This window comes from Citroniella saccharovorans, assembly GCF_035481615.1.
Taxonomy (GTDB): domain Bacteria; phylum Bacillota; class Clostridia; order Tissierellales; family Peptoniphilaceae; genus Citroniella; species Citroniella saccharovorans.
The window spans coordinates 576,712-807,397 of record NZ_JAYKOT010000003.1; the positions used below are offsets into that span (position 1 = coordinate 576,712).

The window sequence follows — 230,686 nt, forward strand, 5'->3', positions numbered from 1 at the left end:
TATTTAGAAATATTAATATAAATTTTTAATTAAAAAATATACTTTAAAATTCTTTTTTTACATCAAAATATCATTTTAAAAAATATTTAAAATAATTTTAAATCATACCATTTTTATTTGAATTTTATGCAAAAAAAGGCTATAATTAAAGTGTATAAGAATATTTAGGCAAATAAAATATAATTATTTGAAATACCTAATTCAATAAATAATGCTTAGGAAGGAAAGTGAATTAATACAATACAAATCGTAAGTATCTATAATTTGGGATTTAAGTTAGCTATTGAAGGTATTTTTAAGATATATTATATTTTTAATATAAAATTTTGTTTGAAACTACAATTCTTAAATTAGCTTCATTAAATTAAATCAAAATAGATTATATAGATTTTCACGTGAGACTTTTATTTAAGTTTGATATTTAAACAGAAAATTAGAAATTTTATTTAAAAATATATTTGCAAAAATAATATATAAAATATTTTGCAAGATTTTATGGTAAAAGATAAATATAGAGATTTAAAAATAATATATACTACTAAAGGAGGAAACGTGAAAAATTTTTTAAAGAAACTATTGATATGGACACTTATTTTTACAATGGTCCTATCTACACCAGTTGAGATTTTTGCACAGGTTACAAGAGAAAATGTAACATATAATCCACCAAAAATCTCAAACTATGAAGATTTATCTCAAGATAAATCAAAGATAATAAATGAGCTGAAGCCTGTTAAGCCGGCTAAGCTAAAAAGTGGACAAAAAGCTGAAGATTTAATAAAAAATCCTGAGCAGCCTAAAATTTATACACTTAGAACAGATTATAAGGTTCAAAGGGGAGAAAAGTATGAAGTTGGCTACCAACCTTATATTGCCAGTGTAGGAGAGGCAGCAAGCGAAGAAGAAAAGGCAAAAGTTAATAAAGTAATTACACTTCCAGAACTTGCAGGCTACGACAAGTCACATCTAGAAGATACTTTCACTAATAATTATGATGAAATTGTTAAAGCTGCAAAAAATGGTACACAATCTGGCAATAAAAATAATGGAATAAGATATGAGGAAGAAAGAGACTTTAAATATAAGTCCAAATCAAATACCATAACAATCAAACACGTATTCCAAGACTTGCATGATTTTTCCAAGTACACAAATCCTGATGGAACTATCACACATTCAGACGGAACTAAGGGAACATTAATTAATAAAGGTGGTACTAACCCGGTAGAAGTAGACGAGAATGAAGTTAAAAAGCATGAACTTAGAACAATACAAAATGGAAACACTGGTTCTACTATGGAAGTAATACCTTTAGACCAAGTAGAGAGGAAGGGATTTGTTCCAGAAGCTCCATTTATAGCTATGCAAGTTCCAGAAAATGCCGAGAATTTTATACTTGAATATCGCTACAACCGTGATCATTATGATGTTAATTTTGATACCGATGGCGGAACAGAACTTCCAAATCGTACTCTTTACTATGGACAAACTATTCCTAAATTAGATTTTAATGTAAAAAAACCAGGTTCAAATTTTCTAGGTTGGAAAGCAGATAAAGATATAAATTATTTTGATGCTGATGGCAATAAAAAAACTCTTTCTAAAGATGATTTAATTACAAAAGCAGACTTTGAGCCAGGTGAAAAATTTCAAGATGGCATAAAATATGCTATGCCAGCAGAAAGTCTTACTTTTACTGCTCAGTGGACTGAAAATGAAACAGCAGAATATGTAATCCAATTTTGGACTGAAAAGCCGGATTACAATGACCAAGACGACACACTTCCTTTGCGCGATCGCTACGATTTTATCGGCGCAAGAAGAGTAGACAATGCCGACACCGCTTCTACTCCGGATCTTACAAACTTAGATATCCACGGCATCACCTTCCCGGACTTAAATGACGGACGTTTAGAAAAAGCACAAGAGAGCAAAGAGGAATTTGAAAGATATTACGTCTTAAATGAAGACTTGACTAAGAAGCAAAATGCTTCTGAAAAAGACCCAACCGTACAAAAAACTGTATCATCAACGGGAGAAACAGTCTACAACGTATACTACGACCGCAGAGTCTATACCCTTTACTTTACAGCTGCGAGTGGAGAGGCGTTTGATATAGTAGGTAGCTTCTGGCCGATTATAACAAGAGATGGGAAAGTCATAGGAAAAGAAGGATCTCCTTATAAAGTAGATGTTCGCTTCAACCAAAGCTTGGATAAAATATGGCCAAAGGATGCGGAAGTTTCAAATCTTCCGACTTCTTCTGATAAAGAACAAGGAGACACCGGCCTAATAGGCTGGACAATTAACAATAACGAGGGTGAACAAGCTTATCGCGATACTCCACCTTATCGTTTAAGTGCAGAAGATTTTATCGACAGTCAAGATGTAGTGGGAACAGGAGAGTTTGAGGGATTTGGTCACTCAGATCAAATACCTATAAAGGATGGAGAAACTAAGAAAAGAGATAAATATGAGATTTCCATAGGATCGACATCCTATGAACAATCTGTTGTCCATCACATTGATATTATAAAGGACGATTTCGATGGCAAGGAACAAATCGATTATGACATGTCCTATTGGAAGAGCGATACGAGTGCAGCTGGACCTAATGGGTATCCCTTCGGTTTGCCTCATCTTCAAGGTTTTACCCTTAAAGAAGAGAGAAGGACGGCAGAATGGATAGGACTAAAAAAAGGTCGTGTTGGAACTTGGGACGCACGTAAAACTTTTGATGAATTAAATGCAGAGAGAAATAAGAAAACGCCTTTTAGAAGCGACGCCGACAAGATAGAATACATCGATCAATTTCCTTGGGGCACAAAATCCTTTAAAGGGGCAAATGCCTACAATTATGCAAACTACTCTCGTAATAAGTACAAGTTAAAATTAAATAACGATCCAAAGACAGTAAAAAATGACAGCGAATATGGTGCAGGCAATATTATAGAGGTGCCTTATGAATTGCCATTAAATGATTTAAAACTCGATACGACACACAAACCCGAAAAACCGAATTGGGTACGTGATGATTGGAGCTTCTTAGGCTGGGCACTGGATCCCGCCGGCGACAACCTGGTAAAAGACGGAAAAGAAACAAAACTTCATTATGACCAAATTCTCTACGCCAAATGGGGCGAACCTGATTATAAGTGGAAGGTTATCTTTGATCCAAATGGAGGTAGTTTAAGGACAATCGATGAAAACAAATTAACTACAAAACGCAAGACGGTAAAAGAAGGCGATATTGGTCAAGAAAAAGAAACAACTTATCCTATAAAAGAAACAAACGATGGCAACAAGCAAGTCTTTACAGTTATCCAAAGACAAAAGCTTGTAGAACCGAACTTTAAACCAGAAAAGAAGGGCTACGACTTTATGGGCTGGGAAGTAATTCGCTATAAAAAGGATGCCAAGACAGGTGACTACACAGATGAGATCGACAACTCTTATAGAGAAACCTATAAGGTTCCAGAATTATATTCCTTCGGCAATGATGTTGTATCTCCAATTTATCTAAAAGCGATTTGGGTTCCAAATCAAAAGGTAGATATTGATGTCTTACATTATATGTTGGACGATAATTATGAGTTAGATAAGCTAGTAAAGCCTAATCCTAAAAAAGATAGGCTAGAAGAAAAACGTGCAAACTACCTAGTTGCTACAACTGGCGATAGACAAAATGACGAATATATCTTAGCACCTCATGACGAACTTCAAAAAAAATTAACCGGCGACTTAAAGAAGGAATACGAAGAATATAACAATCGCGTAAAATTAAACAACTCCTTCTTCCAAACATTTAGGGTTGAACCAGAGAAGATTGATGATGGCAATGGAAATTTAATTCCAAATCCTAAAGCAGAAAACAATGTCTTTAAATTCTTCTACAGACCTTTTAGGAAAAGAGAATACAAGATCAACTATATAGATGAAAGATTTAAAGGCAAGGAAAACGAAAAAGACGGAGCTATTATCGGTCAAGAACTTGTAAAAAATGGTAATCGTTATTATGATGCAAGAAATTATAGACGAATTCCAGGTTGGGTTCTTACAAGTGCACCACAACAACAACTATTCTTTGATGTAAATGAAGAAACCAACGAATTAATAGGCATCAATGGTACTGGTAGTGATGAAATTACCTTCTATTATAAGGACGTAAGAGTAATAGAAGTTCCTGGAGACAAAGAGCCACCAGAAGGATATGTTAGAGTAACTTTCAAGGCAGATAAGGGTGGAGCATTTGTAGACAAGTACGGAAACGAAGTTACAGAACTTCACTACGATGTAATAAAGGGACTTAAATCAGACCTACTTCCAGATCCAGAAATATTGGGTAAAAAGGCAGATGGAACACCTAATGACAAAGAAGAAGGAAAGTATTATATCACTCCAGATGATGGTAAGAAATTTGTAAAATGGGATAATAAACCATTATTAAACAAAAATACCCTTGTTGAAAATAGTGCAGAAAACTTCTACGTATTTACAGCTTACTTTGAATGGTCAGGTCTATCTGCATCTGGTCTAGTAAGAACAGAAGCCTACAAAGATCCAGAAGGAAATTGGACAAATAACTTTGCTCCAACGATTGAAGATATAAAGAAACAATTAGTTTGGAGAGAAAATGACCAAGTAAAAGATCTTCCAACAGGAACTGAAATAAAATTATACGATGAAGCTGGCAATGAATTAACAAGCGATCAGCAAGTTTATGATTTAGTAAATGAAAAAAAAGCTGCCGACAAAGACCAGCTTGTTCGCACAGTAAATATCAAAGCTAAAGTTACATTCCCTGATAAAAAAGACCCACAAGAACTTGATATACCAATTACAATTTACAAAAATGTTTACGAAGCCCTTAACAAAGAAGGCGACAAACCACTATTCTTAAAAGAAGCGGAAGAGAAAGAAGCTAAAGATGGTGGACTAAAAGATATTTTAAAGGATAATACTGAAAACAGATATATTAAGGTTACAATTAAACCAAATAAAGACTTTACAAACAAAGACGATAAAGTTTACTATGTAAATCCAAATGCTTGGGTAGAAATTCCTGAATTAAAGGTTGAAGATACCGAAGCAGCAGGCACAGGATTTATTAACTGGACAGCTGATCAAGTTAAACAAAATGACGATGGCAAAGCAAATGGCAAGTTTGATTTTGACAAGCGTCATAAGTTTACAGAAGATACAATAATAACGCCAGTTGATGCTAAGGATGTAGTTGAACAAGAAGATCCAAACAAGAAACCTGATGTACCAAATGGATATGTAAAAGTTATAGTTAAAACAACTGACAATGCAACAGATGATACTAAGTTTGAAAAAACATTCTGGGTTAATCCTACTAGGGAAGTAACTATAGGTGTAACAAACCCAACAGGTAAAACAATAACAACTGATACTACAAAATATACTATGAATTTCTCTAAGTGGGAATCAGAAGATAAATCAAGAACTTGGGAAGACAAGATAGTAGGAAAATTTGAAAATGATACTACAATCCTTGCAAAATATTCTGTAAAATCTGAAGTGATAAAAGACCAAGTTCCGACAACAGATACAGTTCACACACCACAAGGAAAGACACCGACAGTTGATGAAATCAAAGATAAGATTACTCCACCTGAAGGAAAAACTATTAAGAATGTAACAATAGTTGAAAATCCGGATGTAAATAATCCGGGAGAAAGTAAGGTTAAAGTAATAGTTGAATATACTGACGGTTCAAAAGTTGGAACAAATGAAAAGCCTGTAGAAATTCAAGTTAAAGTACACGAACCAGTTGTACCTGCTAAACCAGATGGCACAAGGCCAGAAGAAGCACTTGAAAACTATGTAAAAGTAATCTTCAAGGCTGGCATAGGCGGAAGTCTATCAGGCGATTTAGTTTACTATGTATCACCAGAAGTTGAAGTTGATATGACAGAATCAGCTGGAAAGATTACAAAGACTCCAGAAGTTGGATACATTGTAAATGGTGAAAACTGGACTAACAAAGATAATAAAACTTTAAAAGGAACATTTAAAGATTCTGAAACTGAATTTGTATTTAATTTTGACAAGTCTGACGATGTAGTAGAAAAAACTGACGACCCAACTCAAGTAATTCCAGAAGGCTATGTAAAAGTAACCTTTAAGACAGAAGATGAAGCTAAGGGTAAACTTGATGGAGAGAAATTAGAAAAAATCTACTATGTAAATCCAAAAGCAGGAATAAAATTAGGAAAAGCAGAAACTGAAGATAATAAAACTCTTGTAGTTCCAAAAACACTTCCAGCTGATAACTATGAATTTGTTAAATGGTATGAAGAAATTGATACTGAAAATTCAATCACAAGCGAAAGAATCCATGTTGCTAAATTTAGACTAGTTAAGGTAACATTAACTTATGAGGCTGGCGAAGGAGCGACTGGCAATGTTCCAGCTGAGCTTGAAGTAGATTATGGTACAAGTGTAAGACTTGCAGGTCCAGGAAATCTTGCAAAACCTAATGCTACATTCGCAGGCTGGAAGATAGGAGAAAAAACTTATCAAGCTGGCGAGGAAGTAACATTAACTAAAAACACAACAGCTACTGCTGAGTGGAATACAGCAAAACACACAGTAACATTTGATACAAAAGGTGGAAGTAATGTTCCTAGCCAAGAAGTTGAACATGGAAAGATTGCAACAGAACCAAAAGCACCAACATTAGACGGTAAAGTCTTTATGGGTTGGAAGGAAAAAGAAAGTGACACAAGTTACTTTAATTTTGAAACTCCAATTACAGAAGACAAAACCCTAATAGCAATCTGGCAAGATTCAGTTCAAAAGATTGGCGATGGCGATACTGTTGAAGATGAGTTTATAAAAGTTACTTTCAAAGAGGGTTCTCATGGAACACTAAAAGATGGTAAGGATAAAAAAGATACAGTAACTTACAAAGTTGCAAAAGGATTAAACTTTGAAGATGCTAAAAAATTAGGCCTAAAAGTTCCAGGAATCGACCCAGCAAAATACTACAAGGCAAAAGATGAAAACTCTGGTTGGGACAAGGCACTTGACTTAACACTTGCTTCAGGAGAAACAGAAAAAATCTTCACAGCACAATATGAACCAATTGCAGATGTAATACCAGTAGATCCTAAAATAACACCAGACGATAAACTTAAAGATGACAAACCAGAAGGAATGGTATTAGTAACATTTAAAGTTTCAGATGATAGTAAATTCTACATTCCAAAAAATGCTAAATATTATGTCAAGAAAGAAACAGAAGTTAGAATACCAACGCCAGTTGTTTTGGAAAAAACTATTGACGCTGTATTTAATGGATGGAAAGATGTAACTCTAGTAGAGGAAACTCTTAATCCAGATGATAAAGATCCAAAAGCAAAAAAATTCATATGGGTAAAACAATCATTTAAAGAAGATACAGTAATTAGCGATAAAGAAACAGATGAAATCAAACTTATAATTAAAAAGCCATCAGTAGGCGATAAGAGAATTTATATCGAGCAAATGTCTGCTGATTCTACAGGAAAACTTGAACTTATAAGAAATGGTGTAGTAATAGAAACTACTACTAACAAAAAGTTCAAGAGAAGAAGAAAAGAATACAATGTATTTGAACTTAATAATGCATTGCAAACAGGAGATACTATAAGATACTGGCAAGAAGGTTCTTCTAGAATATCTGACAAAACAACAGAAATTATTAATTAGAGAAAGGAGCAATTAAATTAGAATGAAGAAAAAAATATTATCAGGATTTTTAGCTCTTGTTTTTCTATTGCAAGCCTTCTTACCAAGCCTTGCATATGCATATTAAACAAACCTTCAAGACGCAAAAATAATATCTGATGACCATAGTACTCAAGACAATTTAATAACAATTGGAAAGCTAAAAGGAGTGGGATTCTCTAAAGACAATCCCACTGCAGCTATTTCCATAGAAGAAGTAGAAGAAAAAAACCACAAAGTGAACTGACCCCCAAAAGTTAGACCAAAAAATTAACTAAAGGAGGTCAGTTTACAATCGGTCTTTTTTGAGTTAAGGAAAAGAAAATAATATTTTATTAATGATTGCTTTAAGATAAACTTGATAGTTAAAATTAATGAAACTTAAGTAAGTCTAAATATTCAAAAAGATGCTTAAACTTTAATATAAAATAAAAAATTAGGTTAAAAGAATAATAATAGGATTTATTTTTGAGTTTTTAGTTTGTGTATGAGAAATATCGAATAGATCTTAAAATATTAATACTTAAAAATAAGTTTTTTGCCAAATCCTGAAATATTTTAAAATAAAAATTACCAGAGAAATTATAAATAATAAGTCTGGTAATTTTTTTAAACTTTTAATTATCAAAAAGAAATTTTATCTATTTGCCATAATAACTTTGATTTCGTCTTCATTTATACCGACCATTGCTTCTCCAAGGTCTTCAGAAACTTCAGCTATTATTTTTGGATTGTTATAATTTTCAACGGCTTTTACTATTGCCTTTGCTCTTTTTTCTGGGTCACCACTTTTAAAGATTCCTGATCCAACGAATACTCCCTCTGCTCCTAATTGTCTCATAAGTGCAGCATCTTGAGGAGTTGCTACTCCACCAGCAGAAAAGTTTAATACTGGTATTTTTTTATTGTCATGAACATATTTTACAAGATCATAATCTACTGCCATTTCCTTAGCGTAGTGGTATAATTCATCTTCTTTTAAGCTTGCACAATAGGATATTTCTTTCATTATTGTTCTTAGGTGGTAAACTGCTTGAACTACATCCCCAGTACCAGCTTCACCCTTTGTTCTAATCATAGAAGCTCCCTCTGAAATTCTTCTAAGAGCTTCCCCAAGATTTCTTGCTCCGCAAACAAATGGGGTATTGAAATTTTTCTTTTCTATGTGGTGCTCGTTGTCAGCAGGAGATAAAACTTCAGATTCGTCTATATAATCAATTCCTATTGCCTCTAAAACTTGAGCTTCAACAAAGTGTCCAATTCTAACTTTTGCCATTACTGGAATTGAAACAGCCTTCATAATTTCCTTTATCATTTTTGGATCACTCATTCTAGAAACTCCACCTGCCGCTCTTATGTCAGCAGGAACTCTTTCTAGTGCCATAACTGCCTTTGCCCCAGCTTTTTCAGCGATTTTAGCTTGCTCTACATTTATTACATCCATTATAACTCCACCTTTAAGATTTTTGTGGATTTCTTCTATTGTTAATTTCATAATTTCCTCCTTATTCTTGATTTATATTAATTATATATGTAAAATGATACTATAAAAAGTATCAAAAATTAAGAAAATAATAGTACCAGATTGGAGTTAATATGATTACGGTAAATTTTAAAAGTGATATTAATTTGTATGAACAAATATATAATAAAATAATATTAGAGATTGAAGAAGGAAGACTTTCATATAAGGATAAACTTCCTTCCAAGAGAAATTTGGCAAGTCATTTGGGAGTAAGTGTAAATACAGTTTCTACAGCCTATGAACTACTTTTATCTGAGGGATATTTGGTATCCAAGGAAAAGGTAGGCTATTTTGTGGATATGTTAGATAGGTCTAATTTAAGGCCAATAGGAAAAACATTTGATGATAGTGAAAATCAAAATATTAATGAGAAAAAAAAATATAAGTATGATTTTTACTTCGCTGGATTGGATAAAGATTATATTTACAAAAGCTTGCAGCCTTTTTCAGCTAAGGCACTTGAAATGACAATAAATGAAGATTCAACTGATCCTCTAGGGAGTTTTAAGCTAAGAAAAGAGATTGCAAAAATGCTTTTTGATTATAAGGGGATTGACAGCTCAGCCAATAATATTTTAATTACCTCCGGTTATAGAGAAAATTTAAATATTATTTTTTCTATTTTAAATGAAGAGTATTATGCGGCAGAAGATCCTTGCTATTTTAAAAATTCTTCAATTTTTAAAAATGCTGGAAAAAAACTTTTAAGAATTCCAATCGATAAGTATGGATTTTCTGTAAAAGATTTAGAAAAAGGGCCTGCTAAGGTTGCAATAACTACTCCAAGCCACCAATTTGCTGAAGGAATTTTAATGGGAATTAGGAGAAGGCAAAGACTAATCAATTGGGCAAATGAAAACTATGCCTATATTTTTGAGGATGATTATGATAGTGACTTTAGGTATGGACCTAAATTAGTACCAGCTTTAAAAGCATTGGATAAAGAAGATAGGGTTATATTTTCAGGCTCATTTTCCCAATCTGTAGGAAAAATCTTTTCTATTTCTTATCTTTGTCTTCCCGATGAACTTATAGAAAAATTAGATTTAAAGTCTGTTGAAAAATCAAGAATCTCAGCCTTAGAGGAAAATCTCCTCTACCTATTTTTAGCTAGTGGGGAGTATAGAAAATATATAAATAGGATGACTAAAATTTATAAAAAAAAGAGAGATCTTTTTATAAAATATATTTCTGAAAGAAGAAAAGATGCAATAGTAGAGGGAGATGAACTTGGACTTTTCTTTACACTCAGATTTTCTAAGAAGATTCCATCTGATGAGCTTGTTCAAAAAAGGCTTGAAGAAAGGGGGATTTATTTAAAAAGTGTTGATGATTATAGGCATTACAAAAAAAATGATAGAAAATATATTGTTGGATTTGGAGGATTTGAAATAGAGAAAATTCCTAGGGCGGCTAATTCACTCTTAGAGGTCTTTAGCGAAGAAGAAAATGAAAAGGAGTAGTAAGCTATAAAAAAGCTTTACTACTCTTTTTTTAAATATATTTTAAAGTCTTTGTAATTTCAAGTTAGAAATAAAGAATCTATTAGACTAAGCCTGATATTTTAATTACTTTTTCTACTAATTGAAATATATTTTCATTTATATATTTTTTTTCAAAAATTACAGGTAAATAATTTTCTGAAATTTGTGTAAAATCAGATTTATTTTCTAATTTAAAAAATTTATTATCTATGCTATATCCTATATTTTCATTATCAAAATAGCCCTCTTCAATATTAATTTTTAGTAAAAATCTTCCGTCTCCATTTGTATAAAATGAGCAAAGTGGATAGGAGAAGTTAGCTTCAATATTTTTATATTTTTCGGGAGAAGTAAGTTCTATTATTAAATTGCCCCTACTAACTTTGTAACTTTCTATAAAAAAACCTTCAACTTTTCTCAATAAATCTATTTTTTCCTTTAGGTAGAGAAGTTTATTAAGGTGGTAGAGGTCGTAGAAATTGTAGGTAAATAGTCTATCTAGGATTTCTTTATCCTTTGTCTTTAGATAAGTTTTATATAGTTTTATTTGGTCTTTGCCAGTCATTTCAAATGGTCTTTCAAGATTATTTTCTTTTTCTAGACTCTTTAATCCACTTATTTTAAAATCAGTAATTTTACTATAACTTCTAAGATATTGGTAGAGGTCAAAGTTATTTTCTGTTAGATTTGATTGATATGAAATATTTAATATTTCCAGCCTTTTTTTTATGAAAGGAAGGTCAAAATTTTGCCCGTTGAAGCTTATAATTGGCTTTATAGAATTAATTATTTCTAAAAATTCTTCAAGAATTTCCTTTTCTTCTCCTTCTTCTGCAAATAGGAAGATAAATTTATTCTGTCCCATATAATCCAAAAGTAAACCAATTGAGCTTATATGATTTACTTTTGCCGAAAGGCCAGTAGTTTCTATATCAAGTATTACTCCATCAATTTTAGGACCATCTACAATTTTTTCTAGTTTCATTTTTGTCTCCTTTAAATTTATTATACCATTATTTTATTTTTTAGATATATAATGATATAATCTATTTTTAGGAGGATTTTATGATTTATTTAGATAATTGTGCTACTACTAGAGTTTTTGATGAAGCTTTAGAAGTTTGCAATATATATATGAAAGAAAAATATTTTAATCCATCTGGCCTTTATAGATTATCAAAAAAGACTGAGGAAGACATAGACTCTGCTAGAAAAGTTATAGCAGATGTGATTCATGCAAATCCAAGTGAAATTTATTTTGCTCCTTCTGCGACTATGGCAAATAATATGCTACTTTTGTCTATTCTTTCAAAAAATGATAAGAAAAATATTGTAACTACTTATACTGAACATTCTTCTGTATTTAAAACTATTAAATCTTTTAAGGAAAAAAGAGAGATTAGATATGTTAAGATTAATGAAGATGGAAGTTTAGATTTAGATGATTTAAAAAATAAGGTGGATGAAAATACTGGGCTTGTCTCTATTATGCAGGTGCAAAATGAGATTGGAGTTATAAATAATTTAGAAGAGATTGGAAAAATTGTTAGAGATAAATCCAATGCTATTTTTCATGTTGATGGGGTGCAAGGCTTTATTAAATACCCTATAAATGTCAAAAAAATTGGAATTGATTTATATACTATTTCTGCACATAAAGTCCATGGACCAAAGGGAATTGCAGGACTTTTTGTTGATAGTAAGCTTAAGCTTCAGGAATTTTTTCATGGCGGAGGTCAAGAGAAGGGATATTTTCCTGGAACCGAAAATGTAGCTGGGATTATGGGATTTAAAAAGGCTGTTGAAATTTATACTGAAAATAGGGATGAAGTTGTAGATAGGGTAAAAGCTTTTAAAAAGAAGCTTATATCAGAGCTTGAAAAAATAGAGGAAAGTAGTATTAATTCTTATGGAGGATCGGATTTTATTGTTTCCGCATCTTTTAAAGATATTAGAAGTGAGGTTTTAATCCACTATTTAGAAAATTATGATATATGCGTGTCTTCTGGATCTTCTTGCTCAAAAAATAATAGGAGCAGGGTTTTAGAGGCAATAAAGCTCTCAGATGATTTTATAGATGGAACTATCAGAATTTCCTTTTCTTATTTTACTAATGAAGAAGAAATTAATGAATTTTTAGTTAAGCTTAAGGAAGGAGTCGAAACTTTGAGGAGTATGGTAAGAAGATAATGGATAAGGTTGTATCAATAAGTTTTGGAGAACTTTTTTTAAAAGGTAAAAATAGGCAAAGATTTGTGGATAGGGCTATAAAAAAGGTTAGGAAAAAAATTAGTCATATCCCTTATGAAAATATTTATTTAGATTCAGGTAAGCTCTATATAGAAGCAAAAGAGGAGTATCTGGACGCGATTATTGAATCGGCTTCAAATGTTTTTGGAATTATTTATTTGAGCAAGTGTGTAAGAACAAGTAAAGATTTTGAAAAGATTAAAGAAGCAGCAGATGTTCTATTTGAAGATCTTGATTATGAGGGTAAGACTTTTAAGGTTTTTACTAATAGGGTTGACAAGTCTTTTACCTTAACTTCTCCAGAAATATCGAGGGAACTTGGAGCATATATTTTAAAAAATTTTAAAAATTTAAGTGTTGATATAAAAAAGCCTGAGCTTGAAATTCATCTTGACTTAAAAAATTACGCTTATTTATTTGCTAATAGAGTTAAGGGACTTGGAGGACTTCCGATCGGTTCTTCTGGTAGGGGACTTGTACTTCTATCTGGTGGGATTGATAGCCCAGTTGCAGGATTTTTGATTGCAAAAAGGGGCGTGGAACTTGGCTGTATTCACTTTCATTCTTATCCTTTTACATCTGAGAGAGCTTTTGATAAGGTTAAAAAACTTGCAGAAATTCTAGCTACTTATACTGGAAATTTTACTTTATATAGCGTAAATTTGTTAAAAATTCAAACCGAAATCAATAAAAAAGCTTTAGAGAGAGAAACAACGGTTCTTAGCAGAAGATTTATGATGAGAATATCCGATAAATTAGCTGAGAAGAATGAGTATAGTATGATAGTAACAGGAGAATCTTTAGGTCAGGTTGCATCCCAAACAATAGAAGGAATTAATGCAAGTAATGTACTTGCTACAAGACCAGTTTTAAGACCACTTATAGGACTTGATAAGAGTGATATTATAGAAATTAGTGAAAAAATTGGGACTTATGAAACATCAATCATGCCTTTTGAAGATTGTTGCACAGTTTTCTTACCGAAAAAGACCTGTAACAAAACCAAGAATTAGTGATCTTGAAAGGTCAGAAGCTAATATGGATATTGACGCACTAGTTGATGAAGCACTGGAAAATATGGAAATTATAAGAATAAAAGATAAGGAAATTTAATTAGTAATAAATTATTAAAAAAATGCTAGCAAAGCACTTTTTATAGCTTGCTAGCATTTCTATTATTTTTGATTTTCTAATACATACTTTACTTTTTCATCCTTCAATAGCTTTTCTCTGAATCTTTTTATATTTGGATACTCAGTCCAAGACTTAGGAGTAAATTCTGCCCAGCCACTTAAGATAAATAAATAGGCATCCAAAACAGTTTTTTTGTCCTTATATATATGATCTCTATCACCTAATAAAGTATCAATATATGATAGAATTGAATCTATTCTTGGATAAGCAGCCTTTCTAATTTTATCTAAAGATTCTTCATCAGTATCTAATGTGTATCTTTTAGGGGCAAATATTGGGCCAAAAGAAGGGTGCAAATCACTTGATATCAATAAAATAAGTTGGTTAAATAGAAACCTATCTTCTATACTATCATCTGGGCCAAGATTCATCTCTGGATATTTTTCAGCCAGAAAAGTAATTATGGCTCCAAGTTCAGTTTTTATTTTTCCTCCATCTGTTTCAAGTGCAGGAACGCTTCCTAATGGATTTATTTTTTTATATTCTTCACTTCCTAAATTTGCTTTTTCTACTTCATAGTTAGCTCCAAGCCATTCTAAAGAGATCCAAACAGCTAGTGAGCAAGTATCCGGTGCGTAGTATAATTTCATTATTACCTCCTTGAAAATTTTTTACATTTATTATATACCCCTTATTAGCTATATTTCTATTTACTTGACATTATTAAATTTTATTATTATAATTTATTTAAATTCGTTGAAAAAGAAGAGTAGCTAGGAAAACTAGTTTAGAGAGTTCTTGCTTGGTGAAAAAGAATCTGGGATTTTTAGTGAATGGGCCTTTTTCGGAAGCCTTTAGAATTCATATTTAGGCCGCTTGCAAGCGTTAAAACTAATTAAGTTATAAAATTGGATGGTACCGTAGACTCACTGTTTGCTCCTTGAGAGTAAGCAGTTTTTTATTTTTATAATTATATATTTTAGGAGGATATTATGACTGAAAAGAAAATCGTATTTAGTGGAATCCAGCCTTCTGGAAATCTAACAATTGGTAATTTTTTAGGAGCAATGAAATATTTTGTAGGTCTACAAGAAGACTATGAATGTTTTTTTGCTGTTGCTGATATGCATGCTATAACTGTTCCTAAAATCCCCAAAGATTTAAGAAAACAATCATTGGAGCTTATTGCCCTATATCTTGCAACTGGAATTGATCCAAAAAAAAGCACAATTTTTATTCAATCACACGTTCATCAGCACGCAGAACTCGCATGGGTTTTATCTAGCATATCTTATATGGGTCAGCTTTCTAGAATGACACAGTACAAAGATAAGCTTCAAAAAGCTGGGGAGGAAAATAATAATTCTGCTTTATTTATGTATCCTGTACTTATGGCAGCTGATATTCTTCTTTATCAAACAGACTTAGTACCGGTTGGAGAAGATCAGAAACAGCACTTGGAGCTTGCCAGGGATTTAGCTATTAGATTTAACTCAAAATATTCTGAAACATTTAAGGTACCTGATGGACTTATTCCAAAATCTAATGGTAGGATTATGTCCTTAAAGAATGCTTCTTCAAAGATGAGTAAATCTGATCCAGATCCTAATTCAGCTATCTATATATTAGATGATAGGGATACAATTATTAGAAAAGTTAGAAAAGCTGTAACTGATTCACTTGGAAACTTTTCATATAATGATGAACAAAAAGAGTTAAAGAATCTTATAAATATATATAAGGCTTTTTCAGATATGGAAATAGAAGATATTGTTAGGGAATATGAGGGCGAAAATTATAGTAGATTTAAACAAGATTTAGGAGAGCTAATTGATTCTAAACTAACTCCTATTAGAGAAAACTATTTTGAAATTTTAGAGGATAAGGAATATTTAAATAAAGTTTTAAAAGAATCAGGAGAAAAAGCATCTTACTTTGCAAATAAAACTTTAAGAAAGGTCTATAAAAAAGTAGGATTTTATCAGCTTTAGGATTATAAATCATTTATTTTTTTAAAATTTATCTTTATTCCAGATTTAATTTGTGATAAAATTAATTTGGGAAAAATTTGATATATTTGTTCATTTTATGAGATTTATCCTTACATTAATGGAGGAAAATAATGAAAGTTAAGTTTTTAGGAGCGAGCAGGATTGTAACAGGTTCTAATATTTTAGTTGAAACTGAAAATGAAAAATTTTTAATCGATTGCGGCATGTTCCAAGGATCAAAAGAACTTGAAAAAAGAAACTGGGAGGATTTTAAATTTAATCCTTCTGAGATTGATTTTATGCTTTTATCCCATGCTCATATTGACCATAGCGGAAGAATTCCAAAGCTTGTAAATGAAGGTTTTAAAGGAACTATATATACTACAAATGCCACTAAGGATCTTTTGGATGTTATGCTAAAAGATAGTGCAAAAATCCAGGAAAATGACGCTGACTGGGAAAATAAAAAAAGAAAAAGAGCTGGTAAAAAAGCTATAAAACCGTTATATACTACAAACGATGCAAAAAACTCATTAAAATATGTAAAGGACCTGAATTATGATTCTTTTTACAAGATAAATGATAGTATTAGTGTAAGATTTTTAAATGCAGGTCACATGCTAGGTTCGAGCATAATTGAAATTTATGTTAAAGAATCCAGTGGAACATCTAAACTTGTTTTTTCAGGTGATCTTGGTATGCCGGGTAGGCCAATATTAAAGGATCCTAAATTTGTCGATTCTTGCGATTATTTAATTATTGAGTCAACTTATGGAAATACAGTACATGAAGATTATAAGTCGCAGATTAAAAAACTTATTGAAATTATTGAAAACACTACTTCAAATAATGGCACAGTTATAATTCCTGCATTTGCTGTTGGTAGAACTCAAGAAATTATTTATGAACTAAATAATTACTATGAAAAACTAGGTAAGGCTTATCAATACAAAAAAATACCTATATACATTGATTCACCAATGGCTGTTAAATCTACAAAAGTATTTACAAGAAATTCTTATGACTTTGACGATGAAGCTAAAGAAAAGATTTTGTCTGGGGATAATGTTTTTAAATTCGATAATTTACATTATGTTGAGGATGTTAACGAGTCAAAAATGCTAAATCAAGTTAAGTTTCCTAGGGTAATAATTTCTTCATCTGGAATGGCAACAGCAGGTAGGGTTAGGCACCACTTAAAGCATAATCTCTATGATGAAAATTCTTCTGTAGTTTTTGTTGGTTATCAAGCAGAGGGTTCACTTGGAAGAATTCTAATTGATGGGGCAAAAACTGTGAAATTATTAGGAGAAGAAATTGCAGTTAAGGCAGCGATTTATAGGATTGAAGGGGTTTCAGGTCATGCAGATGAGCCATTTTTATTAGAGTGGGTTAATTCTATAAAGAAAAAGCCAAAGAAAATTTTCCTAGTTCATGGGGAAGAAGATCAGATGCTTCCATTTCAAAAAGCCCTAATAGAAAATTTAGGTTTAAATGCTGAGATAGCAGAAGAAAATATAGAGTATGATCTAAAAGCATTTGATGAAAAAGACTATGAAGAAATATATTCTAATTCTTCTAGTATTGATCACTCTATTGTAAACCTTGAAGCAAAAATTGAAAATTTAAGGAAGATTAAAAAGACTATTGAAAAAGATAATATTTCTATTGAACAAAAAAATCTTTTAGAAGAAAAGATAAAAGATATCTCAAGAGATATTATGGATATAAATATGATTTTAGGAAAGTAGGAAGAATATATGACAAAGCTTGCTATAATTTTAGCAAAAATAATTATATTTTTTGGAGATATTTTTAAAAGAGGTTCAGCTCTTCCTGGATATATAGCCCAAAAAATAGATAAAAATATTTTTAATAATTTACAATATCCACAAAATATTATTATGGTGACAGGGACAAATGGAAAGACTTCAACAACTAACTTTATTGCCAGAATAATTTCTGGTTCACCCTATAAGGTAATAGTAAACAAAGAGGGAGCAAATATGCCACAGGGAATCTTAACTTGTTTACTTAGAAATGCGAGCATAAGTGGTAAGGTTAATTCGGATGTTGCTGTATTAGAAGTCGATGAAGGATTTTTAGGATCAATTATTTCTAAAATAAAACCAAATTATTTACTAATAACAAATTTATTTGATGACCAAGTTGATAGGTTTGGAACAAGTTATGACCTACAAAACAAATTAAAGGAAATTGATTATTCTGGAATTAAGCTTGTTTTAAATGCAAATGATCCTCTACTTGTGGATCTTTCTAAAAAAGTTAGTGCTGATGAGATAATATATTTTGGGCTTGATTCTTATAAAGATGAAGAAAATAATTTTTCTGTAGCCTGTCCAAATTGTAAAAAGCCTTTAACTTATTCCAATACTATGTACTCAAAAATTGGAATATTTTCTTGTAGCTGCGGACTAGCTACACCTAAAGCCAAATATTTAGCTGAAAATATAAATATTAATAGTGGAGAATTTACTCTAAATTCACATAAATTTACTTCAAATTACAAAACGGATTATTTTATTTTTAATTTGCTAGGAGCTATAAGTATCTGTAAGGAACTTGGTCTAACCAATAGTTTAATTGATAAGCAGATTGAGGATTTTGAAATAAAAGGTGGCAGATTAGAGAAATTTACTTTTAATGGAGAGGATTCATTTTTAAATCTAATAAAAAATCCAGCTGGACTTTCAGCATCCCTATCATATATAGAATCATTAAAAAGAGATAATTTTAATTTATATCTTGGGGTAAATAAAAACCCGGCTGATGGAACTGATGCTTCTTGGCTTTCTAAAGTTGATTTTTCTCTTCTAAAGTCTGCATCAGTAAATAAAATTTTTATTGAAGGCGGAGCATTGGAAGAAATAAAAGATGCTTTTAGAAATCAAAACATTGATGAAAATAAAATTATTTCAAATTTATCTACTGAAGAAATTGTAAAAGAGATGAAAAATGATAATAGGCAAGCTTTTTTCTTGGTAAATTATACAAAAATGGCTGATCTTAGATCGGCTCTTGGCTTAAATTAATTTTTTTATCATTGACACATTTAAATATATTGTTATAATGAAAAGAGTCTACTTAAATTCAGAAAGTTTATTTAATAGACTTTTTTCTATTATTACTTTCATAATTATATTATTTATTGGTGAAATTTTTAAATAAAATTAGGGAATGTAAAATTATTTTTATGTAAATATAAAGGGGGTTAATTAATGAGAACTAGAGAAGTTGACATGCTAAATGGAAAGATAACATCGGCGATACTTATGTTTGCCTTACCACTTATGATATCATCAATTCTTCAACTACTTTTTAATGCTGTTGATATTATTGTTGTTGGAAAATTTGTAGGACAAAACTCCCTTGCTGCAGTTGGATCTACTGGACCTTTAATAAATTTAATTATAAATTTATTTATGGGGATTTCAATAGGATCTTCAGTACTTATGGGGAATTTTTTGGGAGCAAATGATTATAAAAACTCTAAGGAAACTCTTCATACATCCATACTATTTGCTATAGTGTCAGGGGTTCTTATGGTTTTTATTGGAATATCTACATCAAGACCAATTTTAAAAATGATGGGAACTCCAGATGAAGTTTTAGATCTTGCTATAACATATATAGATATTTTCTATCTAGGCATGCCAGGATTTATGCTATACAACTTTGGAGCTGCCATTTTTAGGAGTATAGGAGATACAAAAAGACCTCTTTATTTTTTAACACTTTCAGGCATTATTAACGTTATTTTAAATCTTATACTAGTAATTGTATTTCACATGGGGGTTGCAGGGGTAGCTATAGCTACAGTTTTCAGTCAATATGTTTCAGCTATTTTAATACTTGTAGCTCTTACTAGGGGAGATAGATTAAGACTTGATTTTAAAAAATTAAAATTTAATGGAGAAAAGATTAAAGAAATAATTAGGATAGGACTACCTGCAGGAATCGAGGGTATTTTATTTTCAATTTCAAATGTTCTAATTCAAGCTTCAATTAACTCTTTTGGACCTAGTGTTATGGCTGGAAACACAGCAGCTTCAAATATAGAGGGCTTTGTTTTTATGGCAATGAATGCACTTTATCAAACATCACTTTCTTTTACAGCAATGAATATGGGAGCAAAAAAATATCATAGGGTAGATAGTATTACTCTCAAATCAAATATAATTGTATTTATAATTGGTTTAGTGCTTGGACTAGGAGCATATTTTGCTGGAGAATTTTTACTTTCTATATATACAAGTGAAGCTGAAGTTGTAAAATTTGGCCTTGAAAGGCTTATGATAATTTGTACTACCTACGCTATATGTGGTGTTATGGATGTAATGGTAGGTTCTATAAGGGGAATTGGATATTCAATTATTCCAACTATAATCACTCTTCTTGGAGTTTGTGTAATAAGAGTTATTTGGATTTATACAGTTTTTAAAATTTATCCATACACATATACACTTTACCTATCCTACCCAATCACTTGGCTAATTACTGCTATTATGCATATTATAAGTTATTTAGTTATTAGAAAGAAAAGATTTAATCTAAAGCCTCAAAAAGCTGCTTAAAAAATACTTAAATATAAAATTATATAAAAATTTTTTCATTTATAACTAGTGCTATTAATTTTTAGCACTGGTTTTTTTTATTAACGATAATATGTGAAAATTTAGAAATAGTAATAGAATTTGTGTTAATGACCAAAGGTTACAAAATAGGCTTGAAGATGGGCTTTTAAGGTCTCTAATTCTGGGAGAAAATCCTAGGCAGTGGTCTGGAATTATGCATGAGCATTTGAAAAGGAATATGTCAGATACTGGTAAAGAAAATGCTTTTTTTAATGCTTTTAGGCTAGCTGTTACTGAAACTGCAAGGGTACAAGTTTGGGCAGGACTAAAGCTAATGAAAGAGGGAGGGTATGATAAGTATATTTGGATAGCTGAACCTGGAGCTTGCCACATATGTGCGCCCTATAATAATCAAATTTTCGATATGAAATATGCCAGCATGGGAAACACTCTCCCACCCATGCATCCGTTTTGTAGATGTAGTGTTGCTGCGTATTATGATATGGATGAAGAGAGATTGTATGACGATATTACTGAGGATGTTTTAAGTGAATTAAAGAATGAAAAAACTGGAGTATTTGATTTAAATGAGGTTAATATTGATGGTAATAAATATGTAGTTGATAATAAATTTGTTGTTTTGGATTCTTCTCAGTATGAGAGAGATATTGCAAAATGGATTGTTTCTAACATTGGTGGATGTGTTGAATTGCATCCTAGAGTTTTATTCCCTAGTAGAATTAGAACTCCAGATTATATTTGGAATGGTGAAAAGTGGGATTTAAAAACTATTAATAGCCACTCTAAAAACACGCTGACAACAGCAGTTAAAAACATTAAAAAACAAGCAAATAATGTTATATTAGATATAAGGTCAGATTCTTATACAAATGATGTACTAAATGCGGAATTAGATAGAATTTACAATAACAAAAGGTATGATTATCTTGAAAAAACAATGATTATAAGGTGTTTTAAATTGATTGGAATATTTAAAAGAAAAAAATAATAGGAGTGGCCTCCTCAAACTACTACGATTACTCATAATAGCATTTGGTGGGAAGAGGTACTCCTATTCTTATTTATATTATACCCAATTTTACGTTTGATTTCAAGTAAAAGGAGTTGATGATTTATGATTGAAGTAATGATTCCAGATTTTAAATGGAACCAAGAAAATTGGATTATTAGAAAAGTAGAGTCAATTGAAAATGCTTTTGATGTTATTAAAAACTGTGACGGAAATGTAAAGAACGTATTATTTGATTGCAATTATGCTAATGGAATTAATGATGCATTGAAAGAAATCTTCGATAATTTGAAATGGGTAGAAAAAATCATAATAAAACAAGAAAATATATTTGTTGGAATATTTTGTAAAATATGTAGATACTAGTAACTATAAATTATTGGTGCTTTTTTATTGGAGGTAAAATGGCTAAGGCTGAAATTTTAGAGATTAAGGGTCCTATTAAGAGAAGTATGATAGCTGATAATATTGAATTGTTTGAAATAAAAAAAGCGCCTAAATGGCACTTTAAAGCTAGATATTTTTAATAAAATTCTGTATAGCGTTATTTTATAATTTAAATTTCTTTATTTGTTACTAGTCAAAATTTATAGTATAAAAATGGTCGGGGTGAGAGGATTCGAACCCCCGCCCCATGGTCCCAAACCACGTGCGCTACCAAACTGCGCTACACCCCGACAAGTACTAAAAAAAGTAAAATATTTAATTATATAATCAATGGTCGGGGTGAGAGGATTCGAACCCCCGGCCCCATGGTCCCAAACCACGTGCGCTACCAAACTGCGCTACACCCCGAAAAGTGATTACCTATAAAGTATATTGTTTTTACTCGTCTTATGCAAACTTCGTTTTTATGTAAAAAATGTGAAAATTCCATGTAAAACTTATTATTTCTTATGTTTTCTTTCATTTTCTAACATTTAAAGCCTTATCATTAAATATATAAATAATAATTTTTATCTATTTAATAAAAATTTATTTTAGGATTTTTATAAGTTTCTTCTATAATTTGTTTGTTAAGATTATCTGTAGGTGGTATAATAGATTTGCTTTATTTTATCTATTGGAGGAGAAGTATGAATATTAAAAAAATTACTTATTTGGCACTTTCTATTGCCCTTATCTGTGTAGCTACTATGATTATTCAAATTCCTATTCCTCAAACACATGGTTTTGTGCATTTTGGGGATGGATTTATTTTTTTAGCAGCTGCTATTTTCGGTATTAAAAGTGGAGTTATTGCTGGGGCAATTGGATCAATGCTTGCAGATATTCTTTCAGGATATTTAGTTTTTGCTCCTGTAACTTTTATAGTTAAGGCTCTTACAGCTTTAGTTTTTGGACTATTTACTTATAAAAATGGCAAGCTTGTCGGAAAGAAATCAATTTTAGGATCATTTTTAGGATCTTTAACCATGGTTTTAGGTTATTTTATATACGAAGCTTTTGTAGTTGGAGTTAAGGCTGCTTTTCTTTCTTCAATTATGAATATGGTTCAAGGTGCATTTGCAATTATTGTTTTTATTATTTTGGGGAAACTTTTTGAAAAAATTAACCTAAAGAAGATTCTAGATATATAAAAAGAACTCCCATACCAGATTTTCTGGTTAGGAGTTCTTTTATTTTACATAAAAGTACCATTTACAAAGATCAACTTCATAGATTAGTCTATAATTTATAGGGCCATGTTCAAGTTTTGAACTGCAATCGTAAATATACATAAGATTGCCATATTTTCTATCTTTACTTTTTTGAATAATATCGTCAACAGATATAGTTTTTAAAGATTCAGTCTTATCTTCTTTTATCCTAAATCTAATTGGATAAGGAAGATCACTTATTTTAAAATATGCTATCATATCAACTTCTTTCATAAGACTTTTCATATAAATCCCTTCTTTTAAAGTTAAACTAAAATAAATTTTATATATTTATTATACAGAACATACGTTCCAAAATCAAGTCCTATATTCCTTTTATTTTTTTATTTTGAGCTAATTGTAAAGAAAATATTTTTATATTTTTTATTTTTATTAATTATGTTTTTTATTTTAAATGTGGTAAACTTAAATTGATTAATATAGGGAGGTTTTTATGAATAGAAAAGAGCTAACAATAAATACTATAAGATTACTTTCAGCTGAAATGATTGAAAAAGCAAAATCAGGTCATCCAGGTTTACCTCTAGGTGCTAGTCCTTCTGCTGTCACTCTTTTTGCTGACGCTTTGAAACATAATCCTAAAGATCCAAATTGGTTTGATAGGGACAGGTTTATTTTATCTGCTGGTCATGGTTCAGCCATGCTTTACTCTTTACTTCACGTTTTTGGATATGGACTTTCTAAAGAGGACTTAATGGATTTTAGACAAATAGATTCACTAACTCCAGGTCATCCAGAGTATGGACATACTGTTGGGGTTGAAGCTACAACTGGTCCTTTAGGTCAAGGACTTTCTATGGCAGTTGGTATGGCTATAGCTGAAAAACATTTGGGTGCAAAATTTAACAAAAAAGATTTTAATATTATTGATCATTATACTTATGCTTTAGTTGGCGATGGCTGTCTAATGGAGGGAATTACAAATGAAGCATCTTCTCTAGCTGGTCATTTAGGGCTTTCAAAACTAATTTGCTTATATGACTCCAACAATATTACTATTGAAGGTGATACTGAAATTGCATTTTCTGAGGATGTAAGAAAGAGATATGAAGCTTTAGGATGGCAAACTCTTTATGTAGAAGATGGCAATGATACTCATGCAATTTTAGAAAAAATAAATGAAGCTAAAGCTGACAAAGAAAGACCTAGCCTTATAGTAGTTAGAACTAAGATAGGTTATGGAACTGGAAAAGAAGGAATGTCTAGTGCTCACGGTGAACCTTTAGGTTTAGATAATATAAATCTTTTAAGAAAAAATTTGAAGTGGGACTATGACCAAGAGTTTTTTGTTCCAAATGAAGTTACAGAATATATAGAGGAGCTTCAAGAAAAATTTGAGACGGAAGAAAATAAATGGAAAAAACTTTTTGAAGAATATAAAAAGGTTTATCCAAAAGAAGCAAGTGAGTTAGAAGCTGACATTTGTGGAGATGCAGATGTAAATATTGAAATAGAAAATTCTGAAAAAGCTACAAGAGCTTCTTCTGGAGATGCTCTTAACTATGTTAAAGATTTACTGCCAAATTTATTTGGGGGAAGTGCCGATCTTGGCCCTTCAAACAAGTCTGTAATGAAGGGAGAAGAATATTTTTCAAAGAATAATCCACTTGGAAGGAATTTCCACTTTGGAGTAAGAGAACATGCCATGGCAGCTATTTGTAATGGTATTGCACTTCATGGAGGCCTTATACCTTACTGCGCAACTTTCCTAATCTTTTCAGACTATTTAAAACCTGCTGCAAGGCTTTCAGCTCTTATGGGACTAAGGGTTATTTATATTCTTACTCATGACAGTATAGGTGTTGGGGAAGATGGACCAACTCATCAGCCAATTGAACAGCTTTTAATGCTAAGATCTATTCCTAATATGACTGTTTTTAGACCAGCTGATTGTCTTGAAACTGCTGCAAGTTGGGAAGCTGCTCTTTCAAATAAGAAGGGACCTACTGCTATTTGCCTAACTAGACAAAAGCTAAAGCCAGTTAATTCAAATAAAGAAAATGCAAAACGTGGTGCCTACCCTGTAATAGATGAAAAGGATCCAGATATTATTTTACTTGCTACAGGATCTGAAGTTAATTTATGCGTTGAAGCCGCAAAAGAATTAAAGGGAAAATATAAGATAAAGGTTGTTTCTATGCCTTCTAGGGAAGTTTTTGAAAAGCAAGATAAGTCTTACAGAGAAGAAGTTCTTCCTTCTTCAGTTACTAAGAGATTAGTTGTTGAAGCTGCAAGTCCAATTGGTTGGGAAGGCTATATGAAAGAAGGAAAGATACTTGCTATGAGGTCATTTGGTGCATCTGCTAAGGCAAGCGATCTTATGCTTAAGTTTGGATTTACTAAAGAAAATGTAATAAAACTTGTTGAGGAAATTTTAAGATAATGTGTGGAAGATATGGCCTTGATATATCTTTTAAAAAAATTCTAAATTTTTATGGCTTAGATTATGCTGACTTAGATTTTTCTAAAGAAAAGGAGATTTTTCCAAGCAGCAATAATCTTATATTTGACGGGTCAAAACTTTTTTATGCAAAGTGGGGGTTTGATGTTTCTTTTTCAAAAAAACCTCTTATAAATGCTAGGGCTGAAAGTGTAAATGAAAAGATAACTTTTAGTAAGCATTTTAAAAATTCCAGATGCCTTATACCAGCTACTTATTTTTATGAGTGGAAAGACGATGGAAAACCTAAAAAAACTAAGTATCTAATAAAAGTAAATGAACTAGATATTTTTTCCTTAGCTGGAATTTTTAGAAAAAATGAAGATAAAATAGAATATTTAATTCTAACGACCGCTTCAAAAGGCACAATGAAAGATTATCATTCAAGGATGCCAGTTATTTTAGATAGAGAAAATGGGGCTATATTTTTAAATGAAAATAATATAAATAAAAATTTACAATTTATAAATTCTGTAAATGATGGTAATTATAAATTTGTTAAGATTTAATTTAAGACGATTTTACTTTAATCTAGATACTAGAGTTTTTCCTATAAAATAGGGTATAATAGATATGTAAATAAATCAAAATAAACTTTTAGGAGGAGATAATTAATGAAAGTTGCTATTAGTGGATTTGGAAGAATCGGAAGAGATGTAGCTAGAATTATTTTTGAAGAAAAAATTGAAGACTTGGAGCTTGTAGCTATTAATATTACTGGTAAACCAGAACAAGAAGCTCTATTATTTAAGTATGATTCACTTTATGGAAAATTTGATGGTGAAATTGAATTAAAAGATGACTATTTTATAATCAACGGCAAGAAGGTTAAATTAGTTTCTGATAGAGATCCAGCTAATCTTCCTTGGAAAGAACTTGGAGTAGATTTAGTTATTGATTCAACTGGTGCATTTAAAGATCATGAAGGACTTTCTAAACATATCAAAGCAGGAGCTAAAAAAGTTATTATTACTGCTCCAGCTAAAAATCCAGACAAGACTATTGTTATGGGAGTAAATGAAGAAAAATACAATAAGGATGAAGATAATATTATTTCAAATGCTTCATGCACAACTAACTGTCTAGCTCCACTTACTAAGGTTATACTTGAAAAATTTGGAATTGTTAAGGGACTTATGACTACAGTTCACGCATATACTGGAGATCAAAATATCCATGATAACAAACATAAAAAAGATCCAAGAAGAGCAAGAGCTGCAGCACTTTCAATCGTTCCAACAACTACTGGAGCAGCAAAGGCAGTAGCTGAAGTTATACCAGAAGTTAAGGGTAAACTTGACGGATATGCTTTAAGAGTTCCAACTCCTACTGTTTCTATAGTTGATGTTACTTTTGAACTTGAAAAAGAAGCAAGTGCAGAAGAAATTAACGCAGCTTTAAAAGAAGCTAGCGAAGGTAAGATGAAGGGAATTTTAGGATTTTCTGAGGAACCTCTTGTATCAATTGATTTCCAAGGAGATCCACGTTCTTCAATTATAGACCCAGCTTTAACTAAAGTTAATGGAAACATGGCTAAAATTGTATCTTGGTATGATAATGAATGGGGATATTCATATAGAGTAGTTGACCTTGCAAGATATATTGCAACAAGATAATAAATTTAAAAGCCTAGCTTTCTTATAGCTAGGCTTTATTTTTACTAGGAGGATTATATATGCTTAATAAAAAAACTGTTGAAGATTTAGAGCTTAATGGGAAAAAAGTTTTAGTTAGGGTTGACTTTAACGTTCCTATGACAAAAACTGAACCATATAAAGTTACCGATAATAAAAGAATTGTTTCAAGTCTAAAAACTATTAATTATCTTTTAGAAAAGGGAGCTACAGTTGTTCTAATGAGTCACCTTGGAAGACCTAAGGGAGAAGCAAATAAAAAATATTCATTAGAGCCTGTTTGTAAGGAACTTGAAAAACTTTTAAATAGAGAAGTTAAATTTTTAGATTCAGATCTTGTTATAGATGATATTATAAAAGAAAAAATAAAAAATCTAGAAAATAATTCAATAGCTCTTCTACAAAATACAAGATTTAGAAAAGAAGAAGAAAAAAATGATGAAAATTTTGCTAAGGATTTAGCTGAAGGATTTGATTATTATGTAAATGATGCATTTGGAACAAGCCATAGGGCACACGCTTCAAATGTTGGTGTTTCTAAATATTTAGATTCAGCTATTGGATTTTTAATTGAAAAAGAAATAGGAATTATGGGTAAAGCTTTAGAAGATCCTGAAAGACCATTTTTAGCTATTTTAGGTGGAGCAAAGGTTTCAGATAAAATAAGTGTAATTGAGTCCTTACTAGAAAAAGTTGACTCTATAATTATTGGTGGAGCTATGGCATTTACATTCTTAAAGTCTAAGGGATATGAAGTTGGAAAATCTTTAGTTGAAGAAGATAAGATAGGCGTTGCTAAAGATATTCTAAAAAAGGCAGAAGAGAAAAAATGTTAACCTTTATCTTCCAATAGATTTTATAGTATCAGAATCTATTGAAAACGATAAGGATGTTGAAGTTTTTGATGCTAGAGAAATCCCTGGAGATAAAATGGGCCTTGATATAGGACCTAAGTCTATCGAAGAATTTTCAAATGTTATAAGAAAAAGTAAAACTATAGTATGGAATGGACCTATGGGAGTTTTTGAAGTAGAAGCTTTTAGCAAGGGTACTTTTGCTCTAGCGAGAGCTCTTAAAGAATCAGGTGGGGTAACTATAGTTGGTGGAGGAGACTCTGCTTCTGCTATTGAAAAATCAGGATATGAAGACTATATAACCCACGTTTCAACAGGTGGAGGAGCCAGCTTAGAATTTTTGGAAGGTAAAGAGCTTCCTGGCATAGCTGCAATTCAAGATAAATAAAAGATTATTTAAGAGGTAGATATGGAAAGAAGACCAATAATAGCCGGAAATTGGAAGATGAATTTAACTAACTCAGAATCTATCAAATTTCTGGACCAAATTTTTCAAATGAGTTTAAGTGATAATGTAGAAAAAATTATATATGCACCAAGTTTATTTTTAAAAGATATGATAGAAAAGGTAACTACAAGTGGAATTATTGTAGGGGCAGAGAATTGTTATTATGAAGATAAGGGAGCTTATACGGGAGAAATATCCCCACTAATGTTAAAAGATATAGATTGTTTGGACTGCTTAATAGGTCATTCTGAAAGAAGGGAAATTTTTAAAGAGGATGACAGATTAATTAATAAAAAAATAAAAGCACTTATTAAACATGGAATTAGGCCGCTACTATGCGTTGGTGAAAGTAGTAGTGAAAAAGATGCTGGATTAACTAAGGATAAAGTTAAAGTTCAAATAGAAAGTGCTTTTGAAGGGCTAAGTAGAGATGATTTAAAAGATATTATTATAGCTTATGAACCTATATGGGCAATAGGAACTGGGATTACACCTACTAGCTCTGAAGCTGAAGAAACTATCAAATATATTAGGGATGTTATCAGAGGAATTCATGGAGATTTAGCTGATAGTATAAGGATTCTTTATGGCGGATCAGTTAAACCTGATAATATTGAAAGTTTTATGGCTGAAGAAAATATAGATGGAGCTTTAGTTGGTGGAGCTAGCCTAAATCCAACAAGCTATAGCGCTCTAGTAAATTATTAGGAGTTACAATGCAAAAGGCAATGTTAGTTATATTGGATGGATTTGGAATTGGTAAAGATTATGAGGGAAATTGTATAAGCCTTGCTGATACAAGCACATTCGATATGTTAGTTAAAAATTACCCTCATACAAGTATAAAAGCTTCTGGGCTCGCAGTTGGCCTTCCAGATGGACAAATGGGAAATTCTGAAGTAGGTCATTTAAATATTGGAGCCGGTAGGGTAATTTATCAAGATTTTACAAAAATTAATAGGGATATAGAAACTGGAGAGTTTTTTAAAAAAGAAAAATTCTTACAGGCAATTGAACACGCTAAAAGAAATGGCAGTAAACTTCATCTTATGGGACTTGTGTCTAAAGGTGGAGTTCACTCTCACATGGACCATCTTTTTGCTCTTTTAGATCTTGCAAAAGAAAAAAACTTCAAAAATATTGTTATTCATGCCTTTTTAGATGGCAGAGATGTACTTCCAAATAGTGGAGCAAATGATATAAAAGAGTTAGAAGAAAAGATAAATGAATTGGGATTTGCTAAGCTAGCTACTATTTCTGGAAGATATTATGCTATGGACAGGGATAGGAGATATGAGAGAACTAAGATGGTTTATGATTTATTAACCATTGGAAGTGATGATTTTAAAGAAGATCCTATAAGCACTATAAAAGATTCATACGATAGGGGAGTTTTTGATGAGTTTGTAGTTCCTTTTGCCTCATATAATTTAAATGACTACGATTATAGGATTTGTGATAAAGATTCAGTTATTTTCTTTAATTTTAGACCAGATAGGGCAAGACAGCTTTCCCATGCAATACTTGATGAGGATTTTGATGGTTTTGAAAGAACAAAAATAGTAAAAGATTTATTTTTTGTTTGCATGACTCCTTATGATCCAACTCTAAAAAATGTTCAAATAGCTTATCCAAAAGAAACTTATAAAAATACACTTGGAGAATATATATCTAAAAAGGGACTTAAGCAACTCAGAATTGCAGAAACTGAAAAATATGCACACGTGACATTTTTCTTTAATGGCGGAGTAGAAAAAGCAAATGAAGGAGAAGATAGGATATTAATTAATTCTCCAAAGGTTGCAACTTACGATTTAAAACCCGAAATGAGTGCTTATGAAGTAACTGAAAATGTAGTAAAAGAAATGAATAAATCTAAGTATGAACTAATAATTCTTAATTTTGCAAACACAGATATGGTTGGTCATACTGGATCTATACCAGCTACTATCAAAGCTGTAGAAACTGTAATGGAGTGTTTAAAGAATATATTAAAGGCGGCAGATGATAATGATTATGAGCTTTTAATAACTGCTGATCATGGAAATGCAGAAAGACTAATTGATGAACAAACGGGAGGACCATATACTGCTCATACTACCAATCCTGTACCTGTTATCTACTATACTAAAAAGAAAGTTAAGTTAAGACAGGGTGGAGCTCTTATGGATTTAGCACCAACATTATTAGATATTATGGGACTTGAAAGTCCAATTGAATTTGAAGGAAGATCACTAATAGAAAGGAAGAATTAAAATGAGTGAAATAATTGATGTAAATGCTCTTGAAGTTTTAGACTCAAGGGGAAATCCAACAGTAGAAGTTGAAATACTTTTAGAAAGCGGAGCAAAGGGAAGGGCAATTGTTCCTTCTGGAGCTTCAACTGGAGCTTTTGAAGCTGTAGAATTAAGAGATGGAGATAAGTCAAGATATCTTGGTAAGGGAGTTGAAAAAGCTGTAGATAATGTAAATACAATTATAGCTGATGAAATTCTTGGACTAGAATCAAATGATCAAGTTGGAATAGATAACTTACTAATAAATCTTGATGGTACAGAAAACAAGGGCAAATTAGGAGCTAATGCAATTCTTGGAGTATCTATGGCACTAGCAAGAGCAAATGCAGATGAACTAGGTCTAGATCTTTATGAGTATATTGGTGGAGTTAATGGAAAAGTTCTTCCAGTTCCAATGATGAATATTTTAAATGGTGGAGCACATGCAGATAATAATGTTGATATTCAAGAATTTATGGTAATGCCAGTTGGAGCTAAATCTTTTAAAGAGGCTTTAAGAATGGGATCAGAAATTTTTCATAGCTTAAAGTCAGTTCTAAAAGAAAGAGGACATCAAACAGCAGTTGGTGATGAAGGTGGTTTTGCACCAAATCTTAAATCAAATGAAGAAGCACTTGAAACAATTGTTGAAGCAATTAGAAAAGCTGGTTACAAAGATGGAGAAGATGTAAAGATAGCTTTAGATGTTGCAGCTACAGAACTTTTCAAGGATGGAAAGTATGTATTAGATGGGGAAGGAAAAACTCTTTCAGCTGATGAATTATCTGACTTTTATGAAAAATTAGTAGAAAAATATCCTATAATTTCCATTGAAGACCCATTTGCAGAAGAAGATTGGGAAGCTTGGGTTAAATTTACTGAAAAATTAGGATCTAAAATTCAAATTGTCGGTGATGATCTTTATGTAACCAACACAAAAAGACTTGAAAAAGGAATCCAAAATAAAGCAAGTAATGCTATTCTTATAAAGCTTAATCAAATTGGTACGATTACAGAAACTCTAGATGCAATTGAAATGGCTAAGAAAGCTGGATTTACAGCTATAGTATCTCATAGGTCTGGAGAAAGTGAAGACTCTACTATAGCAGACCTTGCAGTAGGAGTAAATGCTGGACAAATTAAAACAGGAGCGCCTTCAAGAACAGATAGAACTGCTAAGTACAATCAGCTTCTAAGGATAGAGAATTCTTTAGATTTTAGGGCAGAGTTCCTAGGTGAAAAAGCATTTTACAACATTAAAAAATAAAAAATCAAATAAAAAGTCCCTCAAAGAATTTTTTCTTAGAGGGACTATTTTTAACTTCTAAAATTCTACTGAAAAAAATTTTATAGAATTTTTTAAAGAGTTCTAATTCTGAAATTTGAACTTTGGATAATCTCTTTTTCCGCCAAAAAATGATGACAAGGCATCAACTTCTTCTTTATCAGAAAAAGGATTAGCATAGACAATTAAATAATCATCTAATGAATTTTCTTCATTTGTTTTAAAAATAAATTTATAGGCTAAGAAATATTTTTCGTTTGATAAATTATAATCAAATTTAGTAGAACCTGGGTAAATTTGATTTTCATTAGAAAAAACTTCCCAATTTATAGATGTGCAAATTAGTTCCTTATGAATTAATTCTTTATTTTTAAATTCTTGCTGATTTTTATCAACTTTTTCTAAAGCTTCATCCATAGATTGTAATTTTTTCTTTGAAAGTTCATCATCTTCAATATCTCTTATCTTAACAATCTTATTTATGGTATCTTTTGTTCTACTTATAATATAGCCTGAGCCTATATTTACAAAGTCATTATTTTTTACATATAGTAATGTATCTTGAGATTTTTCATAGTATATTCTCAAATCTCCTAAAAGCTTGGAGGAAATAAGGCCTTCTATATGATCTACTCCATCTGAAGCTAGGGGATTTTTTATATCTACGTAAACTATTTTTTTGTTATTGTCTAAGATAACTATACTGCCACTTTTAGACTGATATATTTTATCTCCATTTTTATATACTTCAACAGTTGGAGTAGAAGCATAAGGCATTTCATTTGAAGAATCATGTTCATTATCTTTATTAAGTTTTTTGCCTAATTCATCAAGCTTTCCATCACTAATTTTAATAAATTCTTCATTTGATATATATTTTTTGAATGCCTCATACTCTTCTTTTGAAATATTATTTTTTAAATTGTCTTTACTGCAAGAAATCAGAAAAGTACAAGAAAAAATAATAAAAGCAATAAGTAAAATTCTATTTTTCATATAATCTCCTTGAGTATAATTTAATATAAATAAATGGACAGGTTTTTTATTCAATATAAATTATTTTTTTTAATGTTATTTATTGTTATTCTCATTTAAATTTTAAATTTTAGACTAGTTATAATCTTTATAATTAATCTAGTGAAATACATTTATCTATTGGACCAGAGAAAAATTTTGCTTTAGCTTCTAATTCTTCTGAAGCTTTTTCTATACACTTTAACTGAATTTCTTTTAGTGATTTTTCATCTTTTTTAGATAAAGAAATTTTTGCTTCTTTTGCAAAATTTTGGTCTAAACTTTTTGTATAAGGAATTTCTTCTGATAATTCAATCTCTTTTCTTCCATTTATTCCATAATCTTTGTTAAAATAGCATGAAGTTCTATCTATTAAATCTATTAATAAGATTTTTCCTTCTATAACTTCAAATTTTAGAATTATATCTGTTAGATCAGTACCACATTCTTTGGTTTCTTCATCAAAATCAAATTTCGTTTTAAAAATCTTTTCAGCTTTAGTTGTTAAAGTGTAAATATTATTTTCAACTCTCGAAATTTTTAAATCTTTTGCATAATGAATATATGATCCAAGATATGGAGTACCACTTTTTTTACTATCTTCTACTAAGAGATTATCATAGTTAAGCCTTACTCTCATTTCTTCATTGAAAAGCATGTTATCTTCTTTTAAAAATTCTTCTTTAAAAGAATTATAGTCTGTGTACTCTTTAGCGTTCCAATATCTTTCCAAAAAATATTTTGCTCTAGTTAAAACTTCTTCTTCCTTATCCAAATTGTCAGATAGCTTACTTAAATCGCTATTAGCAAATACATAAGAGAGGCTAAGTGTCATTACAGCTACTAAAAATAATGCTATAATTCTCTTCGCTTTCATTTAAACCTCCTAAATGGTAACCTGTCCATTTATTTATATTTTATCATATATAAGCTATTTTAAATTAGTTCACTTACTTTTCTTTGTTAAGATTAAAAGATAATCTAACAATTTAAAAATATTTAGTCATACTAATGATTTTATTTTCTATTGAAGTCAAACTCAGGATAATTAGTATTAATATCTACAAAACTAAGCCAGCTATAAACCTCATCATTGTATGGATTGGTATATACAATAACATATTCATAGTTATTATTTTCTATAAGATATTTAAAAGCTAGTCTATAGGTTAGAAAATAGTTTTTATTGTCTAAATTGTTTGTGAACTTTACTGAACCGGGCTGAGAAGAATAGCCATCTAAAAATCTAATCATATCTGAATTTGTTAAAAGAATTTCTTCACTTAGATAATCTGCATTTTCAAATAGCTTTAGAGAGGAAAGTGCTTTTTTGGATTCTTCTATTGTGTGGAGATTTTCTTCTGGCATTTTAGTTTCTTCAACGTCTCTAATCTTTATTATTTTATTTATTGTTGTGTTAGTTTTTTCAACTATTAAAGCAGAGCCAAGGTTAATAAGGTCATCATTTTTTACATATACATTTGTTCTATTATCCTTCTTAAAGTAAAGTTTATAGTCTCCTAAAATCTTTGATGAAATTAATTCTTCTACATTTTCTCTATCATTAGAAGCTAGGGGGGACTTTAAGTCTACATAAACTATTTTTTTATTTTCATCTAATATAACTATACTATTTTTTAGGGACTTGTAAATGCTATCTCCCTCTTTAAAAACTTCTATACTTGGAAGCTTATCAATATTATTTTCGTTATCTTCTTTTTTTCTTATATTCTTTATTTATCGAATTTCCTAAAGTTTTTTCTTCAATTTTACTAGCCTTTATAAATAAATCATCAGAAATATTATTTTTAAAAATTTCATAGTCTTCTTTACTGAGGTCATCTTCAAGACTTTCTTTTTTACACGAAATAAGTGAAAAACTTGTCATTAGAAGGATGAATAATAATAGGATATTTTTTTTCATATTATAACTCCTTTTTTATGTGTTAAAATTATAACTAAAGATAAAAGGACTGGATGTTTTTATTTAGAATTTATATTTTAATAGGTCAAAGGATAGTTCAATTAGTATCTATACTTTAGGTTCAAACCAACAGATTTATCGAATGTAGATTCTAGTAATTTTTTAGCTAGTGAGTAATCTTTTTGATTTTCTGTGTGGGCACAAATTCTAGCTCTATTTTTACCGCCTTCATCTGTAACAACTAAAGTATGTCTAGCATCACCATTATTTGATCCATTTTCATTGCATAAGAAAACTAAGTCTCCTGGATACATGGCTCATATTCTCCTCTATAAAACCATGCTGATCTCCAGTAAATTGGTCCTCTTTTTCCATAGGATTTAGTGTTATTTATAATAAACTCTTTAAGCTGTTTTGCATATGCCCAAGCTCCTGACATTTTTGTGCCTCCACGTAGTGCAAACCATTCTTCGGGAACTCCTACCAAATCTATATTGGTTGATGAAAAAGGAACGCCAGCTTCATGGAGAACTTGTGAAGCAAAGTTTGCACAATCATTACCAGGAATATATTCATATCTAGCATCATCACAGTATGGAGCTGTCTGTGCCCATCTTCTAGCATAGTTCCTAGCTTTTGTCCTATCTAATTCATAGCTACCGCTTCTCATTGAAATAAATTCATCAAAAGAGTTATTATATTCTTCTTTACTATCTGAAGGATCACCTTGTAGATACATCTTGTGTTGAATCATTATTCGATTTTGAAGTCTTTCTGAAGATAGTTTAATATTTTCAAGTTGAAGTCTTAACATTTCTTCTTTTGAACAATTGCTTGAAATATATATATATTCTTCTTCTGGATATTCAACACGAAGATCTTTGTTATATGGGATAAAATCTTTATCTATTTCTCTATTCTTATTTAGTTCTTCTATACACCTACTCTTATTAAAATAATGTGACATTCCATCATATAGATTTATCAAATAAGCATTTTCTCCTTCTACTTGGAAGATAAGATATACATCCCTATCATCTGAACCAAAGTCCCTAACTTCACCATTATCCATCATTTTTGAATATTTTTCAGCTTTAGCATATAATGTATAGGTGTTACCAGTAACATTTACAATTTTTAAATCTTCATAGAATTTTACGTAAGAACCTAAGTAAGGACTATTTTCAAAAGCCGTTTCTTCACATCTAAGGTTATCGAAATTTAGCCTGGCTCTCATTTCTTCATTAAATAGGATATTATCTTCTTTTAGATATTTTTCTTTAAAAGAATCATAGTCGGTGTATTCTTTAGCATTCCAATATCTTTCTAAGAAAAATTTTCCTTTTTCTAGAAGATCATTTTCTACATTTTCCAAAGAAACTTTTGAATCGATAGTTTTTTCACTAGCGAGGCTTGGACCAATGTTTAAGGCGAGTGAAAATACTAGAACAAGTGATATTAATTTTTTTAAATTCATTTTTTTCCTCCGTTTTCTTTATCCAGTCCTTCTATTTATATTATACTACTAAAATACATCGTCTAACATTACAATTTCATTACAATTTAGATTCTAAATATTTAAAAAGATCATAAAAAGTTTTAATCTTGAAAATAAATCAACTTTATGATAAAATTTATTGAGTATAAAATAAGGGAAAAAAGGGAGGTTTGAAGATGAGTACGTTTTTTACAGTTTTATTACTTTTAGCAAGTATAGTTATAATTGTAGCTGTTCTAATGACTGAACCAAAGACTCAAGGATTAGGTTCTTCTTATGGACAAGACACAAATATATTCGGTCATGGCGGTAAAAGATCTAAGGATTTTATTCTTAATAAAGTAATCGTTGGAGCTTTTATTATATTTTTAATATCTGCTGTTGTTGTTACAGCATTATAGGAGGAGACAAGCTTGGATAACAATTTAATTTTTTATCTAGCAATTGCCGTTGGGGCACTTGCACTTATTTTCGCTTTAGCTAAATCTAGCCAAATTGGAAAGCTTTCAAGCGGAGATGACAGAATGAAAGAATTAGCTGGCTATATTCATGATGGAGCTATGGCATTTCTATCTAGAGAATATAAGTCTTTAACAATATTCGTTCTTGTTGTAGCTATTATTCTTGGTATTTTTATTAATATAAAAACAGCTATTGTATTTATTTTTGGAGCACTTTTTTCTGTTTTAGCTGGTTATATAGGAATGAATGCTGCTACAAAAGCTAATGTTAGAACTGCTCAAGCCGCTAAAGAAAAAGGAATGGCTGGAGCCTTAAATGTGGCATTTTCTGGCGGAGCTGTAATGGGTATGTGCGTTGTAGGACTTGGAATTATTGGTATAACTGCATCTTATTTAATTTTTAAAGACCCTAATATAGTTACAGGATTTAGCTTCGGTGCATCTTCAATTGCTCTTTTTGCTAGAGTTGGTGGAGGTATTTACACAAAAGCAGCCGATGTTGGAGCAGACCTAGTAGGTAAGGTTGAAGCTGGTATACCAGAAGACGACCCAAGAAACCCAGCTGTTATTGCTGATAACGTAGGAGATAATGTAGGAGACGTTGCTGGAATGGGAGCGGACCTTTTTGAATCTTATGTTGGAGCAATTTTATCTGGTATTACTTTAGGTGTTTTAGCTTATCAAGGAAGCACAGATGGAGTTTTCTTTGTTATTGCTCTTTCTGCTATTGGAGTTTTAGCTTCAATAATTTCTGTTTTTACAGTTAGAGGAGATAAAGATCCTCAAAAAGCACTTAATGTTGGAACTTTTTCAGCAGCTATTATAACTATCGTTGCTACATTTATTTTAAGTTATTTTAAACTTGAAAGTTTAAAACCATTTGTAGCTGTAGTATCAGGAATAGTTGTTGGTCTTATTATTTCATCATTTACTGAATATTATACATCTGGGGACAAGAAACCTGTTCAAAATATTGCTGAGGAATCTGAAACTGGTCCTTCTACAAATATTATCTCAGGTTTAGCTGTTGGTATGAAGTCAACTACTGGCCCAATTGTTGTTATAGCTATTGGTATTATTGTAGCTTTCATGTCAATGGGTGGAGCTAATGACCCAATTTATGGACTTTATGGTATAGCAATAGCAGCTATAGGTATGCTTTCAACTTGCGGTATGACTATTGCAGTTGACGCTTATGGTCCTATAGCAGATAATGCTGGTGGTATTGCTGAAATGGCTGAGCTTCCTGAATCTGTTAGAGATATAACTGATAAACTTGACTCAGTTGGAAATACTACTGCTGCTATTGGTAAAGGTTTTGCAATAGGTTCTGCAGCTTTAACTGCACTATCACTATTTGCATCTTACACTCAAGTTGTTCAGCTAACTTCAATTGATATTTCTAAGCCACAAGTTATTGCAGGAACATTTATTGGTGGTATGTTACCATTTTTATTCTCAGCACTTACTATGGACGCTGTAGGTAAAGCTGCTAATGAAATGATTCAAGAAGTTAGAAGACAATTTAAAGAAAAACCAGGCATTATGAAGGGATCTGAAAAGCCAGACTATAAGAGATGTGTTGACATTTCTACAGCTGCTGCTATCAAAGAAATGATAGTACCAGGACTTTTAGCTGTTGTAGTTCCAGTTATAGTTGGACTTGTTTTAGGAGCTGAAGCTCTTGGAGGACTTTTAGGTGGATCTTTAGTAACTGGTGTTTTAATGGCAATCTTTATGTCAAACTCTGGTGGAGCTTGGGATAATGCTAAGAAATATATAGAAAGTGGAAAGCATGGCGGAAAAGGATCAGATGCTCATGCAGCTGCTGTTATTGGAGATACAGTAGGGGATCCATTTAAAGATACTTCTGGACCATCTCTAAATATTCTTATTAAACTGATGACTGTAGTTGCTTTAATATTTGCTCCACTTATTTTACAATATGGCGGAACTCTACTAAACATATTTAAATAATTAAAGCTTATTTGCTTATTTTAAAATCGGTCTAATATAAATAATTTAGACCGATTTTTACTTTTTATAAATCTATTATTAATAAAGTGAATATTTTTTAGTAAGAATTAAATAAATCTTTTATTATATGGGTATAAAAAGATTGTAGACTGCCATTTACATATAGAAAGGAATACTTATTATGCTTAAAGAGAAAATCTATAATTATATAAATAGTGAAGATTATAAGGGTCAAACTAAGGAAGAATTAGCTAAAACTTTTGGTTTATCAGTAGGTGATTATAGAGAATTTTTTAGAGTTTTAATAGATATGGAAAAAGAAGGACTAATATATCTTTCAAGAAAAAATAAATATTTAAAATTAGATAATGAAACAATTGAGGGAGAGATTATTAGCAAACATAATGGATATGCTTTTTTTAAATCAGATAAACTTGATTCTGATGTTTATATAAATGAAAAAAATTTAAAAGGTGCTATGAAGGGCGATAAAGTTAGCATTGTAATAATCAAAGATATGTCTAAAAATCTCAATATGGAAGGCAAGGTAGTAAAGCTCTTAAGCAAGGAAAGAAATTTTGTTGGAGATATTATTAGACATGGAAAAAAATATTTTTTTGAAAGCTTAGATGATTCTCTAGATGAAGATTTATATATTAAAAATGAAAATTTAAACTCAGCAAAAAATGGTGACAGGGTTATTTGTGAATTAATAACAAGAAATAAGGGTCAAAAAGCAAATGAAGCTAGGGTTGTAGAAATATTAAAAGAAAAAAATGAGGAAGCGCTTGAAATAACTTCTGTCGCTAGGATGTATGATATGCCATATATTTTTCCAGAAGAAGTATTACAAGAAGCAAATTCCTTTTCTGATGAAGTTTTAGAAAAAGATTTAAAGGATAGAACGGACTTTTCTAATCTTCTTACTGTAACAATTGATGGAGAAGATGCTAAAGATTTTGATGATGCAATATCAATTGAAAAAAAAGAAGATTATTATAGACTATATGTTCATATTGCAGATGTTTCTCATTATGTAAAGTCTGGATCAGCATTAGATAGAGAGGCACTTTCTAGAGGAAATTCAGTATATTTATTAGATAGGGTTATACCTATGCTTCCAGAAAAATTATCAAATGGTCTTTCATCATTAAATCCTGGTAAAATTAGGCTAACTCAAAGTGTTCAAATGGATATTGACTTAGATGGAAATGTTTTAAAATATGATTTTTTTGAATCTTTTATTAAATCTGATTACAGATTAGTTTATAATGATGTTTCAGATTATTTAGAAAATGGAAAAGATGTTTATAAAGATAATAAGCTTAAAGAAATGTTAAATTTTTCAAATGAGCTTTATAAGATTTTGAGAGAAAAAAGGATTAAGAATGGAGCCTTAAATTTTGTATCTAATGAAGCAAAATTTACTTTTGATAAAGAGGGTAGGGTTATTGATGTTTTTAGGGATATAGATAGAACAGCAAATAGAATTATAGAAGAATTTATGATTGTAACAAATATTACTGTTGCTGAACATTTTGGCAATATGGAAATTCCCTTTATTTATAGAATACATGATAAGCCAAGTGATGAAAAGCTTTACGAAATTAAGCCAATATTTTACTCTCTAGGTTATCAGATTAAAGGTAATAATCTCTATTCAAAAGACTTTCAAAAAATACTCGAGGCCTCAGAAGGTAAGCCTGAAGAAATGATAGTTTCAACTCTTCTATTAAGATCTATGGCAAAGGCAAGATATGAAAATCAAAGAGCTAGTCATTTTGGTTTAGCTTTAGAATACTATACCCACTTTACCTCTCCAATAAGAAGATATGCTGACCTTTATATTCATAGAATTTTTAAATCTTTTGTAAAAAATAGACTTTATTTTGATGGGATTGATAATAAACTTAAGTCTATTGAAAAGATATGCGATCATATATCTTTTACTGAAAGAAGGGCAGATGAAGCTGAGAGAGAAGTTGAAAAGCTTCTTAAAGTTATTTTAATGGAGGGAAAAATAGGAGAAGTTTTCGAAGGTGTAATCAGTTCAACGACTTCTTTCGGATTATTTGTAGAGCTAGAAAATACTGTGGAAGGCCTAATTAGCTTTAATAGTATGACAGATGATTTTTATATATTTGACGAAAATCAATTTTTAGTTTATGGACAAAAAAATAGGAAAATTTACAAGATTGGACAAAGGGTTAAAGTTAGACTCGTAAATACAAATCTTAATAGAAGAGAAATTGATTTTGAAATTGTAGATGGTGATGAAGATGAATGATGAAAAAATAATTGCTAATAATAAAAAAGCTAGACATGAATATTTTATAGAAGATGTTTATGAAGCAGGGATTGTTTTAAAGGGGACTGAAGTTAAATCTATAAGGCAGGGAAAAGTTTCAGTAAAAGAGGCTTTTTGTCAAATAAAAAATGGAGAATGCTTTGTAGTAGGAATGCACATATCTGAGTACGATCATGGAAATATATATAATTTAGATCCCTTAAGAGATAGAAAACTACTTTTAAATAGAAGAGAAATCGACAAGCTTTTGGGAATGGTTAAAGAAAATTCATATACTATAATTCCTTTAAATGTTAAATTAAAAAATGGACTTATAAAGCTTGATATTGGTCTTGCAAGGGGTAAAAAATTATATGATAAAAGAGATGTTCAAAAATTAAAAGATGCAAAAAGACAAATTGAAAGAGCTTTGAGAGAAAGATACTAATGATATCAATAGATGAGTTTGAAGATTTAGTTGAAGAAATACTAAAGACATATCCTAAAGAAATCTTTAATCAACTCCATGGTGGTATTTGCATAATAGAAGATTTAAAATACCATCCTGAGTCTAAAGCAAATGACTTATACATTATGGGAGAGTACACTAGATCAAGTCATGGAAATAGTATAAAATTATACTATGGTTCTTTTTGTGAAGTTTATAGATTTTCAAGTGTAGATGCTTTAAGAGAAGAAGTAGATAAGGTTTTAAGACACGAATTTACTCATCACTTAGAAAATCTGTCAAATTTAAGAGATCTTGAAGAGTTTGATAAAGATCAGATCGAGAAATATAAAAATAAATATAAGTAGGTAGGTAGATTAATTGAATAAATTTAAATCCGGATTTTTTAATGGGCTTGGTAAGGCAATATACTGGTTTTTTCAGTTTTTTATTGTGATTTTTTTCTTTTCTAACAAATATTGTTGATGAGATTAGAAGTATAATTTTAACAGTAATTGGAATGGGCTGTATTTTTATATTTTTTACACCATTTTTATTGGCTTTTTTTATGAAACCAGTAGTATTTACACTAACAATATTTTTTATAGGTTTTCCACTTTTAGGTAAAATTCTAGTTTCATTTTTAAAATATGAGCAATTTGTAACTACTGAGTTTCTTTTTGCAAAAGCTGAGTTTTACAAAACAGGTAAAGGTGAAAATATTTCTTTTTCTGAATATAAGAGGGTATTTAAAGAAAAGGAAGAAGAGGCAAGAAGAAAAAGAGAGTCTGAGGAAAGAAAAGCTCAAGAGGAAGCATATAGGAGGGCATTTGAAGAATTCTTTAGAAATGCAGGAGGAGCTTATTATAGACAGTCTTATGGAGGGGGAAGTGGTCAGTATAATTCTTCCTATCAAACAGTCTCAAACTTTAAGGATGAATATGAAAAAAATGCAAGGATACTTGAAGTAGATCCAAAGAGTGATAAGTATGAGATTAAGTTAGCATATAGGAAAATGGCTAAAAAGTACCATCCTGATCTTAATAAGGAAGAAGGGGCAACAAAGAAATTTCAAGAAATTAATTCAGCTTTTGAATTTTTTACAGATGAAAATATAGAAAGATACAGAAAGATGATAGATATAAATAAGTAAAATCTTGAAATTTTAAAAAAATTTTGATATTATATACTATATAATAATTTATTTTTAGGAGGAATGTTTATATGGATTCAGACTCTGGGCCGGCGATTCTGCCCGGATTAGTTTTGATTTTTGTACTTACTTTAGTAAATGCTTTTTTTGCTGCTTCGGAGATGGCTTTAATTGCAGCAGATAAAAATAAACTTCAAGAAAAAGCTGATGAAGGTAATAATAGGGCTAAACTTATATTAAAAATTAGAGAGGATCAATCTAGATTTTTATCAACTATTCAAGTTGGTATAACTTTTGCTGGATTTTTCTCATCTGCCTTTGCTGCAACTGGAATATCTACTAGATTAGCTAGTTTTTTTGAAAGTCAAGGTATATTATATTCTGACAGATTAGCTATTATAATTATTACTATTTTATTATCTTTTTTTACTTTAGTTTTTGGAGAACTTGTTCCTAAGAGAGTTGCTTTGAATCATGCAGAGAAATTTTCTCTATTTGCTGTTGGTACTATTGATATTTTTGCTAAAATAACAAAACCTTTTGTTTTTCTATTATCGGTTTCAACTAATTTTATTTTGAAACTTCTTGGAATAGATACAAATAATGTCGAGGAAAAGATTACTATGGAAGATTTAAGATCCATAGTTTCTGTAGGTCAGCAGCAAGGTGTTATAAATCCTATAGAAAAAGGTATGATAGATTCCATAATAGGATTTGACGACAAGTTAGCAGAGGAGATAATGACTGCTAGAACTGAAGTATTTATGATTGACGTTGAAGATGATATTAATGAATATATTGAAGAATTAGCTCAAATGCAGTATTCTAGAATACCAGTTTATGAAAACAACGTTGATAATATTATTGGTATTTTATATGTAAAAGACTTGTTAAAAGCTAGCCTTGAAGGAGATTTTAAAAATATAAACATTAGAGAGATTTTAAGACCAGCTTATTTTGTTCCTGAAAGAAAGAATATTAATGATCTTTTTCTTGATTTAAAAGCTTCAAGAAACCATATTGCTATTTTAATTGATGAATATGGTGGATTTTCTGGAATTGTAACCATGGAAGACTTAATTGAAGAAATAGTCGGAGATATAGATGATGAGTATGATTATGATGAACCTGAAATAACACAAGTAAATGCTAAGTCTTATCTTGTTAAAGGCAGTGTTTCTATTAAAGATTTAAATACTAGATTAAATACTGAACTTGACGAAGAAACTGAAGATTATGATTCTGTTGGAGGGCTCGTAATTAATGAACTTGGTTATATTCCTGAAGATGGTGATAATTCGAGTGTTTTGGTTGATGGAATTAGATTTACAATTGTTGAAGTTGAAGATAATAGAATTTCTCAATTAAAAGTTGAGATTACAGATCAGGCGGGGAAAAAAGAAATAAATAATGAAGAAGAGTAGGAATATTCCTACTCTTTTTTAGTATTTTAATATTTCTTTGTTTTGAATATCTTTTAAATTTTCAGCATACTCTATTGGAACTGTAACTATATCTGGCTCTCCATCGGATATGAATCTTTCACTAGGATTATCATCAAGGTATTTTATCCAATCTCTAATCCCAACTCCATCAACATCTATTTCTGAGCCTGTAACCCTATGAATTGAAAGTGGATCAAAATCTACATGATAAGGAGAATAATATGGATCCCATCCTACATTCAATATTGCAAAATTTTCGTAGCTATAACCTTCATAAGTTCCTTTTCTAAGTGCTTCAGTTGCTTCTTCTGATTCTGGTCTGGATCCAAATGGTAGGGCGAGCATATCTATTTTGTAGCCTTCTTTTTTTACTAGAGATTGAAGATATTTTCCTTGAGCACCTACTTCATAAGTAATTTCTTCCTTATTCATAGGAGTTAAATCTGGATGATTTACAGTATGATTTGCAATATCCATATAATTATTTAATAGGAAATCTATCTTCTTTTCTTCTGTTCCTTCTTGTCTAAAAGGAACTTGTCCATTTCCAAAAAAGCTTGCGTAAGGTTTAATATCTTTGTGTTTTTCAGCAAACTCTAGCAAAATAGCAACAGCACAATCTGGATCAAGAGAACCATCTTCTAGATATTTAAAATTATTGTCATTAGTGTCATCAAATGTTAAGACGTATGGGGTTTTTCCAATTGGAGTTATAATATTCCCATTTACATAATCTCTAAGGGAGATAGGATGATAACCCTTTTCATATAGTATTTCTAAGTCCTCTCTTAGCTTTTCTGGGCTCCTAGTGTATGGACCTTCTTCACCAATTCCATGGTACATAAAGACCATTATTCTTCCCATTTCATTTGGCTTCTTGCTTAAATCTATTTTTAATAATTTATCTTCTTTTTTATTACTAATATCTTTATTATCTAAATTTTGATCATCTGATTTTTGATCGCTATTTTCAGTGTTATCTTTAATCTTGTTTGAATTATTTTCATCTGTTATTTGTTCTGTATTATTGCTTTTTTGTATGTTATCTTTTGTTTTATCAGTGTTTTTATTGCAAGATGAAAAAAACAACATAATCATGAGCAATATGAGTATTTTTTTCTTCAATTTAAATCCCCCTTATTAATTTTTATCTTTATCTTTATTATAGCACACAATGCTAATATCTAACATTACAATTTGTTGACAATTATATTTTTTTAAAATAAACTGAAATTGAGGTGATTAAATGCAAGTATCTGAAGTTTTAAAGTATGTTGATTATACTATGCTTAGTAATGTAGGCAATTTAAGTGAATATGAAGCATTTTTAAATAAAGCTTTAAAATATATGCCAGCTAGTGTATGCCTTCCAGGTTTTTTAGTTCCCAAGGCTAAAGAATACCTAGCTGGGAGGGTAAAAATTACAAGCGTAATATCTTTTCCTCTAGGATATTCAAGTACAGAATGCAAAATATTTGAAGCAAAAAGCTTAGTAAGTCTGGGTGCATCTGAAATTGATATGGTAATGAATATAAATGAATTTAAAAGTGGAAATTATAATTATATTTTAGATGAAATAAATAAAGTAAAGGATGCTATAAATGAAAATATTTTAAAGGTTATAATAGAAACATCTCTTTTAGATAGACAAGAGATAATAAAAGTTACAAGACTTGTATCAGACTCAGATGCTGATTATATAAAGACTTCTACTGGTTTTGGAAAATATGGTGCAAATTTTGAAGATGTAGGTTTAATCTTAAGTAATAAAAGAAAAAGTCTAAAGGTTAAGGCTTCTGGTGGAATTAAAAGCATAGATGAAGCGATAAAATATATTGAGCTTGGTGTAGATAGGATTGGCAGTTCAAAGATTATAGATAGTTTAGAAAAGGATTAGTAAATGAATATAGAAAAATTAATAAAAATAGCGATAGAAAATTTGAAAAATTCTTATTCTCCTTATTCTAAATTTAAAGTATCAGCAGTTTTAGAAACAAAGGAAGGAGAGCTTTATACTGGAGTTAATATAGAAAATGCATCCTATCCTGCAGGTATTTGTGCAGAAAGAGTAGCTATTTTTAAAGCTATTTCAGAAGGGAAAAAAGATTTTAAAAGACTTGTTTTAATAGCAGAAGCTAATAACAAATTAAAAATAGCTTATCCATGTGGAATTTGTAGGCAAGTTTTAAATGAATTTAAAACAAATAATTTTGAAATAATAGTTGCTAGTTCTATAAATAATTATAAAATATATAATATAGACGAGCTTTTGCCATATTCCTTTGGATCAAAAGATATGGAGGACTAGATGAATATAATAGATATTATTGAAAAGAAAAAGAGAAAAATCGAGTTAAGTAGCGAAGAACTTGAATTTTTTTCCAAGGGAACCATTGAAGGATCTATAAAAGATTATCAAATATCAGCTTTTTTAATGGCTATTTATTTTAATGGTTTAACTAATAACGAATTATATACATTAACAGACCTTATAGCAAATTCAGGAGAAAAAATAACTTTTAATAAAAAAGATAAAAAAATTATAGATAAGCATTCAACAGGTGGAGTTGGAGATAAGACAAGTTTAATAGCACTACCACTTGCATCCAGTTTAGGTCTTACAATTTCTAAATTATCAGGAAAGGGACTCGGACATACAGGTGGAACTATAGATAAACTTGAATCAATTCCTGGTTTCAGAACTGATTATTCTTTGAAAGAGCTTGAAGAAATTTCAGAGAAAAATGGAATAAGTTTAGGTCAAGGAAGAAAAAATATAGCTTATTTAGATAAAATATTATATTCGATTAGGGATGTTACTGGAACTGTTGATTCAATTCCTTTAATTGCATCTTCTATTATGGGGAAGAAGTTAGCTATAGATTCTGATGGAATAGTTTTGGATGTTAAATGCGGTTCGGGCGCTTTTATGAAAACTTTTGATAGAGCTAAGAATCTAGCTGAGACTATGGTTAAAATCGGGAAAAATCATGGCAGGAATACAGTCGCAATCATTAGCAATATGGACCAGCCTCTAGGTAGTTATATAGGTAATTTTTTAGAAGTTATAGAAGCTTATAAAATTTTTTGCGGCGAAGGAGATAAAGATTTAAGAGATCTATCTATAAGTCTATCTTCATACATGATAAAGCTTGCGGGTAATAATTTAGAAAGCTATGAAGAAATTTATAAAAGATGTGAAGATAATTTGGAAAATGGAAAAGCACTAGAAAAATTTAAGAGTTTTATTGCTGAAGAGGGAGGAGATTTTTCATATATCGAGTCATACGAAGAGTATATGAAGGATGAAAAATTCCTAGATATAATTATAGAAGAAGACGCATATATAAGTAGTATAGATACTGAGGAAATTGGGAAAACTGCACTTTTATTAGGAGCTGGAAGATATAGTGTAACAGATGTTATTGATTACAAGGCCGGAATAATCATGTATAAAAAAATAGGTGATAAATTAGATAAAAAGGATAGGATAGCTAGACTTTATTCCAGTTCAGATGAAAAACTTCTAGAAGCTAAGGATAGATTTTTAAAAGCTATAAAATTTGGTAATGATATTAACAAAAAAGATATAATTATGGATGTTATTGAATAAAGTTAAATTGTAATGAAATTGTAAGACTTTATTTTAATTTGAGAAATTACACATTTTTTGGAAGTATATTTAGTATATTTTAAATAATATATAAAGATTTAAAGTATTCTCTATTGTTCTTTTTATTATTTATTATATAATTTATATAGAATAAACTATAAGGAGAATAATCATGAAAATCAAAAAAATAATTCTATTTTTTATATTTACAATTTTGTTTGTCTCTTGCAATAAAAACAAACTATCAGCCGAAGATACTGTAAAAGTATTTTTAAAGGAAAAGTATTACGGAACCAATAAAGATACAGGTAAAGTAGAAATTGATGATAAACTTAATAAATTTTTTCAATATACGGAAGACGGAAAGGGATATAGATTAGATAAATTTGAAATTTTAGATAAATATGAAAATGATGATTATATTAACTTTTTAATTGAACATGGTATTTCAAATTTAAGTGGATCTGGTTCAATTACTATATCAAGGATACTTTTAAAAAAAGATGCAGATTCCTATATAGTAGAGAATATGATTAATTCTGGTACAGATAGCATGCCAATTTATAAGAATTCATATGATGAAGACAAATTAATTAAGCTTGTAAGAGAAAGCTTGAATGAAGTTACAGATAAAAATAGTGTTATTTTCATTAATGATAAACACTTCACTGAAGTTGATGACGATGATATTAGAGAAGAAATGAAAAAATATATGGGAAATATCTATGGGTTAATTGGATTTTATTCAAAGTCTAAAGATGATGAAAGAAGTGAAATTCTTCTTGATATCTTAAAATGTAATGATTATAAAAATAGGAATGAATAATTTTTTAGATAATAAGCTTCTTTAATATGGAGCTTATTTTTTATTAATTTAAAAACTTATTAAAAATAGTAGGTCTACACAATCAAAAAAAGATTAAATTTAGGTAAAGTATTTGAAAATAAAAAAACGTGCTTATGCACGTTTAAAATGTTTTGGTGCTCCGGAAGGGAATCGAACCCTTAAGGATTTCTCCGCATGATTTTGAGTCATGTGCGTCTGCCAGTTCCGCCACCGGAGCATGAAATTACTATAACATGTTATGAAGAAAAATTCAAGATTTTTGTTTTTAAAAATTTAGGGTATAATAGCTTTGAGGTGATTTTATGAATGAAAATTTATTAATAAAAGATTTAATGGATTTTATTGATAGGTCAAAAAATGCTTATTTTGCGACTGAAAATTTAAAGAATTCTTTACTAGATAATGGATTTATTGAGCTAAAAAAAGATGAGTCTTGGGATCTTATGTTTGATGAAAAATACTTTTATACAAATAACGATTCTTCTATTTTAGCCTTCACTACTCCTAAAAACAAGGTCAATTTTAGGTTTCAAATCGTTGGATCTCACAGTGATTCTCCAGGATTTAGGATAAAGCCGATACATGAAAAAAAGATTAAAGGAGATTATATTAGAATAGATACAGAAGTATATGGTGGACCAATAGTTTCTACTTGGTTTGATAGGCCACTTTCTGCTTCTGGTCGTGTAGTATTAAAAAGTGACAACCCATTAAAGCCAAAAGTAAAACTTATAGATTATGATAAGGATTTAATGATTATTCCTAATCAATGCATTCATATGAATAGGGAATTAAATAATGGCTATAAATATAACTATTCTATAGATACTCTTCCTATAATGGGTATGAGTGAAAAAGATTCTGAAAATTATCTATTAAAAAATATTTCTGAAATATTAGAAGTTAGTGCTGATGATATTTTAGATTTTGATCTTTATCTATATCCAAGAGAAAAATCTACATTATTAGGTTTAAATGATGAATTTATATCTGCACCAAGACTAGATAATTTGGCGATGGCACATGCTTCATATAGGTCTTTTGTAGAAAGTTTTTCACAGGAAGCTGTAAATGTATTTTTTGTAAGTGATAATGAAGAAGTTGGTTCTATGTCTATTCAAGGGGCGGATTCAACTATGCTTTCTGATAGTATTTTAAGAATTTCAAAAGCTCTAGGATTTACTGATGATGAATATTTCGAGGCCTTAGGTAGATCATTTATGATTTCAGCAGACCAGGCTCACGCTGTCCATCCAAATCTTACTTTTAATTCAGACGATTTAAATTATCCTATAATTAATCATGGACCAGTTATAAAATATGCTGCAAATAAAGCCTATACTTCAGATGGCCTTTCAGCTTCAATATTTAGACAGATTGCTGAAAAAGCTGGCATGCCTATACAAGTCTTTACTAATAGATCTGACAAAAGGGGAGGCTCTACAATAGGACCTATTAGCCAGTCACATATAAATATCCTATCTCTTGACATTGGAAATCCAATACTTGCAATGCACTCTATAAGAGAACTTGGAGGGGTTAAAGATCATTATTATTTGTATGAAATTTTGAAGGAGTTTTATAATTTGTAGATTAAAAGAGCCGTTTGGCTCTTTTTACATATTAATTATTAAAATATTAAATAATTATTTATTAAGGCTAAATATTTAAGTAAAAATATATATAGCAATTCTATTTATAAGAAAAAAACTAAGTATTATGATAAAATATATATATCAGAGGTGGTAATTTGAAAAAAATAGTTCTAAATTTAGATGATGAGCTTTATGATAAATTTTTGAAGTATTCTATTTTTAAAAATTTTGAAATTGAAGATTATATTATACAAATTTTTAAAGATTTTTTAGATAGAGATGAGGAATATAGGATATATAGAGATAAATTTTTAGAAAACGAAATAAAAATTGATGGAGAAGAAGATGTTTTAAGAGCTTTGGGAATTTTTTCTGATGATGAATAATATAGGGGGGATTTATGGATAAATTATATTTAATCGATGGATCATCGATGCTATATAGGGCTTTTTTTGCTATAAGAGATTTAAAAACTAAAACAGGCATACCAACTAATGCTCTTTACGGCTTTTTAAGAATGTTTTTTAAGATAAAAAAAGAATATGATATGAAATATGTGGCTGTAGCTTTTGATAGGAAAGAAAAAACTATTAGAGCTGAATCTTATGATGCCTATAAGGCTAATAGAGAAAAAGCTCCAGATGAACTAAATATTCAATTTGGATTAATTAGAGACATATTAAATGATATGGGAATTAAATTTTTCGATATGATTGGATATGAAGCAGATGATATTATAGGATCAATTTCCAAAAAATTTTCAGATAAGGGTCATGAGGTTATTATTTTTACTGGTGATAAGGACTATCTTCAACTTGTAGATGAAAATATAACTGTCATGTATAACAAGAGGGGAATTTCTGAACTAGAAGAATATGATCTTAAAAAAATTAGGGAGAATTACGATCTAAATCCTAAAGATTTAATTGAATTAAAAGGGCTTATGGGAGATAAGTCTGATAATATTCCTGGTGTTTATGGAATTGGCGAAAAGACAGGTATTAAATTAGTTAAGGAATTTGGAAAAATTGAAAATATTTACGATAATTTAGATAATATATCTTCAAAATCTACAAAAAATAAGCTTGAGGGAAACTTAAAGACAGCCCTAATGAGTAGAGAACTTGGTAGAATTATTATAAATTTAGATTATTCTGATAACTTGGAAGACTATAAAATTTCCAAAATAGATAAAGAGGAGATAATAAAAGATTTTGAAAATCTAGAATTTAATACTTTTTTAGAAGAATTAGACTTGACAAATCCTGAAGAAAATAATGGATCTGATAGAAAATTAGATTTTGAAAAAATAGATAATTTAGAAGATTTTGAAAAAATTTTTAAATCAATTAAAGATGGATCTAGAACTTTTATGAATATTTTATTTGAAAATGAGGTATATACAAGGTCTAAACCCTTTGCGGTAAGTCTAAAGAAGGAAAAAGAGGATTTAGTTTATATATACTATCTAAAATCAAGTAAAGATTTTTCGAATAAATATTTAGCTAGTTTTTTATCTAGTGAAAATATTGTAAAAATTTTTTATGATTCTAAGCCATGCCACTACGCCTTAATCAAAGAAAATATAGATCTAAATTGTTATGAGGATATTTCAATAATGAGCTATCTAAATTCATCTAATAACTCTGGAAAATCATTAGATGAATATTTGAGTTTAGAATCCTATCCCCTAACTAGCACTCTTAATTCTCTTATTGGAAGTGGAAAAAAGAAAAAGTCTTTAGACGAAATACCAAAAGCTGACTTAAATTTATATCTAGCTAGTTCGACTTTTTATTTAGAAGAGGCTTTTTATAGGGAAAATAAAATTCTGGAAGAGCTTGAACTTAGAGACTTATACAAAAATCTTGAACTACCACTTGTTAGGGTCCTAGCAAGTATGGAAGAAGAAGGATTTAAAGTTGACTCAAATATTTTAAATGAGATTAATAATAGAGCAAGTGAAAAGATTAAGGATTTGGAGAAGGAAATAATTGAAGATGCTGGCTATGAATTCAAAGTATCATCTCCTAAGCAAGTTGGAGAAGTTTTATTTGATAAACTTGGACTTCCAGTAATTAAAAAAACAAAAACTGGCTATTCAACAGATATTAAGGTTTTAGAAAAGTTAATTGACAAACATGTTATTGTACAAAAAATAATAGACTATAGGTTCTATACAAAATTAAAATCAACATATATAGACGGATTAATACCCTTAATTTCTGATGATGGAAAAATCCATACAACCTTTATGCAAAATGTAGCACAAACGGGGAGGCTTTCTTCAGTAAATCCGAATCTACAAAATATCCCTCAAAGAAGTGATTTAGCTAGGAAAATTAGAAAGGCGTTTATAGCAGGAGATAAAAGAGTTCTTGTTGATAGTGATTATTCTCAAATTGAACTTAGGGTACTAGCTTCTCTTTCAGAAGACGAGAATATGATTAGTGCTTTTAAAGAAGGAGTAGATATTCATACAAAAACAGCATCCGAAGTTTTTCATAAAGATCCTAAAGATGTAACGAGAGAGGAAAGAAGTCATGCTAAGGCAGTTAATTTTGGAATTATATATGGTCAAACTGACTACGGACTTTCTGAAGAATTAAAGATTTCAAGGAAAGAAGCTAGAGAATATATTGATGGATACAAGGCTTCATACCCACAAATAAAAACATATATGGATGAAATAGTTGAACTGGCAAAAGAAAAGGGATATTCGGAAACTATATTAGGAAGGAAAAGAGCCATTAGTGAGCTTCATTCTTCTAATTTTAATATAAGGTCTTTTGGGGAGAGAATGGCTTTAAACACACCAATCCAGGGATCAGCTGCAGATATAATCAAAAAAGCTATGCTTAATGTGTATAATAAATTAAAAGAAAATGGACTAAAATCTAAGTTAATTTTACAGGTGCACGATGAGCTAATTGTGGAGACTTTTGAGGAAGAGCTGGATCAGGTAAAAAAAATTGTAAAAGAAGAAATGGAAAATGTAATTAAATTAGAGGTTCAATTAATTGCTGATATAAGTATAGGTAAATCTTGGTATGACGCAAAATAATATAGTAACTGGTGAGATTGCTTCAGGTAAAAGTGAATTTTGTAAAATTCTAAGTAAATTAGGCTACAGTGTTTACTACGCTGATAAATATACTAAAATGCAGTACAATAAAGAAAATTTAAATCAGTTAGAAAATATTTTTGAATTTAAAATTGATCTTTTAAATATTGATTATAGGAAGTTAAGAGAGATTATAGTTAATGATTCAAAAAAGAAAAGGAAATTAGAAAAATTTTTATGGCCAAAAATTTTACTATCTATAAAAAAAGATATTGAAAAAGATAACAAAATACAGAAAAAAAAATTTTGCTTTATAGAAATTCCATTATACTTTGAAGCTAGAGATATAGTTGATAAGATTTTAACTCCTAATAAAATTATTTATATTAAAAGATCTTATGAAAGTAGACTAGAGGATTTGATAAAAAGAGATAAGATTTCACCAAGGCTAGCTAAAAATCATATAGACACTTTAAAGTATGATTCAGAAAATTATAATAAAGTGGATTATATTATAGATAATAATCTTGACTTAAATAGTCTTGAAAAAAAGGCTAAAAATATGATAAAATTACTTGAAACAGGTGAGGTGATTAAATGAAAGCTTTAAAAGCGTTTTTAATTGGAATTTTATCTTTAGTATTTGTCCTATTTTTAATAAGCTTTGGTACAGTATTTTTTAAAACAACTACAATGAAAATTGAATATGAGGATTTAATTCATAAATATGCTGAGGAGTATGATGTTGATGAGCTAATGATAGCTTCAATTATAAATGTGGAGTCTGGATTTGATAAAGACGCTCATTCACATATGGATGCAAAGGGACTTATGCAAATCGTAGATGAAACAGGAAAGTGGATTAGTGAGCAGCTTGGAGAAGATTATTCATTTGAAAAATTAGTTGATCCAGATATGAATATAAGATATGGAACATATTATTATAAATACCTTTTAGATCATTTTCAAACTAAAGAATTGGCCTTGGCAGCTTATAACGGTGGAATTGGAAATGTTGAAAAGTGGTTAGAAGATGAAAATATTTCTCCTGATGGAGTGACTTTAAAAAATATTCCTTTTGAAGAAACTAAAAATTATGTAGAAAAAGTAGAAAATTCTTATAATCAGTATTCATTATTTTATGGAGATCACATTCCAGAAGAAAATAATTCTAAAAACATAATGAAATTAGCATGGAAAAATTATAAAACTTTTCTAAAAGATCTAGTTAAATAACTAGGTCTTTTTTATTTTTATTTATTACTTCTTGAAAATATTTCTACTTATTATATAATAGAATATGTTAAAGATGCAAAAGTGGTGGAATTGGTAGACACGCTACTTTGAGGGGGTAGTGAAGAATATTCATAGGGGTTCGAGTCCCCTCTTTTGCACCAAATTTAAAAAAGGGAGGTAATAAAATGTCAGAAGCTACATTTAGAGGTGGAGTACATATGCCAGATGGAAAGAGCCTTACTTCAAACAAAGAAGTTATTGAGGCTCTTAATCCAGATTCAGTTGTAGTAAGCTTGCAGCAACACATTGGTGCCGGCCTTGAAAGTTTAGTTAAGGTAGGAGACCATGTTTTAAAGGGCCAAAAAATTGGTGATAGCAAAGCTTTTCTTTCTGTACCTGTTCATTCACCTATATCTGGAGATGTAGTTAAGATTCTTGATATTACAACTCCATCAGGAGTTATGACTAAGGGAATTGAAATCAAGAATGATTTTAAAGAGGAACTAGGATACGAGGAAACTAACAGGAATTATGAAAGTTTATCAAATAAGGAAATCCTAGATTTAATTAGAGAGAAAGGGCTAGTTGGACTTGGAGGAGCTGCTTTCCCAACACATATAAAACTTTCTCCACCAGATGATGTTAAGATTGATACAGTTATAGTTAATGGTGCAGAGTGTGAACCATACTTAACTGCAGATCAGAAGATTATGGAACTTAAAGGTGATAGTTTAATCACAGGTTTAAAGATTGCAATGAAAGTTGTTGGAGCAAAAAATGGAATTATTGCAATAGAATCCAATAAGCCAAAGGCAATAAAATTATTAAGTGAAAAGGCAGGTCAAACTAATAATATAAAGGTTGTATCTTTAAAACCAAAGTATCCACAGGGGGATGAAAAGAGGATAATTGATGCAACTACTGGTAGAATAGTTCCTTCGGGAGCACTTCCTATGAATGTTGGTGTTGTTGTTGTAAATGCTTATTCAACTGTTAAAATATATGAAGCTGTAGTAAAAAATTCTCCTCTTATTGAAAGAATTGTTACAGTAACAGGTGAGGGAGTTGTAAATCCTATCAATGTTTTAACTAAAGTTGGTGTAAGCCTTGGATATTTAATTGAAAAGGCAGGAGGATTTAATGGAGAGCCTGCTAAGGTTATTGTTGGTGGACCTATGATGGGTGAAGCTCAATTTTCGATAGATGCTCCAAGTGTTAAAGCAACAGGCGGAATTTTAGTAATTAACAAAGCAATGATTAAAGATGATATAGAACAAGCTTGTATAAGATGCGGTAAATGCGTTGATGTATGTCCTGTTTATTTGGAGCCTCCTACAATAGTTGGAGCTGTTAAAAATTCTAATTATGATATGTTAGCTAAGCTTCATATTATGGACTGTATTGAGTGTGGAAGTTGTTCTTACATTTGTCCTTCAAAGAAGCCTATTTTAGCCACTATAAGAATTGGTAAAGGCGAAATAAGAAAGAAATCAAGGAGAAATTAAAATGGAAAATATTGAAAAGAAAGAAACGCTAGTTTTAAATAATCTTCTTATTGGTTCTTCTTCACCTCATGTAAGAAGTAGTGAAACCGTTCAAAGAATTATGCTTGATGTTATTATTGCACTTATTCCAACATCAATAGCAAGTGTTTATTTTTTTGGATTAAGAGCTTTACTATTAATTATTGTAACTTGCATCGCTGCTGTTGTATCTGAAGCTTTGTGCCAAAAAATGTTTAAAAGACCAGTTACAGTTTATGATTTATCTGCTGTTGTTACTGGAATGATATTAGCACTTAATTTACCAGTTACTTTTCCTTTATGGAAGGCTGCACTTGGGGCTGTTTTTGCCATAGTAGTTGTAAAGCAGTTTTTCGGTGGTCTTGGTTCAAACTTTATGAATCCCGCACTAGCAGCTAGAGCTATGCTTCTTGCATCTTTTGGGAAAGAAATGTCTAATTTTACTAAACCACTTACAGATATGGTTTCTCAAGCAACACCTCTTGCAGGCGGTGAGATTCCAAGCAATTTAGATTTATTTTTAGGAAATGTTGGTGGATCAATTGGAGAAGTTAGTAAGCTAGCTATATTAATTGGAGCTTGCTATTTATTAGTTAGGAGAGTTATTGATATTAAAATACCTCTTATTTATATATTAACTACATTTGTTTTATCATTTATATTTGAAAAAAGCTTAGATGGAGCAATTTTTCAAATTTTAGCTGGTGGACTAATTTTTGGTGCATTTTTTATGGCAACAGATTATGCAACAACACCAATTAACCCACTTGGACAAATTATTTTTGCCATTGGATGCGGAGTACTTACAACTATAATAAGGCAATTTGGTGGTTATCCAGAAGGGGTTAGTTTTTCAATTATAATTATGAATATTTGTGTACCACTTATCGAAAAATATACTATGAGAAAGACATTTGGAACAGGAGGTAGCAAATAATGAAAGAAATGAAAACTTTAGCTTTAAGACTATTTATTATTACAGCATTTGCAGCCTTTATTTTATCTCTTGTCAACAATTTTACTAGTCCAGTTATTGCCGATAGAAGAGCCAAAGAACTTGAAGAATCTTTAAGACTTGCTTACTCAGATGCTGATGAAATTGTAAAAGATGATGAGAGTGAGGTTAGTTCACTATTGGAAAAGACTGAAAACTCTGCCGTAAAAGAAGTTTTTAAATGTTCAAAAAATGGTGAAACTACTGGATATGTATATAGAGTTGTATCCAAGCGTGGATATGGTGGAAGCATTGAGTTTATTGTAGGAATTGAAAATAGTGGAGAAACTACAGGTTTTAAAGTTTTATCTTCTCAAGAAACTCCAGGCTTTGGTAAAAAAGCTGAGGAAGAAGCGTTTGAAGAAGGGGTTAAAGAAAACAACGTAAATTCCGGAGAGCTTGTAGCTGCTGAAAATCCTTCAACTGATACAGATATTCAAGGAATTTCTGGAGCAACTATTTCTACAAATTGTATTCTTAGAGGGTTAAATGCTGCTGCCAATGTTCATAAAGGATTAGTAAAGTAGGAGGAATATATGAAAAAGATATTTTTAGATGGTATTTTTAAAAACAATCCAGTAATTGTTCAGCTTGTCGGACTATGTTCAGTACTTGCTATTACTACAACTGTTACAAATGCACTTGGTATGGGAGCGGCTGTTATTTTTGTACTTACAGGTTCCAACTTAGTAATTTCACTACTTAGAAATTTCATTCCAGACAAAGTAAGAATTCCTGCATATATTGTAATTATTGCAACTTTTGTAACTCTTATCCAAATGCTAATGGAAGCTTATTTATCAAGCTTATATTCTTCTTTGGGGATTTTTATTCCGCTTATAGTAGTTAACTGTATTATTCTTGCAAGAGCAGAATCTTTTGCTTCAAAAAATGGTGTTTTAGCTTCTATAGTTGACGGACTAGGTAATGCCATTGGATATACCTTTGCTGTTGTTATAGTTGCAACCATTCGTGAACTTTTTGGCTCAGGTACTATCTTAGGACTTAGAATAATTCCTGAAGAATTTATCATTCCAATTTTCACACAAGCACCATTTGCATTTATTATTCTTGGAATAATTATAGCTGTATTTAATAATATTAGTAAAAAAAGAAAGTTGAAAGAATTAAAGGAGGAAGCTTCTCGTGGATAATTTATTTGGAATAATCATTGGTTCAATTTTTGTAAATAACTTCGTTCTTGCCCAATTCCTTGGAATTTGTCCAGTTCTTGGAGTTTCTCAAAAAACTGAAACAGCTTTTGGTATGGGCTTAGCAGTTACATTTGTAATTACTATGGCTTCTGTAATCACTTATTTTATTCAAAAATTAATACTTGATACGTTAGGACTTCAATATTTGCAAACCATAGTTTTTATTCTTGTAATTGCTACTTTGGTACAATTTATTGAAATGGTAATTAAGAAAACATCTCCTAACTTATATAATGCTCTTGGAGTTTATTTACCACTTATTACTACTAACTGCGTAGTTTTAGGGGTTGCGATTTTAAATATTGAAGCAGAATATAATTTATTAGAAGTTATTGGAAATGCTTTAGGAGCATCAATTGGTTTTATAATCGCAATTGTTTTACTTGCTTCAATCAGAGAAAAATTGGAAAATGCACCAATTCCAGAAGCTTTAAAAGGAGTTCCTGCAGCCTTATTTACAATTGGTTTAATGTCAATTGCATTTATGGGATTTAAGGGACTAGTATAGGAGGAATTAATGGATAATTTACAAACAATATTAGTACCAGTATTGGTACTTGGAGGACTAGGTTTAGTTTTTGCTATTCTATTATCTTATGCATCTAAAGTTTTTCACGTTGCTGTAGATAGGAAAGTTGCAGAAGTTAGAACAGCTTTACCTGGAGCAAACTGTGGTGCTTGTGGTTTTCCCGGATGTGATGGTTTAGCTGAAGCAATTGCAAAAGGTAAAGCTCCAGTTAATGCATGTCCAATAGGAGGAGCACCACTAGCTGAAAAGCTCTCCGTAATTATGGGAGCAGAACTTGTTACTTCTGATAAGGAAGTTGCTGTAGTAAAATGTCAAGGTGACAAAAACAAGGCAAAAGATAAATATGAATATGTAGGACAGTTTGATTGTAGAGCTATTAATAATATTCAAAATGGAAATAAAGCATGCTCTTATGGATGCCTTGGTGGAGCAAGTTGTCAAAAAGTATGTCAATTTGATGCTATAGACATGGTTAATGGGATTGCAGTTATTGATAAGGAAAAGTGTACTGCTTGTAGAGCTTGTATTGACACTTGTCCTAAAGAACTCATTGAATTAGTTCCTTATAAAATGCTAGCTTTTGTAAAATGCAAATCACATGACAAGGGAGCTGCTGTTAGGAAATCTTGCTCTATCGGATGTATCGGATGTAAAATTTGTGAAAAACAATATCCTGAGGGATTTGTTGTTGAAGATAATCTAGCTAGGGCTATATATGATCCAAATAATGTAGATATGGAAAAGTTAAATCTTGCAATTTCTAAATGTCCTACAAAATGTATTTTCCCTGGACAAGCTATTGAGCCAGCTAAAGCAACAGATGTTGTTAGTGCTTAACTAGTATCAATTTTTAAAAGATTATTATAACTATAATTTAAGCTTTTTCTATCTTATGATAGGAAAAGCTTACTTTTATATAAATTTTTAGATAAAAATTTTTTTTGAAAATGATGGAGGAGAGAGTATGGAAATAGAAAAAGTTAAAGAATATCAAGATATATATGATAAACACTTGAGTACAATTAATCAAGTTCAAAAGAGTCTAAAACTCTTAAAAAAATCCCAAAAAGAATACAAAAAATTATTAGACTATTATTATTCTGAACAATTCACAAAAGATTTTGATGATTCAAATACTTTTCCAATACCTGATGGGATGGATTTGGGAATTTTATCGGAAGATGCGATTTTTGATTTGATTGGAGAAAATTATAATTTAGGCGTAGAACTAATGGAGATAGGATTAAAGATTATTAAAGATAATTAAACTTTGAGCTGAAACTTTTTGTTTCAGCTTTTTTTATTTAAAAAATAAAAAATATCATAAAAACTATTGAACATTATTCATAAAGATGGTATTATATATAAGTAACAAGCATGAACATTGTTCATTTATAAAAAAGGAGGTAAATTTTGAATCTAAATCTTAAAAAAAATAAAGAAATTGAAATAATGAATGCTGCTATGAAGATATATAGAAAGAAGGGAATTGATAAAACATCTATAAGGGATATTATGTCAGAGACAGGATATAGTTTAGGATCTTTTTACCTTTATTTTACAGATAAAGAAGATTTAAAGGAAAAATTAGTAGTTAATATTGCTGTAGATTTGGTTTTAAAAGCAGAGAATAGCTGCTATGAAAAAGATCCCGTTGAAAGATATATTTCATTTATAAATTATATTTTTGACTATTTTATAGATCATCCATTTGAACTTGAGATTATTAGTCAAAATATTAATTGGGCATTATATTCTAAAATTGAAAATGATAAGGACTTAAAAGAAGCAGAGACTACTCTTCAATTCATATTAAATAGATATGAGTCTTTATTTTCTAGTGAATATACTTATTCACAGAAGTTATATATTCTCTCTTTGACAATAGAGATTTTAATTTCAACATGTAAAAGCACATTAATGGAAGGTGCTATTCTTACTATAGAAGAAGCAAAACCTGTTTTGTATAGTCTAACAAAAAAAATGTTTTATAGAGATAGGAGGTAAATAATATGAAAAAAGTTTCAAAATATATTTCACACCATCCACGTTTGGTATTACTAATAATGACTTTATTATTAATTCCTTCTTGGATAGGATATAAAAATACTGGTGTGAATTATGATATTCTTTCTTATCTTCCTAGTGATCTTAATTCAACTAAGGGACAGGAAATATTAGATAAGGATTTTAAAAATGCAGCAACTGGAATGCTCCTTTTAAAGGGATCAGACTATGATGCAAATAAAATTATGAAAGAAATTTTAAAAATAGAGGGTGTTGAGGATGTAATTTGCAAGTCTTCAATTATAGGAGATAGTATTCCAAATGAGTTTTTACCTGATGAAATAAGAGATGTTTTTTACTCCGAAGATTCAACTCTTTTAATGATAAAATTTAAAGAATCTTCATCATCATTTATAACAATGTCTGCAATTGAGCAAATTAGATCTATTGAATCAAAAGAAAAATTTTTAAGTGGAATAAGTTCTGTTGTCAAAGATACTAAAGATCTAATCGACAAAGAAACACCTATTTATGTAGGATTAGCTGTTATACTAGGCTTAATTATTCTGAGTATAACAAACGAATCTACAATTATACCATTTTTGTTTCTATTAAATATAGGATATGCAATTTTATATAATTTTGGTACTAACATAATTATGGGAGAAATATCTTATATTACTAAAGCGATAGCTGCGGTTTTACAGCTTGCTGTAACTATGGATTATTCAATTTTTCTATATCATAGATATGTTGAAGAAAAGAAAATTTATGAATCTAAAAATGAAGCAATGGATAATGCAATACAAAAAACAATTTCTTCTCTTTTTGCATCTTCACTAACTACTTTTGCAGGATTTATAGCTCTAGTGTTAATGAGACTTGGTCTTGGTAGAGATATAGGGCTAGTAATGAGTAAAGGAGTAATTTTAGGTTTAATCTCTACAGTAGTTGTTCTGCCACCAATGATATTAGTTGCAGAAAAGCTTGTAAATAGATTCAATCACAAAGTTCTTCTTCCTTCTTTTGAAAAGACATCTAATTTTACTCTTAAATATAAAAAAACTTTATTTGTAGTTTTCTTACTTTTATTTATACCAGCTATTTATGGATCAACACATACTAAAGTTTACTACAATCTTGATAGATCTCTTCCAAATAATTTAGAGTCAATTGTAGCTTTAAATAAAATGAAAAAAGATTTTAATATGGCTTCAACTCATTTTGTAATAGTTAAAGACGACATATCTAATACAAGTATGAAAAATCTTGTTAATGAGCTAAGAAATGTAGAAGGAATAAATAATGTTTTAGGAGTTAATTCTCTAACTGGACTTACTATTCCAAACTATATGATACCTGAAAAATTTAAGAATAATTTTGAAAATAATGGATACCAAATGATTATGCTAAATTCAAAATATCAAACAGCCTCACAGGATGTATCAGAACAAGTTGATAAGATAAAATCTATAGTTGAAAAATATGACAGTGAAGGATATTTAACTGGAGAAGCCGTTCTAACAAAAGATCTAACAAAAATTTCTGATCGTGATTTTAGGATGGTAAATATTGCTTCTATTGCAATAGTATTTTTGATAATTGCTCTTGTATTTAAATCTATTGGTATTCCAATAATATTAATTGCATCAATTGAACTTGCAATATTAATAAATATGAGCCTTCCTTTTTACTTGGGACAAACAATACCTTTTGTAACATCAATTATTATAGGCGTTATTCAACTTGGATCGACAATAGATTACTCTATTTTAATGATTAATAGATTTTTACATGAGTATCAAATTAATAAAAATGTAAATGAATCTTTGGCTGTATCTGTTAAAGAAACTTCTAAATCAATTGTATCTTCTGGACTTTCTTTTATGGCAGCAACAATAGGTGTAGGCTTATATTCTAAAATGGAGATTGTATCTACAATTTGTAGCTTTTTAGCTAGAGGTGCTGTTATTAGTATGATTACAATAATTTTGTTCCTTCCAGCAATTATTAGTATTACATTTCCATTTATAAAAAAGACAACAAAAGGATTAAATTAGGAGGTTTAAAATGAATAAAAAAATAATGAAAATTGTATCAGGTGTAAGTGTTATTTCATTGGTTCTTACAAACTCTGTTTATGCTGATATTCCAAAGGTAAGAAAAAATGAAACTATATTTGTTAACAAAATAGGGGATGAAGTAAAAGATAAAACTGTATCAGTTTGGCTAAATAGCGATGATAAAATTAATTTAAAAGATAAATCTAATTTAAAAGAAATTAAAAATCTTAAAACTGACGAGCTTGTCAATGTAAATAGTGGATATATTGATTGGAATGAAAATAATAGAGATATTTATTATCAAGGAAAAACAGATAAAGAATTGCCAGTTGACGTAGTAGTTAAATATATATTAGACGGTAATGAAATTGAAGGAAAAGATCTTGATGGTAAAAGTGGACATTTGAAAATCGAAATAAAAGCCATCAATAAATTAAAAAATCAACGAAATATAGACGGAGATGAAAGAGATATTTATTCTCCATATATAGTAATTACAGGAATGACTTTTGATGAAGATACAGCTAAAAATATAAAGACAAGAGATGGTAAATTAGCAAAAGACGGAAAAAACCAAATTGTTACAGCAATATTAACACCAGGGATAAAAGAAAATTTTAAAGATATTATTGACGGTGATAAGCTTGAAAAACTAAATAGTTCAATAGAAATTGAATTGGATATAGAAAATTATAAATCTAATGAAATTTACTCACTAATCACCAATGAGTTTTTCCAAAATGATGATAATTTATTATCTTTTGAGGATTTAGAAAATGGAATTTCAGATTTAGAAGAAAACGCAGGAAAATTAGTAGATGCTTCGGGAAAATTTAAAGATGGTGGAATTAAAATTGATGATGGAGTAAAAAAACTTAATGAGGGAGCGGAGAAATTATCTAAAGGATCAGACAAGTTAGTAAAATCATTTGATAATTTTTCAAGTGCCTTAAATAATATTCCAGATAAAATTAAACCTGCTGGTTCTGCTTTATCTAGATTAAATGAAGGTTCAACAAGCTTATATAATGGAGTTAACAAATATACAGCTGGAGTAGATCAAATATCAAATAATATGGATGAATTTAAAAAAGGATCTATAGCTTTATATGATGGAGCAGAAAAATTAGAAAATGGTCTAGGTAAATTAAAAAATGCAACTAAAAAATTAAGTGAAGGTATTTCTGGAGAAAAAGGAGGAGATTTTGTAGAATTAACTAATTCTTTGAAAGATCTAAGTGGTGGACTTAAAAGCTTTGAAGAAAAGATTACTCCTTTAGCAGACAATACAAAATTATTAAATGATGGACTAAAAACCTTAAAAGAATCATCTGAAGATTTGGCAAATGGTATTGGATCAGTAAACTCAGCTTTAAATAATATGCCAAATCCACAGGAAAATTTAGGAGGAATTTATCAAGATTCACAACAAATTGATAACTTAATTGCTAGTTTAAATTCAAAAAATCTAGATGGATCTTGGGATGAAGAAATAAATGCTTTAAGCTCAATTAGTAATGATCTTAAAGTTCAAAGTGGTACAATAAAAACTAATCTTGAAGGTTTAAGTAATTTTAAAGAATCTATTACACAAATTTCTGAGGGAGCAAATAGCCTTTCAAATGGAATTGGACAGGCAGCATCTAATTTTGAAAAGATTGATGTAGAGTTAAGCCAATCTAAAGAAAAAATAGGATTTGCAGCTGAAAGTTTATCTAAAGCTAGTGAAAAAATAGCAGAAGGTTTAGATAAGAGCGACCTCAAAAAATTACAAGAATCAATTTGTGCACTAGACGAAGCTACAGGAACTTTATTTGCTGGATCAACAGAATTAAAAAATGGAGCTGAAAAAAATAAAAATGGAATAGCTAAACTTTCAGAAGGTATATTACAAATAAATCAAAATTCTGAAAATCTAAGATCCGGAGCTAAAATGGTTTCTGATGGAATTAATGAATTTTCTAGTAGAGTAAGCTCACTAACAAATTTTAATGAACTTAATGAAAAAGCAATTAATCCAATGTCAAATGGACTTAAAAGTCTAAATAATGGTATTTTAGAACTTAAAAAAGGTTTAGGAGATTTAGGTTCTGCTACAGAATCTTTTAATTCATCATATAGTGAATTTAATTCTGCCTTAACTAACTACAAGGAAATGGGCATAGATAAGCTTGAAGATAAGACAAGTGATCTAAAGAAAGTTAATGACATACTTAAAGAAATGTCAAAAATTGCTAAAGAAAATCCTTCAATAAGCGGATCAACAGATGATTTTGAAACAAGATCTAGAATTATAGAAAAAATAAAATAGAAGATTTTTCTAAATACAATATACTAAAACGAACTTAAAAACAAAAAGCCTTTAATTTTAAAAGCAAAAAAAGCACACTAACGATTAAATGTTAGATGTGCTTTTTTATTAAAAAAAATTGATTTAATAAAAAATGAGTTTATTATAAAAATTTGAAGTAAGCTTTTATCCAAGCCTAAAATTTTAAATTATGTAAAAACATAGGAAAGCAAATTATTATAATAAATATATTTAAAAAAAGTCCATATATTTTAGCTATTTTTCTAGAATTTATTTTTAATAACATATATTAAATTAAAACCATATTTGTTAATATAAAATAATTTTTGAAAAGTCATCGCTTCATTCTTAATAAAAAAATAAAGAGGACTTTTACTTTAGTCCACTTTATTATAGATTTATTCAAGAAATATATTATACATAAAAAGATTAAATATTAACCAATTAAAAATTATCCCTGTTACATTTTTGGTAAAAGCTTGCTGCAAAATATTAAGAAAATATAGGTAAAAACTGATTTATCTTAGTAATATCTAGAAATCATTAAGAGGATTTTGAGAAACCTATACGTTGAACCTAAAGAGAACTACATCTCCATCCTGCATTATATAATCTTTTCCTTCTAGTCTTACAAGTCCTTTTTCCTTTGCTTTAACAAGAGATCCTTCTGCTAAAAGGTCTTTGTAATTTATAGTTTCAGCTCTTATAAAACCTCTTTGAATATCAGAGTGGATTTTTCCAGCGGCATTAACTGCAGTAGTACCCTTTTTTATGGTCCAGGCTCTAGTTTCCATTTCTCCTGTAGTTAAAAAAGACATTAAGCCTAGAAGACTGTAGCAAGATTTTATAAGTCTATTTAATCCAGATTCTTTTAAGCCCATAGTTTCAAGGTATTCTTTCTTATCTTCTTCATCTAGACCAGTTAGTTCTTCTTCTATTCTCGCACAAATAACCACAACTTCTGAGCCTTGATCTTTAGCATATTCAATAACTTTTTGAACATACTTATTTTTTGAGTAGTCATTTACGTCATCTTCATTTACATTTGCACAGTAGATGATTGGCTTAGTGCTAAGTAGATTATATGATTTTAATATTGTTTTTTCTTCATCTGATAGGTCAAGGCTTCTAGCTGATTTACCTTCTTCAAGAACGGAAAGAACTTTTTTCATAACTTCTAATTCTTCTCTTAATTCTTTTTCGGCTTTAGCTTTTTTTTCTAGAGCTGAAACTCTTTTTTCTAGCATTTCTAAATCAGAAAAGATAAGTTCAAGATCTATAGTTTCTATATCTCTAATTGGATCTATTGAACCATCAACATGAACAATGTTTTCATCTTCAAAACATCTAACAACTTCAACTATAGCATCAACTTCTCTTATATGTGAAAGAAATTTATTGCCGAGTCCTTCTCCTTTACTTGCACCTTTTACAAGTCCAGCTATATCGTAAAATTCAATGCTAGCTGGAACTATTTTTTTTGAATTTGATAGTTTAGCTAATAATGTGAGTCTTTCATCTGGGACATCAACTACTCCAACATTTGGATCTATTGTGCAGAATGGATAGTTAGCTGATTCTGCTCCAGCTTCTGTTATACTATTAAATAATGTACTTTTTCCAACATTAGGAAGTCCTACAATACCAAGTTTCATTCGATTTTCCTCGTTTCTTTTATTATCATTTATAATTATAATTTATATATTAGATTTATTCAAGGTTTTCTAATGGTCTTTAATATAGCAGTTTTTAAATATTTTTTTTACTGATTAATAATTTTAAATTTATATTTTAAAATAATATTATTATTAAATTTTATAATTGAAGAATGGTTTAACTTGATATATAATTATTTTGGGAGGTATTATTAATGAATAGTATAAATGATAGAGTTAAAAAACTTAGAAAATTAATGGCTGAAAGAGATTTAGAAGCTTATATTGTGCTTACTTCAGATCCTCATCAATCAGAATATATTGCAGATCATTTTAAGACAAGAGAGTTTATTTCAGGCTTTACTGGTTCTAGTGGTTTTGTTTGTGTAACTAAGGACAAAGCTATACTTTGGACTGATGGAAGATATTTTATTCAAGCAAATTACGAACTTCAAGACTCTGAGTTTAAATTATATAAATTAGGGGTTGAAGGTTTTCCAAGCCTTATAGAATTTTTAAAGGAAGAAGTTCCAGCTCGTAGCAAAATAGGACTTGATGGAGAAAATGTTTCTTATTCTTTGTATAGGGATCTAATTGAAAAACTTGATGATAGACTTTTTATGACAGAGGAAGATTTAATAGATAAAATATGGGAAGATAGACCTAGCCTTCCATCTGAAAAAGTTTTTTATCACGATATAAAATATACTGGAATAAATCCAAAAGATAGGATAAATAAGGTTAGAGAAGAAATGAAAAATAAGGGAGCAGATTATTATTTAGTAACTGCCCTTGATGAAATAGCCTATATTTTATGCTTAAGAGGAAATGATATAGACTATAATCCTGTATTTTTATCTTATGTTCTTATAGATAAAGAAAAAGCTTATCTATATATAGACCAAACAAAAGTTGATGATGAAATAAGATCTATATTAAATGATAATGGAGTTTGTGTAAAAGCATACGATGAAATTTTTAAAGACTTAGAACAATTAAGTGGAAAAGAGCTTTTAATATTTGACCCTTCTACTGCAAACGAAAAAATAATTTCTAAAACTAACCAAGTTCGAAGATTAAAAGAAACTTCAATTATTAAAAAATTTAAAGCTATAAAAAATGAGACTGAAATAGAAAATCAAAAAAATGCCTATATAAAAGATGGAGTAGCTTTAGTTAAATTTTTAAATTGGATTGAAACTGGAGTTAAAACAGGCACCATAAATGAATGGATAGCTAGCGAAAAGCTTCTTGAGTTTAGAAAACAAGGAAGTGATTTTATTGAACCTAGTTTTGAAACTATATCTGCTTATGGTTCAAATGCTGCTATGCCACACTATGCACCAAGTAAATTTAAACATTCTAAATTAACTACTGGTAATTTCTATTTAGTTGATAGCGGGGGACAATATTTAGATGGTACCACAGATATTACTAGAACAATATCTTTAGGTAAACTTACTGAAACAATGAAAAAGCATTATACTTTAACATTAAAATCTCATATAGGACTAGCTAGTGCTGTTTGGAAAAAAGGACAGACAGGTTACTTTTTGGATGCATTTGCAAGAGCACCTCTATATAAATATATGATAGACTTTAATCATGGTACTGGACATGGTGTAGGTTATTTCTTAAACGTTCATGAGGGTCCACAAAATATTTCTTATAGATATTCACCAGTTGCTATTGAACCTGGAATGGTTACTAGTATTGAACCAGGAATCTATATTGAGGGATCTCATGGTATTAGAATAGAAAATATTGCCCTTTGTGTTGAAAAAGGTAAAAATGAGTTTGGAGAATTTTTAGAATTTGAAATGCTTTCATACGTGCCATTAGATACTAGACCTGTTATTACTGAAATGCTAACAGATGAAGAGCTAGATTGGTTAAATGATTACAATAAAACAACTTATGAAAAATTATCTCCTTATTTAACAGGTAATGATTTAAAATATCTAGAAGAAAGCACTAAAAAGTTAGAAAGATAGCTAATTTAATAATGTTTAATATTAAAGAAGAATTAAATAAACTCCCAGATAGTCCGGGAGTTTATTTAATGAAAAATTCTGATGGCGAAATTATCTATGTCGGAAAGGCTATTTCACTTAAAAATAGGGTAAGGTCATATTTTAATAATAGTTCTAAGGGTGCAAAAGTTATTAGTATGGTCTCTCATGTTGAGAGTTTTGAATATATTTTAGTTTCTAACGAAGTTGAAGCACTTGTTTTAGAGAGTAATTTTATAAAAGAAAAAAAAACCTAAATACAATATTCTTTTAAGAGATGACAAGACTTATCCTTATATCGCTATAAAAAATGAAAAATTTCCAAGATTAGTTAAAACAAGAGAAGCAAATAGTAATAAAGATGAATATTTTGGACCATACCCAAATGCTTATGCAGCTAATGAAGCTGTTACTCTTTTAAATAAAATTTTTAAGCTGAGAACATGCAATTTGAACTTTGAAAAGGGACAAAGACTTTCAAGACCATGCTTAAATTATTATATAGGTATGTGTATGGGGCCTTGCATAGATAAGGCTGATGAAGATATTTATCTTGAAAATATTACTAAAGTTAGAGAATTTTTAAAAGGTAAAACTAAAGATGTAATTTCTTTTTTAGAAGAGAAAATGAATCAAGAATCATCTTTGTTGAGATATGAGAATGCAGCTAAGTATAGGGATTATATTAATGAGATTAAGGTTTTATCTATTAAACAAAAAATAACAAATACAAATGAAACTGATGCTGATTTTATAGCACTAATTAGGGGAGACAGGTACCACTGCGTTTCGGTTTTTTATATGAGAGATGGGAAAATAGTTGACCGAGTTAATTATTTTATGAAAGATGACTATAATGAGTCAGATGAACTTGTATTGAGCTCCTTTCTAAAACAATATTATATATCACAAAATTATATTCCTAAAAATATAAACGTAGATATTATTCCAGATGAAATGGAATTAATTGAAGAGTTTTTAACTTCTAGAGCGGGATATAGGGTTTATTTAAATGAAGTAAAGATAGGAAATAAAAAAGATATATTAAATTTAGTAAAAGAAAATGCTAAAGAAGCATTAAAAAAATATGAAAGTAGAAAAAGAAAAAAAGAAAAGATGATACCTCTTGGATTAGAACAATTGATGGAGGTTTTATCTATTTCAAATCTTTATAGGATTGAATGCTATGATATATCAAATATTTCTGGAAAAATGTCAGTAGGATCTATGGTAGTATTTAAAAATGGAATTAAATCCCCGAATGACTACAGAAAATTTAAAATCAAAACTGTAGAGGGACCAAATGATTATAAAAGTATGGAGGAAGTTATTGAGAGAAGATTCATGAGATATATTAGTGAACAAAACAACAATATAAGCTCTTCTTTTTCTGAAAAGCCAGACTTAGTAATTATGGATGGGGGAAGTGGACAAGTTAATTCTTGCAAAAAGTCACTTTCAAAACTTGGGGTAAGTGTAAGTGTGATTGGCTTAGTAAAGGATGACAAACATAGGACAAATAAGATTGAGTACAATGGTATAGAGATACCTCTTAAAATGTCTAGTCCACTATATAGATTTCTATACTCTATTCAAGAAGAAGCACATAGATTTGCTATAACATATCATAGAAGTTTAAGGTCTAAGGCACTGAAAAAATCTTCATTAGACAATATAGAAGGGGTTGGACCAAAAAGGAAAATGAGCCTTATGAAACATTTTAAGACCATTGATAATATTAAAAAAGCAGAAATTAGTGAACTATTAGATGCACCAAGTATGAATAATTTGGTTGCGGAAAATATTTATAATTATTATAGGAGTGATCATGAAGTCGATAACGATTAAAGAAATTCAAGAAAAACTAAATTTAGATATTATTGTTAAAAGCTCTGATTTTGAAACAAGATCTATAACTAATGATGAGGTAAATAGGCCAGGTCTACAGCTTGCAGGTTATATGGAAGGATTTCCATTTAAAAGGTTGCAGCTTATTGGAAAGGTTGAAGCTGATTATCTTAAAGAAATTGACGATAAAATAAAGTACCAAAGATTTAAGGACATTTTATCTTATCCAATACCAGCACTAATTTTTACTCACAATAATGAAATTTCAGATCAAATAATAGAACTTGCAAAGTATCATAATAAAACTATTTTAAGAACGTCTTTAACAACTACAAGACTTATTACAAGACTTGCAAAATTTTTAGATGAAGTTTTTGCTGAGGAAGTAACAATTCACGCTGATCTTCTAGAAGTTTTTGGTATGGGTGTTTTAATTACAGGAGATTCTTCTGTTGGTAAGTCTGAAACAGCCCTTGACCTTATCACTAGAGGTCATAGGTTAGTTGCAGATGATGTAGTTGATGTAGTAAAACTTGACGGAGGTTTGAGAGGTCAAAGTCCAAAAAATATTAGACATTTTTTAGAAATTAGAGGAATTGGAATAATAGATATTCAAAGGTTATATGGTATAGGAAGTGTAAAGCCAGATACATTTATAGATGTTGTTATTCATCTTGAACCTTGGGATGATAAAAAAGAGTATGATAGATTAGGCCTAGATGACTATTATACCGAAATCTTAGGCGAGAAAATTCCTATTATAAACGTTCCAGTTAAGCCTGGAAGAAATATAGCTATGATAGTTGAAGTTGCGATAAGAAATACTAGACAAAAAAATTTAGGATACAATGCTGCTGTTGAATTAAACAAAAGACTTATTGAGGATATGAATAAAAAATAAAAATATACAAATTGACATTATTTTATTTGTTTTATATACTATTCATAGAGGATATTACTTACATATTATTGTAATATTCCTGTTTAAAATTATTAAATTAAGGGGGATATGAAATGGCAAAACATTTTAAAACAATGGATGGAAATACAGCTGCTGCTCATGTAGCTTATGCTTTTAGTGAAGTTGCTGCTATCTATCCTATCACACCATCATCTAACATGGCTGAATATGTAGATGAATGGGCTGCAAATGGAAGAAAAAATATATTTGGCCAAGAAGTTTTAGTTTCAGAAATGCAATCTGAAGCAGGTGCAGCAGGTGCTGTGCATGGTTCTTTAGTTGCAGGTTCTCTAACCTCCACTTTTACAGCATCTCAAGGCTTATTACTTATGATTCCAAACATGTATAAAATAGCTGGAGAACTTCTTCCTGGAGTATTCCATGTATCTGCTAGAGCTCTTGCAACACACGCTTTAAGTATTTTTGGAGACCATCAAGATGTTATGGCTACAAGACAAACTGGATTTGCTTTACTTTCTTCTTCTTCTGTTCAAGAAGCTATGGACCTTGCTGCAGTTGCACATCTTTCTGCAATCAAAGGTAGAGTTCCATTTTTACACTTCTTTGATGGATTTAGAACTAGCCATGAAATTCAAAAAATAGAAGTTCTTGATTATGAAGATCTTGCAAAACTTGTTGATTATGATGCAGTAAATGAATTTAGAGCTAGAAGTTTAAATCCAAACAAACCAAAAACAATGGGTACTGCTCAAAACGGTGATATATATTTCCAAGCTGTAGAAGCTTCAAACAACCTTCTATAAAGACATAGTAGGAATCACAGAAAATTACTTCAAAGAAATCTCTAAGTTAACTGGAAGAGATTATGACCTATTTAATTACTACGGAGCAGAAGATGCTGAAAGAGTAATAGTTGCAATGGGATCAGTAAATGAATGTATAGAAGAAGTTGTTGACTACTTAAATAGTAAGGGAGAAAAAGTTGGCTTATTAAAAGTTAGACTTTACAGACCTTTCTCTAAAAAACATTTCTTAGACAAAATGCCAAGTACAGTTAAGAAAATAGCTGTTTTAGATAGAACAAAAGAAAAAGGATCAATTGGAGAACCTCTTTACTTAGATGTTAAGGGTGTTTATTATGATGAAGATAAAAAACCTGTACTTGTTGGCGGTAGATATGGTCTTGGTTCAAAAGATACAACTCCTTCTCAAATTAATGCAGTATTTGAAAATCTAAAAGAAGATAATCCAAAATCTGATTTCACTATAGGAATCAATGATGATGTTACTCATAAATCTCTTGAAATAAAAGAACAAATCAATACTTCAGATCCTTCAACTATTAGATGTAAATTCTGGGGATATGGATCTGATGGAACTGTAGGAGCTAATAAACAAGCAATAAAAATTATCGGTGATGGCACTGATATGTATGCTCAAGCTTATTTCGATTATGACTCTAAAAAATCTGGTGGGGTTACAATGTCTCACTTAAGATTTGGTAAAAACCCAATTAGATCTACTTATTTAATTGATGAAGCTGATTTTATTTCATGTTCTAGACAAGCCTACGTTTACACTTATGATTTATTAAAAGGTTTAAAGAAAGGTGGAACATTCCTTCTAAACACTATTTGGTCAGAAGAAGAACTTGAAAAACATCTACCTAATAAATTAAAGAGATTTATCGCTCAAAATGATATTAAATTCTATATTATTAATGCTTCAAAAATAGCTGGAGAAATTGGACTAGGAAATAGAACAAATATGGTAATGCAATCTGCATTCTTTAAATTATCAGAAGTTCTTCCACTAGATCAAGCAACAGCAGCTCTAAAAGATTCTATCAAAAAGACTTATGGTAGAAAGGGTGACGATGTTGTTAACATGAACTACAAAGCTGTAGACATGGGAATAGAAGCTCTAGTTAAAATAGAAGTTAAAGATTCATGGAAAAACCTTGAAGATGAAACACATGTAGATATGTCAAGACCTACATTTGTGAGAGAAGTTGCTGATCCAATCAATAGACAAGAAGGATACTCACTTCCAGTTTCTAAATTTGTAGGTAGAGAAAATGGAGAATTCCCAAATGGAACTTCTCAATATGAAAAGAGAGGTATTGCTCTATTTGTTCCAGAATGGCAAATAGATCACTGCATACAATGTAACCAATGTTCTTATGTTTGTCCTCACGCCGTTATTAGACCATTCTTAGTAACAGAAGAAGAAAAATCTAATGCACCTGAAGGATTTGAAACTAAGAAAGCTCTTGGAAAGGGAGTAGAAGATTTAACATTTAGAATTCAAGTTTCTCCTGCAGATTGTACAGGTTGTGGAAACTGTGCTGATGTTTGTCCATCTAAAGAAAAATCTTTAGTTATGAAACCTTTTGAAGAACAATATATTAAAGAAAAAGATAATTGGGATTATGCAGTTAAAAATATTTCTTACAAAGATGAATACTTCCAAGATACTATGCTTAAGGGATCACAATTTAAGCAACCACTTCTTGAATTCTCAGGAGCATGTGCTGGATGTGGTGAAACTCCTTATGCAAAACTAGTAACTCAATTATTTGGCGATAGAATGCTTATAGCTAATGCTACTGGATGTTCTTCTATTTGGGGAGCTTCAGCACCTGCTACAGTATTCTGTACAAATAAAGATGGATGCGGACCTGCTTGGGCTAACTCTCTATTTGAAGACAATGCAGAATATGGATATGGTATGGCTCTTGCTTCAAGAAAAATTAGAGAAAAAATTAGAGATTTAATGCATGAATTCTTAGATTTAAAATTAAATTCAAAATTAAATGAACATTTCCAAAAATGGTTAGATGGTTATAAAGACGCTAAAGTTTCAAAAGTTGAAACTGGCGAAATAATTCCACTTCTAGATCAAAAAACTGGAAATGAAGAAGCAGATAAGATTTTAAAACAAATTATAGATAGAAAAGAATACCTAATAAAGAGATCTGTTTGGGTATTTGGTGGAGATGGCTGGGCATACGATATCGGATTTGGCGGACTTGACCATGTTCTTGCATCAGGAGAAGATATAAATGTTTTAGTATTTGATACTGAAGTTTACTCAAATACTGGTGGACAATCTTCTAAGGCTACTCCAACTGCTGCAGTAGCTAAATTCGCTGCATCAGGAAAGAAAGTTAAGAAGAAAGACCTTGGTTTAATAGCTCAAACTTATGGATATGTTTATGTAGCTCAAATTGGTATGGGTGCAAATATGAATCAAACACTTAAAGCACTACACGAAGCTGAAAGCTATGATGGACCATCATTAGTTATGGCATACGCTCCATGTATCAACCACGGTATTAGAACTGGTATGGGAACAGCTCAAAAGCACATTAAGAAAGCTGTTGAATGTGGTTATTGGCATCTATACAGATTCGATCCAAGACTTAAAGAAGAAGGAAAGAATCCATTTATACTAGATTCTAAAGAACCTACAGAATCATTCCAAGACTTTATAAGATCAGAAGTTAGATATACTTCACTTGCTAAGTCATTCCCTGAAAAAGCAGAAGAATTATTTGCTAAAGCTGAAGAAGACTCTAAGGAAAGATATAAAACTTATAAAGAATTAGCTGAAAAACAATTCTAATAAAGATTTTCAAACTCCCACTTTTGTGGGAGTTTTTTTATTGTGCGCTTTAGCATGAATAAACCACCAGCTATGCTGGTGGTAGAAAAATAAGCTTTAGCTTCAAGCAAAAAACCTCCCATGATAAACTATTTATGTTACTGGCAGTAGCATAGACAGAAAAGGGAGGTATCCTAAATGGATAATAATAGTTTATCACATACATCATGGAATTGTAAGTATCATATAGTATTTGCTCCAAAATATAGAAGACAAGTAATATATGGAAGGTTAAAACAAGATATAGGAAAAATATTAAGGGACTTATGTGATAGAAAAGGAATAAGCATAATAGAAGCAGAATGTTGTCCAGACCATATTCATATGTTGTTAGAAATTCCACCGAAATACAGCATATCTCAAACAATGGGCTATTTAAAAGGAAAAAGTAGTTTGATAATATTTGATAGACATGCAAACTTAAAATACAAATACGGAAATAGACATTTTTGGTGCAGAGGATATTATGTAGATACAGCAGGAAAAAATGCGAAAAAAATACAAGAATATATAAAAAATCAATTAAAAGAAGATTACATGGCAGACCAAATAAGCATTAAAGAATTTGTAGACCCGTTTACGGGAGAGCAAGTAAACAAAAGCAAAAAGTAAGGTGCTTTAGCACCAGCTGTGAAAATTGGTGCACGAGAAAGAAAGTTCGAAGCATGAAATGCTGCCGGTAACAGCCCCTTATAGGGGCAAAACAAACCACCGGCTTATGAACTGACCCCAAAAAGTTGGACCTAAAAAAACCAACTTTGAGGAGGTCAGTTTTTTCATGACAAAATATAGTACAGAATTTAAGATGAAAATAGTACAAGAATACTTAAATAAAGAAGGAGGATATAAATATTTAACTGATAAATATGGACTCAGTGATCATTCAGTAGTCAGAAGATGGGTAAATTCATACAAAACACAAGGATATGAAGGCTTAAAAATTTCTAGAAAAAATAATAGTTACTCTTTCGAATTTAAGAAGAATATAGTAAACTTGTACTTAACAGGAGAAATGTCCTATCAAGAACTTTCTAATCAATTTAAGATTAATAATCCAGCGATCATTGCTAGATGGGTAATTGATTTTAGAAATCAAGGACTTGATGGACTTAGACCTAAAAAGAGAGGAAGACCTTCAAGTATGACTAAAGATAAAAATAATGAAAAAGAAAAAGAACAAGTAAAGAAAGAATATTCTAAGGAAGGGATAGACGAAATTGCTGAACTTAAAGATAAGCTTTACTGGGCACAAATGGAAATAGATTTTCTAAAAAAAAAAGATGGAATTAGAGGACGAGGAAGATCAGAAAATGAGAGAATGGCTAGAATAATTCACTCATTAAGAGAAAAATATCCACTAAAAGATTTACTTAAACAATTTAATTTTCCAAAATCAACATACATGTATTGGCAAAAAAGATTTGATAGAAAAAATAAAGATGAAGCCTTTGAGAATCAAATCAAGAAAATGAGAAAAGATAATCCAAACTATGGATACAGAAGAATACATGCGATGCTTAGAAGACTTGGAATTTTAATAAACAAGAAAAAAGTTCAAAGGTTGGTACAGAAGCTGAAACTTCAGGTAACAAACTTTGCACGTAAATCAAGAAAATATTACTCATACAAGGGAACAGTAGGTAAAGTAGCACCAAATAGGATAAAAAGAAGATTTAAAACATCTGTAGTACATCAAAAAATCACAACAGATACAAGTGAATTCAAATACTATGAAACAGATAAGTATGGGAATATGCAAGTAAAAAAACTTTACTTAAATCCTTTCTTGGATATGTTTAATGGAGAAATCATTAGCTATTCAATAACAACTTCACCTACATTAGATGCAATAATAACATCACTTGAAGAAGCAATTTCAAAGACTTCAGATTGCAAGTTTAAAAGAATATTCCATTCAGATCAAGGATGGGCATATCAATTAAAACAATATACTGAAAAATTAGAATCTAATGGAATTTTACAGAGTATGTCAAGAAAAGGAAATTGCTTAGATAATTCTCCTATGGAGAATTTCTTCGGGATATTAAAACAAGAAATTTACTATGGTAGAACGTTTAAATCATTTAACGAACTAAAAAAGACAATAGAAGAATATATAAAATATTACAATGAAGATAGAATAAAAGAAAAACTTGGATATTTAAGTCCAGTTGAATATAGGAAATTGAATGCAGCTTAGCTGCGATTTCCCCTAGGGGAAATATGAGGACAAAAAAACCAGAGACAAATATTTCTAAATGTCTCTGGTATAAAGTCCAACTTTTTGGGGTCACCTTATTAGCCGGTGGTTATGATTTTAAATCTACATATAAATTTTGATTTATTGGCCTTGTATGGATATAATATAGATAAGTAGGTGATAATATGAATTCAAAAAGTATTAATTTTTTAGAAAAAATTGAAAAAAGAGGATTTGTTTTAGGTCTTGAAAACATAGAAAAAACAATAGACCTATTAGATATAAATAATTTAAAAGTAGTTCACGTTGCTGGGACTAATGGAAAAGGATCTGTATGCAACTATATGGATTCAGTTTTAAAAGAAGCTGGATATAAGGTTGGTCTATATACTTCGCCATCACTTGTTAGATTTAATGAAAGAATTAAAATAAACGATAAGGAAATCGCTGATGAAGATATTGATAGGATATTGGAGGAAATAGAAAGATTAACTGAAGAGAATAATATTCCTATTACGTTATTTGAAGCTGAAACTGCTTTAGCATCTAAATATTTTAGCGAACAAAAATGTGATATAGTAATTTTCGAAGTAGGTATGGGCGGCAGATTAGATGCTACTAACTATTTAAAAAAGCCTTTAGTATGTATGATTACATCTATAAGTATGGATCATACAGATTTTTTAGGCGATACAATTGAAAAAATCGCTGGAGAAAAAGCTGGCATTATAAAAGAAGGTGTTAATGTTTTTTCTTATATGCAAGCTCAAGGTGCGAGTGAAGTTTTAAAAAATAAAGCAAAAGAGAAAAATGCTCCAATAGAGTTTTTAATTAAAGATGATGTTAAAAATATTGAATTTAATGAATCTTATACAAAATTCGACTTTAAAGATAGAAAAAATATTAAATTATCTTTAATAGGTGATTATCAGCCATTTAATGCTAGCTTAGCAATACTTGGGCTAGATTATTTGAAAGAGAAAAATTTCAATATCACAGAAGAAAATCTTTATAATGGATTAAAAAAAGCTAGAAATAGAGGAAGATTAGAAGTAATAAAAAATGAGGATTCTAGTAAAACTATCATTATTGATGGTGGACATAATAAAGAGGGAGCTCAAAGTCTTGTTTCGTCTCTTAAAAATTTGTATGGAGATAGAAAATTTACTTTTGTGTACGGATCACTTAGAGATAAAGATTATCAAAGTATTATAGATTTAGTTGGCCCTATTTCTAAAAATTTCTTGACTGTAAGGCCTGATAATTTAAGAGCTCTTTCAAGTATAGACCTTAAAAATGCGATTTTGAATAAGGGATATAATGCGACTGCTTTTGGTAGTACAAAGTTAGCCCTAAAAAGTGCTTTAAGCTCTGATGATGATATAATTGTAGTATTTGGTTCTCTTTATTTAATAAGAGAAGTTTATGAATATTTAAATATTTAGGAGTAGACATTGACTATATTAGAAAATTTAAAAAATTTAAAAATTGGTGAAGTTTTAGAAAGGGAGCCACTTAAAAATCATACAACTTTTAAGATTGGAGGTCCATGTAAAGCTCTTATCTTAAATAATTCGTATGAAGATGTGAGAAAAACAGTAGAATTTTTGAGAAATAACAATCAAAAATTTATGATAATAGGAAATGGATCAAATCTTTTAGTAAGTGATAAAGGTCTAGATTTCTTTGTGATAAAAATAGGTGAAAATCTTTCCGAGGTTCAATTGGAAGGTGAGAAGATTAGAGCAATGGCTGGGGCAGGACTTGGCTTTGTAAGTAAATTTGCTATTAAAAATTCTCTTGAAGGTATGGAATTTTCTTCTGGTATTCCAGGTAATATTGGTGGTGGAGTAAGTATGAACGCTGGTGCCTATGGGGGAGAATTAAAAGATATAATTGAAAGTGTAAAAGTAATAAACAATAATAATGAAATAATAAATATGAAAAATTCTGAAATGAATTTTTCATATAGACATTCGAGAGTTTTTGAAGAAGATTTAATAGTTCTTGAAGCAACATTTAAATTAAAACATGGAGTTTATGATGAAATATATGCTAGATTTAAAGATTTTGATAATAGACGAAGAGAAAAACAGCCTCTTGAATATCCATCAGCTGGATCCACATTTAAAAGACCAGTTGGATATTTTGCTGGAAAGCTTATAGAAGAAGCTGGTCTAAGGGGTTATAGATATAAAAATGCTATGGTTTCGTCTAAACACTGCGGATTTGTTATTACAGATGGAGAGTCAAATTTCGATGAAGTAATGCACGTTATAAATCATGTAAGAGATGTAGTTTTTGAAAAAAATGGTGTAAAACTTGAAACTGAGGTTAAAATTTTAGGAGAATAAATGAAAATTTTATCAGATAATCATATTCATACTTTTTATAGTGGTGAAAATGGACATGCTATAGGAACTATTGAAGAGGTAGTGAAAGCTGCAATAGAAAAAGGAATGAAGGAAATTATTATTTCAGATCATGGGCCAGGTCACAAGTTTTATGGTTATAAAATATGTAGAATGAATGAGGTCAGAAAAGAGATTGATAGACTTAATGGAAAATATCCTCAAATAAATATTCTTTATGGAACAGAAGCTAATGTAATGGGTTATAATGGCGAAATTGACCTAACTGATAAAGAGAAGGAATTTTTAGATAGGATTTCAGTAGGTTTTCACTATGGTATTTTTAATATGGACATAAAAAGTTTTATTATATTTCAAATATTAAACCCTCTCTCCAAATTTATAAAACCACTTAGAAAATACCTTATTAGAAAAAATACAGACGCTTTAATAAATATTATAAAAAAGCATAATATTGATATTATAACTCATCCTGGCTGTAAGGTTAAACTTGACATCTATAGACTTGCTAAGGAATGTGAAAAGTATGGTACAGCTCTTGAAATTAATTCATCGTATCACGATGCTTTATCTTATGAAGATTTAAAGATTGCTTTAAAGACTAATTGCAAATTCTCAATTGGCTCAGATTCTCACAAACCACAAAATATAGGAAACTTTGAAAGATCACTTAAAAAAATTGAAAAATATAATATATACAAAAATAGGATAATAAATTTAGTGGAGGAATAGGATGAAAATTGTGGTAGTTACAGGCATGAGTGGAGCTGGTAAGTCCACTGCCCTAAATATTTTAGAAGATTTGGGTTACTACTGTTTAGATAATCTACCATCTGAATTATTAGATAGTTTTATTGATATTGCATCAAGAACCAATGAATCTATTGATAAAATTGCTTTAGGACTTGATATTAGAGGAGTTGGATTTCTTGAAAATATTAAAAAATCTATTAATAATTTAAGAGATAAAGGTCTTGATCTAGTTGTTCTTTTCTTAGATGCTAATAATAAAACCCTTGTTAGGAGATATAAGGAGTTAAGAAGACCACATCCAATGGAAGTTAGTGGGAATGTACTCTCAGGGATTGAAAAAGAAAGAGAAGCTCTTGAAAATATAAAGAAAGATTCTGACTTTGTAATAAATACATCTAATTTTAAAATTGCAGATTTAAAATCGAGCATTATGAGCATATCTAATTTAGACTTAGATAAAAACAAGATGTCAATTACTATTGTTTCTTTTGGTTTTAAAAATGGTATCTTACTTGATGCAGACTTAGTTTTTGATGTGAGACTTCTACCAAATCCATACTATATAGATGGATTAAAGGAAAAAAACGGTTTAAGTAATGAGGTTAGAGAATTTGTATTATCCTACAAGCAAACTGGTGAACTAATCGAAAAAATAGTTGATTATATTAATTTCAGCTATAAATTATATGAAAATGAAGGGAAAAATAGCTTAGTTCTTGGAATTGGATGTACTGGAGGGAAACATAGGTCTGTTGCAATAGCAAATAAATTATTTGATATATTAAAAGAAAAATATCCTTTTGTTTTTCTAAGCCATAGGGATGAGAGATTATGGTAAAAAATGATTTTAAAATTGTAACCATAGGTGGCGGAAGCGGGTCATCTGTTTTACTTCATGGACTTAAAAATTTTACAAAAAATATAACAGCTATAGTAACGGCAGCCGATGATGGTGGTGGAAGTGGAATACTAAGAGAAGATTTAGGAATGTTACCACCAGGCGATATTAGATCTTGCTTAGTTGCACTATCAAATTCAGAAAAAGAAATGGCTGATCTTATGAAATTTAGATTTTCTGAGTCTAGCGGAAGATTAAGTGGTCAATCTTTTGGCAATATCTTCTTAGCAGCAATGTCTGAAATATATAAGGATTTTGAAACTGGATTAAAAGAAGCTTCTAAGGTTCTAGCTATTACTGGAAAAGTTTTACCTATGACACTCGAAGATGTAACCCTTTACGCAAAACTCGAAAATGGAATGGTTATAGAAGGAGAATCGAATATCACTTTCTTAGCTAGAAAAGAAGAAACTAAAATTGACCATGTTTTTTTAAAGCCTGAAATAATAAGGCCACCTTTTGAGTCATTGGACGACATAAATGGGGCAGATATGATTGTTTTGGGTCCTGGATCACTATATACGTCAATTATGCCAAATCTCTTAGTAAAAGATCTATTAAAAGCTATTATTGATTCAAAAGCTATTAAAGTTTATATATTAAATATTATGACTCAAGCTGGAGAAACTATTGGATATAGAGCAATAGATCATATAGATGCAATTTACAAACATGCGGGAGAAAATTTTTTAGATTATGTCATCGTAAATAATAAAGAAATAGATGAAAGAATTAAGCTAAAATATAAATACAAAGATAAAACTGAGCAAATTCTATTAAATGATTTAGAGAAAAAAACTATAGAGGCTAGGGGAATTAAAGTGATAGAAGATAGTTTAATCGAGGTTAAAAATGACTATGTTAGACATGACGCTAATCATTTAAGTAGGATCCTAACTGATATACTACAAGACAATATAAAATAAACTTAATAGTTTTTTAAATTAATTTATCACCTAAATTTATATAATAATTTAGGTGATTTCTATATATAGAATAAATCTTTAATATTATTATATTTAACATAATATTTGATTGTATTATTTTGATTTTATGATATAATATAATTAATTAAAGCTGAGATAAGAATGAGGTTATTATGAAAAAAAAGTAAGATACTTTGCTTAGTAATATGTGTTTTAAGTCTTATTAGTATTATAGGTTTCGCTGCAGAAAACACATATTACTATTATAAAGATGGTGAGAAAAAATTCTTTACTGTATCAGCTAATATTGATGGAAGACATACAACTCATCAGATAACTGGAGATGATTATTCTTATCCTTCTGGTAATGCTACTGTAAGTTATCATCTACATGGAGTGGTTAAAGTAGATAAAATATATGGAACTAGCTATAGATCATACTGGTACACTTCTTATAATGCTCCAGCTGACGTTTTTAGAGCCACTACAACAGTAACAACAATAATAAATAGGACTGTAACTGCTATTAAATAGATAAAAGTGAATAATATATTATCTCAGCTTTAATTTCTTACAAATTACAAGGGAGTTTAATATGAAAAGAAAATTCATTATCTATTATTTTTTAGGAATAATAATTTTATTATCATCATGTAATAAAGAAATTAATATTAAAGAATATAAATCATTTGATCACATAGGTTATTATGAGATTGGACAGCACACATTAGCAGAAACTGAAGATGGATACTATACACTATATATGGGTTTATTAAATTATATAGATTCAGCTACTAAGAAGGCTTATCTTATTTCAAAAGAAAAATATTCTATAGATGATTTATTAAAAAATGATGAATTAAGAGAAAAATCAGATGCTTTTTATGGTGAAAATTCTAATATTTTTTATGATAAAGGAAAACTATTTGCTATAACTAATGATGAATTTATAGAGATTGACACAAATAATTTGACTAGAAAGAAAATAACTGATTTAAAATTTCATGATAGCGCTTTATATAAAGATGGAAGACTATTAATGATAGTTCCAAATTTAACTTCAGATTCTAACAATGAAAAAGGTGTACTTATGGAATTTGATTTTAGTAAGAAAGAGTTTAAAGAAGTAGTTGATATTACAGAAAATTTTTCAGACGAAGGCTCAATTCAATATATGTATTACGAAGAAGGTAATGTATATATATTATTTACAGGATATGACATAGGTACAACTATTGCAAAAATAAATTTAGAAAATAAAAATATAGAGAAAATTAAACTTGATGGAAAAAAGTATTGGATTAATAATTTTTATATTCATGAAGGTAATTTAGTATATTCGTCTTATGAAATTGAAGGAGATGAATTTAGTTGGATTGGAAAAGAAGTCAAATACTATAATTATCTTGAAGATAAAGATAAAGCTAATTATATTTATTCATCAACCCTTCCTTTTATCATTTCTTCTAATGGAAACAAAAAATATGAAACAATGACTAGCGCTTTTTCACTTATAAAATCAGATGAAAGCGAAAAAAATTTTTTAAAAGATTATATTTTTACAATAGATGTAGATGGGAAAGAATATGATATTGATGAAAAATATTTTTTAGATAGTGCTCCTTTTATTGGTACTATAAATTCTAAAGGTGAGCCAGTAGTATATGCTGGTGGTTTGGGAAAAGTTTTTCTATTTGATGAAAATAGGGAGGCAGTAGACGTTTTTGCAAATAATTAAATATTTCAATATTTTTTATTACCTACAAAGGAGTTATAAATGAGAAGAAAAAATATTATATATTATTTTTTAGGAATAATAATTTTACTATCATCATGTAATAAAGAAATTAATAGTAAAGACTATAAATCGTTTGATCACTTTGGTTATTATGACACTAGTCAGCACACTTTAGCAGAAACTGAAGATGGATACTATACACTATATATGGGTTTATTAAATTATATAGATCCAGCTACTAAGAAAGCCTATCTTATATCAAAAGAAAAATATTCTATAGATGATTTATTAAATGACGAAGAATTAAGAGAAAAATCGGATGCTTTTTATGGTGAAGATTCTAATGTATTTTATGATAGGGGTGAGCTTTTTATTGACAACAGAGAGTCATTAATTAAAGTTGACCCAGAAAACGTTACAGCTGAAAAAATTTCAAATCTGAGATTCCACAATAGATCAATATTAAAAGATGGTAAATTTTTTTATAATGTAATTTCTACGGATAGTGAGTCCTTAGATGAAAAAATATATGAATTTGATTTAAAAACTAAGAAAGAAAATTTATTTTTATCTAATGATAAATTAGATAAAAAGCTTAATAATATTCAATGGATTTATTATGAAGATGGAAATTTATATTTGAATCCATTTGATTATTATTCAAAGGATGTTATATTAAAGATTGATGTACTTTCTAAAAATATTGAGTGTATAGAGAGTTTTTCAGACAAATTTGCATTCCAGAATATTTTTTTTAAGGATAAAAACTTATATTTTGCAGAATATGAAAAATCAGACACTCTAAAAGTAGATCGTAAAATAGAATACTATCAATATATGGGAAAAGATAAAGAACCTAAAAAGGTTGGTTCAAGTATTTTTCCATATATTATATCTTCAAATGGTTCAACTGAGTTTAATACAGTTGTAAATGGACTTCCTATTCTAAAAACTGACGAAAGATTTAAGAATTTATTAAAAGACTATTCATATAAGATTATTGTAGATGGCAAAGAATATCACTTAGATGAAAAATACTTTTTAAACAATGCTGTTTTTACCGGAACTATAAATTCTAAAGGTGAGCCAGTTGTATATGCGAGTGATTTGGGAAAAGTTTTTCTATTTGATGAAAATAGGGAGGCAGTAGATGTCTTTGCAAACTAATTTAGAAATAATAGGGATATCAAAAATATATGATAAGACCATTAAAGCATTAGATAATGTAAATTTATCATTTAACTCAGGAGTCTATGGTATTTTAGGACCTAATGGAGCTGGAAAGTCTACATTATTTAAGATACTTACAGGAATAGTTGAAAGAGATGCTGGGAATATTTTATATAATGGTAAATCTATTTTTAAAGATATAGAAAACTTCAAAAATAATTTTGGTTATATGCCACAAAACGAAAATCTATATCCTGATTTAAGTGTTAAGCAGTATTTAAGATATATTTGTCTTTTAAAGGGGATAAAAGATAAGTCTATTTCTGATGAAATAAAAAGAGTTTTAAATTTAACTGATTTAACGGTAAAAGAAAATAATAAAATAAATAGTTTAAGTGGAGGAATGAAAAGAAGGCTTTTATTATGCACGGCTCTAATTAACGATCCATCCTTACTATTTTTAGACGAACCAACTGCTGGACTAGACCCAAAACAAAAAGCAGAGGTTAGAAATCTAATTTCTTCATTAATGGAAAACAAAATAATTCTGATTTCATCTCACCTTACTGAAGATATTGAAAATATTGCTAAAGAAGTTGTTTTTATTGATAGTGGGAGGGTGGTTCTTAAGGATTCTACAAATAAAATCTTAAGATATTATAAAAATATTTGTTTTGAATCTATTATTTCAAAAGAAGATTATCATGAACTTCAAGGAAAGATACCTATTTCAAGAGTAAGTCAAATTTCAAATGATAAAATATATATTAGAGTTTATGATAAAAATATAGCAAAAGAAGTTTTGAGTAAATATTCTTTTCAAGCAGCAAATCCAAACTTAGAAGAAGTCTATCTTTATATTTTTGAAGGTGATAATAATGTTTAAAAATATAAAAGGAGAGTGGATTAAGCTTAAAGCAAATAAATCTTTTTTCTTAGTTTTTTGCATCATTTCTTTTATTTCTATTTTTTATTTTTTTAATCTATTAAATGAAGAATTTCCTGAGGATAGGCTAATTTTTCAAGATAATTTATCGAAAATAAATAACGGCACAAGTATAGAAGATTTAAATATTGAGGAAAACTTAAAAAAATTAAAATCTCTACTAGCTATACCAGAATTAATGAATGGAGAAGAAAAAATATATTATAATAAAAATTTAGAAATATATAAAAAAGATCTAGAAAATGATAAGAATTTTCCTTTAAATGATATTATGAGTTTAGAAGATTTTAAAAATAGGGCTGATTACATTGAAGGATATAAGGATGAACTAGATAATTCTAGTCAAAATCTTAAAGAGATTTCTAGAAATCCTGTATTAAAATCATCTTCATTTTTAAAAAGAGCTTCTTTAAAAAAAGCCGAGGCTTATAAAAAACTTGTAAGTGAAAATATAAATCTTACTATGTCAAATGATAAGGGTTTATATATACTTAAAAATCTAAAACTAATTGATTATTTATTAATTATTTTGCTTTTTTTTACTGCGTCAAATATATTTCAACTTGATAGAGAAAATAAAACTATAGAGCTGATTTCTTCATTTAATAATGGAACAAGAAAGAGTAGCAAGGGTAAAATTGGATTATTTATTACTATTTCATTTATTTTTACTTTTATAATTTGGTTTATTATTATCATTTCTATATATAGTAAAAATTATTTTGGTGATTTGAATAGGTCAATACTATCTTGTTCTTTATTTAGAAATTTTTACTTGAATTTATCTATAAAGAAATTTCTTTATCTTTTCTTTTTAGGGAAATTGTTAAACTCACTTTTACTTGCTGGTATAATAACTTTAATTTACTCTTTTTTTAAAGATACTAAATTTATATTTATTATCTTTATCAGTTTTATAATTTTGTCATTTTCAAGTTATAAATTAATTGCAGAAAACTCTAATTTTAATCTATTATTTTACTTGTCTATTTTTAGAATTTTAGATATTTTTAATAGATTTACTGATATTAGATATATTAATTTATTTGGCTTATTAATAAAAGAAAATTTATTTTATGCTATAGTTAATTTATTATTGTGTCCATTAATTTTTCTTATTAGCTTAGAGATATTACTTAAAGAAAGAAATAATATTGTAAATAAAGAAATATTTTCATTTTCAAAGAAAATTCACGCTAAAACTTTACTTGGTATGGAAATTTTTAAATCTTTTATCATGGGGAAAATGTATATAGTATTCATTATTCTCATAGCATCTTTATCTTTTACTAGTCAGATTAAATTAAAAGGTGATGAAAGCTTTAAAAGAATAGCTTATTTATATAATTTTGAGAAGCTAAAAGGTAATTTAAACTCATCAAAAATAAAAGACATAGAAGATTTAGAAAAAATGTATCTAAAACTTGAAGAAAAAGAAAAGATACTTGAAGATAAATTTTTAAAAAAAGAAATATCGGATCAACAATATAATATAGAAAAATTTGATATTAATAGGTATTTGAATAAAAAAGAAGAGTTTCTAAGGATTAGAACTGATGCTATTAATTCCTATGAAATAGTTGGGGAAAATAAAGACCTTTTTATAATTGATGAAAGAAAAGGAGAATTTAATTTTGAAAAATCTAATGTATTTGCTCTATTAAATATTATAAGTTATACATTTATTATCCTCTATTCTCTATCTCTTTTTTCAATAGATAGAATAAATAAATTGGATAGTTTTTTAAAAACTTTTAAAAATGGTCACTTAAAACTCTTTAATTTGAGAATACTGATAGGATTAATTTTAAGCTTTTTAATTGCTATTTTAGGGAGCTTAGTTATATTAGTAAACTCAAATAATAATTTTTATTTTATTGAAGGAAATATTTTAATACAGTCTTTAAGACAACTATCTAATTTTGGTAGGGTGATGAGTTTTTATAAGCTATATATTTTACTATTTATTTATACATTTATTTCACTATTCTTATCTTTTGAAATAGGTGTTTTCTTAGAAAATAAATTTAAAAATACTTTTTTCACACTCTTAATAAGTGGTGTTATTTTTATAATTCCAAATATTATTTTACTTTTTAATGGACCTAATAATTACTTTATTTTAAATTATTTATCTAGTGCTTATACTGTGAGAGTTTTTCTAGAAAAATTGGGATATGTAGGATTTATTGGATGGCTAATTAATATGCTGTCTCTTATTATATTTTTATTTGTTATAAATAGAGAAATTTATATAGCAAGAAAAAAGTAAAAGCATAAATATATTTAATTTAAAGTATATAATTTGCTAGAAATTTTTATAAGTTGTATAATATAGATGAATTTAGTTAGATAAGGAGTATATTATGAATATTAAAATTAATTATGAGATTATTGAAATGATGCTTTTTTATTGGGATACAGTTATGAGTAGGGATAAGGTTATAGACTCTTATTTTAAGGAAATTGCTGATAGGGAAGAAATGCAAGTAATTTATGACGATGAATTTAATTCAGAGTCTCTAAGAAAGGTTTTGTCAGCAATTAATAATAGAGAAAGATTAAATAATCCTACTAAAAAGGAATCAAGATTTTGGAATTTAAATATGTGGATGCTTGAAGACGCAGAAAATACTCAAAACATGCTTAAAGTAGTTAAGTCTTTAAACATAGATAAGGAAGTTTCAGAAATAAAAGATTTAGCTTGTGATACTATTGAAATTAATTTTGTACCAGGACATGATTTCACATATATTGCTGAAAAGTGCAAACTTACTATAAATTTCTTTAAACTTATGGCACCAGATTTTATGAATCCAGAAATTATAAAAATTGAAGGAATGGATTTAAAAGATTTTGTATTAGAAAAGCTACAAGAAGTTATAAAATAGACTTGTAAATTAAATAATTTTATAGTATAATATTTAAGTATGTAAAACGGGTGTTCCTCTATCATTATTTTGGATATGAACATTGAAAGAAAAGGAGGGTTTTTACAATGGATATTATTAGACAGTTAGAAGAAGAACAATTAAGAAAAGACGAACTTGATTTTAATACTGGTGATACTGTTAGAGTTCACTACAGAATTAAAGAAGGTACTAGAGAAAGAATCCAAGTTTTTGAAGGTACTGTTATTAAAATTCAAGGAACTGGTCTTAGATCTACTTTTACAGTTAGAAGATTATCTTATGGCGTAGGAGTAGAAAGAACATTTTCTCTTCATTCCCCAAGAATTGAAAAGCTAGAAGTTACTAGACATGGTAAAGTACGTAAAGCTAAACTTTTCTATCTTAGAGATAGACAAGGTAAATCTGCAAAAGTTAAAGAAAAGAGAAACTATTAAGATAGAGGCCAAATGGCCTCTTTTTAAATATTGGAGGGAAATATGAATATTAATTGGTATCCTGGCCATATGAAAGTGGCGTTTGATAATTTTAAGAAAAATTTAAAACTAATAGACATTGTTGTAGAACTAATTGATGCTAGAATACCTTTTTCAAGTAAAAATCCTAAAATTGATGAGATATTAGAAAATAAACCTTCTGTACTCTTATTTAATAAGATTGACTTAGCAGATGAATATACTACAAAAAAATGGAAAGAGTATTATGAATCAATAGGAAAAAAAGTTCTCTTAGTAAATGCAAATCAAAACAAGGGTTTAAATAATTTAAGGCAAATACTTGAAGATGAACTATCTGAAAAGTTTAAAAGGGATGAACAAAAATTAATTAAGGATAAGACTATAAAGATGATGATGGTAGGAATCCCAAATGTTGGTAAATCAACCTTAATTAATACTCTATCCAAAAGAACTGGAGCTAAGGTAGGAAATCTTCCGGGTGTTACTAGAAATATACAGTGGATAAAAACTCCAGGTAAGATTGAGCTTTTAGATACTCCGGGTGTATTATGGCCAAAATTTGAAAATAAGGAAATCGGACTAAACTTAGCATTTGTTGGATCTATTGATGATGATATTTTAGATGTAGAAAATCTTTCTTATGAACTTATAAAGAAACTTAACAAGATTGACCCTAACATCTTAAAAAATAGGTACAATATAGAATTTGATTTAGATACAGATATAGCCTATATAATGGATATGATAGGAGAGAGACGAGGAGCAATTCTAAAAAAAGGAATAATAGACTATGATAAGGTATCTAGGATGATACTTAGAGAGTTTAGACTTGGAAAACTTGGAAGAATAAGCTTAGAAAAGGTTAGTGATTTTTTTGGATAAATATATAGAAAGTGAATTAGTAGAATATAAAAATATTTGTGGCATAGATGAGGTTGGCAGGGGATCGTTATTTGGACCAGTAGTTGCAGCTGCTATTATTATGAATTTGGATGATGTAATAGATGAAGTTAACGATTCTAAAAAAATAACAAGAAAGAAAAGAATTTTACTAGCAAGAGAAATTGAAGAAAAATCACTCGCAGTTGGGATAGGAATTGTTGACAATAAAACGATAGACAAGATAAATATAAAACAAGCAACTAGACTAGCTATGAAGTTGGCACTTGAAGATATGATACAAAAATTTAATATTAATCCAGGAATTGTCTTAATAGATGCGGAAAATATTGATAGCCATATAAAGCAAAAATCTATTGTTCATGGGGATAGTTTATCTTATAATATTGCAGCTGCATCTATATATGCTAAGGTTTTTAGAGATAATATGATTATAAAACTAGCAGAGGAATTTCCTTACTATTCACTGGAAACAAATATGGGATATGGAACCAAAAAACATTATGAAGGTTTATTAAAGTATGGAAAAACAATTTTTCATAGAGAATCTTTTTTAAAGAAGGATATTAGATAATGAATAACTTAGGTAAAAAGGCAGAAAAACTTTCCATTGAGTATTTACAAAAAAAAGGTTATAAAATAATCCAATCTAACTTTGAATCGAGTTTTGGCGAGATAGATATTATTTGCAAGATTGATAAAATATTAGTATTTGTAGAAGTAAAAGCTAGGTCTACAACTGATTTTGGTTATCCGCGTGAATTTGTAAATTTGTCTAAGCAAAGAAAAATCATCAAAACTGCCGAGTATTTTTTATATTTGAATGATTATCATAATTTCCAACCTAGATTTGATGTTATTGAGGTTTATTTAAATGATAATAATAGAATCAATCACATAGAAAATGCGTTTATTACAGAGTAAAACCCCTACTTTTCTAAAAGAATAGTAGGGGTTTTGAACTAATAGTTTTTCTCTTTTTCATCCAATATAAATGCTCCAGCATAAGAAATAATTAAGAAGATATAGGTAAGTCTGTTTTCAAAAATTCCATTAATTGAATCTATGGACTGACTATAAAGATAATTTGCACCGTATATTAAAATCAGTCCGGACATTATATATTCATTTCTTAAAAACAATTTAACAAATATTGAAATAATACTAACTATTAGTAATATACTTATAGATAATTTTATTAATCCACCATCTAAAATATCCACAAAAAAGAAAGAGTGTGGATGGTAATCATGAAATTTTTCTTTAGGTGTATTTTCTGGAAAAAGTAATTTTCTAGCTTTATCAGTTCTATAAATATCTCTATGATGAGACCCACCTTTTCCTAAAATTAGATCTTTTATGTTATAACTTTTTATTTCATCTATAGCAATTGACCATATTTTTTCTCTCTGACCTAAAGCTGATCCAGATTTTATAGTTTCGGCTTTTTCTGATAGAGACTTTTCTAATGCAAATCCATGTAAAATATCATCAGTATCAACATCCATTGAAGAAATAAAATCATCACTATTAAACTCATTTTTTAATTTTTCATAAATCTTATTTGAGTGATTATTATAAAGAGAGATAATAGCAAAAGAGGTTAATAATGATAAAAAGAGTACTATTATAAATTTTTTAATATTGAAATTATTATTTAGTCTTTTTACATAAAGTATAGCAAATACAATAAAAATCATAAAACTTGGTAAAATAGCTAGCAAAAATCTTCGAGAGCCAGATGTATAAAAGATAGGTCCAACTAGTGTTATAAAAACAAAAAATTTTATCAGTTTGTATTTTGTCGAATATTTTAGTATATAAAACAAACCAATAAAAAATCCAATATAAATTGAAAGGGCATATTGGTTATAATCTGACTGAAGACTTGTTCTTAAAATGTAGAAAGTTCTTCCGAGAAATATTACATAAATCCAAGTTAATACACTTAAAAATAAAGCGACTATGCCACCAGTAAAAAATAACTTTTTTAAAGCTTCATCGATATTTCCATCAGCTTTATTATGCATATAGAAGTAGTAAAAAAAGAGTATAGTAGACAAATAAGTGCCGGTCCTATAGTAATATATTTTTTTAATGAAAAAGCTTTATCTTTTGTCCATAATAAAGAAATTAGGTCAAAGATAATATAGGAACATGTAAATATTATTGGATATTTAAATTTTTTCCAAGCAGTCTTAAAAGACAAAAAAAAGTCCTTAAAACTTTTTTCTTTGATAACGTAGATAAAGCTTAGAATAATTAGAAATAATAAACTTACTTTGTATGGTGATAAAAATCCAAAATTAAGTTTCATAGCCATTTCTACAGGAAAGAAAAATAAAGTTATTAAGAACATAAAATCCATTAGTTTTTTTAATTTTTTAGTATCCATTAAATCATCCTTTAATTAGTAAATTCACTTACTCTTATATTATAAAACAAATTATTAAAAATTAAAACTAATTTGCAGTTGATAATTTAAAAACACCTTTTGATTTAAATAAGATAAAAGATAATAAAAATGTTATTAATTCACTAAATATAACTGAAGACCAAATTCCAAAATCGCCAAATAATATTGGTAGTACTAAAAGGCAAATTGAGATTGAAATATAACCTCTAATAGCAGATACTAAAATAGCTTCAGTATTTTGCTTAATAGCGTTCAAGTATCCTGAATTTACTATGTTAAGACTTAAAACTAAGAAACTCACACTATATATTCTAAGTGCATATACAGAGTAGTTAAATAGGTCCATATCGGCTTTTGATAGGAAAATAGATACAATTTGACTTGTAAATACTTCTATTAAAACAAAAAATATTAAAGAAAGTATAAATGCTGACTTTACAGATACTTTCAGTAAATACATGACTGATTTTCTGTCTTTTTTGCCATCATAAAAAGATACTAGAGGCTGCATACCATGGTTTACAGCAGTCATAGTGACAATTACTAAATTTGAAACATATAATATTACAGAAAATGCAGGCAAATATTTAACACCTAGAATCTTTATAACATTATAATTAAATAGGAAAGTTACAAATCCAGCAGATAGTTCTGTTAGTGCATCTGGAAATCCTCTTTTAACAATAATCATTAAAGTTTTTGTATCAAAATTAGGCTTTACAAATTTTAAATTAGAATTTTTATTTAAAAAGTGTAGTAAAAATATAGTGAAAGATATAAATTGGGCAAAAATTGTAGAAATTGCAGCTCCTTTTAATCCCATATCAAGAACAAAAATAAGTAAGTAGTTACCAACTATATTTAAAATAGTTGTTACTAGTAACACTGTAAATGATTTTGATGGGCTACCCTCAGCTTTTATTAGTATTTCTAAACAATATGATAAACTTACAAATGGAGCACCTAATGCTATTATAAATAAATAATCTTTTAAATAAAGTGCTAATTCTCCATTTGCTCCAAGCCCAGTTACTATTTTGTCTATGAATATTATTGAGACTAGCGACATAAAGACAGAAATTATTAGTATTAATATAACATTTAAGGTAAAAATTTCATTTGCTTTCTTCTTATTATCTTGTCCTAGTAGATTTGTAATAATATTTGAAGATCCGACTGAAACAATTAATGAAATAGTGAAAATAATACTAATAAATGGATTAGCTAGGTTAACTGCGGCTAATGCTTCTGGACCAACACCCTTACCTACAAATATACCATCAAGCATAGTATATAAAGCAAAGAACCACATAGAACCTATAGACGGTAATAAAAATTTTAAAAATTGTCCTCTTAGATTTTCACAAGAGGTCTTATTGAACTTCATAAAGCTCCTTTCATTTTAATAAAGTGAGTTTATTTTTTTACCTCTCACCAAGGTAAGATGTTTTACTAGATATAATTTATTATTTATTGTATGATTATCTAGTAGAACTATATTAAGTATAAAGCCTAGAGCTAGTCCAATGTCAAGGGGGTAAATATGAAAAAAGAATATACTATTGGGGAAATTTCTAATTTGTATAATTTAAGTCCTGATGCCTTAAGGCACTACGAAAAAAAGGGATTATTAAATCCAAAAAGAAAAGAAAATGGTTATAGATTCTATGATTTAAACGATATTTGGAAACTAAACATTATTAAAGATATGAAAAAATTAGATTTTACTTTAAAACAAATTAAAGATTATTTAGAAAATAGATCCCTTGATAATAGTATTGACTTACTCAAAAGTGAAATTTCTGTTATTGAAGATGAACTTGAACCACTTTTAAGGCAGAAAAAATTTATGAATAGAAGGTTAAAGTCACTTAGAGAATTGAAGAGAATTAAGGATTTTGAAGAGGTAAATTATAAATTTTTGGAGGAGCGTAAAATTATAACTGTCAAAGGTGAGTTTGAAACTGATCAAGAAATCGATCTTGCTTTTAGAGAGTTAGAAAGAAGAGATGATGAAAGCCTTACAATGTTTGCAAGTAAAGATATGGGTACAATTGTATCTAAAGAGGGTATGAGAATTGGAGAGTATGATGATTATCAAAATGCTTTTTTCTTAGTTGAAGAAAAAGATACTTACTATGATGCAATTCTTCCGAGAGGATTTTACGCGACCTTATATTATAAAGGTTCTTATAATAAGCTTTCATCTCTTTACCAAAAAGTGATTGAGGATATAAACTATAAGGGGCTTGAAGTAATATACCCAGCTCTTGAAATCTATAGACTTGATATTCATAGTGAAAAATATGAAGAAAATTATATTACCGAAATTCAGGTTAGAGTAAAGGAAAAAGATATATGAAAAAAATTTTACTAGTTGGCGATCTAGTTGGCTATGGAAAGATTGCACTTTCATCAATTATTCCAATATTAAGCGAGATGGGAATAGAAGTTTCTAATCTACCTACTGCACTAGTTTCGAATACATTTGATTATAAAATTTCTTCTATGTTAGATACAACAACTTATATGAATGAAGCTATTGAAGTTTGGAGAAAACTTAACTTACAATTTGATATAATTCTTACTGGATTTTTATCAAACTTAGAGCAGGTTTCCTTAATAGAAAACATTATTTCTTTTCAAAATAAAAAGCCTTTAATTATAACAGATCCTATCTTAGGTGACGATGGAGCTTTATATCATGGATTAAAGAAAGATTCAATAGATACAATGAAAAAAATGATATACTTATCAGATATTATTCTACCAAATGTGACTGAAATCCAAATATTATCAAATGCTAAAATAAAAAAAGATTTAAGAGAAGAAGACATAAACGAATATATAGAATTAATTTCTAAAGAATATAATTGCTCTGTAGTTGTAACTTCTTCGGAAATAGATAGTGGAAATTACATTTTTTCTTATGATAATAATACAGGACATTTGTCTAAGATTAAATATAAAAAAATACCATACAAATTTGCCGGTACAGGAGATTTATTTGCAGGACTATTTACAGGATTATTATCTAAAAGCTTCGACCTACACAAAGCTTGTGAGAGATCATCTGAAATAATAACTACTATTTTAAAGCTTGAATACTTGGAAAAAAGTTCTGGGGTAAGAGATGTGAAAATAGAAAAATATTTAGAATTTTTTAGAAAAATATGAGGACCTGATTGGATAAAAAATCCAATCGAGTCCTTAATTGTATTTTAATAGTTTATCTTGTTCCAAAAGTAAAAGCGATATTAGAGAGTGAAATCTTACAGTTGGAGAGTCAAGATCAAGATTTATTATTTCGTTAATTTTACCTACTCTATAAACTACAGTATTTCTATGAACATTTAATTTTTCTGCAGTATTTACTAAACTTCTTTCATAGGCTATATATGCATACAATGTTTCAACTAAATCTCCATCATGCTCAAGATCATATGCTTTTAGCTTTTTAATTTCAGTATTAATATAAACATCGTAATTTGTTTTTTTAGCAATATGAAGTAAGATTTTAATTACATCTTCATCCATATCAATTAACTGATCATTCATTTTACTTATAAGATTTAATAAGAATTGGTATTGATCCTTTATTTCAAATATATCATTGAAATTTCTTGAAATAATTATTTTTAAATCTTTTTTTGGTTCTTGTATAAGTCTTAGCTCTTTTATAAAAACTTTTTTATCTATTTGTTCAAGATTTATTAGAACTATATACTTATTATCTTGCTTAACGATTATAGTGTCTTTTTTATACTGGTCGTTTAAATAGTCTACGATACTTTCTATATTTTCAAACTTAGAAGATTGGATTATTATGAGTTTGTAGGTGTCATGGCTAGTCCAGCCAAGCGTCCTTAATTTATTATTTACAAGTTCATTATCAAATAAGGAATTTATTGTCAGATGTTCCAAAATAAGCTTGCTTAAATCATTAAAAGCTTCTTTCTTATTATTAAAATATTGATCTAATACTTTGTCTAGCATTTTTCCAAGTTCATGAAAAACAGATAGCTGATAATCTTCTGACAGGATTTTACTTTTCATTAGCGCGAGAGAACCAAGAGCTTTATTGCCATCTCTAATAGTTTTAGAAACTACAATTGATTGAGGATAATATTTATATGAGTTAGAGTTTCTAAAGAGTACGTTACCTTTTGAGTCATGTAAAAAGAGCTCTACTCCTAAATATTTATAAACAAAAACTAAAATACTTTCAAGATTAATACCACTAAATAATGATGATTTTATTTTTAATTCAAAATCATCGTATTTTTTAAATAAGGATATGATTCTATTAATTAAAGTATTTAGTGAAATATTTTCGGTTATTCTAATAATATTAACAGTTTTAGGTATATCAAATTCTAACAAAATATTTAATGGATCTATTAATATAAAGGTGTTTTTCTTAGATTTTTTACTTACGCTAACAAATTTTGTAACGTCGGAAATATAAAGTATATCTTCGGCTTCAATGTCCTCTTCAAGCATTTTATAGCTTGTAAATGATTGATTAAAATTAATTTCTGATACTGGATTATATTCTCTTAACTCTTCTAGGATCATATGTATAGAAATATTCATAGATCTTCCTCCGTAATTTATTTATACCTTTAGTATAAATGATAATTTGAATAAAGTAAACTAATTATTAAAAAAATATTGATTTAATAGCATTTTTGTAATAAAATGTATGTATTAATAAGAAGGAAGTGATTATTTGTTTAAAGATTTTAAAAGAACCATGATGTGTGGTCAAATGAGAAAAGAAGATATAGGTAAAGAGATTACTCTTAATGGATGGGTTCAAAAGGAAAGAAATCTTGGACCAATTATTTTTATAGATTTAAGAGATACTACAGGTATTAGTCAAGTTGTTTTTAGAAAAGAGAATGATGAAGATGTATTTAAAGAAGCTGAAAAATTAAGAAGTGAATTTGTAGTAGCTGTTAGAGGGATTGTTGAAGAAAGAGAATCTAAAAATCCTAATATTGAAACTGGAGATGTAGAGCTTAATGTAAAAAGCATAGAAATTTTAGATGAGGCAAATACTCCGCCAATTTATATAAAAGATGACGACAATGCTTCTGAACAAATGAGACTTAAGTATAGATACCTTGATTTAAGAAAAAAATCCCTTCAAGACAATCTTAAATTAAGAGCTAGAACAGCAGCCGTTATTAGAGACTTTTTGAATAGTGAAAACTTTATTGAAGTAGAAACTCCTGTTCTTACTAATCCAACTCCTGAAGGGGCTAGAGATTATCTTGTACCTTCTAGGGTAAATAAAAATTCTTTCTATGCTCTTCCTCAGTCACCTCAGCAGTTAAAGCAAATGCTTATGGTAGCAGGAATGGATAGATATTATCAAATTGTAAAATGTTTTAGAGATGAAGACTTAAGAGCAAATAGGCAGCCAGAATTTACTCAAGTAGATATTGAGATGTCATTTGTAGATATTGAAGATATTATAGCTATTAATGAAAGACTTATTCAAAGAATTTTTAAGGAAATAAAGGGAATTGATCTAAAGTTACCACTTCCTAGAATGTCTTATAATGATGCTATGAGTAGATTCGGTGTAGATAAGCCTGACTTAAGATTTGCAATTGAACTTAAAGACTTAAATGAAGTTTTTAAAGATGTTGATTTTGATTTATTTAAAGATAAAACTATTAAGGGAATTGCAGTTGGAGAATCAGAAAAAGAATTTTCAAGAAAACATATTGACAAATTAACTTCTTTTGTAAAAGAACATGGTGCTAATGGACTGTTCTGGATAAGAATTAAGAATAATGAAATTTCATCTTCTATTAAAAAGTTTTTAACTGAAGAACATATAGATAAATTAAAAGAAATTTTTGATCTAAAAGATAACGCTTTAATATTTATTGTTGCAGACAAGAAAGAAGTTACAGAAACCAGTCTTGGAGCTTTAAGAAATGAAGTTGCAGAGAGCCTTGGACTTAGAGATAAAAACAAATATGCTTTAACTTGGATTGTTGATTTCCCAATGTTTGAATATTCTGAAGAAGATGGAAGATATGTTTCTAAACATCACCCATTTACTCATCCAGTAGATGAAGATATTAAATTTTTAGAGACAGATCCTGAAAAAGTAAGAGCTTATGCTTATGATATTGTAATAAATGGTGATGAACTTGGCGGGGGAAGTATAAGAATAAATAATTCTGAATTACAATCTAAGATTTTCAAAGCTCTTAAATTAACTGATGAAGAAATTGAAAGAAAATTTGGTTACTTTATAGAAGCTTTAAGTTATGGTACACCACCTCATGGGGGAATTGCTTTTGGATTTGACAGGCTAATTATGCTGCTTGCTGGAACAAATAATATAAAAGATGTTATAGCTTTTCCTAAAACACAAAGTGCTACTTGTCTTTTAACAGGAGCTCCTTCAAAGGTTACAGATGATCAATTAGAAGAACTTCATATTAAAAATGTTTTCTAAATTTCAAAGATTTGACAAATTATTTGGGAAAGGGGCTAGCGAGCTTCTTTCCCAAAAAAACATATTAATTTTTGGACTTGGTGGAGTTGGCTCCATTTGCTGTGAGGCACTTATAAGATCTGGAGTAGGTAGGCTTACGCTTGTTGATTTTGATACCATTGATATAACAAATTTAAATAGGCAAATACAGACTAATTCAAAAAATATAGGTTGTTACAAAACTGATGAATTAATAAAAAGATTAGAAGATATAAATCCCAATGCAAAATTAGTTGGACTTAAGGAATTTTTTTCTAGTGAAAGTAAAATAATTTTTAATGAGTTTGATTATGTTATAGATGCAATTGATTCTGTTCAATCAAAAGTTGAAATTATTAAAAGGGCTAAAGAAAATGGTGTTAGAGTCATTTCAGCTATGGGGGCTGGAAATAAAATTGACCCAACTAAATTCGAGGTAACTTATATTGAAAAAACTCATACTGATCCACTTGCAAAGGTTATGAGAAAAAAACTAAAAGATTTGGGTATAAAACAAGTGAAATGTGTATTTTCTTCTGAATATCCAAAAGAAGTTTCTAATGAATTAACAAATGCCCCGGGATCGTGCAGTTTTGTTCCACCTGTAATGGGGCTAGTTATTGCATCTGAAGTTATAAAAGATTTATTGGAGGTATGATGAAACAAGTTGCAACTGTTTTAAAAAAAGAAAAAGAAAATAATTATAAATTAGTGGTTTTAAGAAGTGGTGCTTGCGGATCTAATTGCTCAAGCTGTAGTTCATGTTCTCATGCAGAATCTAAAAATCATATAGTATATGTAGATTACAATGAAGATTTAAAGCCTGGTGATAGAGTTATTTTAGAAACTAGTAATTCTTCAGTTATTAAGTTTTCATTTTTTGTTTATATTATACCGTTAGTTTTATTTGTATTTTCTTTAGTAATATCATATAATTATCTTAGCAAGAATGGTTATACTAATTTTGAGCAAATTAGCTTTTTGTTTGGTATAATTGGTTTTTGCGTATCATTATTAATTCTTAAGTTAATAGATAATAAAATAGGCAAAAAATCATCTTTACTAAGAATTTCTGAAGTAATAAAAAGAATCTAACAATATAATTAAGGAGGTTATTTATTTAATGGAATTTAAAGGATTAAAACAAAATCATCCAAAGGTTTATGAAAACCTTATGAATGAAATCAAAAGACAAAATGAACATATTGAGCTAATTGCTTCTGAGAACTTTGTATCAGAAGATATATTAGAAGCTCTTGGTTCACCACTAAATAACAAGTATGCTGAAGGTTATCCTGGAAAAAGATACTATGGTGGTTGTGAATATGTAGACGTAATTGAAGATATAGCTAGAGATAAAATGTGTGAATTATTTGGTGCAGACCATGCTAATGTTCAACCACATGCTGGAGCAAATGCTAACTTAGGTGTATATCTTGCAGTTTTAAAACCTGGAGATACTGTTTTAGGCATGAATTTATCTGAAGGTGGTCATTTAACTCATGGTTCACCAGTTAACATTTCTGGATTATATTTTAATTTTGAAGCTTATGGACTTGATAGCGAAACTGAAACAATTGATTATGATGAAGTTGAAAGAAAAGCTAAAGAATGTAAGCCAAAGTTAATAGTAGCTGGTGCTTCAGCTTATCCTAGAATAATTGATTTTAAAAGATTTAGAGAAATCTGCGATGAAGTAGGAGCTTATCTAATGGTTGATATGGCACACATCGCTGGACTTGTTGCAGCTGGACTTCATCCATCACCAATTCCATATGCTGATTTTGTAACTACTACTACTCATAAAACTCTTAGAGGACCAAGAGGTGGAGCTATACTATGTAAAGCTGAGCACGCAAAAGCTATAGACAAAGCTATATTCCCTGGATTACAAGGTGGCCCTTTAGAACATGTTATTGCTGGAAAGGCTGTTTGCTTTGAAGAAGCATTAAAACCAGAATTTAAAAGCTATCAAGAACAGGTTCTTAAGAATGCTCAAGCTTTAGCAGAAGAATTAACAAATGGTGGAATGAGATTGATTTCAGGTGGAACAGATAATCACTTAATTCTAGCTGATGTTACAACATTTGGTCTAACTGGAAAAGAAGCTGAAGCTTTATTACATGCAGTAAATATTACATGTAATAAAAATACTATTCCAAATGAAAAAAATTCTCCTTTTGTTACATCTGGAATTAGACTTGGTACTCCAGCAATGACTACTAGAGGACTTAAAGAAGATGATTTTAGACTAATTGGTAAACTAATTATTCAAACATTAAAGAAAGAAAGAGATCCTGAAGAAATTAAGAAGGAAGTTCTTGAACTTAATTCTAGATTTCCACTTTATAAATAATTTGATAATATAATTATCATGGTGCAGATTTTTCTGCACCATTTATTTTTTGCCTATTATCCTATATAATAAGATTAGATTAATTATGAGGTGAATTTATGAGAAAAGGAATTGTTAGTATTGTTGGAAGAAGTAATGTAGGAAAATCTACACTTTTTAATAAATTAATACAGAAAAAAGAAGCAATTACAGAAGACACACCAGGAGTAACTAGAGATAGACTATATAGAGAAGCAGAATGGCAAAATAATCTTTTTCTATTAGTTGATACAGGTGGATATGAAAAGTTTAAAGATGATATTATTTCTAAGAATATTAAGCTTCAAATTTCTCTTGCAATTGATTCTTCTGATTTGGTTTTATTTTTAGTAGACGGAAGAGTTGGCATTTTAGATGAAGATAGAGAAATTGCAGATATTCTTAGAAAATCAGGGAAGAAAGTAATAGTTGTTGTAAATAAAATTGATACGCATATAACTCCCCCAAGTGTTTACGAATTTTATGAATTAGGATTTGAAGATTTATTTATTATTTCAGCAGAGCAATCTTTCGGCTTAGGTGATTTGCTAGATGAAATAATTAAAAATATTCCAAAATTTACAATTGAAGACGATAGCAATAGATTAAAAATTTCTATAGTAGGAAAACCTAACGTTGGAAAGAGTTCTTTAATTAATAAACTTTTAAATGAAGATAGGATGATAGTTACAGACATTTCAGGAACTACCAGAGATGCTATAGATAGTATTGTAACTAGAGAAGAAAGAGAATATATTTTTATTGATACAGCTGGTTTAAGAAGAAAAAGAGCAATTAATGATATGGTTGAAAGATATTCTGTTTTAAGAACTTTATCAGCTATTGATAGGTCTGACTTATGTTTATTATTAATTGATGCAAAAGAAGGGGCTAGTGAACAAGATACTAAAATTGCTGGTTATTGTCATGAACAAGGAAAGGCGATAATTATAATTATTAACAAATGGGATTTAATTGAAAAAGATACCAATACAATGAAAAATTACAAGGAAGAAGTTTTGAAGAAGCTTTCTTTTATTCCTTACGCTCCAATTCATTTTATGTCTGTTCTTACAGGAAAACGAGTTGAAGATATTTTTGATCTTATAGAGATGGTTAATAATAATTATAATCTAAGAATTAAAACTGGAGTTGTAAATGAAGTTATATCAGAGGCTGTTTCTAAAAATCCGCCACCTTCAGATAAGGGGAGAAGACTTAAAATTTTTTATGCCTCTCAAGTATCAGTTGCCCCTCCTAAATTTTTAATTTTTGTAAATGAACCTGAATTATGCCATTTCTCTTATATTAGATATCTAGAAAATTCTATTAGGCAAAAATTTGGATTTATTGGAACACCGATAAAACTTGAGCTTAGAAGAAGGGGTGAATAATGAAAGAATATATTTTATCATTCATTATTGCATATTTAATAGGTAGTTTTATCTCAGCTTATCTTATAGGAAAAATTTTTTTTAAAAAAGATATTAGAGAATATGGTTCTAGAAACACTGGAGCGACAAATGCTTTAAGAGTATTTGGCAAAAAGGTGGCAATTATAACTTTATTTTTTGATCTTTTTAAGGCAGTATTAAGTTTATATTTTATTGACTCTATTTTTGGAAATCAAATAGCAACATATATTGCAGCTATAGGAGTTGTAATTGGTCACAATTTCCCAATTTATTTTTCATTTAAGGGCGGAAAAGGTATTGCTTCAAGTGCAGGTGTCCTTTTATATTTTAATAGATATGTGTTTCTATTATGTTTACTTACCTTTTTATTAGTTGTAGTTTTAAGTAGAATGGTTTCTCTTGGATCAATAATTTCTTCTTTCTTAGCACCTGTTTATGGGTATTTATTAACAAAAGATTTAAATTTTACTTTAACACTTTTTATTTTAGCCATATTAGCAATATTAAGACATAAAAAAAATATTATTAGAATTTTAAATCATAGTGAAAACAAATTGTCATTAGGAGGTAAAAGTTGAAAATAGGCATAATAGGTGGAGGAACTTGGGGACTTGCTCTTTCTAATGTACTTTCTGACAATAATAATGATGTTCTTGTTTATATGAGAGACGATAAGAAAAAAAATATTTTTAACACTAGTCACAGAATAGAAAAATTAAATGTAGACTTTAATGATAACATAACTGCATCATCTAATATTGAAGATTTTTCTAATTTTAACTATTTAGTTTATGCAGTTCCTACTCAAAGTATAAGAAAATCATTGGAAGAAAATATAAAGTACTTTAAGAAAGATGTAAATATTATATGTGTGTCTAAAGGTATAGAGTTAGGTACAGGAAAAAGAATTTCAGAAATTTTTGCAGAACATATTGATATTGATAGGTTTTCAATATTAACTGGACCAACTCATGCAGAGGAGGTTAGCGTAAGAATTCCATCCGCTATTGTTTCATCATCTACAAATCCATTACTTATGGAGAAGGTCCAAGATTTATTCATAAATGAATATTTTAGAGTTTATACAAATTCTGATATAATTAGCTGTGAATTAGCTGCTGCTACAAAAAACATCTTAGCTTTAGCCATTGGGATTTGCGAAGGTCTTGGTTATGGTGATAATACAAAAGCTGCTGTAATGACTAGGGGAATGCATGAAATAGTTAGGCTTGGTGAATTTTTAGGTGGTAAAAAAGAAACTTTTTATGGCTTAACTGGGATGGGAGATTTAATAGTTACTGCAACATCTAAACATTCTAGAAACAAAAGGGCAGGAATTCTTCTTGGTAAGGGAATTAAAAGAGAAGAAGTTGGAAATAAAATAGGAATGATAGTTGAAGGAATACCCACTACAAAAGCTTGTTATGACCTAGCAAAAAAATATAAGCTTGATCTTCCTATTACAAGTGAATTATATAGCATTCTATATGAAGGTAAATCAGTTAAAAGTGCATTAGAAAATTTAATGTCTAGAGAAAGAAAAGAAGAGTTGATTTAAATGAGCATAAAAGAAAATATTGAAGAAATAAAAAGAGATATTAAGAAGTACAAAACTGTTGATGATGTTTTACTACTTGCGGTTACAAAAACTAAACCAGTTGAAGATATATTAGAGGCAATAGACGCTGGTATTACTGATATTGGTGAAAACAAAGTTCAAGAAATACAAGAAAAGTATGATCAAGTTAAGGATAAGGTAAAAATTCATATGATTGGACATCTCCAAACCAACAAAGTGAAATATATCGTTGGAAAGGTAGAGTTAATCCACAGTTTAGATAGGAAATCTCTAGCTGATGAAATAAACAAAAGAGCAAAAAAATTAGGTATTATTCAAAATTGTTTGCTGCAGGTTAATGTTACTAAAGAAGAGAGTAAATTTGGATGCTATATAGAAAACTTAGATAGTCTTTTGGAGTATTGTAATAATCTAGAAAACATTAAAATTATTGGTCTTATGGGAATGGCACCTTTTTTTGATAATCCTGAAGATGCTAGAGATAATTTTAAGAAATTAAAAGAATTATTTGAGAAATATAAGAATAGAGGTTATAATAATATTACAATGGATAAACTTTCTATGGGTATGAGCCATGACTATATAATTGCCTTAGAGGAAGGAAGCAATTTAGTAAGAGTTGGCTCAAAAATATTTGGAGAAAGATTTTATTAGGGAGGATAAGATGGGAATTTTTGACAAGTTAAAGAAATCAATTGGCCTTGAAGAATATTATGATGAAGATTATGACTATGAAGATAATAAGGTTGAAAGCGGATCTTCAAGACCTGAAAAAATAGAAAATGAAATAGAAGAAATTAAAACAATTCCAAAGAGAGGTAATATAGTGAATTTACAAACAAATCAAGTTGATAAAACTAAAATAAATATTCATGAGCCTATAACTTATGATGATGGTCCTGCTATTATAGATGATATTGTTGCTAAAAAAGTCGTTGTTCTTAATCTTGAAATGCTAGAATTAGAAAAGAAAAAACAAATATTTGAATTTATTTTAGGTGGAATTTATGCTTTAAAGGGACAAGTCCAAAAAGTCACAAAAGACATTTTTGTTTTAGCTCCTAAGGATGTAACAATTGACGGAAAGCTAAAAGAGCAAATTCAAGCAAAAGGATTTTACCAATTATAAAATGAATCCTAAAGGACTTTCCTTAGACTTTATTTTAGATCAGAAAATTAAAAATAAACTTAAAAATATAATTTATTCTTTTGAAAATGCAGCAAATAGATCATATCCATTTAATTCTATTTTTTTAAATCCTTATGAAATAAGAATCATCACTAGCTATCTTGACAAACAAGGATTTAGATTTTTTTTACATGGTGGGGATGAAAATTCTGAAAGAAAAGTGGTTTCCACTGAGGATAGTCCTATTTGCTCTGTTTTAGTGTTTAAAATTAATGTTGGTAAAAATGAAATTAATCATAGGGATATACTTGGATCTTTAATTTCTCTTGGAATGGATAGAGATTGGATAGGAGATATTATTTTATATGATGATTTTTCGGAAATAGCTATTTTAAATGAAAAAGAAAGTTTGATTAGAAGTATTGATAGAATAAGAAATTTTGAAATTTTTCCTGAGATATATACTTGGCCAAAATTTACTTTTTTAAATAAAAACTATACTGAAATTTCTGGATTTGTTACTTCATTAAGGTTAGATAATTTTATTTCACTTATCACAAAATTGTCCCGATCAAAAGCTAATTCAGTTATTAAAAGTGGATCCGTTAAAGTTAATTTTATTGAAGAAAATAGTTCATCAAAATTAATAGAGCCTGGAGATGAGATTTCTATAAGAGGTATAGGAAGATTTGTATTTAAAGAGCTTTTAGGTAAAAGCAAAAGCGACAGGTTAAGAGTAAAAATATTGAAGAGAGAGTAGGATTAGATGGTATATATTTTTTTATTTTTATTAATTGTCTGTATTGATCAGTTTACTAAATATCTAGCTTATAATAGACTTAGATTAGGTGGTAGTAAAATAATAATAGAAAACTTTTTAAAATTTACTTATGTGGAAAATACAGGAGCTGCTTTTGGTATTTTTAGCCAAAAAACAGGAATACTTTCTATTGTAACAATACTTGTTTGTATTATATTAGGTTTTTATTTTATTAAAAATTATTCAAGTCTCAATACTATTGTGAAGATTTCTTTCACTATGATTTTAGCTGGAGCTATAGGAAATTTAATAGATAGAATATTTAGAGGATTTGTTGTAGACTTTGTATCTTTTAGACTTTTTTCTTTTTATGATTTTCCAGTTTTTAATGTTGCTGATATCTTTGTTGTCCTTGGAGCTTTCCTTATGTTTATCTTTGCTTTATTTATGGATGAAGGGAATAAAATAGATGGTTAATATAGGTAATGATTGGGATGATCTTTTAAAAGAAGAGTGGGAAAAAGATTATTATATAAAACTTAGAGAAAAATTAATTAATGAGTATAGAAATTATACCATTTATCCATCTATGTATGATATATTTAACGCTCTAAAAAAAACATCCTTTAATGATACTAAGGTTGTTATATTAGGTCAAGACCCCTATCATGGAAAGGGACAAGCTCATGGTTTTAGCTTTTCTGTCAAGCTTGGTGTTCCAACTCCACCATCACTTCAAAATATATTTAAAGAATTAAATAGTGAATTAAATCTATATATTCCAAATAATGGGAATTTAGAAAAATGGGCTGATGAGGGAGTACTTCTTTTAAATAATGTTTTGACAGTAAGAGAAAGAGAACCTAATTCGCATTTTAATCTTGGCTGGCAATTTTTGACTTTGAAAATTATTAGGTTATTAAGCGAAAAAGATGCTCCAGTTGTATTTATGCTTTGGGGAAATAATGCTAAAGAGAAAAAATCTATCATTGATAAGAGGAAAAATCTGATTTTAGAGGCAGCTCATCCATCGCCTTTTTCTGCATATAGGGGGTTTTTTGGCTGTAATCATTTTAGACTTTGCAATGAATATCTAAGAGACAATGGATTAAAAGAAATAGATTGGCAGATAGTAAATAGGTGATAAGATGGAGTTTGTTTTTAAATATGATGAAGATATAGAAAAGAGAGTGGACTTTTTTTTATCTGAAAAATTGGAATTTTCTAGATCATTAATTGCTAGTTCTATTAAAGAAAAAAAAATTGTAGTAAATGGTAATTTTATTAAGCCATCTTATAAGTTAATTAATGGGGATATTGTTTCAGGAATAGTAGTTGAAAATAAAATTCTAATTAAAAAAAATGATATTCCTTTAGATATTTTATTCGAAGATGAATATTTAATGGTAATTAATAAAGCTTATGGAATTAGTGTTCATCCATCTCTTTCGGACAAAGCTGATACAGTTGTTGGAAGTTTGATTACGCATACTGATAATCTTTCTGATGTTGAGGGAGAGTATAGAAGAGGAATTGTACATAGACTTGACAAGGATACAAGTGGGGCTCTTATTATTGCTAAGGATAATAAAACACACTATTTATTGAAAGAAATGTTTCAAAATAGGAAAATAGAAAAAAAATATTTAGCAATATGTTCTGGAACTATTAAAGAAGATGAATTTACTATTAGTTCTTATATAGGTAGAGACAAATACAATAAAACTATTATTAGTTCGAATACAAATTATCCTAAACTTGCTAAATCAAAGATTAAACTTATTTCAAAAAATGATGAATATTTACTTCTAGAAGTTGAAATATTCACTGGTAGAACTCATCAAATTAGAGTTCAATTAAGTGAAAATCACATATATATTTTAGGAGATAAGGTTTATGGTAGAAAGAAAGAAAAAATTATAGCAAAAAGACAAATGCTTCATGCCTACAAACTTAAATTTTATCATCCAATTACTGGAGAGTTATTAAATATTATTGCTCCATTAGATGAATCTTTTAAAAAGATACTTTATAAAACAAATTTAAAACTGGATGAAAGTAAGCTTTAAAGCTTTCTCTCATCCAGTTTTTTTTCTATAGATTTATCATATAAATCAACTACTATAGATTTAAAATTTGTATAATTCACCATGCCTGGTTTGGCTCCACGCCTTTTAAAAACATTTTTTCTTTCAGTATAGTCTACAGTTACAAGTTTCTCATTTTTTAAAGAGCTGTATTTTGCTGCTAAATATGAAGCTTCAACAATATCCTCATCTGTGTAAGAATTATTATACTTAAGTATTACATGAGATCCAGGGAAGGACTGGACATGAAAAAAAATGTCTTCTTTATTTGCAAATTTAATTGTAAGAAAATCATTTTGTTTATTATTTTTACCTACAAATATGTTATTGTTCGAAGAAGAAACAAATTCTAAAGGTTTAGATTCTATATTTTTTTTGCTTTTATTAGATTTTCTAGGCCTTTTTTTCTTGTAACCGCTTGAAATTAATTCTTCTTCTATTTCTAAAACTTCATTTAAGTCTAAATCAGAATCAAGCTGACTTTTAAGCTGCTCAAGATAGTTAACTTCTTCCTCACTTTTTTTAATCTCATCTTTAAGTATATTTTCTCTAGATTTTAGCTTAGAATATATTTTATAATATTTTGTTGAATTAGCATGAGCTGGAAGTTTTTCATCCAATTCGATTTCTATTTTTTCTAAGTTTTCACTGTAAAAATTCTCTAACACTATGCTTTTTTGTCCAGGTGTAATTCTATATTGATTTGCAGAAATAAGATCTGCCCAAATCTTATATTTTTCTCTATCCTTTGATATTTTATATTCATCAAATTGATTTTGAAGTTTAGTAATTTTCTTTTTAAGATTTGAATTTACAATTTTTAGAAGATTATTCTTCTTTTCAATTAATTGATCATTATTTTCATTAAGCATATAGTAGTTACTTATCATTTCACTAGCATTTTTAAAAGTTTTATAAGAAGAAGCTAATTTCTCCACAAAAAATGGGTAATAACTAGTAGCTTTTTCATTACTATAGTAAATTGTTGGAGAAAAACTATTTTCAATTATTTTATTTCTAAACTCAAAATAGATTTTATTTAGACATATTTTATCTTCTTCACTTAAGAGATTTAGTTTAATATCTTCGTCAATTCCAGCTGATTTTAATAAAACTTTTCCAAACATTGGACCTAGGCCATCATATTTTATATAGAACTCTTTGATTACTTTTGTAGATTTATCAAAGTCAAAAGTATCAATTGGACCTCTTTTATCATTAAGTAAATTTATTTTATCATTTGAAATGAATGAATATATACTGCCTGGTAGGAGCTGTCTTACTCTAGACATATCAAAAGTCACTTTTTTCATTACATCAATTATTTTTTCTGACTCTTTATCTATTAGTATAATGTTTGAATGTTTACCCATAATTTCAATTATAAGAGTTTTTATTGAAAGCTCTCCAAGCTCATTATAGGTCTTAATATCTATGCCAATAACTCTATCAAGATCTTTTTGCCAAATCTTTATTATAACCCCAGAATTTAAATTTTTTCTGAGCATCATGCAAAAATTAGGAGCATCAACTGGATTTTCTAGAGTCTCATTAAATAAGTGGATTCTAGGAGAGTTAGGGTCAATAGTTAGATAAATTTTTAATTTTTTATTTATTACTAATATTATAGAGTTTTTATTTGGTTGATATATCTTGGAAATTCTTAAACCAACTACATTTTGCAAATCAAAAACTACACTTCTAAGGGTAACTCCATCAAAACTCATTTTATTCACCTCATTAAAAATATTATAACATAAAAAGTTTGTTTAAATATTAAGAAATCGTAATATTTATCTTGACATTTTAAAGCTTGAAAAGTAATCTATATGTAGGAGGAGATTGAAATGACTAGATCAATGACTGCTTTTGCAAGTTATGATCAAATATATGATGATCTTGAACTTGCTATGTCCATTAAATCTGTAAATTCTAAGTATTTTGATTTAAAAATTAGAATGCCATATTATTTAAATTATTTAGAAAATGACATTAGAAATTTTATAAAATCTAATATTTCAAGAGGAACAGTTGATTTATATATTGATGATAATAATTATTTCAAAAGAAAAACAACTAAAAAAATATCTTTTGAAGCAAGTAAAAATTATTACGAAAATATAACTGAACTAAATAAATTATTAGGATTAAATTCTAAAATTGTTTTATCTGATATTTTATCAAATGAAGATATTTTTCTAGAAGAAAAAATACCAGTAGATGAAGTTTTTTTTAGAGAATGTATTTTTAATTCGCTAGATAAACTAATTGTAGATTTTAATAGTCATAGAGATCAAGAAGGAAAAAATCTTATAAGAGAAATAGATTCCTATTTAAAGGAAATAAATTGTAATGTGTTGCTTATTGATGAAATTGACAAGAAATCTATTCCAATAAAAAAACAAAAGTTAGAAAATAAATACAAAGAATATTTTGGAATTATTGATGATTATGTAGAAACAAGATTTTTTCAAGAACTTCAAATTGCTCTTGATAAGGAAGATATCACAGAAGAGATTGCAAGGCTTTACTCACATATTGAGCAGATGAACAGACTAACTGAATGTAAAATAGTTGGTAAAAAAATTGATTTTTATTGTCAAGAACTCAATAGAGAGATAAATACAATTTCTTCAAAAACTAGAGAAGTAGAAATAAAAAAATTAGTTGTAGATATAAAATCTTTGATTGATAAGATTAAAGAACAAACTCAAAATTTAGAATAGAGGTTTAAATTTAATGATAAATGTTGGTTATAATAATTATGTTTCTATTGATAAGATAGTAGCTATAATTAGCCCTGATTCTGCTCCAATTAAAAGAATGATTCAAAATTTAAGAGATTCAGTTGACTTAATTAATGCAACTTCAGGTAGAAAAACGAGAAGTGTAATTATTTTACAAAATAGACAAATTATGCTTTCAGCTCTTCAAGCTGAGACATTAACTCAAAGGCTAATGGAGGCTAAAAAAACAAATGAGAAAGGGTAAACTTTTTGTTGTAAGTGGTCCAAGTGGAGTTGGAAAGGGGAGTATTTGTAGTGAAGTTATAAAGGGTGATGAAAATATAAATTTTTCTGTATCTGTTACTACAAGACTTCCAAGAGCTGGAGAAATTGAAGGAATACATTATTTTTTCAGAAAAAAGGAAGAATTTGAGAATTTAATAAGCGAAAATAGTTTTTTAGAGTACGCTAAAGTTTTTGACAACTATTATGGGACTTTAAAAGATTATGTTTTTGAAAAACTTGATAAGGGAGAAAATATTATCCTTGATATTGATACACAAGGTGCATTAAATGTAAAAGCAAACTATAGTGAAGCTATATTAGTTTTCATTTTGCCACCTTCACTAGATGAATTAAAGTCAAGATTAATGAATAGAGCAACTGAAAATGAAAGTGAACTGAAAAAAAGAATAAATGGTGCTAGAGCAGAAATTAAAAAAGCAATTAATTATGACTATATAATTATAAATGATGATCTAAATAAGGCTATTTGTGATCTTAAAACAATAATATATGTAGAAAAATTAAAAACTGATAAAAAAGTAATTGAAAATATTTTAGAGGAGGAAATATAAATGATAAATCCATCTTTTGATGAAATAAAAAAGGTAAATAATTCAAGATATGCAATAGCTATGATAATTTCTAAAAGGGCTAGAAAAATTCAAGAAGGCTCTAAGCCACTTATTGATTCTAAAGGGAAAAAGCCTGTTACTATTGCGCTTGACGAACTAATGGCTGGAAAAATTGATTTTGAAATGGACGAAAATAGTTTAGATGCTAAAAAATAAAAAAATTCTTATAGGCGTAACTGGCGGAATTGCAATTTATAAAGTTTTAGACTTAATTAGTAAACTTAAAAAATTAGATGCAGAAGTTAGGGTTATTATGACAGAATCTGCTCAAAAGCTTGTGAGTAAAACTATTTTTGAGACTCTTTCTAGAGAAAAAGCTTATACTGATACTTTTGAATTAATTGATTCATCAAAAGTAACCCATATTGAATTAGCAAGATGGGCTGATTATTTTTTAATTGCACCTGCAAGTGCAAATACAATTAGTAAATTATCATATGGTTTAGCAGATAATCTACTAACGACAACTTTATTAGCATTTAATAGGTATGAGGATTTATTCATTGCTCCAACTATGAATACTCAAATGTTAATAAATCCTGCAACTCAGGAAAATTTAAGAAAGTTAGTGGATAGGGGTGTAAATTTAATACAAACTAATAGTGGGTTTCTAGCTTGCAATGAGTACGGCGAAGGAAGAATGGCTGAACCAAATGAAATTATAGATTTTTTAGATATGCACTCTTATAATAAAGATCTTTTAGGAAAGAAAATTTTAGTTACAGCTGGACCAACTATTGAAAAACTGGATCCAGTAAGATATATTTCTAACTTTTCTTCTGGCAAGATGGGATATGCTATTGCCAAAGCCGCAAGGGATAGAGGAGCAGAGGTTACTCTTATTTCATCAAATGTTAAACTTAAAGACATTGAATATGTCAAGACAATTAAAACTAGTACATTTTCTGAGCTTAAATTTGCAATAGAGGAAAATTTTGATAGTACTGACTATTTAATTATGGCAAGTGCTCCATCAGATTTTAAGGTAAAAAATTTCTCAGAAACTAAAATTAAAAAGATTAATGGTTATAATTTTAAATTTGAAGAAAATGAAGATTTAATAAAGTATTTTGCAAGTAAAAAAACTAATCAAAAAGTTATTGGATTTGCTGCTGAAACCAATGACCTTTTAACTAATGCAAAAAAGAAGCTTATTAATAAAAAATTAGATATGATTGTAGCAAATGATGTTTCTAAAGAAGGTGCTGGGTTTAATACAGAAACAAATATTATTACAATTATAAAAAATGATTACATTGAAAACTTAGAAAAGGATACTAAGTATAATTTAGCACATAAAATATTAGATAGGATTTAATATGTATGTTGGAGTTGTTTTAAAATCAAAGACTAGGTTAACTGATAAAATCTACACATATAAAGTATTAGAAAAATATGAGAAGCTAGAATTATTGGGACGAAGAGTTATTGTACCATTTGGACTAGGTAATAAAAAAAGAATTGGACTAGTTGTAGAATCATATAATAGCATAAACTCGGATTTCAAAGTTAAAACTTTTTTAGAAGTTATTGATGATAGCCCAATAATCTCAAAAGAGATGTTAGAGATTGCTAAATTTATGAAAGAAGAGTATTTAAGTGATTTTTCTTCTGCTATTAGAACGGTCCTTCCACCTGTTGATATAGTTAGAATTAATGAATATTATGTTTATACTGATTCTAAAAAGGAAGGCTTTTTTAAAGAAGCAAAAAGTAAAGATGAAATTATAAAAAGTGGAATAAGTGAAGAAGATTTTTTAAAACTTATCGAAGATGGAATAATTACAGTGAAATACGATTTAAAAACTAATGTTTCAAGAAATTTAGTTACTTATTATGAATTTTTAAATAAGGATGGAATACAAAATCGTGCTTTTACACAGAAAAAAATTATTGACTATATTGAATCAAATAAAATAGTAGAAAGGAAAAAAATTTTAGAAGTTTTTCCATCTTCATCATCATCTATTAAAGCTCTAATAGAAAGATCTAATATTAAAGTAATTGTTAAAGAAGAACTTAGAAGATTAGTTGATAAAAATCCTTCTATAAGTAGAAAAACATTAAAAGACTATCAAAAAAATGTAATAGATGAAATCCAAAGATCGAGTTTTGAAAAGCCTTTTTTAATACATGGTGTTACGGGATCTGGGAAAACAGAAATATATCTTTCTCTTTCTGAGAGTGTTATTGATAGTGGCAAAAAAGTTATTATACTAGTACCTGAGATTTCATTAACTCCACAAACTATTAAAAGATTTCAAGAAAGATTTGATAAGGTTGCAGTCTATCATAGCAAGCTTAGCTTTTCAGAAAAATTTGACCAGTGGAGGCTTATAAAAGAAAATAAAGTTGATATAGTAATTGGTACAAGATCTGCTATTTTTTCACCATTTAAAGATTTAGGATTAATTATAATTGATGAGGAGCATGAACTTTCTTTTATAAGTGATAAAAATCCAAAATATGATGCTTTAGATATCGCAAAGTTCAGGATGAATTATAATAATGCTAAGCTTATTTTAGGATCAGCTACACCTAGGATTAGCTCCTATTACAAGGCTTTAAAAGGAGATTATAGGTTATTCACTTTAAAAAATAGGGCAACTGGTTTTAGTTTGCCTAGTGTTGAAATGGTTGATATGAGAATTGAACTCATGGAGAAAAATTATTCTATGATATCAAAACGTCTTAAAGAAGAGATTGAAAATTCTTTAAGATCCAAAAAACAGGTTATTCTTTTTATAAATAAAAGAGGACATACAAGTTTTATTTTTTGCAGAAAATGCGGATATATTTTAAAATGTGAAGCCTGCGATTCATCAATGACTTATCACAAAAACAAAGATATAAGTATCTGTCATTTCTGTGGAAGAACAAAGGAAAAACCAATTATTTGCCCATCATGTGGTTCAAAATTCATTAAGGAATTTGGTGCAGGAACTGAAAGATTAGAAGAGATAGTAAAAGAAGAATTTCCATATGCAAATGTTGCACGCATGGATAGAGACACTATGATTCGAAAAAATTCTTATACGAAAATCTATGAGGATATGAAAAATCATAAAATAAATATATTAATTGGTACTCAAATGTTATCAAAAGGATTTGACTTTGAAAAAGTTAATTTGGTTGGAATTGTATCGTCTGATATTAGTTTAAATATCCCCGACTATAGAGCAAATGAAAGAACTTTTCAGTTATTAACGCAAGTTGCTGGCAGAAGTGGAAGATTTGGCGAGGGAAAAGTTATTTTACAAACCTATCAACCTGAAAATATTGTTTTACAGTCGGCAAAAAACCAAGACTATGAATCTTTTTTTAATTATGAAATAAAAATTAGAGAAAAATTAAATTTTCCACCTTTTTATAATATAATACTTTTAAGGGTTATGAATGAAAAAAGGATAAAAACATTTGATAAGGCCCTAGAGATAACTAAACTTCTTGGAAGAGAATTGGGAAACAAAGCTGAAATCAATGGACCAAACCCTTCTGTAGTAGAGAGAATTAACAATTGGTATAGGTTTAATATTATAATAAAGACAAATGAATATTTAGATGATGTTAAAAAAGTAATTAGTGAAAAAATTATTGAAAATGAAAGTTTTACAAAAGGAGAATTTAGACTCTATTATATGATAAATCCACTTTCATTTTATTAGGAGGAATTATGGCTTTAAGAGAAATAAGAATAGAAGGCGACGAAATTCTAGGAAAAGTATCTAAAGAGGTTTTAACAGTTACTCCTAGAATTAAACAGCTTATATTAGATATGTTTGAAACTATGGATGCAAATGACGGAATAGGGCTTGCAGCTGTACAAGTTGGAACTTTAAGAAGGATTATTGTAATAAATATTGAACAGGAAGACAAAAAGACTAGAATGGCTTTAATTAATCCAAATATTATTGAAGAAAGTGGCAAAGAACTTGGGCTTGAGGGATGCCTTTCTATACCAAACTTTAGGGGGAAGGTTTATAGACCTACTAAGCTTAAAGTTTCTTATAGAGATGAGAATTTTGAGGAAAAAGTACTTGAAGCAGAAGGCTTAATGGCAAGGTGTCTATGTCACGAAATTGATCATTTGAACGGCATTTTATTTGACCAAATAACTGTAGAGGAGGATGATACAACTGATTAATATTGTTTATGTATCAAATTCTGAATTTGGTATTAGTCCTTTAGAGCTATTGAATAATGATAAAGATATAAATATTTCTTTAGTAATTACTCAACCTGATAAGAAAAGATCAAGAAATAAAGTTATACCATCTCCTATTAAATTAAAAGCCTTAGAACTTGGACTTAAGGTATATACTACTTATGATATAAATAGGGATGATGAATTAGAATTATTAAAAGAGGTGGGTGCAGAATTTATAGTTGTTGTATCTTTTGGTCAAATTATTAGCAAAAGATTACTTGAAACATTTAAGAATAAAATTATTAATCTACATTCATCAATACTTCCTAAATATAGGGGAGCTTCACCAATAAATGAAACGCTACTTAATTTAGACGAAATTGCTGGTTCAAGTATAATGTTAATTGATGAAAAAATGGACACAGGAGATATTTTGAAAACCACAAGCTTTGAAGTAGATCCATCTTTTAAATATGAAGAATTAAGTGAAAAACTTTCCATTATTGGAGGGAAAGATCTAGCCCATGTTATAAAAAATTATGATTATTATTTTAAAAAGAGAAAGCCACAAAAAAGTTCAGAGGCAAGTTATACGAAATTAATAAAAAAGAGCGATGGACAGATTGATTTTTCTCAAAAAAGTGACATAATTGAAGGTAAGTTTAAGGCATATAGTGTATGGCCCCAAATTTATTTCAATTACAAGGGTATGAATATAAAGATTATAGATTTTTATTTTATCAATAGGCAAGCTGGATTAAATGGAGAGATAGTTAAAGTATGTAATGATGGGATTTTTATCAATTGTAAGGATAAAACTCTTGTTATTACCAAAATAGGATATCCTGGAAAGAAATCAATGGAAGTTTCTGAATTTTTAAAGGGAAATTCTATTGAAAAAATAATTATTGGAGGTTAGATATGCCATTATATTATCAAAATAGTAGCTCGATGCTACTTATGCTTATTGGATTTATTATTTCACTAGCTAGTCAGCTTTATATTAAAGCCGTTTTTAAAAAATATTCAGAAGTTGGAAACAAAAACAACTTAAGTGGACTTGAAGTTGCTAGAAGAATATTAGATAGAAATAATTTAGGAGAAATTAATATTTTTCAAGTTAGAGGAAGCTTAACTGATCACTATAATCCTACAAATAAAACTCTTGGACTTTCAGAGTCAGTATATGGCTTAAGATCAATTGCTGCAGTGGCAGTAGCGGCTCATGAATGTGGACATGCTATTCAACATGAAAAGGGTTATATACCATTAAAAATAAGATCAGCCTTAGTACCAGTTGTTCAAATATCCTCATCTTCTTCTTGGTATTTAATACTTATTGGTATGATTATGTCTATTCCTAAGTTTGTGGATATTGGAATTTTACTTTTTGTAGCAACATTAGTTTTTCAGATAGTAACCCTACCTGTCGAATTCGATGCAAGTCATAGAGCAATAGTAAAGCTTGAGGAGTATGGATTAATTGACCAAGGAGAAGTTAATTCTTGCAGAAGTGTTTTAATAGCTGCGGCTTTAACTTATGTAGCGGCAGTAGCAGTATCGATGTTAAACCTTTTAAGATTATTAGGATTAAGAAATAGAGATGAAAGATAATATTTCTTCTAGAAAAATTGCTGTAGATTCTATTTATAATATCATCTATAATGATTCATTTTCTGATATCATAGTTAGAAAAAATAAAGATCTGTTTACTGACAACAGGGATTTTACTTTATATCAAAAAATAGTTTTAGGAAGTCTTGAGAGAATTTTTGAATTAGATTTTATTATTAGTGAACTTTCTAACATTAAGTTTAACAAGATAGATAAAATAATTCTATCCATTCTGAGGTGCGCTATATATGAATTAATGTATCTTGAAAGTAAAGACTATGCTGTTATAAATGAATATGTAAATTTAACTGTAATTAATAAGAGAAAGTTTTCAAAGGGATATGTAAATGCCATATTAAGAAATTTTCTTAGAAATAAAAACAAATTACTAGATAATGTAATAAATAGCACAAATGAACAAGTTAGATACAATATAAATCAGGAGATTATAGATTATTTTAAACTTAATTATTCAAATTATGATAAAATATTGATGTCTTTTTATGATATAAATCCACTTACTGTTAGAGCTAATAAGGATATTGATTTATCTGAAGAAGTTTTATTTAAAAAGACTAAATATGATAATTTTTACTTAGTTAAAGACCCTCAAGAATTCTTTTTATCAGATTATTTTAAAAATAATAAAGTATCAATTCAATCTTTGGGCTCATATATAGCTGGAAGATGTCTAGATGCAAAGGATAATAATTTAGTGCTTGACCTTTGCTCTGCTCCAGGTACTAAAGCTAGGCAAATTTTAGATAGTTTTAATGGTGGACATATAGTATCAAATGATATAGATAAGAATAAAAATAGACTCATAGAAGAAAATTTGAAATATTTTGGCAAGAATAGATATGAGATAAGAAATTTTGACGCTACTGTTGAAATAAAAGAATTTAGGGAAAAGTTTGATAGAGTTTTAATTGATGTTCCATGTTCAAATTTGGGACTTATTTCAAAAAAACCTGAGATCCGATTTAAAAGAACAATGAATTATATTTATGATATTTCTAATATTCAAAAGAAAATAATTGATTGTGCTATAAAATATTTAAAAGTTGGTGGAGTTTTAGTATATAGTACATGTACTTATGGAAATTTAGAAAATTTAGATAATTATAATTATCTAAAATCTATTTTAGATGTATATGCTATAGACAATGAGGACTATATACAAATAGATAATTATACTCATAAAAGCAATGGATTTTTTATTGCAAGATTTAAAAAAAGTTAGGTGATTATATGCATAAATTTGATTTAAAATCAATGGATATTAAAGAGCTTGAAAATTTATTAATTTCTAATGGAGAAAAAGCATTTAGAGCAAAGCAATTATTTAAATTTATTCATGATGAAAAAGGAGATAGGATAGAAAATTTAACTACTTTTTCTAAGGATTTAAGAAGCAAGTTAGATGAAATTTCTTATATTTCAGATTTAAAGATTATTAAAAGATTGGATTCTAATTTAGACAATACAAAAAAATATATATATGAATTAGAAGATAAAAACATTATAGAATCTGTTTATTTAGAGTCTTTTGCTAACAATACAATTTGTATTTCTTCTCAAGTAGGCTGTAAAATGGGATGTGAATTTTGTGCTTCTACAAAAAATGGATTTACAAGGAATTTAAGAGTTTCTGAAATGCTTGATCAAATATACATGTGTGAAAAAGATCTAAATAAAAAAATAGATAATATAGTTCTTATGGGGATAGGGGAACCTCTTGATAATTTTCTAAATGTTTGTAAATTTATTAGAATTTTAAATAATGATCTTGGTCATAATACTGGAATTAGGAACATTACTGTTTCTACCTGTGGAATAATAGAAGGAATAAATAAATTTACTGAGGAGAATATTAAAGCTAATTTAGCGATTTCACTTCATAATGGCATTCAAAAAAAGAAAGAAAAAATAATGCCTATTTCCAAAATGAATAAACTACCTGAACTTAAAAAAGCTCTTATTAACTATCAAGAGAAATTATCAAGAAGGTTAAGCTTTGAGTATATTGTTATAAAAGGTGTAAATGATACATTTGACCATGCAAGAGCTGTTAAAAATATGGCTGATGGACTAGATGTGCATATTAACTTAATTCCAATAAATAAGATAGATGACTTTAGCTATCCCGATACAACATTTGAAGATGCAGAAAGATTTAAAGAAAAATTAGATAATTTAAATCTGAACACTACGATTAGAAGAAAGCAAGGAGAAGACATTGATGCTTCCTGTGGACAGCTAAGAAATAATTATTTGAAAAAGAGGCCCTAGGATGAACATATTTTATAGAAGTGATATAGGTAAGGTTAGAAAAACAAATGAAGATTCTTATTTAATTGTTGAAAAAGATGATTATACTCTTTTAATTATAGCTGATGGAATGGGCGGTCATAAAGCAGGTGAAGTAGCTTCTAAAATTGCTGTAGATAGTATTAAATTATACTTTGAAAACAAATATGAGGATAATAAAGATTTTGGAGTATTATTAACTAAAGCAATTAAATTTGCTAATCAAGAAATTAATAAAAAATCCAAGGAGTCAGAAGAATATTTCAACATGGGTACCACTGTTGAAGCCTGCGTATTAACTACAGAAAAACTTATTATCGGTCACGTTGGGGATAGTAGAGTTTATTATTTTAATAATAAGGAGTTAAAACAAATAACTAAAGATCACTCCCTTTTTAATGACCTTATTGATCATGGCAATGTATCAGTAGAAGAAGCTAAAGAAATAGGTCATAAGAATATTATTACTAGAGCTTTAGGTGGAGAAGAAAAAGTTAAAGTAGATATATTTACACTGGATACCAAGTATATGAATGGCATTTTAATTTGTACTGATGGGATTACTAGTATGGTATCTGATGATGATATATTTGAAATTTTAAAAAGTGATTATAAACTTGAAGAAAAAACTAATTTAATTGTCGATAAAGCAAATGAAAATGGCGGAAGAGATAATTCTACTATTATTATTGTAGGTTTGAGGTGATATTATGATTGGTAGAACTTTAGGTAATAGATACAATATAATAGAAAAAGTTGGAACAGGTGGAATGGCTTATGTTTATAAAGCTGAGGACAAAATTTTAAAAAGACTTGTTGCAATTAAAGTTTTAAAAGAACAATTTATTGAGGATCAAGAATTTTCTAAAAAATTTGAAATTGAAGCTCAATCTGCTGCTAGATTATCTCATCCAAACATTGTTAATGTGTACGATGTAGGAACAGATAGAATTGATGATAGAATCATTCATTATATAGTAATGGAATACATTAATGGAAGAACTCTTAAAGATTTAATTAGAGAAAAGGGCAAACTTTCTACTACTGAAGCTGTAAGCTATTCAAAACAAATTGCTAGTGCACTTGATTTAGCACATAGAAATGGAATTATTCATAGAGATATAAAACCGCAAAATATAATGATAAATGATGAAGGTATGGTTAAGGTTACAGATTTTGGAATTGCCAGAATATCATCCTCAGCTACCATAACTTATACTTCATCTATTCTTGGAACTGTTCACTATATCTCTCCAGAACAAGCAAAGGGAAGTTTTATTGACTATAAATCAGATATTTACTCACTAGGAATTGTTATGTATGAGATGTTAACAGGCAGAGTTCCTTTTGATGCAGAAAATTCAGTTGGAATAGCTCTTGCACATATTCATGAAAAGGTAGAAGCACCAAGAATTTTAAACCCATCTATTAGCCCAAGACTTAATTCAATTGTATTAAAAGCTTTGGAAAAAAATCCAGAGAATAGATTTTCTAGTTGTAGAGAACTTATACGTGCTTTAAACTCTAGAGATATTTTTTCTGATATTTCTAATAGGGCTGTTTATAATCCTAATTCTAAAAAGAAAGATCAAGAAAAAAAAGTAGCTATATATAAAACTGATCATCAACAAGAACGGGCTGATAAAAAAAATCAAAAAAACAAAAAAAATGTCTTTCTTAAAATTTTAGCTTCTTTAATAATTATTTCAATTCTATTTTTTGTAGCTAGAGGTTTATCTAATACTTTCAAAAAAAATGAAGTAGAGATACCTAGTGTAGTAAATAAGTCTGAAGCTGAGGCCCTTGCACTCATATTAAATAGTAATTTAAAATACAGCATAAAAAGAGTATATTCTGATAAGGTAGATAAAGGATATGTAATCAGTCAAAGTCCAAACGGTGGAGAAATGGCAACAAAGGGTTCTCTCGTTGAAATTCAAATTTCTGATGGTGTTGAAACTGTTAAAATGCCTTCTATTAAGGGGCAGACTTTACAGAGTGCAAAAGCAATACTGGAACCGTTAGGTTTAAGTATTGAAACTGAAAGATATGAGTTTAACGATAGTATAGAAGAAGGCAAAATAATTAGCCAACATCCAGAAGCTAATGAAGAAGTTTCTACAAATTCTCAGATTGAAGTTACTCTTAGCAAGGGCAAAGAAGTTAAGACTGTTAAAATGCCAAATTTGCTAGGATCATCAGAACAAGCTGCACTAAAAACAATAGAAGATATGAAACTAAAAAATGGTGATTTAGAGAAAAGATACTCAGACGAATATCCCGAAGGAACTGTTATGTGGCAATCTTATGATCAAGGTACAGAATTAAAAGAAGGAACTGCTATTGATATTTTAATTAGTAAAGGTAAGAGTAAGAATAATATTACTGGTATTCCTAGTGGAGCAATAAACCTTGCTGAAGATGAAAATAATACAGAACAAGTTAAAATTTTCAGTATGCAGATAGAACCACCGACAGATAGAGAGAATTTTAAGGTTAAAATTATTAGAATTTATAATGGAAATGAAAAGGAAGTATATAACAAGGCACATAATAGTAAGGACGGTTCTTTTACTATTGATTTTGTAGACTATTCTTCTAGTAAATTTAAAATCTTTTTTGATGACGAGCTAGTACATGAAAACTAATGAATTAATTGGAACTGTTGTAAAAACGCAAAGAGAACTTTATTATGTTCAAACTGAAGATGAACTTATAACTTCTAAGGCTAGGGGACTTTTTAGAAAATCAGATCAAAGTCCATTAGTTGGAGATAAGGTTTTAGTAACTGTGTCAAAAGAAGATAAAGGAGGATATATAACTAAAATCTTACCAAGAAAAAATATTCTGAAAAGACCAAAAGTTGTGAATATTGATTTAGCATTTCTAGTTTTTTCTATCAAACATCCTAATTTAAATTTATATTTATTGGATAAAAACCTTATTATTAATGAATATTTAAAAGTTGAGACATCAATAATTTTTACAAAAACAGATAATTCAGATATTAAAGAAATAGAGAATCTAAAAAAGATGTATGAAGATATAGGATATAGAGTTTTTTTAAGTTCTATTTTTGATGATGAAGGAGTAAAAATTATTAAAAGAGAAGTAAAAAATAGAATTGTTTCATTTTCTGGACCTAGTGGAGTTGGAAAAACAAGTCTTATTTCAAAAATTTTGGGAAAAGATTTAGAAATAGGTGAGATTTCTAATAAAACCAAAAGAGGAAAGAACACTACCAGACATACAGAATTATTTGTAACAGATAATAAGGGATTTATACTAGATACACCAGGTTTTAGCTCCATAAACTTAGATATTGATTATGATTTTAAACTTGATTCACTTTTTAGAGAGTTCAAAAAATATAGTGGACAATGTAAGTACAATGATTGTTTACATTTAAATGAACCTGATTGCAAAATTAAAGAAAATATAAAAAATACAATTTATCAAACAAGATATGATAATTATAAAATGTTTTTAAATGAGATCAAAAATAATAGGAGGTTTTAATGTTAGAATTAGCACCATCTCTTCTTTCTGCAAATTTTTATAATTTAAAAGAAGATTTAAGTAAATTAAAAAAAACAGATGTGAAATATATACATCTAGATGTAATGGATGGCAATTTTGTTCCAAATATTAGTTTTGGCCCTGGCCTTATAAAAAGCTTAAGACCATACACTGATTTAATTTTTGATACACACTTGATGATAGAAAACCCTGAAAAGTATGTTGAAGATTTTGTAAATTGCGGAAGTGATATTATTACTTTTCACCTTGAAGCTACAAAACATCCACATAGTTTAGTTCAAAAAATAAAGTCTTATGGTAAAAAAGCAGGAATTTCTTTGAATCCTTCTAGCTTAGAACAGGACTTAGTATATCTTTTAGAAGATCTTGATCTCGTACTTGTAATGAGTGTAAACCCTGGTTTTGGTGGACAAAAATTTATAGATTCTCAACTTAATAAAATTGAAAATTTAAGGAAAATTAAAGAAGAAAAGAATTACAATTATATAATTGAAGTAGATGGTGGAATTAAGTCTACAAATGTGACCAAGGCAATTGAAAGTGGAGCTGAACTCATTGTATCTGGATCGGATGTTTTTAAGGCTGAAGATCTTATAGATAGAGTTAATGAATATTATGATATTTTCAAAAGATATTAATTCTAAAAATATTATTCTAGTTTCAGGAGGAGATGCGAGCATACCAAAATTAGAGCAGTCATTAAATTATAAATTAGTAATTGCAGCTGATAGTGGTGTAGATAATTGCTTAAAGCTAGGCCTTATTCCAGATTTAGTTATTGGTGATTTAGACTCAATCTCAAATGATTCTCTTAATTTTATTAAAAGTCATAAAATAAAGATATTTAAATATCCGGTAGATAAGGATATGACAGATACTGAACTTGTACTTTTTTATATACAAAACAATTGTCCAACAGATACTACGCTATACATTTTCGGGTTCAATGGCAGTAGATTAGATCATTCGCTAATTAATATCTTACTTCTAGATAGGTATAGTAAGTTTTTCAAAATTAAATTAATTAATGATAATAATATTATTCAATTAATAGAAAAGAAAATGATTTTTCCAAAAGATAATTATTACTATTCTCTAGTACCAATATCAAATGATGGGATTGTTGTAAGTTTAATAGGTTTTAAATTTCCATTAAACAGTAAGAAAATTGAATTTTCATCTTCTCTAGCCATAAGTAATAAAATCATTGATAAAGAAGCAGTAATTTATTTGCATAGTGGTTGTGGGATTTTGATTAGGTCTTTTGAATAAAATGAAGTCAATATGTTATAATAAAGTAGACGGAGGTCATTATGGGTAAATTTTTAAAAAAATTATTTATTATTACATTTGCAATGATTTTTGTATCAGCAGGTATTTATTATTTATGGATTCCTTTAAATTTAGCTCCTGGTGGTACTACAGGGTTAACAGTTATTATAAAATCGTTTTTTCCAGGTCTATCGGTATCTTTAGCACTTGGATGCATTAATATATTTTTGCTGCTTTGCGGCTTTATATTTATTGGTAAAGAATTTGGCGGTTGGACCATTTATTCTTCTATTGTATTAAGTGGAATTATTAAACTTTTTGAGATATTTTATCCAGCTAATAAACCTTTAGTAGATAACACTTTATTATGTTTGATTTTTGGTGGTATTTGCGTTGGACTTGGAATAGGAATTGTTTTTAATCAAAACGCTTCTACTGGAGGCACTGATATTGTTGCAAAAATACTAAATAAATATTATCATATATCACTTTCTAACGCTGTTTTAATTGCCGATCTAACAATTACAATAGTTGCTACTTTTATTGTAGGTTTAGAAATCGGAATGTATTCTATGCTTGGAATTATGATTAACAGCATTATAATTGACAAAGTAATTTCCGGATTTAATACTAGAATAAAAATGCTAATTATTTCTGATAAATATGATGATATTAATGTTTTCTTAAATAAAGAAGTAGGTCGAGGAACTACAATTTATGATGCTGAGGGAGGATTTGGATACAGTAAGAAAAAAGTTGTAACAACAGTTCTTGCAAAGGCTGAATATGTTAAAGCTAAACAGTATATTGGAATGATTGATCCAAATGCTTTTATTATCACAAACTCAGTAAATGAAGTTGTTGGTGAAGGATTTACTTATGAGAAAATTGTTTAGTATTTTTAGTATATAAAAAGGAGGAGATAAATTGGAACTTTATAATAAGTATTTTATGAAGCAAAAGATGATGAGGACTCTATTAAAAACACTTGTTATTATACTTATATTTTCTATTTATTTTCAAGGTTTAAGAGTATTAGCATTAACTTTTGTAAATGTGTTGGCGGCTTGTATAGTTGAGTTTATTTTTGAAAAAAAGATAAATAAAAAAACAAAGATTTCGGAAGCAGCAATAGTTACTGCAATTCTTTACACTTTTACTCTCCCAGTAAGTCTGCCATTCTGGATTAGTATTGTTGGAATAATTGTTGGAATTTTCTTTGGAAAGATGGTATTTGGAGGATTTGGCAGGAATATATTTAACCCTGCATTAGTTGGTAGAGCATTTATTTATATTAATTTTCCTCAACAACTTACAATTTTCTGGAATGAAACAGCTAAGCTAGGAGATTTTCCTGGAGGATTTACAAAGTGGATTTATCCGATTTTAGATCAAAATACAGCTGCAACACCTATGATAGATTATAAGGCTAGTGGAGTACTACCGAAACTGCAAGACTTATTAATTGGTGATATTTCTGGAGTTATTGGGGAGACCTCAAAAATTTTAATAATTATTCTAGCTATATATTTAGTCTATAAAAAAGTTGCTTCATGGGAAATTATGGTTGGATCAGCAATAGGATTTACAGCTTTGAGTTATATACTTATTGCACTAGGATTCGAAGAAGTTATGAATCCTCTATACGGTATGCTTGTTGGTGGATTCTTATTAGGAACATGCTTTATGGCTACTGATCCAATTTCTGCAGCAAAAACTCCTACTGGAAAGTGGCTATATGGAATTATAGTTGGAATTGTTACTGTAATTATTAGAAGTTTCGCTCTTTTCGCTGGTGGTATGATGTTTGCTATATTAATAGGAAATACATTTGCACCAATTATTGACTATACAGTTAAGTATTTTAAGTCTAGGAAAAAAGAGGTGAAAGCATAATGAATACAAAAAAGAAAAAATCACTTATATATCCTGTATTATTTATGACAGCTCTTACTTTATTTACTACTTTAATACTTGCTATATTAAATCAATCTACACTAGATATTGTAAAAGCAAATCAAGAATTAGAACTTAGAAAAAAAATACTGTATGTTTTTAATTCTTATGACGAAAATATGACAAATGATGAAGTTAATAAGCTTTTTGAAGAAAAGATTACAGAAGAAGACTATAAGGAAGACATGCCAATATACACTTTTAAGTCAGATGAAGGATCTTTAAAAGCTATACCTTTTGAAGGACCTGGACTTTGGGGATTAATAACAGGATATATTGGTGTTGATGAATCTTTAAATAATGTAAAGGGAGTGGAATTTATATCTCAAAATGAAACGCCAGGTTTAGGTGGAAGAATTTCAGAGAATCCATATAAAGAACAATATAGAAATATTGATATTTCAGGAAGAGATAATAATTTTATAATGAATAATCCTAGTCCTGATGGAAATATTGATGCCATTGCTGGAGCCACTCAAACTTCAAATTTCGTTACTCAAATGATTAATAAAGCATTAAGTGAATATAAGGGAGGAGGAAATAAATAATGTCTAGTTCTAAAAACAAGAAAATTCTTTTAACTGGTTTAAGAGATGATAATCCTATTATTATTCAAGTAATCGGTATTTGTTCAGCTCTTGCAGTAACAAATTTAATGATGAACTCTCTTATAATGGGACTTGCGTTAACTTTTGTAACAGGACTTTCCTCTTTTACAATTTCTTTAATTAGAGAAAAAACGCCAGCTCATATTAGAATGATGGTTCAAGTGTTAATTATTTCTGTTTTTGTTATTATAGTTGACCTTTTTTTAAAAGCTTTTATGCCTGATATGAGTAAAGCTTTAGGCCCATACGTAGGTTTAATTATTACAAACTGTATTATTATGGGTAGGGCAGAAGCATTTGCTATTTCAAATCCACCAATTCCTTCACTAATTGATGGGATTGCTGCAGGATTAGGTTATACAGTAGTTTTACTATCTATTGCATTTATAAGAGAGATTTTAGGATTTGGATCTATTTTTGGTATTAGAATCATGCCTCAAGGTTTTACTAGTTGGACTATGATGATTATGCCTCCAGGAGCTTTTTTTATACTAGCAATATTTATGTGGATTGCTAGAAGGAAACAAGATCCAGAAGAGAAAGGAGCTAAATAGATATGAATATACATCCATTAGTTATATTCTTTGCTTCAATATTTACCAGCAATATGATATTTTCTAATTTTTTAGGAATGTGTTCTTTTATTGCAGTTTCTAAGGAAGTACCTACTGCTATTGGACTAGGAGTTGCAGTTACATTTGTGTTAACATTTACTACGATTCTTAACTATATCATATACCATAATATATTATTACCATTAGGTTTAGATTATCTAAGATTTATAGTATTTATACTAACAATAGCAGCTTTTGTTCAACTACTAGAGATGATTCTTGAAAAATATATTCCAAATTTATACTATGCATTAGGTATATTTTTACCATTAATAACTGTTAATTGTGCTATTCTCGGAGTTTCGCTTTTTATGGTTATTAGAGGCTATAGTTTTATGCAAACTGTATTTTTTGGATTAGGTTCTGGATTAGGTTGGGCACTTGCGATTGTATCAATGGCTGGTATAAGAGCCAGGATCAATGAAGATGCACTGCCAAAAGGTTTAAAAGGTCCAGCCATAACACTTATTATAACTGGAATTATGGCAATGGCATTTATTGGCTTTTCTGGAATTGTACAAATTTCTTAGGAGGTAATCATGAAAAGTATTATAATTACAGTTTTAGTTATCTCTTTAATTTCATTTGTATTAGCTCTATTACTTACATTAGCAGATAAGTATATTGCTGATTATGGCGAGGTTACTTTAAAAATAAATGATAAAGATCCAGTTACAGTTCCTGGAGGAAATAGCTTATTATCTACATTAAGAGATCAAAAAGTATTTATTCCTTCAGCTTGTGGAGGTAAAGGATCTTGTGGATATTGTAAGGTTAAAGTTCTTAAGGGCGGAGGTCCAGTATTAGCAACTGAAAAACCTTGGCTATCAAATGAAGAAATGGAATCTCATACTAGACTTTCTTGCCAATTAAAAGTTAAAGAAAATATTGAAATTGAAATTCCTGAAGAACTATTTAATGTAAAAGAATATGATACAAAAGTTGTTAATATTGAAGATGTAACTGATAGAATTAAAAAAATTACATTTGAACTTCCAGAAGGAGAAGAAATTAAATTTAAGCCAGGTCAATATATGCAGCTTAAAGCACCTGAATATGAAGGTAACGACGAAGAGGTATACAGAGCATACTCTATAGCTTCATCAGCTAAAGACAAAAGGCATATAGAGCTTTTAATTGGTTTTACTGGTGGTATTGCTACAACTTATGTTCATAAGTTTTTAAAGGTTGGGGATACCGTTAATTTAAATGGTCCATATGGTGACTTTTATTATAAGGACGATGATGGAGAAAAGATGGTTTTTGTTGCAACAGGAACTGGATTTGCTCCAATTAGATCAATTTTATATCATATGAAAGATAATGATATTAAACGTGAAGCTGTATTTATTTTTGGATCTAAAACTACAAAAGATTTATTCCTTCTAGATGAACTTAAGATGTTTGAAGATAGCTTGAACTTTAAATTTATGCCTGTTTTATCTAGAGTTACAGATGAAATGAATTGGAAAGGTGATACTGGTCACGTTGATGATTCAATAAGAAAACACCTTATTAATGGTGAAAAATATGCATGCTATTTATGTGGTAGTCCGAGAGTTATTGATTCAACAGTTGCAGCTCTTAAAGAAAAAGGTGTTAGTGAGGATAAAATATTTTACGATAAATTTGAATAAAAGCGATGATTTTCATCGCTTTTATTTATTTTTTGTTAGGAGAATTTATGTTAGGTGAATATGTAAATGCAAAAATTAAATGTGTTACAAATCAAAATATATTTCTAGAAACAGTTGATTTTAATTCAAAATATGATGTAATTCTAGATAAAGAAGATTTTGAACATATCGATAAAAGTGGAGAATTTAAAGCTTTTATATATATGTTTAATGAAAGAAAATATTATGCAACTACAAAAAGGCCCTTGATAACTGTTGGAGAATTAGCGAGGCTAGAGGTTGTGGATGTAAAAAAATATGGTGCATTTTTAGATTGGGGGCTAAAAAAAGATTTATTTATGCCTTCACAAGAATATAATCAAAAAATTGCAAAAAATACCTTCTATTTAGTTTATCTTTATGTTGATACATCTAAAAGACTTTGTGCAACTATGAGAGTTAAAGAATATTTAAAATCGGATTCTGATTATGATGTAAATGATTGGGTGAGTGGCACTATTATTACAATTAATAATAATTTTGGTGCTTTTGTTGCAGTTGATAATAAATATGATGCTCTTATACCGAATGATGAAATATTTGGTGTTTTAGAAGTAGGTGAGATAATTAAAGCCAGAGTATATTCAAAAAATAAGGATGGTAAACTTAATCTTACTCTTAGGGACAGGTCTTATAATGTAATAAACGAAGATAAAGAAGTCATATTTAACAAACTATCAGAAAGAGGTGGTTTCTTACCATATAATGATTATACTGATGCGCAAATAATTAGAAAAGTATTTAAAATGAGTAAATCTAGTTTTAAAAGAGCTATAGGTTCTCTATTAAAAGACAAGAAAATTACAATAAAAGATGATGGAATATATAAAACAAAGGAGTAGATTATGATAGAAGAAAAAATATTAGCTAAAATAGACGATAAAGTTATAACTTATGATGACGTCCAAAATTTTATTAATCTTTTAGATCCTAAAACGCAAGCTGCATTAAATAATGATGAAGGGATTAAAAAAATTCTTAACGAATTAGTTACACAAGAATTATTACTTAAAGAGGCAAGAGAAAAAGAATTAGATAAGGAAAAGGAATTTATTGATCAAAGAAATAAACAAGAAGAAAATCTTCTAAAGCAATATTCAATTGCAAAACTATTTAGCGGTATTAAAATTACCGATGAAGACTTACTAAACTATTATGAATCTCACAAAGAATATTTTGTTACTGGAGATACCTATGAAGCAAGTCATATTCTAGTTAAAACAAAAGAAGAGGCAGAGAATGCTAAAAATAGATTAGAAAAAGAAAGTTTTGAGGATGTTGCAAAAGATATTTCTACTTGTCCGTCAGGTGAAAATGGTGGCTATCTAGGAATATTCAAAAGTGAACAAATGGTAGCTGAATTTAGTGAAGCTTTAAAAAAATTAAATAAAAATGAAATTTCTGACCCAGTAAAAACTAATTTTGGGTATCATATAATAAAGCTAATCAATTATAATGAAAAGTCTATAATTTCTTTTGAACAAGCAAAGGAAGAAATTAAAAGACAGTTTTTAGCTTTAAAGCAACAAGAGGTATATATTGATAAAGCTAATGAGCTTAAGAAGAAATATAATACTCAAATTTTTTTAAACGATTAATTTTAAGGGGGAAAATTAATGAACTCTAATGAAAAAGATTTAAATAATCTTAACAATGGACATCATTCATGTGAATGTGGATGCAATTGTGATTTTCATGATCATGAATTAGATGATGATTTGGAAGAAATGGAATCTATTATTTTAACTCTAAATGATGGAAGAGTTATTGATTGTGCAGTACTAGGAATTTTTGATAGTGGTGAAAATGAATATATAGCCTTAGTTGATACCTCATCTGATGAAGAAATGGTTCTTATTTATAGATATATTGAGGATGAAAATCTTGAAGAAGGTTTTAAGTTAGAGAACATAGAAAATGATGAAGAATATAATAAGGTAATAGATACTTTTTCAGAAATATTTATTGATGAAGTTGAAGAGTAGGTTAATTTGCTTAGATTTAGATGGTACACTACTAAATGATGATAAAATTATTCCTAAAAAAACTTTAGATTATCTTAATTTTTTGGTTAAAAATGACTCTTTTATTGCAATAGCAACTGGTAGGCATTTAGATTATGCAGAGTATCTTACAAGAAAAATTACCAGAAATAAATTTATCGTATCGACTAATGGAGCAATTACATTTTATAAACCTATTGGTATAATAAATAAAGTTTATTTAGATAGTAACTTAGTTATTAAGATTATTGAATGTGCAAAAGATAATAATTTATATCCTAATTTATATTATAACCCTTATGAATTTGGTTATGATATGTTAGTTACAAACAAGAAAAGTATTAATTTTTTAGCTCAAAACATTGTAAGAGATTTATCTAGGATAGCTAATTTGGATAAATTCACTGCAGAAAATGTACTCTCTATAACAATTAACTCTAATACAGAACAAATTGAATTATTTTTAAAAAATATTGAATCTCAATTAAAAAATTCATCAACTTATCATATTATGAATTCTTCTTATACTGATGAATCTCTTTTAGAGATAATGGGACTGAATGTAACTAAATGGTCTGGAATTAAAAATATAATTAGAAAACTGAATTTTGATAAATTGGAAATTATTTCATTTGGCGATGATATTAACGACTATACAATGCTAAAAAATAGTGACATCTCTTTTGTTATGAAAAACTCAAATAATGATTTTTTACTAGATAGATTTAATAAAACTTTATATACTAATAATGAAAATGGGGTATTTTATGAGCTTAAAAGAATCTATGATGGTGAGTCCATATCATAAGTTTTCCATTTTTTTAAAAATAAATATGGGGAAAAGGTTTATAAAATTCCGCTTAAAATAAAAGGTACATGCCCTAACAGGTTAATTTTTGGGAAATCATGTGCATTTTGCGGAGATGAGGGTGGATCATTTGAGAATTTAGATGAAAATATACCTTTAAAGGACCAGCTTTATCAAAACATAGAATATATATCAAATAAATATAAGGCAAAAAAATTTATTGGATACTATCAAAATTATACTAATACATTTGTAGACTTTACTTATTTCAAAAATATGATAGAGGTATGTATTAGAAAGGACATAGTAGCTATATATATTTCTACAAGACCCGATGCAATTACTGATGAACAACTTGAATTTTTGTCTAATGTAAAATATAATAATAATATAGATATCGTTTTAGAGTTAGGTTTACAAAGCATCAACTATAAAACTTTAAAAAGAATTAATAGAGGTCATAGCCTAGCTCAATATATCTATACAGTCAACAAATGTAGGAATTTTAATATTGATATTTGCACACACTTGATTTTTGGGCTTCCTGGAGACAACAAGGAAGATGTTGTAGAAGCAGCTAAAATTTTATCAGCTCTAAAAACTCAACAAGTAAAAATCCATAGTCTTTATATTTTAGAAAATACAGATTTTGGTAATCTTTATAAAAAAGGAGAATTAAAATTAATATCTAAAGATGATTATGTAGATTGGGTGATAACATTTTTAGAATATTTAGATCCAAGTGTAGTTGTACAAAGATTAATTGGGAGAAGTCCTGAGGATGTAAGTTTATTTTCAAATTGGGATACATCTTGGTGGAAGATTGTAGATTCAATTGAGAAAGTAATGAATGAAAATGGCCTTAAGCAAGGTGATAAGTTTAATTATTTAGAACCTATTAAATATAAGAAAGGTGGAAAAAACAATGATAAAATTTGTGTTAGGACCAAAGGGTAGTGGAAAAACAAAATGGCTTATTGATGGAGCTAATCTAGACAAGAAAGAGGGACATGGAAATATTGTATTTGTAGATACTGATGATTCACATATTTTTTCTTTAGATCATTCAGTTAGATTAGTAAATGCAAATGATTTTGGTATTTCTACTCCAGATGAGTTTTATGCTTTTCTTTGTGGTATAGTTTCAAGAGATTTTGATATTGAAAAGATTTATGTAGATGGAATATATGAAATTCTTGAATTTACTAATGAAGAATTATCTAGATTTGAAGAAAGATTACTAGGAATTTCAGAAAAATATGAAGTGACATTCTTGATCGGTTTAAATAAATCAAGTGAAGAATTAAAGGGAGTAATAAAAGGTACTCCAGTTGAATTAGAAGCATAATTTTTTAGGCATCCTTTAATTAAAGGATGCCTAATTTAAGAAAGAGTAAAATGTTTGAGACAGAAAATAAAATTTTAAAATCTTTTCTTAAAGAAAGAGAATTGATTATTGACAAACTAAGCAAAGAAGAAATTGATAAAAGAGAGTTTTTAATTGAGAACTTTGAAATTATTAAAAAATTTAATATAAAACCTTTTAATAAACTTAATACAGTTAATAAATGCCTGTACAATTACCAGTATTATAATATACTTGCGAAGTATTATAAATTTCAGCTTGATTCTATACCTAATAGAAAGAAGATATGTAGTAGAGGCAGATTATGTAAGTGCAATATAAATAATTATTATATTGAAAAAGACAAGGCTACCTTTGCAATGCTTAATATATTAGGCAAGGAGGACTTAGTTTCATACCCTCTTATTCTAAACTCTTCCAGGCTTAACTTAAAACTTATAGAAATAATTTTACTTAATTATGATAAGATTATTTTACATACAATTAGTAATGACATTAAAAATGAACTTATAAAAAAAGGCGTTTTTAGTTTTTCACCTAGAGAATCTAAGATAAATCACTATGTTAACGCCTCATATTAGTATATTTATTTTTTTAATATATTTATTATATCTTCATTTGATTGGCCATAGGTGAATTGAAATTCTCCGGATGGCTTATTTTCATCTGTAAAGTTTTCATTTAGTAGTTTTAGAAAAACAAATTTATCTGAAATTAATTCATAGTCAAATAAAATTTTTGTTATTCCTTCTAAGGAAGTACCTTCAGATATATTTACTTTAATTTTTTCACCTATTAAAGAAGAGTTTAAAGTAGCACTTTTTTCAATACCAAGTGTAGTTTCTATTGCACTTGAGGTTTTAGATACAATAGGAAGCTGTTCATTAAAAAGAACCTCAAGCCTCCAAAGAATTACTAAAACTGCAATTCCTACAATAAGTAGCATAAGTATATATTCAAATATATCATATAAAGTATCTATAATAAAATTAATTGCTTTCATTTTTATCCTTTCTGAAATTATTTTTTATTTATTGTATAATTAATATATATCTATATTATACCACAAAATAAGGCGAGGTAAAAATTGAAACATTTAGTTATTGATGAAACAAGTAAAGATCAAAGGTTAGATAGATTTTTAATGAAATATTTAAATAAGGCTGGCAAGAGTTTTATTCAAAAACAAATTAGACTAAAAAAGATTAAAGTTAATAAAAAAAAAGCTGAACCTTCAACTTTTTTAAAATTAGGTGATGTTGTAAATATTTATATGTATGATGAGAAGATTAATGAACTAAGGGAAATTGAAAGCATCTCCTCTCTTGATTTTAAAGATTTAGTTTTTATTTATGATGACGAAAATTTATCTATTCTTTATAAAAGAGAAGGGCTACTTGTTCATGCCGCATCTAAAGATGATTATGGGAAAAATCTACTAGATAAATATGTAAATTACCTTATTAAAAATGGAGAATTTATACCTAGACTTTCTCCAACTTTTACACCAGCCTTTTGTAATAGGCTGGATTTAAATACCAGAGGATTAATTATTGCCTGCAAAAATTATGAGACATTAAAAAAACTTAATTTAAGTATAAAAAAAAGAAATATAGAAAAAAGATATAGGACAATTGTTTCAGGAGAGGTAAAAGCCGATAGAACAATTGAACTAACTATTAGTAAGAAAAATAATAAAAACATGATGGAAGTAAGTAATGATGGGAAAGATTGTATAACTGAGATTTTTCCAATTATTAGTAAAAATGGGTATACATTGTTAGATATTAATTTAATTACTGGTAGAACTCATCAAATTAGACTATCTCTATCTGAAATAGACCATCCAATTATTGGCGATAGAAAATATGGCAAGAGAATTGTTAATGAAAATTTATATGATAAATATGGTTTAAGAAACCAATATCTTATTGCATATAAATTAAAATTTGGTGACATGGAAAAAGGCTTAGAATATCTTAATAATAAAGAATTTAAAATTGATAATATATATTATGGAGAAATAGAAAAAAAATTATTGGGTGATTTTTATGAATTATAAAACGATAAAAGAGTATGTAGATCAAAACTATGAAAATCCAAACAATTATTTTGGTGCTATTATAGACAACACTGTCTATAGCCTAAATCATTCCTTTTATCCAAACAAAAAAATTGAATTATTAAAAGCAAATACTAAAGATGGATTTAATATTCTTTATAGGACTATGATACTTACAATACAGTTGGCACTGAATAGAATTTATCCTAATAAATTAGTTTCAGTAGAACATTTTATTGGAAGAGGTCTTTACCTAGAATTTTCCAGAGGGGTTCAGGTTAATAGAAAATTTATAGATAGATTAGATGAAGAAATTAGGAAGATTATTTTTGAAGATATAAAAATTATAAGAAAAAAAGTAAGTTTACAAGAAGCTTTAAGGATTTTTAAAGAGCATGGATATAAGGAAAAGACTGACTTACTAGAAACATTGGATAGGGAAGATGTAGATATATATTTTGCAGATAAAATTCCTTTTACATTTCATGGATATTTAGCTCCATCTACTTCTTATATTACTGATTTTAAATTGCAAATATATCATCCAGGAATAGTTGTATTATTTAAAATTGATGAAGATAAAGATCTTTTTTTTGAAGAAGAAATAAATTTATCAAAATCATTTTCTAAGTCGAAAAAATGGACTAACCTACTAGATATAGGATATGTGCATAATGTTAATGAAATAATTAAAGATAATCAAGAGAGACTTTTGATAGAAGTAAGTGAAGCTTATTTTGAGAATGAAATATCAAAATTATGTGACGAAATAGTTGAAGATGATGATATTAATTTTATTCTTCTTGCAGGACCATCTTCTTCAGGAAAAACAACAACAGCGAATAGGATTAAAGTTCAATTAACCGTTAGGGGAAAAAAACCTTTTCTAATTTCTACTGATGATTACTTTACTAGTCTAAGTGAAAGAGTTTTATTGGAAGATGGAAAACCTGATTTTGAGTCCGTAAATGCTATTGATATTAAAAGATTTAATGAGGATATGATATCACTGCTAGATGGAAAAGCAATTACACTTCCTAAATATAATTTTGAAATGGGCAAAAGTGAAACAACAAATACCAAAATTTATTTAGATAGAAATCATCCTGTCTTAATTGAGGGGACCCATGCACTTAATCCTGAACTAACTAAATTAATTTCAGAAAAGAATAAATATAAAATTTATATAAGCTCTTTAACTCAACTTAATTTAGATATGCATAATAGGATATCTACAACAGATGTAAGATTATTAAGAAGGCTTATAAGAGATGCGAGATATAGAAATTTTTCAGCATTAAATACATTAGAACACTGGGAAAGCGTTCTTGAAGGGGAAAGAAAATATATTTTCACTTATCAAGATTCTGCTGATTTTCAGCTAGATTCTTCACTTATATATGAAATAAATGCATTAAAAAAATATGCAAAAGAATTACTTTTAGAAATCGGAAAAGAAAACGCAGTATATAAGGAAGCAAAAAGATTATTAAAGTTTTTAGACTATTTTATTGAATTGGAAGATGAAAAATATATTCCAATTAACTCAGTTTTAAGAGAATTTATAGGTTAGGAGACACAATATGAGAAATGTTTTAGGGATTGATTTGGGCGGTACTAAAATAGCTGCTGGAATTGTTAATGAAAATGGAGAAATTCTTGAACATAAAATAATAAATACTAGGGCAAAAGACGGTAAGGACGCAGTGTTAAATAATATTGTCTCATTAATTGAGAAGTTAAGTAACGAAAAAACTGTAGGAGTTGGGATAACATCACCTGGATTTGTTAATACAGATACAGGATTTATTTCTTTTGCTGGAAATATTAGTGGATGGTCTGGAATTAATCTTAAGGAAGAGATATTGAAGTTAAAATATATAAAAAATTTAGTTGTAGAAAACGATGCGAATATGGCACTACTAGCTGAAGTATGGGAAGGATCTGCTAAAGGTTTTGATTCATCTGTTATGCTAACACTTGGAACTGGACTTGGTGGTGGTTTATATATTAAAAATACTGGAATAATCTTAGGTTCAAATTTCAAGGCTGGTGAATTAGGTCACACAATTTTATATCCTAATGGAAGAGAATGTAATTGCGGTCAAAAAGGATGTGCTGAAAGATATATTGCTGGTACGGCACTTGCTACAAATTATAATGAAATTACAGGAAAGGATCTGTGCTCAAAAGAAGTTATTGAATTAATTGATAGAGATTTAAATGCAGCCAAAGCATTAGATAAAATGATTTCTGATTTAGCGATTTTTATAACTACTATTTCCAATTTTATTGATCCAGAATTAGTTGTTTTAGGCGGAGGGTTCACAGACTCTAAAGATATATGGTGGGAAAAATTAATAGATTATTATAGGAAATACTCGAATTCAAAAGATAAACCTATATTAAAAACTGCTAAATTTAAAAATTTTGCTGGACTTATAGGAGTTGCTAAAGCTGTATTTGATAAAAGTCTAGGAGGTGAGAGAAATGAATAGAAAAATTCTTTTAATTGAAGATGAGATGAGTATAAGAAAATTTACAAAAATTAATCTAGAAAGAGAAGATTTTCAAGTATATGAAGCAGAAACTGGAGAAAAAGGAATAGAGATTTGTGATAGTGTAAATATAGATATTATTATTTTAGACATTATGCTTCCTGGGATAGATGGCTATGAAGTATGTAGAATAATAAGAAAAAAATACCCTAAAATAGGCATTATTATGTTAACTGCTAAAATGCAAGATGTTGATAAGATCATAGGACTTGAAGCTGGAACAGATGATTATATGATTAAACCATTTAATCCGAAAGAATTAATTTTAAGAATAAAATCTTTAATTAGAAGATTCAATCAGGAAGACGATGATGTTGAAACAGTTGAGGATGGACCTTTTAAACTTGATATTTATTCTAGATCTTTTTATAAAAATAATAAGGAAATTGAACTAACTCCAACTGAGCTTAGTTTAATTACGACTTTCATGATTAATCCTGGTAAAGCATTTTCAAGAAATGAGCTGTTAGACATTACCTGGGGAGAAGATTATGTTGGTGAATCAAAGATAGTTGATGTCAATATAAGAAGAATAAGAACTAAGATTGAAGATAATCCAAGCCATCCTGAATATCTTGAAACTGTTTGGGGAGTAGGTTATAGGTGGAAGCAAAAATAAAAAACAGCAAAAAGTCTATAAGAACTAAAATTATAAAAAAATATTTATTTTTGTTTATAATTTCAACTTTTATATTTGAATTGTTTTTAATATATTCTGTTAAATACTATTATTATTCAACAATTGAGGGACAACTAAGATCGGAAGCAAAGTATTCCCAAGAATTATATTTAAACTATTTAACAGATTATAGTCTATCTCAGGTTATTCTGGAAGATGCAAATCAGTTTTATAGACAAAACTCAGCTAGAGTCCAAATTTTAGACAATACTGGTTTAGTAATGTTAGACAATTCTGGAAAGCTGACTACTGGAACTACAATAAATAAATCTGATGTTGAAGAAAGTATGTTTGGACGAGAGGGTACTTTTATTGAAAAAGTTGATAGTGGCAAAATAATGTATTATTCCATGCCTCTTAAAAATAGAACTTCTCAAGTAGGAATAATTAGACTTAGTAGTTCCTTAAATATAATAGATAGTATTATTTATAAAAGAACATTAATATTTGTATTGTTTGGATTTATTTTAGTATTTATGATGATAGTTTTAAGTATATTGATTGCAAATTCTATTGTAAAACCTATTAATGACTTAACAAAGGTGGCAGAAAAGCTTGCAGAAGGTAAATTTGATGTAAGAAGTAAAAATTTTTCTGATGATGAAATTGGTGAACTCGCAAGGACAATGAATTTTATAACTGATAATATAAATGAGAAGGAAAAAATCAAAAATGATTTTATTTCATCTATTTCTCATGAGCTTAGGACTCCACTAACTTCAATTAAAGGCTGGGCAGTGACCCTTCAAGATTTAAGTACAGATGAAATTACTAAAGAAGGCTTGGATATAATTGAAAAAGAAAGCGACAGGCTTAAGGATATGGTTGACGAACTTCTTGATTTTTCAAGATTTACTTCAGGTAGAATCTCTTTGAACCTAGAATTTTTTAATGTTACGGATATTGTAAAACAAGTTCATAAGCAGCTTTTACCAAGAGCAAAAAATCAAAAAATTGATTTTATTTTAAATTATGATAATGAGGGTATTAGAGCTTATATAGATAAAAATAGATTCAGACAAGTTCTTATAAATCTAATTGATAATTCTTTAAAATTTACTGAAGCTGGAGGAGTTGTTTTAATTAATCTTTCAGAAAGCGAAGAAAATATTTTCCTACAAGTGATTGATACTGGAATTGGAATTGATTCAGAAGAAATAAGTTTAATAACTGGTAAATTTTATAAGGGTAAGAATTCTAACTCCCACACTGGTTTAGGACTATCAATATGCGAAGAAATTGTTAAACTTCATAAAGGAACTATGACTATTGAAAGTAAAATTAATGAAGGGACAAAAATCACAGTAAGTCTTCCAAAGGGGGAAGAAAATGAAAAAATATAAAATCTTTATTATTTTATTTTTAATTTTTCTTTTAAGCTCCTGTAAGTCAAATTCTAAAATTTTAGATCAAGTTAACTTGTCAGAATCTATAGTTAGCCCTAATGATAATAAATCACCTATAGAGGGAACTTATAAATTAACTTCTAAGATCTTTTTAGTTCAAAAAAATGAAGAGCTTGAAAAAAAATATAAAAACACAGACTTAATATATATATCTAATAATCTTGTCCAAATAGATGATAGATTTACAATATCACCAAGTTTTAAATCTAGATTTTTTAATTTTTTAGATTATACAAAATATAAACTTAATGATACTAAAATAAATGCATCTAACATTGATATTGATGGTACAATTTTGACAATTTCTGATGGACAATATTTTTATCAGGATATCTACTTAATAAATGAAAATAATATAACTCTTTTATATGATGGAATTTTATTTTCTTTCAAGAAAGTAAGCGAAGGTGTACCAAAAGATATAATTGATAAAGCTAACGAGATTGCAAATAATGAGGTTAATAATAATATAGAAAAAAATATTAGTGAATACCCATCTATATTAATTGGAGTAACTAGTCCAAAAAAAGATTCAAATGATAATCTAACTTATGTTTATAAAACATACTTTATTGAAATTAAAGATAAGAGTTATATAGATGTTGTAAATGTAGACGATATAATTTACCCAAGAGATCAGGGGTTTTGGAAAATCGGAATTGAACATAAGATGGGAAGTGACTCAAGTTTTGACCAGATTTATGCATTCCCATTAGCCCAAGGTGATAAAGTTACTAGTAGATATAATCTTGGAAACAAGAAAAATATTCAAATCTCTTTTATAGGAAAAGATTTCATAGGAATAGAAAATACAGAATACACTAGTTCAGATAAAACTTATGGATTATTTAATTATTCAAATATAGAAAATAATAAAAAGTCTAATATAATAGAAATAGCTGGAGAAGATGGATTAAAGGTAATGCAAGATGAAATTATTAAAAACCTACCAGAAAAAGTTGATAGTAAAAAGGTTGAAGAATTTTACGATCCAGAAAATATTGGTATTAGAAGAAATAATGGAAAATGGGAGTTTAAAACAAATATTATTATAAAGAAAGAAAATGGTGAAGCTATAATTAAAGATATAAAACTTCCTATTAATCCTATTATAGATATATTTAGTAATAATAAGCTAAGTATAACTTGGGAAAGTATAAAAAATAAGGTACCAGGAGCAATAGATGCTTATACTTCTATTGATGATAGACTTCTATTAGTTCAGAATTTAAATGAGTTATTAATTTACGAAATTGATAGGGGGGTTATTTCAAAAAAACACTTGGGATCAATTAAATTTGCAAAGGATGATAGAATAATCTCCTGTGTATTCTCATCACCAAAATCAAATAAACTTTGGAAAAATACATTAATATCTCAAAAGCCAATGCCAAAAATAATAATGGACGAATAATGAAAGCTAGCCTTAGAAATAGTTTAAGTAGGAATTTCAAACTATTAATAAGGTTAGCTTTTTATATTTTTTTAAATTGAAATTATTAAATAAATTATGGTGGAGGCGGTGAGAGTCGAACTCACGTCCGAAAATGCTTCACAGTTAGCTTCTACGAGTGTATTTAACTATAATTAATTCAGCAAAGACAATCTAGTTAAAGAGATAAGTCTTATGCCTAACTTTATAAAATGTTTCGATAGGCTCAAAGTTTTGCAAACCGAAATTGCCGCAATATAATGAGGCAAGAGAAAAGACTTGCGGAATCCTTTCTGTGCCGGCTGCAACTAGGCAGCTAATGCAAAATTATTATTATCTGCGTTTAAATTTAATTATCTAGTTTAACGTTCTAGATAAAACGACTCGCTACTAAAGGCTCTTCATCCCCGTCGAAACCATTTCGCCCCCTTAGGATTTAATTATAACAAATTATTAAATATTTGTAAAATATAATTAATTAATTTTAATTTTTATTAAGTATTTTATATATTTATTTACATATTTTTAACTATATTGTGGGTAATTTTAGCTTATAATCTGATATAATATATTAAAAGGGGGTACTATAATGAACTTTTATTATTCGAATAATTTAGAATTATATGCCCATATTTTTCACGAAGGAAAAAATTATAAATCCTATGAATTTTTAGGAGCACATTTTGTAGGAGATAATTTGGTTAGATTTATAGTTTGGGCAGACTCTTGTAAATATGTTAATTTAATTGGAGACTTTAATAATTGGGATGATTATTCTCTTCCATTAAAGAGAATATCTAACAGCGGACTTTGGGAAATTACTGTTGAAGGAGTAGCAGAATTTGATAAATATAAATATAGAATTGTATCGGAAACTGGAGAAGTTAGATATAAAACAGATCCTTATGGATTTTATTCAGAAATAAGACCAAAAACTGCTTCAAAAGTCTTTGAACTTAGAGGATATGAATGGAAAGATAAATCTTTTTTAAAAAATAGAAAAAAAATAGACTATCAATCTAGTCCAATTAATATCTATGAAATGAATTTATTATCATGGAAGAAAAAAGATGGACATGAAATTAATTATAATGAAATAAAGATTGAATTAGTTAAATATTTAAAAAAACTTAATTATAATTATGTGGAGTTTATGCCTTTAATGGAATATCCATTTGATGGCAGTTGGGGATATCAAACAACTGGATTTTTTAATCCTACATCTAGATTTGGAAATCCAAAAGAATTAATGAGCCTGATTGACTATCTTCATAGAAATGGTATAGGAGTTATCCTAGATTTTGTTTTTGTACATTTTGTTAAAGATGACCATGGGCTTAGATCTTTTGATGGAAAAGCACAATTTGAGTCAAGCGATAAGAATTTGGCTGAAAATTATGATTGGGGAACATTAAACTTTGATTTAAGCAAAAAAGAGGTTAGGAACTTTTTAATTTCTTCTGCACTTTACTGGCTAGATTATTATCATATAGACGGACTAAGATTAGATGCTGTTTCTTATAGTTTATATTATGATATTAAAAATTTAAATTATAATGAAGAATTAAAGAGCAATATAAATCCAAATGCTATTAGCTTTATTAAAGAATTTAATACAAAAGTAAAAGAATATTATCCTGATATTATGATTATTGCAGAAGAGTCATCATCTTATCCTAATATTTGTAAAAAAGTAGTTGATGGTGGCTTAGGGTTTGATTTTAAATGGAATATGGGCTGGATGAATGATATAATTAAATATATGAACATGGACCCATTATTTAGAAAAGATAATCATAAGGCTTTAACTTTTCCAATATATTATCAATATACAGAAAATTTTATTTTACCTTTTAGTCATGATGAGGTTGTTCATGCTAAAGGATCTATGCTTAATAAGATGTTTGGTAACTATGAGGATAGATTTAAACAGTTAAGATTATTATATACTTATTTTTACTCAGAACCTGGAAAGAAGCTTTTATTTATGGGTGGAGAATTTGCTCAATTTGACGAGTGGAACGAATTTAAAGAACTTACTTTTTCTATTCTTGAATATCCTTTACATAAAGGAGTATTTAATTTAGTTAAAGACTTAGGAAAGTTATATTTAAATTCAAGACCTTTATATGAGTTAGATAATGATCCAAGAGGATTCAATTGGCTTGATGTAAATAATGCCTTAGAGTCCACAATTGCTTTTGAAAGAGTTGATTTAGATGGAAATAAATTAATATGTATTTTTAATTTTACTCCTGTATATAGAAAAGATTATAAAGTTCAAGTAGATGAAGCTGGTAATTATTCAATACTAATAAATGCTAGTCATAAAAAATATGGTGGTAATGTAGAAAAAAATTCATGGTATAAAGCAATTAGACAAGATTTTAGATATAAAAAATATTATATAAATGTAAACTTAGAGCCATTTGGAGCTCTAATTATAGAAAAAAAGAGGGATAAAAATGAAAAGTAATAATAATATGTGTTGTATGCTGTTAGCAGGTGGACAAGGGTCAAGACTTAAAAATATGACAAAAGAGCTTGCTAAACCAGCAGTTCCTTTTGGAGGGAAATATAGAATAATTGACTTTGCTTTAAGTAATTCGACCAATTCTGATATTAGAGATATAGGAATTTTAACTCAATACAAACCATTTAAACTAAATGAACATATTGGTATAGGTTCTGCATGGGATTATAATAGAAATATCGGGGGCTTAAGAATTTTATCCCCTTATTCAACAGAATCAGGTGGCAGGTGGTATGAAGGAACTGCAAATGCAATTTTTGAAAACCTTGACTATCTCGATATGATCTCTCCTGATTATGTACTTATACTTTCAGGGGACCATATTTATAAAATGAATTACAATATACTCTTAGATTATCATAAGAGAAAAGCAGCTGATGTTACAATTCCTGTTATGACAGTTTTATGGGAGGATGCTTCAAGATTTGGAATTGTGAACACAGATGAGGATTTTAAAATTGAAGAGTTTGAAGAAAAACCAAAAAATCCAAAGAGTAATTTAGCTTCAATGGGTATCTACATTTTTAACTATCCTCTATTAAAAAAAGCTTTAATAGAAGATAATGAAGATGTAAACTCAGACCATGATTTTGGAAAAAACATCTTACCAAAACTTTTAAAAGAGGGAAGAAACCTTTATGTATGGAAATTTGATGGATATTGGAAAGATGTTGGTACAATTAGAAGTTACTGGGAAGCTAACCTTGATCTTTTAGATCCAAATAATAAGCTTGATTTATATGATGAAGATTGGAAAATTTATACAAAATCAGAAAATTTACCTCCACATTATATTTCAGATGATGCAAGTGTAAGTAAGACTCTAATAAATGAAGGCTGTGAAATTTGCGGTACTGTAGAAAATTCCGTACTTTTCTCTGGAGTTAAAATTGAAAAGGATGCTGTTGTGAAGAACTCAGTTATTCTTCCTTATGCAGAAATAGCAAGTGGTGCAAAAGTATATAATTCAGTTATATTAGAAAAAGTTAAAATATGTGAAGGAAAAATTGTTGGCAGTGAAGATAATAATAAAGTTAATCTAGTGTCAGAGGACGAAATTATAGAGGAGTAAAATATGGATAAATGTATTGGTGTTATAAATAGTGGACAAAACAAAGAAACTTATGGCGGATTATGTGACACAAGACCTGATTATATGTTACCTTATAGTGGTAGATATAGAATCATTGACTACTCTTTGTCAACTATGACTAATAATTCAATTCAAAATGTTGTTATATATGGAAAAGCTCATATTAGATCAACCCTTGATCACATAGGAAACGGTCAGCCATGGGAATTAAACCGAAAACGAAATGGTATCTTCATTTTTCCACCTATATATGAATCTTCTATAGCTAGAAATGAAATTAATTCTTACTATCAAACTTTAACATTTTATGAAGAATCAAGTGCTAATAATATTTTTATTGCAGATCCTATGACTATAACATCTTTAAATTTACGAACACCTTTTGATAAATTTATTGAAGAGGACCTAGATGTTTTATTTTTATATAAAAGCCAAGAAGATAAAGATGCCTTACTTTTACAAAGTCCTAAAATAACGTTAGATAAAAATGGAAGGTTATTTAATATTAGTATAAATCTAGGAACTCAAGATCGCTTCAATCTGTTTTTGGGAAAATATTTTATAAAAAAGGAGCTTTTTATTAAGATTATTAAAGAATCTGTTGAAAAAGGAGATTCTTCAACTCTTGTAGAAGCTATATTAAAGAGAATGGATAGTCTTAAAATTGGACTATATGAAGTTACCGATCATGTTGAAGTGATTAAAGATTTAAGAACTTACTTTTCTTCATCTATGAATTTATTAAATAGAGAGATCTTTAATAAGATTTATTCCAGAGAAAAAATGATTTATACAAAGTCAAAAGATGAACCATCAAGCTTATATAATCCTGGATGTAGGGTTACAAATTCACTTGTAGCCAATGGTTGTAAAATAAGCGGACAGGTCGAAAATTCTATAATATTTAGAGGAGTACAGATAGGTAAAAATTCTATTATTAGAAATAGTATATTGATGCAAGATACAGTAGTTGGAGAAAATTCCATACTTGTAAATGTGATAAGTGATAAATTTGTAAAAATAAAAAATGGAGTAACATTAGTTGGTTCAAATCAAGCACCATATGTGATAAGTAAGAATTCAATAATAGAAAGGTCTGAATAGATGAAAGTTTTTTATATATGCTCAGAGGCTACACCATTTATTAAAACCGGTGGATTAGCTGATATTGCTGGGTCACTTCCTAAAGAATTAAAAAGAAAAGATATTGATATAAGTGTAGTTATGCCTCTTTATTCCAAAATAAAATACAACTTAGAATATCAATTAGAATATATTGGATATTATTATGTAGATTTATCATTTAAGCATATTTATACTGGTGTATTTAAAACTGTGCATAATGGTGTTACTCATTATTTTATAGATAATGAAGATTATTTTAATAGGGATGGTCTGTATGGATATGATGATGATGGAGAAAGATTCGGCTACTTTTCAAAAGCTGTAACAGTTCTTTTTAAATATTTAAATCAAAAACCTGATATTGTTCATACTAATGATTGGCATACAGCTTTAATAAATCTTTTTGTTAGAGATTTTTCTAGAGGAGATAGTTTCTACTCTAATATTAAATTAATATATACTATCCATAATTTAAAATACCAAGGAATTTTTCCTAAAAGTTTATTATGGTTTTTAGGCTTGGATGAATCTTACTTTAATGAAGAAGAATTAAAATTTTATGATTCTATTAATCTTATGAAATGTGGAATTGTTTTTTCAGATAAGTTTAATACTGTTTCAGGAACTTACGCATTAGAAGTAAAACATGAATTTTATGGAGAAAATTTAGAAGGCATTATCAAAAAATACGATTTTAAATTTAGAGGAATTTTAAATGGTATTGACACAAGTTATTGGAATCCTGTTAATGATAAATTTATTTATCAGAACTATAGTTTAAAAACTATTGATAAAAAATCAATAAATAAACTTGAACTACAAAAAGAACTAGGTCTTAAAGAAGATGCTGAAACTCCAATGTTTACACTTATTAGTAGACTTGTAAGTATGAAGGGCTTAGATTTAATTGTAAGAGTAATAGATGAAATTCTTCAAGAAAATATTCAATTGGTAGTATTAGGTACAGGTGATAGAAAATTTGAGATGATTTTTAGACAGCTCTCTTACAGATATCCTGATAAATTGCGAGCTTTAATAAAATTTGACGAAGCTACCTCACATAGACTATATGCCGCTGCAGATTTTCTACTTATGCCATCAATAATCGAACCTTGCGGAGTTAGCCAGATGATAGCAATGAGATATGCTACTTTACCAATAGTTAGAGAAACAGGCGGATTAAAAGATACAGTAGTTCCATTTAATAAATATGACAATACTGGTAACGGATTTTCTTTCGAAAATATCAATGCTCATGAGCTTTTATTTACAATAAAATATGCGATTTCAATCTATAAAAAAGAAAGTTTTTATAAGTTAAGAGAAAATGCAATGAATACTGATTCTAGTTGGGCAAAAAAGAGCGGATGATTATATAAATATGTATAAAGTATTATGATAAGTTTTAATGATATATTATCAATAGATAATTCTTCTAATAAAAGTTATTCAATTGGTCAAGTATATAAGGCTATTAATAAATATATAGATTTAAATTATTTAAATATTGAAAACAAATTCAATAAAATAATTATTTCATTTGAATATATGCCTGATAAAATTTTAATGGCAAAAATTGAAGGACTAGAGATTGAAAAAGAAATTTCTCAAATTTTGAAAAATTATTCCTTAACTTTAAATGATTTATATAATTATGAAAAAGAATACGAGATAGGTCTTTCTGATATAGGCGATATGGCAAGTGCTGAATTTGAAGAAAAAAGCACTGATAAAAGCTGCCTTCTGTACGCTTTAAGATATAGGTCAGGAAATTTTTATCAAACACTTTCTGATGAGGGACAGGAAGAATTTTCAAGTTCATATTTAGATAGATGTAAATATTTAGAAAATGATGGTAGTATTTATAGTTTTAAAATTGCAAACAATAAGATAAAATCAGTTTCTAAGGAAGTTAGTTTATTTGGAAACAGAAGTAGCAAATTTGTTTTGTTTGATATAGAAAATAATGAAGCCAAAAGATATAATATTTTTAAAGATGATGTAGATAAGTATTATGAAAAAGAAATTTTTGCACAGTCTATTATTGAATTTTTGTATCCAAAAACTAGGCTAGAAAATGAAAAGAAAATAAAACTTTATCAAAAATATTTTTTCTTCAAATCAATTAGTTTAGATATAACTCAAAGATTAGAAAAAAAACAAATTCACTTAAATGACATATCTATATCTCTCTTTGGAGAAGATACGATATTATTTTTAGGTGTATTTTATAAGGAACTTATTAAATATGGATTAAAAGATAGTGAGATAATCAGTATTTTTAAAAATATTAATTTTTATATTTTTTATAATTCTTTTATGGATGTTGAAGAATATAATTTAGATTATATCAAAGAAGTCTGCTTTGAATTTTATGAGGATATAGTAGATTTTATAAATAAGCTTGATATTAAGGAACTCTTTACTTTTATTAGTATTATGAATAAATTAGAGCCTATGAATATATTCGGAACAGATAGATTAAGGAGAGTTCTTTCTTGTAATGTTTATGATTTAAAACAAGCTATTAAATATGTAAATAAAATGTATAAAAGAGGTTCTAAATGTAGGAATGAAAAATATATTTGCAAGTTTTTAATTTCTAAAAATATTTTAGATGAAAAAAAGATCGTATTAAACCCTAATCACATCTATGATATGTATTTTGAAGAATTTACAGAGTATAATAGGCAGATCCTTTTGCTTTTTTCTATCTTATATGATTATATGAAGTTAAAAGAAAACTCACACTTAGATTATGTTGCTACTGTTTATTTTTTATCTGGCAAGGCTCAGCTTGGATATTATTTTGCTAAGGAATTTTTAAAGCTTCTTTATGCTTCAATGGAGATGATTAATAAAGATCTTTCAATAAGAGATAAAATTAAAATTGTATTCCTTGAAAATTATTCTAGAAGTATGCTTAAACCATATTTAAAAGCTTGTGATATTTACGAAGATATTTCATTCGGTAAATTTAATTATTCTAAATTAAATAGATCTAAATTTGAATCTTTTGGTTCAAGAATTCTTAGTTTAAAAAGTCCATTAATTGCCAATCAAGATAATTCTCTTGAAAAGCTTTTTGAATTTTTAAGAAAAGATAGGTCATTAAAATTTAACTACAATATAGATGATTTTTTAGTATTAATATTAAATTATGGTGATGCTTATAAGATATTTAATGATTTTTCAAGTTATAAGAAGGCTAGAGAATTGATCTATTCAGAAATTAAAGAAATGAGAAGGATTAAATAGTATGGAGATAGATTTAGATAGTATTGGTTTAGGTTTAAGTTATTTCAATGATAAATCTATTTTTAAAGTTTTTTCAACAAGAAATAAACTTAAACTTAGATTATATGAAAATCAAGAAACTGAATTTTTCAAAGAATATTCAATGATAGTTAAAAATAATGTTTTCTCGTTATGTTTAAAAGGTAATTACGAGGGATATTATTATACTTATATAATAGAAGATAAATATGAAGTTACCGATCCATATTCATATTTTTCTAGTAAAAACTCAATTAGATCTTTTATAGGAGATATAAAAAAAACTGATATTGAAGATTTTAGAAAGCACAAAAAACCTTTAATAAAAAAAGATGAAATAATTATTTATGAAATGCATATAAAAGATTATACTTTTAATGAGAATAGTGGAATATTTAATAGAGGAAAATTTTTAGGATTAACAGAAGATAATACTAAATATAATAATTTTTCTACTGGACTTGATCATTTAAAAGAACTTGGGATAAACTGCGTGCATCTTATGCCAATCTACGATTTTATAAGTGTAGATGAAGATAATTCTAAAGATTTTGATACAGATAACTATAATTGGGGCTATGATCCTGAGCTTTATAACTCTGTAGAAGGCTCATATTCAACCTCTTCAATAGATCCATACTCTAGGATAATAGAACTTAAAAAACTAATAAAAAAGTTTCACGAAGCAGGTATAAAAGTTATTTTAGATGTTGTTTATAATCATACATTTAAGTCTTTAGAATCAAATTTAAATTTACTTGCACCAAATTATTATTATAGATTATTTGAAGGCAAGTTTTCAAATGGTTCTGGATGTGGTAATGAAATCAACAGTGAAAATTTTTTTGCAAGAAAATTAATCTTAGACTCCTTAAGTTATTGGCAAAAAGAATATATGGTAGATGGATTTAGATTTGACTTAATGGGATTAATTGATAAAGAAACTATGCTACAAGCAAAAAAGATATTACAAGAATTTGATCCGGATGTAATTTTATACGGGGAACCTTGGACTGGAGGATGCACTGTTTTGGATCAGAATAATATGTCTAATATTTTAAATATTTCTGGAAATGATATTGGTTTTTTTAATGACAGCTTCAGAGATGCTATTAAGGGAAATTTAGATGATAATATTTCCGGTTTCATATCAGGAAAATTTGAATTAAAAAATAAAATCGAATGTGGCATTGCTGGATCTATATTCTATGATGAAAAAAGGTGGGGAAACTTTATTAACCCAAAGGAGTCTATAAACTACTTTAATTCTCATGACAATCTTATTATTTCTGATAGACTAAGACTTAATATCAAAGATGAAAAGATTATAGAAAAGACTTCTATTCTTGCTTTTAATATTATTATGACATCTCAAGGAATCCCTTTTTTTGTAGCTGGAAATGAATTTTTAAGAGATAAAAAAAATTGTAAAAATTCTTATAATGCTTCAACAGATGTTAATGCAATTGACTGGTCATACAAGGAAAAGTACTATAATCATTATTTAAAGTATAAAAAAATGATAGAGTTTAGGAAGCGCTTTATAAAATTTTTTACTCTAGATAAAAGTGAAATTAAAGATAATCTAAAATTTCTTGAAAGCGGCAATAGTGGAGTAATTATATATAAAATAAATCTAGATAATAGTCAGTTAACAATAGTTCATAATGCAAGGTCTGAAGCTTATTTTTTAAAAAATATAAATAAGAGCAAGGTTGTTTACGATGGATATAATAACCCTTATATAATTGATCATAATAATTTAGAAGTTAAAGCCTATGAAAGTGTATGTGTTTTGAATGAGTAAATACTATTCAATAGATGAAAAAAAATTTATTATAGAAAATAAATATTTTGGAGGAAATCAGGCTGATTTAAGCAAAAAAAATAATAAGGATAGAGGATGTTCAATTATAGCCTTAAGTAATTATTTATATTATATTTCAAAGAGCCAGAAAAAATATAATTTTCTATTTATTGAAGATAATTATAATGAATTTATTAGATTTTCAGAGAAAATTGCAAAATACTTTAATATTGGACTTTTTGGACAACCTTTTTTATTTAATATTAAATCGGCGTTAAATGCAATATCTAAAGATTATTCATTTAAATACAAAGCTAAAACACTTGTTTTATCTAATAATAAATTAAAAATTGAAAGATTTATAATTGGAGCTTTAAATATAAATCTACCTGTTATTGCAGTAAATTGGGACAATCCAAATAAGGTATTGAAGTTTCATTGGGTAACAATTACAGGCTTAAGAAAAGAAAATAATAAAATTTATTTAGAATATTCGTCTTGGTCAAAAAAATATATATCAGCTTTAGATGATTTTTACAAAACATCGTTTTATACTGCTTTTATATATTTTTTATAGTAGATTAGATTAGTAGAAAAATAGGAGGACTTATGTATAAAAAAAATTTGGAAAATTGGCTTAATTCAAATGTAATTGATGAGGCCGACAAAAAAGCAGTGCTATCGGTTAAAGACAATGAAGAGCTTGAAGATATGTTTTATAAAAATCTTGAATTTGGTACTGCTGGCTTAAGAGGAATTATTGGACCAGGTAGCAATAGAATGAATATCTATACAGTTGGTTTAGCAACTCAAGCATTTTCAAATGTTATAAATAGTAAAGATTATACTTATGCTGAAAAAGCTATAGCAATTGTTTACGACGTTAGACATATGTCTAAAGAGTTTGCAGAAATGGCAGCAAGATGCTTTGCTGCCAATGGTATAAAAGTATATCTAAAAAAAGAAAATGGTACTACACCTTTTTTATCTTTCCTTATTAGAGAACTTAAACTTGCGGGAGGAGTTATGATAACAGCTTCTCATAATCCAAAAAATTATAATGGTTATAAAGCTTACTGGGAAGAAGGTTCACAAATCTTAGAAGATTTAGCAGGAGAAATAAAAGAACAGGTAGAAAAAATTTCTTTTGAAGAAATAAAATTAATTGATTTGGAAGAGGGATTCAATAAGAATATCATTCAGTATCTAGATGGAGAAATTTATAAAAAATATATCAATGATATTTTAAATAAAAAGATTGAAGATGAAAATATAGATAAAAACATAAAAATAGTTTATTCTCCACTAAATGGTACTGGTAGTATTCCAGTAAGAGAAGTTTTAGAAAAGAGAGGATTTAATAATTTATTCTATGTAAAAGAAGAACTAGATCCAGATCCAGATTTTAAAACAACAAATTATCCAAATCCTGAAAATCAAAAAGTTTTTAAACTTTCAGAAAAATTAGGTAGAGAAGAGGCTAGTGATATTCTAATTGCAACAGATCCTGATTGCGATAGGGCAGCTATAGAAGTAAGAGATAAAAACGGAGATTATATATTTTTTAATGGAAATAAAATTGGCGCCCTACTAGTAAATTACATTCTAGAAAGATTAAATGCCAAAAAGAAACTTAAAGGGAATGAGGTTGTTGTTAAATCAATAGTAACTGGCGATTTAACAAAATATATATGTGAAAAGTATGGTATAGAACTTGTAGAAGTTCTTACTGGATTTAAAAATATAGCTGAAGTCGCTAATAAACTAGATAAAACAAATGATAAGAAATATTTATTTGGGTTTGAAGAATCTATTGGATATTGCTACACAGGAAGTGTAAGAGATAAAGATGCAGTAAACTCTTCAATGATGATTGCAGAAATGGCTGCATACTATAAAAAGAATGGTCTTACTCTTTTAGATGTTCTAGAAAAATTATATGAAGAACATGGATATTTCTTTGAAAAATTAAATCAAGTAGTTCTTGAAGGGATTAACGGTAGAGAAAAAATTAAAGAGATTATGAGTAAATTTAGAAATGAAAAGATTGAAAAAATAGGGGATATGAATTTAGTTAAAATGATAGACTATCTAAATTCTGATACTGGTCTTGCAAAAAGTGATGTTTTAAAATTTCTTTTTGATGATGGATCATGGTTTGCAGTTAGACCATCAGGTACTGAACCTAAGATAAAATTTTATATTTATTCTAGAGATATGGATAAAGATAAATCTAAGAAAAAGCTATTACAAATTGAAAAATATATTGATGAAAGATTAAATTAGAATAGCAATAATAAAAAGCTGAGTTAGAAAAAATATTCTAACTCAGCAATTTTTATAACATTTCTATAAATGCTTCTATTCTGGTATTTAATCCACCAATGTCTGAAGTCGAGTAATCAGTTTCAACTGCCATATATCTTACGCCTAGGATTTCAGATAATTCTTTTATAGACTTTGATTCCATTTGGAATGGTTGACAGGCTGTAAGGTGCATATCAATTACTGCATCAACCTTAAAATCTTTAATCATTCTAGTTAACAGTTCTATTCTATTTGGGTTAGGGGATATACAAGCACATCCAATTTTTAAATATTTATCTGCTAAAGCTTCTATAAGATCAGGATTATTTTCATCTACATTAAGATCATTTGCTTTAGCTCCACCACAATTTTCAAATGCAACAACAATAGCTCCTGTTCTTTCAACTGCTTCGATTACTTTCTCTGTAGCTTTTCCTATTGGGCATCCAGTAATTAGAATTCTTTCACCTGTGTACTCATTATTTTCAGCTTTTATTTTTTCAATAACTTCATCAATATATTCAGGGATTACAGTCTTATCAAATTCATATTGAATACCTTCAAGAACATGCCAAAGGTCTAATCCCTTCATAGGAAGCTTATCAGCAGTCATCAAATTATAAAACTTTTTTAGGGCTGATCTTTCATTATTTACCACTTTTATGGCTTCTTTTAATTTTTCATCGGTGATACTTGTTTCAAATTTTTCTTCAAGAATTTTTTTGCATTTTACTATTTCTGCCATCCAAAGTTTTTTGGCTTCTGGAGAAATGGAGTTAGGTAGCTGCATAACATGAACATCTTTAAAATTTCCTAAATACTCATACATTTTCTTTTTTCCATCACAAGTAGTTTCTCCAATTACTATATCTGAGAAATAAAAAAATGGACACTTATCAGTAATTGCAAATCCATAAGATGATTTAATAAGTGGACAAATATTTTTTGGTAAATCTTTTTCAGCTACAGGGATAGTTTCATCAGAAGTTGAACATAGAGATATACAACTTGCACCAGCTGCAAAAGCTAATTCACTAGGAAAAAATGTACAAAAAACTCCAACTATTGGGATATTTTTATCTTTTAATTCTTTAACTCTAATAAAAGAATTTTGCCTATTTTCTGCAAAATCATCAAATATTTCAGGTAAATCTTTTTTTAAATTTAACATTTTATTTTCCTCCAAATTTTTCTTTAGCTATACTTGCTGCACCTATAGCCCCAGCATATTTAGCAAGTTTATTAGTTGAAACTTCCATTCCCATTTCTTCGTTTAAAAGTTCTAAAAAAATTGGACTGGAACTTAATCCACCAGTTAAAAAGAGTTCCTTGTCATCTAATTTTCTTGATGCAAGTTGTTTAACTTTCGTTATAACCGATGAGACTATTCCTCTTGCTATATTTTCTTTTTTTTCACCAGCTCCCATAAGTGAAATTATTTCAGATTCAGCAAAAACTGTACACATAGAGCTTATTTTAATATTTTTACCTATTTTTGCTAAATCAAATAGTTCATCAAGACTTAAAGACAATTTATCGGCCATTATTTCAATGAATCTTCCAGTACCTGCTGAGCATTTATCATTCATAATAAAATCATCAACTCTACCGTCAACAACTGAAATAACTTTTGTATCCTGACCACCAATATCTATGACAGTAATATTGTCTTTATTACTTAAAATACTTGCACCCTTTCCATGGCATGTAATTTCAGTAATATTTTTATTTTGATAGGGAACTGATACTCTTCCATATCCAGTTGTAACAACTTTAACATTTTCATCTTCTGGATTTATATTGTATTTTTCTTGAAGAATTTCTTTAATTTTTTGAGCGGTTTCTTTAGAATTCCAACCTGTTGGAATTACAAAGTATTGATCTATTTCACCAATTATATAAACTTTACTAGCTGTTGAACCAATATCTATACCAATATATTTCAATTCATTCACCTCATTATAAATACTATCATATATTTAAATACTTTTATATAAAATTTGTTAGAAAATTTTCATAAAACATAGATGAATTTAAATAAAATAATTAAATAACCCAAAGCTTATTTTAAGGTGACCCCAAAAAGTTGGACTTTATACCAGAGACATTTAGAAATATTTGTCTCTGGTTTTTTTGTCCTCATATTTCCCCTAGGGGAAATCGCAGCTAAGCTGCATTCAATTTCCTATATTCAACTGGACTTAAATATCCAAGTTTTTCTTTTATTCTATCTTCATTGTAATATTTTATATATTCTTCTATTGTCTTTTTTAGTTCGTTAAATGATTTAAACGTTCTACCATAGTAAATTTCTTGTTTTAATATCCCGAAGAAATTCTCCATAGGAGAATTATCTAAGCAATTTCCTTTTCTTGACATACTCTGTAAAATTCCATTAGATTCTAATTTTTCAGTATATTGTTTTAATTGATATGCCCATCCTTGATCTGAATGGAATATTCTTTTAAACTTGCAATCTGAAGTCTTTGAAATTGCTTCTTCAAGTGATGTTATTATTGCATCTAATGTAGGTGAAGTTGTTATTGAATAGCTAATGATTTCTCCATTAAACATATCCAAGAAAGGATTTAAGTAAAGTTTTTTTACTTGCATATTCCCATACTTATCTGTTTCATAGTATTTGAATTCACTTGTATCTGTTGTGATTTTTTGATGTACTACAGATGTTTTAAATCTTCTTTTTATCCTATTTGGTGCTACTTTACCTACTGTTCCCTTGTATGAGTAATATTTTCTTGATTTACGTGCAAAGTTTGTTACCTGAAGTTTCAGCTTCTGTACCAACCTTTGAACTTTTTTCTTGTTTATTAAAATTCCAAGTCTTCTAAGCATCGCATGTATTCTTCTGTATCCATAGTTTGGATTATCTTTTCTCATTTTCTTGATTTGATTCTCAAAGGCTTCATCTTTATTTTTTCTATCAAATCTTTTTTGCCAATACATGTATGTTGATTTTGGAAAATTAAATTGTTTAAGTAAATCTTTTAGTGGATATTTTTCTCTTAATGAGTGAATTATTCTAGCCATTCTCTCATTTTCTGATCTTCCTCGTCCTCTAATTCCATCTTTTTTTTTTAGAAAATCTATTTCCATTTGTGCCCAGTAAAGCTTATCTTTAAGTTCAGCAATTTCGTCTATCCCTTCCTTAGAATATTCTTTCTTTACTTGTTCTTTTTCTTTTTCATTATTTTTATCTTTAGTCATACTTGAAGGTCTTCCTCTCTTTTTAGGTCTAAGTCCATCAAGTCCTTGATTTCTAAAATCAATTACCCATCTAGCAATGATCGCTGGATTATTAATCTTAAATTGATTAGAAAGTTCTTGATAGGACATTTCTCCTGTTAAGTACAAGTTTACTATATTCTTCTTAAATTCGAAAGAGTAACTATTATTTTTTCTAGAAATTTTTAAGCCTTCATATCCTTGTGTTTTGTATGAATTTACCCATCTTCTGACTACTGAATGATCACTGAGTCCATATTTATCAGTTAAATATTTATATCCTCCTTCTTTATTTAAGTATTCTTGTACTATTTTCATCTTAAATTCTGTACTATATTTTGTCATGAAAAAACTGACCTCCTCAAAGTTGGTTTTTTTAGGTCCAACTTTTTGGGGTCAGTTCATTTGGCTTTGGGTTATGAATGGATTTATAATTTTTCTGTTTGAATTTCACCTGCTTTTATTAAAGCTGTTTTTGTAATTAAAGGACCTAGTAGTTCGTAAATTACAACTCCTGCTAAAACTATAGCTCTAATTTCAGAACCTTGACTACCAGGTATAATATTTTGGGCTATTAGGGAAAGTCCAATTGCAACTCCAGCTTGTGGAAATAGAGTAAAGCCTAAGTATTTACTAACTTTAGGATTTGATTTTGTTATATCGCAGCCAATTTTAGCTCCTATAAATTTACCGAAAGCTCTAGCAAATACATATAATATTGCTACAAGTCCGACATTTTTAAAAACAGAAAAATCTAAATCTGCTCCTGATAGAGTAAAAAATAGTAAGTATAGAGGGCCTTGTACCCCTTGAAGTGCATTAATTATTGAAGACTTTTTAGTAGTTGTATTAGATAAAGTAACCCCAAAAGCCATTATCATTAATAGGGAAGATAGATTAAATTTATCTGATATAAAAGTTTGAATAAAAATTAAAGCTATAACATACATGGTTACTTCAAGTTGATTTTTTAATCTTTTTTGTAATGATAGATGATAAAACTCCTAAAACTAATCCTAATACAAGTGCCGCAATAATTTCTAAAATAGGAAGTAGTACCATATGAAATATATCTAAGCTTGAACCAGCTAACAAATTGGTTGCTAGGGTGGAAGCTATACCAAAAATCATAATACAAAAAGCATCATCTAGGGCTACAACAGGCATTAAAGTATCAACTAGTGGTCCTTTTGCTCTATATTGTTTAATAACCATTAAAGTTGCAGCAGGAGCGGTTGCAGAACTTATCGCTCCTAAAACTAAAGCAAAAACCATACTTTGCCCGCTTATTATCATTACTGTAAAAACAGAAACAAAGGCCATAAATGCTTCAAAAAAAGTAATTATAATAATCTTTGTTCCTAGGGCTTTAAGTGAATTTAAGTCCATTTCGCTACCAATATTAAAAGCTATAAAAGAAAGTGCTACAGTAGATAAAATTTCAAAATCTTTTAAATAGTCTTTTGGTATTATTCCCAATAGAGATGGGCCTAAAATTACACCACAAATTAAATAGCCAGTAACTTCAGGTAGTCTAAATTTACCTAAAATATTGGCTACTATCATTGCTGATAAAAATATAATTGCTAAGTATAAAAGGTATTTCATCTATGAATCAATCCTTCTTATACCTTCAAAAGATGTTACAGGCATAGTAAACATAATACCTATATTTTCTCGCTCTAAATCACCCATAACTTCTCTTACACAATTTTTAGCTTTTTCAACTTCTTCTTCAGTTGGAAGAAGCATAAGAATGGTTTTATTAAAAGGTCTAAACTTATTTAACATTCCTCTAAAAGAAGTTAACATAGATTCAGTTTGATAAGTTGAAGCCATTCCTATAGAATCAAATATTGTGGCCGAATAAATTCCATTTTCATGAAACTTATCAATTAGATTTTCAAATAGTTCTGTTCTATTAATTACTATAAATAAAGCAATCATAATTTCCTCCTTTTCCTTTCATCACATATATATAATAAAACTTAATTCATAAAAATTCAAGAAGAATATAAACTTATAAACAAATTATAAAATAAAAAAATGATAAAAAACCAGTAATATTAAATATTACTGGTAAATTCTTTAAAAAAATTTGTGCTATTTTTTATAAGTTCCAATTTCTTTTTTCTTGATAATTTTTTTATTTGTATTTCTCGACTTAAAGCGGAACCTTTTTCACCAGCTTCTTCGATATATACATATTTCACTGGGAGTCTTGATCTTGTATATTTAGAAGCTTTTCCAGTATTATGAAAATCTAACCTGGATTTTAGGTTATTAGTTATTCCAGTATAAAGAGTCTTATCACTACAGGATAAAATATAAACAAAAAACATTTTAATCTTCCTCTAATAATTTTCTAACTTTTTCTAATGGATATAAATTAGAAAGAAAATAATTCATAACTTTACTTTTTAATTTTAAATCTGATGTGTCTAAATTTTTGTACTTTCTGCTAAAAATATTTTCCATTTTTTCAAATTCTTCATCCTCAGTATAGTCCTTCATTTTCTCATTAATTAACTCTAATGGATAACCCTCAAATTTTAAAAAGGAAAATAGTTTTTGTCTTGAAAATGAGTTCGATAGTTTTTTACTAGATATAAGATTTTCAATATATAATTCATCATTTATTAAACCAAGTTCGTTTAAATTATAAATAATTATTTTTTTCTCTTCGCACTTTAAATCAAATTTTTTTAAATAGTCAGAAACTTTTACATTAGAAACAATTCTTTTTAAGCAGTAGTTTCTGGCTTTAATTTCAATTTCATTAAATCTTGATGAATCTATTATTTTTTTATAATCTTCAAATTCGACTATTTTCCCAACATAAAGTTCTAAATTTTCTAGTTGTTCATATTTAATAAGATATTTTTCATTAGATAAATTTATTTCATAATAATTGGACTTAGGCTCAATAGATTTTATTTCCATTATTTAAAAAGTGGTAAGATAATTCCCGGAACCATAACAATTAGCATTGCAAAAACTAGCAATAATGCAACAAATCTTACAAACTTATTCTTATTACTCATAATATCACCTCTATTAATATTTTAACATAATTTTATTGTAATTTCTATATATGGAAATTAACAAAAAATATGGTAAAATATATACATAGGAGGAGAAAGATGACTTTAAAAAAATTACAAATTGATGATTATAAATTAGCTGTAAAAGCAATTACTAATTTTTTTATTGCTTTTTCAAATCTTTATTTAGAAAAAATTAAGTCCGATTATGAAGTATCTAAACTAAATAGTATCTTAGATAGCTATACTAATTATATGACTAATAATAAGATTATTGATTCTAAGTTTATATTTACTAAAATTAATCTGGAATATGATGAGTTAATTAAGTCCTTTGAAAATTTAGAAATTAAAACAGATTTATTAGAGAGTAAAATCTTTAAAAATAATTTTGTTTCTAAGTCTGACTTAAAGGAAATTATAGATGTAATTTCTAAAATTAGTCCTGACTTAAATAATAAATTTGAAAATTTGACTAATTATGATTATAACAAAGAAGTCGATTTTATTCTTGAAGATGTATATTTTTTGGCTAATCAAAAATCAATTAATAATCTTAAGTATTTTTTACCTGAGAAAATTTTAGATTATATAAATCCTTCAAATGGTGACTTAATTATCCAAGAAAGAAAAGAATTAGAAAATCTTATTAAAAGCAATGATTTATTAAAAGAAAACCTTGAGAATATGATAATGATTATTCAAGGTATTGATAATGATGATTTTTTAAATTAAAAATTTTAAAAAGGTGGGAGATATTATGGCAGATATAAAGTATGAAATTATCGAAAATTTAGGTGTTTTAGGAACTTCTTCAAATGGATGGCAAAAAGAGATTAATTTAGTTTCTTGGAATGAAAGAGCAGCCAAATATGATATTCGTGATTGGAATCCTGATCACACTAGAATGAGCAAGGGTATTACATTGAGTAAAGAAGAAGCAAAGTTATTAAGTGAAATTTTAAAAGAAGAATTTAAATAGAATGATTACCCTTGTTATTGGAGGTATAAGAAGCGGGAAAACTGAATTTAGCGAAAATTTATTAAAGGATAAAAAAAATAAGCATTATATTGCAACAATGTTTAATTTTGATGATGAAACAAATGAAAGAATAATTAATCATAGAAAAAATAGGGGAGATAAGTTTATCACTTTAGAATCTTTAAAACTTGAGGAAGATTTCTCTAAAGTTCAAAATGCTATTTTAGATGATGTAGGAAACCTAATTAACAATCTTATTTTTGAAGATAAAGAAGCTGATTTATCATTTGAAAACAAATATAAGATTATTACTAGCTTAAAAGATAAATTTGACCGACTAATTCAAAACTTTAAAAGTAAAGAAAAAAAACTTGTCATTGTAACAAATGAAGTAGGCTTAACTTTAGTATCTGAATATAAAATTGGAAGATTTTTCCAGGATATAAATGGTGAAATAAATAAATTCTTAGCTGATAATTCCGATGAGGTTTATTTTATGCTAGTAGGTCAAGCGGTGAAAATAAAATGATAGATGGTTTATTTATCTCTATTCAATTCTTAACTAAATTTTTCATATCTGATAAAGTTGAATATAATAAAAAAAATATAAAAATGGGTCAGATTTTTTTTTCCATTAACTGGTCTTATAATTAGCTTTTTTGTAATTATTGTTCCACTTTTAAATAATATATATAAGCTAGGAATCAGCAGTGAATTTAATTCGTTAATTATGATTTCTTTATATATTTTTACAACTGGTGGTCTTCATTTAGATGGATTTACTGATACAATTGATGGTCTTTCTTCTCAAACAAATGGAGAAAGACTTAAAGAAATAATGAAGGATTCTAGAATTGGAGCATTTGGAGCAATATACTTATTTATTTTATTACTTTCCAAATTTATTATATATAAAATGATATTAAATAATCTTTTTAGTTGTATTCTTGCAATTGTTTTTTCTAGAACTCTTTTGACCATGGTTATTTATAAGGGAAAATTTCCTGGTTACAATGGAATGGCAGATTTTTTACATGAATCAAATATTGGCAAAACCTCATATATATTTATAGCTTTATTTTTAATTTTTTCTTTCCTCTATAAAAAATTATTGTTGATACCAGGAATAATTACCTTACTATTTACTATTTTCTTTATTAAATTCTTTGAAAGAAGAATAGGATACATTTCTGGAGACATTCTTGGTTTTTTGGCTGAAGTTAACGAGCTCATCTATCTTATAGTATATTTAGGAGTTTCTAAATGGATTTAATTATGGTTAGGCATGCAAAAACTGTTGATAATATATTAAAAATCTATTCAAGAGATGTTACTCCATTAGATCCAATATTAAAATTAAAGTTAATAGAAACTAAGCGTAAATTAAAAGAATTTAACTTTAAAAATATATATGTAAGTGAATTATTAAGATGCAGGGAAACATTAGAGCAAATTATAGATAAAGATAAACACTATATGGTTGATTCTAGAATAAACGAATTTGATTATGGAGATTTTAAAGGCTATACGTATATTGAAATTAATAAAATGTATCCCTATATTTATGGACAATTAGAAAAAAATACTTTTTCAACTAAAATTCCATCTGGAGAAAGTTATAATGAGTTTTTTTCAAGAGTTAATGATTTTTTGGAAGAATTAAAAGAAAAAAATGAGAACACTTTAATTGTTAGTCATGATGGGGTTATTAGAGCTATACTAAGTCAAATTTGTGGCCTGGATAATTTTTTTAATTTCTCAATTGAGAATGCTAAGATTTCCGCAGTTTCATTCATGAAAGATTATTCAATTATAAAAAAGATTAATTACTAGGAGAAGATATGATAATTAAAGATGTTTGTCTTATATTAGAAGGTGGAGGCATAAGATCATCTTTCACCTCAGGAATATTAGATTACTTTTTAGAAAAAAATATTATTTTTGAAAATATAATAGCTACATCTGCATCATCTTTTGTTGTACTATCATATATGTCTGAAGCAAAAAAAAAGACTACTAAGTTTTAAGATGTTAACTAAGGACGCTATGCCTGATATTAATTTTATGATGGAAAATCTACCTGTTGATATCTTTTCTATTATAAAATTTTTAGACGAAAACCTTAAACCGATAGAATTTGAAAATATTGTCAATAGCAAATCTAAGGTTATGGTAACTACTACAAATGCTGATACAGGTTTAATGGAATATTTTAATTTAAATAATTCATCTTCCTATATTGAAATTTTAAATAAGGTGAGTGCTTCTTGTAGCTTACCATTCTATTTTAGACCTATTATAATAAAAAGTAAAAAACTATTTGATGGTGGCTTTTCTGATGGAGTACCTATAATTAGAACTTATAAGGAAGGTTTTAAAAAGATTTTAGTTGTTTCTACTAGACCTTATGGTTATAGAAAAGAGTTTTCTCCACTTGATGAAAAATTTATTTATTTAAAAAAATATCCTAGAACTATACATGCTATTGAAAATAGATTTATTAGATATAATGATAATTTTGATTTCTTAGATCTATTAATTGAGAATAATAAAGCATTACTTATTAATCTTGATATTGGTAATAGCATAGATACAATAAATATCTTTGACTATAAGCTATGCTTAAATCTTTATAATTTGGGCTATGAGAAGGCAAAAAAAGAATATATTAACATATTAAACCTTATTAAAGAGTGATAAAATGATAACTTTTACACATGCATCTGATTTACATGTTAATAAAAAACTATTATATTCTCAACTTCCTGAGTATGTAATTAAAGAAATAAAGAAAAATAAATGGATAGAATTTGAAAAATTTCTTTCCTTTTCTAGAGAGAAAAAAAAGTAGATTTTGCCTTAATTAGTGGAGACACTTTTGAGAGAGAAGATATTAATTTATATACAGAAAATAAAATTCTAGATATTTTTGATAAATATGATGATATAAAAATCTTTATGATTTTTGGAAACCATGATTATTATGATGAGACTATTTCTAGATTTGTAAATTCATTTCCTAAAAATGTTTACGTTTTTAAAAATAACAATTTAAATTTTTATGAGCTTAAAAATATTAATACAAGAATATATGGAATGTCATGGACAGAGAAATTTAATTCTAATAAGAAGTTTAAAGTTGAATTAGATCCAAATTTTTATAATGTTTTTCTCATTCATGAAGACCTTGACAATAATGAAAATTTTTATTTAAAAAATAATCTAAGCAAATTACAATTTGATTATATTGCTCTTGGCCATATACACAAAAAATTCCAATTTAAGAATATATTTAATCCTGGTAGTCTTTCTCCAAGTTCATTCAAAGATACTGGGGAATATGGTTTTAATTATGTTAATTTGGATAATGCTTTAAAATGTGAATTTATTAGATCTAATAATCCATCTTTTATTCAAATAAACTATGATATATCTAATATAAGTAAAGATGATTTTATAATGTATTTTAATAAACTCGATAAAAATAATTTTTATAGAATTATCATAAGTGGTTATAGTAAAATTAAAAAGATAGAGTTAGAAAGTATATTTTTACATTTACAGGAAAAGTTTTTATATATTGAATTTATAGATAATTCATATTTCTGGGACATAGAAAAAATTAACTCAATAAAAAATAACTTATTATTTAGAGAAATACTAAAAAATATCGAACTATCAGATAATAAAGATAAGCTTATTGAATTATTTTTAGAAAAGATAGGTGAAAGTTTTGAAGATAACTAGAGTTAAAATAAATGGCTATAGAGGATTAAGTGAAAAAGAAATCTTTTTTGATAATGGAATAAACGTTATATATGGAGAAAATGAATCTGGAAAATCTACGATATTAAATTTTATAGAAAATACCTTATATGCCGGAGTTTATGAAAATTTAGAAGACAATAGACCTTGGTTTTCTTCATATTTTTCTGGTGAGTTAGATTTAAAAGTTAATAATAATATATTATCTTTTAATAGAGAATTTTCAAAATCTCTCTCTATTACAAAATTAGATGATGGGGCTACATTTGTATTTGATAAAAATAGGACCTATAATCCAAGTGATTTTTTGCCTTTTAGCAGAGAAGTATTTAATGAAATTTCAATTATTAATTTTTCTAAAGATTTTAATAAAATAAAAAATGTTAACAGTTTGAATGAATACCTTTTAAGTATAATCTTTTCATCTGATTACTTTGATTCCAATAAAATACTTATAAATCTTGATAAAGAAAAAAATGAAATTGGAACAGATAGGATGTCTAATAAAGAATTAGGACTTATCAATAAAGATATTTTATTTCTTGAAAAATCAATAGATTCAACGAATTTTGATTTATTAATAAAACGAAAAGAAGAAATACTTAGTGATTTAGAAAATGATTTAAAAATTGAAGAAGATAAAATAAGTCATGAGAATAATAATATTATTCATAAAAAACTATTAGAAAGAGATTATTTATCTAGTAGAATACATAATTTCAAATCAAGTAAATTACTCTTTTGCATTATTGAAATTTTCAGTTTTGTATTTGCTATATTTGGACTTATTAAATCAATAAAAGTCTTAACATTACTATCTTCTATTATTTTTATTGCTTTTTTGTTAGTTTTAGTTTTAAATATTAAATATAATAATAGACTTCTAGAACAGATAAATAATTTAAATAATGATATAGAATTATATCTAAAAAATAATAAAAATATAGATTCCTATGAGATAAATATTTTAAAAAATAAAATATTTAATCTAAGACAGGAAATAGAAATTCAAAAAGAAGCTAGAGATGAGAATAATAATTATAAGCTTAGAATTCTTGATAAGAAAAAAATGAGACAAGAACTTTTAGATAAAAGAGAATTAATAATTCAGTTAATGGATATTATTGATATTTCTCAAAAATCAGTAATAAAAAAATTACTAGGAGATATTTCAAAAAGTACTAGTTTTTATTTGAATAAATTAACAAATGGCAAATATAAAAGAGTCATATTTGATAGTGATATGCTTATAAAAGTTTATGAGGAAAAAAAAAGCAGCTTACATAGAAGCTGATAAATTAAGCTCAGGAATTTTACAGCTTTTAATGTTTTCTATTAGATTATCTTTAAGTTATAATAAAGATAATATTCTGCTGCTAGATAATTCTACAGTTTATCTAGATTTTAAACATAAAAATTTATTTTTAAATTCTTTATTTACACTAGAGAATCAATTTCAGATTCTTTTCTTTACCAATGATGAAGAAGAAAGAGACTTTTATAAAAGAGCAGGAAAAAATATTATATATTTAAAGGAATAACAATGATTTACTCTATTTCAGACCTACATTTAGATTATACTGAAAATAAATCTATGAATATATTTGGTGATAATTGGAAGGACCATAATAAGAAAATATTTAATAATTGGCAGAATATTATAAATAATAATGATTATGTTCTCATTGCTGGCGATATTTCTTGGCAAATTAGAATGGAAGAAGCTTATATCGATTTAATTCAAATAGATAAACTTCCTGGCAAAAAAATAATGATTAAAGGCAATCATGATTTCTGGTGGGACAGTATATCTAAACTCAGAAATCTTAAATTAAAGACTATTTCCTTCATTCAAAATGATTCTATAGATATAAATGATTTTTCTATTTGTGGAACTAGAGCTTGGCTTGATAAGGAAGATTCAGATTTTAAAAAAAATGATTTAAAGATTTTTGAAAGAGAATTAATTAGGTTAAAATTAAGTTTAGAATCTTGCAAAAGAAATAAAATAATATGCATGCTTCATTATCCGCCTTTTAATAAAGACGGAAATACAAATGAATTTGCTGATTTGATGTCTAAATATAAAGTTGATACATGCATATATGGGCATCTGCATTCTGATGGTTTAAAGATGGTTGTTGAAGGGAGTATAGGTGGTGTTAATTATATTTGCACATCTTGTGACTATATCGATTTTAAGCCAATTTTAATTAAGGAGATTTTATAATGGAAAAAGAACTAGAAGTAAAATTATTGGGTTTAGATGTTGATTCTTTTGAAAAAAATTTACAAGCAAAGGGAGCTAAGCTTCTTTATATTGAATATCAGGAAAATATTCTATTAGAAAATATTTCAAATAAAATTCCAGATAAGTCTTATTTAAGAGTTAGAGAATCAAAAATAGGTGATAAGTGTTCAACTTATCTAACCTATAAGGAAAACATTGAAAATAAAAATCTTAGAGAGAACAATGAATATACTTGTAAAGTAGATTCAAAAGATAATATATTGAAAATCTTAGACTTACTTGGAATTAAAGCTTTAAATTCTGGGAAAAAGAAAAGGATAAAATATTCGTATAAAAATATAAGTATAGATATAGATACTTGGGATAAAGAAACATATCCATATCCTTATGTAGAAATTGAAGTAAAAAAAGAAAAAGACTTAAAAGAATTTCTAACTGATTTTAATATATCAGAAAATTTAGTTTCAAAGAAGTCTATAAGTGAACTTCAAAATGAATTAAAAAAATAAGAGCCTGTCTACTTAGACAGGCAATTTTTATCTTCTATTTTCTTCATCTACCCATTCTTTAGCTTCTAAGTTTGCTTCTTCAGTAGGCACTGCAACATTTGAATCTTCAAGTGTGTATTCTGTGTTTGAATAAATGTCAGTATGTGTTTCTTTTGTGTCAGCTTTAGCTTTTAATTCTTCATCAAGTTCTTTTTTATCTTTCATTAAAATATCCCCCTTTAAAATAATTCATTTATTTAATACCCATTATATATATTTTTTAATCATATGTTATAATATTTCTGGAGGAAATGATGAATAAAGAAATTGAATTTACAATAGAAATAGAAAAATTAAAAAATATTTTTAGAAGAACTAAGCATATTTATGACAACAAGTATGAAAATGATGCAGAACATTCATGGCATATTGCTGTAATGGCGATGATATTTAAAGATTATGTAGATTTTGAAATAGATGAATTAAAAGTAATTAAAATGCTTTTAGTTCATGATTTGGTTGAAATTTATGCTGGAGATACTTATTGTTATGATACTGAAGGCTATAAAACAAAAGAAAAAAGAGAACTTAATGCAGCTAAAAAATTATTTTCTATACTTCCAGAAGGAAAATCCAAAATTTTTTTCGATCTTTGGAGAGAATTCGAAGATATGAAAACAAACGATTCACTTTATGCAAATTCTTTAGATAGGCTTTGTCCTATGATTATTAATCTTTATGGAGATGGAGGAAGTTGGAATGAAAATATAGTTAGAAGGGAAATGGTTGAAAAAAGAGGTGAAGTTCTTACAAATATCTCTGAAAAATTTAAAAATATTTTAACTGAAATTTTAGACGAGGCAGAAAGCAGAGGTTATTTCCATGAATAAAAAAATTGATGTTAAGATGTTAGTACTTGATATGGATGGAACTCTATTAAATAAAGAACATACTATTTCAGAAAAAAATAAAAAGTATATACAACTTGCTAAAGAAAGAGGAGTAAAAGTTGTTTTAGTTTCAGGCAGAGATGTCCCAGCTCTAAAAAATTTTTCTAAAATTTTAAATCTAAATGAATATATTGGAGCTATGAATGGAGCTATTGTTTATGATGTAAAAAATGAAGAAATTATTGGCGAGACCTATTTAAGAAAAGAACATGTTGATAAACTTTTTGAAATTTCGAATAATAATAATGAATTGCTTACTTTATTTAAAGATAATATTATTTATGCTAGTGATAAACCAAATCCTTTTTTAGAAATACTAAATAGATTTGTAAAAAAACCAATTATCTCAAGTGAAAATTTAAGCATATATTTAAAAGAAAACAATATATATGAGTCTCTACACAAAGCTGCTTTTATTGATGAATATGAAAATCTAAAAAAATTATATGACAAAATATATAATGAATTAAAAGATGAACTTTCTCTTTCTTTTTCACTTCCTTTTATTATGGAAATTTTTAGAAATGATTCCAACAAGATGACAGCTGTACAAAAAATAGCTGAACTTTATAATATTGATAGAGAAAATATCCTTGCCATGGGTGATGGAGAAAATGATATTTCAATGTTAGAATTTGCTGGACATTCAGTTTCGCCCGCAAATTGTATGCCAAGCGTAGTTAAATATGTTGATGAAATTTGTACTACAAATGATAGGGATGCAGTTGCTGAAATTATAAAAAAATATATTTTGGTTTGACATTATTTAAAATTCATGATAATATAAGTAGAATCTAAATTGAAAACATAATTTTAATTTAGATTTAATTTTTTTATGAGGGAGAAAATAATGCTAAAAGGTAGAAATTTAATTAGCCCAGATGATTTATCTGTAAGTGATATTTATGAATTAATGGAATTAGCCCAAGATATTGTGAAGAGTCCTAATAAGTATTCCCATTTTTGCGATGGTAAATTACTAGGGACTCTTTTTTTTGAACCATCAACTAGAACAAGATTAAGTTTTGAAGCTGCAATGCTAAGATTAGGAGGAGAAGTTATAGGTTTTTCTGAAGCTCTTTCCTCATCAACTGCAAAGGGAGAAAGTCTAACTGATACAATTAGAACTGTTGGTTGCTATGCAGATATTATTGCTATGAGACATCCTAACGAAGGTGCAGCTACACTTGCTAAAGAAAAAACACTAGTACCACTAATTAACGCTGGAGACGGTGGACATTTTCATCCAACTCAAACGCTAACAGATTTACTTACAATTATTGAAACTAAAAAAACTTTTGAAAATCTTACAATTGGATTTTGTGGGGATTTAAAATTTGGTAGAACAGTTCATTCTTTACTAAAAACTATGAATAAATTTAGTGGCAATAAATTTATTTTAATTTCTCCCGAAGAGTTAAAAATTCCAAGATATGTAAAAGAAACTGAATTTAAAGGTGATAGTTCTAAATACAGGGAAGTTGAAAGACTTGAAAGTGTTATTGGGGATTTAGATATTTTATATATGACAAGGGTTCAAAAGGAAAGATTTTTTAATGAAGCTGACTATATTAGACTAAGAGATTCTTATATTTTAACAGAGAAAAAGATGAAATTAGCTAAAGACGATATGATAGTTCTTCATCCTTTACCTAGAGTAAATGAAATAAGCGTTGAAGTTGATAATGATAAAAGAGCTAAGTATTTTGATCAAGTAAAATATGGAATGTATGCTAGAATGGCACTAATTTCTAAATTGTTGGGGGTAGAAGAAAATGCTTAATGTTTCAAGTTTGAAAAAGGGAATTGTAATTGACCACATAAGCCCTGGAAATGGTTATGAAATATTTAAATTATTAGAATTAGATAAAGCAGACTATAGGGTTGCACTTATTATTAATGCTGAATCTAAAAAATATGGTAAAAAAGATTTAATTAAAATCGAGAATGAAATAGATTTAGATTTAAGAGTTTTAGCGTTACTAGATGATAATCTAACAATCAATATAATTGACAATGAGAAAATAATTGAAAAAGTTGAATTGAAATTGCCAGAATCTTTTGTAGGTTTATTTAAATGTAAGAATCCAAGATGTGTTAGTGTTAATGAAAGGGATATTGAACCAAAATTTGATTTAGTTGATAAGGAAAAGAAAATCTATAAATGTTCTTATTGTGACCACCTATTAAACATGGAGGACTAATGAAACTTTTAATTAAGGGACCAACAATCGTCGATAAAGATAAAACTTTAAAATCTGATATACTTGTTGAAAATGGAATTATTAAAGAAATTTCTGAAAGTATAAATGATAATGATGCAAAACTTATTGATGCAGGTGGTTTAACTTTGATGCCTTCTTTTGTAGATCTGCACGTGCACTTTAGAGATCCAGGATTTACTTACAAGGAAGATATAGAAACTGGTAGCAGGAGTGCATTAAAGGGTGGATATACAATATGTTATGCAATGGCTAACACTAAACCTGTTTGTGATAATTTAAATACTTATAATGAAATTATTAAAAAATCAAATAATTTAAATTTAATTGATTTATATCAAAATATTTCCTTAACAAAAAACATGGAAGGAAAAGAAGTTATAGATATAAATGATTTTCCTGATAAAGTAAAATTTTTATCAGATGATGGAAAAGGAGTTCTTTCAAATAAGCTCATGCTAGAAGCTATGAACTATGCCAAAGAAAAAAATATAGGGATAATGGTTCATGCTGAAGATCCAGAAATATCTCATTTTGATTATAGAGTTGCTGAAGATATTATTACAATAAGAGATATATACCTTGCAAACTATACAGGATGTAAAGTTCACTTTTGTCATGTTAGCACAAAAGACTCAATAGAAGCATTAATTGATGCTAAGAAAAAAGGGCAAAAAGTTACATTTGAAATAACACCTCACCATTTATACTTCCATGACTTAAACTTTAAAGTAAATCCACCTATTCGTTCTAAATCAGATGTTAAAGCTTGTATAAACTCAATTAGAAATGGGTTTTGTGATGCGATATCGACAGATCATGCACCTCATTCTAAAGAAGATAAGTTAAAAGGTGCACCTGGTATGATTGGTTTGGAAACTGCTTATGGTTCACTTTATAAAAAGTTAGTTGTAGAAGAGAATATTTCACTAAATAGACTTTCTGAAGTTATGAGTTATGGACCTGGACATATTCTTGGATTAGATCATGGTCTTATAGAAATTGGTAAAAAAGCAAATTTTGTTATAGTAGATAATGAAAATAGATATATAGTAAAGGATAATTTTGCTTCAAAAAGTTCAAATTCTCCATTTATAGGAGAAGAATTAATTGGAAAAGTAATGTATACTATAAGAGATGGAAGAATACTTTATGAGGGAGGAAAAGATGATAATCGATAAACTATACAATAGAATTAAAGAAAGAAGTTTTGTTTGTGTAGGATTAGATACAGCTTTAGACTATATACCTTTAAACATGCAAGAAGGAAAGTCTATTGAAGATGCAATATTTAATTTTAATAAAGAAATTATAGATAGTACATGTGATCTTGTAGCTATCTACAAATTACAAATAGCTCATTATGAATCACAAGGAATTGATGGGTTAAAAGCCTATAAAAGAACATTAAAATACTTAAGAGATAGAGACCTTTTATCAATCGGTGACATTAAAAGAGGCGACATCTCATCAACTGCAAAAATGTATGCTAAGGGTCATTTCGAAGGTGATTTTGAAGCAGATTTTATAACACTTAATCCATATATGGGATTTGATAGTATTAGCCCATATTTTCCATATTTAGAAAGTGGTAAAAAAGGAGTTTTTGTTTTACTAAGGACTTCTAATGAGGGTGCTAAAGACATTGAATATTTAGATGTTAATGGTGATTATTTATATAATAAAGTTGGAGAAAAGCTTGAAGAATTTGGAAAATCTTTTATTGGAGAATGTGGTCTTTCTGCTTTAGGTATGGTAGTTGGTGGAACTCATTCTGAAGAAGCCAAAGAAATAAGAGATAAATTTAATAACACTATGTTTTTAATTCCAGGTTATGGGGCACAAGGAGCAAAACCAGAAGATATTAGAACTTATCTTGAAAATTTAGATAAGGGAGTAGTTAATTCATCAAGAGGAATTATTACTCACTATAAAAAATTCGAAGATGGAAATGAAAATGTTGGAAAGTATGCAAGACAAGCTGTTGTTGATATGATTGGTGATATAAGTGGAAAATAAAAAGGGCTATATACATTCTGAAATATTAAGAAATGAAAAAATTTCTGAAAATGTTTATTTAATGGAATTAAAAGGCGATTTTATAGCTGAGCCAGGACAATTTTTCATGGTAAGAACTTGGGATATAGATCCAATTCTTTCAAGGCCATTTTCTGTGTGCGATATAAGAGATGGTAATATTGTTTTTCTATATTTAGTAGTGGGTAAGGGAACTAATATTTTAAAAAACTTAAAAATTGGTTCTTTTGTTGATGTACTTGGACCATTAGGTTATGGATTTAGGTATAAAAATATTAAGAAAACAGCAATTGTTAGTGGAGGAATTGGAATTGCACCTATGCTTCTATTAGCAAAAAAATTAAAAGAACAGGGATCTAGCATTGATTTTTATGCTGGCTTTAGAGAAGAAGATTATTTTTTAGAGTATTTAAGACAATATGTGGATAATATATATATATCTTCTGATAGTGGAAAAGTTGGTATAAAGGGAAATGTATTAACTATTTTTAACGATAATTCTTATGATGCAGTTTTTTCTTGTGGACCAAATATTATGCTTAAAAATTTAGCAGAAATTACCGATAAGTCTAAACTTCAAGTTTCATTAGAAAGTAATATGGCTTGTGGAATAGGGGCCTGCTTAGGTTGTAATATAAATACAATAAGTGGCGGGAAGAGGATTTGTGTTGAAGGTCCTGTATTTTACGCTAAGGAGGTTTACTATGAGTCTAAGTGTTAATTTAGCAGGAATAGAATTGCAAAATCCAATAATAGCTGCATCTGGAACTTTTGGCTTTGGTAGAGAGTTTTCTCCATATCTTGATTTAAATAGACTTGGAGCAATATCTACAAAAGGACTTACAATTGTAGAAAAGCCTGGTAATACAGGTATTCGAATTCATGAAACTCCATCTGGCATTATGAATAGCATTGGACTTCAAAATCCTTCCATTAGAGTTTTTATAGAAAAGGAATATGAAAATTTAAAAAAGTATAAAATGGAAATTATTCCTAATTTAGGAGGAAATAATCTTGAACAATATATCGAAGGTGCTAAACTTTTAGATACTCTTGATATAAATATTATTGAATTAAATATTTCGTGTCCTAATGTTAAAGAAGGCGGTATGGCCTTTGGAATGACATGTGAAGCTGCAGGAAAAGTTGTATCTGCCGTTAGAAAGGTTACCAATAAAAAACTTATGGTTAAGTTATCTCCAAATGCACATAATCTTGTTGATGTAAGTAAAGAGTGTGAGGCAAATGGAGCCGATATTTTGTCACTTGTAAATACTTTTAATGCTCTTGCAGTAGATGTAGATAATAGAAAAGCTATATTCGATAATATTACAGCTGGTCTTTCTGGTCCATGTATTAGACCAATTGCCGTTAGAATGGCTTGGGAAGTTTGTAAATCTGTCAATATTCCTGTTGTAGGAATGGGCGGAATAATGAACTATAAAGATGCTTTAGAATTTATTATGGTTGGCTGTAGTGCTGTTCAAGTTGGTACTGCAAATTTTATTAATCCAAAAGTAATGATAGAAATAATTGATGATTTAGAAAATTATTTAAAGAAAAATAAATTTTCTTCTCTAGAAGAAATAAGAGGAATTATTTAGGAGGTAAACTATGGTTGATGTTAATGTAAAAGAAATATTATTAGAATGTGAAGCTTTTTTGCAAGGACACTTTCTTCTTTCATCTGGTAAGCACTCAAATGGTTATGTTCAATGCGCTAAGCTCCTACAATGGCCAGATAGGGCTGAAAAAGTTCTAAGTGTAGTAAAAGATCAAGTAAAAGATTTAGGGATAGAAACAGTTATTGGACCAGCTATGGGCGGCATAGTTGTTTCATATGAGCTTGGTAGACAGTTAGGAGTAAAAAGTATTTTTACCGAAAGAGAAAATGATGTAATGACGTTAAGAAGGGGATTTACAGTTAAAGAAAATGAAAAAGTTTTAATTACTGAAGATGTAGTTACAACTGGAAAGTCATCATTAGAAACTATTGAAGCTCTTAAGGAATATGGGGTAGAGGTAGTAGGAATAGCATGTATAGCTAATAGATCTGGCAAAGATAATTTAAATGGATATAAGATATATCCTGCAATTTCTTTAGATATTGATACTTATGAAAGTGATAATTGTCCACTTTGTAAGGAAAATATTGAACTAGTTAAACCAGGAAGCAGAAAGAAATTTTAATAATAATAATAAAACTAGGGCTTAGTTATTTTGCCCTAGTTTTTATTTTTTACTTTCTGCCTTATAGGTGTCTTGATTATAAATTTAGAACCTTTATTAAGTTCAGATTCAAAATAGATTTCAGAATCTATACTATTTAATAAGTTTTTTACTATACTTAGACCAAGCCCGCTTCCTCCAAGATCCTTATTTCTTGACCTTTCAGCTCTAAAAAGCCTATCAAATATACGCGCCTTATCCTCTTCTTTTATACCAATTCCATTATCAGACACTTCAATAAATATATAATCATCTTTTTTATATTCGTTTAATTTAATAAATCCATTTTCTCTACAAGCTTTATAGGCATTTGATAACAAATTATAAACACATCTATGAATTTTAGCTTTATCTGAGTACATCAAATTGTCTTCAATTTCATAAGTAAAATTAATATTTCTATTTTTTACTATAGAGGAAAACTCTATTGCTAAGTTTTCTAATAGATTTTTAATATTAAATTCTTCTAATTTGATTCTAACTTTTTTAGATTTATTGAAACTTTCTTTAAGTTCTTTAATTAATAATGTTAGATGATCTATTTCTTCATTTATAGAATTTAAATTTTTATCATCTTTTTCTATAATACCATCCATCATAGCTTCGATCTGAATTTTAATATTTGTTAAAGGCGTTCTTAATTCGTGACTTATATCTTCAGCATATTTCCTTCTAGATTCTTCTTCTATAGCTAGTGAATCCTTAAGATAGTTCATATTTTTTTCAAGAGATTTAAATTCTTCAATGTTTGAAGTTTCAAGAGGCTTAATATCATAGTTCTCCAGCCTTAAACTATCAGCAAAACTCTCTATTTTTCCAATTTGATAAGTAATATTTTTAGATAAAATATAATAAAATATTGAACCTACTATTAATGTTATAATAAATGCTAAAAATATAGATTGCAGAAAACTATTTTTAAAATTGCTGGCAAATGAATCTATTGCACTATCTTCATAATAAGAAATCTGTACATAACCAATTTTATAACTATTGAACATCAAATCAAATTTTGTATTTACTAACTTATCACCGCTTTCCAATCCATTAAAACTGATGATATTGTTACCATCATTATCAATTAATTCAACTTTAATTTTTTCAATTTTTGCATAAGTTTCTAAGTAGGGACTTATAAAGTTAATAGATGACTTTTTCGTAATATCATTAATCTCCTGAATTATTTCATTAAATCTAGCTGTTCTTACGCTATCTAAATACCTGTCTAGATTATTATTAAAACTAATATTAAAAATAATAGTTAAAATAGTCATTATAATAATACTAATTACTAAAAAGTAGCTTATTAATTTTTTTTGAAGTTTCATTTAATCAACTGCCTTGTAACCAAGTCCATATACAGTTTTTATAAACTTAGGACTTTTTGGATTGTCATTAAGTTTAGATCTTATATTTTTAATATGAGTATCAATTGCTCTATCAAACGAATCAAAATCTTCATCAAAAACTAAATTAATTAATTCTTCTCTAGTAAATACTTTATTTGTATTTTTAAATAGAGTTAGTAAAATATTATATTCAGCTAAGGTTAAATTAATATTTTTATTATTTAATTTAACTATTTTAGAATCAAGATTAAAAACCAAACTTCCATTTTTGAAAGTTAGAGTATTTAAATTAATATTGGATTTTAATGTAGATCTTCTAAGCAAAGCTTTTACTCTTAAAATTAATTCTTTTGGAGAAAATGGCTTAGTTATATAATCATCACATCCAATTTCAAAATTAGATATTTTATCTTCTTCTTCAGTTTTAGAAGTTAGGATAATAATAGGAATATTTGAACTTTCTCTAATAATATTCATAACTTCTTCACCTCTTATAATAGGGATCATTAAATCAAGTATAATAAGATTGAAATTTTCACTATTAAATTTATCTAAAGCAGTCATACCATCAAAAGCTTGACTCACTTCAAATTTTTCTTTTTCTAAATAACTCTTTACTATATTTGATATTTTTTTTTCGTCTTCCACAAGTAATATTTTCATTTTATTCATCCTTAAATTAATTGTATTAGATTCTACTATATGCTATTATATCATTTATGAGGTGATATTTATGGATTTTTTAAAAGTTTTGATTCTTTCAATAGTTGAAGGTATTACTGAATTTTTACCTATAAGTTCTACTGGACACTTAATAATTACCAATGAGTTTATTAACCTTCTAGATAAGGATTTTACCAATACTTTTAATGTAATTATACAATTAGGTGCAATTTTAGCCGTTGTTGTAATATATTTCCAAAAGCTAAATCCATTTAGTAAAAAGAATTTAAGTGAAAATTATTTAAAAAAATATAAAGACATGTCTATGCCAAATAAAATATATAATAGTTTTTTAAATAGGAATAAATCTATAATGAATTTATGGAAAAAAATTATAGTTGCATTAATCCCTTCTGTAATCTTAGGTCTATTATTTGATGACTTAATTGATAAGTATCTTTTTAACCCTTATACAGTTGCAATCATGCTTATAGTATGGGGGATAGGGATGATATTAGTTGAAAATGTAAATAAAAATAAGGAAAGCATAATTAATGATTTTCAAGATTTGAATTTTATTTCTGCCTTTAAAATAGGATGTTTCCAAACATTAGCATTGGTTCCAGGGACATCTAGATCAGCCGCAACAATTTTAGGAGGATTAATATTAGGCTGTGATAGATTAGTTGCTACTGAGTTCTCATTTTATTTAGCTATTCCAACTATGCTTGGAGCAACAGTTCTTAAGGTAATTAAAAAACTACATTTATTTACAGCTTATCAGTGGCTTCTTATTTTAATAGGAATGTTTTTTTCATTTATCGTAGCCTATATAGCTATAAAAAAACTTATGCAATATTTAAAAAATCATGACTTTAAAGTTTTTGGATATTATAGGATAATTGTTGGAATTATTGTTTTGTTATATTTTTCATTAATAAAATAAAATATATTATATAATTATGAATTTATTTTAATCAAAGATTTAAAAAGCCAGAAGAATTAATGATATGTACCCTCTTTACTGGACAAACCAGTAAGGAGGGTATTTTTATGCGATATAGTTATGAATTTAAAAAAGAATGCGTAGAACTATACAGACAAGGAAAGTGGATGGAAACACCAGAAGGCGTTACACAAGAAATATTCAGATATAAGATTTGGTATTGGAGTAAGCTTGTAGATTTTCATGGCGAAGAAATTCTTAACCACAAAGAACAGAATAAAAAGTGGACTGCAGAAGAAAAATTTAAGTATGTATCAAAAGTGTTAGCTGGAAATTCATGTAAGTCTGTAGCTATAGAGGCTGGCATTCCAGATGGTCAACTTCATAATTGGATATATAAATATAAAAGATTTGGGTATAATTCTCTTGAAATTAAGAAGAGAGGACGTCCATCTAAAATGAAAGAAAATAATGAAAACACTAATATAGAGCCAAAGCCACTTAACGAATCAGAAAGAGAAGAACTTATTCGTTTAAGAGAAGAAAATGAATATTTAAGAACAGTTCAAGCAGTCGAAAAAAAATTAGACGCCTTGAGAAGGGAAAAGTATGCTGCATATCTCAAGGCGAAAAAGCAGCAGTCATCAGAGAACTAAGAGATGAAGGATACAAACTAAAATATCTTTTAAAAGCTATGAACATGCCTAAATCAACATATTACTTTGAGTTAAGTAAAGTTGACCAAATTGATCTCAGAAACAAGGAAATCAAAGAACAAATAAAAGAAATATTTACTTCAAACAAAGGTAGATACGGAGTAAGAAGAGTGCATCAAGCACTTTTAAGTAAAGGATATATAGTAAACCATAAAAGAGTTCAAAGGCTTATGCACAATATGCATCTTCTAGGCAAGAGACCAAAAGAAAAGTATCATTCATATATGGGAAGCGTTGGTAAAGTAGCAAGTAACATCATAAATAGAGACTTCACAGCAACAAAGCCATTTGCTAAGTGGACTACAGATGTATCCCAGTTTAACTTCGCGTGGGGCAAATGCTATCTATCACCAATATTAGATATGTACACAAACGAAATCATCTCATACGACTTATCATTGCATCCAACACTAGAACAAGTATCAAGAATGCTTAATAGAGCATTTGAAAAGTTTCCATGTGTAAAAGGCTTAATCATGCACTCAGATCAAGGCTGGCAATATCAAAACAGCTACTACATCAAAGAATTAGAAAAGCATCAAATAACTCAGTCAATGTCAAGAAAAGGAAACTGCTACGATAACTGTATCATGGAAACATTCTTTGGAAGACTTAAAACAGAGATGTATTATGGATGTGAGAGAGAATTTAAAACATTTGATGATTTTTCAAAAGCAATTGACGAATATATATACTACTACAACAACGAAAGAATTCAGAAGAAAACAAAATGGATGCCACCTACTTTGTATAGGTTAGCATCCACCATGTAAACTAAATATTAATGTGTCCAGTTTTTGGGGTACACATCATAATCTTCTGGCTTAAAAATTTTATTTATTTTTTTCTTTCTATTTCAGCCTGAGCTGCTGCAAGTCTTGCAATTGGAACTCTGTAAGGAGAGCATGAAACATAATCAAGATTTATTTCGTTGTAGAATTTTATTGATTGAGGGTCACCTCCAGTTTCTCCACAGACTCCTATTTGTATGTTAGGATTTGAAGCTCTTCCATTTTCAGTACACATTTTTATTAAATATCCAATTCCTTTAATATCTAATGTTTCAAATGGACTTTTTTCAAATATACCTTTTCTAATATATTCATTTATGAATTTACCTGAATCATCTCTAGAAAAACCATAAGTCATTTGAGTTAAGTCATTAGTACCATAACTAAAGAAATCAGCTACTTTTGCAATTTCTCCAGCTAAAATTGTTGCTCTTGGTGTTTCAATCATTGTTCCTACTTTGTAATCTATTTTTTCGCTATTTTCTTCAAAAACCATATTTATTTCTTCCATTATTTCTTTCTTTACAAAGTTTAATTCATCTCTGTCTATAGAAAGTGGAATCATAATTTCTGGATGAACAGAAATTCCTTCTTTTTTGCATTTAATAGCTGCTTCCATAATAGCCCTAACTTGCATACGATAGATTTCTGGATAAGTTACTGCAAGCCTTAATCCTCTATGACCTAGCATAGGATTAACTTCTGCTAGCTCTATAATTGTATCGTGAATTACTTTTTTATCAATATTTAATTCTTCAGCTAGTTTTTTTATATCTTCTTCATTGTGAGGTATGAATTCATGAAGAGGTGGGTCTAAAAGTCTAATAGTAAATGAATGACCATTTAAAGCTTTAAACATTTTGTAGAAGTCATCTCTTTGGAATGGAATAATTTTATCAAGAGCTTTTTTTCTATCAATTATATTTTTAGCAATAATCATTTCTCTTACAGCTATAATTCTATTTTCTTTAAAAAACATATGCTCAGTTCTACAAAGTCCAATTCCATCTGCACCAAATTCAATGGCTTGTGTAGCGTCTTGAGGAGTATCGGCGTTTGCTTTTATTTTTAATCTTTTAATTTCATCTACCCATTTCATAAATATTTCAAAATTACCTGATAGGGTAGGATTAATCTTTTTAACTTCACCTTCAAAAATCTCACCTGTTGAACCGTCTATAGATATTATATCTCCAGTATGATATTCTCTACTATCAACTCTCATAACCTCATTTTCTTCGTCAACCTTAACTTCACTAGCCCCAGCTACACAACATTTTCCCATTCCTCTAGCTACTACAGCTGCATGTGAAGTCATACCTCCTCTGGATGTTAAGATACCTTCAGCAATAATCATTCCTTCGATGTCTTCTGGAGAAGTTTCTTGTCTTACAATAACAACTTTTTCACCATTTTGTGCTGCTAGCTTAGCCTTTTCTGATGTAAAATAAATTTTACCTGAAGCTGCACCTGGAGAAGCTGCCAAACCTTTTGATATAAGTGTGCTTTTTTTAATATCTTCTGGGTCAAAATTAGGATGTAGAAGTTGAGAAATTGAATCTGGACTAACTCTCATAATAGCTTCTTCTTTACTTATTAAGCCTTCATTTACTAGGTCAACAGCAATATTAATAGCAGCAGAAGAAGTTCTCTTACCATTTCTAGTTTGTAAAATAAATAATTTTCCTTCTTCAATAGTAAATTCAAGGTCTTGCATATCTTTATAGTGACTTTCAAGTCTTTTAATTGTATCTTCAAATTCCTTGTAAACTTCTGGCATTTGTTCTTTTAAAGTATGAATTTCTTTTGGAGTTCTAATTCCAGCTACAACATCTTCACCTTGTGCGTTCATTAAATATTCACCAAAAACATTAGAATCTCCAGTTGCTGGGTTTCTAGAAAAAGCAACCCCAGTACCAGAATTTTCTCCCATGTTTCCAAAGACCATAGATTGAATGTTTACTGCTGTACCAAGTTTATCATCAATATTATTTAATTTTCTATATATTTTCGCTCTTTGATTGTTCCATGATTTAAAAACTGCCTTCGTAGCAAGTTTAAGTTGAGTTATAGGATCTTGAGGGAAGTCCTCATTCATTTCTCTCTTATAAACTTTTTTATATTTTTCAACTATTTCTTTTAATTCATCTGCGGTTAGTTCAGTATCTTTATCTCTGTTATTTTCTTCTTTTACAGAATCTAAAACAGAATCAAAATAAGCTTTTGGAATCTCCATTGCTACGTCAGAGAACATTTGAATAAATCTTCTATAACTGTCATAAGCAAATCTTTCATTGCTTGATTTATTTGCAAGGCCTATAACAGATTTATCATTTAGACCTAGGTTCAGTATTGTATCCATCATACCCGGCATAGATTGTACTGCTCCACTTCTAACGGAAACTAGTAGTGGGTTTTCAGTAGATCCAAATTGTTTTCCAGTAGAACTTTCTAGTTCATGTAAATGAGAAATTATTTCATTTTCTAAATCTTGCCAAATTTCTTCGTTTTCTTCATAAAATCTGTTACATGCTTCAGTAGTAACGGTAAACCCATTCGGTACATTTAAATTTAGATTTGTCATCTCAGCAAGATTAGCACCTTTTCCTCCAAGAAGGCTTCTCATATCCTTATTTCCTTCTTTAAATGAATAAACATATTTTTTAGCCATTTTAGTTCTCCTTTAAATTAAATAAATTTTTTTTGTTGTTTTTTAAGGTAGTTAATAATAATATCAGCTGTTTCCTCTATAGCTCTGTTAGAAACGTCTATTATAGGACAACCAATTTTTTGCATAATATCCATTGCAAAGTCAATTTCTTCTAGTATTCTATTAAGATCAGAATAAGAAGAACCTTGTGGAATACCTAAAGACTTTAATCTTTCAACCCTAATTTTATTAAGGTTTTCTGGAGTATTTGTGAGTCCAATTATTTTAGAGTTTGGAATTTCAAAAAGTTCTTTTGGTGGTGTAGTTTCAGGAACGAGTGGAATATTGCAAACCCGATAATTCTTATTAGCTAAGTACATTGAAAGGGGGGTTTTAGAAGTTCTAGATACACCTACAATAACCAAATCACTTCTTAAGATACCTCTTGAATCTTTTCCATCATCAAATCTTACAGCAAACTCAATTGCCTCAACTCTCTTGAAATAGTTTTCGTCAAGTTTTCTTAATGCTCCAGGCTTAATAGATGGACTTATACCACACATTCTTTCTATTGCAATAATAGAAGGAGTCATAACATCAATATAGTTAGCTTTTTTCAAATCTAAAATTTTTTTAATTGATGTTAATAGAAATTCATCTACAAGGGAATAGAAAAAAATAGAGTTATTAAAATCTTCAACGGAAGAAATAATATTCTCAAGTTGATCCAAAGTTAAAATATGAGAAAATCTTTGAATTTTATAATCAAGATTTTCAAACTGCGAAAGTGCGGCTTTTGCTGTCTGTTCTGCAGTTTCACCAAGTGAGTCACTAATTACAATAACATTATACATATTTATCACACACCTTAGTAATTTACTAATTACATTATATACTAAATATTGATTTTTTAATAGGTCTAATAATATTAATAAAATAATATTAAATTGACAGATTTAAGAAAGTATAGTAAAATAAACTAAATTTAATAGTGGCGAAGATTAAGAGTAGTAGATTAGAACTGTTATTTAGAGAGAAAATGGTTGGTGAAAATTTTCTAACAAGCTATTTGAAGTTGCTTATGAGCTAGATATTAAATAAGCGTAATTTATTTTACGGAAATTAGGTGGTACCACGATAACTATTCGTCCTATACGAATAGTTTTTTTATTATTTAAAAAGGAGTAGAATGTGAAAGAGTTAGAAAAAGTATATGATCCGAGTCTTTTTGAAAAAAGAATTTATAAGATTTGGAAAGAAGGAGGATATTTTAAGGCAAATAATAATTCTGGAAAAAAGACTTATTCTATGGTTATGCCTCCCCCAAATGTTACAGGAATTTTACACATCGGGCATGCACTAAATAATACATTACCAGATGTTATGGCTAGATATAAAAGATTAAAAGGATATGAAGTTTTGTGGATTCCAGGTACAGATCATGCTAGTATAGCAACAGAAGCAAAAGTTAAAAATAAAATTGAGTCAGAAGGAAGAAAAAAAGAAGATCTAACTAGAGAAGAATTTGTAGAAGAAGCATGGAAATGGACCAAAGAATATGGAGGTAATATAAAAACCCAACTAGAAAGACTTGGTATTTCACCAGACTGGTCTAGGGAAAGATTTACTTTAGATGAAAAACTTTCCAAAGCTGTGGAAACATTTTTTATTAATTTATATAAAGATGGTTATATTTATAAAGGCGATAGAATAGTAAATTGGTGTCCTCACTGCAATACAGCTGTATCAGATATAGAAGTAGAACATGAAGATGAGAATGGAAAATTATATTATATAAAATACAAGATAGAAAATTCAGATAAATTTCTTCTAATTGCAACTACAAGACCTGAAACTCTTCTTGGGGATCTTGCTGTAAGTGTTAATCCAAAGGACGAAAGATATAAGGATTTAGTTGGTAAAAATGTAATTCTACCATTAGTAAATAAACTTATTCCTATTATTGAAGATAGTTATGTTGATATGGAATATGGAACAGGAGTCGTTAAAATTACACCCTCACATGATCCAAATGACTTTGAAGTAGGTAGTAGAGCTAATCTTGGTCAAAATATCGTAATAGGTACAGATGCAAAAATCATAGCTGGAAATGGTAAATATTCTGGCATGGATAGATATGAAGCTAGAAAAGAAATTATTAAAGACTTAGATAAACTTGGTCAGTTAGAGAAAATTGAAGATATATCTCATGCAGTAGGACATTGTAGTAGGTGTAAAACTATTATAGAACCTCTTATTTCTAAACAATGGTTTCTTAAAATGGATGAACTCGCTAAACCAGCGATAGAAGCTGTAAAAACAAAAAAAATTAAATTCTATCCTGAAAGATTTGAAAAAACCTATTTAAATTGGTTAGAAAACATAAGAGATTGGTGCATATCTAGACAGCTTTATTGGGGACATAGAATACCCGTTTATACATGTACAAAGTGCGGTAAAATCTATGTTGGAATAAATCCAAAAGAAAAGTGTGATGAGTGTTGTAATGATTCATTTAAACAAGAAGAAGACACTCTTGATACTTGGTTTTCTTCAGCACTTTGGCCATTTTCTACAATGGGTTGGCCTGAAAAAACAGAAGACTTTAATGAATTTTTCCCAACTGATTTATTAATTACTGGATATGATATTTTATTTTTCTGGGTTATAAGAATGGTTTTTTCATCATTGTATAATACAGGCGAGATTCCTTTTAAAGATGTTTTCTTAACTGGACTAGTTAGAGACTCCGAAGGAAGAAAGATGTCTAAATCACTAAATAATGGAATTGATCCAATAGAGGTAATGGATAAATATGGAGCTGATGCTTTAAGATTTATGCTTACTAATGGAATGACTGCTGGAAATGATATGAGATTTTATATTGAAAGAGTTGAATCTGCTAGGAATTTTGCAAATAAGCTTTGGAATGCTTCTAGGTTTGTTTTGATGCACACAAATCAGGACTATAAAGGTGAATTGTATTTAGAAAATCTAAAGACTGAAGATAAATGGATCTTAGGTAAACTTTCTTTAATGACTAAAGAATTCTCAAATCATATGGAAAAATATGAATTTTCAATGGCAGCATCAACAATTTATGATTTTACATGGAACTATTTTTGTGATTGGTATATAGAAATTATAAAGAAAAGATTATTTTCAGAAGATTCTACTGATAAAAAAACTGCTAGCGAATGTAGTTTATATGTTTTAACTAATATTTTAAAAGTTCTATCCACTATTATGCCATTTATTTGTGAAGAAATCTATTCATTCTTGCCAAATAAAAAGGATATGCTTATTAATGAGAATTATCCAGAAATTAATTTTGATAATGAATATTCAGAAGAAATTTTTGAATTAGATAACTTGATTGATGTAATAACTCAAATAAGAAATAGAAGAAATGAATTAAATATACATCCATCAAAAAGATCAACTTTATTGATAGATACTAGTGATATTTATTATAATCTATTTAAAAATAATTTAGGAATTTTAACTAGTATGTCAAATGTGGACTCAATAGAAAGAGTTAAAAATGATCCTGGTGACAGTATTCAAATTGTTAATGAAAACTATAAAATTTATATTCCTCTAAAAGGTCTCGTAGACTATGATAAAGAATTAGAAAGGCTATATAAAGAAAAAAATATAGCCGAATCAGAACTTAAAAGAGCAGAAGGAAAATTAAATAACAAAGGATTTACAAGTAAAGCTCCACAAAATTTAATTGATGAAGAAAAAGAGAAAATAGAGAAATATAATAAATTAATTAATGAAATAGATGCAAGTATTAAAAATGTTAAATCAAAATTATAAAGATGCAATTAATTTTTTAGATAGCCCTCAAAGATATGGAAACCATGGAGATTTAAAGAATATCTCTATGGTTCTCAGATCTTTTTCCAATCCTCAGAATAGTTTTAAATCAATTCAGGTTACAGGTACTAATGGTAAGGGATCTACATCCACTTTTGTTCACAATCTTCTAATACAAAAAAATCTAAAAGTTGGTCTGTTTACATCTCCTCACATTATTAGAATAAATGAAAGGATTAAAGTCTCTTCTAAAGAAATATCAGATGATGATTTGGCAAAATATATTTTAATTGTAAAAGATAAAATGGAAAATTTAAATATAGATTTAACTTATTTTGAAATATTAACCATAGTAAGTTTTCTATATTTTAAAGATAAAAAAGTTGATATTGCCGTTATAGAAGTTGGAATTGGTGCAAGAATTGATCCAACAAATATTGTTTCAAATACAATTCTTTCTATAATAACTACTATTGGTATTGATCATAAAAGTAGATTAGGATCAACAAAAGAAGAGGTTGCTTACGAAAAATCTTTTATAATAAAAAATAAATCTAAAGTTGCAAGCTTTAAGCATGAAAAAAATGTTGACGACATATTTATCAATAAGGCTAAAGAAAAAAACAGCTCAATAATTTTTATTAATAGGGATGAGATAAAATATCAAAAATTAGTAGATGGTTTTCAAGTCTTTTATAGCGATAAAAAATATCATCTAAAAAGCTTATCTAAGTTTCAAGTTTATAATAGCTATTTAAGTTTAATTGCTTTAAAGGAAATAGGTTTTTCTTTCGAAGAAAATGAATGTGAAAAAGCCTTTAACATTGAAATACCAGCAAGAATGAATATTTTGAATAATAAGCCATTAATTATAGCTGATGGTGCTCATAACGAAGATGCCTATAAAGAACTTTTAAATTTTATAGAATCCGCTAAATATGATAAAATAATTTTATGTATTGGGACTATGGCTGATAAGGAGTATTCCGAATCTTTAAAGCAAATTATTGATATGTCTAGTAAAGTTATTATAAGCAGAATAGATTGTGATAGAGCTTTAAATATGGACAAAATAAAGGAAATCTATAACATAAAAAATTATGAAATAATAAATAATCTTAATGATGCTTATACTAAAGCAATTGAACTATCAGATAGTTCTTCATTAACTATATTTACTGGATCACTATATTTTATTGGAGAAATTCTTAAATTACATCAAGAAAATAGGAGGTTCTATTGGAAAATTTAAAACCTGTATTATACTTTTTCGTTATTTTAGTATTAATCAGTATACAATATACTTTAAATAAAATTTTAATGGAAATTAGAAGAATAAAATTTGATTCAAAAAGTTTAGATTTGAGGGAGAAAAGAACAAGTGAAAAGTAAAGTGCTGTTTAGTGAAGAAGTTATTAAAAAAAGAATTAGTGAAATTGCTAAATCTATTAAAAAAGATTTAGGATACGATGATCTTGTCGTAATTGCACTTTTAAGAGGTGGCTTTATCTATGCCTCTGACCTTGTAAGAAAACTTCGCGAAAACATTATAATAGATTTCATTACAACTTCGTCATATGATAATAATGAATATTCTAGTGGAGTAGTTGATATTTTATCTGATATTAGAACAAATGTAGAAAATAAAAACGTATTAATTGTTGATGATATATTAGATTCTGGTAGGACTCTATTAAAAGTAAAAAAACATATCGAAAGTAAAAATCCCAAAAATATTAAAACCTCTGTATTATTAGATAAAAAATCTAGAAGGATTGAGAATATTGAGGCCGACTATGTAGGCTTTGAGATAGAGGATTATTTTGTAGTCGGATATGGGTTAAATTATGGTGAATATTTTAGAAATGTTCCTTATATTTTCATTTTTGAATAAACATTGTTGACAAATTCATTTTATTATGTTATAGTAAAAAAAGTGACAGTGTCACAAAAGTTTTTTAAGGAGTGTAGTTTATAAATGACAAAAGGAACAGTAAAATGGTTTAACGCAACAAAAGGATATGGATTTATTTCAACTGAAGAAGGAGAGGATGTATTCGTACACTACTCAGCTTTAGAAGATAATGGTGAATTCAGAACTTTAGACGAAGGACAAGAAGTTGAATTTGAAATCACTGAAGGCGAAAAAGGTCCTCAAGCTTCAAACGTTGTTAAATTATAATATAATAAAAAAATTTAAATAACGCGAAGTAAAACCCCTATTTTTAATAGGGGTTTTAGTTTTATATATATTCAATATTAAATAATATAATTTATAAATAAAAAAAGTACTCATTAAAGAGTACTATGGAGGCGACACCCAGATTTGAACTGGGGGTGAAGGTGTTGCAGACCTCTGCCTTACCGCTTGGCTATGTCGCCTAATGGAGCGGAAGACGAGATTCGAACTCGCGACCCTCGCCTTGGCAAGGCGATGCTCTACCACTGAGCCACTTCCGCAAATATTAAAAAAATATTAAAATTAAATTAATTTTTAATTACTTGTATAATATACACTATATAATATCTTATGTCAAGTAAAAAGGAGATAATTTTGAAATATAATTTTTTAAATTTACCAAAAGCATTAATTTGCTCAAATAAATTAGATAAAAAACTAATATATCTTATTGAATCTTTAGGAATTAAGTATATTCCTAGTATCAATAATTTAAATGTTAATAAAAATATCATGGATCATCCAGATATATCTATTTTCGAATTAAAAAAAAATAATTTTTTAATTGCAGAAAATTTATTTTTAAAGTATGAAAATTTATTAAAAGATTATGATTTACAATTAATAAGAGATAATGAAGATTTTTCCGAGAGCTATCCAAATGATTCATTTTTAAATGTATTTAAGTTTCAAAAATATTATTTACATACTGATAAAAGCTCTAAAATCCTTGATAAACTAATGAAAAATATGTCTTTTAAAAAATTAATTACAAAACAAGGTTATTCAAATTGTAGCTGTTTAAATATTAATGACAATATTGTTATAACAGAAGACTATTCTATTACAAAGATATTAAATAAAGAAAATATTAAATTTTTATTAGTGAACAAAGGAGAAATAAAACTTCCAGGATTTAATTATGGATTTATAGGAGGGTCTGGGATTCAGCTATCAGATAAATTATTTTTATTTTCTGGCAATATTAAAAAGCTTTCTTATTATGATAATTTAATCTCAATTTTACAAAAGAATGAATTAGAGCCTATTTATCCAGATATCGACATAGTTGATTTTGGGGGATTTGTTCCAATATATTAAATCCTAATTCTTTAATTTTTTTATTTTATATGATAATATATGTATAAATAGAGCATTACTTTATTAATTTCATTATTCAAATTTTATATTTGAATTATATGTTTAAGGAGGAAATATGACTATTGTTAAACCATCTATACTACCAGGATTTTTAGAATTACTTCCTAGAGATCAAATAGTTTTTGATAATTTAAAAGAAATAATTGAGAGAAATTTTAAATTCTATGGTTTTTTTCCACTAGATACACCAATGATAGAAAAAAAAGAAGTATTACTAGCTAAAGAAAATGGTGAAACAACTAAGCAAATGTATGAAATAGACTCTTCTTCAAAAGATATGGTTTTAAGATTTGATCTTACAGTTCCATTATCTAGATACGTTGCAGAGCACTATCATGAACTTGAGTTTCCATTTAGAAGGTATCAAATATCAAAAGTATTTAGAGGTGAAAGAAACCAAAAAGGAAGATTTAAAGAATTTTATCAAGCAGATATTGATATAATAGGAGACAATTCTCTAGATATTAAGAATGATGCTGAAATTCCTAGAGTTATACTTTCCATATTGAAAGATATGAATTTTGACCAAATAAGTTTTCATATAAATAATCGTAAACTTATTAATGGATTTATGAAATCACTTGATATAGAAAATTATGATGAAGTTTTAAGAGCTATTGATAAAGTTAAGAAAATGACTAAAGAGAACTTTTATTCATATCTTTTAGAACTTGTTAAATCAAACGAAAAAGCTGATAGCATAATTGAATTCGTTTCCAAAGATTTAGAAAATGAAGAAATAATTGACTACTTAAATTCTCTTGAAATTGATAATGAAGAATTTGTTCAAGGACTTGAAGAGCTAAAAGAAGTTTATAAATATATGAAAATTTTTGGCGTAGACAATGAGTATATTAGAATAGATTTATCAATAACTAGAGGCTTAGATTATTATACTGGTACTGTTTATGAAACTTTTATTAAAGGATTTGAATCTATTGGAAGTATATGTTCAGGAGGAAGGTATGAAAATCTATCAGGTAATTTCATTGAGAGAAATCTTCCGGGTGTAGGTATCTCTATAGGACTTTCTAGGCTTTATTATTCTCTTAATGAATTAGGTCTACTAAATAATGAAAAAAATAATAATATAGATTTAATTATTTTTTCTATGGGAGTTTCATACGAATATCCAATTAAAATATTAAATTTACTTAGATCAAATAATTATAAAGCTCAGATTTATTTTGAAGATGTTAAATTTAAGAAAAAACTAAATTATGCAAATAAACTTGGTATTCCTTATGTTATTATAATAGGGGATGAAGAGTTAAAAGAAAATAAAGTAACTTTTAAAAATATGCAAACTGGAGAGCAAATTTTGTGTTCATCTGAAGAATTAATCACTAAACTTAATGATATATTGTAAAAAATTAAATTTAATGATAAAATTATTGGTGAATAGAGCATAAATTTAGGAGGATAATTAATGATATCAGCAAATGACTTCAGAAAAGGCGTTACTTTTGAAATGGATGGAGATGTTTATCAAATATTGGATTTCCAACATGTTAAGCCTGGAAAAGGAGCAGCCTTTGTAAGGGCTACTATTAAATCTGTTATGAATGGAGGTTCAAAAGAATTAACATTTAATCCAAACGATAGATATCAAGTGGCAAGAATTGAGACAAAGGAAATGCAATATTTATATAATGATGGACAATTATATTATTTTATGGATACAGAAACTTATGAACAAATTCCACTTGATGCAACAGATGTTGAAGATGCAATTAAATATTTAAGAGAAAATGATATGGCTACAATTAGAATATATAACAATAAACCTTTTGATGTAGCTGCACCAAACTTTGTTGAACTAGAAGTTACTCAAACAGAACCAGGAGTTAAAGGCAATACTGCCACTGGTGCAAGTAAACCAGCTACAGTCGAAACTGGAGCAGTTATTAATGTTCCTTTATTTGTTAATATTGGAGATAAAATTAAAATAGATACACGTACTAATGAATACTTATCAAGAGTATAATACAAAATCTAGGAGGATTTAAAATGGAAAACTTATTTGAAAAAATTTCATATCTAAAGGGATTAGCAGAAGGCCTTGACTTAGATAATGAATCTAAAGAAGGAAAAGTTCTTGTAAAACTTATAGATGTTCTACAAGAAATGTATGAAGAAATTGATGATTTATATGACTCTCAAGAAGAACTTGAAGATTATGTTACATTTATTGATGAGGATTTATCTGAAATTGAAGATGAATTCTATGAATATGATGATGAGTACGATGACATGGATTATGATGATTATGATGATTATGATTTCTATGATGAAGATGAGTCTGAAAATCAAGAGGAAAATGATGAACAATAAATGCTACTATTAGAGGTATCATAGATACCTCTTTTTTTTTATTGCTTTATTAATTAAAATGTTTTAATTTCAATCTTTTTTTAAATTATACAAAAATATATTTATAAATATTAATTATTATTTTTTAAATAAAAATTAATTGAAAATTTATTCATTTTTTGATAGAATATCTATATGTAAGGAGGAGAAAATATATGGAATTTAAAGGTAGTATAAAAATATCTCAAGACATAGTTACAAATATTATTGGAATAACTGTAAGTGAGATTGAAGGCGTGAATTGTATTATTGGATATAGTCCAAATACACTAATTAATATTAAAAATAAAGATAACTCTGGAATTGTAGTTGATTATAATGAGAATTCAATAGTTGTTACTCTTTCAGTTATTTTAGATAAAAATTATATAATTACTGAAGTTTGTGAAAAAATCCAAACACAAGTAATTGAAAAAGTCAAAACAATGACTGATTTAGTAATCAATCAAGTAAATATTTATGTAGCTGGAATTATTTAGTAAATGACTCGAAAACAAGCTAGAGAATTGGTGATGAAGATACTTTATGAGATGGAGATAAAAGATGAATTTTCTACCTCCATCTTAGAAGCCTATAGTTCTTATAAGGATGATAGTGAATATTCTTATATTAGTTCTTCTATTTTATCTGTTATTAAAAATATAACTTTTATTGATGAACTAATAACTAAGAATTTGAAAGGATGGGATAAATTAAGAATTTCTAAAGTTGATTTATCTATTTTGAGAAACTCAATTAATGAAATATTCTTTATGGATGATATCCCAACTAGTGTTTCTATTAATGAAGCCGTTGATTTAGCAAAAAAATATTCTTATGAAGATAGTTATAGATTTGTAAATGGCCTGTTAGGTACTATCGTAAAGGAAAAATCTGATGACTTTTAACGTTAGTCAAGTAGTATCTTATGTAAATCAAATAATTAAATCAGATTTTCTTCTTCAGGAATTAGAAGTTGAGGGTGAAGTTTCAGGTTTTAGGCTAGTTGGAGCCAACATATTTTTTGATCTTAAAGACAATATGTCTATTATCTCTTGCTATTATCCTGTAAGTCAGCTTAAAAATGAATTTAAATTTGAAGATGGAAAAAAAATTATTGTTAAGGGGCAAGTTAGGGTATTTTCTAGGAATAGCAAATTACAATTGTATGTTTCTGATGTAAAAGAAATAGGATTAGGAGCTTTATTTGAAAACTTTTTAATACTTAAAAATAAATTAGAGAATGAAGGACTATTTGATAGAAAATATAAAAAAGAAATTACAAAATTTCCAAGTAAAATTGGCTTGGTAACTTCTCTTGAAGGTGCTGCAATTAATGATTATCTTATATCTTTAAACAAAAAGTATAGGGGAATAGATATATATTTATGCAAAATAAGAGTACAAGGAAAATCAGCCTGTAGTGATATCATTAATGCATTAAATATATTAGAAGAAAAGAATCTAGATTATATTGTAATAACAAGAGGAGGAGGCTCTTTAGAAGATTTAAATATATTTAATGACGAAAATCTTGTAAGACAAATTTTTAAAACAAAAACACCGATAGTTTCAGCTATTGGTCATGAAGAGAATATCAGCCTTACTGATCTTGTAGCCGACATTACAAAGCTAACTCCTACTGATGCTGGACTAAGCACAACTGCTGATTTTAATGAAATTTTAATTCATATTAATAGGCAATTTGAACATAATAAAAAAATTATTTTTAAAAATTTAGAAAACAAAAAGCTCGGATTAATCAATATTTATAATAAGATCCTATTATATAACCCAAAGAATAAAATTATTGATTTAAAAAAAGATACCCAAATAGTAAACAATAAAATATTTAATTCTTTAAAAAATAAAATTAATAAAAGTAGGAGACAGTTAAGTAATATCTATAATATATTAAATAAAAACAATTATATGGATATGTTTGATAAAGGCTTTGCTTTTATAACCTTAGACGAAAATATAATAAGAGATATTAAAGATATAAATTTAAACGATGAAATAAATGTTGTTTTAAAAAATGGAAGTTTCAGAGCTAGGATTATAGAAAAGGGTGGGAAAAGTGGACTATAAGATGAAAGATTTTGAGAATAAACTTCAACAATTTGAAGATATTTCAAATAAATTATCTTCTGAGGATATTAGTTTAAATGAAAGCTTAGAACTTTTTGAAAAAGGCAATAAGATATACTTTGATCTTAAAAAAATCTTAGATGAAGCTGAAAATAAAATACTTACACTAGAAGGTAATGAGTTTATAGAAAATGAGGATATAAAATTTGAATAATTATAATAAAATAATTGAAGATAGGATTTCCTTATATTTAGATTCTATTAAAAACAGTATATTATATGACGAAATTTATTATTCTTTAAAAGCTCCAGGAAAAAGATTAAGACCAAAATTACTACTAGCATCATATTGCTTATTTAAACAAGATTTTGATAAAGTTTTAGACTTTGCTCTTGCCATTGAATTAATTCATAATTATTCTTTAATTCATGACGATCTTCCTTCTATGGATAATGATGAATATAGGAGAGGGAGAAAGACTCTTCACATTGTTTTTGGAGAGGCAGAAGCAATTCTTACAGGTGACTCTCTTTTAAGCGAATCATTTAACATAATTTCCAATAATATTCTTTTAGAAAATAATCCTATAAATATTTCTAATAAAATTAAAGTTTTGTCTATTTTTTCTAAACTTGCTGGATTGAATGGTATGATTAAAGGGCAAGTTATAGATATTGACAATAAATTTACAGCAAAACAAGAAATACTTGAAATGTATGAAAGAAAGTGTTCAGATCTTTTCAGAGCGTCAATTTGTTCTGGTGCAATATTAGGTGGAGCAAGCGAAAATGAGTTAGAATATCTTGATAATTTTGCAAAAGAATTTGGTATATTCTTTCAAATAAGAGATGATATTAAAGATTATAATAATGATTCTGATTCTGGAAAAATTACCATACTGACTTTTTTAAAAGAGAAAGAAGGTATAAAATTATACAATGATAAGCTTAATAAATTAAATAATATTATAAAAGAATTAGAAAAATCATTAAATATGACTTATTTCAAAAATTTAATTAATAATTTAATTTTGAGGGAGGATGTATGAAGAAATACACTAGACAAAGATTAATTCTAGATTTAATTGAAGAAAATATAATTAAAACTCAAGAAGAATTATCTGAATATCTGCAAAAATCAGGTGTAAGAGCTACACAAGCTACAATATCAAGAGATATTAAAGAACTTAGAATATCAAAAGTTCAAACGGTAGACGGTGATTATAGATATTCTATAATTGATACTGTTCATGATTCTCTAAATGAGAGATTAATAAAGATATTTAGATCTGCAGTTTTGTCGATTAGAAGAAACGATGATCTAATTATTGTAAAAACTATACTTAATACTGGAACTGTGTGTGGACATGCTATTACTAATGCAAAAATAAAAGGAATAGCTGGAATTATTACTGGCAATGATACAATATTTATAGCGGTTGATGAAAAAAGAGATATTGATAAAATAATAGATGAAATAAAATCTATTGTGAAGTAAAATGTTAGTTGATCTTTATTTATCCAATTTGGTTCTAATTAAAGAAGCAAAGATTAATTTTGGAGAAGGGCTAAGTGTAATTAGCGGTGAAACTGGTAGTGGCAAGTCTGTTTTAATTAAATCCATAGCGCAGCTTATGGGAGAAAAAACAGATAAGGATCTAATTGGTAAATTTAAAGATAATGCTATAATAGAAGCAACTTTAAAATTACCTGAAAAATACAAAAATTATTTTTTTGAAGAATATGGTATAGAAAAATCTGACTATTATGTATTAACAAAAGAAATCTCTTTAGAAGGAAGATCTGTATCAAGAATTAATATGAGAACTGCTCCTATAAGTTTAATATCTGAGATGATGAATTGCGTTATTGAAATGCAAACACAAAATAGTGTAAATTTACTATTAAATAAAAATTATTATTTAAATTTACTTGATTGTTATTCTAATAAAGATTTATCTGAGTTTAAATCAAAACTTAAGAATGATATTGAAAATTTTAAAAAAATAGAAAAGAAGATAGAATCATATTCTATAAGTGATGAAGAGCTTAATAGAAAATTAGATTTGCTTAATTTTCAAATTAATGAAATTGAAAGCCTAGATTTAAAAAACTTTGATATAGATCTTATCAATCAAGAATATTTAAAGATAAGTAAAATTAAGGATATTATAAGATATTTAAATTTAACTAAAGAAGATTTGTTTTTAAATAGTTATTCATCAATTGATACCCTTTCTAAAGCTAGATCTCAAATTGAATCAGTAAGCTCTTATGATCCAAAATTAACAAAAATAAATGAGATTTTAGAAAGTATATACTATAATTTAGAAGATGTAAAATATGAAATAGATAGTTATCTTGATAGTGAGTTTTATGATGAAGAAAAACTTCTATATTTAAATGAAAAAATAGAATCATTTGAACTATTAAAAAGAAAATATGGAAAAGATAAAGAAAGCATTTTAAATTATTTAAAGCAAATAAAAGAAGAAAAAAACGAGTTAGAAAATCTAGAAAGCCTTTTAATAAAATTAACAAAAGAAAAAGAATTTATTAAAAATAGCATAGTAACTAATGCTGAAGTTCTTACTAACTGCAGAAAGATTTCTGCAGAAAACTTTGAAAAAGAAATTAGTAGTAAACTAAAGGAATTAAACTTTTTAAATAATGATGTTAAATTTGTTTTTTCAAAAAAAGATATTACTATAAATGGTCAAGACGAAGTAGATATTTTAGTTTCATTTAATGTTGGTCAAAAACTATCTTCTCTAAGTAAAACAGCATCTGGAGGAGAGCTTTCTAGATTTATGCTTGTTATTAGACTTATTTTAGGCAATAAAATTGGACATAGTACACTAATTTTTGATGAAATAGATCAAGGCATTAGTGGGGTTACAGCAGACCTTGTAGGAAATCTTTTAGAAAAATTATCTAAAAAAAATCAGATAATTCTTATTTCTCATTTACCTCAAATTGCAGGCCTTCAAGCAAATCATATATTAATTGAAAAAAAAGTTATAAAACAAAAAACAATATCTACTTTAAGTAAAATCGATGGCGAAGATAGGGTTAAAGAAATAGCTAGATTAATTGCCGGAACAAATATTACAGATGATGTATTGAAAATTTCTAGAAAATTATTAAAATCTTAAAAGATTGGAGTTTATAATGAATGAAATAGAAAAGACTATGAAAACAGAGATACTTTATGAAGGTAAAATTCTTACACTTCGGGTTGACACTGTCGAATTACCAGATATGAAATATTCAAAAAGAGAAATTATTGAACATTCACCTAGCGTTGTTATAATACCAATGATTGATGATGAAAATGTTTTTGTAATAAAACAATATAGAAAAGCTGTAGATAAAGTGTTATATGAATTTCCTGCTGGTTTATTAGAAAGTGGTGAAGATCCTAAAGAAGCTGCTTTAAGAGAGTTGCAAGAAGAAATTAAATACACTGCTGATAAAATTGAGTTTCTTTTTGATATGTATTCTTCTCCAGGCTTTACTAATGAAAAGGTTAGTGTTTTTTTAGCTAGAGATTTAAAACCTAAAGCATTAAAGGAAGATGATGATGAGTATATTGAATGTGAAAAAATATCAATAAAAGATCTAATACAAAAACTAGATTCTTTAGAATTAATAGACTCTAAAATAATAGCAGGAACTTTATATCTAAAAAACTTAATGCTAAATGAATGATTTATTAAATATACTATCAAGTGCAATAGCACTTTTATTCACTATTATTGTTCATGAAGTTGCACATGGATATGCTGCTTTAATATTTAAAGATACAACAGCAAAAGACATGGGAAGATTGTCAATAAACCCTTTAAAACATCTTTCCTTACCAGGATTAATTTCTCTGTATATTTTTAAATTTGGTTGGGCAAAACCTGTTCCAGTAGACTTTAATAGATTGAGACCAAGAAAATTAGGATTTTTTGTAGTATCTATTGCTGGTATATTTACAAATTTAATTTTATGTTTTATATCATGTTTAATATTTGTTAAAGTAAATTTTTCTAATGGAAGTTTTTTATATAATTTATTTTTAGAATTAATTTTGTATAACGCTGGATTAGCTGTTTTTAATTTATTACCTTTTCCGCCGCTTGATGGATCAAAAGTCATTTTAAGTTTTTTCCCTAAGAATACACAAGATTATATACTTAGGAATGAAAAATTTTTATACACTATTCTTCTTATTCTGATTTTTACTGGTACAATATCAAAAGTTATACAGCCTATAACGTCTAAAATAATAATTTTTTTTATAAATATAGTGAGTTGATAAATTTGTATGAAATAAAACTGAAAGAATATGAAGGACCTTTGGACTTATTAATTGATCTTATTGAAAAAGATAAAATTGATATTTATGATATACCAATAAGTTCAATAACAAGCAAATTTATAAATGAAATTGAAAAGTTTGAAAAAGACAAAGAAAATTTATCTGAATTTATTCTTCTTGCTTCTACATTAATAGAAATTAAAGGACTTATGCTTTTACCTAAAGAATCTTTAGACGAAGATCCTAGAATTAATCTTACAATAATGATAGAAGAATATCAAAAATTTAAAATACTTTCAAAAAAACTCTATGAATATTTTGAAGAGGCCTCTTTATCAAGAACAAAAGATAGGCAAGTAATTGAAACAACTTATACTACAGTAAATATTAGTGAAGATATACAAAAACTTAAAGACATTTTTGAAGATATAATTCGAAGAAAAAAAGTTAGTGACAATATTTTCATTGATAAAAAAATTATCAAAAAAGACGAATATAGTATTATAGATTCAAAAAATACTATTATAAATAAACTTATAAAGAATAACAGGTTATCATTTAACGAGATTTTAAACATAAATGATCCTAAGCTAAAAATTATTACAGACTTTTTTGCAATATTAGAAATTATTAAACTTAATACTGCATTTATAGTACATGAAAATGGAAATATTTTCCTACAAATAGTAAAAGGTGAAGCATGAATTTAAAAGAAATTATATTAGCTATTTTATTTTACTGGACAGATCCTATTGAAGATATAGAGCTTTCAAATATTACAAAAGCAGACATAAAAGACATTCAAAGTGCTTTAGATGAAATAAAAAAAGAATTTAATGAAAAAAATAGAGGTATAATATTAAAAAAGATAGAAAATTCTTATCAACTTGTAACTAATCCAAATTTTTTTAATTATATAAAGAAACTAACATACAAGGAGGAAGAAAAGAAAATCAATAATTCATCAATGGAAACTTTATCAATTATAGCTTATAAACAGCCTATTACAAGGATTGAGATAGACAAGGTAAGGGGAGTTAACTCTCAATCATCTATAAACACTTTACTTGGACGCAACCTAATAGAGGAGTCTGGTAGACTCGATGCTCCTGGAAAGCCAATTCTTTATAAAACTACCAAAGAATTTTTAAGGGTTTTTAATTTAGAAAGCCTAGATAAATTACCAATTATAGAAAAAGATGATGTAAATGAGATTAAATAAATATATTAGAAATTCTGGAATTACTTCAAGAAGAGGAGCAGATAAATTAATAGAAGATGGTAAAGTTAAAATTAACGAAATTGTTGTGACAGAACCTTTTTATGAGGTTAGTAATTCTGACTGCGTTAAGGTAGAAGATAAAAAAATTAAGCAAATAGAAAGGTTTGAATATTATATAATCAACAAGCCTATTGGTTTTTTATCATCTTTGAGTGATCCATTTCACAATCAATTTGTTAGTGAAATTGTTAAAACTGATGCTAGAATTTATCCTGTCGGAAGGCTTGATCTTAATTCTAGAGGACTTATGATATTAACAAATGATGGTGATTTAGCTTTTAAAATTAGTCATCCTAATAGCAATATAACAAAGGAATATATTGTAAAATTAGATAAAAAAATAAATAATTATATTGCAAAAAAATTTGAAGCAGGTATAAAAATAGATGATAAGTCAAAAGTAAAAGGAAGAATAAAAGAATTTGACCCAGATAATTTTCTATATTCAATAAAAATTAAAGAAGGAAGAAATAGACAAGTTAGGAAAATGTTTAAATCTGTTGGGATTAAAGTTTTAGATTTAAATAGAGTTTCAATTGGTGGTCTGAAGTTAGGAGATTTAAAAATTGGTCATTATAAAAAAGTTGATAGAGATTATATATTAAATGAGGTTTTTCGTGATTGATATAAAGAATGTTACAGTTATTTTAGATTATATAATAGATAGTTTTAAATATCCTAATGAGATAGAAAGCATTGTCGATATGACTTTGGGCAATGGATATGACAGCCTAAAGCTATTAAAACACTTTGATAGTGCTTTTCTTTATGGTTTTGATATACAGAAATCTGCTATTACTAACTCAACTATTCTTTTAGATAAAAATAATTTAAATGGTAGATACTTGTTTTTTAATAAGTCTCATGAAAAAGCATCAGAATATATTAATAAAAAAATTGATATTATAATTTACAATTTAGGATACCTTCCTGGTGGAGATAAAAAGATCAAAACAACTTATAAAACAACAGTGTTAAGTCTAATGGATTGTATAGAAAATTTATCAAAAATTGGAACTTTTGTTTTCATAACCTTATATCTGGGGCATGAGGGAGGTCAGGAAGAATATAACTCTGTTATAGAGTATTTAAAAACATTAGATCAAAAAAAGTTTAATATTTTTGAAATCTCATTCATTAACCAAATTAATAATCCACCAAAGTTAATAGTTATAGAAAGGAAAAAATGAAAAGATTAGTTATAATTGGAGCTGGAGCTAGCGGTCTATTTGCTGCAAGTCAGTTAAAAAATATTGATTTAGAAGTAATAATAGTAGAAAAAAACAATAAAACTGGCAAAAAGTTAGCTATAACTGGAAAAGGAAGATGTAATCTTACTAATCATGAAGATATATCCAATTTTTTTGACAAAATTAATACTAACAAAGATTTTCTATACTCATCTTTTTATACTTTTACAAATATAGATACTGAGAACTTCTTTATAAGTAAAGGCTTGGATTTGGTAGTTGAAAGGGGGAATAGAGTATTTCCTAAGTCTCAAAAAGCTAGCGATGTTGTTGATCTTCTAAACAGAGAAATTATTTGTAAAAATATAAAAATTTTACTTAATAAGAATGTTCAGTCAATAAAAAAAGAAAATAATAAATTCTTGATTAAGTTTTTAGATGATTATATTGAGGCAGACTATATAATAATTGCAACTGGTGGTATGAGCTATCCAACTACAGGATCTACAGGAGATGGATTTAGATTCGCAAAATTTTTTGGACATAAAATAGTTGACCCTAGACCAGCTTTAGTACCTATTGAGATTACAAATGATTTTATAAAAGATTTAATTGGTATTTCATTAAAAAATGTAAATTTAACGTACTATAAAGATAATAAAAAGGTTATATCTGAATTTGGTGAAATGCTATTTACACATTTTGGAATCTCCGGACCAATTGTATTAAAGATTTGTAATTATGTAAATAAAGGCTATTTTTTATTAGATTTAAAACCTTATTTTACAGAAGAAGAATTGGATAAAAAATTATTATCAATATTTGAAGAAGAAAAAAATAAAGATTTAATAAATGGTATTAAATCAATAACTACTTTAAGAATTATACCAACTTTAATTCGTTTATCTAAAATTGATCCAAATAAAAAAATTCATCAAATAACAAAACAGGAGAGAAAAAGATTGGTATACTTTCTAAAGAATTTAAGATTAGATGTTAGAGGTTTAAGGGATATTAAAGAGGGTATTATTACTAAAGGTGGAGTATGTACTGATGAAATTGATCCCTCTACTATGGAAAGCAAACTAATCAATAATCTTTTTTTTATTGGTGAAGTTATTGATGTTGATGCAAATACTGGTGGATATAATCTTCAAATTGCATTTTCTACAGCTTATTTAGCTAGTTTATGTATAAAGGAGCGACTAAATGAAAATTAGCATTGATGGACCTTCAGGAGCTGGAAAGAGTACTATAAGTAAATTAATTGCTAAAAAACTTAAAATATCATACCTAGATACAGGATCTATGTATAGATTGGTTACCTTTTATCTCTTAGAGAATAATATAAATTTAAATGATGAAAGTTTAGTTTGTAAAAATCTTAATAATATTAATATAGGATTTAAAGATGGATTTGTTTTATTAAATGATAAAAAATATGAAAATGAAATTAGATCTGATATAGTTACAAGCAATGTTTCTTTAATCTCGTCATATAAATGCGTTAGAGAGTTTCTAGTAAGCTTACAAAGAAAAATTGCATCAACAAATGATATTATTCTTGATGGAAGAGATATAGGTTCTGTTGTTTTAAAAGATGCAGATTATAAGTTTTATCTCACCGCAGATGTTGATGAAAGAGCTAGAAGAAGGTTTAATGAAACTATTGGATTTTCATTTAATGAAATTAAACGAAAAATTATTGATAGAGATAATTTTGATAAAAGCAGAGAAATTTCACCACTTATTGTTCCAGAGGACGCTATTATAATTGACTCTACAAATTTAAATATCGATGAAACTGTCAATAAAATTATTGGAGAAATTAAAAATGTATAATGTTTTAAAATTTATTTCAAATGTTATCTTTAGATTATTCTTTAGGATAAAAATACATGGAAACAATAAATTACCAGATGGTAGGTTAATTATTTGTTCTAACCATATCTCTGCACTAGACCCTATAATTCTTGCAATTTCTACAAATAGAAAAATCTCATTTTTAGCTAAAAAAGAACTTTTTAAAAATAGGATCATTTCAAAATTTTTATATTCTATTGGTGCCATCCCAATTAATAGAGATGCACTAGACATTAAAGCTTTAAAAAAATCTATAAATATTTTACAGGAAGAAAAAGTATTGGGGATTTTTCCTGAAGGAACTAGAATTAAAAGTATTTCTGAGGAAAATATTAAAAGTGGTATAGGACTTATTTCCTCAAGAGCTAAATCAAATATTCAACCGGTTTTTATAAAAAGTGATTATAAACTTTTCTCTAAAATCGAAATATTCTATAGAGACATAGTAAGAGTTGAAGACTATATGGAATTAGAAGATAAAAATAAAGAAATAGCACTTGCAACCTACAGAGTAATTTATGATGTAGAAAGTGAGAATGTTTAATGAAAATAACTATTGCTGAAAATCTTGGTTTTTGCTTTGGAGTTCAAAATGCATTTAACGAGTCTACAAAGGCATTACAGAAAGATGTTTGTTATATAAACGGAGACTTAGTTCATAATGAAAATGTAGTAAATTATCTTGAAAAATTGGGCCTAAAAAAATATGAAACCAATATTCCAAGAAATAAAAAAGTAATCATTAGAAGTCATGGAGTATGTAAAGAGATCAAAGAAAAATTAATTGCAAATCAAAATGAAATTATAGATTTAACTTGCCCATGCCTTAAAGCTATTTATAAAAATATAATTAAGTGGTATAATAATAATTATAAAATAGTCATTGTAGGGAATAAAAGCCATCCAGAAGTAAAAGCAATGAATTCACTCATAGATTATAAGGCTATCGTTGTATCTACTACTAAGGAAGCAAATGAGATTTTTGGTTACAATAATTTATATGTTATATCACAAACAACAAATATTTTAGAGAAATTTATAGATATATCTGATATAATAAATAGTAACAATAAAAATGTCATTATTGAAAATACAATTTGTGCTGCAACTAGAAAAAGGCAAGATAGTGCGTATGAGTTGGCTAAAAGAACTAATGCAATGATTGTTATAGGTAGCAAGACCAGTGCTAATTCTAATAAGCTTTTTGAAATCTGTAAAAAAGTAAATAATAATACTTTTTTTATAAATTCAGCAAAAGAACTTGATTTATCTAAGATTTTAAAGTACAATAATATTGGGATAACAGCTGGTGCTTCAACACCTAGTTGGATTATAGAGGAGGTTGCAAGTTTAATGGAAAATTTAAGTAAAGACGAGTTTATGGAGCAAGTGGAGGACAGTATAACAAGAGTTTCTCCAAGAGATATTGTTAAGGGTGAAATAATTTATGTTACAGACGATGAAGTTATTGTAAATATAGGTTATAAAGCCGATGGTATCGTAAAGCTTGATGAACTTTCAACAGATGAAAATGTAAAACCAAAAGATCTTTATAAAGAAGGTCAAGAAATCGAAGTTTACGTTATCAAACTTGATGATGGTGAAGGAAATGTAGTTTTATCTACTAGAAGAGTGGAAAGTCTAAAGAATTGGGAAACATTAGTAGAAGATTTTAAAAATGAAAATACCGTTACTGTAAAGATTACAAAAGATATTAAAGGTGGTCTTTTAGGAATTGTAAAAGGTGTAGTTGCATTTTTACCTGGTTCTCAAATAACTACTCATTTTGTAAAAGATTTTTCTAAATACATTGGTATGGATTTAGATTGCAAAATTATCAGTATTGATGAAAAAAAACGTAGATTAGTGGTTTCAAGAAAAGTTATAGAAGAAGCTGAAAATCAAAAGAAACTTGAAGAAGCTTGGTCTAAATTAGAAGAGGGACAAGTTCTTACAGGTAAAGTAGCTAGATTAACTGATTTTGGTGCTTTCATTTCTTTAGGAGATATTGATGGTTTAGCACATGTATCTGATATTTCTTGGAATAGAATTAATAAACCTTCTGACGTTCTAACTGTTGGTGATGAAGTAGAAGTTTTAATACTAAAATTAAATGATGAAAAGAAAAGAATTTCATTGGGAATTAAACAACTAACTAAAAAACCTTTTGAACAATTTATGGAAGACAATAAAGTTGGCGATGTTGTTAAGGGTACAGTTGTTAACTTAGTTGATTTTGGTGCTTTTGTGAGATTAAAAGAAGGCGTTGAAGGTTTAATTCACATTTCTCAAATCTCTCATAATCATATAGAAAAAGCTTCAGATGAACTTAACGTTGGTCAAGAAGTTGATGTTAAAATTTTAGAAATTAATCCAGAAGAAAAGAGAATTGCTTTATCTATAAAAGCTTTAACTGAACCACCAAAAAGAGAAGATGCTCCAATTTCTGATGATGGAAATAAGCCACAAAGACCAAGAAGAAAAAGAAATGAAAATAGAGAAAAGAAAAGAACTAAAGAAATTGAAGGATTTAAGAATGAAGATCTTGATACAAGCATTGGTGCTTTATTAGATTTTAAATTTTCAGATTCTGAAGAGCCTTTAGAAAAAGTTGAAGATAAAGTAGAAACTGTAGATGCAGAAAATGCAGTTGAAGAAAGTTCAGAAGAAGAATAATAATATGGTACTACTTAAGGCAAGTAATTTCTTACTTGCCTTATTATTTTAATTAGAATGGAAATAGAAAATGGAAAAGAAATATCTTATTAAAACTTATGGTTGCCAAATGAATGAACATGATTCTGAAAGAATGTCTTATATCTTAGAATCTTTAGGTTATCAATCAACAGATAAATTAGAAGAAGCTGATTTAATTATATATAATACGTGTAGTGTAAGAGAAAATGCCGATAATAAGGTTTATGGCCATTTAGGTTCTCTAAAAAAATTAAAGGAAAAAAATAAGGATTTAATTATAGCTATATGTGGTTGTATGATGGAACTCAAAGAAGCTAGGGATATAATTAGAGACAAGTATAAACATGTTGATATAGTTTTTGGGACAAAAAATATTAATTCTATACCTTATCTCTTAGACCAATATAACTACTCTAAAGAGAGAATAATTGATGTTGAAGAAACTGATGATATAGATGAAATACAAGATGCTATTAGAAAAAACCAAACAAGTGCTTATATAAATATTATTTACGGATGTAACAACTTTTGCTCTTATTGTATAGTTCCATATACTAGAGGAAGAGAATCGAGTAGATCTGAAGAGAGTATTTTAAAAGAAGTTAAGAAATTAGCCGATGATGGGTTTAAAGAGATAACACTTTTAGGTCAAAATGTAAACTCATACGGAAAAGACCTACACCCTTGCACTACATTTTCTGATTTATTAAATAAAATTTCATTAATTGAGGGAATCGAAAGAATAAGATTCATATCTTCTCACCCTAAGGATATTTCGGATGATTTAATTTTTACTATTAAGTCTAATCCTAAAGTTTGTAAATGTATCCATCTTCCTATACAATCAGGTTCTAAGAGAATTTTAAAAGAAATGAATAGAAAATATACTAAAGATGAATATTTAGAAAAAATAAATAAAATAAAAAAAGAAATACTGGATATTGCAATTACCACCGATATTATCATAGGCTTTCCAGGAGAAAGTGAAGATGATTTCTTAGATACTTTAGATGTAATAAATAAAGTAAAATATGATCAAGCTTTTATTTTTAAATATTCTAAAAGAACAGGAACAAAAGCTGCAATCATGGATAATCAAATTAGCGAAGAAGTTAAATCTGAAAGATTTCAAATTTTACTTGATAGAGTAAATGACATCTGCTTAGAAAATAATAGCAAATATTTAAATAGGGAAGTAAAAGTTTTATTTGATGAAATAAGTAAAACTGATAAAAATATGATGAGTGGAAGAACTGATAGAAATAAAATTGTTCATGTAAAGTATAATAAAGATTATTTAGGTAAAATTTGTTCTGTTATGATTAAAGAATTTAATTCTTTTGCTCTTGAAGGTGAAATTATTGAACGATAAATCAAATCTAAACCTAACCCCTATGATGAAACAGTATATGGAGTTAAAAAAAGAATATCCTGAGCATATTTTATTATTTAGACTTGGCGACTTTTATGAAATGTTTTTTGATGATGCTATAAAAGCTTCTAAAATATTAGGAATAGTCTTAACTAAAAGAGACTGTGGAAATGGAAATAAAGCACCTATGTGTGGTATACCTCATCATGTATCTGAAGAATATATAGAAAAGATAATTAAAAGTGGAAATAAAGTTGCTATTGCTGAACAACTCGAAAACCCTAAAGAAGTTAAAGGGCTTGTAAAGAGAGGTATAATTGATGTAGTAACTCCTGGTTCAAATTTATTTAATAGATCCTCAAATAATAATTTTTTAATGTCTATTATTTTTAACAATGATGAATTAGAAATTGCATATACTGATATTTCAACCGGGGAAATTTTATATACAATAGGAACTAGCTCTTCAAAAACAATTATATTAAATGAAATAGCTAGAGTATTTCCTTCTGAAATAATTGCTGATCAAACTACTTTAGAAAAACTAAAGCTAAATAATATTGCGCTATTTGAAAATATAATTCTTACTGATACAGGTAGAATAAAAAATACAAAAGAATATAGTAAAATTAGCTCTTTAAATAATTTATATAATTATATTTATAAATTTCATGATTCAAAATTAGTTCATTTTAAAGATCCTAAAAATTACAAATTAAATAGTTTTTTAGAAATAGATATTAATACTAGAAATAATTTAGAAATATTTGAATCAAGAAATTCAAAAAATTTTTCACTTTTTAGAGTTATTGATAACACTAAAACTCCAATGGGTAAAAGGATGCTTCATTCTTGGTTAGAAAAACCATTAATCGATATTAAAAAGATTCATAAAAGAAATTCTTGTATAGAATCTTTTCTAAATAATTATGCTATTGTAGATAAAGTTTCTGATTTATTAAATGAGATAGGTGATATTGAGAGAATTTTAGCTAAAATATCTTACTCAAAACATTCTCCTAAAGATTTATACTCTCTTAAAGAATCTATTAAAGATTTAAGTAAAATTAAAACAATTTTATCTTTATCTGATGAAAATCTTAAATTTTTTTCAAATGAATTAGATGATCTTTCAGACATATATGAATTAATATCATCTTCAATTGTTGATGATCCTCCATTTAATGTAAAGGATGGGGGAGTTATTAAGGCTGGTTATAGTGAAGAATTAGATAAGATAAAAGAAAGTAGTACGATAGGGAAAAAAGAACTTGTTGAGTTTGAAAAGAATGAGAAGGAATCTACTGGAATAAAAAATTTAAAAATTGTTTTTAATAAAAAAACTGGATACTTTATAGATATTACAAAATCATATCTTGATAAAGTACCTTCTTATTACAATAGAATACAAACACTTACCAATTCAGAGAGATTTTTTACAAATAAATTAAAAGAGATAGAAAATAAAATATTTTCGTCTGAAGATGAAGCTCTTGAAAAAGAAAACGAAATATTTAACAATATAAGTAATATTATTTTAAACAATATTAATAGAATTCAATCAGCTTCTAATCTTATTTCTAGATTAGACTCGATTTTGTCTCTAACTATCGTAGCAAAAAGAGAAAATTACTTTAAACCTGAATTTAATAATAAAGGAATTTTAATTATTAAGGATGGAAAGCATCCAATCATATCTTATAATGATATATCCAATTCATTTATAGCTAATGATACTAATATTGGAGATAAAGATAATAGAATTCAAATCATTACAGGGCCAAATATGAGCGGTAAATCAACTTATTTAAGACAAGTAGCCCTAATTAGTATACTTGCTCAAATGGGATCATTTGTGCCTTGTAAAGAAGCTTTTTTGCCAATTTTAGATAAGATCTTTACTAGAATCGGATCATCTGACAATATAGTTGAAGGCGATTCTACATTTATGGTAGAAATGAAAGAAATGGCATACATTTTAGAAAATGCAACCATTAATTCTTTAATTCTTTTAGATGAAATTGGTAGAGGTACATCTACTTTTGATGGTCTTTCAATAGCTTGGGCAATAGTTGAATACCTATCAAAAAATGTTAATGCTAAGTGCCTATTTGCTACCCATTATCATGAAATCACTGATTTAGAAAACAGCTTAAATAACGTAAAAAATTATTTTGTTGATGTTAAAGAAAACTCCTTTGACATAACTTTTCTTTATAAAGTAAAAAAAGGAGTAGCTGAGAAAAGCTTTGGTATTGAAGTTGCAAAACTTGCTGGAATCGATAATTCTATTTTAAAAAGATCTAGACAAATTCTTCACACTATAGAAAAAAAATATAAAGTAGATATTAAAGAAATAAATGAAAATGAGAAACAAATAGATTTTCAGGCCATAGAGACTAAGAAGTTAGTCACTAAATTAAAAAATTTAGATATAGATTCATTATCTCCTAGAGAGAGTTTTAATCTATTGGATAAATTAATTATTGAAGCTAAAAGTATAGAGGATTAGAAATGACTATAAATATACTAAATACTAGTACAATTGAAAAAATAGCAGCTGGAGAAGTAATAGAGAATCCTAGATCCATAGTTAAGGAATTAGTGGAAAATTCTATCGATGCTTCGGCAACAAATATTAAAGTTTCTTTAAAATCTGGAGGCATTGAAGAAATTATTGTATCTGATAACGGAAGTGGGATTGATGATAATTCTATCATATTAGCTTTTGAAAGACATGCAACATCTAAAATTTTATCTTTTGATGATCTTTATTCTTCATATTATTTTGGTTTTAGGGGAGAAGCTCTTGCTTCAATAAAAGCTTGTAGTAAAGTCACTGTTTCTACCAAAACCATAGATAGAGATTTAGGAACTAAAGTTCAATTTAATGAATTAGATATAAAAAAAAGTGAAATAGCTATGAATAAAGGTACAGTAATTCAAGTAACTAACCTTTTTTATAATACACCAGTTAGAAAAAAATTTTTATCTTCAGAAAATGTAGAAGCTTCTAAAGTTTCAGAATTATTAAAAGAATTAGCTATTGGAAATAATATTAGTATAGAGTATTATTTGGATGACAAGCTAATTTTTAAAACTTTTAAAGATTCAACTATAGAACAAAAAATGATACAATTAATATCAAAAAACTTAGAAGGCCATATAATTTCTTTTGAAATGCAGAACGAACTTTACAATGTGAAAGCATATATATCAGATAATACTTTTTTTAGAGCTAATAGAAAAAATCAATATATATATGTAAATAATCGTATAATAGATTCAAAAGATATTTCCATAAGTATTGAAAAAGCTTATTCATCTATTATACCTAATGGTAAGTTCCCATCTTTTGTATTATTTATTAGTACAGAGGCAAATAATCTAGATGTAAATATTCATCCAAACAAAAAAAATATTTCATTTTCTAATTTTGAACAGCTCTTAGAAGATTTATATATTTCAACTAAAAACAGTTTAAAACCGGATGATTTATTTATTCATACACCTGATGGAAAAGATTATAATAATAAACCTAAATTTTATAATCAAGATAATAATTTTATTAATAATGAACAAAAGCTAAAAGATTTACTTGAAAGATATAATAATAATAAGTCTAATACTAGCTACCATAACAATGAAAATAATAATATATCCGAAGTCAATGAAGATAAATCAGATTATGAAGAAGAATATTTGAGTTTTAACAGTTATGAATCTAATGATTCAAATATAGATAGTAATAAGAATGAATTATCCTTCATAGAAGACGATTCTAGTAAATATAAGGAATTTATCAATAGACTTGAATATAGGGGGTCTTTATTTAATACTTATTTAATTTTTGAAGATAAATCCAATGAGACTTCCTATTTTATGGATCAACACGCTGCTCACGAAAGAGTTATGTATGAAAAGTTTTTAAATAAAAAAAGAGAAATTTCTACTCAGGTTCTATTAAGTCCAATTATTTTAAAGCTTAATATTGAAGAATTTCAAACATTCATCAACAATAAAAAAGCATTTAAAGATTTAAATTTTGATGTCGATATTTTTAGTAATGATGAAATTATAATTAGATCAGTACCAATTGATTTTTCAGATGCTAATATAAAAATTCTTTTTTATGATATTTTAGATTCTATATCAAATTATAGAGACATTTCAGATACAGATATTATTAAAAAAATAATAAAAAAATCTTGTAAAGCTGCCGTTAAATCTGGAGACAATTTAAGTAAATATGAAGCAAATAAACTTATTGAAGATCTATTAAAATGCAGTAATCCACTTACTTGTCCACATGGAAGACCTACTTTTTTAGAGTTTAATAAATATTTTTTCGATAAAGAATTTTCGAGGATTAAATAGTGTATAATTTTATTATTATTACAGGACCAACTGGGGTTGGAAAAACAGAACTTTCACTTAAATTAGCTTTAAATCTAGATACAGAAATAATTTCGGCTGACTCAATGCAAATATATAAAGGCCTAGATATTGGTACAGCTAAGATAAGCTCTAAAGAAAAACAAATTGTAAATCATCATCTAATAGATATATGTGAGCTTCAAGATAATTATACTGTTAAGAACTTCAGAGATGATGCCTTTAATATCATATCAAAACTTAACCATGATAATAAACTAGCATTGGTAGTTGGTGGAACTGGTCTTTATCTTAATTCATTAATTTATAATTTAGATTTTTCAGATACTAAATCCAATGAAAATCTTAGAAATAGTTTAATAAGTAAGAGCAATAAGTATGGTAATGACTATCTATATAATCTTTTATTAGAAATTGATCCAAATATTATAAAAAAAATTCATAAAAACCAAACCAAAAGAATCATCAGGGCTTTAGAAGTTTATTATCAAACTGGAAAATTATTTTCAGAATTAAATGATTATGAGTTTAAACTAAGAGATGATGTAAATTTTCTTATATTTCAGTTAGATAGAAGTAGAGATATTATCTATAAAAGAATAAATGAAAGAGTTTCAATTATGCTAAATCAAGGATTAATTGAAGAAACTTTAAATCTTGTTAAATCTGGATATAGAAAGGATATAGAAAGAATAAAGGCAATTGGAAATAAAGAAGTTCTTTACTATTTAGATGGTTTGCTATCATATAGCGAACTTGAAGAGTTTATTCAAAAGAATACAAGGCACTATGCTAAAAGACAATTAACTTGGTTTAAGCGCTATGAAAATAGGCAAATTATTAATTTAGACGATAATTCAGTTGATACAAACGTAGAAAAAATAATAAAAATAATACGAGGTAAATATGAACAACCCTTTTTTAAATAAAAATAGAAAATTTATTTTAGAGATAGAAAATTCACTGAGTGAACAATATAAAGAAATTGATAGAATAACAGAGTTAAATGATTATAAAGTAATAAAAAGTATGCAAGAAAATCAACTATCTCAAGCTGATTTTGCCTGGACTACTGGATATGGATATGGAGATTATGGTAGGGAAAAAGTCGAAAAAATATACTCTGATATATTTCACACTGAAGATGCTCTTGTAAGACCTTCAATTGCATCAGGAACACATGCTTTATATATTATTATGTCTGCTATTTTAAAATCTGGAGATGAACTGTTGAGTGTGTCAGGTAAATTATATGACACAATTCAAAAAGTTATTGGACTAACAGGTAGTGAAAAAGGTTCATTGATTTCTAAAGGTATTAAGTATAATGAAGTTGATTTAAAAAATAATACTTTTGATTATGAAAATATAAAAAAAGCAATTTCAAATGATACAAAATTAATTACAATTCAAAGATCAATTGGATATGCTCATAGAAAATGCCATAGCATTGAAGAAATTGAAAAGTTAGTTAAGTTTATTAGATCATTTAATAAAGAAGTAATAATAATGTGTGATAACTGCTATGGAGAATTCACTAGAGAATTAGAACCTTCTGATGTTGGAGTTGATATTGTAGGAGGATCATTAATTAAAAACTTAGGTGCTGGAATTTCAATTGGTGGGGGATATATTTGCGGTAAAAAAGATCTCATAGAAATGTGTGCCAATAGGTTAACAGCACCAGGACTAGGAAAAGATTTAGGATTAACTTTTGGCACTAGTAGATTAACATTACAAGGTTTATTTTATGCTCCAATGGTAGTAGCTAATGCGCTAAAATCAGCTTTAATAGTAGGAAAAACTTTTGAAAATCTTGGATTTGAAGTATTCCCTAAATCTGATTCAAAAAGAAATGATATTGTACAAGCTATAATATTAGAAAATGAAGATAATGTAATAAAATTCTGTAGAGAAATACAAAAAGCAGGCACAGTAAATTCACATGTAACGCCTTATCCGTGGGATATGCCAGGCTATGAAGATCAAGTTATAATGGCCTCATCTGGATTTATTGATGGTTCATCTATCGAATTGAGTGCAGATGCTCCTTTACGACAACCATATATAGTTTTTTACCAAGGGGGAATATCATATAACCAAGTAAAATTTGCATTGATAAATATGATGGATCATTTTTTATAAAAGAAGTCAAAGCATAAATCTTTGACTTCTTTTAATATTCCCTATAAAGACCAATTACTCTTCCTAGAATAGTACAGTCTTTTACTATTATTGGTTCCATTGTACTATTTTCAGGTACTAATTCTATATATCCATTTCTTTTATAAAATCTTTTTATAGTTGCACTATCTTCAATTAGAGCTACTACTATATCTCCATTTTCACAGACATTTTGCTGTCTTACTAATATTTTGTCTCCATCATATATACCAGCTTCAATCATTGATTCTCCATGTACTTTTAGCATAAAATGATTGCCTCTTTGTGCAATATCAATAGGTATAGGAAAGCTATCTTCAATTTGTTCTTGAGCTAAAATAGGTATACCAGCAGTTACATCTCCAAGAATTGGGACAAAAGGTGTTTTTTTTAAAAATGGACTATCATTATCTTCCTTTATAATCTCTATGGCTCTATTTTTTAAAGAATCTCTTTTTATATATCCTTTTTTTTCTATTTTATTTAGGTAACTATGACATGTTGAAGTGGATTTAATATCGCAAGATGCACAAATTTCACGTATAGATGGGGGATAACCAGTAAAGTCAATACTTTTTTTTATAAAATCAAAAATGAGACTTTCTTTATCTGTTAATTCTAAACTCAATTTTTTTATACCTCCTTAATTTATACTTAATTTAAGTATATCATAACTAATAATACTTTACAAACAAATGTTTTGTTTTTTAAATAAAAGTCTTGACATAGAACGAACATTCGTTTATAATAGATTTAGAACATATGTTTAATATATGTATTTTCAACTTAGGAGTGAATATTATGAAAAAGAAATTAAGAATAGCAAATAAAAAAAGATTCACTGCTTTTTTAGTAGTAATACTTTTATTAATTATTTTAATATCTCTAATTCGCACAAGAGCTGTGTCTAAAAATAATTATGAAGTTATAAGTATAAATAAGGGCGAAACCCTATGGTGTATTGCAGAAAAATATCCAAATAAAGATCCAAGAAAATTTATATATGAAATAAAGGAAATAAATAATTTAAATTCAAGTATTATATATCCTGGTCAAAAAATAAAAGTGCCTTATTAAAGGCATCTTTTTTTACTTACTTATAATTTAATGGGTTCTTATCTACGGCTTTTTTGATCTGACTATCATCTAAGTGGGTATATATTTGTGTTGTAGCTACTGATTCGTGACCCAAAATAACTTGTAATGTTCTTATATCAACTTCTCCATATTTATATAAAAGTGTAGCTGCAGTATGCCTTAGTTTGTGAACAGTATAAAGATTTGGATCTAATCCAATTTCCTTAATATATTTTTCTATCCTATGCTGTATAGCACGATTTGACATTCTAGTTAATCTTTCGCTTATAAATAAAGCTTCAATTGATTCAATATTTTCTACTTTTCTATCTTCCAAATATTTTTTCCTACATAATTTATAATAGTTAATAGCTTCAATAGATGATTCATTTAAATAAATTGTTCTCTCTTTATTGCCTTTTCCAACGACAGATAAAATATCTTCTTTAATCATACTCAAATTTATACTAGTTAATTCAGAAAGTCTTAATCCACAATTTAAAAATAAAGTTATTATTGCGTAATCTCTGCTTGAGATAAATTCATTTTGTCCATGCTTAACATGGCTTAATAAACTTTTGGCTTCATCTAAAGTTAAATATATAGGATTTTTGGGCCTAGCTTTTGAAAATTCTAGTTTTTTAGTAGGGTCATTTGAAATTAGACCTGTTTTTACAGTTAAATATTCATAAAACGTCCTAAGAGAAGATGTTTTTCGATTACGGGTCCTATTTGACGTTTTACGGTGTTTGTCAAGATAAGACATAAAACTATATAGAGTTGATATAGAAACGCTGTCTAAATCGCTTATAGGGACGTCAAATATTTCGGCATTATTAAAAATTTCATCATCATAAGGATCTTCATTTAATTTATTTAATTTTAGAAATTTAAGAAATAAAATAATATCATAAGTATATTCTTTTACAGTTAAATTTGAAACGCCTTTAATAGTTTCTAAGTATCCTATAAAATCAGTTAAGAAAGTTGGATATTTCAAAGTTATAGTCCCTCCTGGTCAATAATTGCGCTTAGTCACAAAATTAGTATTTTGTGACATATTTTCTATATTATATACCTATCTCCGATTATTGTCAACTGCAATAACTTTTATTTAAATATAGATTTTAATTCTTTTAATTTTCAAAGTAGGAAGTTTTTTAACCTTTAGAGCTTCCCATTCAAATTCAGATATTGCAGATTTTTGATTATACTTGAGCCACAATCCAAGCCTTTGGATATTAAAATCTATTTCATCAGGCCCAATTTCTTCTTCAATAGCTCTTTCGCTTAGCTTATGGCCCATTGATGGATTTGTAAGATACCATAAATCTTTATTTCTCATATCCGACAGTTCATCTACTGACCATTCAGCCCAGCCATTGTGTTTTCTACCTCCAGATAGGATTGACTCACGGTATTTTGTAAATACTGTCCCACTTGAAACCATAGTTGGCGGAGTTCCGCACATGATGGTCATAGGATTATCTGAATCTGTGACTGTATATTTTAGAGCTGATTCCTGGTCTTCTGTGTACTCCTGGGCTTCATCAATTATCAGCATATCAAAGCCTTCTCCAAGACCGCCTGTTGCGGTTCTTGTTCTAAATTGAATTACTCCACCTTCTAAGCTTAACTCTAGTCTTTCCTGACCTTTTGCTTTAATTGATGTGAAATTTATCTTGTCGGCATAGCCCATATCTTCTAAATATTTTTTTAATTTTAGAAATGATGAATGCGATGTTGATATTCTGTGGGCTGTATGGAGTATATTTAGCCCATGAAAGAGTCCCCAAAGCTCTGCCATGTAGACAAGTTCTGTTTTTCCATTTCTTCTGGGAATTGCGTATCCAAATTTGGAGTGAGTCCATAAATTGTCATCTCCTATGGCGAAAAGATTATTTATCATATTCTCTTGCCAGGGATATGGACTTCTCCCAGTCTTTTTGTAAAGCTTAATTGCTTCATTTCCTAATGTTTTATTATAATCTAAAATTACCGACTTGGTGGGAGTTTGATTTCCATATTTTTTCAATGTTCCAAACTCCTTTTAATAATTCTATTTTACATTTATCAAATTTTATTTCTCTTAATCATGTCTTTAAGGTCTTTTTCTATTTTATACTGCTCAAAAATTTCTTTCAAAGAAAAAATCAATGCTACTATAAAAACACTAATCTTAACAGTTAAGATAAAGCTGATTAAAAATATTGCATATCCTATTAAAGCTTTTATCATTTTTACCTCCAATAAAAAAACACCTCTAAAATCCTACATTTGTAAGTTTAGCTGTGCTTTATTTTTCGTTATTTAGTTTTTTTCTATATGCTTCTAATTCTTTATTAAATTCATATGCTCTTTGTTTTTCTTCCTTAGTTAATTTTTTTGGGCTTTGAGATTTCATTCTATCAATAAAATCATTCCTTGATTCTTCTAAGTATTTTTTTTCTTTATCGTTCATTTTTATCATCCTTTAAAAGATAAATATAATTCTTACCTGATTCATAAATTTCAATAAAATCCATATTTTTATTTATTAAATATTCTCTCTGATTTTTGTATTTACTTAATATCTCAATATAACTTCCTTGTGATCCTTTAGGTATTATTATCGCTACATTTGCTTCATTCCCAAGGACACCTCTTTTAGTAACGGATGTACTCAAGAACTTTTTAACTTTTTCATTTAAACTCTCAGGGAAATCTTCTGTTCTATAAACAATTATATCGTGTTTTAGCTGATTCTTCAACAGAGCATTTTCAATATTTGCAGCATTTCTAATTATCATCTCTTTTTCTTTAATATCTTTTGGTATATACCTACCTTCTAACATCCCATTAATCTTCTCAAATAATTTAAGCCCATCACTATCCTTGCCATTGTGAGTATATTTACTAATAGCTTTTATCTCGTCTTCACTTAATGTCTTAATCCATTTTTCAGCGTCTTCTCTAAGAATATTTACTACTTTATCATCTGGTAAAGGATTATATCCCAGCTCTAAAGCCTTAGCTTTTGCGATATTACTTAGTTTATTGTCAACAATCCTATTTGCTAAATCAATCCTATCACGTTTTTCATCTAATGCCTTATGCTTTTCAGCTGAATGAACTATCTCTTTCCTTTTACCATTCCTAGGATCGTATGTTACCGTGCACCTACAATGTCTATGCCTTGCAAATGGATTTCTTTTTAGGTCTGTTTTCGCTAATATCTTAGCCTCTTCATAATCATAAGTTCCAGCTAGAGGTTTGCAGAATGAACAAGCACCCCCATGCATTTTTCTTTCAATAATAGGTTTTAAGCCGGCCTTGCTATGAAAATCTGCATTTTTTTCAATAAAATCATCTACTATGGCTCTAGAAAAGTTTTCAACAGATGAACATAGGTCATTAATCATAACTGAATAATCATCTTTTTTTAAAACACTTTCTACAATACCATCTACCCTATTTTGATTGAATTCAGCGTCGATAGCTTTTAATTCTATATCTGCTTTTTTATTCAAATCCTCCTGAATATTTTTAGCATAGTCATTAATTATGTCATAGTTATTTTTTAAGTTAGGATTTAAAACTCTATCAATTATGTTATAATATATTTTTCCATCAGGAAGTATTTCTTCAGTGATATTTTCTCTAAGTGCACTTGATAAAATCTCTCCAACTTCTTGAGCAAATTCATTTGAATCAATATGATCTGCCTTTTTATTTTTAAGTTTTATTAGCTTTTCTTTTAATATTTTTGATTCTTTACTCTTACTAACAAAAGCATTTTTTATCTCTTCTAATAATTCTGGAACTATGTCTTTATTCATGGTTTATCCCTGTCAATTCTGAAAGATTATCTTTATCAAAGTATTCTGGGATTGCTTGATTAATTTTTATTGCGGCATCTCCTATTCCTGAAAGAGTTGCTACGTCTGGTTCAAATACTGGATACCATTTGGCTTTTGTTTGGTAGAATTGATTTCTTAGGTATGGGTAATTATCTTCAATACACCTTGCCACATACCCAACATTTAAGAATCCACTTCCGAAACATCTTTGGGCTTTTCTTGCAGCAATTCTTAAAGTTTCATGGCTTGCTTTTATTGCTTCAGCAGATGATGGATTGTCTGTTACAAAACCTAAGTCATCTAGAGTTAGTCCTGTTTCTCCTGCAAAGCCTGAAGCAAGAGTTCTTAGCTGTTCTGTAAATGGACTCATTGATGGCTGGGTGAATTGTCCTAGTTTTGGACTATCTCCATCTGAGTCTTTTGTGAATTGTAGGAAGCTAGATATTGTGGCTTTCCATTTTTCCATTGGCTCTGCATCTTGTGATAGTCCTACAATGTATTTTTGTGGGAATGAATAAAACTCTGCTGTTATATCTGCCCTTTCAAGTGTTCTTTTTGCGTGTTGTTGAAAATAAATTGAAGGTCTTGTAATTCTGCTTCGACCAAATGGTCTTACTGCATCTGGTCTGTGTATAATTGGCACAAGTGCAGGGACATTTGCAGGATTTTCAATAGCATTTACAACTTTATCATCTGCATAAATTAAAGTTCTATCTGGTAAAAAGTAGGCTTCTAGGATTTCTTTGCCATTTTTGTCTCTGTCAAGGACTGCGTAACCCTCTTTAAGTAGTCCTGTGATTGGATCGATCTTACCTGTTGCATTGGATCCTTCAATTATTTGTAGTCTTGCTTTTCCATTTTCTTTTGAGATGTAGACAAAGCAGCAGGAGCCTATAAGGGCAGAAAGGATAGCAGAATCAAAAAATACGTCTGGATTATTTAGGTTAAAGATTTCATTAAGGCTAAAATTGTCATTTTGAAATTCTTTAAAGACAAGTCTTAAAATTAATTAAATAAAATAAAAAAAGACGGATATTTTCCGTCTTGTATTTATTTTGCTAATTCTGAGACTCTAGTTTCTCTTATTACATTAACTTTAATGCTACCTGGATATTCAAGTTGTTCTTCAATCTTCTTAGCTATTTCTTTTGCTGTAATAAGCATTTGATCTTCAGAAATTGTTTCAGGTTTAACCATTATTCTTAGTTCTCTACCTGCTTGAATAGCAAATGATTTTTCAATTCCTTCAAATGAATTTGCAATTTCTTCAAGATTTTCAAGTCTCTTGATATAATTTTCAAGAGATTCTCTTCTAGCTCCAGGTCTCGCAGCTGAAATAGTATCGGCAGTTTGAACTAAAATAGCTTCTATGCTTGTAGGCTCTACATCACCATGATGAGCCTCAATACAATTAAGTACAGCTGGCGACTCTTTGTATCTCTTAGCTAAATTATATCCAAGTTCAACATGCGGTCCTTCAATTTCATGATCAATAGCCTTTCCAAGGTCATGAAGCAAACCACCTCTTTTAGCTACTTTTACATCTGCCCCGATATCAGAAGCCATAATACCAGCAAGTATAGCAACATCAATAGAGTGTTTTAAAACATTTTGACCGTAGCTTGTTCTATATTTTAATTTACCTAGAACTTTTACTATTTCAGGATGAATACCAAAAATACCAACTTCATCGCATGCTTCTTCTCCTGCTCTTTTTATTTCTTGTTCAACTTCTGATTGTGCTTTAAAAACCATTTCTTCAATTCTTGTAGGATGAATTCTTCCATCAAGAATTAATTTTTCTAAAGCAACTCTAGCAATTTCTCTCCTTACTGGATCAAATCCAGATAATACTACCGCTTCCGGAGTGTCATCGATTATAATGTCAATGCCAGTCAAAGTCTCAAAGGATCTAATATTTCTTCCTTCTCTACCAATTATTCTTCCTTTCATTTCTTCATTTGGAAGAGAAACTACAGTAACAGTAGACTCTTGAACATGTTCTGCTGCATATCTTTGTATTGCCCTTGTTAAAATTTCTCTAGCGTTTCTCTCTGATTCCTCTCTCGCTTTTGCTTCTTGTTCTCTGATAAATAAAGCTGTTTCATGAATTGTAGAATCTTTTACTTTTTCAATAATTTCTTCTTTGGCTTCTTCAGCTGTTAAACCAGCAACCCTTTGTAATTCAATTTCTTGTTTTTCAAATAGTATATCATATTCCTTTTCTCTATCTGAAAGCTTTTTTAATCCTTTTTCAAGTTGGCTGTCTTTACGATCGAGTGCATCAGATTTTTTATCTAAAGATTCTTCTCTCTGAATTAATCTTTTTTCCTGTCTTTTAAGTTCAGATCTTATTTCTTTTGTTTCATTTTCTTGTTCTGTTCTTAATTTATGGATTTCTTCTTTAGCTTCTAGAATTGCTTCTTTTTTTGTGTTTTCAGCAGATTTGTAAGCATCTTCTAATATATTAGATGCAAGAGATTCTGCAGAACCAATTTTGCTTTCCGAAATTTTCTTTCTATATAAAATGCCTAGAACAACACCTATAGCTAATGCGGCAATAAAGATTACAATATAAAGAATTAAATCTCCGATAACAATGCACCTCCTTTTATTAAATTTTCAATATTCAATATAGACCTAAGAAAACATGTCTATAGAATAATTTTATATTATAAACATTATAAAGTCAACATAAAATTAAAATCAATCATTTAATAAATCAACATATAAAAACATAAAGTTAACATATATTATATAAATTATACATATGATAATTAAAATAATCTTTATTAAAGAAGCAATTTTAATATTTTAGATTAATTAACTATTTTCAAATTAATTTATAATAAGGCAATATAAAAGAGTTTAATATTGGTACTAGATTGTCCTAAATACTAAACTCTCATTAGTAAATTTCTATAAGTTATATTATTTTTCTATATCTTCTTTTTCAATTTCTTTAGAATTATCAGTACTTTCATTAGAAAAATTTGCTTTTTGTCTAACTTTTTTATCTATCTCATTGAAAAAATCTTCATTATCTTCAATATATTTTTTTACGTTCTCTCTACCTTGACCTAGTTTTTCACCGTTATAACTATACCAAGAACCTGCTTTATTAATAATATCAAAATCAACTGCAGTATCTAATAATACTCCAGATTTAGAAATGCCTTCCCCATACATAATATCAAATTCAACTTGCTTAAATGGTGGGGCAACTTTATTTTTTACAATTTTAACTCTTGTTCTATTTCCAATAAAGTTTTCTCCTTGCTTAATTGTATCGATTTTTCTTATATCAAGTCTTACTGAGGAATAAAATTTTAAAGCTCTCCCACCTGTTGTAGTTTCAGGATTACCAAACATTATACCAATTTTTTCTCTTAATTGGTTAATAAATATTACTGTTGCATTTGTTTTATTGATAATTCCAGCAAGTTTTCTAAGAGCTTGAGACATTAACCTAGCAAGTAAACCAACATGAGAATCTCCCATACCACCTTCAATTTCGGCTCTTGGAACTAATGCAGCTACAGAATCAACTACTATTAAGTCTACGGCATTACTTCTAACAAGAGATTCTGTTATTTCAAGAGCTTGTTCTCCAGTATCAGGTTGAGCAAGAATTAAATTATCGATATCTACACCAAGTGCTTTTGCATAAATAGCATCTAAAGCATGTTCAGCATCTATAAAAGCACAAGTTCCATTTTTCTTTTGTGCTTCTGCTATTATGTGTAGCGCAATAGTTGTTTTACCTGAAGATTCAGGTCCAAAAATCTCTATGATTCTACCTTTAGGTATTCCACCAATTCCCAAAGCAATATCAAGATTTATTGCACCTGTTGAGATAGCATCTATGTTTAATTTAGGTGCATCTCCAAGTCTCATAACAGCACCTTTCCCAAAATCTTTTTCGATTTTAGCAAAAGCTAAAGCAAGTGCTTTTTGCTTTTCCTTGTCATCAATATTATTCATAACTCCTCCTAAAATATGATATAAAACTTATGTTCTGTTTATATTTTATTATACTTAATTTATTATGTCAATTATATATTTTTTAAATCTAAAACTTCTTTATTTTTATATATATAATCTAAACCAGATATACCCGTTAAAGCTACTGAAAGATAATATACACCAATATTAACTGTTTCTGGTGTCTTGTTTAACATAATTAATATTATTGCTATAAACTGTGTTACAGTCTTAAATTTTCCAAAATATGAAGCAGCTATATTTATATTATTTGATGATGCAATCATTCTTAGTGCAGAAACTAATAATTCCCTAAAAATGATAACAATGATAGTCCAAGCTGGTACTATTCCTTGCTCTAAAAATAATATAAAAGCGCTAATTGCAAGTATTTTGTCAGCAATTGGATCCAAAAACTTACCAAATGTTGTAACCTGATTATATTTTCTGGCAATAAAGCCATCTAAAAAATCACTGAAAGCTCCAATAATAAATATTATAAGAGGAATAATTGAGCTAGGAAATAATTTTTCAAAGCAAATAATAAAAATTGGTACAAGTAAAATTCTAAATATTGTTATTTTATTAGCTGTGTTCATTTTTAACATCTTCCTCTCTAAATGGGTTAATTGTTGTAAGAACTTTTCTTGGTTTACTGCCTTCATATGGCCCTACTACATTCATTTCTTCCATTTCATCTACGATTCTGCCAGCACGAGCATAACCTACTTTTAGCTTTCTCTGTATATATGAAACTGATGCTTGACCTTCTCCAATAACTAAATCAATAGCTTCTTCTAAAAGTTCATCATGTTCTTCTAATTTTTTATTTTCAGTTTCTTGACACTCAATTTTTTGAATTACTTCTTTATTATATGAGCTTTGTGAATTATCTTTAATAAAAGAAACCAAGTTTTCTACTTCTTTTTCACTAATATAAGCTCCTTGTATTCTAACAGGTTTCATGAAAGATGCTGGATAAAACAACATATCTCCCTTTCCAAGTAATTTTTCAGCTCCTGACATATCTAAAATAGTTCTAGAATCAATTTGTGATGAAACTTGAAAAGAAATTCGAGATGGAATATTTGACTTAATAGTACCAGTAATAACATCTACTGATGGCCTTTGTGTTGCAACTACTAAATGAATTCCACAAGCTCTTGCCATTTGTGCAAGTCTAGCAATATAATCTTCTACTTCTTGTGCAGCTACCATCATTAGATCAGCTAATTCATCAATTATTATAACTATATATGGTAATTTTTCTTCTTCCCCTTCACTATACTTATCCTTGTATGAAGTTATATCCCTAACACCATGTTCAGAAAAAATTTTATATCTACGTTCCATTTCGCTTACCGCCCATGCTAGTGCAGCTGAAGCTTTTTTGGGATTTGTAACAACAGGTATTACCAAATGTGGAATAGCATTATAAATGTTAAGCTCAACAACTTTTGGGTCAATTAAAATAAGCTTAACTTCATCAGGATGAGATTTAAATAATATTGATGTTATAAGAGTATTAATACATACAGATTTTCCTGACCCAGTTGCTCCAGCAATCAATAGATGAGGCATTTTATCTATTGAAGATACTACAGCATTACCAGCAATATCTTTTCCTAATGCAAAAGGTAATTTTGAGTTACTTTCTAAAAAGGCTTTTGATGATAAAATTTCTTTTATAGCAACAAAATCTTTTATCTTATTAGGAACCTCTATTCCAACAACTGATTTTTCAGGGATTGGAGCTTCTATCCTGATTCCCGAACTAGCTAAACTTAAAGCTAAATTATCTTGTAAATTAACTATGCTGGAAACCTTTACTCCACCTTGCGGTTCAAGTTCATAACAAGTAACGCTAGGTCCTCTATTTACAGCAGTAACTTTTGCATTTATTTTAAAACTTTTAAGTGTATCTTCTATTGATTTTGCATTTTTTTTAATTTCAGAAACATAAGAATTATCTTTCTTTATTTCAGGATCTTTTAGTAACTCTATTGGTGGAAACTTATATTTTATAAAATTATCTTTATTTTTATCTATTGTATCAGAAATTACAAATTGATCATCAATTTTGTCTATGAGGTTTTTATTCTTGTTATGATCATGAATTTCTATATCTTTATTAGATTCAGTAAAAATAGGTTCAAAATAATCATCATCAATTATCTTTTCATCTTTAGCTATTTCCACTAAAGTATTATCATTAAAATCATTTTTTTTATCTTTACTAATCAATCGATCTTTTAAACTAGAGAATAATTTTTTTATGCCACTTACAAAAATTCTAAAAAAATCTTTTGTATTAAGATTAATAAATGACAAACTTGCAAAAAATAATACAATAACACTAACTATATATAAGCCGAGTCTTCCAATGCTTTTAACTATAATCCAAGATAAAGCTGAGAATATAATTCCTGAACCTGATCTTATATTAGCTAATTTAATAGCTTTGTCAATTCTTAATGAAAAGTCAACAATTGTATTTGTATTTATGTCAACAATCATTAAAAATAAAATTTCTAATACGTAGAAATAAACAAAATTACTTAGTTTTATTTTCTTACTAAAACCTGTCATATAAAAAATAATATGAATAATTAAAGTAAGCGGAATAAAATAAGATCCAATTCCAACTATTTTAAAACTGAAAGAACTTAATAAATCACCTACTAAACCCAATTTTCCAGTAATTACACTTAGATAAAGAATAGATAGAATTATGCAAATACCAATAAGTACGCTATTTAAATTGAAGAAATAATCTAAATTATTTTCCTTTTTTTTCTTTTAACTTTTCTTCTCATAAAATATCCTCTTTATTAAATCCCAGTATGGCCAAATCCACCTTCACTTCTTTTTGTATCATCTAAAAATTCTACCTCTTTAAGTTGGGCACTTTCTATTTTGCAAAAAACTAACTGAGCAATTCTATCTCCATTTTTAATTATCTGATCCTCTGTTGATAGGTTTACTAATAAGACTTTAAGTTCGCCTCTATAATCACTATCTATAGTTCCTATCCCATTAGCCATTGTCAATCCTTTTTTATAAGATAAACCACTTCTTGAGCGTATCTGAGCTTCAATACCATTAGGCATTGAAATATATAAACCTGTAGGTATAATTTTTCTTTCTAATGGCTTCATAATAATATCGCTTGAAATAAATGCTTTTAAATCTAATCCACTTGCACCAGATGTTTCGTATTTTGGTAATGGATTATTAGATTTGTTTACTATGTTTATTTTCATAAAATCCTCCATATAAAGAAAAGCATAAACAAAAAGTTCATGCTATTTATTATTAAAATTTTTTTCATTGAGAAGTGCTTTTCTAGATAGGTTGATTCTACCTTGTTTGTCGATTTCAGTAACTTTAACTAAAATTTCATCACCAACTTTTAAAACATCCTCTACTTTATTTACTCTTTCATTAGAAATTTGAGAAATATGAACTAAGCCTTCTTTCCCATTTAGCACTTCAACAAAGGCTCCAAAATTCATTATTTTAGTAACTTTTCCAAGATAAGTTTCTCCTACTTCTACTTCTTTTACTATATCCTCTATCATTTGTAGAGCTTTTTCGCCATTTTCTTGATTATCTGAGGTAACAACAACTCTTCCGTCATCATAGGTATCTATTTTTACTCCGGTTTCATCAATAATTTTATTTATTACCTTTCCACCTGGTCCTATAATTTCTCTAATTTTATCAGGGTTAATATTAAAACTGAATATTCTTGGAGCATATTTAGAAATATTTTCTCTTGGCTTATCTATACAATTATTCATAACATCTAAAATTTGTAGTCTGGCAGATTTAGCTCTGTCAAGTGCTTCAGTTAGTATTTCTTTACTTACACCATCAATTTTAATATCCATTTGAATAGCGGTAATACCATCTTTTGTTCCAGCAACTTTAAAATCCATGTCTCCTAAATGGTCTTCTAATCCTTGAATATCAGTTAAAATTGTATAATCTTTTGTATTTTCATCTTGAATTAGTCCCATAGCAATTCCTGCAACACTATCTTTAAGAGGAACTCCAGCATCTAGTAAAGATAAAGTTGAACCACAAACAGATGCTTGAGAACTTGATCCATTTGAGCTTAGTACTTCAGATACAACTCTAATTGTATATGGAAAATCTGATTCTTCAGGAATTACTGGAAGTAGTGCTCTTTCTGCAAGTGCACCATGACCAATTTCTCTTCTACCAGGACTTCTTAGGGGTTTTGTATCACCTACAGAATATGGTGGAAAATTATATTGGTGCATATACCTTTTTTCATCTTCTGTTAAACCATCTAATGTTTGAACCTCACTAGGTGCTCCTAGTGTAGTTAACGATAACACTTGAGTTTGACCTCTAGTAAATAATCCAGAACCATGTGTCCTAGGTAATACTCCTACTTCAGCTGATAGTTTTCTTATTTCATCTAGTTTTCTACCATCTGGTCTTATCTTTTCTACTGCAATCATTCTTCTAACTAAATATTTTGTTATTTTTTCAATTGCATATCTTATAGTTTCTTCATCGTCTGGATAAATTTCTAGAAAATGTTCTAGTGTAGTATCTTCAAAATATTTTTGATTTTCTTCTCTAGTAACCTTGTTGCTATCTCTAAGTATAGTGTTTAGTTTATCGTAAGAAAAATCTTCAATTTCTTTAACTATATTTTGATTATAGTTAGGTTTTTCATAATCGACTTTTTCTAACCCAACTTCATTTTGAATTTCACTAATAAAATCACAAATTGACTTAATTTCTTCGTGGGCAAAAAGAATTCCATCAATTATTTCATCTTCAGATAAAATATTTGAACCAGATTCAATCATCATAATAGATTCTTTTGTCCCCGCAACTGTTAAGTTTAGTTTAGACTTACTTTGCTGTTCAGAATTTGGATTTATAATATATTTCCCATCAACATAAGCTACTACGACAGCAGCTGTTGGTCCCATGAAAGGAATATCAGAAATTGATAAACTAATAGAAGAACCTATCATTGCAAGCATTTCAATAGAGTTTTCATTGTCATAAGAAAGTGCTGATGCAATTACTTGCACATCGTTTCTATAGTCTTCAGGAAAAAGTGGCCTAAGGGGTCTATCAATTAATCTAGAGATGAGCACTGCTTTTTCACTTGGTCTACCTTCTCTTTTAATAAATCCTCCTGGGATTTTACCTACTGAATATAGTTTTTCTTCAAAATCGCAAGATAAAGGAAAAAAATCAACTCCTTCTCTTGGCATATCTGAAGCTGTTGCAGTTACTAATAAAACTGTATCTTCCATTTGAACTAAACAAGCTCCATTTGCCTGTTCTGCAACTTTTCCTATCGTAATTTTTAGCTCTTTTCCTTGGAGATCATATTTAAATTCTTTTATCATATTTTCCTCCTATTTAAAAACAAGAGCGGACAATAACCGCGCCGCTCTAGTTTCCTCTTATATTTAATTTTTTTATTAAACTTCTATATCTTTCGATATCTTTTGACTCTAGATATTTAAGAAGACCCTTTCTTTGTCCAATTAGTTTAAACATACCTCTTCTTGAATGGTGGTCAGCTTTATGAAACTTTAAATGTTCAGTTAGCTGTGCAATTCTGAAACTCAAAATAGCAATTTGAACTTCAGGAGAGCCAGTATCTCCTTCTTTTAGCTGATATTCTTTAATAATTTGTTCTTTTTGTTCTTTAGTAATCATTATTTTTCCTCCTATAAGCGTATTGCTAATGTTAAGTCAATATCCATTAACATTGCAACCGTAATTTAACTCTTAAAGTATAGCATAAAATTTAAAACTTGTAAAGTTTACCAATTTTTTTAGTTTCTATTAAGTCCTTCTTCATTTGATCAATTAAACTTTGAATTTTATTAAACTTTATATTGCTTCTTAACCTTTGTAGAAAATATAATTTAACTTCTGTGTTATAAATATCTTCATTGAAATCTAAAATATGACTTTCTATTGTGATTCTGTTTCCGTTAAAAGTTGGATTAAAGCCTATGCTAGTCATAGAAAGATATTTTTTTTGTCCAAATTCTATAATTGTAGTATAAACTCCATCTTTAGCTATTAAATAATTCTCGTTTATTTCAATATTAGCAGTTGGAAATCCTAATTTTTTTCCCCTAGCTTTACCATGAACAACTTTCCCTTTTATAAAATATGGCCTTGTTAAAAGCTCGTTTGCTGATTTAATATCTCCTGTTTTTATTTTTTCTCGAATCAAGCTTGAAGAAACTTTAGTACCATTAAATAATACATCTTTGGCAATATATGTTTTAATATTACATTTATCTCCAATCTCTTGAAGATCTTTCGATGTTCCACTTGATTTATAGGCAAAAGTATAGTCTTCTCCAACAACAATGGATTTAACTCCTAATTTTTTATGAAGAAAATTACCTACAAAATTTTCTTTTGATAATTTCATGAAATTTTCATCAAAAGATATTAAAAAAGCAATTTTAATATGAAGTTCATCCAACATTTGAATTTTATCTTGATTAGACATTAAAAACTTAAAATTATTATCACTATTTATTAATTTATTAGAATGTTCTTTAAATAAAAGACATGAAGTTAGGTATCCAGTTTCTTTTTCGAGCATTAGAGCTTTCTTTATTAAAGAAAGATGACCCATATGAAAACCATCAAAGTTTCCCAATACAATAATATTTTCTTCTTTATTATCCAAGTTGTTTAAGTTAAGATCAATTATTTTCATAATTACTCCGAATATAGCATTTTTTCTATTTTTAGATTATTATTGTTTACCTTAGCTATTCCAAAAAAAATATTATCTATAAATAATTTATATAAGCCATTATTAATATTTTTCAAAGGAATCTCTCTTCCGCAAATTATATCATCTTTAAATTTAAAGTCTAATTCTAATTTGTTAATATTAGTTAAATATTGTGTGGGATCCGTGATAAAACTATAATCTTTTTTATCAACTAACTTTTCTATATCTTCAATACTATATGAATTTTCAAGTGGCATATTACAAGTATTTAATCTAATTAGTTTTGTCATAGAAGCAAAGCATTTAAGATTTTCACCTATATCATCAATTAATGTTCTAATATAAGTTCCTCTTGAACAAGATACTTCAAATGAAAATAATGGATATTTATAAAAAAAGTTTTTTATCCAAAATATAGTTTGTTTTCTTTGTTTTCTTTCAACTGTTAGTCCTTCTCTTGCTAATTCATATAATCTTCTTCCATTGTAATGAATGGCTGAATGCATTGGAGGAGTTTGATATATATCTCCAATAAAAGAATCTATTGTATTTTCAAATTCCAAAATAGTAGGAATTTTATCGGAAGTTTTTATAATTTTACCAGAATTATCAAGAGTATCAGTTTTAATACCCAAAGTAGCCTCTACTTTATATATTTTTGGAAAACTATCAAAATATTCTATTAGTCTTGTGCTCTTAGCTAAAAAAATAGGCAAAACACCTGTAACATCAGGATCAAGTGTTCCGCCATGACCCATTTTTTTTAAATTTAATGTTTTTCTTAAAATAGATATTGCT

General features: G+C 28.1%; 222 protein-coding genes, 6 tRNA genes, 1 other RNA gene, 6 pseudogenes and 2 other annotated features (1 of these 237 cut by a window edge). Of the genes and pseudogenes, 182 read left to right on the forward strand and 53 right to left on the reverse strand.

Going from position 1 to position 230,686, the window contains the following annotated elements; translation table 11 throughout:
* The first annotated feature begins 552 nt into the window (after window positions 1-552).
* Window positions 553-7,716 (forward strand): InlB B-repeat-containing protein, encoded by a 7,164-nt coding sequence (locus tag VLK81_RS05150; protein WP_324619598.1) that lies wholly within the window; start codon window positions 553-555, stop codon window positions 7,714-7,716.
* A gap of 655 nt (window positions 7,717-8,371) precedes the next feature.
* Here VLK81_RS05150 and pdxS read toward each other — a convergent pair.
* A complete protein-coding gene (gene pdxS / locus VLK81_RS05155) occupies window positions 8,372-9,229 on the reverse strand; it encodes a pyridoxal 5'-phosphate synthase lyase subunit PdxS (protein WP_324619599.1) in 858 nt (285 codons plus the stop codon).
* Between the two features lie 101 nt (window positions 9,230-9,330).
* On the opposite strand from pdxS, the gene pdxR reads away from it, so the two are divergent.
* The gene (gene pdxR, locus VLK81_RS05160) at window positions 9,331-10,722 is read left to right on the forward strand and encodes a MocR-like pyridoxine biosynthesis transcription factor PdxR (RefSeq protein WP_324619600.1); all 1,392 of its coding nucleotides are present in this window, start codon (window positions 9,331-9,333) and stop codon (window positions 10,720-10,722) included.
* 82 nt (window positions 10,723-10,804) lie between these two features.
* On the opposite strand, the gene VLK81_RS05165 is transcribed toward pdxR, so the two are convergent.
* Window positions 10,805-11,728, reverse strand: a complete 924-nt coding sequence (locus VLK81_RS05165; RefSeq protein WP_324619601.1) for a ribonuclease H-like domain-containing protein — start codon at window positions 11,726-11,728, stop codon at window positions 10,805-10,807.
* Window positions 11,729-11,808: 80 nt separating this feature from the next.
* Here VLK81_RS05165 and VLK81_RS05170 point away from each other — a divergent pair, with 80 nt between their 5' ends.
* Entirely contained in the window at window positions 11,809-12,933 is a 1,125-nt protein-coding gene (locus VLK81_RS05170) for a cysteine desulfurase family protein (protein WP_324619602.1), read from the forward strand.
* Window positions 12,933-14,106: pseudogene (thiI, locus tag VLK81_RS05175) on the forward strand (tRNA uracil 4-sulfurtransferase ThiI). Before VLK81_RS05170 ends, thiI begins: the two are co-directional and overlap by 1 nt.
* 62 nt (window positions 14,107-14,168) lie before the next feature.
* Here thiI and VLK81_RS05180 read toward each other — a convergent pair.
* Complete coding sequence (locus VLK81_RS05180; protein ID WP_324619603.1) at window positions 14,169-14,777, reverse strand: glutathione S-transferase family protein; 609 nt, start codon at window positions 14,775-14,777, stop codon at window positions 14,169-14,171.
* A gap of 97 nt (window positions 14,778-14,874) precedes the next feature.
* Window positions 14,875-15,071 (forward strand) — a binding site (T-box leader).
* A 48-nt stretch (window positions 15,072-15,119) separates the two neighbouring features.
* On the opposite strand from VLK81_RS05180, the gene trpS reads away from it, so the two are divergent.
* The 7 genes from trpS (at window position 15,120) to VLK81_RS05215 (ending at window position 22,270) form a co-directional block, all read left to right on the forward strand.
* On the forward strand, window positions 15,120-16,118 hold the full coding sequence (gene trpS / locus VLK81_RS05185) for a tryptophan--tRNA ligase (RefSeq protein ID WP_324619604.1): 999 nt from the start codon (window positions 15,120-15,122) through the stop codon (window positions 16,116-16,118).
* Between the two features lie 131 nt (window positions 16,119-16,249).
* Entirely contained in the window at window positions 16,250-17,869 is a 1,620-nt protein-coding gene (locus VLK81_RS05190) for an MBL fold metallo-hydrolase (RefSeq protein WP_324619605.1), read from the forward strand.
* A 9-nt stretch (window positions 17,870-17,878) separates the two neighbouring features.
* Window positions 17,879-19,171 carry a MurT ligase domain-containing protein gene (locus tag VLK81_RS05195; protein ID WP_324619606.1) on the forward strand — a complete coding sequence of 431 codons (1,293 nt, stop codon included), beginning with the start codon at window positions 17,879-17,881 and terminating at the stop codon, window positions 19,169-19,171.
* Window positions 19,172-19,357: 186 nt separating this feature from the next.
* On the forward strand, window positions 19,358-20,713 hold the full coding sequence (locus VLK81_RS05200) for an MATE family efflux transporter (protein WP_324619607.1): 1,356 nt from the start codon (window positions 19,358-19,360) through the stop codon (window positions 20,711-20,713).
* Window positions 20,714-20,831: 118 nt separating this feature from the next.
* Entirely contained in the window at window positions 20,832-21,722 is an 891-nt protein-coding gene (locus VLK81_RS05205) for a minor capsid protein (RefSeq protein ID WP_324620473.1), read from the forward strand.
* Window positions 21,723-21,848: 126 nt separating this feature from the next.
* Window positions 21,849-22,109, forward strand: a complete 261-nt coding sequence (locus VLK81_RS05210; RefSeq protein ID WP_324619608.1) for a hypothetical protein — start codon at window positions 21,849-21,851, stop codon at window positions 22,107-22,109.
* A 38-nt stretch (window positions 22,110-22,147) separates the two neighbouring features.
* Window positions 22,148-22,270 carry a hypothetical protein gene (locus VLK81_RS05215; protein ID WP_324619609.1) on the forward strand — a complete coding sequence of 41 codons (123 nt, stop codon included), beginning with the start codon at window positions 22,148-22,150 and terminating at the stop codon, window positions 22,268-22,270.
* A 74-nt stretch (window positions 22,271-22,344) separates the two neighbouring features.
* Here the strand turns inward: VLK81_RS05215 and VLK81_RS05220 are convergent.
* A tRNA-Pro gene (locus VLK81_RS05220) sits at window positions 22,345-22,420 on the reverse strand.
* A 41-nt stretch (window positions 22,421-22,461) separates the two neighbouring features.
* A tRNA-Pro gene (locus VLK81_RS05225) sits at window positions 22,462-22,538 on the reverse strand.
* 281 nt (window positions 22,539-22,819) lie between these two features.
* Here VLK81_RS05225 and VLK81_RS05230 point away from each other — a divergent pair.
* On the forward strand, window positions 22,820-23,323 hold the full coding sequence (locus tag VLK81_RS05230; protein WP_324619610.1) for an ECF transporter S component: 504 nt from the start codon (window positions 22,820-22,822) through the stop codon (window positions 23,321-23,323).
* A gap of 39 nt (window positions 23,324-23,362) precedes the next feature.
* Here the strand turns inward: VLK81_RS05230 and VLK81_RS05235 are convergent, their stop codons facing one another.
* The gene (locus VLK81_RS05235) at window positions 23,363-23,629 is read right to left on the reverse strand and encodes a hypothetical protein (RefSeq protein ID WP_324619611.1); all 267 of its coding nucleotides are present in this window, start codon (window positions 23,627-23,629) and stop codon (window positions 23,363-23,365) included.
* A gap of 208 nt (window positions 23,630-23,837) precedes the next feature.
* Here VLK81_RS05235 and tkt point away from each other — a divergent pair, with 208 nt between their 5' ends.
* The 7 genes and pseudogenes from tkt to eno all read left to right on the forward strand — a co-directional run bounded on the left by tkt (window position 23,838) and on the right by eno (window position 32,323).
* Window positions 23,838-25,787: a transketolase gene (tkt, locus tag VLK81_RS05240; RefSeq protein ID WP_324619612.1), complete on the forward strand. Its 1,950-nt coding sequence runs from the start codon at window positions 23,838-23,840 to the stop codon at window positions 25,785-25,787.
* On the forward strand, window positions 25,787-26,353 hold the full coding sequence (locus tag VLK81_RS05245; protein ID WP_324619613.1) for an SOS response-associated peptidase: 567 nt from the start codon (window positions 25,787-25,789) through the stop codon (window positions 26,351-26,353). Before tkt ends, VLK81_RS05245 begins: the two co-directional genes overlap by 1 nt.
* Window positions 26,354-26,458: 105 nt before the next feature.
* A complete protein-coding gene (gap, locus tag VLK81_RS05250; RefSeq protein WP_324619614.1) occupies window positions 26,459-27,460 on the forward strand; it encodes a type I glyceraldehyde-3-phosphate dehydrogenase in 1,002 nt (333 codons plus the stop codon).
* Between the two features lie 59 nt (window positions 27,461-27,519).
* A pseudogene (locus VLK81_RS05255) lies at window positions 27,520-28,720 on the forward strand (phosphoglycerate kinase).
* Window positions 28,721-28,741: 21 nt separating this feature from the next.
* Window positions 28,742-29,488, forward strand: coding sequence for a triose-phosphate isomerase (gene tpiA / locus VLK81_RS05260; protein WP_324619615.1), 747 nt, complete (start codon window positions 28,742-28,744; stop codon window positions 29,486-29,488).
* 8 nt (window positions 29,489-29,496) lie between these two features.
* Window positions 29,497-31,035, forward strand: a complete 1,539-nt coding sequence (gpmI, locus tag VLK81_RS05265; protein WP_324619616.1) for a 2,3-bisphosphoglycerate-independent phosphoglycerate mutase — start codon at window positions 29,497-29,499, stop codon at window positions 31,033-31,035.
* Between the two features lies 1 nt (window position 31,036).
* A complete protein-coding gene (eno, locus tag VLK81_RS05270; RefSeq protein ID WP_324619617.1) occupies window positions 31,037-32,323 on the forward strand; it encodes a phosphopyruvate hydratase in 1,287 nt (428 codons plus the stop codon).
* Window positions 32,324-32,425: 102 nt separating this feature from the next.
* Here eno and VLK81_RS05275 read toward each other — a convergent pair whose 3' ends face one another.
* The 6 genes from VLK81_RS05275 to VLK81_RS05300 form a co-directional block, all read right to left on the reverse strand.
* The gene (locus tag VLK81_RS05275; protein WP_324619618.1) at window positions 32,426-33,337 is read right to left on the reverse strand and encodes a hypothetical protein; all 912 of its coding nucleotides are present in this window, start codon (window positions 33,335-33,337) and stop codon (window positions 32,426-32,428) included.
* 133 nt (window positions 33,338-33,470) lie between these two features.
* On the reverse strand, window positions 33,471-34,232 hold the full coding sequence (locus VLK81_RS05280; protein WP_324619619.1) for a hypothetical protein: 762 nt from the start codon (window positions 34,230-34,232) through the stop codon (window positions 33,471-33,473).
* A gap of 140 nt (window positions 34,233-34,372) precedes the next feature.
* A complete protein-coding gene (locus VLK81_RS05285) occupies window positions 34,373-34,723 on the reverse strand; it encodes a hypothetical protein (RefSeq protein WP_324619620.1) in 351 nt (116 codons plus the stop codon).
* Window positions 34,724-35,063: 340 nt separating this feature from the next.
* Window positions 35,064-35,279: a hypothetical protein gene (locus VLK81_RS05290; RefSeq protein ID WP_324619621.1), complete on the reverse strand. Its 216-nt coding sequence runs from the start codon at window positions 35,277-35,279 to the stop codon at window positions 35,064-35,066.
* A 101-nt stretch (window positions 35,280-35,380) separates the two neighbouring features.
* Window positions 35,381-35,593, reverse strand: a complete 213-nt coding sequence (locus VLK81_RS05295) for a hypothetical protein (protein WP_324619622.1) — start codon at window positions 35,591-35,593, stop codon at window positions 35,381-35,383.
* Window positions 35,575-36,756 (reverse strand): amidase domain-containing protein, encoded by a 1,182-nt coding sequence (locus VLK81_RS05300; protein WP_324619623.1) that lies wholly within the window; start codon window positions 36,754-36,756, stop codon window positions 35,575-35,577. The genes VLK81_RS05295 and VLK81_RS05300 overlap by 19 nt, the downstream gene beginning before the upstream one ends.
* A 197-nt stretch (window positions 36,757-36,953) precedes the next feature.
* Between VLK81_RS05300 and secG the strand changes: the two genes are divergently transcribed.
* The 7 genes from secG (at window position 36,954) to VLK81_RS05335 (ending at window position 44,527) form a co-directional block, all read left to right on the forward strand.
* Window positions 36,954-37,178, forward strand: a complete 225-nt coding sequence (gene secG / locus VLK81_RS05305; protein ID WP_324619624.1) for a preprotein translocase subunit SecG — start codon at window positions 36,954-36,956, stop codon at window positions 37,176-37,178.
* A 12-nt stretch (window positions 37,179-37,190) separates the two neighbouring features.
* Window positions 37,191-39,215, forward strand: coding sequence for a sodium-translocating pyrophosphatase (locus tag VLK81_RS05310; protein ID WP_324619625.1), 2,025 nt, complete (start codon window positions 37,191-37,193; stop codon window positions 39,213-39,215).
* A gap of 181 nt (window positions 39,216-39,396) precedes the next feature.
* A complete protein-coding gene (gene rnr, locus VLK81_RS05315) occupies window positions 39,397-41,502 on the forward strand; it encodes a ribonuclease R (RefSeq protein WP_324619626.1) in 2,106 nt (701 codons plus the stop codon).
* Entirely contained in the window at window positions 41,495-41,950 is a 456-nt protein-coding gene (gene smpB / locus VLK81_RS05320; RefSeq protein ID WP_324619627.1) for an SsrA-binding protein SmpB, read from the forward strand. The genes rnr and smpB overlap by 8 nt, the downstream gene beginning before the upstream one ends.
* Entirely contained in the window at window positions 41,950-42,318 is a 369-nt protein-coding gene (locus VLK81_RS05325) for a metallopeptidase family protein (RefSeq protein WP_324619628.1), read from the forward strand. The genes smpB and VLK81_RS05325 overlap by 1 nt, the downstream gene beginning before the upstream one ends.
* A gap of 200 nt (window positions 42,319-42,518) precedes the next feature.
* The gene (locus tag VLK81_RS05330) at window positions 42,519-43,103 is read left to right on the forward strand and encodes a DnaJ domain-containing protein (protein ID WP_324619629.1); all 585 of its coding nucleotides are present in this window, start codon (window positions 42,519-42,521) and stop codon (window positions 43,101-43,103) included.
* 71 nt (window positions 43,104-43,174) lie between these two features.
* Complete coding sequence (locus VLK81_RS05335; RefSeq protein ID WP_324619630.1) at window positions 43,175-44,527, forward strand: hemolysin family protein; 1,353 nt, start codon at window positions 43,175-43,177, stop codon at window positions 44,525-44,527.
* 18 nt (window positions 44,528-44,545) lie between these two features.
* Here VLK81_RS05335 and VLK81_RS05340 read toward each other — a convergent pair whose 3' ends face one another.
* The gene (locus VLK81_RS05340; protein WP_324619631.1) at window positions 44,546-45,673 is read right to left on the reverse strand and encodes a polysaccharide deacetylase family protein; all 1,128 of its coding nucleotides are present in this window, start codon (window positions 45,671-45,673) and stop codon (window positions 44,546-44,548) included.
* Between the two features lie 121 nt (window positions 45,674-45,794).
* Between VLK81_RS05340 and deoC the strand changes: the two genes are divergently transcribed.
* From deoC to VLK81_RS05360, 4 genes are all read left to right on the forward strand, one after another.
* The gene (gene deoC / locus VLK81_RS05345) at window positions 45,795-46,445 is read left to right on the forward strand and encodes a deoxyribose-phosphate aldolase (RefSeq protein WP_324619632.1); all 651 of its coding nucleotides are present in this window, start codon (window positions 45,795-45,797) and stop codon (window positions 46,443-46,445) included.
* Between the two features lie 3 nt (window positions 46,446-46,448).
* Window positions 46,449-46,856, forward strand: a complete 408-nt coding sequence (cdd, locus tag VLK81_RS05350) for a cytidine deaminase (protein WP_324619633.1) — start codon at window positions 46,449-46,451, stop codon at window positions 46,854-46,856.
* Window positions 46,857-48,161, forward strand: a complete 1,305-nt coding sequence (locus tag VLK81_RS05355) for a thymidine phosphorylase (protein WP_324619634.1) — start codon at window positions 46,857-46,859, stop codon at window positions 48,159-48,161. It begins immediately after the preceding gene.
* Between the two features lie 172 nt (window positions 48,162-48,333).
* Window positions 48,334-48,987: a hypothetical protein gene (locus VLK81_RS05360; RefSeq protein WP_324619635.1), complete on the forward strand. Its 654-nt coding sequence runs from the start codon at window positions 48,334-48,336 to the stop codon at window positions 48,985-48,987.
* A 153-nt stretch (window positions 48,988-49,140) separates the two neighbouring features.
* On the opposite strand, the gene VLK81_RS05365 is transcribed toward VLK81_RS05360, so the two are convergent.
* A tRNA-Leu gene (locus VLK81_RS05365) sits at window positions 49,141-49,225 on the reverse strand.
* 85 nt (window positions 49,226-49,310) lie between these two features.
* On the opposite strand from VLK81_RS05365, the gene VLK81_RS05370 reads away from it, so the two are divergent.
* From VLK81_RS05370 to VLK81_RS05445, 16 genes are all read left to right on the forward strand, one after another.
* Complete coding sequence (locus tag VLK81_RS05370) at window positions 49,311-50,600, forward strand: M18 family aminopeptidase (RefSeq protein ID WP_324619636.1); 1,290 nt, start codon at window positions 49,311-49,313, stop codon at window positions 50,598-50,600.
* Between the two features lie 158 nt (window positions 50,601-50,758).
* Window positions 50,759-50,989, forward strand: a complete 231-nt coding sequence (locus VLK81_RS05375; RefSeq protein WP_324619637.1) for a hypothetical protein — start codon at window positions 50,759-50,761, stop codon at window positions 50,987-50,989.
* 14 nt (window positions 50,990-51,003) lie between these two features.
* Window positions 51,004-53,667 (forward strand): DNA polymerase I, encoded by a 2,664-nt coding sequence (polA, locus tag VLK81_RS05380; protein WP_324619638.1) that lies wholly within the window; start codon window positions 51,004-51,006, stop codon window positions 53,665-53,667.
* Complete coding sequence (gene coaE / locus VLK81_RS05385; RefSeq protein ID WP_324619639.1) at window positions 53,654-54,268, forward strand: dephospho-CoA kinase; 615 nt, start codon at window positions 53,654-53,656, stop codon at window positions 54,266-54,268. Before polA ends, coaE begins: the two co-directional genes overlap by 14 nt.
* A complete protein-coding gene (locus VLK81_RS05390) occupies window positions 54,265-54,903 on the forward strand; it encodes a lytic transglycosylase domain-containing protein (protein ID WP_324619640.1) in 639 nt (212 codons plus the stop codon). Before coaE ends, VLK81_RS05390 begins: the two co-directional genes overlap by 4 nt.
* 75 nt (window positions 54,904-54,978) lie before the next feature.
* Window positions 54,979-55,064 (forward strand) — tRNA-Leu (locus VLK81_RS05395).
* Window positions 55,065-55,088: 24 nt separating this feature from the next.
* Entirely contained in the window at window positions 55,089-56,408 is a 1,320-nt protein-coding gene (gene rsxC, locus VLK81_RS05400) for an electron transport complex subunit RsxC (RefSeq protein WP_324619641.1), read from the forward strand.
* A 1-nt stretch (window position 56,409) separates the two neighbouring features.
* Window positions 56,410-57,363 carry an RnfABCDGE type electron transport complex subunit D gene (locus VLK81_RS05405; RefSeq protein ID WP_324619642.1) on the forward strand — a complete coding sequence of 318 codons (954 nt, stop codon included), beginning with the start codon at window positions 56,410-56,412 and terminating at the stop codon, window positions 57,361-57,363.
* Window positions 57,363-57,947 carry an RnfABCDGE type electron transport complex subunit G gene (locus VLK81_RS05410; protein WP_324619643.1) on the forward strand — a complete coding sequence of 195 codons (585 nt, stop codon included), beginning with the start codon at window positions 57,363-57,365 and terminating at the stop codon, window positions 57,945-57,947. The genes VLK81_RS05405 and VLK81_RS05410 overlap by 1 nt, the downstream gene beginning before the upstream one ends.
* A gap of 9 nt (window positions 57,948-57,956) precedes the next feature.
* Entirely contained in the window at window positions 57,957-58,574 is a 618-nt protein-coding gene (locus tag VLK81_RS05415; protein WP_324619644.1) for an electron transport complex subunit E, read from the forward strand.
* A complete protein-coding gene (gene rsxA / locus VLK81_RS05420; protein ID WP_324619645.1) occupies window positions 58,567-59,142 on the forward strand; it encodes an electron transport complex subunit RsxA in 576 nt (191 codons plus the stop codon). Before VLK81_RS05415 ends, rsxA begins: the two co-directional genes overlap by 8 nt.
* 9 nt (window positions 59,143-59,151) lie before the next feature.
* Window positions 59,152-60,000 (forward strand): RnfABCDGE type electron transport complex subunit B, encoded by an 849-nt coding sequence (locus tag VLK81_RS05425; RefSeq protein ID WP_324619646.1) that lies wholly within the window; start codon window positions 59,152-59,154, stop codon window positions 59,998-60,000.
* Between the two features lie 127 nt (window positions 60,001-60,127).
* Entirely contained in the window at window positions 60,128-60,430 is a 303-nt protein-coding gene (locus VLK81_RS05430) for a DUF4298 domain-containing protein (RefSeq protein ID WP_324619647.1), read from the forward strand.
* 185 nt (window positions 60,431-60,615) lie between these two features.
* Window positions 60,616-61,170, forward strand: a complete 555-nt coding sequence (locus tag VLK81_RS05435; protein WP_378142969.1) for a TetR/AcrR family transcriptional regulator — start codon at window positions 60,616-60,618, stop codon at window positions 61,168-61,170.
* A gap of 5 nt (window positions 61,171-61,175) precedes the next feature.
* A complete protein-coding gene (locus VLK81_RS05440) occupies window positions 61,176-63,230 on the forward strand; it encodes an efflux RND transporter permease subunit (RefSeq protein WP_324619648.1) in 2,055 nt (684 codons plus the stop codon).
* 10 nt (window positions 63,231-63,240) lie between these two features.
* Window positions 63,241-65,544 (forward strand): coiled-coil domain-containing protein, encoded by a 2,304-nt coding sequence (locus VLK81_RS05445; protein ID WP_324619649.1) that lies wholly within the window; start codon window positions 63,241-63,243, stop codon window positions 65,542-65,544.
* A 563-nt stretch (window positions 65,545-66,107) separates the two neighbouring features.
* On the opposite strand, the gene ychF is transcribed toward VLK81_RS05445, so the two are convergent.
* A complete protein-coding gene (ychF, locus tag VLK81_RS05450) occupies window positions 66,108-67,199 on the reverse strand; it encodes a redox-regulated ATPase YchF (RefSeq protein WP_324619650.1) in 1,092 nt (363 codons plus the stop codon).
* A gap of 215 nt (window positions 67,200-67,414) precedes the next feature.
* On the opposite strand from ychF, the gene VLK81_RS05455 reads away from it, so the two are divergent.
* From VLK81_RS05455 to VLK81_RS05555, 21 genes and pseudogenes are all read left to right on the forward strand, one after another.
* Window positions 67,415-69,193 (forward strand): aminopeptidase P family protein, encoded by a 1,779-nt coding sequence (locus tag VLK81_RS05455; RefSeq protein ID WP_324619651.1) that lies wholly within the window; start codon window positions 67,415-67,417, stop codon window positions 69,191-69,193.
* Between the two features lie 11 nt (window positions 69,194-69,204).
* Window positions 69,205-71,059: pseudogene (gene uvrC / locus VLK81_RS05460) on the forward strand (excinuclease ABC subunit UvrC).
* Window positions 71,040-71,960 carry an HPr(Ser) kinase/phosphatase gene (hprK, locus tag VLK81_RS05465; RefSeq protein WP_324619652.1) on the forward strand — a complete coding sequence of 307 codons (921 nt, stop codon included), beginning with the start codon at window positions 71,040-71,042 and terminating at the stop codon, window positions 71,958-71,960. The pseudogene uvrC and the gene hprK overlap by 20 nt, the downstream one beginning before the upstream one ends.
* A 113-nt stretch (window positions 71,961-72,073) precedes the next feature.
* Window positions 72,074-75,608 (forward strand): annotated as a pseudogene (gene nifJ / locus VLK81_RS05470) (pyruvate:ferredoxin (flavodoxin) oxidoreductase).
* A gap of 177 nt (window positions 75,609-75,785) precedes the next feature.
* Window positions 75,786-76,259: an IS200/IS605 family transposase gene (tnpA, locus tag VLK81_RS05475; RefSeq protein ID WP_324618628.1), complete on the forward strand. Its 474-nt coding sequence runs from the start codon at window positions 75,786-75,788 to the stop codon at window positions 76,257-76,259.
* 166 nt (window positions 76,260-76,425) lie between these two features.
* A complete protein-coding gene (locus tag VLK81_RS05480) occupies window positions 76,426-77,847 on the forward strand; it encodes an IS3 family transposase (RefSeq protein WP_324618672.1) in 1,422 nt (473 codons plus the stop codon).
* A 185-nt stretch (window positions 77,848-78,032) separates the two neighbouring features.
* Entirely contained in the window at window positions 78,033-79,292 is a 1,260-nt protein-coding gene (locus VLK81_RS05485; RefSeq protein WP_324619653.1) for a bifunctional folylpolyglutamate synthase/dihydrofolate synthase, read from the forward strand.
* Between the two features lie 9 nt (window positions 79,293-79,301).
* Window positions 79,302-80,201: a UDP-N-acetylmuramate dehydrogenase gene (gene murB / locus VLK81_RS05490; protein WP_324619654.1), complete on the forward strand. Its 900-nt coding sequence runs from the start codon at window positions 79,302-79,304 to the stop codon at window positions 80,199-80,201.
* Window positions 80,202-80,951, forward strand: coding sequence for a PHP domain-containing protein (locus VLK81_RS05495; RefSeq protein ID WP_324619655.1), 750 nt, complete (start codon window positions 80,202-80,204; stop codon window positions 80,949-80,951). It abuts the gene before it with no gap.
* A 1-nt stretch (window position 80,952) separates the two neighbouring features.
* Window positions 80,953-81,810, forward strand: a complete 858-nt coding sequence (rapZ, locus tag VLK81_RS05500) for an RNase adapter RapZ (protein WP_324619656.1) — start codon at window positions 80,953-80,955, stop codon at window positions 81,808-81,810.
* A complete protein-coding gene (locus tag VLK81_RS05505; protein WP_324619657.1) occupies window positions 81,804-82,796 on the forward strand; it encodes a gluconeogenesis factor YvcK family protein in 993 nt (330 codons plus the stop codon). Before rapZ ends, VLK81_RS05505 begins: the two co-directional genes overlap by 7 nt.
* Window positions 82,797-83,192: 396 nt before the next feature.
* A complete protein-coding gene (locus VLK81_RS05510; RefSeq protein ID WP_324619658.1) occupies window positions 83,193-83,330 on the forward strand; it encodes a hypothetical protein in 138 nt (45 codons plus the stop codon).
* 61 nt (window positions 83,331-83,391) lie between these two features.
* Window positions 83,392-84,534 (forward strand): hypothetical protein, encoded by a 1,143-nt coding sequence (locus VLK81_RS05515; RefSeq protein WP_324619659.1) that lies wholly within the window; start codon window positions 83,392-83,394, stop codon window positions 84,532-84,534.
* Window positions 84,535-84,573: 39 nt separating this feature from the next.
* Entirely contained in the window at window positions 84,574-85,701 is a 1,128-nt protein-coding gene (locus VLK81_RS05520) for a hypothetical protein (protein WP_324619660.1), read from the forward strand.
* Complete coding sequence (locus tag VLK81_RS05525; protein ID WP_324619661.1) at window positions 85,685-86,590, forward strand: ABC transporter ATP-binding protein; 906 nt, start codon at window positions 85,685-85,687, stop codon at window positions 86,588-86,590. Before VLK81_RS05520 ends, VLK81_RS05525 begins: the two co-directional genes overlap by 17 nt.
* Window positions 86,583-88,922, forward strand: coding sequence for a hypothetical protein (locus VLK81_RS05530; RefSeq protein WP_324619662.1), 2,340 nt, complete (start codon window positions 86,583-86,585; stop codon window positions 88,920-88,922). Before VLK81_RS05525 ends, VLK81_RS05530 begins: the two co-directional genes overlap by 8 nt.
* 94 nt (window positions 88,923-89,016) lie before the next feature.
* A complete protein-coding gene (locus tag VLK81_RS05535; protein WP_324619663.1) occupies window positions 89,017-89,541 on the forward strand; it encodes a TDE2712 family protein in 525 nt (174 codons plus the stop codon).
* A 107-nt stretch (window positions 89,542-89,648) separates the two neighbouring features.
* On the forward strand, window positions 89,649-89,996 hold the full coding sequence (gene rplS, locus VLK81_RS05540) for a 50S ribosomal protein L19 (protein WP_324619664.1): 348 nt from the start codon (window positions 89,649-89,651) through the stop codon (window positions 89,994-89,996).
* A gap of 42 nt (window positions 89,997-90,038) precedes the next feature.
* A complete protein-coding gene (gene ylqF / locus VLK81_RS05545) occupies window positions 90,039-90,899 on the forward strand; it encodes a ribosome biogenesis GTPase YlqF (RefSeq protein ID WP_324619665.1) in 861 nt (286 codons plus the stop codon).
* The gene (locus VLK81_RS05550; RefSeq protein ID WP_378142997.1) at window positions 90,883-91,491 is read left to right on the forward strand and encodes a ribonuclease HII; all 609 of its coding nucleotides are present in this window, start codon (window positions 90,883-90,885) and stop codon (window positions 91,489-91,491) included. Before ylqF ends, VLK81_RS05550 begins: the two co-directional genes overlap by 17 nt.
* Window positions 91,491-91,841 carry a YraN family protein gene (locus tag VLK81_RS05555; protein ID WP_324619667.1) on the forward strand — a complete coding sequence of 117 codons (351 nt, stop codon included), beginning with the start codon at window positions 91,491-91,493 and terminating at the stop codon, window positions 91,839-91,841. Before VLK81_RS05550 ends, VLK81_RS05555 begins: the two co-directional genes overlap by 1 nt.
* A 38-nt stretch (window positions 91,842-91,879) precedes the next feature.
* Here VLK81_RS05555 and VLK81_RS05560 read toward each other — a convergent pair whose 3' ends face one another.
* Together VLK81_RS05560 and VLK81_RS05565 are read right to left on the reverse strand one after the other, a co-directional pair.
* Complete coding sequence (locus tag VLK81_RS05560) at window positions 91,880-92,947, reverse strand: hypothetical protein (protein ID WP_324619668.1); 1,068 nt, start codon at window positions 92,945-92,947, stop codon at window positions 91,880-91,882.
* Window positions 92,948-93,379: 432 nt separating this feature from the next.
* A complete protein-coding gene (locus VLK81_RS05565) occupies window positions 93,380-94,720 on the reverse strand; it encodes an MATE family efflux transporter (protein WP_324619669.1) in 1,341 nt (446 codons plus the stop codon).
* Between the two features lie 156 nt (window positions 94,721-94,876).
* Between VLK81_RS05565 and VLK81_RS05570 the strand changes: the two genes are divergently transcribed.
* Both VLK81_RS05570 and VLK81_RS05575 read left to right on the forward strand, forming a co-directional pair.
* Window positions 94,877-95,695 carry a MerR family transcriptional regulator gene (locus tag VLK81_RS05570; RefSeq protein WP_324619670.1) on the forward strand — a complete coding sequence of 273 codons (819 nt, stop codon included), beginning with the start codon at window positions 94,877-94,879 and terminating at the stop codon, window positions 95,693-95,695.
* Complete coding sequence (locus VLK81_RS05575) at window positions 95,692-96,510, forward strand: PfkB family carbohydrate kinase (protein WP_324619671.1); 819 nt, start codon at window positions 95,692-95,694, stop codon at window positions 96,508-96,510. Before VLK81_RS05570 ends, VLK81_RS05575 begins: the two co-directional genes overlap by 4 nt.
* A 33-nt stretch (window positions 96,511-96,543) precedes the next feature.
* Here the strand turns inward: VLK81_RS05575 and VLK81_RS05580 are convergent, their stop codons facing one another.
* Window positions 96,544-97,929: a PucR family transcriptional regulator gene (locus VLK81_RS05580; RefSeq protein ID WP_324619672.1), complete on the reverse strand. Its 1,386-nt coding sequence runs from the start codon at window positions 97,927-97,929 to the stop codon at window positions 96,544-96,546.
* Window positions 97,930-98,089: 160 nt separating this feature from the next.
* On the opposite strand from VLK81_RS05580, the gene aspS reads away from it, so the two are divergent.
* The 13 genes from aspS (at window position 98,090) to VLK81_RS05645 (ending at window position 109,161) form a co-directional block, all read left to right on the forward strand.
* Window positions 98,090-99,817 (forward strand): aspartate--tRNA ligase, encoded by a 1,728-nt coding sequence (gene aspS / locus VLK81_RS05585; RefSeq protein WP_324620477.1) that lies wholly within the window; start codon window positions 98,090-98,092, stop codon window positions 99,815-99,817.
* Window positions 99,807-100,493, forward strand: a complete 687-nt coding sequence (locus VLK81_RS05590; RefSeq protein WP_324619673.1) for a tRNA threonylcarbamoyladenosine dehydratase — start codon at window positions 99,807-99,809, stop codon at window positions 100,491-100,493. The genes aspS and VLK81_RS05590 overlap by 11 nt, the downstream gene beginning before the upstream one ends.
* Window positions 100,493-100,930 carry a SoxR reducing system RseC family protein gene (locus VLK81_RS05595; RefSeq protein ID WP_324619674.1) on the forward strand — a complete coding sequence of 146 codons (438 nt, stop codon included), beginning with the start codon at window positions 100,493-100,495 and terminating at the stop codon, window positions 100,928-100,930. The genes VLK81_RS05590 and VLK81_RS05595 overlap by 1 nt, the downstream gene beginning before the upstream one ends.
* Window positions 100,931-100,958: 28 nt before the next feature.
* Window positions 100,959-102,191, forward strand: coding sequence for a serine hydroxymethyltransferase (gene glyA, locus VLK81_RS05600; protein WP_324619675.1), 1,233 nt, complete (start codon window positions 100,959-100,961; stop codon window positions 102,189-102,191).
* Between the two features lie 98 nt (window positions 102,192-102,289).
* Complete coding sequence (gene der / locus VLK81_RS05605) at window positions 102,290-103,603, forward strand: ribosome biogenesis GTPase Der (RefSeq protein WP_324619676.1); 1,314 nt, start codon at window positions 102,290-102,292, stop codon at window positions 103,601-103,603.
* Window positions 103,603-104,202: a glycerol-3-phosphate 1-O-acyltransferase PlsY gene (plsY, locus tag VLK81_RS05610; protein ID WP_324619677.1), complete on the forward strand. Its 600-nt coding sequence runs from the start codon at window positions 103,603-103,605 to the stop codon at window positions 104,200-104,202. Before der ends, plsY begins: the two co-directional genes overlap by 1 nt.
* The gene (locus VLK81_RS05615; protein WP_324619678.1) at window positions 104,199-105,182 is read left to right on the forward strand and encodes an NAD(P)H-dependent glycerol-3-phosphate dehydrogenase; all 984 of its coding nucleotides are present in this window, start codon (window positions 104,199-104,201) and stop codon (window positions 105,180-105,182) included. The genes plsY and VLK81_RS05615 overlap by 4 nt, the downstream gene beginning before the upstream one ends.
* On the forward strand, window positions 105,183-105,857 hold the full coding sequence (locus VLK81_RS05620) for a YggS family pyridoxal phosphate-dependent enzyme (protein WP_324619679.1): 675 nt from the start codon (window positions 105,183-105,185) through the stop codon (window positions 105,855-105,857).
* Window positions 105,858-105,867: 10 nt separating this feature from the next.
* On the forward strand, window positions 105,868-106,332 hold the full coding sequence (locus VLK81_RS05625; RefSeq protein WP_324619680.1) for a cell division protein SepF: 465 nt from the start codon (window positions 105,868-105,870) through the stop codon (window positions 106,330-106,332).
* A 1-nt stretch (window position 106,333) separates the two neighbouring features.
* Entirely contained in the window at window positions 106,334-107,092 is a 759-nt protein-coding gene (locus VLK81_RS05630) for a YlmH/Sll1252 family protein (protein WP_324619681.1), read from the forward strand.
* Window positions 107,093-107,098: 6 nt separating this feature from the next.
* Window positions 107,099-107,569: a signal peptidase II gene (gene lspA, locus VLK81_RS05635; RefSeq protein WP_324619682.1), complete on the forward strand. Its 471-nt coding sequence runs from the start codon at window positions 107,099-107,101 to the stop codon at window positions 107,567-107,569.
* Window positions 107,562-108,236, forward strand: a complete 675-nt coding sequence (locus VLK81_RS05640; RefSeq protein WP_324619683.1) for a uracil-DNA glycosylase — start codon at window positions 107,562-107,564, stop codon at window positions 108,234-108,236. The genes lspA and VLK81_RS05640 overlap by 8 nt, the downstream gene beginning before the upstream one ends.
* 4 nt (window positions 108,237-108,240) lie before the next feature.
* A complete protein-coding gene (locus tag VLK81_RS05645) occupies window positions 108,241-109,161 on the forward strand; it encodes an RluA family pseudouridine synthase (protein ID WP_324619684.1) in 921 nt (306 codons plus the stop codon).
* Here VLK81_RS05645 and VLK81_RS05650 read toward each other — a convergent pair.
* Window positions 109,158-110,906 (reverse strand): Rqc2 family fibronectin-binding protein, encoded by a 1,749-nt coding sequence (locus tag VLK81_RS05650; protein WP_324619685.1) that lies wholly within the window; start codon window positions 110,904-110,906, stop codon window positions 109,158-109,160. The two genes, VLK81_RS05645 and VLK81_RS05650, sit on opposite strands and share 4 nt — an antisense overlap.
* Before the next feature lie 120 nt (window positions 110,907-111,026).
* On the opposite strand from VLK81_RS05650, the gene VLK81_RS05655 reads away from it, so the two are divergent.
* The 29 genes and pseudogenes from VLK81_RS05655 to VLK81_RS05795 all read left to right on the forward strand — a co-directional run bounded on the left by VLK81_RS05655 (window position 111,027) and on the right by VLK81_RS05795 (window position 135,317).
* Window positions 111,027-111,905 carry a YicC/YloC family endoribonuclease gene (locus VLK81_RS05655; RefSeq protein WP_324619686.1) on the forward strand — a complete coding sequence of 293 codons (879 nt, stop codon included), beginning with the start codon at window positions 111,027-111,029 and terminating at the stop codon, window positions 111,903-111,905.
* A gap of 13 nt (window positions 111,906-111,918) precedes the next feature.
* A complete protein-coding gene (locus tag VLK81_RS05660) occupies window positions 111,919-112,170 on the forward strand; it encodes a DUF370 domain-containing protein (protein ID WP_324619687.1) in 252 nt (83 codons plus the stop codon).
* Complete coding sequence (gene gmk / locus VLK81_RS05665) at window positions 112,157-112,762, forward strand: guanylate kinase (protein ID WP_324619688.1); 606 nt, start codon at window positions 112,157-112,159, stop codon at window positions 112,760-112,762. Before VLK81_RS05660 ends, gmk begins: the two co-directional genes overlap by 14 nt.
* Window positions 112,763-112,978, forward strand: coding sequence for a DNA-directed RNA polymerase subunit omega (gene rpoZ / locus VLK81_RS05670; RefSeq protein ID WP_324619689.1), 216 nt, complete (start codon window positions 112,763-112,765; stop codon window positions 112,976-112,978).
* Window positions 112,965-114,140 carry a bifunctional phosphopantothenoylcysteine decarboxylase/phosphopantothenate--cysteine ligase CoaBC gene (gene coaBC, locus VLK81_RS05675; protein ID WP_324619690.1) on the forward strand — a complete coding sequence of 392 codons (1,176 nt, stop codon included), beginning with the start codon at window positions 112,965-112,967 and terminating at the stop codon, window positions 114,138-114,140. Before rpoZ ends, coaBC begins: the two co-directional genes overlap by 14 nt.
* Window position 114,141: 1 nt before the next feature.
* Window positions 114,142-116,487 carry a replication restart helicase PriA gene (gene priA / locus VLK81_RS05680; protein ID WP_324619691.1) on the forward strand — a complete coding sequence of 782 codons (2,346 nt, stop codon included), beginning with the start codon at window positions 114,142-114,144 and terminating at the stop codon, window positions 116,485-116,487.
* Window positions 116,488-116,495: 8 nt separating this feature from the next.
* Window positions 116,496-116,966 carry a peptide deformylase gene (def, locus tag VLK81_RS05685; RefSeq protein ID WP_324619692.1) on the forward strand — a complete coding sequence of 157 codons (471 nt, stop codon included), beginning with the start codon at window positions 116,496-116,498 and terminating at the stop codon, window positions 116,964-116,966.
* A complete protein-coding gene (gene fmt / locus VLK81_RS05690; protein ID WP_324619693.1) occupies window positions 116,950-117,888 on the forward strand; it encodes a methionyl-tRNA formyltransferase in 939 nt (312 codons plus the stop codon). The genes def and fmt overlap by 17 nt, the downstream gene beginning before the upstream one ends.
* A gap of 2 nt (window positions 117,889-117,890) precedes the next feature.
* Window positions 117,891-118,583 carry a zinc metallopeptidase gene (locus VLK81_RS05695; RefSeq protein ID WP_324619694.1) on the forward strand — a complete coding sequence of 231 codons (693 nt, stop codon included), beginning with the start codon at window positions 117,891-117,893 and terminating at the stop codon, window positions 118,581-118,583.
* Window positions 118,573-119,826: a transcription antitermination factor NusB gene (locus tag VLK81_RS05700; RefSeq protein WP_324619695.1), complete on the forward strand. Its 1,254-nt coding sequence runs from the start codon at window positions 118,573-118,575 to the stop codon at window positions 119,824-119,826. Before VLK81_RS05695 ends, VLK81_RS05700 begins: the two co-directional genes overlap by 11 nt.
* 8 nt (window positions 119,827-119,834) lie before the next feature.
* Window positions 119,835-120,875, forward strand: a complete 1,041-nt coding sequence (gene rlmN / locus VLK81_RS05705) for a 23S rRNA (adenine(2503)-C(2))-methyltransferase RlmN (protein WP_324619696.1) — start codon at window positions 119,835-119,837, stop codon at window positions 120,873-120,875.
* 1 nt (window position 120,876) lies between these two features.
* On the forward strand, window positions 120,877-121,599 hold the full coding sequence (locus tag VLK81_RS05710) for a Stp1/IreP family PP2C-type Ser/Thr phosphatase (RefSeq protein WP_324619697.1): 723 nt from the start codon (window positions 120,877-120,879) through the stop codon (window positions 121,597-121,599).
* 4 nt (window positions 121,600-121,603) lie between these two features.
* Window positions 121,604-123,541: a Stk1 family PASTA domain-containing Ser/Thr kinase gene (gene pknB, locus VLK81_RS05715; RefSeq protein WP_324619698.1), complete on the forward strand. Its 1,938-nt coding sequence runs from the start codon at window positions 121,604-121,606 to the stop codon at window positions 123,539-123,541.
* The gene (gene rsgA, locus VLK81_RS05720; RefSeq protein WP_324619699.1) at window positions 123,531-124,412 is read left to right on the forward strand and encodes a ribosome small subunit-dependent GTPase A; all 882 of its coding nucleotides are present in this window, start codon (window positions 123,531-123,533) and stop codon (window positions 124,410-124,412) included. The genes pknB and rsgA overlap by 11 nt, the downstream gene beginning before the upstream one ends.
* Window positions 124,412-125,071 (forward strand): ribulose-phosphate 3-epimerase, encoded by a 660-nt coding sequence (gene rpe, locus VLK81_RS05725; RefSeq protein ID WP_324619700.1) that lies wholly within the window; start codon window positions 124,412-124,414, stop codon window positions 125,069-125,071. The genes rsgA and rpe overlap by 1 nt, the downstream gene beginning before the upstream one ends.
* Window positions 125,040-125,705, forward strand: a complete 666-nt coding sequence (locus VLK81_RS05730; RefSeq protein WP_324619701.1) for a thiamine diphosphokinase — start codon at window positions 125,040-125,042, stop codon at window positions 125,703-125,705. The genes rpe and VLK81_RS05730 overlap by 32 nt, the downstream gene beginning before the upstream one ends.
* Window positions 125,706-125,746: 41 nt before the next feature.
* On the forward strand, window positions 125,747-126,601 hold the full coding sequence (locus tag VLK81_RS05735; RefSeq protein ID WP_324619702.1) for a YitT family protein: 855 nt from the start codon (window positions 125,747-125,749) through the stop codon (window positions 126,599-126,601).
* Between the two features lie 31 nt (window positions 126,602-126,632).
* On the forward strand, window positions 126,633-127,601 hold the full coding sequence (locus VLK81_RS05740) for an RnfABCDGE type electron transport complex subunit D (protein WP_324619703.1): 969 nt from the start codon (window positions 126,633-126,635) through the stop codon (window positions 127,599-127,601).
* Window positions 127,601-128,209: an FMN-binding protein gene (locus VLK81_RS05745; protein WP_324619704.1), complete on the forward strand. Its 609-nt coding sequence runs from the start codon at window positions 127,601-127,603 to the stop codon at window positions 128,207-128,209. The genes VLK81_RS05740 and VLK81_RS05745 overlap by 1 nt, the downstream gene beginning before the upstream one ends.
* Entirely contained in the window at window positions 128,209-128,823 is a 615-nt protein-coding gene (locus VLK81_RS05750; RefSeq protein WP_324619705.1) for an NADH:ubiquinone reductase (Na(+)-transporting) subunit D, read from the forward strand. The genes VLK81_RS05745 and VLK81_RS05750 overlap by 1 nt, the downstream gene beginning before the upstream one ends.
* 2 nt (window positions 128,824-128,825) lie before the next feature.
* Entirely contained in the window at window positions 128,826-129,413 is a 588-nt protein-coding gene (locus VLK81_RS05755) for an NADH:ubiquinone reductase (Na(+)-transporting) subunit E (protein WP_324619706.1), read from the forward strand.
* Window positions 129,414-129,422: 9 nt separating this feature from the next.
* A complete protein-coding gene (locus tag VLK81_RS05760) occupies window positions 129,423-130,520 on the forward strand; it encodes an NADH:ubiquinone reductase (Na(+)-transporting) subunit F (RefSeq protein ID WP_324619707.1) in 1,098 nt (365 codons plus the stop codon).
* Between the two features lie 47 nt (window positions 130,521-130,567).
* On the forward strand, window positions 130,568-131,401 hold the full coding sequence (locus VLK81_RS05765) for a CvfB family protein (protein WP_324619708.1): 834 nt from the start codon (window positions 130,568-130,570) through the stop codon (window positions 131,399-131,401).
* A 3-nt stretch (window positions 131,402-131,404) separates the two neighbouring features.
* Complete coding sequence (locus VLK81_RS05770) at window positions 131,405-132,157, forward strand: peptidylprolyl isomerase (protein ID WP_324619709.1); 753 nt, start codon at window positions 131,405-131,407, stop codon at window positions 132,155-132,157.
* A gap of 18 nt (window positions 132,158-132,175) precedes the next feature.
* On the forward strand, window positions 132,176-132,544 hold the full coding sequence (locus VLK81_RS05775; RefSeq protein WP_324619710.1) for a DUF1292 domain-containing protein: 369 nt from the start codon (window positions 132,176-132,178) through the stop codon (window positions 132,542-132,544).
* A complete protein-coding gene (locus tag VLK81_RS05780) occupies window positions 132,534-133,370 on the forward strand; it encodes an HAD family hydrolase (protein ID WP_324619711.1) in 837 nt (278 codons plus the stop codon). The genes VLK81_RS05775 and VLK81_RS05780 overlap by 11 nt, the downstream gene beginning before the upstream one ends.
* 21 nt (window positions 133,371-133,391) lie before the next feature.
* Window positions 133,392-134,327: pseudogene (locus VLK81_RS05785) on the forward strand (TIGR01212 family radical SAM protein); the annotation flags it as partial.
* Window positions 134,296-134,718 (forward strand): hypothetical protein, encoded by a 423-nt coding sequence (locus VLK81_RS05790; protein WP_324619712.1) that lies wholly within the window; start codon window positions 134,296-134,298, stop codon window positions 134,716-134,718. The pseudogene VLK81_RS05785 and the gene VLK81_RS05790, both read left to right, overlap by 32 nt.
* Before the next feature lie 26 nt (window positions 134,719-134,744).
* The gene (locus VLK81_RS05795) at window positions 134,745-135,317 is read left to right on the forward strand and encodes a DUF6648 family protein (RefSeq protein ID WP_324619713.1); all 573 of its coding nucleotides are present in this window, start codon (window positions 134,745-134,747) and stop codon (window positions 135,315-135,317) included.
* 5 nt (window positions 135,318-135,322) lie between these two features.
* Here the strand turns inward: VLK81_RS05795 and VLK81_RS05800 are convergent, their stop codons facing one another.
* A complete protein-coding gene (locus tag VLK81_RS05800; protein WP_324619714.1) occupies window positions 135,323-135,739 on the reverse strand; it encodes a hypothetical protein in 417 nt (138 codons plus the stop codon).
* An 84-nt stretch (window positions 135,740-135,823) separates the two neighbouring features.
* Here VLK81_RS05800 and VLK81_RS05805 point away from each other — a divergent pair, with 84 nt between their 5' ends.
* Genes VLK81_RS05805 through VLK81_RS05830 form a run of 6 tightly spaced genes read left to right on the forward strand, consistent with a single transcriptional unit; the run spans window position 135,824 to window position 142,855 of the window.
* Window positions 135,824-136,798: an RluA family pseudouridine synthase gene (locus tag VLK81_RS05805; protein WP_324619715.1), complete on the forward strand. Its 975-nt coding sequence runs from the start codon at window positions 135,824-135,826 to the stop codon at window positions 136,796-136,798.
* Window positions 136,788-138,371, forward strand: a complete 1,584-nt coding sequence (locus tag VLK81_RS05810) for a nucleoside kinase (protein ID WP_324619716.1) — start codon at window positions 136,788-136,790, stop codon at window positions 138,369-138,371. The genes VLK81_RS05805 and VLK81_RS05810 overlap by 11 nt, the downstream gene beginning before the upstream one ends.
* A gap of 10 nt (window positions 138,372-138,381) precedes the next feature.
* Window positions 138,382-139,296: an ROK family protein gene (locus tag VLK81_RS05815; protein WP_324619717.1), complete on the forward strand. Its 915-nt coding sequence runs from the start codon at window positions 138,382-138,384 to the stop codon at window positions 139,294-139,296.
* Complete coding sequence (locus VLK81_RS05820) at window positions 139,289-139,975, forward strand: response regulator transcription factor (RefSeq protein WP_324619718.1); 687 nt, start codon at window positions 139,289-139,291, stop codon at window positions 139,973-139,975. The genes VLK81_RS05815 and VLK81_RS05820 overlap by 8 nt, the downstream gene beginning before the upstream one ends.
* Complete coding sequence (locus VLK81_RS05825; protein WP_324619719.1) at window positions 139,960-141,378, forward strand: sensor histidine kinase; 1,419 nt, start codon at window positions 139,960-139,962, stop codon at window positions 141,376-141,378. The genes VLK81_RS05820 and VLK81_RS05825 overlap by 16 nt, the downstream gene beginning before the upstream one ends.
* Window positions 141,365-142,855: a hypothetical protein gene (locus VLK81_RS05830; protein WP_324619720.1), complete on the forward strand. Its 1,491-nt coding sequence runs from the start codon at window positions 141,365-141,367 to the stop codon at window positions 142,853-142,855. Before VLK81_RS05825 ends, VLK81_RS05830 begins: the two co-directional genes overlap by 14 nt.
* A gap of 97 nt (window positions 142,856-142,952) precedes the next feature.
* Here VLK81_RS05830 and ssrA read toward each other — a convergent pair.
* Window positions 142,953-143,302, reverse strand: a transfer-messenger RNA (tmRNA) gene (ssrA, locus tag VLK81_RS05835).
* Window positions 143,303-143,462: 160 nt separating this feature from the next.
* On the opposite strand from ssrA, the gene glgB reads away from it, so the two are divergent.
* Genes glgB through VLK81_RS05875 form a run of 8 tightly spaced genes read left to right on the forward strand, consistent with a single transcriptional unit; the run spans window position 143,463 to window position 154,993 of the window.
* A complete protein-coding gene (glgB, locus tag VLK81_RS05840) occupies window positions 143,463-145,349 on the forward strand; it encodes a 1,4-alpha-glucan branching protein GlgB (protein WP_324619721.1) in 1,887 nt (628 codons plus the stop codon).
* Complete coding sequence (locus tag VLK81_RS05845) at window positions 145,339-146,478, forward strand: glucose-1-phosphate adenylyltransferase (protein ID WP_324619722.1); 1,140 nt, start codon at window positions 145,339-145,341, stop codon at window positions 146,476-146,478. Before glgB ends, VLK81_RS05845 begins: the two co-directional genes overlap by 11 nt.
* A gap of 3 nt (window positions 146,479-146,481) precedes the next feature.
* The gene (gene glgD, locus VLK81_RS05850) at window positions 146,482-147,603 is read left to right on the forward strand and encodes a glucose-1-phosphate adenylyltransferase subunit GlgD (RefSeq protein ID WP_324619723.1); all 1,122 of its coding nucleotides are present in this window, start codon (window positions 146,482-146,484) and stop codon (window positions 147,601-147,603) included.
* Window positions 147,604-148,995 carry a glycogen synthase GlgA gene (gene glgA, locus VLK81_RS05855; protein ID WP_324619724.1) on the forward strand — a complete coding sequence of 464 codons (1,392 nt, stop codon included), beginning with the start codon at window positions 147,604-147,606 and terminating at the stop codon, window positions 148,993-148,995.
* 24 nt (window positions 148,996-149,019) lie between these two features.
* Window positions 149,020-150,882, forward strand: a complete 1,863-nt coding sequence (locus tag VLK81_RS05860; RefSeq protein WP_324619725.1) for a glycogen/starch/alpha-glucan phosphorylase — start codon at window positions 149,020-149,022, stop codon at window positions 150,880-150,882.
* Window position 150,883: 1 nt separating this feature from the next.
* A complete protein-coding gene (gene pulA, locus VLK81_RS05865) occupies window positions 150,884-152,707 on the forward strand; it encodes a type I pullulanase (protein ID WP_324619726.1) in 1,824 nt (607 codons plus the stop codon).
* Window positions 152,700-153,284 (forward strand): hypothetical protein, encoded by a 585-nt coding sequence (locus VLK81_RS05870; RefSeq protein ID WP_324619727.1) that lies wholly within the window; start codon window positions 152,700-152,702, stop codon window positions 153,282-153,284. Before pulA ends, VLK81_RS05870 begins: the two co-directional genes overlap by 8 nt.
* Before the next feature lie 32 nt (window positions 153,285-153,316).
* Window positions 153,317-154,993 (forward strand): phospho-sugar mutase, encoded by a 1,677-nt coding sequence (locus VLK81_RS05875; protein WP_324619728.1) that lies wholly within the window; start codon window positions 153,317-153,319, stop codon window positions 154,991-154,993.
* 52 nt (window positions 154,994-155,045) lie between these two features.
* On the opposite strand, the gene VLK81_RS05880 is transcribed toward VLK81_RS05875, so the two are convergent.
* From VLK81_RS05880 to VLK81_RS05915, 8 genes are all read right to left on the reverse strand, one after another.
* On the reverse strand, window positions 155,046-156,185 hold the full coding sequence (locus VLK81_RS05880) for a double-cubane-cluster-containing anaerobic reductase (protein ID WP_324619729.1): 1,140 nt from the start codon (window positions 156,183-156,185) through the stop codon (window positions 155,046-155,048).
* 1 nt (window position 156,186) lies between these two features.
* Window positions 156,187-156,960: an acyl-CoA dehydratase activase gene (locus VLK81_RS05885; RefSeq protein WP_324619730.1), complete on the reverse strand. Its 774-nt coding sequence runs from the start codon at window positions 156,958-156,960 to the stop codon at window positions 156,187-156,189.
* Between the two features lie 220 nt (window positions 156,961-157,180).
* Window positions 157,181-158,602, reverse strand: a complete 1,422-nt coding sequence (locus tag VLK81_RS05890) for an IS3 family transposase (protein ID WP_324618672.1) — start codon at window positions 158,600-158,602, stop codon at window positions 157,181-157,183.
* An 83-nt stretch (window positions 158,603-158,685) separates the two neighbouring features.
* Window positions 158,686-159,207 carry a cation:proton antiporter gene (locus VLK81_RS05895; protein WP_324619731.1) on the reverse strand — a complete coding sequence of 174 codons (522 nt, stop codon included), beginning with the start codon at window positions 159,205-159,207 and terminating at the stop codon, window positions 158,686-158,688.
* 7 nt (window positions 159,208-159,214) lie between these two features.
* Window positions 159,215-159,865, reverse strand: a complete 651-nt coding sequence (locus VLK81_RS05900) for a cation:proton antiporter (protein ID WP_324619732.1) — start codon at window positions 159,863-159,865, stop codon at window positions 159,215-159,217.
* Entirely contained in the window at window positions 159,866-160,204 is a 339-nt protein-coding gene (locus VLK81_RS05905) for a hypothetical protein (protein ID WP_324619733.1), read from the reverse strand.
* 119 nt (window positions 160,205-160,323) lie between these two features.
* Window positions 160,324-160,599 (reverse strand): GIY-YIG nuclease family protein, encoded by a 276-nt coding sequence (locus VLK81_RS05910; RefSeq protein ID WP_324619734.1) that lies wholly within the window; start codon window positions 160,597-160,599, stop codon window positions 160,324-160,326.
* Window position 160,600: 1 nt separating this feature from the next.
* Complete coding sequence (locus VLK81_RS05915) at window positions 160,601-161,200, reverse strand: regulatory protein RecX (RefSeq protein ID WP_324619735.1); 600 nt, start codon at window positions 161,198-161,200, stop codon at window positions 160,601-160,603.
* A gap of 200 nt (window positions 161,201-161,400) precedes the next feature.
* Between VLK81_RS05915 and VLK81_RS05920 the strand changes: the two genes are divergently transcribed.
* The 13 genes and pseudogenes from VLK81_RS05920 to VLK81_RS05980 all read left to right on the forward strand — a co-directional run bounded on the left by VLK81_RS05920 (window position 161,401) and on the right by VLK81_RS05980 (window position 168,808).
* Window positions 161,401-162,036, forward strand: a complete 636-nt coding sequence (locus VLK81_RS05920; RefSeq protein ID WP_324619736.1) for a hypothetical protein — start codon at window positions 161,401-161,403, stop codon at window positions 162,034-162,036.
* 25 nt (window positions 162,037-162,061) lie between these two features.
* Window positions 162,062-162,283 (forward strand): YdbC family protein, encoded by a 222-nt coding sequence (locus VLK81_RS05925; RefSeq protein WP_324619737.1) that lies wholly within the window; start codon window positions 162,062-162,064, stop codon window positions 162,281-162,283.
* Window position 162,284: 1 nt separating this feature from the next.
* On the forward strand, window positions 162,285-162,812 hold the full coding sequence (locus tag VLK81_RS05930) for a bifunctional adenosylcobinamide kinase/adenosylcobinamide-phosphate guanylyltransferase (RefSeq protein ID WP_324619738.1): 528 nt from the start codon (window positions 162,285-162,287) through the stop codon (window positions 162,810-162,812).
* 105 nt (window positions 162,813-162,917) lie between these two features.
* Window positions 162,918-163,556, forward strand: a pseudogene (locus tag VLK81_RS05935) (adenosylcobinamide-GDP ribazoletransferase); the annotation flags it as partial.
* Window positions 163,547-164,116: a histidine phosphatase family protein gene (locus tag VLK81_RS05940; RefSeq protein WP_324619739.1), complete on the forward strand. Its 570-nt coding sequence runs from the start codon at window positions 163,547-163,549 to the stop codon at window positions 164,114-164,116. The pseudogene VLK81_RS05935 and the gene VLK81_RS05940, both read left to right, overlap by 10 nt.
* Window positions 164,117-164,124: 8 nt before the next feature.
* Complete coding sequence (locus VLK81_RS05945) at window positions 164,125-164,310, forward strand: hypothetical protein (RefSeq protein ID WP_324619740.1); 186 nt, start codon at window positions 164,125-164,127, stop codon at window positions 164,308-164,310.
* A 1-nt stretch (window position 164,311) separates the two neighbouring features.
* Complete coding sequence (locus VLK81_RS05950; RefSeq protein ID WP_324619741.1) at window positions 164,312-164,980, forward strand: patatin-like phospholipase family protein; 669 nt, start codon at window positions 164,312-164,314, stop codon at window positions 164,978-164,980.
* A gap of 4 nt (window positions 164,981-164,984) precedes the next feature.
* A complete protein-coding gene (locus VLK81_RS05955) occupies window positions 164,985-165,134 on the forward strand; it encodes a hypothetical protein (RefSeq protein ID WP_324619742.1) in 150 nt (49 codons plus the stop codon).
* Between the two features lie 41 nt (window positions 165,135-165,175).
* A complete protein-coding gene (locus VLK81_RS05960; RefSeq protein WP_407651967.1) occupies window positions 165,176-166,030 on the forward strand; it encodes a metallophosphoesterase family protein in 855 nt (284 codons plus the stop codon).
* Complete coding sequence (locus VLK81_RS05965) at window positions 166,017-167,342, forward strand: ATP-binding protein (RefSeq protein ID WP_324619743.1); 1,326 nt, start codon at window positions 166,017-166,019, stop codon at window positions 167,340-167,342. The genes VLK81_RS05960 and VLK81_RS05965 overlap by 14 nt, the downstream gene beginning before the upstream one ends.
* Window positions 167,308-167,589, forward strand: coding sequence for a hypothetical protein (locus tag VLK81_RS05970; protein ID WP_324619744.1), 282 nt, complete (start codon window positions 167,308-167,310; stop codon window positions 167,587-167,589). The genes VLK81_RS05965 and VLK81_RS05970 overlap by 35 nt, the downstream gene beginning before the upstream one ends.
* Window positions 167,590-167,591: 2 nt before the next feature.
* On the forward strand, window positions 167,592-168,278 hold the full coding sequence (locus VLK81_RS05975) for a metallophosphoesterase (protein WP_324619745.1): 687 nt from the start codon (window positions 167,592-167,594) through the stop codon (window positions 168,276-168,278).
* Window positions 168,278-168,808 (forward strand): class IV adenylate cyclase, encoded by a 531-nt coding sequence (locus tag VLK81_RS05980; RefSeq protein WP_324619746.1) that lies wholly within the window; start codon window positions 168,278-168,280, stop codon window positions 168,806-168,808. The genes VLK81_RS05975 and VLK81_RS05980 overlap by 1 nt, the downstream gene beginning before the upstream one ends.
* 27 nt (window positions 168,809-168,835) lie before the next feature.
* Here the strand turns inward: VLK81_RS05980 and VLK81_RS05985 are convergent, their stop codons facing one another.
* A complete protein-coding gene (locus tag VLK81_RS05985; protein WP_324619747.1) occupies window positions 168,836-169,012 on the reverse strand; it encodes a CDIF630_02480 family spore surface protein in 177 nt (58 codons plus the stop codon).
* A gap of 89 nt (window positions 169,013-169,101) precedes the next feature.
* On the opposite strand from VLK81_RS05985, the gene VLK81_RS05990 reads away from it, so the two are divergent.
* From VLK81_RS05990 to pyrE, 9 genes are all read left to right on the forward strand, one after another.
* Window positions 169,102-169,677 (forward strand): HD domain-containing protein, encoded by a 576-nt coding sequence (locus VLK81_RS05990; RefSeq protein WP_324619748.1) that lies wholly within the window; start codon window positions 169,102-169,104, stop codon window positions 169,675-169,677.
* Window positions 169,670-170,497, forward strand: a complete 828-nt coding sequence (locus tag VLK81_RS05995; protein WP_324619749.1) for a Cof-type HAD-IIB family hydrolase — start codon at window positions 169,670-169,672, stop codon at window positions 170,495-170,497. The genes VLK81_RS05990 and VLK81_RS05995 overlap by 8 nt, the downstream gene beginning before the upstream one ends.
* A 90-nt stretch (window positions 170,498-170,587) precedes the next feature.
* Complete coding sequence (pyrB, locus tag VLK81_RS06000) at window positions 170,588-171,520, forward strand: aspartate carbamoyltransferase (RefSeq protein ID WP_324619750.1); 933 nt, start codon at window positions 170,588-170,590, stop codon at window positions 171,518-171,520.
* Complete coding sequence (locus tag VLK81_RS06005; RefSeq protein ID WP_324619751.1) at window positions 171,513-171,941, forward strand: aspartate carbamoyltransferase regulatory subunit; 429 nt, start codon at window positions 171,513-171,515, stop codon at window positions 171,939-171,941. Before pyrB ends, VLK81_RS06005 begins: the two co-directional genes overlap by 8 nt.
* Window positions 171,941-173,140, forward strand: a complete 1,200-nt coding sequence (locus VLK81_RS06010; protein WP_324619752.1) for a dihydroorotase — start codon at window positions 171,941-171,943, stop codon at window positions 173,138-173,140. Before VLK81_RS06005 ends, VLK81_RS06010 begins: the two co-directional genes overlap by 1 nt.
* A complete protein-coding gene (gene pyrF / locus VLK81_RS06015) occupies window positions 173,127-173,978 on the forward strand; it encodes an orotidine-5'-phosphate decarboxylase (protein ID WP_324619753.1) in 852 nt (283 codons plus the stop codon). The genes VLK81_RS06010 and pyrF overlap by 14 nt, the downstream gene beginning before the upstream one ends.
* Window positions 173,968-174,717 carry a dihydroorotate dehydrogenase electron transfer subunit gene (locus VLK81_RS06020; protein ID WP_324619754.1) on the forward strand — a complete coding sequence of 250 codons (750 nt, stop codon included), beginning with the start codon at window positions 173,968-173,970 and terminating at the stop codon, window positions 174,715-174,717. The genes pyrF and VLK81_RS06020 overlap by 11 nt, the downstream gene beginning before the upstream one ends.
* Window positions 174,701-175,600 (forward strand): dihydroorotate dehydrogenase, encoded by a 900-nt coding sequence (locus VLK81_RS06025; protein ID WP_324619755.1) that lies wholly within the window; start codon window positions 174,701-174,703, stop codon window positions 175,598-175,600. The genes VLK81_RS06020 and VLK81_RS06025 overlap by 17 nt, the downstream gene beginning before the upstream one ends.
* Window positions 175,601-175,610: 10 nt before the next feature.
* Window positions 175,611-176,186 (forward strand): orotate phosphoribosyltransferase, encoded by a 576-nt coding sequence (gene pyrE / locus VLK81_RS06030; protein WP_324619756.1) that lies wholly within the window; start codon window positions 175,611-175,613, stop codon window positions 176,184-176,186.
* A 35-nt stretch (window positions 176,187-176,221) separates the two neighbouring features.
* Here the strand turns inward: pyrE and VLK81_RS06035 are convergent, their stop codons facing one another.
* Both VLK81_RS06035 and VLK81_RS06040 read right to left on the reverse strand, forming a co-directional pair.
* Window positions 176,222-177,553, reverse strand: coding sequence for a sensor histidine kinase (locus VLK81_RS06035; protein WP_324619757.1), 1,332 nt, complete (start codon window positions 177,551-177,553; stop codon window positions 176,222-176,224).
* Window positions 177,554-178,237 (reverse strand): response regulator transcription factor, encoded by a 684-nt coding sequence (locus VLK81_RS06040; protein WP_324619758.1) that lies wholly within the window; start codon window positions 178,235-178,237, stop codon window positions 177,554-177,556.
* A gap of 64 nt (window positions 178,238-178,301) precedes the next feature.
* Here VLK81_RS06040 and VLK81_RS06045 point away from each other — a divergent pair, with 64 nt between their 5' ends.
* The 3 genes from VLK81_RS06045 (at window position 178,302) to VLK81_RS06055 (ending at window position 180,672) form a co-directional block, all read left to right on the forward strand.
* On the forward strand, window positions 178,302-179,183 hold the full coding sequence (locus VLK81_RS06045; protein WP_324620479.1) for an undecaprenyl-diphosphate phosphatase: 882 nt from the start codon (window positions 178,302-178,304) through the stop codon (window positions 179,181-179,183).
* 107 nt (window positions 179,184-179,290) lie between these two features.
* Window positions 179,291-179,839 carry a helix-turn-helix domain-containing protein gene (locus tag VLK81_RS06050; RefSeq protein WP_324619759.1) on the forward strand — a complete coding sequence of 183 codons (549 nt, stop codon included), beginning with the start codon at window positions 179,291-179,293 and terminating at the stop codon, window positions 179,837-179,839.
* Entirely contained in the window at window positions 179,827-180,672 is an 846-nt protein-coding gene (locus VLK81_RS06055) for an IS3 family transposase (protein ID WP_324620481.1), read from the forward strand. Before VLK81_RS06050 ends, VLK81_RS06055 begins: the two co-directional genes overlap by 13 nt.
* Window positions 180,673-180,736: 64 nt before the next feature.
* Here the strand turns inward: VLK81_RS06055 and ppdK are convergent, their stop codons facing one another.
* Together ppdK and VLK81_RS06065 are read right to left on the reverse strand one after the other, a co-directional pair.
* Window positions 180,737-183,361 carry a pyruvate, phosphate dikinase gene (ppdK, locus tag VLK81_RS06060; RefSeq protein ID WP_324619760.1) on the reverse strand — a complete coding sequence of 875 codons (2,625 nt, stop codon included), beginning with the start codon at window positions 183,359-183,361 and terminating at the stop codon, window positions 180,737-180,739.
* A gap of 17 nt (window positions 183,362-183,378) precedes the next feature.
* On the reverse strand, window positions 183,379-184,194 hold the full coding sequence (locus VLK81_RS06065; RefSeq protein ID WP_324619761.1) for a pyruvate, water dikinase regulatory protein: 816 nt from the start codon (window positions 184,192-184,194) through the stop codon (window positions 183,379-183,381).
* A 134-nt stretch (window positions 184,195-184,328) separates the two neighbouring features.
* Window positions 184,329-184,496, forward strand: a binding site (T-box leader).
* A gap of 35 nt (window positions 184,497-184,531) precedes the next feature.
* Here VLK81_RS06065 and VLK81_RS06070 point away from each other — a divergent pair.
* The 5 genes from VLK81_RS06070 (at window position 184,532) to VLK81_RS06090 (ending at window position 189,347) form a co-directional block, all read left to right on the forward strand.
* A complete protein-coding gene (locus tag VLK81_RS06070) occupies window positions 184,532-187,165 on the forward strand; it encodes a valine--tRNA ligase (protein ID WP_324619762.1) in 2,634 nt (877 codons plus the stop codon).
* Window positions 187,131-188,417 carry a bifunctional folylpolyglutamate synthase/dihydrofolate synthase gene (locus VLK81_RS06075; RefSeq protein ID WP_324619763.1) on the forward strand — a complete coding sequence of 429 codons (1,287 nt, stop codon included), beginning with the start codon at window positions 187,131-187,133 and terminating at the stop codon, window positions 188,415-188,417. The genes VLK81_RS06070 and VLK81_RS06075 overlap by 35 nt, the downstream gene beginning before the upstream one ends.
* Entirely contained in the window at window positions 188,405-188,557 is a 153-nt protein-coding gene (locus tag VLK81_RS06080) for a hypothetical protein (RefSeq protein WP_324619764.1), read from the forward strand. The genes VLK81_RS06075 and VLK81_RS06080 overlap by 13 nt, the downstream gene beginning before the upstream one ends.
* Window positions 188,547-189,059, forward strand: coding sequence for a hypoxanthine phosphoribosyltransferase (hpt, locus tag VLK81_RS06085; RefSeq protein WP_324619765.1), 513 nt, complete (start codon window positions 188,547-188,549; stop codon window positions 189,057-189,059). Before VLK81_RS06080 ends, hpt begins: the two co-directional genes overlap by 11 nt.
* An 84-nt stretch (window positions 189,060-189,143) precedes the next feature.
* On the forward strand, window positions 189,144-189,347 hold the full coding sequence (locus VLK81_RS06090) for a cold-shock protein (RefSeq protein ID WP_324619766.1): 204 nt from the start codon (window positions 189,144-189,146) through the stop codon (window positions 189,345-189,347).
* 126 nt (window positions 189,348-189,473) lie between these two features.
* On the opposite strand, the gene VLK81_RS06095 is transcribed toward VLK81_RS06090, so the two are convergent.
* Window positions 189,474-189,547 (reverse strand) — tRNA-Cys (locus tag VLK81_RS06095).
* 3 nt (window positions 189,548-189,550) lie between these two features.
* Window positions 189,551-189,625 (reverse strand) — tRNA-Gly (locus VLK81_RS06100).
* Window positions 189,626-189,719: 94 nt separating this feature from the next.
* Between VLK81_RS06100 and VLK81_RS06105 the strand changes: the two genes are divergently transcribed.
* The 12 genes from VLK81_RS06105 (at window position 189,720) to VLK81_RS06160 (ending at window position 198,659) form a co-directional block, all read left to right on the forward strand.
* Window positions 189,720-190,445: a DUF6873 family GME fold protein gene (locus VLK81_RS06105; protein WP_324619767.1), complete on the forward strand. Its 726-nt coding sequence runs from the start codon at window positions 189,720-189,722 to the stop codon at window positions 190,443-190,445.
* 115 nt (window positions 190,446-190,560) lie between these two features.
* On the forward strand, window positions 190,561-191,874 hold the full coding sequence (gene hisS / locus VLK81_RS06110) for a histidine--tRNA ligase (RefSeq protein WP_324619768.1): 1,314 nt from the start codon (window positions 190,561-190,563) through the stop codon (window positions 191,872-191,874).
* A gap of 60 nt (window positions 191,875-191,934) precedes the next feature.
* Window positions 191,935-192,492, forward strand: coding sequence for an elongation factor P (gene efp, locus VLK81_RS06115; protein ID WP_324619769.1), 558 nt, complete (start codon window positions 191,935-191,937; stop codon window positions 192,490-192,492).
* A 23-nt stretch (window positions 192,493-192,515) separates the two neighbouring features.
* Entirely contained in the window at window positions 192,516-192,839 is a 324-nt protein-coding gene (locus tag VLK81_RS06120) for a CD1247 N-terminal domain-containing protein (RefSeq protein ID WP_324619770.1), read from the forward strand.
* A gap of 194 nt (window positions 192,840-193,033) precedes the next feature.
* Window positions 193,034-193,357, forward strand: coding sequence for an Asp23/Gls24 family envelope stress response protein (locus VLK81_RS06125; protein WP_324619771.1), 324 nt, complete (start codon window positions 193,034-193,036; stop codon window positions 193,355-193,357).
* Between the two features lie 3 nt (window positions 193,358-193,360).
* A complete protein-coding gene (gene nusB / locus VLK81_RS06130) occupies window positions 193,361-193,765 on the forward strand; it encodes a transcription antitermination factor NusB (RefSeq protein ID WP_324619772.1) in 405 nt (134 codons plus the stop codon).
* Window positions 193,755-194,948 carry an exodeoxyribonuclease VII large subunit gene (gene xseA / locus VLK81_RS06135; protein WP_324619773.1) on the forward strand — a complete coding sequence of 398 codons (1,194 nt, stop codon included), beginning with the start codon at window positions 193,755-193,757 and terminating at the stop codon, window positions 194,946-194,948. Before nusB ends, xseA begins: the two co-directional genes overlap by 11 nt.
* A 1-nt stretch (window position 194,949) precedes the next feature.
* Entirely contained in the window at window positions 194,950-195,162 is a 213-nt protein-coding gene (gene xseB / locus VLK81_RS06140; protein WP_324619774.1) for an exodeoxyribonuclease VII small subunit, read from the forward strand.
* Window positions 195,155-195,997 carry a polyprenyl synthetase family protein gene (locus VLK81_RS06145; RefSeq protein ID WP_324619775.1) on the forward strand — a complete coding sequence of 281 codons (843 nt, stop codon included), beginning with the start codon at window positions 195,155-195,157 and terminating at the stop codon, window positions 195,995-195,997. The genes xseB and VLK81_RS06145 overlap by 8 nt, the downstream gene beginning before the upstream one ends.
* Window positions 195,994-196,446 (forward strand): arginine repressor, encoded by a 453-nt coding sequence (locus VLK81_RS06150; protein WP_324619776.1) that lies wholly within the window; start codon window positions 195,994-195,996, stop codon window positions 196,444-196,446. The genes VLK81_RS06145 and VLK81_RS06150 overlap by 4 nt, the downstream gene beginning before the upstream one ends.
* Before the next feature lies 1 nt (window position 196,447).
* Window positions 196,448-198,103, forward strand: coding sequence for a DNA repair protein RecN (locus VLK81_RS06155; protein WP_324619777.1), 1,656 nt, complete (start codon window positions 196,448-196,450; stop codon window positions 198,101-198,103).
* 16 nt (window positions 198,104-198,119) lie between these two features.
* Complete coding sequence (locus VLK81_RS06160) at window positions 198,120-198,659, forward strand: NUDIX hydrolase (protein WP_324619778.1); 540 nt, start codon at window positions 198,120-198,122, stop codon at window positions 198,657-198,659.
* A 51-nt stretch (window positions 198,660-198,710) separates the two neighbouring features.
* Here the strand turns inward: VLK81_RS06160 and VLK81_RS06165 are convergent, their stop codons facing one another.
* Window positions 198,711-199,094, reverse strand: coding sequence for a hypothetical protein (locus tag VLK81_RS06165; RefSeq protein WP_324620528.1), 384 nt, complete (start codon window positions 199,092-199,094; stop codon window positions 198,711-198,713).
* On the opposite strand from VLK81_RS06165, the gene VLK81_RS06170 reads away from it, so the two are divergent.
* The 14 genes from VLK81_RS06170 (at window position 199,027) to VLK81_RS06235 (ending at window position 214,201) form a co-directional block, all read left to right on the forward strand.
* Window positions 199,027-199,254, forward strand: a complete 228-nt coding sequence (locus VLK81_RS06170; protein ID WP_324620483.1) for a site-2 protease family protein — start codon at window positions 199,027-199,029, stop codon at window positions 199,252-199,254. The two genes, VLK81_RS06165 and VLK81_RS06170, sit on opposite strands and share 68 nt — an antisense overlap.
* Before the next feature lie 41 nt (window positions 199,255-199,295).
* Window positions 199,296-199,961, forward strand: coding sequence for a segregation and condensation protein A (locus tag VLK81_RS06175; protein WP_324619779.1), 666 nt, complete (start codon window positions 199,296-199,298; stop codon window positions 199,959-199,961).
* Complete coding sequence (scpB, locus tag VLK81_RS06180) at window positions 199,958-200,479, forward strand: SMC-Scp complex subunit ScpB (protein WP_324619780.1); 522 nt, start codon at window positions 199,958-199,960, stop codon at window positions 200,477-200,479. Before VLK81_RS06175 ends, scpB begins: the two co-directional genes overlap by 4 nt.
* Window positions 200,466-201,164, forward strand: a complete 699-nt coding sequence (locus tag VLK81_RS06185) for a pseudouridine synthase (protein ID WP_324619781.1) — start codon at window positions 200,466-200,468, stop codon at window positions 201,162-201,164. Before scpB ends, VLK81_RS06185 begins: the two co-directional genes overlap by 14 nt.
* The gene (locus tag VLK81_RS06190) at window positions 201,157-201,729 is read left to right on the forward strand and encodes a tRNA (mnm(5)s(2)U34)-methyltransferase (protein ID WP_324619782.1); all 573 of its coding nucleotides are present in this window, start codon (window positions 201,157-201,159) and stop codon (window positions 201,727-201,729) included. Before VLK81_RS06185 ends, VLK81_RS06190 begins: the two co-directional genes overlap by 8 nt.
* On the forward strand, window positions 201,726-202,949 hold the full coding sequence (locus VLK81_RS06195) for a BaiN/RdsA family NAD(P)/FAD-dependent oxidoreductase (protein ID WP_324619783.1): 1,224 nt from the start codon (window positions 201,726-201,728) through the stop codon (window positions 202,947-202,949). The genes VLK81_RS06190 and VLK81_RS06195 overlap by 4 nt, the downstream gene beginning before the upstream one ends.
* Window positions 202,939-203,571: a (d)CMP kinase gene (cmk, locus tag VLK81_RS06200; protein ID WP_324619784.1), complete on the forward strand. Its 633-nt coding sequence runs from the start codon at window positions 202,939-202,941 to the stop codon at window positions 203,569-203,571. Before VLK81_RS06195 ends, cmk begins: the two co-directional genes overlap by 11 nt.
* Window positions 203,564-204,136 carry a lysophospholipid acyltransferase family protein gene (locus tag VLK81_RS06205; RefSeq protein WP_324619785.1) on the forward strand — a complete coding sequence of 191 codons (573 nt, stop codon included), beginning with the start codon at window positions 203,564-203,566 and terminating at the stop codon, window positions 204,134-204,136. The genes cmk and VLK81_RS06205 overlap by 8 nt, the downstream gene beginning before the upstream one ends.
* On the forward strand, window positions 204,136-206,268 hold the full coding sequence (locus tag VLK81_RS06210; RefSeq protein ID WP_324619786.1) for a bifunctional 4-hydroxy-3-methylbut-2-enyl diphosphate reductase/30S ribosomal protein S1: 2,133 nt from the start codon (window positions 204,136-204,138) through the stop codon (window positions 206,266-206,268). The genes VLK81_RS06205 and VLK81_RS06210 overlap by 1 nt, the downstream gene beginning before the upstream one ends.
* Before the next feature lie 70 nt (window positions 206,269-206,338).
* Entirely contained in the window at window positions 206,339-207,661 is a 1,323-nt protein-coding gene (gene miaB / locus VLK81_RS06215; RefSeq protein ID WP_324619787.1) for a tRNA (N6-isopentenyl adenosine(37)-C2)-methylthiotransferase MiaB, read from the forward strand.
* Window positions 207,651-210,173 carry a DNA mismatch repair protein MutS gene (gene mutS, locus VLK81_RS06220; protein ID WP_324619788.1) on the forward strand — a complete coding sequence of 841 codons (2,523 nt, stop codon included), beginning with the start codon at window positions 207,651-207,653 and terminating at the stop codon, window positions 210,171-210,173. Before miaB ends, mutS begins: the two co-directional genes overlap by 11 nt.
* 2 nt (window positions 210,174-210,175) lie before the next feature.
* Complete coding sequence (gene mutL, locus VLK81_RS06225) at window positions 210,176-212,038, forward strand: DNA mismatch repair endonuclease MutL (protein ID WP_324619789.1); 1,863 nt, start codon at window positions 210,176-210,178, stop codon at window positions 212,036-212,038.
* On the forward strand, window positions 212,038-212,985 hold the full coding sequence (gene miaA / locus VLK81_RS06230) for a tRNA (adenosine(37)-N6)-dimethylallyltransferase MiaA (RefSeq protein ID WP_324619790.1): 948 nt from the start codon (window positions 212,038-212,040) through the stop codon (window positions 212,983-212,985). The genes mutL and miaA overlap by 1 nt, the downstream gene beginning before the upstream one ends.
* Window positions 212,963-214,201: a methionine gamma-lyase family protein gene (locus tag VLK81_RS06235; protein ID WP_324619791.1), complete on the forward strand. Its 1,239-nt coding sequence runs from the start codon at window positions 212,963-212,965 to the stop codon at window positions 214,199-214,201. Before miaA ends, VLK81_RS06235 begins: the two co-directional genes overlap by 23 nt.
* 31 nt (window positions 214,202-214,232) lie before the next feature.
* On the opposite strand, the gene lexA is transcribed toward VLK81_RS06235, so the two are convergent.
* Complete coding sequence (gene lexA, locus VLK81_RS06240) at window positions 214,233-214,847, reverse strand: transcriptional repressor LexA (RefSeq protein WP_324619792.1); 615 nt, start codon at window positions 214,845-214,847, stop codon at window positions 214,233-214,235.
* 173 nt (window positions 214,848-215,020) lie between these two features.
* On the opposite strand from lexA, the gene yneA reads away from it, so the two are divergent.
* Entirely contained in the window at window positions 215,021-215,296 is a 276-nt protein-coding gene (yneA, locus tag VLK81_RS06245) for a cell division suppressor protein YneA (protein WP_324619793.1), read from the forward strand.
* A gap of 16 nt (window positions 215,297-215,312) precedes the next feature.
* On the opposite strand, the gene VLK81_RS06250 is transcribed toward yneA, so the two are convergent.
* From VLK81_RS06250 to truB, 15 genes are all read right to left on the reverse strand, one after another.
* On the reverse strand, window positions 215,313-216,296 hold the full coding sequence (locus VLK81_RS06250) for a tyrosine recombinase XerC (protein ID WP_324619794.1): 984 nt from the start codon (window positions 216,294-216,296) through the stop codon (window positions 215,313-215,315).
* A 114-nt stretch (window positions 216,297-216,410) separates the two neighbouring features.
* The gene (locus tag VLK81_RS06255) at window positions 216,411-217,331 is read right to left on the reverse strand and encodes a hypothetical protein (RefSeq protein WP_324619795.1); all 921 of its coding nucleotides are present in this window, start codon (window positions 217,329-217,331) and stop codon (window positions 216,411-216,413) included.
* A 38-nt stretch (window positions 217,332-217,369) separates the two neighbouring features.
* A complete protein-coding gene (locus tag VLK81_RS06260; RefSeq protein WP_324619796.1) occupies window positions 217,370-217,534 on the reverse strand; it encodes a hypothetical protein in 165 nt (54 codons plus the stop codon).
* Between the two features lie 58 nt (window positions 217,535-217,592).
* Window positions 217,593-217,757: a hypothetical protein gene (locus VLK81_RS06265; protein ID WP_324619797.1), complete on the reverse strand. Its 165-nt coding sequence runs from the start codon at window positions 217,755-217,757 to the stop codon at window positions 217,593-217,595.
* Window positions 217,747-219,114: an ADP-ribosyltransferase gene (locus VLK81_RS06270; protein WP_324619798.1), complete on the reverse strand. Its 1,368-nt coding sequence runs from the start codon at window positions 219,112-219,114 to the stop codon at window positions 217,747-217,749. The genes VLK81_RS06265 and VLK81_RS06270 overlap by 11 nt, the downstream gene beginning before the upstream one ends.
* The gene (locus tag VLK81_RS06275) at window positions 219,107-219,778 is read right to left on the reverse strand and encodes a hypothetical protein (RefSeq protein ID WP_324619799.1); all 672 of its coding nucleotides are present in this window, start codon (window positions 219,776-219,778) and stop codon (window positions 219,107-219,109) included. The genes VLK81_RS06270 and VLK81_RS06275 overlap by 8 nt, the downstream gene beginning before the upstream one ends.
* A 407-nt stretch (window positions 219,779-220,185) precedes the next feature.
* Window positions 220,186-221,718 (reverse strand): ribonuclease Y, encoded by a 1,533-nt coding sequence (gene rny / locus VLK81_RS06280; protein WP_324620485.1) that lies wholly within the window; start codon window positions 221,716-221,718, stop codon window positions 220,186-220,188.
* 348 nt (window positions 221,719-222,066) lie between these two features.
* Complete coding sequence (recA, locus tag VLK81_RS06285; protein ID WP_324619800.1) at window positions 222,067-223,119, reverse strand: recombinase RecA; 1,053 nt, start codon at window positions 223,117-223,119, stop codon at window positions 222,067-222,069.
* Between the two features lie 71 nt (window positions 223,120-223,190).
* Entirely contained in the window at window positions 223,191-223,718 is a 528-nt protein-coding gene (gene pgsA / locus VLK81_RS06290; RefSeq protein WP_324619801.1) for a CDP-diacylglycerol--glycerol-3-phosphate 3-phosphatidyltransferase, read from the reverse strand.
* Window positions 223,705-225,708 (reverse strand): DNA translocase FtsK, encoded by a 2,004-nt coding sequence (locus VLK81_RS06295; RefSeq protein ID WP_324619802.1) that lies wholly within the window; start codon window positions 225,706-225,708, stop codon window positions 223,705-223,707. Before VLK81_RS06295 ends, pgsA begins: the two co-directional genes overlap by 14 nt.
* A gap of 242 nt (window positions 225,709-225,950) precedes the next feature.
* Window positions 225,951-226,382 (reverse strand): dUTP diphosphatase, encoded by a 432-nt coding sequence (gene dut, locus VLK81_RS06300; protein WP_324619803.1) that lies wholly within the window; start codon window positions 226,380-226,382, stop codon window positions 225,951-225,953.
* A gap of 42 nt (window positions 226,383-226,424) precedes the next feature.
* Entirely contained in the window at window positions 226,425-228,524 is a 2,100-nt protein-coding gene (locus tag VLK81_RS06305; RefSeq protein ID WP_324619804.1) for a polyribonucleotide nucleotidyltransferase, read from the reverse strand.
* Window positions 228,525-228,570: 46 nt separating this feature from the next.
* Complete coding sequence (gene rpsO / locus VLK81_RS06310) at window positions 228,571-228,840, reverse strand: 30S ribosomal protein S15 (RefSeq protein WP_324619805.1); 270 nt, start codon at window positions 228,838-228,840, stop codon at window positions 228,571-228,573.
* 91 nt (window positions 228,841-228,931) lie between these two features.
* The gene (locus VLK81_RS06315; protein WP_324619806.1) at window positions 228,932-229,867 is read right to left on the reverse strand and encodes a bifunctional riboflavin kinase/FAD synthetase; all 936 of its coding nucleotides are present in this window, start codon (window positions 229,865-229,867) and stop codon (window positions 228,932-228,934) included.
* Window positions 229,868-229,869: 2 nt separating this feature from the next.
* Window positions 229,870-230,686, reverse strand: partial view of a tRNA pseudouridine(55) synthase TruB gene (truB, locus tag VLK81_RS06320; protein WP_324619807.1) — the 3' portion only. 59 nt of this gene lie beyond the right edge of the window; only the last 817 of its 876 coding nucleotides appear in the window; the start codon falls outside the window, past its right edge — the gene reads right to left on this strand; it ends in the stop codon at window positions 229,870-229,872.

What these genes read in the sequence shown, in the direction of transcription:
- pdxS (WP_324619599.1), bottom strand. Translation starts at nt 9,229, where the DNA reads ATGAAATTAACAATAGAAGAAATCCACAAAAATCTTAAAGGTGGAGTT.
- pdxR (WP_324619600.1), top strand. Translation starts at nt 9,331, where the DNA reads ATGATTACGGTAAATTTTAAAAGTGATATTAATTTGTATGAACAAATA.
- VLK81_RS05165 (WP_324619601.1), bottom strand. Translation starts at nt 11,728, where the DNA reads ATGAAACTAGAAAAAATTGTAGATGGTCCTAAAATTGATGGAGTAATA.
- VLK81_RS05170 (WP_324619602.1), top strand. Translation starts at nt 11,809, where the DNA reads ATGATTTATTTAGATAATTGTGCTACTACTAGAGTTTTTGATGAAGCT.
- VLK81_RS05180 (WP_324619603.1), bottom strand. Translation starts at nt 14,777, where the DNA reads ATGAAATTATACTACGCACCGGATACTTGCTCACTAGCTGTTTGGATC.
- trpS (WP_324619604.1), top strand. Translation starts at nt 15,120, where the DNA reads ATGACTGAAAAGAAAATCGTATTTAGTGGAATCCAGCCTTCTGGAAAT.
- VLK81_RS05190 (WP_324619605.1), top strand. Translation starts at nt 16,250, where the DNA reads ATGAAAGTTAAGTTTTTAGGAGCGAGCAGGATTGTAACAGGTTCTAAT.
- VLK81_RS05195 (WP_324619606.1), top strand. Translation starts at nt 17,879, where the DNA reads ATGACAAAGCTTGCTATAATTTTAGCAAAAATAATTATATTTTTTGGA.
- VLK81_RS05200 (WP_324619607.1), top strand. Translation starts at nt 19,358, where the DNA reads ATGAGAACTAGAGAAGTTGACATGCTAAATGGAAAGATAACATCGGCG.
- VLK81_RS05210 (WP_324619608.1), top strand. Translation starts at nt 21,849, where the DNA reads ATGATTGAAGTAATGATTCCAGATTTTAAATGGAACCAAGAAAATTGG.
- VLK81_RS05215 (WP_324619609.1), top strand. Translation starts at nt 22,148, where the DNA reads ATGGCTAAGGCTGAAATTTTAGAGATTAAGGGTCCTATTAAGAGAAGT.
- VLK81_RS05230 (WP_324619610.1), top strand. Translation starts at nt 22,820, where the DNA reads ATGAATATTAAAAAAATTACTTATTTGGCACTTTCTATTGCCCTTATC.
- VLK81_RS05235 (WP_324619611.1), bottom strand. Translation starts at nt 23,629, where the DNA reads ATGAAAAGTCTTATGAAAGAAGTTGATATGATAGCATATTTTAAAATA.
- tkt (WP_324619612.1), top strand. Translation starts at nt 23,838, where the DNA reads ATGAATAGAAAAGAGCTAACAATAAATACTATAAGATTACTTTCAGCT.
- VLK81_RS05245 (WP_324619613.1), top strand. Translation starts at nt 25,787, where the DNA reads ATGTGTGGAAGATATGGCCTTGATATATCTTTTAAAAAAATTCTAAAT.
- gap (WP_324619614.1), top strand. Translation starts at nt 26,459, where the DNA reads ATGAAAGTTGCTATTAGTGGATTTGGAAGAATCGGAAGAGATGTAGCT.
- tpiA (WP_324619615.1), top strand. Translation starts at nt 28,742, where the DNA reads ATGGAAAGAAGACCAATAATAGCCGGAAATTGGAAGATGAATTTAACT.
- gpmI (WP_324619616.1), top strand. Translation starts at nt 29,497, where the DNA reads ATGCAAAAGGCAATGTTAGTTATATTGGATGGATTTGGAATTGGTAAA.
- eno (WP_324619617.1), top strand. Translation starts at nt 31,037, where the DNA reads ATGAGTGAAATAATTGATGTAAATGCTCTTGAAGTTTTAGACTCAAGG.
- VLK81_RS05275 (WP_324619618.1), bottom strand. Translation starts at nt 33,337, where the DNA reads ATGAAAAATAGAATTTTACTTATTGCTTTTATTATTTTTTCTTGTACT.
- VLK81_RS05280 (WP_324619619.1), bottom strand. Translation starts at nt 34,232, where the DNA reads ATGAAAGCGAAGAGAATTATAGCATTATTTTTAGTAGCTGTAATGACA.
- VLK81_RS05285 (WP_324619620.1), bottom strand. Translation starts at nt 34,723, where the DNA reads ATGCCAGAAGAAAATCTCCACACAATAGAAGAATCCAAAAAAGCACTT.
- VLK81_RS05290 (WP_324619621.1), bottom strand. Translation starts at nt 35,279, where the DNA reads ATGAAAAAAAATATCCTATTATTATTCATCCTTCTAATGACAAGTTTT.
- VLK81_RS05295 (WP_324619622.1), bottom strand. Translation starts at nt 35,593, where the DNA reads ATGTATCCAGGAGACTTAGTTTTCTTATGCAATGAAAATGGATCAAAT.
- VLK81_RS05300 (WP_324619623.1), bottom strand. Translation starts at nt 36,756, where the DNA reads ATGAATTTAAAAAAATTAATATCACTTGTTCTAGTATTTTCACTCGCC.
- secG (WP_324619624.1), top strand. Translation starts at nt 36,954, where the DNA reads ATGAGTACGTTTTTTACAGTTTTATTACTTTTAGCAAGTATAGTTATA.
- rnr (WP_324619626.1), top strand. Translation starts at nt 39,397, where the DNA reads ATGCTTAAAGAGAAAATCTATAATTATATAAATAGTGAAGATTATAAG.
- smpB (WP_324619627.1), top strand. Translation starts at nt 41,495, where the DNA reads ATGAATGATGAAAAAATAATTGCTAATAATAAAAAAGCTAGACATGAA.
- VLK81_RS05325 (WP_324619628.1), top strand. Translation starts at nt 41,950, where the DNA reads ATGATATCAATAGATGAGTTTGAAGATTTAGTTGAAGAAATACTAAAG.
- VLK81_RS05330 (WP_324619629.1), top strand. Translation starts at nt 42,519, where the DNA reads ATGAAACCAGTAGTATTTACACTAACAATATTTTTTATAGGTTTTCCA.
- VLK81_RS05335 (WP_324619630.1), top strand. Translation starts at nt 43,175, where the DNA reads ATGGATTCAGACTCTGGGCCGGCGATTCTGCCCGGATTAGTTTTGATT.
- deoC (WP_324619632.1), top strand. Translation starts at nt 45,795, where the DNA reads ATGCAAGTATCTGAAGTTTTAAAGTATGTTGATTATACTATGCTTAGT.
- cdd (WP_324619633.1), top strand. Translation starts at nt 46,449, where the DNA reads ATGAATATAGAAAAATTAATAAAAATAGCGATAGAAAATTTGAAAAAT.
- VLK81_RS05355 (WP_324619634.1), top strand. Translation starts at nt 46,857, where the DNA reads ATGAATATAATAGATATTATTGAAAAGAAAAAGAGAAAAATCGAGTTA.
- VLK81_RS05360 (WP_324619635.1), top strand. Translation starts at nt 48,334, where the DNA reads ATGAAAATCAAAAAAATAATTCTATTTTTTATATTTACAATTTTGTTT.
- VLK81_RS05370 (WP_324619636.1), top strand. Translation starts at nt 49,311, where the DNA reads ATGAATGAAAATTTATTAATAAAAGATTTAATGGATTTTATTGATAGG.
- polA (WP_324619638.1), top strand. Translation starts at nt 51,004, where the DNA reads ATGGATAAATTATATTTAATCGATGGATCATCGATGCTATATAGGGCT.
- coaE (WP_324619639.1), top strand. Translation starts at nt 53,654, where the DNA reads ATGACGCAAAATAATATAGTAACTGGTGAGATTGCTTCAGGTAAAAGT.
- VLK81_RS05390 (WP_324619640.1), top strand. Translation starts at nt 54,265, where the DNA reads ATGAAAGCTTTAAAAGCGTTTTTAATTGGAATTTTATCTTTAGTATTT.
- rsxC (WP_324619641.1), top strand. Translation starts at nt 55,089, where the DNA reads ATGTCAGAAGCTACATTTAGAGGTGGAGTACATATGCCAGATGGAAAG.
- VLK81_RS05405 (WP_324619642.1), top strand. Translation starts at nt 56,410, where the DNA reads ATGGAAAATATTGAAAAGAAAGAAACGCTAGTTTTAAATAATCTTCTT.
- VLK81_RS05410 (WP_324619643.1), top strand. Translation starts at nt 57,363, where the DNA reads ATGAAAGAAATGAAAACTTTAGCTTTAAGACTATTTATTATTACAGCA.
- VLK81_RS05415 (WP_324619644.1), top strand. Translation starts at nt 57,957, where the DNA reads ATGAAAAAGATATTTTTAGATGGTATTTTTAAAAACAATCCAGTAATT.
- VLK81_RS05425 (WP_324619646.1), top strand. Translation starts at nt 59,152, where the DNA reads ATGGATAATTTACAAACAATATTAGTACCAGTATTGGTACTTGGAGGA.
- VLK81_RS05430 (WP_324619647.1), top strand. Translation starts at nt 60,128, where the DNA reads ATGGAAATAGAAAAAGTTAAAGAATATCAAGATATATATGATAAACAC.
- VLK81_RS05435 (WP_378142969.1), top strand. Translation starts at nt 60,616, where the DNA reads ATGAATGCTGCTATGAAGATATATAGAAAGAAGGGAATTGATAAAACA.
- VLK81_RS05440 (WP_324619648.1), top strand. Translation starts at nt 61,176, where the DNA reads ATGAAAAAAGTTTCAAAATATATTTCACACCATCCACGTTTGGTATTA.
- VLK81_RS05445 (WP_324619649.1), top strand. Translation starts at nt 63,241, where the DNA reads ATGAATAAAAAAATAATGAAAATTGTATCAGGTGTAAGTGTTATTTCA.
- ychF (WP_324619650.1), bottom strand. Translation starts at nt 67,199, where the DNA reads ATGAAACTTGGTATTGTAGGACTTCCTAATGTTGGAAAAAGTACATTA.
- VLK81_RS05455 (WP_324619651.1), top strand. Translation starts at nt 67,415, where the DNA reads ATGAATAGTATAAATGATAGAGTTAAAAAACTTAGAAAATTAATGGCT.
- hprK (WP_324619652.1), top strand. Translation starts at nt 71,040, where the DNA reads ATGAAGTCGATAACGATTAAAGAAATTCAAGAAAAACTAAATTTAGAT.
- tnpA (WP_324618628.1), top strand. Translation starts at nt 75,786, where the DNA reads ATGGATAATAATAGTTTATCACATACATCATGGAATTGTAAGTATCAT.
- VLK81_RS05480 (WP_324618672.1), top strand. Translation starts at nt 76,426, where the DNA reads ATGACAAAATATAGTACAGAATTTAAGATGAAAATAGTACAAGAATAC.
- VLK81_RS05485 (WP_324619653.1), top strand. Translation starts at nt 78,033, where the DNA reads ATGAATTCAAAAAGTATTAATTTTTTAGAAAAAATTGAAAAAAGAGGA.
- VLK81_RS05495 (WP_324619655.1), top strand. Translation starts at nt 80,202, where the DNA reads ATGAAAATTTTATCAGATAATCATATTCATACTTTTTATAGTGGTGAA.
- rapZ (WP_324619656.1), top strand. Translation starts at nt 80,953, where the DNA reads ATGAAAATTGTGGTAGTTACAGGCATGAGTGGAGCTGGTAAGTCCACT.
- VLK81_RS05505 (WP_324619657.1), top strand. Translation starts at nt 81,804, where the DNA reads ATGGTAAAAAATGATTTTAAAATTGTAACCATAGGTGGCGGAAGCGGG.
- VLK81_RS05515 (WP_324619659.1), top strand. Translation starts at nt 83,392, where the DNA reads ATGAAAAGAAAATTCATTATCTATTATTTTTTAGGAATAATAATTTTA.
- VLK81_RS05520 (WP_324619660.1), top strand. Translation starts at nt 84,574, where the DNA reads ATGAGAAGAAAAAATATTATATATTATTTTTTAGGAATAATAATTTTA.
- VLK81_RS05525 (WP_324619661.1), top strand. Translation starts at nt 85,685, where the DNA reads ATGTCTTTGCAAACTAATTTAGAAATAATAGGGATATCAAAAATATAT.
- VLK81_RS05530 (WP_324619662.1), top strand. Translation starts at nt 86,583, where the DNA reads ATGTTTAAAAATATAAAAGGAGAGTGGATTAAGCTTAAAGCAAATAAA.
- VLK81_RS05535 (WP_324619663.1), top strand. Translation starts at nt 89,017, where the DNA reads ATGAATATTAAAATTAATTATGAGATTATTGAAATGATGCTTTTTTAT.
- rplS (WP_324619664.1), top strand. Translation starts at nt 89,649, where the DNA reads ATGGATATTATTAGACAGTTAGAAGAAGAACAATTAAGAAAAGACGAA.
- ylqF (WP_324619665.1), top strand. Translation starts at nt 90,039, where the DNA reads ATGAATATTAATTGGTATCCTGGCCATATGAAAGTGGCGTTTGATAAT.
- VLK81_RS05555 (WP_324619667.1), top strand. Translation starts at nt 91,491, where the DNA reads ATGAATAACTTAGGTAAAAAGGCAGAAAAACTTTCCATTGAGTATTTA.
- VLK81_RS05560 (WP_324619668.1), bottom strand. Translation starts at nt 92,947, where the DNA reads ATGCATAATAAAGCTGATGGAAATATCGATGAAGCTTTAAAAAAGTTA.
- VLK81_RS05565 (WP_324619669.1), bottom strand. Translation starts at nt 94,720, where the DNA reads ATGAAGTTCAATAAGACCTCTTGTGAAAATCTAAGAGGACAATTTTTA.
- VLK81_RS05570 (WP_324619670.1), top strand. Translation starts at nt 94,877, where the DNA reads ATGAAAAAAGAATATACTATTGGGGAAATTTCTAATTTGTATAATTTA.
- VLK81_RS05575 (WP_324619671.1), top strand. Translation starts at nt 95,692, where the DNA reads ATGAAAAAAATTTTACTAGTTGGCGATCTAGTTGGCTATGGAAAGATT.
- VLK81_RS05580 (WP_324619672.1), bottom strand. Translation starts at nt 97,929, where the DNA reads ATGAATATTTCTATACATATGATCCTAGAAGAGTTAAGAGAATATAAT.
- aspS (WP_324620477.1), top strand. Translation starts at nt 98,090, where the DNA reads ATGATGTGTGGTCAAATGAGAAAAGAAGATATAGGTAAAGAGATTACT.
- VLK81_RS05590 (WP_324619673.1), top strand. Translation starts at nt 99,807, where the DNA reads ATGTTTTCTAAATTTCAAAGATTTGACAAATTATTTGGGAAAGGGGCT.
- VLK81_RS05595 (WP_324619674.1), top strand. Translation starts at nt 100,493, where the DNA reads ATGAAACAAGTTGCAACTGTTTTAAAAAAAGAAAAAGAAAATAATTAT.
- glyA (WP_324619675.1), top strand. Translation starts at nt 100,959, where the DNA reads ATGGAATTTAAAGGATTAAAACAAAATCATCCAAAGGTTTATGAAAAC.
- der (WP_324619676.1), top strand. Translation starts at nt 102,290, where the DNA reads ATGAGAAAAGGAATTGTTAGTATTGTTGGAAGAAGTAATGTAGGAAAA.
- plsY (WP_324619677.1), top strand. Translation starts at nt 103,603, where the DNA reads ATGAAAGAATATATTTTATCATTCATTATTGCATATTTAATAGGTAGT.
- VLK81_RS05620 (WP_324619679.1), top strand. Translation starts at nt 105,183, where the DNA reads ATGAGCATAAAAGAAAATATTGAAGAAATAAAAAGAGATATTAAGAAG.
- VLK81_RS05625 (WP_324619680.1), top strand. Translation starts at nt 105,868, where the DNA reads ATGGGAATTTTTGACAAGTTAAAGAAATCAATTGGCCTTGAAGAATAT.
- VLK81_RS05630 (WP_324619681.1), top strand. Translation starts at nt 106,334, where the DNA reads ATGAATCCTAAAGGACTTTCCTTAGACTTTATTTTAGATCAGAAAATT.
- lspA (WP_324619682.1), top strand. Translation starts at nt 107,099, where the DNA reads ATGGTATATATTTTTTTATTTTTATTAATTGTCTGTATTGATCAGTTT.
- VLK81_RS05640 (WP_324619683.1), top strand. Translation starts at nt 107,562, where the DNA reads ATGGTTAATATAGGTAATGATTGGGATGATCTTTTAAAAGAAGAGTGG.
- VLK81_RS05645 (WP_324619684.1), top strand. Translation starts at nt 108,241, where the DNA reads ATGGAGTTTGTTTTTAAATATGATGAAGATATAGAAAAGAGAGTGGAC.
- VLK81_RS05650 (WP_324619685.1), bottom strand. Translation starts at nt 110,906, where the DNA reads ATGAGTTTTGATGGAGTTACCCTTAGAAGTGTAGTTTTTGATTTGCAA.
- VLK81_RS05655 (WP_324619686.1), top strand. Translation starts at nt 111,027, where the DNA reads ATGACTAGATCAATGACTGCTTTTGCAAGTTATGATCAAATATATGAT.
- VLK81_RS05660 (WP_324619687.1), top strand. Translation starts at nt 111,919, where the DNA reads ATGATAAATGTTGGTTATAATAATTATGTTTCTATTGATAAGATAGTA.
- gmk (WP_324619688.1), top strand. Translation starts at nt 112,157, where the DNA reads ATGAGAAAGGGTAAACTTTTTGTTGTAAGTGGTCCAAGTGGAGTTGGA.
- rpoZ (WP_324619689.1), top strand. Translation starts at nt 112,763, where the DNA reads ATGATAAATCCATCTTTTGATGAAATAAAAAAGGTAAATAATTCAAGA.
- coaBC (WP_324619690.1), top strand. Translation starts at nt 112,965, where the DNA reads ATGCTAAAAAATAAAAAAATTCTTATAGGCGTAACTGGCGGAATTGCA.
- priA (WP_324619691.1), top strand. Translation starts at nt 114,142, where the DNA reads ATGTATGTTGGAGTTGTTTTAAAATCAAAGACTAGGTTAACTGATAAA.
- def (WP_324619692.1), top strand. Translation starts at nt 116,496, where the DNA reads ATGGCTTTAAGAGAAATAAGAATAGAAGGCGACGAAATTCTAGGAAAA.
- fmt (WP_324619693.1), top strand. Translation starts at nt 116,950, where the DNA reads ATGATACAACTGATTAATATTGTTTATGTATCAAATTCTGAATTTGGT.
- VLK81_RS05695 (WP_324619694.1), top strand. Translation starts at nt 117,891, where the DNA reads ATGCCATTATATTATCAAAATAGTAGCTCGATGCTACTTATGCTTATT.
- VLK81_RS05700 (WP_324619695.1), top strand. Translation starts at nt 118,573, where the DNA reads ATGAAAGATAATATTTCTTCTAGAAAAATTGCTGTAGATTCTATTTAT.
- rlmN (WP_324619696.1), top strand. Translation starts at nt 119,835, where the DNA reads ATGCATAAATTTGATTTAAAATCAATGGATATTAAAGAGCTTGAAAAT.
- VLK81_RS05710 (WP_324619697.1), top strand. Translation starts at nt 120,877, where the DNA reads ATGAACATATTTTATAGAAGTGATATAGGTAAGGTTAGAAAAACAAAT.
- pknB (WP_324619698.1), top strand. Translation starts at nt 121,604, where the DNA reads ATGATTGGTAGAACTTTAGGTAATAGATACAATATAATAGAAAAAGTT.
- rsgA (WP_324619699.1), top strand. Translation starts at nt 123,531, where the DNA reads ATGAAAACTAATGAATTAATTGGAACTGTTGTAAAAACGCAAAGAGAA.
- rpe (WP_324619700.1), top strand. Translation starts at nt 124,412, where the DNA reads ATGTTAGAATTAGCACCATCTCTTCTTTCTGCAAATTTTTATAATTTA.
- VLK81_RS05730 (WP_324619701.1), top strand. Translation starts at nt 125,040, where the DNA reads ATGAATATTATGATATTTTCAAAAGATATTAATTCTAAAAATATTATT.
- VLK81_RS05735 (WP_324619702.1), top strand. Translation starts at nt 125,747, where the DNA reads ATGGGTAAATTTTTAAAAAAATTATTTATTATTACATTTGCAATGATT.
- VLK81_RS05745 (WP_324619704.1), top strand. Translation starts at nt 127,601, where the DNA reads ATGAATACAAAAAAGAAAAAATCACTTATATATCCTGTATTATTTATG.
- VLK81_RS05750 (WP_324619705.1), top strand. Translation starts at nt 128,209, where the DNA reads ATGTCTAGTTCTAAAAACAAGAAAATTCTTTTAACTGGTTTAAGAGAT.
- VLK81_RS05755 (WP_324619706.1), top strand. Translation starts at nt 128,826, where the DNA reads ATGAATATACATCCATTAGTTATATTCTTTGCTTCAATATTTACCAGC.
- VLK81_RS05760 (WP_324619707.1), top strand. Translation starts at nt 129,423, where the DNA reads ATGAAAAGTATTATAATTACAGTTTTAGTTATCTCTTTAATTTCATTT.
- VLK81_RS05765 (WP_324619708.1), top strand. Translation starts at nt 130,568, where the DNA reads ATGTTAGGTGAATATGTAAATGCAAAAATTAAATGTGTTACAAATCAA.
- VLK81_RS05770 (WP_324619709.1), top strand. Translation starts at nt 131,405, where the DNA reads ATGATAGAAGAAAAAATATTAGCTAAAATAGACGATAAAGTTATAACT.
- VLK81_RS05775 (WP_324619710.1), top strand. Translation starts at nt 132,176, where the DNA reads ATGAACTCTAATGAAAAAGATTTAAATAATCTTAACAATGGACATCAT.
- VLK81_RS05790 (WP_324619712.1), top strand. Translation starts at nt 134,296, where the DNA reads ATGATAAAATTTGTGTTAGGACCAAAGGGTAGTGGAAAAACAAAATGG.
- VLK81_RS05795 (WP_324619713.1), top strand. Translation starts at nt 134,745, where the DNA reads ATGCCTAATTTAAGAAAGAGTAAAATGTTTGAGACAGAAAATAAAATT.
- VLK81_RS05800 (WP_324619714.1), bottom strand. Translation starts at nt 135,739, where the DNA reads ATGAAAGCAATTAATTTTATTATAGATACTTTATATGATATATTTGAA.
- VLK81_RS05810 (WP_324619716.1), top strand. Translation starts at nt 136,788, where the DNA reads ATGAATTATAAAACGATAAAAGAGTATGTAGATCAAAACTATGAAAAT.
- VLK81_RS05815 (WP_324619717.1), top strand. Translation starts at nt 138,382, where the DNA reads ATGAGAAATGTTTTAGGGATTGATTTGGGCGGTACTAAAATAGCTGCT.
- VLK81_RS05820 (WP_324619718.1), top strand. Translation starts at nt 139,289, where the DNA reads ATGAATAGAAAAATTCTTTTAATTGAAGATGAGATGAGTATAAGAAAA.
- VLK81_RS05830 (WP_324619720.1), top strand. Translation starts at nt 141,365, where the DNA reads ATGAAAAAATATAAAATCTTTATTATTTTATTTTTAATTTTTCTTTTA.
- glgB (WP_324619721.1), top strand. Translation starts at nt 143,463, where the DNA reads ATGAACTTTTATTATTCGAATAATTTAGAATTATATGCCCATATTTTT.
- VLK81_RS05845 (WP_324619722.1), top strand. Translation starts at nt 145,339, where the DNA reads ATGAAAAGTAATAATAATATGTGTTGTATGCTGTTAGCAGGTGGACAA.
- glgD (WP_324619723.1), top strand. Translation starts at nt 146,482, where the DNA reads ATGGATAAATGTATTGGTGTTATAAATAGTGGACAAAACAAAGAAACT.
- glgA (WP_324619724.1), top strand. Translation starts at nt 147,604, where the DNA reads ATGAAAGTTTTTTATATATGCTCAGAGGCTACACCATTTATTAAAACC.
- VLK81_RS05860 (WP_324619725.1), top strand. Translation starts at nt 149,020, where the DNA reads ATGATAAGTTTTAATGATATATTATCAATAGATAATTCTTCTAATAAA.
- pulA (WP_324619726.1), top strand. Translation starts at nt 150,884, where the DNA reads ATGGAGATAGATTTAGATAGTATTGGTTTAGGTTTAAGTTATTTCAAT.
- VLK81_RS05870 (WP_324619727.1), top strand. Translation starts at nt 152,700, where the DNA reads ATGAGTAAATACTATTCAATAGATGAAAAAAAATTTATTATAGAAAAT.
- VLK81_RS05875 (WP_324619728.1), top strand. Translation starts at nt 153,317, where the DNA reads ATGTATAAAAAAAATTTGGAAAATTGGCTTAATTCAAATGTAATTGAT.
- VLK81_RS05880 (WP_324619729.1), bottom strand. Translation starts at nt 156,185, where the DNA reads ATGTTAAATTTAAAAAAAGATTTACCTGAAATATTTGATGATTTTGCA.
- VLK81_RS05890 (WP_324618672.1), bottom strand. Translation starts at nt 158,602, where the DNA reads ATGACAAAATATAGTACAGAATTTAAGATGAAAATAGTACAAGAATAC.
- VLK81_RS05895 (WP_324619731.1), bottom strand. Translation starts at nt 159,207, where the DNA reads ATGTATGTTATAGCTTTAATTTTTATTCAAACTTTTATATCAGATAAA.
- VLK81_RS05900 (WP_324619732.1), bottom strand. Translation starts at nt 159,865, where the DNA reads ATGAAATACCTTTTATACTTAGCAATTATATTTTTATCAGCAATGATA.
- VLK81_RS05905 (WP_324619733.1), bottom strand. Translation starts at nt 160,204, where the DNA reads ATGATTGCTTTATTTATAGTAATTAATAGAACAGAACTATTTGAAAAT.
- VLK81_RS05910 (WP_324619734.1), bottom strand. Translation starts at nt 160,599, where the DNA reads ATGTTTTTTGTTTATATTTTATCCTGTAGTGATAAGACTCTTTATACT.
- VLK81_RS05915 (WP_324619735.1), bottom strand. Translation starts at nt 161,200, where the DNA reads ATGGAAATAAAATCTATTGAGCCTAAGTCCAATTATTATGAAATAAAT.
- VLK81_RS05920 (WP_324619736.1), top strand. Translation starts at nt 161,401, where the DNA reads ATGACTTTAAAAAAATTACAAATTGATGATTATAAATTAGCTGTAAAA.
- VLK81_RS05925 (WP_324619737.1), top strand. Translation starts at nt 162,062, where the DNA reads ATGGCAGATATAAAGTATGAAATTATCGAAAATTTAGGTGTTTTAGGA.
- VLK81_RS05930 (WP_324619738.1), top strand. Translation starts at nt 162,285, where the DNA reads ATGATTACCCTTGTTATTGGAGGTATAAGAAGCGGGAAAACTGAATTT.
- VLK81_RS05940 (WP_324619739.1), top strand. Translation starts at nt 163,547, where the DNA reads ATGGATTTAATTATGGTTAGGCATGCAAAAACTGTTGATAATATATTA.
- VLK81_RS05945 (WP_324619740.1), top strand. Translation starts at nt 164,125, where the DNA reads ATGATAATTAAAGATGTTTGTCTTATATTAGAAGGTGGAGGCATAAGA.
- VLK81_RS05950 (WP_324619741.1), top strand. Translation starts at nt 164,312, where the DNA reads ATGTTAACTAAGGACGCTATGCCTGATATTAATTTTATGATGGAAAAT.
- VLK81_RS05955 (WP_324619742.1), top strand. Translation starts at nt 164,985, where the DNA reads ATGATAACTTTTACACATGCATCTGATTTACATGTTAATAAAAAACTA.
- VLK81_RS05970 (WP_324619744.1), top strand. Translation starts at nt 167,308, where the DNA reads ATGAGGAAAAAAAAAGCAGCTTACATAGAAGCTGATAAATTAAGCTCA.
- VLK81_RS05975 (WP_324619745.1), top strand. Translation starts at nt 167,592, where the DNA reads ATGATTTACTCTATTTCAGACCTACATTTAGATTATACTGAAAATAAA.
- VLK81_RS05980 (WP_324619746.1), top strand. Translation starts at nt 168,278, where the DNA reads ATGGAAAAAGAACTAGAAGTAAAATTATTGGGTTTAGATGTTGATTCT.
- VLK81_RS05985 (WP_324619747.1), bottom strand. Translation starts at nt 169,012, where the DNA reads ATGAAAGATAAAAAAGAACTTGATGAAGAATTAAAAGCTAAAGCTGAC.
- VLK81_RS05990 (WP_324619748.1), top strand. Translation starts at nt 169,102, where the DNA reads ATGAATAAAGAAATTGAATTTACAATAGAAATAGAAAAATTAAAAAAT.
- VLK81_RS05995 (WP_324619749.1), top strand. Translation starts at nt 169,670, where the DNA reads ATGAATAAAAAAATTGATGTTAAGATGTTAGTACTTGATATGGATGGA.
- pyrB (WP_324619750.1), top strand. Translation starts at nt 170,588, where the DNA reads ATGCTAAAAGGTAGAAATTTAATTAGCCCAGATGATTTATCTGTAAGT.
- VLK81_RS06005 (WP_324619751.1), top strand. Translation starts at nt 171,513, where the DNA reads ATGCTTAATGTTTCAAGTTTGAAAAAGGGAATTGTAATTGACCACATA.
- VLK81_RS06010 (WP_324619752.1), top strand. Translation starts at nt 171,941, where the DNA reads ATGAAACTTTTAATTAAGGGACCAACAATCGTCGATAAAGATAAAACT.
- pyrF (WP_324619753.1), top strand. Translation starts at nt 173,127, where the DNA reads ATGATAATCGATAAACTATACAATAGAATTAAAGAAAGAAGTTTTGTT.
- VLK81_RS06025 (WP_324619755.1), top strand. Translation starts at nt 174,701, where the DNA reads ATGAGTCTAAGTGTTAATTTAGCAGGAATAGAATTGCAAAATCCAATA.
- pyrE (WP_324619756.1), top strand. Translation starts at nt 175,611, where the DNA reads ATGGTTGATGTTAATGTAAAAGAAATATTATTAGAATGTGAAGCTTTT.
- VLK81_RS06035 (WP_324619757.1), bottom strand. Translation starts at nt 177,553, where the DNA reads ATGAAACTTCAAAAAAAATTAATAAGCTACTTTTTAGTAATTAGTATT.
- VLK81_RS06040 (WP_324619758.1), bottom strand. Translation starts at nt 178,237, where the DNA reads ATGAAAATATTACTTGTGGAAGACGAAAAAAAAATATCAAATATAGTA.
- VLK81_RS06050 (WP_324619759.1), top strand. Translation starts at nt 179,291, where the DNA reads ATGCGATATAGTTATGAATTTAAAAAAGAATGCGTAGAACTATACAGA.
- ppdK (WP_324619760.1), bottom strand. Translation starts at nt 183,361, where the DNA reads ATGGCTAAAAAATATGTTTATTCATTTAAAGAAGGAAATAAGGATATG.
- VLK81_RS06065 (WP_324619761.1), bottom strand. Translation starts at nt 184,194, where the DNA reads ATGTATAATGTTATTGTAATTAGTGACTCACTTGGTGAAACTGCAGAA.
- VLK81_RS06075 (WP_324619763.1), top strand. Translation starts at nt 187,131, where the DNA reads ATGCAAGTATTAAAAATGTTAAATCAAAATTATAAAGATGCAATTAAT.
- VLK81_RS06090 (WP_324619766.1), top strand. Translation starts at nt 189,144, where the DNA reads ATGACAAAAGGAACAGTAAAATGGTTTAACGCAACAAAAGGATATGGA.
- hisS (WP_324619768.1), top strand. Translation starts at nt 190,561, where the DNA reads ATGACTATTGTTAAACCATCTATACTACCAGGATTTTTAGAATTACTT.
- efp (WP_324619769.1), top strand. Translation starts at nt 191,935, where the DNA reads ATGATATCAGCAAATGACTTCAGAAAAGGCGTTACTTTTGAAATGGAT.
- VLK81_RS06120 (WP_324619770.1), top strand. Translation starts at nt 192,516, where the DNA reads ATGGAAAACTTATTTGAAAAAATTTCATATCTAAAGGGATTAGCAGAA.
- VLK81_RS06125 (WP_324619771.1), top strand. Translation starts at nt 193,034, where the DNA reads ATGGAATTTAAAGGTAGTATAAAAATATCTCAAGACATAGTTACAAAT.
- nusB (WP_324619772.1), top strand. Translation starts at nt 193,361, where the DNA reads ATGACTCGAAAACAAGCTAGAGAATTGGTGATGAAGATACTTTATGAG.
- xseA (WP_324619773.1), top strand. Translation starts at nt 193,755, where the DNA reads ATGACTTTTAACGTTAGTCAAGTAGTATCTTATGTAAATCAAATAATT.
- xseB (WP_324619774.1), top strand. Translation starts at nt 194,950, where the DNA reads ATGAAAGATTTTGAGAATAAACTTCAACAATTTGAAGATATTTCAAAT.
- VLK81_RS06150 (WP_324619776.1), top strand. Translation starts at nt 195,994, where the DNA reads ATGAAGAAATACACTAGACAAAGATTAATTCTAGATTTAATTGAAGAA.
- VLK81_RS06155 (WP_324619777.1), top strand. Translation starts at nt 196,448, where the DNA reads ATGTTAGTTGATCTTTATTTATCCAATTTGGTTCTAATTAAAGAAGCA.
- VLK81_RS06160 (WP_324619778.1), top strand. Translation starts at nt 198,120, where the DNA reads ATGAATGAAATAGAAAAGACTATGAAAACAGAGATACTTTATGAAGGT.
- VLK81_RS06165 (WP_324620528.1), bottom strand. Translation starts at nt 199,094, where the DNA reads ATGACTTTTGATCCATCAAGCGGCGGAAAAGGTAATAAATTAAAAACA.
- scpB (WP_324619780.1), top strand. Translation starts at nt 199,958, where the DNA reads ATGAATTTAAAAGAAATTATATTAGCTATTTTATTTTACTGGACAGAT.
- VLK81_RS06185 (WP_324619781.1), top strand. Translation starts at nt 200,466, where the DNA reads ATGAGATTAAATAAATATATTAGAAATTCTGGAATTACTTCAAGAAGA.
- VLK81_RS06195 (WP_324619783.1), top strand. Translation starts at nt 201,726, where the DNA reads ATGAAAAGATTAGTTATAATTGGAGCTGGAGCTAGCGGTCTATTTGCT.
- cmk (WP_324619784.1), top strand. Translation starts at nt 202,939, where the DNA reads ATGAAAATTAGCATTGATGGACCTTCAGGAGCTGGAAAGAGTACTATA.
- VLK81_RS06205 (WP_324619785.1), top strand. Translation starts at nt 203,564, where the DNA reads ATGTATAATGTTTTAAAATTTATTTCAAATGTTATCTTTAGATTATTC.
- VLK81_RS06210 (WP_324619786.1), top strand. Translation starts at nt 204,136, where the DNA reads ATGAAAATAACTATTGCTGAAAATCTTGGTTTTTGCTTTGGAGTTCAA.
- miaB (WP_324619787.1), top strand. Translation starts at nt 206,339, where the DNA reads ATGGAAAAGAAATATCTTATTAAAACTTATGGTTGCCAAATGAATGAA.
- mutL (WP_324619789.1), top strand. Translation starts at nt 210,176, where the DNA reads ATGACTATAAATATACTAAATACTAGTACAATTGAAAAAATAGCAGCT.
- VLK81_RS06235 (WP_324619791.1), top strand. Translation starts at nt 212,963, where the DNA reads ATGAACAACCCTTTTTTAAATAAAAATAGAAAATTTATTTTAGAGATA.
- yneA (WP_324619793.1), top strand. Translation starts at nt 215,021, where the DNA reads ATGAAAAAGAAATTAAGAATAGCAAATAAAAAAAGATTCACTGCTTTT.
- VLK81_RS06260 (WP_324619796.1), bottom strand. Translation starts at nt 217,534, where the DNA reads ATGATAAAAGCTTTAATAGGATATGCAATATTTTTAATCAGCTTTATC.
- VLK81_RS06265 (WP_324619797.1), bottom strand. Translation starts at nt 217,757, where the DNA reads ATGAACGATAAAGAAAAAAAATACTTAGAAGAATCAAGGAATGATTTT.
- VLK81_RS06270 (WP_324619798.1), bottom strand. Translation starts at nt 219,114, where the DNA reads ATGAATAAAGACATAGTTCCAGAATTATTAGAAGAGATAAAAAATGCT.
- recA (WP_324619800.1), bottom strand. Translation starts at nt 223,119, where the DNA reads ATGAATAATATTGATGACAAGGAAAAGCAAAAAGCACTTGCTTTAGCT.
- pgsA (WP_324619801.1), bottom strand. Translation starts at nt 223,718, where the DNA reads ATGAACACAGCTAATAAAATAACAATATTTAGAATTTTACTTGTACCA.
- VLK81_RS06295 (WP_324619802.1), bottom strand. Translation starts at nt 225,708, where the DNA reads ATGACAGGTTTTAGTAAGAAAATAAAACTAAGTAATTTTGTTTATTTC.
- dut (WP_324619803.1), bottom strand. Translation starts at nt 226,382, where the DNA reads ATGAAAATAAACATAGTAAACAAATCTAATAATCCATTACCAAAATAC.
- VLK81_RS06305 (WP_324619804.1), bottom strand. Translation starts at nt 228,524, where the DNA reads ATGATAAAAGAATTTAAATATGATCTCCAAGGAAAAGAGCTAAAAATT.
- rpsO (WP_324619805.1), bottom strand. Translation starts at nt 228,840, where the DNA reads ATGATTACTAAAGAACAAAAAGAACAAATTATTAAAGAATATCAGCTA.
- VLK81_RS06315 (WP_324619806.1), bottom strand. Translation starts at nt 229,867, where the DNA reads ATGAAAATAATTGATCTTAACTTAAACAACTTGGATAATAAAGAAGAA.